This is a genomic window from uncultured Roseobacter sp., from assembly GCF_947495275.1.
Lineage (GTDB): Bacteria > Pseudomonadota > Alphaproteobacteria > Rhodobacterales > Rhodobacteraceae > Roseobacter.
Window position 1 is genome coordinate 57,672 of record NZ_CANLYL010000006.1, and the last position, 210,128, is coordinate 267,799.

Below are 210,128 nucleotides of genomic sequence, written 5' to 3' on the forward strand. Positions count from 1 at the left end.
TGGCGTAGGTGAACATCGCGAGATTGAGCGCCACGTAGGCACCGTAAAAGGACAGATGCCCGTGCGCTGCCGTGATTTGGGTCCCGTGGCTGTAAAAGTTCACGCCATGCAGCGTATGCAGGAAACCCCAGACCCCTGCCCCGAAAAATGCCACGGTTGACGAACCCAAAGACCACAACAGCGCGGCCTTGTTGGGGTGGTTCCGGCGCCCTTTCCAGACCATGACAAAAGCAAAACTCATCATCAGAAAGAACGGAACAACTTCGAATGTCGAGAAGATGGACCCGATCCATTGCCAGTAGCCGGGCAGACCGATCCAGTAGAAATGGTGGCCCGTTCCCAAGATGCCGGAAAAAAGCGCCGTGGCGACGATGACATAGAGCCATTTCTCGACCACCTCACGGTCTACGCCGGTCAGTTTCAGCAGCAGGAAGGCGAGGATGGATGCCATCACCAGCTCCCATGTCGCTTCCACCCAAAGGTGCACCACGAACCACCAGTACATTTTATCCAGTGACAAATTGTCAGGGTTGATGAAGGCGAAAATCCACAACAGGCTGAGCAGCCACAAACCCATGAGCAAAACATTGGTGATGGCTGTTTTGCGACCCGCCAGAACGGTCATCGAGACATTGAACAGGAAAATCAAAGCCGCGACCAGAATGCCAAACTTGACCCAGAGAGGCTGTTCGAGAAATTCGCGGCCGCCGTGTATTCCCATAAGATAACTGCCGACCGCCCCAAGCGTGCCCACCATCAACAGGACCAACTGTATGTAGGCCAGTTTGACCGAGTAGATTTCGCACTCGCTTTCTTCGGGGATCAGGAAATAAGCCGCTCCGAAAAAGCCCAGCAACAGCCAGACGATCAAGGCGTTGGTGTGAATCATCCGGATGATGTTGAAGGGCAGTATCTCGGAAAGGAAGTTCGGCGAGACATAGATCCAGCCGGCCAACAGCCCGCCCAACACCTGAACTCCGAAAAGCGCAATGGCACAGAGGAAATATGCGTAGGCGACTTTTTGGGAAGCGTATTTCATTGGTTTTCTCCTTAACCTGCGTCGTTGGGGGGCCAACCCTGGGTGTCTGTCTGATCCGCCCAACGCAGGAACTCGGCCAGCGCGCGCATCTCTTCATCGGTGATCTCAAATCGCGGCATCTGGCGGCGACCTTCTACCCCGCTTGGTTGGGCTTCCATCCAACCCTTGAGCACCTCAAAGGCCCCTTCAGGATCATCGGCCACGCCCCAGCGGGTCATCACGTTGCCGACTTCCGGCGCAAAATAAGCGCCCTCTCCGTGCAGGGTATGGCAGTTGATGCAGCTATGGCGTTCCCAGACATGCTTGCCTAACGCCACCTCTTCGGTCAGCGGCATGCCGGCTGTTGATGTCTTGACCACGTAGCGATGGCTGTGTGCGGTCAACCCCACAAAAACCACCACAAAAAACAGCGAGCCCCCGTAAAAAATGTTACGCGCTCGCGATTTGGTTAGGAATTCTGACATTTCCTGCATCCCCTGTTCGCTCATGTTTCCCAGCCATACCCTGATGGCCGCGCGCGCAGGTTGTGCCAGCGCAAAGAACGCTGTGAATCTCATCTTAAATTTGTTGTGGAAGGAGGAGGCCTTGGCGCAGACCGCAGCAATAGACGACCCGGACATGCTCCTGTGTGATATCTTGCGCCGGTGGCCTCAAACCATTCCGGTTTTCATCCATTATAAGATGCTATGCGTCGGTTGCGCCATTACACCTTATCACACGCTGCGGGACGCCTGTATTGAACATGACGTATCCGAGGTGATGTTTCGCCGCGCTTTGAACCGGGCGATCAGACAGCATTAGGTACTATGTCGAACAAGTTTGTGTGGATCGGTGACCACGATCTTCTTGCGCGTGCTTTTGATAGTCCCTTCCCGCTCCCATGCGCTCAGCAAACGACTGACGGTATGCAATGTGCTGCCGGTCATCTCCGAGATGTCCTGACGTGTAATCGGAAACCCGATTTCAATTCCCTCATCGGTCTTATGCCCGGTTTGCTGAACAAGACGTAGCAGTGCATTTGCCACACGTTGTTCCACCTGTTGGGTAGCAAGCTCAAGGATGCGATTGTTCATGTCTTCGACGCGTTGACCGACCGCGCCATAAACGCCCGTGGATAGCCCTTCATAGGTGGTCAGAAACTCCTGCAAGAGCTTCATTGGCCAACTCAGGCAAACACATTCTGCGGCGGCGACGGAGGTGGCAGGATACGTCGTGTGGCCCAGAGCCGCTGCGATCCCAAACAAGTGACCGCTGGGGATGTGCAGCGCGATCACCTGGTCGCCTTCCGGTGTCAATCGGACCACCCGCACATACCCATCAAGTAGAAGATAGAAGAATTCCGCTTCCTGACCTTCTTCGAAAACCGTTGCACCCAAATCGAACCGACAAGGTGTTGCGAGGTCCAGTATCGTTCGGATTTGGGCACGGTCGAGCTTTGAGAAAAGCGCAAGAGGTGTCAGGAGGCTTTCATCGAGATTGTTCACATTACGCCCCGCAGTTTGTCTTGGCGCAAAGAGGCGTGTGCCTGCTTCGGTCAGATTGCCGCCAATTCAAGCACATCGAACCCCAGAAAGGAAACCGTGATGATGATACGATCGCTGGCATGCGCCGCTTCACTGCTCTTCGGCACCGCCGTGACTGCCGAGACCATCGAGGTCAAAATGCTCAACAAGGGCGCGGAGGGGACCATGGTGTTTGAGCCGGCCTATGTGGCCGCGCAGCCCGGAGATATCATTCATTTTATCTCTACAGACAAAGGGCATAATGCGGAATCCATTGACGGCATGCTGCCTGACGGCGTGGAGGCATTCAAAAGTAAACTGGGCGCAGATTTTGAGCTGACGGTCGAAGCCGAAGGCCTCTACGGCATCAAATGCACGCCCCACTACGCTCTGGGCATGGTTGCGTTGATCCAGGTCGGCGAGGCTGTGAACCTTGAGGCCGCGAAAGGCGTCAAGCAACGGGGCAAGGCGGCCAAACGTTTTGACCCCTTGTTTGAGAGCGTCCAGTAGCGTTCGCCAGTTTCAAGCGGCACGATGCTCTTTCTGGCGTATCGTGCCGTTAACGAGGGCTCATTTGCGATGATCCGTCCACGCATTTCGGTCATCTTTGGCATGGGGTTTCGCCCCTTTTTTACGCTGGCAACAGGCTTTGCCGTGATCGCCATCGTTTTGTGGATGGCAATGCTGTCCGGGCATTGGCAGCATTCAGGACCGCTTTCCCAGGTCGACTGGCATGTCCATGAGATGCTCTTTGGCTACACCTCTGCCGTTCTGACCGGTTTTTTGCTTACCGCTGTTCCGAACTGGACCGGGTTGCCTCCGATCAAAGGGTGGCCTTTGGGATTGGGTGCCGCGCATTGGATCGCCGGCCGCTTGGTCATGCTTGGCCTCTGGGAACTGCCGGACCTGATTGTCATGGTCATCGACACGAGCTTCTTGGCAGTGGTCAGTGTCAGCGTCGCAATTCAGCTTATCGTCAGCGGGAACTGGCGCAATCTGGTCGTGATCGGCTTGGTAGGCTTGTTATTGATCGCAGATGTTGCCTTTCACATCGAAGTTATGAGCTTCGGAATTGCGGATTACAGCCGCCGTGCCGGTTTTGCCGTGATCCTCATGCTGATCATCCTGATTGGTGGGCGCATCATTCCGAGCTTCACGAGAAATTGGCTGGTAAAGCAAAAGGCCACGTCTTTACCGGCCCCATTTGGTCGCATTGATATCCTGGCTCTTGCCGTCAGTTTTGTGGCTTTGGCGATGTGGGTGGCGCAATCGAACCCGCGTGCCACTGCTGTGGCCTTGGGTCTCGCGGCGATGTGTCACCTGATACGGCTGCTTGGCTGGAAGCCCTTAAGGGTTCGCCGATCTGCCATTCTGCTGATGTTACACGCAGCTTATTTATGCCTGCCCGTCGGACTCATCCTCCTTGCATTGGCGACCCGGGATCCCGGTCTCAGCCCGGCCTCAGGGCTACACATCCTCGGAATGGGCGCGATCGGCGGCATGACAGCCGCCGTCATGATGCGAGCCAGCCTTGGGCACACCGGACGCCGGTTGGTGGCGGGCCCTATCCTGACGGTCGCAATCACATTAATTTTTGGTGCTGCACTTATCCGTGCCGTGCTGCCGTTCGCGACCTTGGCGGGGCTCACCGGTGTTCAGTTCGCCTCCTGTCTCTGGATCGTCGGCTTTGGTTTGATCTGCATGCGCATGTGGCCCTGGTTGCTTGGTTTGGCGCCCGCTAGCTTTCCCGGATCAGCCGAATGACCAGATGATCCGGAGGTAATCCGACAGCACAGCCGCCAACGCTTGCATCGCGTACGAAATCAATGATGAACGCGCGGTGAATGCCCTGAGCTAGCCTGACACCGCAATAGTCATCGCTCTCGCGGATGTACTCGCCTTCTGCGGTCAGTTCCGCTTTTTTGAAGCATGTGGTTGTCCATTCCCAGACATTGCCACCGATGTAGCCGATGCCAAGTGCATTTTCGCCGTAAGCGCCAATGGCACGCAAGGAGGGATCCGCGTTTTCGCGCTGCTTTGTATTTGTGCGATATTCGTCAAGCCAACGTTGGGCCATGTCACCCGTAGGGGCTTCATCAAGGGCATCATCGACGTAGCGTTCGGCCGCTGCATGAGCCCACTCGGCGCCTGTTGGCAGCCGCCATTTCTGACCCGTTCGCTTTGATTGCCACTCGGCGAAGTCCAGAGCGTCGCGAAAATTGACCTGTGTTTGCGGCAGATCCGGAGCGTCCGATGAATGCGTCGATTTGCAAGCGCCATCCCGAACACAAGCCATATAGGCTTGCTGAGTCACAGGATACCGCATCATCTCCAGATTTCCGGGAATTTCCACCTTTTCAAGAGGTGCCGTCCGGACGCGGCCATCGGTGCGAAATTCCCCGGTGGGGCGGTATTCGACTGTCCCGGCTGGCAGTGAGAGCATTTCAGGCAAATCATCCGGTAATGATTGCCGCATCATTTGTGAGAAAACAACGTAAGCGCCTGCAAAGGCTACCAGCGCTACGCCAAGACCGAACCCTTTCATGAGAAACCTGCCCTCCCTGACGCGAAATTGGGCGCAGGAGTGCGCCCAATGATGAGATTTGAGATACGAAACCCTATGGCAGCGCGGTTCGGCCTTCGTGCAGCACATCGTATTCAACGGGCGCGACCACCTGCGCCATCAGGTCATTGTTCCAGTTGCCCTCAACCACTACGTGCGCTGTTGCGCCTAGGTTCACGGCTTCGATCAGGTTGTGGTTCACGTAGGCATAGACGCCAGGTTGAAGGAACTCATAAAGTGCTGCACCAGCGGATCCGCCACGGATGAACCATGTTTCCAGATCGCGGTCGGGGATATTGTTGAATTTCCCCGCCTCCCAGACGAGGTCGCCATGGCCACCGATGAGGTGAGGCCTGCTGTCGCGGTTGGCTTGTGAATGTACGAAAAGCACCTTCTCTCCCTGCGCCGCGGTGAGTGCATTGTCGCCTGTCAATGCGCCCACGCGCCCGTTGAAAGTGACATGGGTCGGGATCAGCCCGTTCATGACCTCCAACGTATCAGGGTAGCTTTCACCAACATCCTCGAAGCGCTTGTAGTTCCCATCTTCATCCTTGGGGATGTAGAAGTCGTTTTCGCCGATGTAGAAAATGCGGTCATAGCTGACCGGCGCACCATTGTGATCACTCAACCCATTTCGGGGCAGCACCATGATGGCTCCCGACATCCCCGAAACCACATGCCAGGGGATCATCGGACCACCGGGTGCACAGTGATAAACAAAGGTGCCAGGCCGCGTTGCCTTGAACCTCAGCACGGTTTTCTCACCTGGGTTTACAAGCGTTAACGACCCACCTCCCAAAGCTCCGGTTGCCGAGTGGAAGTCAATGTTGTGCTGCATCAGGTTTTCGGGCGGATTGAAGAGCGTCAATTCGACGTAGTCACCTTCATGAACCACCATCAACGGTCCGGGTACGGAGCCATTGAAAGTCATCGCTTGCAGATAGGCATCATCATCGACCTGAATCTCTTTTTCGATGATCTTCATCTCGAATTCGCGGATCACCGGCGGCTCCGAAGTGGTTTGCTCATGGGCATGAACAAATGGCGGGGTGACCAGCTTGTGTTTCACACGCTTGAGGCCGGACAGATCAACAGGTTCGGCGCCTGAAGTGTCCATAATTTCCTCGGCACTCGCGGTTTTGATCAACCCCGGGGTCGAAGCAAGAAAGGCGGTCCCCAGAAGGGCGGTTCTTCGAGTCATCATCTGTGCAATCCTCCGTACTTCAGAATGTTGCGGAGGTTGTAATTCAGCCCTCATCGAGCAACGTTGCGTTAAAACAACGTTTGTGCGTCGAACCGACGTCGGGATTTGTTGAGATTACGCTGTCAGGCGCAATGCCATGACCGCCAATCGTCACAAAAAGGCGTCGGGCGCAATGGCGGCAAGCTTGGTCCGTAAGTCGGCCCGAAGCTTTCTAGCGGAACTGGGGGTCGCGTTTTTCGCGGAAGGCTGCCATGCCCTCCTTCTGCGCATACGACCCATAAAGCGCATGATACATCTGTCGTTCAAACCGCAGACCAGCTTCGAGCGTGGCCTCCTGGGAGTGACGAACACAGGCGCGGGCCATCATGGTGATGTCCTTTGGATATCCCGCAATCTGCCCGGCAATCTGCGTGGCCTCAGCCAAAAGATCTTCTGCTGGAAAAATGCGACTTACCAGCCCGTAGTGCAGTGCTTCTTCGGCAGTGATCATGCGCCCTGTAAGGATCATGTCCATCGCTCGGGCCACGCCGATCAATCGCGTAAGCCGCTGCGTGCCACCGATGCCTGGAATACAGCCGATCTTGACTTCAGGCTGCCCAAAGCGCGCAGTGTCAGAGGCGATGATCAGGTCACACATCATGGCCAGTTCGCAGCCGCCGCCAAGTGCATATCCTGAAACCGCAGCCAGTTTTGGCGTTCGCAGGGCGGCGAAACGATCCCACCCGGAAAAGAAATCGCTTTCATACATGCTGGCGTAATCCTGAACTTCAAGCTCAGCGATATCTGCCCCAGCCGCAAACGCCCGTTCGTTGCCTGTAACGAGGATGCAGCCGATGTCGGGGTCACGGTCATGTTCCGTCGCGCAGGCCAGCAGTTCCGACATAACCTGACTGTTGAGCGCATTCAGTGATTTGGGCCGATCAATCGTGATTGTCAGGACGCGGTCGGCCGTGCTTGTTTGAATGGTGTCATACATCGGTCAGCTGTCCCAGATTGCGCCAAAGGCAGGGATGCCTTCGCTCTCCATATCGTAGATCACCCGTTGCGTGAGTTTTTGGTTCGAGATGACGATCACCGCCTCCGCTCCAGTTTTTCTGACCGCTTCAAGAGCCAGTTGCGACAAATCCGGTTTCCCGCGTGTGTCGGTATCCCAGATCAGCGGATCGTCGGTGTTTGCCTCGATCTCATCGACCAGCGCGTCTCCGTAGGTTGCGCGTGGTGATCTTGTGGACCAGATCAGATAGTTGGGTACATCATGGGCCAGCAGATGCGGCAAGATGGGACCAATCCCGCTGCCGGTCCCGACGTAGACGACTTTCCTGAACAAGACTTCAACACGCGCAACGCCCGAGGTCGTAATCCCTTTGACCCAGACATGAGAGGGGGGATTGTCGATGAAGCGTCCTGTCCAATCTCCGGCACGGCTGACCACAAGACGGTATCCACTTTCTCCTGGTGTCGGAATGTTTGCAAAAGAATGCCACTCCCGCAGGGGGTTGACGCTGATCGCATTGGACGAGCCGGGAAAAGGCGTGTCACCGTAGTCGAACCGGATCGACACCGCGTGGTTGCTGGGTTTGACGACCTCGATCGGCACTTTCTTGAGCGTGAGCCAGGGTGAGAGGATGGAAAGGGTCAGAAGACTGAGCATCCAGAACGAAAAGGAACCGACAAACGGATTGCCTGCGTCCAGATGAAGGGCTGCACTTTGCCCCCAGAACAGCGCCAGAAGTGTCCAGCCCGCAAACCTGTGCACCAGCTCGAACCGGTTGTGAAATCTGGCGCGTAGCGGTCCGATGGCGGTGAGGGTCATGGCGACCATCAAAGCGACCATCGCGCCGCTCAGGCCTATGGTTGTCAGCGAAGTATGGGGGTCACTCGCCCGCCAATTCGAGAGCATGGCGAAGACCAGAAAGATGAACCAGATCGATCCCGCAACCGTTCCGCCGGAATGTAATCCGCCAAAGTGAAAAACCTTGCCCGCCAGCCAGCGCAGCTGCAAAGGCCAAGTGACCGGAACGCGCGTCGCTGCCCAAAAAAGCAAATTCACCACCCTTTGCTGACGGATCAGGATGCCAAGCGAAAAGTTCAGCAGCGCAATCTTCGCGATGGCAGCCAGATCGAAAGCTGCAAAACTCCCCCACCATCCCTCGGCCACGCCTTGCACAAAAAGCCACAGGTTCGCAATCGCAACAATTGCGGCCAGACGCCTGTACTCAATCAACGCGGGATGTCGTGTGAATCTGCGCAGGTTAAATCCCTGTCGAAATTCCCGGGTACTGATCTGGTCACTCATTGCGCTGCTTCCGCCTTTGATGCCGCCAATTCGGTGCGCGCCATCTCAAGCAACAGGCGTTTATCCAGTTTGCCACGCGCAGTTTTTGGAAGATCGTCCAGCGGGATGACAAGCGCCGGCACGCAATAGTAGGGCAACATGGTTGCCACGACCTCTGCGGCTTCATGCGGATTGGTGCAGATTGGGCTGACAAATGACACAAGCGTGCGGTCATCATATTTAAGCGTCACCGCTTGGGCGCAGTCAGGCGTCGCCTCCAACGCGCGGCTCACCCCGTCCAGTTCAACCCGGAAACCGCGGATTTTCACCAAATCATCAACCCGCCCGCAATGGCGTAATTCGCCTGTTTCTGTCCATCGCCCCAGATCACGGGTGCGAAACATTTTGTGGCCAGGGCGAAAAGGATCCGGGCGGTAGCGATCGGCGTTGAGTTCGGGATTGGCAATATAGCCCGCCGTGACACAATCACCCCCGGCCCACATCTCCCCCTTCTCGCCGAACGGTAGCGCCTTCAGCGCGTCATCGAGAATATAAACGGTGTTGTTGGGAGTTGGCTTGCCGATTGTCAGGTCGTGCTTTTCGGGACGGTGCCGGATGGCGGTGTTTATGATCGTTGTCTCGGTCGGACCGCAAGAATTGTAAAAGTGGCAGAATGATCCCCAGGTATCTGCCAGAGGGCGAGGGCATGGTTCTCCTGCAACGGCCACCCTCTTCACCTGTTGACAGCGTGAGGCGTCGATAGTTGCAAGGATGGAGGGCGTAGCAATCAGCACATCCACTTGCTCTGCGGTCGCCTGGATATCGCTGCCACGGATCACCAGTGTACCGCCGTTGGCAAGGCATCCGAGAATCTCCCAGGCAGCCATATCGAAGGCGATGGAAAGGATTTGCCCAACGCTCTGGCCGGGCCCAATTCCCATGTCTCCGGGGCTGGTCAAAAGGATATTCGCCAGATTTCGATGGGTGATCTGCACGCCATTGGGCGTACCGGTTGTGCCAGAGGTGAACAGAACCATGCAGTTATCATCTGGCGTTACCGGACTGATGACGGGTGCCTTAACCAGCCCGTTGTCTTCCATGGTCTCATCAATCGCGATCAAAATTTGACCGGCGGAGACAGGAACCTGATCCCGTAGTTCGCTCAGCGTCAAAATGACCGTGATGTTGGTGACTTTTGCAATATGCCGCAAGGCACTGTCGGTAGCGACCCCGATATGTTGCGGTGCGTAGGCCGCGCCAAGCTTCATCGCAGCAAGAATGCCGACCACCATCGGGATGGAACGTTTGAGGAAAATCCCAACCACATCGCCCCGCACCACCCCGTGGGAATGCAAATGGTGTGCCAGCTGGTCCGCAGCACGACCCAGCTGCGCATAAGTCAATTGCGCCCCGTTGGCTCTGACTGCGATCTGGTTCGGATAGAGACGGATCATTCGTTCAATCGCGACCGCAATCGTGCTGTGCCGCGGTGGGGTATCTGGTCCCCAGCCAAATTCCGTAAACCAGTTTTCCGGAACGCCTCTGGGCAGAGAATTTTCGGGGCGAAAAGGGTCACAATCGGTCGTGTCGCGGGGGGCAATTCTCTGTGTCAGCATTGGGTACTCGTGTCCTGTTTTACGGCTGTAATAATTTGTGGGAAAAATTCCCATTGCAAATCACACTGTGGTGAAAAACCTTAAAACGGGCTAGTTTTCGCCTATGTGTGGAGCTTGTTAGAGGATGATAATTTGTCGGAAGAACCGGCCAGACTTTTAAAGAAAACGCTGTCTGTACTGCTTCGCCCTGTCGCCAAGCTCATGATAAGTCATGGGTTTTCGATACAAGACGCAGTCGAGCTGATGAAAGCCGCGATGGTTCAGGACGTTCTGAGTAATGGGGCGGCTACCGACAGCCATATTGCGCTCAAAACTGGGGTTCATCGGAAAGACGTACGCCGGTTGCGCGCCTCAAATCCCGAATCCGCAGGTAACATCGCCAGGGTCAGCCCTATTGCGATCGTACAAACACATTGGGCGTTTACCCCACCGTTTGGCAGCGATACCGGTGTGCCTGGGCTGCTGACCCGACAGGGAGAGCAGGGGTTCGATGCATTGGTACGATCAAGCAAGGTTGACCTGCCCCCGGCAACTGTTTTGGCGGAAATGAAAACCCAACGTTTGGTGGAGGAAAAGCCCGACAGGAAGCTTGAGCTTTTGACCACCACATACGTTCCAAAATTCCAGACGCAGACCCTCGCAGCGCTGGAGGCGACACTCTCTGACCACCTCCGTGTGGCGGTGGAGAATGCAACCGATCGCCTGGAAAGCCGGCGACATTTCGACCAGGTACTGCGGTATTCTCACCTCTCCGATAAGTCGATAAACATCCTAGAAGACGCCGCCAGAAAGCGCGCACGCGAGTTTCTGGACGAACTCAATTCTCTTGCCCACGAGCTGCAGCAACAGGATGACAGAGCGGAAGAGCCCGCAAGAGGGCGATTTGTCACCGGAATATTCATCGCGCCCACCGCCGATCCGCCAAAAGAAGATTAACCAATATGACGTTTCAAACTCCCTCTATCATCCTGATCCTGACGGTTGCGATCAACCTCTTTGGAAGCTTGTCAAATGCCGAGGAGCCACGAGAAGGAGGCCTGACCGGCACCGGCCTTATTGGCGTTCTGAACGTGGCGCAGGAAATCGATGTTGCGGGACAGAACCTGACATTCCCACAAGATCTCGTCGTGCGCTCTCCATTGGGTCCGCTCCGCGCAACGGAGCTCTCTTCCGGCGATATCGTTGCCGTAGGTCTCGCAACGCGTGATACGGGCGTTCAGGTCGAAGATGCGCGACAGCTCTTTGCCATCATCGGGCCGGTGGCGACGGTCTCGGATAATAACCTCTCGATCATGGGAACTTCGATCAATGTCGCGGAACTCCCTCAGCTTGATCTGACATCCGGAGATTGGGTCGCTGTAAGTGGTTTCTGGCGAAAAGACGAGGTCTTCGCCACGGGTCTCAAAGCCATTCCGCCCCAGGCAGAGGCGCAGATTTTCGGTACGTTGGCCAACAAAACAGCCGACCGGATTGGCGGAACAAGTATTTCAAGCGTAGGCACCCAAACGTATTTGCAGTTCGATGCTGTTCAGGTTTTTGGGCAGCCTGTAGGAGAGCAATTGGTCGCCACCCGGATCGTTTCAGGTCTCTTTGATCGCCCGGTTCGGCGTATCTTGGCGCAAGGCTTTTTATCGTCGCCAAATGATCTGGGCGACTACACGGTTCTTGGCACTGGGTTCAGGGCGCGAACGGACAGGCCCGAAATGATCGACAGTCATCAACTTCAACTGCATTGCTCGGAGAACGGCGCGTTGCTGGCCAAAGAAGCGATTGGCCTGACGGTTGATCAAGCTGTTTCCTTGCAGAATTGCTTGCATCGAAACCCACACAATTGAACTTGTGAAACGCTGAAATTTGACACTTGCCACGGCGGTCACGTCTCGTGAATGCGCCGAGCGCTCGGGCGTTCCAGGATTCGACCTTCGCAGAATCCATAATTTCTGTTAACCTATACGCGAACAATCGGCCCACTCTGACGAAGGAGAATGATATGGGCGTAGACGTTCCCGACGACTATACAATTGATCTGACCTTGCGCGGTGGCACATCCATCGACGGCGATCTGTCGATGGATACTGATCTGAGAATTCGTGAAATACCGGAAATTTCGCTGCGGGTTCGCGAGTTGCCAGAAATCAAGCTTGGTATCACTGAATTGCCGAAAGTGCAGCTTGGCGTCGATCCGATCGACTTTTCGCTGCGGGTGAAAGAGATACCGGCGATCCGGGCGCATCTCCCGGCGAATTTCAAAGTGGGTCTGTCTCTTCTCGGTAATGAATTGCTGTCAATCAACCTTTGTGGCGAAGCGCAAGTCATAACGGAGGATTACAAGGCCAATCCCTGTGAGTTGTGCGGTCCTCAGAACAGTTTCAGCACCAACGATTCCATCCGGGGGAACATCAACCGCATTGAACTCGTAGAAGAAGATGGCTGATCTCAAAGAGAGCATCCACCTCGATCAAGGGCAAGGCATTGCTTCTTTCTCGGTCGAGCGAGCACAATCCGCTGTGTTGAAACTCAGTGGCGATATGAAGAAAGCGGTGGGCGCGGAGGTGAAAGCACGCTTACTGCCGCGAAAAGGAAAAACGCGCATTTCGACCCGGATCGGGCTCGATGCCCCGCCGGGAACTCATAAGGCGGTGCTTGCAACGGAAGGCGGGGACATTCCGGTATCCATCGTGGTGGCACCCAAAAAGCGTCTGCGGTTGTTGCCCTCCTCGGTTGAGATCACCGGCCGTCCGGGTGACAAGATCCGCGTTGATCTGAAAGTTGCGAACCTCGGAAATACGGATATGGCATTGCCAGCTGGGGGCATCGCCGGACTATTTGCTTCTGACGGGTTGGCAGGGGCGTTCTCAGCGGCCTATGGCTCGGCCACCGAAGCGCCGCTTGAGGTATTTGGCGAATTCATAGACGGGTTGCGCCGATCACATCTTGGGCTTGTACGTTTGCGCCTGATCGACAAGGTGAAATCACCCCTGAAACCTGGTGATAAGCGCGATCTGATCGGGGAGTTTTCCCTGCCAGAACCACAAAATGAGAAAACCCAAATCGGTGCAGGACGCCGGTTTCATGCAACCTTTGTTATGGACCGCCTGCGGCTCGTGATGCGCCTGACGCTCAGCGCTCCGATCAAGAAAGGGGAACAGCGATGACAAAACGCAAATCGGCTGCGACTGATGTGCGGCAAACTATGGACGCCATGTCAGACGTCCTGTCACGACAACTGGATTTGAGCGGTGATATTGTAGACAGTCTTGCCGACAGTGCGCGCAGGTTTTTGTCTGGACTGTCACAAAATGTTGGTCCGGGCAGTTGCGAGATACCGGAACCTTGCTGGATGCCTCATGATCTGGGTGAATATCATTGTGATCTCTGCAAAGGCAGTTCGGGCACGATGGAAATTCGGATCACCAACACCGATTACCGGGCGCGGAACTTCACGATCGTCGCTGCTGGCCCGGATGCTGGAAGAGTATCACTTACGCCCAACAGCTTCTCCCTGGGCCCTAAAGAACGCCGCACTGTGACTGCACGTTTTGATGCCGCGCTTGATGATACGGTTCATTGCGCCGAGCTCGAAGCTCTGATCTGGGTGATGGGATGTAACAGCCATTTCCTGCGTTGGACAATTGACGTGGGCAAATCGGAACGCGCTTGCTGTCATCATGTCGATGTATTTGACCAACCTGACTATGTGCATCACTGGTACGATCATTTTTACTGTGTAAGGCCCTGTTTCGGTAAAACAGCCCGACCGGTTCCCGGCGCGAAGGATACGGTTGGATAGGAAATGCTGAATTCACAATTCAAAGGATTAGCGCGTCAGGCCCTGCGCCTGAATATGCAGTATTATGGCGGATTGTTCGATGTGACGCGCGACTACCTCGTTGCCTTGCGCAAGCTGGCGGATGAGGGCTCAGCCCCGGACGTACCCGTCAACAAACCCGCGCCCAAGGCCGCAGCCCCGGCTATTCCCCCTTTGGTTCTGGCCGCTCCTGCTGGTAAGCAGGCCTCCGCAAGCTTTGCTGTGACCAATACCACGGGTCAGGAGGTTGCAGCCGACCCTGAGGTATCTGAAAACCTGAAAAAGGCAGGCGTGATCGCAGAACCCGCCGGACGCATGGTGGCAGCGGGTCAAGATGCAATCTTTACGCTTAAGGCTAAACCGTCTGGCAAGATGCCGGTGGAAACCGATTTGCACGGAACAGTCAGCGTGCCGCACTTCGGCGATCGTGAGATACCCGTTGTGCTGCGCCGCCTGCCCCCGGACCCGGCCGTTTCCAAACCCAAGCGCAAATCAGCCGCCCGGAAAAACCCGTGAGCGCGCCCGGCGGCATCATGGCCGAAGGTGTTCTGGTGCAAGCCATGCACCTTTACTCTGCCTTTGTAATGAAACCTTATGAGCAAGGGCGTCAGGCGGGGCTGATTGAGCGCACGACCGAAGGAACCCTCCCGACCCCTCTCGAGCGCAATGGATTGGGTCAGCATTTTTGCAAGACATATCCACGCCCCGTGCTTTTGGGGCGTGCGACAGAAAATGACGCATTGGTTTCTGAATTTGATCGCATGGGGGAGATTTACGACGCCTATGTGCGGCCGTTTTCGACGCCGATCATGAACGCAGCGGTGCAGGAACTATCGGCCTATATCCGGCCGGATTTCCGTTTGCTGGACGCGGGATGCGGGGCGGGTCGCGAGCTTTGTCGACTGTCGCAACTGGTGCCGGATGGCGAGGTGGTCGGAATTGACCTGGCGGCTGGCATGGTCAACGCCGGTCACAAATCGGCGCGCGCCAAGGCTTTCGATAATACGGCCTTTTTCCAATCCGATGTGGGGGATTTGCCAGAGGTTTTCACCGATCAGTTTGATTTGGTCTATTCCTGTCTGGCACATCATCACTATCCCGATCCCCCGGCGGCAACGCGGGAGATTTTTCGGTCCTTGCGGCCCGGTGGCTATTACACGGTAATCGATGCAGGGCCCGAATGGTTTGTGAAACGGTCCTCTTCGCTCGCGCTATGGGCCGACCCCGGCTGGATCGGGTTTCACACACCAGAACAATTTATGGCGCTTTTTGAGGCTGCGGGTTTTACGAATACCGGCTGGATAGATTTGGTACCCGGGTTCGGCATTGCCTGTGCACAGAAGCCACTTTGAACGGGTCTGATTACGACCGCAGCCTGATCGAAGAGGCATTGAAAACCGCCCGTAACAGGACCGAAGCCTCGATGACGCGATTTTTCAACGCTCGACGCGAAACGGGGATGGATGTGCTTTACGATCAGATTAGTGATTATCCATTCCGGGTCGGCAAGGGACTGCGCCCTGCCCTTGTTTATGCGGCTTGTCAGGGGATGGGCGGTACCGAAACGCAGGCTGAAAACACGGCGACCGCAATCGAATTGTTTCACAACGGTGCGCTTGTCCACGATGACATTGAGGATAATTCGGACTTCCGACGCGGTGACGAGACCTTGTTTCGCCGCCACGGCGTTCCGATCGCCATCAATACCGGTGATGCCACATTTGTATTTTGTCTGTCTTTGCTGTTGGACAATGTCGAACGATTGGGTGTCCGCAAGGCGATGCGGATTCTCAAGGATTTTGAGCGGCTAAGCCGGGAATCCGTCGAGGGTCAGGCCATCGAGCTTGACTGGATACATAACGCACGTTTTGACCTCGACACCGACGACTACCTGCGCATGGCTTACAAAAAGACCTGCTGGTACACAATGATCGCGCCTCTGCGGCTGGGTGTTGTGGCCGGGTCAGGGCCTTCGATGGTCGCACAGCTTGAAGAGGCGCTGATTGATGTGATGGAACTTGGATATCTGGCAGGTATCGGGTTTCAGGTGCAGGACGATCTGCTGAACCTGACTGCGGACGAAGTCCTCTATGGCAAAGAGATCAGCGGCGATCTTTTCGAAGGCAAGCGCACCGTGATGTTGCTGCATTTCCTGCGCACCGCCCCGAAACGGCAACGCGCCCGCGCCATCAAGCTTCTGACCTTACCACGCGCCGAAAAAGAACCGGATGAAGTGCGTTGGTTATTGCAGGCCATGCACGAAGCAGGATCGATTGATCATGGGCGCACCATCGCGCAGAGCTTCATTTCCCGTGCGCTGGCATTCGAAGCGGAAGGCTTGAGCTTCATGCCCGAAACCCGTCACCGCCGCTTCCTGCGCGAGGTGCTCAAATACGTCATTGCAAGATTGAAATGAGGGGGAGATCAGATGCCACATGACCATGACCACGGGAACATCCCGTCCAGTCCGTTTGAGGAGCTTGTCAAACTTCAAAGCTCTTTTCAGCAAAGCCTGAGTCAGGCGACGATGAACTATCTGCGGCAGTTGCAGGGTATCGTTGGTCCCGTGACGCCCGGCACTGTTGTGCAGCAGGTGGATGGCCACACTGTTGAACTCTCCATGGCACCGGGAGGCAAATCTTCTGCCAAAATCAATGTCGAAAACCGACAGCGCGTACACTCGATGATCACCCCGATGATCACGCCGCTTGTATCTGATGTGGGCGCAACCTGGTTTGCCCAAACGGCATTCTCCCCGCCGACGGCGTTGCTTGCAACGGATGAAACACTCGATTTCACGTTGTCACTTTCAGCGCCAAAAGAGATGCCGCTTGGTGTATATCGCGGTGCTGTGCTGATCTACGGTTGTTCCGAGGGTGTCGTTCCTTTGGAAGTAACGGTCGCGGCACCGGCCGCACGCCGGACCAAGGTGAAAGCCACGGCCGCCAAAGCCTCTGCCCGAAAACAAACACGCCGCAAAACCGGTAAAACCCCCGCTGCATCCTGAGGAAAAGATCATGCCAGATACCGCAAGCATTCGATTAATCGATCCTCCCGAAGACGCCGGACGTACGACTGCCAGCCTGTTTGCCTCCCTCGCAAGCCGCTTGATTACCTTGCATTATACTTCGGGTGTGAGTGTTATAGGCTCCACGCTTGCGGGGCTCGCCGAGGCGGGTCGCGAGATATCCAAGACCGCCGAAGGCGCCCGCATAAGACGCGCGCTGGAAGCAAGTGCCATCAAGGAAAACGGCGACCTGCTTTGGAATGCTTTGCGTGTCACGGGCTGGACCGAAGGCATGCCCGCAGCACCGGTTCTTGACCACATTCGCAACGATCTGGCGTTGCTGTTGGCGGATGACCTGGCTGAAACCATTGAGAACGTCCCTGCCCCGCTCGAAAACAAGGTGCGCCAATCGGGCAATGTGCCTGCAAACATCAACTTCATCGATACTCTGATGGGCCTTTGGATACACTCTCGCGAGATTGTCCAATCGGTTGAGGCGATGGCGCGCTTGGCACCGGATATCGACGCAGTCGAACCCGGTGACGCGGTTCACAGCGGACCCATTTTGCGGTGACAGCTTTCGATGCGCTGCGCCCACCTGTGACCAGCGACCCCACAGCAGAAGCCTACAAAGACTGGTTCCATCTGAACATTTTTGTGCCCGAGAGCGGTCATGTCGTTCTTATCAACCTATCGCTGCATGGCCCGCCCTGGGACAGGCGGACACGTGTCGTCGGCACGGCGCTGGCCTGTGATGTTCAGGGAGTTTGGACAGGCGGAATTGAAATCACTTCGATGTCCGATAGCAGCGTCAGTCTTCAATCGGTTTTTTTGAAATCTATTTCCTTGGCGGTCTCCCGAGACGGCACCGCATTGCATACCCGGGTGCAGCGTCCCGATGATGGGTTCGAGGTCGAGATTGTTGCGCAGCCGTTGTTGCCCGCCGGAGCGCTTGATCTTACCGCCAAGTTCGGCAGCGGATGGATCGGCTGGAGCGCTGTTCCGGTGATGTCTGTCTCCGGTTACCTGCGTATCGACGGGCAAGAGCTGTCTTTGGACGGTGCGCGCGCCTACCATGATCACAACTGGGGGCGCTGGTTTTGGGGTGAAGATGTTGCCTGGGAATGGGGCGCATTTGCACTTGATCAGGACATCACGGTGGTTGTGGCGCGCGGTACCGACAAACAGCATTTCGTCAAACAACCCCCCCAAGTCTTTCTGGTATATGGCAAGCGGGTTATTGGATTTACTCCCGATCAGATCGAAATATCTCTGGAGATGGAACCAATTGTTGCAAGTCGCAGATTGCCGGGTGTGCTTGCAGCGATCCATCCGGATCGGCGACTGTCCGATCTTCCACGACAGCTGGTTTTAAGGGGAGATAATCCAAATGCGCGCTTTGAATTGGTGTTTGAGACGGATGGTGCGGCGCAGCTACTCCTGGCGGAGCCGATGCGCCCTGGCATGGGCTTCATCAACGAGGTTGCCGGTCGTTGCAAACTCTCCTGTGTGATCGACCAGAAATCGATTAAGACGACGGGTCTGGGGGTTTTCGAATATGTCACCTGAGCCGCGCCATCTTCGCGATTGGATCGCGGCCCTATTTGCCGGGCTTGAGCGGGCGGAGCCGCATTCTGCATTGGGTGTTCAGAATCTGGCCGGTTCGGAAGTTTCCCGAATTATGTTGGATAATGAACGTGTCACTGTCCTATTTGGCCAAAAAGGCCTGCGTGTGACACGCCTCAAAACAGGCGCGAGGCTGACGCCGCCATATGGGGTAACTGATCGGAAGACTGTGGGCGCATTGCTGCTTGGTCACATGGAAATCTCGGAAGCAATCGCGCATAACCATATTCGCCTGCGCGGCACGGCGGATCAGGTCATGGCGATCTGCGCGATCATCGAAGTACTGGTCGACGCCAGTACCCGCATTCCGGCCCTTCAGGAACTGGCGGGTGATTTTCTTGCCTCAACAGAACTGACAGATCTGAGGGCGGAGCAGGCGCAAAGACACAGGCAGTCGGATGTATTGCGCTTGAAGGAATTGGCTCTTTTGCAGCGTGAAGGGCTTCTGAACGGCACGTGATGACGAACTTGTTTCGGGCGATGGAAATTGCCTTCTTGTAAAAATTGGAACGATCCAATATTAATTTGGAACGGTCTAATATCGGGGTTTGATTCGTGAACTGGATATTCGTTGGTGCCAGCACAATCGCTGCGCAATACATGTTATCGGCGGTCAGATCCCAAGCCGGTCACAAGGTTTCGTGGGTTGTGAGTGGGTCGATGGACCGTGGGGCGGCCTGGGCCAGAGATCATGGCGTTCCATCTGTCACGACCGATCTCGCTGAGGCCCTTACGGATTCGGACGCCACAATCGCCTACATTTCCACGACCAACGAAAAGCATTTTGGCCAGGCCATGGCGTGCATTGCGGCGGGCAAACATGTGCTGTGCGAAAAACCGCTCGCGATCAATCTGGGCGAAGCTTGCAGGATGGTTGCGGCTGCGCGTGATGCCGGTGTTGTCTTCGGCACCAATCATCATCTTCGGTGTTCCGGTGCTCACCGGGCGATAAAGGAAGTGATAGCAACAGGCCAAATTGGCAAAGTTCTGTCGTTGCGCATTCATCACGCGGTTTACCTGCCAAAAAACTTGCAGGGCTGGCGGATAAATGATGCTGCGGCTGGTGGCGGCGTGGTGCCAGATATAACGGTGCACGATGCAGACGTTGCGCGGTTCCTGCTGAAAGAGGACCCTCAATCTGTTGTGGCACAGGTGACATCCTCTGGCATGGGCGAGGGTGTCGAGGATTCGGCCATGTCGGTCTGGATGATGCCATCTGGCACTATGGTGATGTCCCATGAGAGCTTCACGCATGAATTTGCCGGCAATGGGCTGGAGGTTCACGGCGAAAGCGGGTCGGTTTTTGCAAACAACGTCATGACACAGGAACCAATTGGCACCGTAAAACTGGTCACGGGGTCAGGAAGGCAACAAATCCCCTATCCACAACATTCGCTATACGAGCGGGGTGTTTCAGATTTCGTCACCGCCATCGAGGGGCGGGGTCGGGCTGCGGCTGATGGTGTGGATGGTGTCAAATCGCTGGCCGTTGCTTTGGCGGTTCGCGAAGCTGCTCAGAGCGGAAAGCGTATAACGGTCAATTACGGAGAGGTATCGTGAGCAAGGTCGTATCTCCCGCCGAAGCGGCGAAGCGTGTCCCCGATGGGGCCGTTGTCACGGTGTCGTCGTCCTCGTCGTTGGGGTGCCCTGATCTCATGCTCAAAGCCATTGGTGAGCGGTTCGAGGCAGAAGGCCATCCGCGTGATATCACTTCCCTTCATCCAATTGCAGCAGGTGACATGTATGGCGTCAAGGGGATGGACCATCTCGCCAAGGATGGTCTGCTGACACGCGTTCTGGCGGGGTCATACCCTTCAGGCCCGTCCAATCTGGAAATGCCTGAAATCTGGAAAATGATCGTCGAGGATCGCGTCGCTGCATATAATGTGCCCTCTGGCATCATGTTCGATATGCACCGCGAAGCAGCGGCTCACCGCCCTGGTGTCCTTACCCAGATCGGGCTGGAGACTTTCGTTGACCCTGTCCGCGAAGGCTGTGCGATGAATGCCCGGGGTGCCGCACGCCCGATCGTATCACGTGTTGAATTCGCCGGAGACACGTGGCTGCATTTTCCAAATGTCGTTCCCGATGTCTGCATTTTACGGGCGACCACAGCGGATTCGCACGGCAATCTCACCTACGAACATGAAGGCGCGTATCTGGGTGGCCTGGAGCAGGCGATTTGTGTTCGCAACAACGGCGGGCTGGTGATCGCACAGGTAGAACGGATCACCGCATTGGGCAGCTTGCGCCCTCATGATGTTCGCGTGCCGGGCCATTTGGTCGACCTTGTGATCATCGACCCGGATCAGAAACAGACCTGTGAGACGGCTTATGACCCTGCTATTTCCGGACAGGTCATGCGCCCCTGGGAGAGTTTTGCCCACGCCGAACACGGAGTTGAAAAAGTCATTGCCCGTCGGGCCGCGCAGCAACTTCGCGCCGGAATGACGGCGAACCTCGGTTTTGGCATCAGCGCCATGGTGCCTCGCATTCTGCTGGAAGAAGGTCATCCGCAAGCGGTGACCTGGGCCATCGAACAGGGGGCCGTCGGAGGGGTGCCGCTGACAGGTTTCGCCTTTGGTTGTGCCTCAAACGCAGATGCGTTTGTGCCATCGCCGCAGCAGTTCATTTATTTTCAGGGAGGTGGGTTCGATATGTCCTTTCTCTCCTTCATGGAGGTGGACACGCATGGCAATGTCAATGTTTCGAAATTGGAGAAAAAACCTTACCTGACAGCGGGTTGTGGCGGGTTTGTGGACATTACGGCACGAGCGCGCAGCATTGTCTTCTCGGGATGGTTTGAAGCTGGCGCACAGATAGACCTCAGCGATGAAGGCATCAATGTCGCCAAGCCGGGCCGTTTTACCAAGATGGTGGAGAATGTCGAGCACGTCACTTTCTCGGGGGATCGCGCAAAATCGCTTGGGCAAGACGTGATTTACATTACCGAGCGGTGTGTCATTCGATTGACCGAAGACGGGTTGGTCGCGACCGAAATCATGCCGGGTATTGATCCGCAAACAGACATCGTTCGCGCCTCCGAACATCGGGTGAAGGTCGCTGAAAACGCCAAGTTGATGCCCAGATCACTCCTTGCAAAGACACCGATGGGATTGGTCCTATGAGCGACGTTATTCTGGAGATCAAGGGAGATATCGCCGTTCTGACATTGAAGAACCCCAGCAAGTTGAACGCGCTGACAATCCCGATGATCGAAGCGCTGGAATCCCATTTGATGCGGATTGACTCCGACAGCACAATCCGTTGCGTTATTCTGACGGGTTCCGGCGACAAGGCGTTTTGTTGCGGAGCGGACATTGCGGGTTGGGGGCATCTTACGCCGGCCGAATTTGCACGCCACTGGGTGCGCAACGGGCACCGCGTTTTCGACCGTTTCGCGCGTCTGCCCCAACCAACGATTGCGGCATTAAACGGTCACGCTTTTGGCGGCGGGCTGGAGTTGGCCAGCGCCTGTGACATCCGTGTGATTTCTCCCCGCGCCACGCTCGCCTTGCCCGAAGCCCGTGTTGGCATTGTACAGGGTTGGTCCGGCACCCAACGTATTCTTCGGCTGTTGCCCGAACCGGTGATCAAGGAAATGGCTTTGTTCGGACGTCGCATTTCTGCTGAGCGCGCAATGGCATTGGGCTTTGCTGCTGAACTGGCCGAGGACGCTCTTGTTACGGCAATGGAAATCGCAAACACGCTAAGCCAGATGTCGTCTCGCGCTACGGAAGTGTCAAAGAACATGATCCATGCGGCGGCGGGCGAAGACAGGGGGGCCATGGTCGAGGCATTGGGGAGTGCCGCGGTGGCTGCCAGCGAAGACCGTGAGGAAGGTGTTGCGGCATTCCTTGAAAAGCGGCCACCAGCGTTCTCCGGGACATGATGCGATGAATGAACTCAACATCACCCCGTCAATTCCCTGCATCCTGCCAGAACCTTTCGAGGGAAGGCATCTCATTAACGGTGTCTGGCAAAGCAGCGCTGACGGGGCAACATTCGAACGCAGTTCCCCATCACACGGGGTGGCTGTCAGCAAATCTGCCAAGGGTGGGCACTCTGAAACGGAAGCTGCCATCAACGCCGCACGCGCTGCATTTGATTCGGGCATCTGGAGCCGTATTTCGGGCCGCGAACGGGCTGCTTACTTGCTAAAGGCTGCGGGTTTGATCGAAGCGAATGTCGATCGCATTGCAGTGCAAGAGACATTGGAAAGCGGCAAGCCGATCACTCAATCCAGGGCGGAGGTTTCAGGTGCTGCGGATTTATGGCGTTACGCAGCCTCTCTGGCCCGGTCACTGCACGGCGATAGTCATAACTCTCTGGGTCCCGACATGTTGGGTGTCGTGTTGAAAGAGCCCATCGGTGTCGTCTCCATCATCACGCCCTGGAACTTCCCGTTCTGGATATTGAGCCAGAAGTTACCGTTTGCTCTGGCCGCAGGATGCACCGTCGTCGTGAAACCCTCGGAGGTCACGCCCTCAACGACGGTGATGATGGGCGAGTTGCTGGTAGAGGCCGGGCTTCCTGCCGGGGTCTGCAATATCGTGCTGGGTTACGGCGAACCGGTTGGGCGCCTGATGTCTACCCATAACAAAGTGGATATGGTGACATTTACTGGCTCTACTGCCGTCGGGAAAAAGATAACCGAAGCCGCAGGCGGCACATTGAAAAAAGTGGCGCTCGAACTGGGCGGAAAAAACGCCCAGATCGTCCTTCCGGACGCAAATCTGGACGACGCGGCGGACGCGGTCGTTTTTGGCGCTTACTTCAATGTGGGTCAGTGCTGTAACGCCTCCAGCCGATTGATCGTCCACGAGAATATCGCCGCCTCTTTCGTGGCCAAAGTCGTCGCGCTTTCGCGAGATGTGGCCTTTGGTGATCCTCTTGATCCGCGCACACAGGTTGGCGCCATCGTGACAGCCGAACACAACGGCAATATCGGCGCCTATGTGGAAAACGCCGTCGCGGAGGGAGCAACACTCGAATTGGGCGGCGGCTTTCTCGATGTGCCGGGGCTGGGTCAGCAGTTTTTCCAACCGACCATTATCAGTGGCGTGTCGGCCGAAATGGGAATTGCACGAGAGGAAGTTTTTGGCCCAGTGCTGAGTGTGCTGACTTTCAAGATCCTTGAAGAGGCAATTTCTCTGACCAATGACACATCTTACGGATTGTCAGCCGGTATCTGGAGCGAGAATATCCACCATTGCCTTGAGTTTGCTCGGCGTGCTCAGGTTGGTACGGTATGGACCAACACGTGGATGGATGGCTATCCTGAACTGGCCTTTGGCGGGATGAAGCAATCCGGCCAGGGTCGGGAAATCGGCCACTATGGCTTTGAAGAATTCCTTGAGGTGAAATCTGTCGTGATGCGCGTTGGCCGCACACGCACCTCTTGGGTGAAAACGCGCGATCAAAAGCGTGAAGACCCGATTACGCAATAAGGGAGGAAACCAAATGCGTGCAATTTTGAAATCCAAAGCCACAGTTGTGGCGGCGGTGATGGCGTCGACAACCATGGTTGCGGCTGAGGACGTTGAGGTTCTGCACTGGTGGACGTCAGGCGGCGAAGCCGCTGCTCTGAATGTCCTCAAGCAGGATCTTGAAGGACAGGGTATCGGCTGGACCGATATGCCGGTCGCTGGTGGCGGTGGGGAACAGGCGATGACTGTTCTGCGCGCGCGCGTGACGGGAGGTAATGCACCGACAGCTGTTCAGGGTCTGGGATTTGATATTCTGGATTGGGGCAATCAAGGCTCGCTGGCAAATCTAAACGACGTGGCTGCCAAGGAAGGCTGGGACGATGTCGTTCCGGACGCGCTCAAGGCGTTTGCGAAGGTGGACGGCAAATGGGTTTCGGCACCCGTGAACGTCCATTCGACCAATTGGGTCTGGGCCAACAAAGCGGTTCTGGATGCCAACGGGATCGCCGTGCCCACCACGTGGGACGAATTCACCGCAGCTCTGGACACGCTCAAGTCCGCTGGGGTGACACCCATCGCCCACGGGGGGCAGGCCTGGCAGGACGCGACCGTTTTCGATGCGGTTGCCATGTCGGTGCTGGGCCCGGACGGCTATAAGGCCGCTTTCATTGACCTGGATGAGGGCACACTTGGCTCCGAGGGCATGAAAGAAGCCTTTGACCGCATGGCAGTGATCCGCGCCAATGTTGATGACAATTTCTCGGGCCGCGACTGGAACCTTGCAACGGCGATGGTGATCAATGGCGAAGCGGGTTTTCAGATGATGGGTGACTGGGCCAAGGGGGAATTCCTGAACGCCGATAAGGTCCCGGGCGAGGATTTCCTCTGCTTCCGGTTCCCCGGCACGGCAGAGCAGGTCACCTTCAATGCAGACCAGTTCATGATGTTCGATCAAGGCGGCGCGGTATCGGCTGAACAGGCGGCTCTGGCCTCGGCGATCCTGTCACCATCGTTCCAATCCGCATTCAACGTCGTCAAAGGATCGGTGCCAGCACGCACGGATGTCAGCGATGCCGATTTTGATGACTGCGGCAAGCAAGGCATGAAGGACCTCGCAGCGGCAGCGGCCTCTGGCAACCTCTTTGGGTCCATGGCCCATGGTCACGCGGCGCCAGCATCGGTCAAGAACGCGATCTATGACGTTGTTACAGCGCATTTCAACGGCGAATACGATAGCGAAACAGCGGTGGCGGAATTGGTAGACGCGGTCTCGATCGCCAAGTGATCCTGCCGGTAGGGCGGCGGGATATGCCGCCCTACCCTCTCTTGCGCCCATCGCGCAAAACGTCAAAGACATACGCGGAGGGCGCATAGTGGCTCACACGGCCAACAGCGATTTCAAGACACGTCTTCAGAACTGGATCCCCAAGCTGGTGCTGTCGCCGTCGGTGGCGATGATGCTGGTCTTTGTCTACGGGTTCATTCTGTTTTCTGTCTACCTGTCCTTCACCGACAGCCGTTTGCTGCCGAGTTATGGCTGGGTTGGACTGGAGAATTATTCGAAACTCTGGCGTCTCAGCCATTGGGAAATCTCCCTGAAAAACATGGGAATTTTTGCAGCGCTTTACATCGCGATCTGCACCAGTATCGGGTTGGGGCTTGCCATTTTTCTGGATCAGAAAATCCGCGGAGAAGGGCTGTTGCGGCCCATATATCTTTACCCGATGGCGCTCAGTTTCATTGTTACCGGTACTGCTTGGAAGTGGTTTCTCGATCCCGGCATCGGCCTGGAAAACGTCATGCATACATGGGGATGGGAAAGCTTCGAGTTTCGCTGGATCAAGGATAGGAACTTCGCGATCTACACGGTCGTTCTCGCCGCAGTCTGGCAAACCAGCGGTTTTGTCATGGCCATGTTTCTTGCGGGCCTACGCGGGATCGACAATGAAATCCTCAAAGCCGCACAGATGGATGGTGCCAGCAACTGGAACCTCTATCGCCGGATCATCATCCCACAACTGCGCCCCGCTTTCCTGTCGGCTTTCGTGATCCTGTCGCATCTGGCAATCAAGACCTTCGATCTGGTGATCGCGTTGACGGGCGGCGGGCCGGGGCGGGCCACTGAATTACCTGCCACCTTCATGTATTCCTACACGTTCACCCGGAACCAGATGGGTATTGGTGCTGCCTCTGCCACGATTATGCTGATGACCATCGCGGCGATCATGATCCCTTACCTCTATTCCGAACTGCGGGAGAAGCGCTGATGTCTGTCGCCTCTCAAGATACCGCAATCCGCACCGGTCGGATCACGCGCACGCTGATCTATGTGGTGCTCATTCTCTTCGCGCTTTTCTACATGCTACCGCTCTACGTGATGGTGGTGAATTCGGTGAAACCGCTCTCCGAGATCACCGGCGGCGGCATGATGAACCTGCCCCGGGAATTCACGCTGGACCCGTGGTTCAAGGCCTGGTCGTCAGCCCAGATCGGTGTAGAGCCAACAGGGCTGGCCCCCTATTTCTGGAACTCGATCAAGATGGTCGTGCCCGCCGTGGCAATCTCCACCGTGCTGGGCGCGCTGAACGGCTATGTTTTGACCAAGTGGCGTTTCAAATACGACACGATCCTTTTTGGCCTGATGCTGTTTGCCTGTTTCATTCCGTTTCAGATCGTCTTGATCCCAATGGCGCGCATGTTGGGCCTGATGGGACTGGCCGGAACCACCTGGGGCCTTGCTTTGGTTCATGTCGTTTACGGGATCGGATTCACCACACTCTACTTCCGTAACTATTACGCGGTCTTCCCGACAGAACTGATCCGTGCTGCCCAAATCGACGGCGCTGGTTTCTTCCAGATTTTCTGGCGCATCCTCTTGCCCTCCTCGGGGCCGATCGCCGTGGTATCGATCATCTGGCAATTCACCAACATCTGGAACGACTTCCTCTTTGGCGCGTCATTTGCCGGAGCTGACAGCCAGCCGATGACGGTGGCACTTAACAATCTCGTGCAGGCGTCGCACGGCGTAAAAGAATATAACGTCCACTTCGCCGGTGCCATCCTCGCCGCAATGCCAACTCTGCTCGTCTACATCGTTGCGGGCCGCTACTTTGTCCGCGGCCTGATGGCGGGCTCCGTGAAAGGATAGACCCATGGGCTTTCTTGATATTGACAATACAACAAAATCCTATGGGTCCGTCGAAGTCTTGCACAACGTCGATATATCCGTCGAGGAAGGCGAGTTTCTGGTGCTTGTAGGGCCGTCTGGTTGCGGCAAATCCACCCTGCTGAACATGATTGCGGGACTTGAGGAAATCACCAGTGGGGAAATCCGCATCAAGGATAGCGTGATGAACGGGGTTCACCCGTCCAAGCGAAACATCGCCATGGTTTTCCAAAGCTACGCGCTTTACCCGAATATGACGGTCGGTCAGAACATCACTTTCGGGCTGGAAATGCATGGCACACCCAAGGCTGACCGCGAAATTGCCATGCGTGATGTGGCAAAGCTCCTGCAGATTGAACCGCTGCTCGACCGCAAACCCGGTCAGCTTTCCGGGGGGCAACGGCAGCGGGTCGCAATGGGGCGGGCGCTGGTACGCAACCCGGATGTGTTTTTGTTCGATGAACCGCTGTCCAATCTTGATGCAAAACTGCGTGTGGACATGCGCACAGAGATCAAGAAGCTGCATCAGAAACTCGGTACGACCATTGTTTATGTCACCCATGATCAGATCGAAGCGATGACCCTTTCGACACGGATTGCGGTGATGAACGGAGGCTATGTCCAGCAATTAGGCACACCGCAGGAAATCTATGACAGTCCGGCCAATATCTTTGTAGCCACCTTTATGGGATCGCCAGCGATGAACGTATTGCCCGCAAAAGTCCGCGTTGAAGACGGCCTGCCACATGCGGAGATCATTCTTCATGATGGAAGCGCCACGCTACTGCCCTTCAGCCAGGAAAATCTCGCCGCGTGGGAAGGAAAAGAAATCCTGCTCGGCATCCGGCCCGAAACCATTACCGACAGCGATGGCGCGGACCGAAAATCAAAAAACATCGCACAGATGATCAATCGGATCGTGGTCACCGAACCCGCCGGGTCCGATACGTTCGTGTCGATGCAGTTGAGTGGCAAGGACGTGATCGCCCGGATGCGCTCCGATGCCGAGGTGCGCCCGGGGCAGGATTTCAACTTTGCCGTCAACATGGAGAAAGCCGTCGCGTTCGATCCGCAAACCGAAGCCCGTATTCAACCCTGATGCAGCCGGATGTCGTCATCATCGGATCCGGTATGGGGGGCGCGACACTGGCCGCCGCTCTGGCACCCAGTGGCCGCCGCATATTGATCCTTGAGCGCGGCGAAGCTCTCAAACCGTCCCCTGCGGATCGTGATGCGAGGGCGATCTTTGCTGATGGGGTTTTCCGCCCGGACGAAATGTGGCTGGACGGCTCCGACCAAGCCTTCAACCCCGGTAATTTCTATAATGTTGGTGGGAACTCCAAGTTTTATGGTGCCGTTCTGATCCGTTACCGGGAAGCGGATTTTTCACCGATAGAACATCGCGGCGGGTCTACACCCGGTTGGCCAATTGCCTATGAAGAACTCGAGCCTGACTACCTCGCTGCCGAACACCTCTACGAGGTCCGTGGCACAACGGGCGAAGATCCAACCGATCCGGCCCGTTCCGGCGCGTATCTGCATGCTCCGGTACGGGATGAGCCCGATATCGCGCAATTGAGACAGCGGCTAAAAGCCTCTGGTCTGAACCCCGCATCGCTTCCTCTGGGCGTCGATATTGACCGTTGGCTCGCGGCAGGCAGGCATCCTTGGGACGGGCATCCCGACACCTGCGGCGGCAAGATGGATGCGGAAACCATCGGCCTCAAGACCGCGCTGGAGCACCCAAATGTTGACCTCTGGACCGGATGTCAGGTTTCATCGCTGCAGGCAAATGTTGACGGGCGGATTACTGGCGTGTCTTGCACCTTAGAGGGTGAAGAGCGCACCATTGATGCGGGCACCGTGGTTCTGTCGGCCGGGGCCGTTCAATCCGCGGCCCTGCTCCTAGCGTCGGCGAGTGAGCTTTATCCAAAGGGTCTGGCGAACCGGTCAGATCAAGTCGGGCGAAACTTCATGAACCATAACTGTTCCGCTGTTTTGGCCCTGCACCCGCTGAGGAAGAACCGGGCGATCTACCAGAAAACACTGATGATCAATGATTTTTACCTCTCGGACGGCAAAGGTGGCGCACCATTGGGCAACATTCAGTTGCTCGGCAAGATATCGGCTCCGATTCTGGATGGCACAACGCCGCTGCCGCGCTGGCTGGCTGTGATGCTGGCTGCGCGCTCTTTCGATTTCTACGCCATGTCAGAAGATCTGCCGAACCCTGAAAGCCGCGTGACCCTCAAAAACGGCCAGATCAAACTGGACTGGCAAAGGTCCAACTGGGCCACCCATGAAGCGCTGGTTCAGCAGCTCAAAACCTGTTTGCGCAAGGCTGGATTCCCGATTGTGCTGTCCCGTGCGTTTGACCGCAGGACGCCATCCCATCAGTGCGGAACAGCCCGGATGGGCCGTGACCCCGCTTTGAGTGTCGTCGATACCTACTGTCGCAGCCATGACCACCCCAATCTCTTCATTGTTGATGCGTCCGTGTTGCCCACATCGGCGGCGGTCAATCCGGCGCTGACGATTGCAGCTCTGGCCCTGCGCGCGGGACGCCACATCACAGATACGGAGTTCGCGGCATGAGCAGAACGGCATTGGTGACCGGCGGGCAACAGGGCATTGGTTTTGCCGCCGCCAAAGAATTGATCGGCGCGGGATTTCAGGTGGCTGTTGTTTCGCTGCCCCCGGACGATGATCCCAAAGTCCTCAGTGCCCTGAGCGCATTGGGTCCCAAAGCGCATTACTTTCAGCACGACATCGCGGATGTTGATCGCATTCCCGCGCTACTGGATCGGGTGGAGAAGGCATTGGGTCCGCTTACGACATTGGTGAGCAACGCCGGTGTCGGTGCGCCGGTGCGCGGCGACATGCTTGATCTTGTGCCGGAGAATTGGGACCATGTTCTGGGTGTCAATCTGCGTGGTGCCTTTTTTCTGGCTCAGGCAGTGGCTAAACGCATGGTGAAAAGCCCATCCGAACACTACCGCTCGATCGCCTTCATCACTTCCGTCAGCGCAAAGATGGCCTCAACGACGCGCGCAGAGTACTGCATTTCAAAAGCTGGTGCGGGCATGATGTCAGACCTCTTTGCCCTGCGTCTTGCCCCCCATGGGATCGGCGTTTTTGAATTGCGTCCAGGGATCATTGCCACCGATATGACAGCGGCCGTGCGTGACGAATATACACCGCGCATTGAAAATGGCCTCGTGCCTGCCGAGCGGTGGGGGGAACCGCAGGACATCGCCGAAATCGTTTTGGCCATTGCCAATGGGCAGATGCGATTTGCCAATGGCGCTTGCATCCCGGTGGACGGCGGCCTGTCCATCCCGCGATTGTAGAGGCTACCGATGACCAAGGGATTTGATTTCATCGTCGTCGGTGGGGGCTCGGCTGGGTCGGTGGTCGCGGCCCGCCTGAGTGAGGACCCGAAGGTGAGGGTTTTGCTGCTCGAAGCCGGAGGGTCTGATCGCCATCCGTTTTTCCATTTGCCAGCCGGTTTCGCCAAAATGACCAAGGGCATTGGCAGTTGGGGGTGGTCGACGATTCCGCAGAAACACATGAAAAACCGGGTCTTTAACTATACGCAGGCCAAAGTCATTGGTGGTGGGTCTGCGATCAATGCCCAGATATACACGCGAGGCGCAGCGCGGGACTATGACGAATGGAGCCAGCTCGGTTGCGAAGGCTGGAGCTTTGCGGATGTCCTGCCCTACTTCAAGAAATCCGAAGACAACGACACGCACGATGACGCATTTCACGGGCAGGGAGGCCCTTTGGGCGTCAGCCAGCCCGCCGCCCCGTTACCCATTTGTGACGCCTACATCGAGGCGGCCGGTCAATTGGGTATCCCCCGGAACACGGATGTAAACGGGCAGAAACAGGACGGAGCGGCCTATTATCAGCTGACCCAAAGGAAGGCACGCAGATCCTCAGCCGCAATGGCCTTTTTGGCCCCGAACAAGGGCCGTCAAAATCTGACCGTGAAAACAAACGCCCAGGTTCGCCGCATCATGGTCAAAGCCGGGCGAGCGACCGGTATCGAGATGGCCGACGGTACCGAGATCACAGCCCGCAACGAGGTTATTCTGTCATCGGGTGCGATTGGCTCGCCACGTCTGCTGCAGCTATCCGGGATTGGCCCTGCAGCCGCGCTGAGACAAATCGGTATCGACGTTGTACTGGATCAACCGAACGTAGGTGCCAACTTGCAGGATCATCTTGATCTCTATGCGATTTGCGAAGTCACCGGCCCCCACACCTACGACCGATATGCCAAGCTGCATTTATCTGCCTTGGCCGGCTTGCAATACCTGCTCACCCGCAAAGGTCCGGTCGCTTCCAGCCTCTTTGAAACAGGCGGTTTCTGGTATGCGGATCCCGACGCCCGATCGCCGGACATCCAGATGCATCTGGGCTTGGGCACCGGCATTGAGGCGGGTGTCGAGGCGATGCCTAACGGGGGTGTTACGCTCAATGCCTGTTTCCTGCGGCCACGGTCTCGCGGGAGTGTGCGTCTGCGTTCCGACAACCCTGCGGACATGCCCTGCATAGACCCCAACTATCTGGCCGATCCTTACGACCGCGAAATGTCGATCAGAGGTCTCAAGCTGGTTCAGTCCATTCTGGCTCAGGATGCTCTGAAACCTTACATCATGGCTGAACGGTTGCCCGGACCGGGCGTTCGGACCGATACAGAGTATTTCGACTTCATCTGCACCCATTCAAAAACCTCACACCATTGTGCCGGAACCTGCCGCATGGGCGTGGACGACGGCGCTGTTGTTGACCCACGCCTCCGCTTCAATGGCATTGAAGGCCTGCGCGTGGTCGATGCCTCGATCATGCCACGTGTCAATTCTTCCAATACCAATGCCCCCACCATCATGATCGGTGAAAAGGCCGCCGATATGATCAAAGAAGACCAAGGAATTGCCCTATGATCCGCCACATGGTTTTGACCAAGTTCACCTCTGAGACACCCGAGAGCACGATCCTTGATATCTATGCCGGTTTGCGGCGCTTGACAGAGATGATGCCGGGTGCGCGCAATTTCGGCGGTGGCAGATCGCAAAGTCCGGAAAAGATTGAGCGTGGCTACATGCACGGGTTTTCAATTGATTTCGACAGTTGGAGTGATCTGCAGGCGTATTCAGAGAACGAGGATCACAAGGCTCTGGGCGGCCAGATTGTTGCAAATGCCGAAGGCGGGCTGGAAGGTGTGCTCGTCCTGGACATCGAAGTGTGAGGACAGGAGATGTTGACGCTGCCCACTCCGGATGGAAATCTTGAAACCTACGATCTTGTAGGCGATCCGCTCAACCCGCGCGCGCCGCGCGTACCTTTTACCCGGACGGCATTTGCCGCCGCGCACGTCATCTCCGATCCCTTGCGTGAACGAAACCCCTGGGACACCCGGCCCGCCGTGGATTGGGACGCGACATTGCGATTTCGCCACAGTCTTTGGGATCAGGGATTGGGTTTGGCTGAAGCCATGGATACTGCCCAACGCGGTATGGGCGTTGACTGGCAGACGGCGCGCACGCTGATCGAGCGCACGATGATCGAAGCCAAGGTGCACCCGCTCAAACCACGCGTGGCTTGTGGTGCAGGGACCGACCATATCCCGTTTGAAGACCTCACGACCAGCGCGAAGATACAGGCCGCTTACACCGAACAGGCCGAGGTTATCGAGGCGGCAGGCGGGCAGTTGATCCTGATGGCCTCGCGCGCCTTTACCGCCATGAACGCAGACTGTGGCGCCTATCGACGGGTTTATCGGGCCCTGATTGATGGTGCTGCGCAACCGGTCATTCTTCATTGGTTGGGTGACATGTTTGACCCGGCTTTAGTCGGCTACTGGGGGTATGGCGATGTCGGTTTGGCCAGCGATTTCGTACTGAGCTTGATCGCCGAGAACCCGGCCAAGGTGGATGGCATCAAGATTTCCCTGTTGGATCAGTCGCACGAGGAGAGCTTTCGCGCGCGTTTGCCGGAGGGCGTGCGCCTATATACCGGAGATGATTTCAACTATGCGGATCTCATCGCCGGGGACGGCACCCGGTACTCGCACGCGCTGCTGGGTATTTTTGCAGCTATCGCCCCCGCGGCGGCGCAGGCTCTGGAGGCGCTGGCCGAAGAGGATTTGAGCAGATTTCACGATCTGCTCGCCCCAACCGTTCCCCTCAGCCACGAGATTTTCAAATCCCCCACCCGTTTCTACAAGGCAGGCATTGCGTTTTTGTCCTGGCTCAACGGGCAACAGGAGCACTTCATCATGCCGGCCGGGTTCCAGTCCAGCCGTGACATAACCCACTATGCATGTGTTTTCCGTCTTGCCGATCAGGCCCGGCTTCTGGCCCAACCGGAACTCGCAGAGCGTCGAATGAAAACCCTGCTATCCCTGCACGGCATCTGATACCAACAACGGTATGGAGCGTAGACCCACAATCAAAGATGTTGCCCGGGAAGCAGGCGTCTCAAAGTCCACTGTCAGCCTTGTCTTGCAAAAGAGCCCCCTGGTCAAAGAGGACACACGTATCCATGTGCGCGAAACCATGGCCCGCATCGGTTATGTCTATAACCGCTCCGCCGCCAATCTGCGTTCTTCGTCCACCGGGCTGATCGGACTGGTGATCAACGATCTGCGTAACCCCTTTTTCACCGAATTTGCGGCGTCGCTCCAACAGGCATTGTCCGAGCAGGGCTATGCCGTAGTCCTTGCGAACGTCAGCGAAGATGCTGAACTACAGGCGAAGATGATTGACGCGCTGATCGAACACGGCGTCTCGGCGTTCATCGTGTCGCCCGCCTACGGGGTAAATGACAGACCCCTTGAGGCGATTGCACGCGCCGGGTTGCCAGCGATACAGGTCTTTCGAAAGGTCGACGAACGCGAAGGGCTGTTTCCCTTCCTTGCTCCGGATTACCAAGCGGGTGGCCGGCTGGCGACTTTGCACCTTTGCGACCGCGGGTGCCGACGTGTTGCCTTTGTCGGCGGTCTGGCAGGGCGTGCGGTGACACAGGAGAGAATGTCAGGATACCTCGAAGTCGTGGCGCAACGAGGCCAAGAACCCGTTGTCGTTACCGGCGCTGCAAGCCACGATTTCGGAGTGTCGGGGGTCAAACAACTGATGAACGAACATCCGGATGTAGACGGCGTCTTGTGTTTCAATGATTTGGTCGCCCTGGGTTTATTGTCCGGCGGTCAAAGTCTCGGGCGCAAGATCGGCGAGGATTTGCGGATTGTCGGCTTCGACAACATAGAGGGTTGCGAGCAGAGCCAGCCGCAACTTACATCGGTGAGCTGTGGCATCCCACAATTTGCACAAGAGGTTTCCCGGCGCATACTGGTTTGGTTGAATGAGGGATCTGCACCTGAAACCGGCAGTCGAATGTCCGTTGAACTTGTCGTCCGAAAGTCGAGCTAAGGGGTGACGCCCAGCCAATTTGAATGCTGGCACCCCTTGATCTCTGAAGGTGCCAGTCGCCCATGGGTGGTTGCGCAGGTCAGACTTCGAGTGAAACCCACAAAACAACCGCATCTTCCTTACTTGTCGAGATGCATCCATGCCCCATGCCGCTGTCATAATAAAGTGAATCCCCGGCCTTGAGGTCCAAGGGGCGGTAATGTTCCGAAATGAAAGTCAGTTCTCCACTTATGACATACATGAATTCTTCTCCGGCGTGCCGGATCCAGGTTTCATAAGCCGATACATCGCGCGCCTTTATTGTCGCGATATAGGGCACCATATGCTTGCTCGTGAGCTCATTGCAGAGCAGCTCGTGGGTGTAGGTCGCCGTTTCGCGCATCTCTCCCTGACCACGCAAGGTATAGTCGCGGCGCCCTGAAATGCCGTTATGCCCACTTTGCATAAAGAGTTGCGGCGGGTTCATGTCGAGCACATGGGTCAGCCGCCGCACAATTTCAAAGCTGGGGCGCGTCTGGTTATTTTCGATCTTCGACAAGGTTGACCGGCCGATTCCAGCGACCTTCCCGGTTTCCTCCAACGTCCAACCCTTAGCTTGACGCGCATCGCGGATGGATTTGGCCAGCTCTCGGCCATCTTCCGCCTCCGGGCGATTTTCAGCCGGAATTTCAGTGTCTTCTGTCATTCTTCCTCGCTGTTTCCGTCAATGTAGAGTGTTCACGATGATCTCACAATTAGGAATATTCGAGAATTTATATTGATTAAGAGAATTTCTCCACTATAGGAAACAAATGTTTCGAATGAGAGATTCGTTCAGGAGGGGCCAATGTTCAAGACATCGCTAGATACAGCGGATACCGTGATCGCCGCAGCCATTGCACGAGAAGCAAAGAGACAGGCAAACCAAATCGAGCTGATTGCTTCGGAGAACATCACCTCCAAAGCAGTCATCGACGCGCAAGGGTCGGTTCTGACCAACAAATACGCCGAAGGATATCCGGGCCGCCGCTACTATGGCGGATGCGAATTTGTGGACGAAGTGGAAGCTGTTGCCATCGACCGGCTGAAATCCCTCTTCGGGGCCGAATATGCCAACGTTCAATCACACTCCGGTGCACAGGCCAATGGTGCTGTCAAACTGGCGCTGCTCAAACCGGGCGACAAGATTCTAGGCATGTCTCTGGATGCCGGCGGGCACCTGACCCACGGCGCCAAGCCCGCCCTTTCGGGCAAATGGTTTCAGCCAATTCAATACGGGCTGACCGAGGCCGGAACCATTGACTACGACCAGCTCGCTGATCTTGCGCGCAAGGAAAAACCACAACTGATCATCGCGGGCGCATCCGCCTATTCACGCACGATAGACTTTGCGAAGTTTCGCAAAATCGCCGACGAAGTGGGCGCTTGGCTGCTCGTGGATATGGCGCATATTGCCGGACTCGTTGCCACCGGACTGCACCCGTCGCCGATGCCGCATGCGCATGTTGTGACCTCGACGACCCACAAAACACTGCGGGGGCCACGTGGTGGCATCATCCTGACCAACGACGAGGCTGTCGCCAAAAAGATCAATTCGGCGGTCTTCCCCGGTTTGCAGGGCGGTCCGTTGATGCACGTGATCGCGGCGAAGGCCGTGGCCTTCGGCGAAGCTCTGAAGCCAGAGTTCAAGACCTACATGCAGTCTGTTGTCGATAGCGCCAAGGCCCTGTCGGACGTGATGATGGAAAGAGGCTGCGATATCGTTTCCGGCGGGACCGACAATCATTTGATGCTGGTCGATCTGCGCCCAAAAGGCGTCAAGGGCAACGCCGCAGAAGCCGCGCTCGAACGCGCAGGCATGACCTGCAATAAAAATGGCGTGCCCGGGGACCCGGAGAAACCAACCATTACAAGCGGCATCCGCCTCGGCACCGCCGCTGGCTGTAGCCGTGGTTTCGGTCCTGAGGAGTTCCGGCAGATCGGCCATCTGATCAGTGATGTGCTGGATGCGCTCGCCGCATCTCCGGACGGCAGCCCGGAAATTGAGAGCCGCACGCGGGAAGCGGTCAGCCATCTCTGCGCGTCCCATCCAATTTACTGAACCTGAAGGCGGACCCAGGAAATGACCTACGATCTGATTGTCATTGGCGCAGGCCCGGGCGGATATGTCGCCGCCATCCGTGCAGCACAGCTTGGGCTGTCCGTCGCCTGTGTCGAAGGTCGCGGCAGCCTTGGCGGCACCTGTCTGAATGTCGGGTGCATTCCTTCCAAGGCCTTGCTGACCTCCTCGGGTAAGTTTGCCGAGCTATCGGGCCTTGCTGCGCATGGAATCGCGGTTGAAGGGGCCGCGCTTGACCTCGGCGCGATGATGGCGCGCAAAGATAAGATCGTTGGCGATCTAACCAAAGGCATTGCGTTTCTTTTGAAGAAGAATGGGGTTGAACAGATCAACGGCTGGGCCTCGATTCCGACCCCCGGACGCGTCGATATCCGCCAGGGCCAGGACACGGTCAGTCTCAAGGCAAAAAACATATTAATTGCAACCGGCTCCGAACCTACACCGCTTGACGGGATCGAGATTGACGAAATCAACGTGCTGAGCTCCACCGGCGCTCTGACACTGGACGCGGTACCTGATCATCTCGTGGTGGTCGGTGCCGGTGTCATTGGCGTGGAATTGGGACAGGTCTGGTCCAGACTGGGCGCGAAGGTGACGATTGTGGAATATCTTGACCGGATTTTGCCCGGGATTGACGGAGAGACCGCCAAGCTGGCGCAGCGCGCTCTTTCCAAGCGTGGCCTCAAATTCCAACTGGGCAGGGCGTTGACCGGGATCACCCAAACAGATGACGGCCTGCGCCTGACCCTGGACCGCGTGGGACGGGACACGCAGGAAACGCTGGATGCCGACAAAGTGCTTATCGCGATTGGCCGTCGCCCGGTCACACGCGGGTTGGGTCTGGAAGCGCTCGGCGTTACCTGCGAACGCGGCTTCATTGTCGTGGATGATCACTTTCAGACGTCAGTCCCTGGCATCTATGCCATTGGTGACTGCGTTCCCGGCCCGATGCTGGCCCACAAGGCTGAAGAGGATGGCGTCGCATGCGTGGAAACGCTGGCGGGACTTAATGGCTATGTCGATTATGCAACCGTACCCGGAGTCGTCTACACCGACCCCGAAGTGGCATCCGTTGGCCTCACCGAAGAGGCCCTGAAAGAGGCGGGCACCGACTACAGCGTTGGAAAATTCTCCCTGATGGCGAACTCGCGCGCGCGCGCATCAGGACAAACCGATGGCGCGGTGAAAGTGCTCTGCGACCCCGATGGCAATATTCTCGGTGCCCATATCTGTAGCGCACATGCCGGTGATTTGATTGCCGAACTGGTTTTGGCAATGGCAAACGGGGCAACCGTCGGCGATGTTGCCCGAACCTGCCATGCCCATCCGGCGCTGGGTGAAGCCGTCAAGGAAGCCTGTCTTGATGCGCTCGGCCGCGCGGTCCACGCATAGGGGATGGTGAAAATGACGGTTCAAATACGTCACCGCCATCCGGAGAAGGCGCACAAGACCAGCACAAGCATCCCTCGCAAGCCCAAGTGGATCAGAAAGAAGCCTGCAAACTCAAAGGCCTATTTCGAGACCCGAAAGCTTATGCGGGACCACGCGCTGACAACGGTCTGCGAAGAGGCTGCCTGTCCCAATATCGGTGAGTGCTGGTCTCAGAAACATGCCACCATGATGATCATGGGCGAGGTTTGCACGCGCGGATGCTCCTTTTGCAATGTCTCTACCGGGCGTCCCGAGGTGTTGGATGCGTTTGAACCCGCGCGCGTTGCAGCGGCGGTCAAAAAACTCGGTCTGAAGCACGTGGTGATTACCAGCGTGGATCGCGACGACCTCCCAGATGGAGGTGCCGCGCATATCGCCCAAACCATCCGCGCCGTTCGGCATCATGCCCCCACCACGAGCATCGAGGTTTTAACACCTGACTTTTTAGCTAAAGGCAATGCGGAGCAGGCGATTTTTGACGCGGCACCGGATGTCTTTAACCACAATCTCGAAACTGTTCCACGGCTTTATCCGACCGTCCGACCCGGGGCGCGATATTACCGATCGCTACGGCTTTTGGATGACGCCAAACGGGCCAATCGCGAGGTTTTCACGAAGTCGGGATTGATGGTCGGATTGGGTGAAGGCTTTGACGAAATCCGACAGGTCATGGACGACCTGCGAGCGGCCAATGTGGATTTCCTGACGATCGGGCAATACCTGCAACCGACCCCGAAACACCACGCGATAGACAGGTTCTGGACCCCGGATGAGTTTCAGAAACTGGAACGTATGGCCCGCGCCAAGGGGTTCCTTGGGGTGTCGGCAACACCACTCACACGATCTTCGTTTCATGCAGACGCAGATTTCGCAACTCTTCAGCAAGCGCGCAAAGCTGCTCTCTTGGCTGAAGGCACTCACTAAACGCAAAAGGGAGGGAATTTCATGGAAGCGTTAAATTCAATCGTAGGAGCCATCAATGGCGTTGTCTGGGGGCCGCTGATGCTGGTTCTCATTCTGGGCGTTGGTTTCTTTCTGCAGGTCGGGCTGAAATTCATGCCGATCCTGAAACTGGGCACGGGTTTTGGCCTGCTGTTCAAGGGTCGGGAAGGTCAGGGTGAAGGACAGATCAGCCCCTTCAACGCTCTGATGACATCGCTGTCAGCGACCATCGGCACCGGTAATATCGCCGGTGTGGCCACTGCTGTCTTCTTGGGCGGTCCGGGCGCACTTTTCTGGATGTGGATGACCGCTCTGGTCGGTATGGCCACTAAATATGCCGAGGCCGTCCTTGCGGTGAAATACCGCGAAAAAGACGAGTTGGGCAATTTTGTCGGCGGCCCGATGTACTACATCAAGAACGGTCTGGGCGCGAAATGGGCCTGGCTCGGGTTTGCCTTTGCCCTCTTCGGTGCGATCGCGGCATTTGGCATCGGTAACGGCGTTCAGGCCAATGGTGTTGCACAGGTTCTTGAGGCCAACTTTGGACTGAACACATCCGTCACGGGCGTGGTTCTTATGATCCTCACGGCGGCTGTCATTCTGGGTGGGATCACACGCATCGGTGCCGTTGCCGGTAAGCTCGTGCCTTTCATGGCCGTCAGCTACATCGTCGCTGGCCTGCTGGTTCTGCTGATCAACATCGGCGGCATCGGTGATGCGCTCTCCCTTGTCTTCACACATGCCTTCACGCCATCTGCGGCCGAAGGTGGCTTTGCGGGTGCGGCGGTTTGGGCGGCGATCCGGTTTGGGGTGGCGCGGGGCGTCTTCTCCAACGAAGCAGGTCTTGGCTCAGCCCCTATCGCCCACGCGGCGGCCTCCACCAAAGGACCGGTCAACCAGGGGCTGGTCGCAATGCTGGGGACTTTCATCGACACCATTATCGTTTGCTCGATCACTGGCCTCGCAATCATTGCTTCGGGTGCATGGACAAGCGGCGAAAGCGGTGCGGCCCTCACTTCTCTGGCATTCGAGACCAGCTTGCCGGGCCTCGGTGGCTACCTGATCGCCATTGCCTTGTCGATCTTTGCCTTCACCACCATTCTGGGATGGTCCTTTTATGGCGAGAAGTGCGTTGGCTATCTGCTGGGTCATAAAGTTCTGATCGTCTACCGCATTGCGTGGATCGTGATGATTTACTTCGGTGCGACCGCGGATCTGGGCTTCATCTGGCTCTTGGCGGACACGCTGAACGCGATGATGGCAATCCCCAACCTGATCGCTCTGGCTCTGCTTAGCCCGATCGTCTTCAAGCTGACGAAAGAGTTCTTCGCCTCAGGGGGTGCCAGCGAAGAAGGCGGCACCACACCAGCCGAGTAACACCCTATGGAGGAGGGCCGAAACCGGCCCTCCTCATTCGAGAAACACATTTTCGAGGAGATGGCACATGGCCACTAAAATTCTTCTGCCCATCGACCACACCGATAGCCGCTCCTGGAAAGCGGCGCTGCCTTTTGCTCTGGAACAGGCAAAATTCTATGGTGCCGAGCTACAGGCGGTAACGGTCATTCCGGATATTATCCAATTGCCAAACCTGCCGGCCAACTACGGTGCCGGTGCCAAAGATCACGTGAGCGGCAAACTCCGGGCCATCCTGACCGAAGGCGGTGCCCAAGACATCCCGGTGCATGTGGCCCAAGGCAGCGTGTACCGTGAAATTCTCAGATTGGCCCATCTAGAGGGCTTTGACTTGATTGTCATGGCATCCGCGCGGGGCGATTTCCCCAATTATGAAATTGGACCAAACCTTGCCCGCGTGGTGAGAAACGCACATTGTAGCGTTGTTGTCGTCCGCGATTGACCCTGAACCAACGAATTGGAGGACTTTGCCATGAGTGATGCACCTAAACGGACCCCGCTTTATGATCTGCACGTCGAACTTGGCGGCAAGATGGTTGATTTTGCGGGCTGGGAAATGCCGGTCCAGTTCCCTCTGGGCATAATGGGTGAACACAAACACTGCCGCGAAAAAGCGGCTTTGTTCGACGTAAGCCATATGGGTCAGGTCATCTTGCGGGGCGAGAATGTCGGGGGAAAACTCGAAAGCATTTGCCCGCAGGCCTATGCAAGTCTGAAAGAAGGCAAGGCGCGTTATGGCTTCTTCACCAATTCAGACGGCGGGATCATGGATGACCTGATCGTCTCCAACGCAGGCGATCATTTCTTTGTGGTCGTGAACGCATCGATGCGACATCAGGACATCCCGCATATGGCGGCGCATCTTGAGGGCGTTGAAGTGACCGAAATTTTTGACCGCGCACTGGTGGCGGTTCAGGGACCCAAAGCAGAAGACGTCGTGGGGGCACTTTGCCCTGCGGTCCGAGAGCTCACCTTCATGGAAACCACGCTGGCTCAGATCGAAGGGTTCGAATGCCGTATTTCCCGGCTTGGGTACACGGGCGAAGACGGTTACGAAATCTCGATCCCGGAAGACGGTGCTTTGAAGGTCGCCCGCGCATTTCTCGCCCATGACGATTGCGAGGCGGCGGGTCTTGGCGCGCGCGACAGTCTGCGCCTTGAAGCCGGTCTTTGTCTCTACGGCAATGATATCGACCAGACGACCTCCCCGATTGAGGCGAGCCTCGCTTGGGCCATTCAGAAACGGCGCAAGGAGGAAGGTGGCTTTCCCGGTGCAGAGCGCGTTCAGAGGGAATTAGCCGAAGGCGCAGACAAAAAGCTGGTAGGCATCAAACCAGAAGGGCGTGCGCCTGCGCGTCAGGGTGTTGAAATCCAATCGGCGGCAGGCAATACAATTGGTCAGATTACCTCGGGCGGTTTCGGCCCTACGGTGGGTGGACCCGTTGCCATGGGATATGTTTCAAAGGGGCATGGCACAGCCGGGGAAAAGATCAACCTGATCATTCGTGGCAAGGCGCAGCCTGCCGAAATCGTTTCACTGCCATTCGTGCAACAAAACTATAAACGCTAAAACCAGGGAGCACTCTCACATGTCCACATATTACTCAGAAGAACACGAATGGGTCCTCGTCGAGGGCGATACAGCCACCTTCGGGATCACAAAACACGCCGCCGACCAGCTTGGCGAGATTGTCTTTGTCGAACAAAAAGAAGTCGGTGACAGTTTCGAGAAAGGGGATGAGATCGGCGTGATTGAATCCGTAAAAGCCGCCTCCGAAATCTATGCGCCGGTCGATGGTGAAGTGGTTGAGGTCAATGGCGATCTGGAAGATAGCCCGGCCAATCTGAATGAAAGCCCTGAGGGCGACGCATGGATCTACAAGATCAAGCTGTCGGATGCCGGTCAGCTCGAAGACCTGATGGATCTTGACGGCTACAAGGCCTTTATCAGCTAACCCCATTCATCCTACATCCAGCCGCCGAAGCCTTTTGTGCTTTCGGCGGTGTAATCCACGCTCAGGAGCATTGAGATGGCATTTGAACTGACCACTTACCAAGCTTATGACTTTGCAAATCGTCGCCATATAGGCCCCTCGCCTACGGAGATGGACGAGATGCTTAAGGCGATTGGTTTCGACAGCCTTGATGGGTTGATCGACGCCACGGTTCCTCCTGCCATCCGCCAAAAAGAACCCCTTGATTGGGGCCCGGCGATGAGCGAACGCGACGCGCTCTTCCATATGAAAAACATCGCGGGCAAGAATACAGTTCTCACGTCGTTGATAGGCCAGGGGTACTATGGCACAACGACGCCCGCCCCTATCCTGCGTAATATTCTTGAAAACCCGGCCTGGTACACGGCCTACACGCCCTACCAGCCCGAGATTTCTCAAGGACGCCTTGAAGCCTTGCTGAATTTCCAGACCATGGTTTCCGATCTCACCGGGCTGGATGTGGCGAACGCATCGCTTCTGGATGAGGCAACCGCCGCCGCCGAAGCCATGACCATGGCCCATCGGGGTTCGCGTACCAAAGCGAACAACGCGGCCTTCTTTGTGGACAAGAACTGCCACCCGCAGACGGTTGCCGTCATCAAGACGCGTGCCGAACCCCTTGGGATCGATGTCGTCGTGGCGGACCCGAACGAACTAGATGCAGGCGCGGTCTTCGGAGCGATTTTTCAGTACCCGGGCACCTACGGGCATGTGCGCGATTTCACTGATCAGATCGCCGCATTGCATGAAAACAAGGGGGTAGCAGTTGTTGCCGCAGATATTCTTGCGCTGGCCCTGCTAAAATCGCCCGGTGAGATGGGCGCGGATATTGCCGTGGGCTCCACTCAGCGCTTCGGCGTCCCAATGGGATACGGCGGGCCGCACGCGGCCTATATGGCCACCACCGACAAACTCAAACGCGCCATGCCGGGCCGCATCATCGGGGTTTCCATCGATGCGCGCGGCAACAAGGCCTACCGGCTGTCGCTACAGACGCGCGAACAGCACATCCGCCGTGAAAAGGCCAATTCGAATGTTTGTACTGCCCAGGCCCTGCTTGCGGTCATCGCGTCAATGTACGCGGTCTATCACGGCCCCGACGGGATCAAGGCCATTGCGCAATCGGTGCACCGCAAGACATCGCGTATGGCGGATGTGTTGGAGGAACATGGCTTCAAGGTGCAGCCCGATGTCTTCTTTGACACGATCACTGTCGAAGTAGGCCCACTGCAGAAAACCGTTATGGAGGCTGCCGTAGCACGCGGCATCAACCTGCGCAAAGTGGGTGAAGCCCATGTTGGTATCTCGTTGGACGAGCAAACGCGGCCCGAAACCATTGAAGCCGTGTGGGGTGCATTTGGGATCGATCAGGCGGATGACAGCTCGAAAAAGCACTACCGTTTGCCGGATTACGCCCTGCGCGACAGCCCCTATCTGACCCACCCGATTTTCCACAAGAACCGGGCGGAAGCGGAAGTGACCCGCTATATGCGCCGGTTGGCCGACCGTGATCTGGCGCTCGACCGGGCGATGATCCCCTTGGGCTCCTGCACAATGAAACTGAATGCCACGATCGAAATGATACCGGTTACCTGGCCGGAGTTTGGCAATCTGCACCCATTCGTGCCAGCGGATCAGGCCGCAGGGTATTACGAGATGATCGACGATCTGAATGACAAGCTCTGCCAGATCACCGGCTATGATGCGATTTCCCAGCAACCGAACTCCGGTGCGCAGGGTGAATACGCCGGGTTGCTGACAATCCGGAACTATCACGCGGCAAACGGTCAGCAGCAGCGCAACGTCTGTCTGATCCCCACGTCTGCCCACGGTACAAACCCGGCATCCGCCCAGATGGTCGGATGGAAGGTTGTTCCGATCAAAGCGGACGACAAAGGCAATATCGACCTGAACGATTTCCGCGAGAAGGCCGAAATCCATTCAGATCACCTTGCCGCCTGCATGATTACCTACCCCTCGACCCACGGCGTGTTCGAGACGACCGTGCAGGAGGTTTGCCAGATCACCCATGACCACGGCGGGCAGGTCTATATCGATGGTGCGAATATGAATGCAATGGTCGGCCTGTCGCGCCCCGGTGACATTGGAGGCGATGTCAGCCACCTGAACCTGCACAAAACGTTCTGCATTCCACATGGCGGCGGCGGCCCGGGTATGGGTCCGATTGGCGTCAAAGCGCATCTTGAGGAGCATCTGCCGGGGCACCCTGAATATGGCACCGCGGTCGGCCCGGTATCGGCAGCGCCCTTTGGGTCTCCTTCGATCCTGCCGGTCAGTTGGGCCTATGTGCTTTTGATGGGTGGCGCCGGTTTGACGCAGGCGACCAAGGTTGCGATCCTGAATGCCAACTACATCGCCGCACGGCTCAAGGATGCCTACAAGATCCTCTACACGTCGGAAACAGGACGCGTCGCGCATGAATGTATCCTTGATACACGCCCTCTGAACGATGATGGGGGCGTTACCGTGGATGATGTCGCCAAGCGTTTGATCGACAGCGGCTTTCACGCGCCAACCATGTCGTGGCCGGTGGCAGGAACCTTGATGGTGGAACCAACGGAATCCGAGCCCAAGGACGAGCTTGACCGTTTCGTCGACGCGATGCTGTCCATCCGGGCGGAAGCTCAGGAGATCATTGACGGCAAGATCGACCCTGAAAACAACCCGCTGAAACACGCGCCCCACACGGTGCGTGACCTCGTGGGAGACTGGGATCGACCCTATAGCCGCGAACAGGCATGTTTCCCGCCCGGCAATCTGGGCGTTGATAAGTATTGGCCGGCGGTCAACCGGGTCGACAACGCCTACGGCGACAGAAACCTGATCTGCACATGTCCGCCGATGGAAGACTACGCCGAAGCGGCCGAATAATTCCAAGGCACAATGCGGTGCCCGTTGTGGGCACCGCTTCTCAGGGCAATTGCGCCAAGGCTACATGTCCGGTGATCAGTTTGTCAAAAGCCCGTAGCGCCGAATTTCATCTTCGGTCATGATGTGGATGTCCTCTGCGGATGCTGCGTAAATGGTGAACCAATAGAAGGTATCATCGCCAAGCATCCGTTCGATATAACGACGGTTCTGTTGGTGCTCTGGCGCGCTTTTTGGATAGTCCTGCGCATCTTTGATCCCGTCTGACCAGGAGTGAACCCCAAGCGTTGCCCCTGGCTCCATCGTTCGCTTAACGCCAGCCAGAAACAAATCCACCCCACCTGAATAGACTTCACTACGCGCTGTCAGATGCGTGTTCAGACCCAGTTCCCGAACCCGGTAACCGAATGCAACCAAAACATCATCGTCAATGGAGCCGGGCACATCCAGTTGAACCAGGGTGTCGATATCAGGGTTTTCTGCATAGACCTCTTCGAATTGCCCAAGCGATCTGGAGTTGATTTCGCCGCGCATCAGGAGCTTTGTGCCCACGACCTGAAATTCTGTTGTCACCATCTGGTTCATGGTGAGAACCGCGACCTGTTGACAGCCCACCAGCAGCAGCGACGCAACTACTATGATCGCGACTGCGACCAAACCCTGCGCCTCTTTCAACGGATTGATCACCGTTCTAACCAACGACATTATGCCCCCTACTGCGCATGCAATTAAAAACGATACGGTCTCTGGCGTCCTCGACTTTTGCACCTTCTTCCGCCGATCCGATCAGACCGCCGACAACCGCCCCGGCGACCATTCCGCCCAATTCGTCACCATCATCTGCTTCTACGCCACCGATCAATCCCCCGACAATGGCGCCGCCGGTAGCCCCGTCATTTGTCTTGTCCTGCTGTAGTGAGAGTTGACGGCAAGCGGTCAGGTCATTTTCATAAGACGCATTCTTTTGGCCATCGACAATGGGATCGTAAGGCGCGTCCGAGCATGCAGCCAGAAGCAATCCGAAGGCGGTCAAGCCCGCAATCTTTAAAATTTCATTCATATGTCACCCTTGATTCTTAGGTTTGGTCATCGTTATGGCGGCGATTTAGAAGGGTAGCGACAGTAATTCAACAACTATTTTATGTTTTACATAAATTATATGATGTAATACATTTAGTTATTGCCGTTTAACTATATGCCCGTTCTCAAGTAAGGAGACCCGAAAATGACGTATTTTGCCAAAACCGCAATGATATTAAGCATCTGTTACTATTGCATAATACTTGGAATATTGTGGATCGGCCAAATTCTGGGGGTTCATAACGGCATCTGGGAAGCATTCGATTTTCCACAGCAAGACACCTCACCGCCTGTTTGGACGCTGATCATCGGCCTGATCATGACCGGAACGGCACTTTGTTATCTCGCAAGCGCCTATCGCGCGGCCTGGACGATTCTCGGAGGTGGGCCAAAGCAAGACTTCAGAGACCTTGGACAAAACCTCAAACGTATGGCTTGGGGGCTTATCGGGTTCTGGGTCGGCTACAATCTTGTTTCAGGCGTGATGCAGTATCTGATCATCATCGGGTTGCCATCGACGGATGGGTTTGAATTTGGATGGGACCCTCTGGACCTCGACATTATATTCGCGATTGTCGGCGTCGTGCTGCTGGCGATATCACAGACGCTCGAACGCGCGTGGCTTGCCGAAGACGAAAACAGCCAATTTCTTTGAGGAACACATCATGGCCATCCAAGTGAACCTCGACCTCATGTTGGTAAGACGCAAGACATCCTCACGCGAACTTGCAGCCGCGATCGGATTGTCGGAAACCAACCTGTCGCTGATCAAGTCAGGTAAAATCAAAGGCGTTCGGTTTTCCACCTTGAATGCGATCTGCGCCTATCTCGAATGCCAACCGGGGGATATCCTGACCTTCGAACCGGACTGATCCGGCCAAAGTTACCACGCGACACGCAGGGTTCCGCACCCAAGCGCACCTGCCGGTTCAAAGGTCTCACAAGCGGCCTTGTCAGCTGGAATCCCCTATTGGCTGCACCTGAAGCTTGGGGCGTTTGAGCCGCTTTGCCTGAGCCTTAGCGAAACGTGTTTGGGTGAGGACGGACTGCAACATCGGCACACCATCCTTTCCGACACGCCCAACAACCGACGTGGGTGGATGAAAGGAATCCACGGCGGCTTCAAGCGCAAACGTCACGGCATCCGTTTCTTGCGTACCGATCCCCGAAAGCATCAACCTGCCAGAAGGGCGGATCACGGAAATACGAATTCTACCGCGTCCAACCGGGTCCGTAAGGATATAATACATCGGCTCATAAAGACCGGTTTCGATATTCTCCTCGGTCACGACAACAGGTATCGCTTGCTGGTGCGTCAACTCAGTCTGCAAATTGACCCCCTTGACCGAAAAGAGCGCATAGCGATGAGATCCGCAGATCAATTCTGTCGGAGCCTGCGCTGCCAGTTTGAGCCCCGGCACCCGGACCAATTTGAACAGCCTTGCCGCAACCTCAGAGCTGGCGGGCCGTATGGTGGCAAGCTGGGTTGTCGCGCTAGACGCTGGCAATGTGCTGGTCTGGGCATCAAGCCGAAACGCCCCAAGCCCGTGCTTATAGGACAAGAACACCTGGGCGGATCGAATGGTTTTACGTGTTGCGGGATCATCGCTCTTCAACGATTTCAAGAGCTTGAGATCCGCAGCTGTGCCCACCTTGCCGATCCGCTCAATGGCGCGCCTTTTCAGCATTGGATGTTTCAGTTTCAGCGAGGACCGTAAAACCTCGAGGGCCGCAGGCGTGGCGCGCTCACCGATGGCACCGATGGCCTTGCTTCGCAACCCAATGTCGGTCTCTTTGTCCAATGCAATGTTCTTGAGAAATCCCGTCAGGTTACGGGGTGCAGCTTCCACGAGCTCGGCAAAGGCCAAGGCACGTCCGGCTGTCCCGGCGGGCGATCGCGCCAGAGACATCAGTTTTTTGGTATCGGCGCTTACAGGTTTGGTTCCGGCCATCTCAACATCCCTCCCTTACAGCACAGTGTTCACGCATGTCGCTACCCTGATCACTATCGAGATTGACGGCTGTGCGGGTGTCGCGGGTCGAAGTACCGGCGATAAAGGGCACGCAGCCGGTCTGAGCCATCAGGTTAAACCGGTCATTCCCGGTCGGACAGGGCCCATCTGGCAAAGCATCATGATTATGTGGCAGACCGAGGAAATGCCCGATTTCATGGGCGAATGTTCGGGACAAACCCTCATCGTTGCTGTCGATACCTCCGGCAAGACACCCATCATCCTTGGACCCCTTGTCGCAATCGCCCGGCCTCGGTGAGAGGCCAAGCAAGGTGCCAGAAATATTGCGAACCACAAAGGCATCGATCCCATTGTTCTGAACCGAGAAGGATTCCCAGAGATCACGGGCTTCCCCCGTGCCACCGATGTCATCCATACCGTCTGCATCTGCGCTGTCGACAAACCAGTGCAATACGCGCCCGACGCCCAGATTGCGCGGACGGTAGATATTGCGGATGCGGTAAACCGAGTAGTCAAGTTCGATCAGCGCATCGGCCAATGCCGTTGTCCCAAGCGCGTCAAACCCAACGCGGATGACATTGATGTTGATGTGTTGCCCGCCGATATCGTTGGCAAGCTGGCGGAGCGACACGCTTGCAACAACCCCGGCCGGATCAGGTGGAACCCTGCTGCGTATAAACCCAAAGAGCCTGAATAATACAGATTGATCTTGATTGAGGTCGGCATCGACGCAATCGAGCATCTCTCGGACACTGATATCCATGGTAACCTCCTATTGCAGGGTGATCAGCATGTCGATCATGCCGCAACCGTCTTCAAGAGAGGTCAGCGCTTTCCCGAGGATCGCACCCGCAGCGTCATTGCCTGCGCATTCAGCGTGACCGGTTCGGTCAGAGGTCGTGAGCAGGTCGCCAGCCCTGATCGGCATTTTGGTGGCATCCGCCAGAACCGAAACCTTCCCCATAATTGACACTGGTGCTACGGGGTGGTCCCGCTCAGGATTGCGATCAAGGACAATACCGGGTCGGTAATTCCCCGCGCCCGCCACAACGCCCACCACCCGGCGATCGGCAACCCGGGAACAGGGCCTGAGCGCGCCGTCCTCGCCGATCACCATCACGGAGCCCGGTATCGCATCCGAAGCACAGGCGACTTTGAAATCTTCCGCGGCATCACCGTTGCGCAGAATGATATCCCCGGTTCGACCGTTCATGTGGATGGTTTCGTTCCCTGCATCGTTGCGGATCCGTACATCGCCTTCATTGTCTTGTGCGCCGATGAAAAGCTCGGCTGTCGCGCCGTTGAAATGCATGGCTTCACGACCATTGTTATCAAAAACCCGCAGATCGCCTTCGTTGTCCTGGGTACCCACAAACACCTCTGCGGTGCCCCCGTTCAGATGAATCGCCTGTCGCCCTTCGTTGTCGTATACGCGCACATCACCTTCATTGTTGTCCGTGCCCACGAAAATCTCGGCGTGCTCGCCATTCATTCGGATGGCATCGTTCCCGCGATTGTCGCGAATAAAGATATCGCCTTCATTCTCTTCCGCGCCCAGAAAAAGCGCTGCCGTATCGCCATTCATGTGCATGACCCGGCGACCACGGCCATCCTGTACTTCGATATCGCCTTCATTCCCGCTTGCGCCGACGCGCAGCCAGGCATTGTTGCCATCCATATGGAAAACCTCGCGGTTCGATCCATCGTGAACTGCAATGTCGCCTTCATTACCCGAGGCCCCCACCCGCAGGAAAGCGGTTGCGCCATTCATGTGCATGACACGACGCCCGGCCCCATCCTGAACTTCAATGTCACCTTCGTTCCCGTTTGTGCCCACACGCAGCCACGCGGTGTTTCCATCGATATGGAAAACTTCGCGGTTCGACCCATCACGGACGGCGATATCGCCCTCATTTCCGGAAGCACCTACGCGCAGGAAAGCAGTTGCACCATCGAAATGCAGAACACGCCGGTCACTGCCATCCTGAATAGCGAGGTCCCCCTCATTGCCAGAACCGCCGATTTCCAACCAGGCAGTTGATCCGTTGAAATCAAACACCGTGGTCCCGCTGTTATCGCGAATTCTCAGATCCCCCTCGTTACCAGCGCGGCCCAGGATAAGCTGCGCGGTCTCACCATCGAGAAATGCAGACTGCTCACCGGAGGCATCCCGAGCGGCGAGCGCGCCCGCATTGCCCTCGGACCCCAGGACGATGGTGCCTGCAGAACCGTTGATGTGGCAGGTGTCACGGCCCTGGCCGTCTCGTACCAGAACATCGCCTTCATTCCCTTCGGTCCCAAAAAAACCCGCCGCCGTGTCCCCTTCGAGATGGATGGCAAGCCGCGCTTGGGCATCACGTATCTGGACCTCTCCCTCATTGCCCTGCCCTCCAACGATCAACTCGCCGGTCGCCGCAAGATAACTGAGTGTTGTGGTCCCGCTGGTGTCTCTGATTGCCAAGTCACCATGCGACCCCACGTTGCCCAGTGTCAGCCCGCCGCTGGCACCGGTCAGAGAAACGGTGGTGGTCCCTGAACTATCCCGAAGCGCAATTGCACCCGATGACGCATCGCCCCCGATGCGAAGCAGCCGATTTGAAGGATCGAAATGAAGAATATCCTCCGCCGGACCGCCTGTAACACTTCGAACTGTGATTGAGCCGTCTTGAGCGACCTGAACGATATGTTCATCGCGCGTTTGAAGAATGAGATCGGATTCAATGATGATCACGTCGCTGTCGAAATTTGGCATGGAGAAATCCTTTGATCTAAAAAACAAGAACAGGCAGACATACTGCTGATGCAGTTTCGCGCTCTGCTAACGCGGATGAATTCACTGTGGGCGGCCAGAGGGCCGATAGAAAAATGTCTTGATAAAATGGTAAATAGCAGTTTCAGGCTAACATATTTGGGCTTACGGCACAATCACGGCGTGTATCGCCCTGATCAACACCCAATCAATTGGTCTCGCGAAGAGAGCGCCAGGTGAAAGGCGCTCGCAACCCGTCAAACTGCGGTCGGCTGTAAGTAACCCCTTCGGCCTCTGCAAATTCAACCAGCCTGTTTGATCGGTGAAGCGTCGATATCGCGGTATCGAGAACCTGTTTGAGATCGTTGTCCGCTTCCAAAACAGCGATTCCAATATCCATGCCCACCCGGTGGCGCCATTTGGCAAGTCGCAACCGTGATACGCTGTTGTGATGTCTATGAGCATCAAAGGCCGCCACATCGACAATCGCCACATCCGCAGCCCCGCTCTCCAATTGCCACAAGAAGCGGGGCCCTGGATTGAACGATTTTGCATTGCTTGCCTGCGTCGGCGCGTCGAGTTCCAATAATGCGCCCGACAACGTGCCCTGTTGATACGCCAGTCGACGCGGCAACACATCTGCCAGGTCTTTGGGTTCCGTCGTGGTTTCAACGTAGGCGAGGCCAATCTCGGCCCGCATATAAGGTTTGGTGACGGCAATTGGTTCGAGATCGACATAGGGTGGAGGTGCGTTGATGCGTCGCTGAGTTTCAGCGTCTATCACCTCAGGCATCCCCAACCACCGGGGAAGAGCGGCCTTGTCAGTCGGCGGCACCCCAACCGCACGCGAATAGAGTGGATGGGACGGCACCATATCGCACAGACCATAGGCCAGCATGGCATAGGTTTCATGGACCGGATCGCTCTCCTCGCCAGGCTCACTTTCAACCCAGACAACATCCAGATCTAACCCCAGAGACTGCGCCAAGGCTTCGCCGACACGGAAGTCAAAGCCAGATCCCCCCGCCGCGCGTCGACCAGACAACACGCCCGCATTGCGCGACAGACATGCGGTAAGGTATCCTGCCCTGACAAGTGAGACTGGATTTGCGGGCTTGGCGGAGTGTTCCTCATCGGGGAAGGGTTCGGTCCCCCCGCGCGTTGCCACATAGACCCAAAGCGCATCAAGCTCCTCGGGGTAAATTACATCTCCCCAGGCGGGCATGTCGCCCTTACCTTTCCGAACGGAACTGTAAAAACGATCCTTCTGGTCGCGTGGAAATTTCCGCAGGTCATAGGAGGACACGCCAGGGTTCACCATGTCCTTGCCGTGACATTTCGAGCAGAAGAACTCATAGGCTTCAAGACCGGCTGCAAACTGCGGGTGCGAGTCCTGAGCGGCAACCGGCCCTCCGAAGAGGGCCAGCACCAAAAACACAAAGAGTTTGCGCATCGTTTCGGACACCCTATGGCAATGCGAAGGTCCAGACCGACCCGCCGGGCGGTGTCTCAGCCAGCCGTTCGTCACCGGAGAAAAGCGCGTAGACGCCACCCGACCCGTTCAGGACGGTGACATACTGTTTGCCCGCCATCTCCCAGGTGACCGGTTGGCCGATGACACCCGAGCCGGTGTTGAATGACCAGAGTTTATCGCCTGTTTCCGCATGGAAAGCTTCAAACTCACCAGTTTGCGCGCCGGTGAAGACCAGATTGCCAGCTGTTGAAAGCACGCCTCCCAAACGGGGAATATCCGCAGGCTGCGACCACTTCACATCGCCCGTCATCGGATCGATAGCGCGTAACTCTCCGCGATGTCCTTCCGGCCAGTCCCATGAGAATTCAGCCCCGAAGTAGAAAACACCTGCGCGGTATTTTGGCTCAACCGCTTTGTAGTTCATACCGATCCGCAGAGTGTTCACAAAGACAGTACCGCTGTCGGGATTGTAGGACATGGGCGACCAGTTCTTGCCGCCAAAAGCCGAAGGCCAATAGGTTACGGGCTCGCCCGCGACAGCTTTTTCATACACATCCGTGTGTTCCGGCCGACCCGTCGTCAGATCAACACCGTCTGCCCAGGTCACATCATCCACGAATGTGTTGGCCGCAACCAATGCACCGTTTGTGCGGTCAATAACGTAGAGAAATCCGTTACGGTTCGCCTGCATCAACACCTTGCGCCCATCAATCTCGGCCAGCACCAATTCGTTGGTCCCATCGTAATCAAAGGGGTCATTCGGAGAAAACTGATAGTGCCACTGGATTGCACCTGTCTTGGGATCGAGGGCCAATGCGGAACTGGTGTAGAGATTGTCCCCGGGCCGCGATCCCGCGTTCCAGGAGGCCGCGTTGCCCACGCCCCAATAGACCAGATTGAGCTCCGGATCATAGGTCCCGGTCAGCCAGCCGGGCCCGCCGCCCCGCTTCCAGGCATCCCCCTCAGGCCAGGTCTCGCTGCCGGGCTCGCCAGGCGCAGGAATTGTATAGGTACGCCAGAGCCTTTCGCCGTTCGCTGGATCATAGCCCTCGATATAGCCGCGAATGCCGTATTCACCGCCTGAAATCCCCACGATTACAACGCCATCGGCAATGAGAGGGGTTACGGTGAAGGAATATCCCTGTTTGTAGTCGATCGACTGCGTGCGCCACTTCTCTTCACCGGTGGCCGCGTCAATGGCGATGACATGTGCATCCAGCGTTGTGCGGTAGAGGGTGCCGTCCAGGATCGCCACACCTCGGTTCACGATACCGCAACATGCGACGCGCGGCGTCTCGGCGGGATATTCAACCGAGGATTTCCACAACTGTTTGCCGCTCGCGAGATCAAGCGCGATCGTCGCGGAATGTGTCGTGACGTACATCTTGCCATCGTGAATGATCGGGAAGCTTTCCTGCCCGCGTGTATCGGCAAGTGAATAGGCCCAGACCGGTGTAAGGCTTGATACATTATCTGTTGAAATCTGATCGAGAGAAGAAAACCGTTTTTGGTCGTACCCCATGCCGTAAACCAGAACGTCCTGCGGTGTCTGAGCATCTGCCTGCAAATCTGCTGCGGATTGAGCAAAGCTGCCCGTTGCCATCCCGAGTGACATGGCAAGCGATAAAGCGACTGTTTTCATGAAATCCTCCCATATGCGTCCTACACGCATAACACGATTCGAGAGGGCGGGTTCAAAAAGTAACAGCTAAGGTGTGATCCCCGACGTAGTCTTAAGAGACGGCGCGAGGAAGAAATCAGGCTCAAGACAAGGTTTATGGATCGACGCGCAATTCCCTTCCTACTGGCTTCGCTTTTCAGCAACCCGGTCTTTGACCCCGGCCTATTCTGATTGCTTCATCGAAAACTGCGTGGCAGTCTTCAATCCATCACTTGGTCTTTTGTGAAAATGATAGCGGTAGCTGTCGAAACTCGCCTCGCTAAGGGCCGCTCCTTCGATTTTTGACGTCATAACCAGCCGTTCCCTCGACCGATGCGACAGGTACCTGAAATGTTGAGATCAACTTCGCCGCAAACCAGCGACCGGACCTCTGCCAAGGGCGACACTCCGCAGAAGGTCAATCGCGGATCGTCAAAAACACTGGGCGCGTCTTCCATACCGCAGCTGCAAAGAGCGGCCGATGGCAGCAATGTTGTCCGGCAACTGCAAGCGGTGGGAGCAACGCAGAATGCACCACAACCTGTGCCTTCGGGCGCTGCCGCATCGGAAACCATCCAGATGGCTGGCGGTGACAATATGGGCCATGACCGGGGGCTTGGGGGTGATCTGTTATACCGATACAACATGCGCTTGCCTCCAGGTGATATCGCTTTGCTGCAAACGTTTGGACTTACGAGTTCGCAAGCGGGCGCGTTGATGGCTTATGGTTTTTCCATCAGCGATCTTTTGGGATATGCGCGCGCTGGTCAGCCGACAGATATTGCCGATCTCTACCGTTACCGCGTCCCTCAAGCACCGACGGCAAGTGATGTCAAATTGCTGATCGGCCTCAATCGGAGCGGTACTGACATTGCCACGCTGGCGAACCTTGGCACCGCCGGGTTGGCCGCGCCACCAAGTTTTGCAATGCTGCAGGTCCTCGCCCGATTGCCCAAAACCGTGCCAGAGATTGTCGCCCTCGCAGGAGAACAGAACGTCACATCTGCCGCGCAGCTGATCAACCTGTCAAATTCCGTGACCGATGAGGCCTCCATGGGGTCGGAGTGGGAGCTTGTCGAGGACGATTTTCAAATGTTGATCAGAGAATGGCCCCACTGGTCCATCAGTGCGTTGACCGACAAGATCCAGCTCGACTGGGCCGCCCAATCGCAGGTCGTGCGAACATCGCACCGGGCAGGCCAGGCGACACCCGCCGATATTCAGACCTTTACGATCGACAAGAACAGGATGACGCTCAAGACCGCCGCGATCCGCGCTCTGATCCCAGCTCTTACAGATGGACAACGGGTTCTGGATCAGGCGGGCACGCTCAAGACGCAGGTGGCCGCAACCGAAGCCAATATCGCGAAATTGCTGATCTATCATAATGCCGCGTCGACCGACCGAACGACGATTACAACCGAACAAGCCAAACTGGCGACCGAGAAGCTGCGCATTACCTCGGCGTCGGATGACACCACTGCTGACAAGACAACATTCAGCACAATGCAGGCCCTGACCCCTGCCCAGGCGCAAGTCTATGCGCAATCCGCCGACACCCGTAAAACAACCGCAGCGGACGTCGCGAGCAAACTTGATGCCATTGATCTCGCTCTTGATCCGTTGAGCACAGATGCAGCGTTTGTCGCCGCTTCAAGGCATGGCAATCTGAAACTGACACGAACAGCTGCCGCCCACGCTTTCTGGGCGTCGCTGACCGTGCCACAGCAGCGGAACCTTAACACCAAACTCGCCGGATACACACCCTCGGCCTGGACAGTCGCAGGCTATCCCGGCACGCGTGCCAAGCAGAACGGCTACGCCGGTGCACAGATATTGATCCCGACGATAGCAGGTTTTCCCCTCACCATTGGCGGCGAGATCGTACATGACTGGATTTTCAATACCCCCGATCACGGGCATCCAGCCAGCAAGCTGCTCAGAGACGCGGATTGGGCTATCAACCGTCAGAAATACAAAGCAGGACCACATTTTGCATTCGATCCAGATCCGCCCAATAATGGTTTATATACCTGGAGCAACATGAGGATAAACATAATTATCAGGGGCGGCACTCTGATCACCTACTACAATCCGAACTAAGTGTTTTTGTGCGGTTGTTGCCAGACGCCGTTCCCCTGTCATCGTAGGTTGGATTTTCTGACGATGACCACTTGCGACATCGAATATTCCTCAAAATGAAACACTGCATGCGCGGAAGACCGCGCCCCAAATGTGCAAGATGTTGCGCAATGTGTTATGATTCAACTTTAGGTTAAAAAATTTGTCAGGGGGGTCCAATGTCTTGGGATCAAGTTCTCGAGTCCGAAATCGTGGCGATTCATGCGGCTCTTGTGCCGGGACGCCCTGAGGGCGAAATCATTTATTTCGAAGGGTTTTTCGGCAACGAAGCAGGGCGGTCTTACCTCTACGATTGCGGCAACCCGGGCGTCACGGAGCAGAGCTTTCAATCCACTGATAATCTGCCCGTTGGTGACCGAAACCTGTTTTGTGCAGGGCATGCACAGCTACATGACGGACGGGTTCTGGTGGCCGGGGGCTGGGCAGTCCCGACCAGCGACATTGTTGCGGAACATGACCACAACCACGGTGGGACCGGTATTCGCGATAGTTTCACCTATATGCCGCGCGCGGGTGAATGGCGGCGAGCAGCCTTTATGCATCCGCAACCCGGCAGCGACCTGCGCGGTGGCGGGCGCTGGTATCCGACGCTGGTCACACTGGGCAATGGCGAAGTTCTGGCCGTGGGGGGCCACCCGCTGGCGGGACCTGCCGATTTGGCGGACAACTATCCGACCCCGGGTGACCGGCGTCATAGCAACAACATTCCGGAACGCTATTCACCGGGGGGCGACAACTGGACTGAACTCCTCGCAGAGCGGACGGCACCTGACCAGGTTCTAGACGAATACGACAGGTTACATCTGGCCCCGACAGGTCATGTCTTTTTCAGCACCCTGGCGAAGGCGCATGGCGACACGCGACTGTTTGATCCCTACAGCGGAGAGTTTGCCAGTTCCGGCTACGGCAGCCACCTGGACAACGCCTACGACGACGCCAATTGCTCCGCCCGCACAACCTCAATCATTCTGCCGATCCTGCATGGCGACGCCAACAATTTCTGGATCATGGTCTGCGGTGATGTGCAGCCTGAAAGGCTTAATCTGCGCGCTTCCGATGGCCCCGAGTGGCTGACGGCGGGTGCCCGGCAGGCTTTCAACTCCGACCCGACACCACCAATTCGCGAACACTTGCTGGGCATCCTGCTGCCGACAGGTCAGGTCTTTGTCAGCAACGGCATGCGGCCCGACAACACCGGTGTGCAGTCTCCGGAAATCTACACGCCCGCGATTGACTGGAATACCGGGCAATACACGGATGGCGAGGGCACTTGGCAAACCCTGAATGGCAATGCCGATCAGGCCACTGTGCCAAGGGGCTATCATTCAACGGCGCTGTTGCAGCCGGATGGCAGTGTCTGGACAGCCGGTTCCACCCATACCGGTGCTGATTTGACCGATCCGGACGGTGCCACGCGCGAAACCCGGATCGAGGTTTTTCGTCCCAGCTATGGGGGCAACCGACCAACGATTGATGCAGCCCCAGACACCATCACCTATAATGAGCAATTCACCATTCGCATGGCAACCGGCGCCAACATGCAACGTGTGGTGTTGATGCGCTGTGGCAGCTTTACGCATGCTTTCGATGGCGATCAGCGGTACCTGACCTTAAGCTTCGTGCAAAATGGCGACACGCTGACCGCGCGCGCCCCGAGTTCCTCCAATCTGGCCCCTCCGGGGAACTACATGCTCTTCGTTCTGCGCAACGGCAATACGCCCTGTCGGCAGGCTCAGTTCATTCGCCTGTCGCATCAGGAAGCCTATGCGGTCTTGCAGATCAGTACCTATTCGCAATTGGCGGTCAAAGCCCTGCGCCCGCCCTACTCTGACACCGACGAGGCGGTTTTCGCTGAAGGAATTGATTTCATCTATCAGGGTTTCCTGCCCCATGAACTGAATGTGCCCGCCGAAGAGCCTGATGTCAGTTGGCAGTTTTCCGGCGGAGGAAATGTGCCCGGCATGCGCATTGAACTGAATCGTGCCGAATTCGAGATTGATCCCCTATCCAACCCTGACTTCGCGCAACGATATCGCTACGTCTATGACGTCATTTTTGACAACGAAAATGCCTATGACACCTTTGGGGACGACGAAACTCGCAACGTGCAGGTCACCGCACGGCTGAATGGACGGCGGATTGATGTTCAACTCACGCTGATGAAACGGGCCAATCCTTTCATGAAGGATGGGGACCCGGCATGGCTGAGCACGGATTTGCGTATCCACAAGGCCAGGGTCGGTGATGTGAATGGTGCGGGCGGTCCTGAAGCCTACGTCCAGGGCTTGCTGCAAGCTTTTGAAGACTCGGGGCAATCCGATGATACCGACAATCATCCCTTTGATCAGTTGGATCCTTCCCAAGACGCAAATCCTGTTGTGATGACTGTGCCGCAGAATGAGGACGGCACCTACAATTTCGCAATCGCCCGCGTGCGGTTCCTATCCATTCCCGGCGAGGATGCGGATGATGTGAAGGTGTTCTTTCGGTTGTTCAATACCGTCGGTACAGCCCTTGAGTACAATACCAGCGGCACCTATCGCACCTTGCAGGGACCCGCAGGTCGCATTCCCGGTCTGGGCAAGCAGGGCTTGCCAATCACATCCATTCCCTTCTTTGCAGCGCCCCGCGTCACGCCCGGCGAAGAGATGTCCGAGCAGGACGACAATGCGGTGAACCGCCAGACGCTGCCGGGTGAAGGGCCTAACATGGTGTTTCGCTATTATGGCTGTTGGCTGGATGTGAACACGGTCAATGCGCATTTCCCGCGGTACCCCAAGGACGACGGCCCGTTTGACGACTTCAACATTTTCGACATGGTCCTCGAAGGCGGCCCTGCGCGGCCGATGATCCAGCATATTGCCGGGTACCATCAATGCCTGGTCGCTGAAATCCAATATGGTGATGACCCAATTCAACCGGGGCAGTCGCCCTTTACGAGCGATAACCTGGCACAACGCAATCTGGCGACTGTGCCTGCCGCCAATCCGGGGCTCGATGAAATCACCCGAACCGCCCAAACCAGCATTGACGTCAAACCTTCAGACGTGCCGACGGAACTGGCGCTTGATCCACAGCCGCAGGTTGCGTCGTCAGCCTATGTCAGGCGCCGCCCGGACGAACTGGTGTTCTCACGCAACAATTTGCCCATAGGCAGCAAGGCAGAACTTTACCTGCCGGATGTGGATATTGATGACGTGATCGCTTTGACGGCACGCAGACAGGGGCCAGCACAGCTGGAACGCGTTGATGATCACACAATCCGCTTTGAACTTGGTGAGGCCAGCTACGTCGCCTTACCCGGTGGGCGAGACCTGAACATTGCAGGTCTTTTAAGCGTGACGCTGCCCCTCGGGATCACTGACGGTGATCTCTATCGGCTGTCGGTAAAGCAGTATTCTGGCCGAACACTGAGATGGGTTGGCGCTTTCGATCTGACCATCCCGGTGGGCAAAGGACCGGACTTGCTGGACGGAGAGGCCGAAAAACTGTCGGTCCTCAAATATGTCTTTGACGGGATGCCGGAAAAGGACCGCTGGTACCCGGTGTTCAAGCGCTATCTCTTCGAGATCGGGGAACGGGTCCGTGGCTTTGGGGGCGATCCAGAAAGCGTGCATCCATCTCCGCACGGCACCGGCGACCCCTATGACCCGGATGGTAACCCGCATGAAGATGATGACGAGAAAGGGATTGATATGGAGTGTGCCTGCGGAAAGATCTGTAAGGTCGAATACGATTGTTTTGGCGATTTCGAAGCTTTCGTCGTGATCGATTGCCAAGGCAAACACTGTCGTATCTGTGCGAAAAAGGATGCCGAAAACATGGTGCGGGAAGCCTGGCGGGACCGGACGACCGTTACCGCGCATTACAGGGTATCAAAAGACCACAAAGCCTGTGTAAATGAAACCTGTCCCTGGTCGGGAAAACCCGTTTCCGACGCGGCTACCACAACGTTCGAAGGTCATAAGGTCGGGTTTTGCTCCACCCGGCATCGCGACAAGTTCACGAAGGCCGTTGCAGCGGCCCGGGATCGCGGATCATCTGCCCAAGTTCAACTTAACACCGAATGTCCGATTTCAGGCCAGCGCGTCCAGCGCGACGCTGTTGTGTCCCTGTCAAAGGGTTCGGTGGGGTTCTGTTCGCGTGCACATGCAGAAAAGATGCAGCGTGCTGTAGATTACTTCAAGGAGGTGGCCCGCTATCTCGGAACCGATACTGGGGAACGGCCGGTACAAAGCGGTGCAGGCCATGGACAACATGGCGAGACGGATGGAGACGGGCATGACCATGGTGCCGCGCCACACCGTCAGACGGCAAGCAAGCAAAAAGAACCACCGAGTATCAATCGTGCGGATCCATGGAGCGGCAAACCCGTCTCCATTGATGCGTTAACCCGCTTTGAAGGGCATATTGTTGGATTTGAACGCGCCGAGGACCGTGATCTCTTTGATCGCGTAGTGACCCTTGCCGCGCGCAACGCCGAAGCGCGGCGCAACCCCAATGCCAAGTGTCCATGGTCGGACCACCCCGCCTCCACGGCGCACAGCGCGCAGCTGCAAAATGGCACCGTGGCCTTCTGCAGCGACGCCCACCGAGCCGAATTTCAATCCGCCGTGGACAGTTTGCGACACGCTGGCAAGAACCAGTCCAAGGCTCACAAATACCTTGTCCGTTTAGCGCTGCACTGCTGACCGCTGTCAGCGGGCAACAAAGGGGCCGCCCCCAAGGAACGGCCCCATTCGCCCGTAAGATTTGCCTAGATCATCCGGCGACGTCGGCGCGCGAATGCAGCGCCACCAATCAGCGCAGACCCAAGCAGCAACACACTGGAAGGCACCGGCACAGGCGCGACGGTGGGCTCACCAAAGATGAAGTCATCCATGGCGACGACGTGAGCTCCTTTTGCGGCCTCGTCAAAGGGGATCAGACCTGCCTGAACCGTGGCGCCTGCGAGGATCGGATCATCAAAGAGCACCCCAAGAAAGGACAGTCCACCCGGGCCACTTGCCTCCGCATTCAGCGAAAACGCGGGGTGATCGGATGTAACATCTTGATCGTTAAGAAAGAAATCCACCTTTGCATTGGTGGTTTTCTTCTGCGTTTCGTAATCCAAAATTTCGTTCACATTGGTGAAAACGATGCCCAACCCGCGGGTAGCACCCGGTGTGGTCTGATCCGCAGGATCAAAGAACAGAACGTCAAAAATGGTTCCGCCTGTGGGCGCAAACAGGCGTTCAGGGCTAAAGACACTCAGATCGTCCTCAAAGCCAAACCGAACCGGCTCGCCCGAGGCTTCGGTGCTGCTGAGTTGGAAACCCTTGGCAATTTGATCCGGCGATCCTGCTTTTGGGTTTTCACTGGGTCGGAACTCGATGCCACGGGCACGGGGCGCGGCGTTGAAGTTGAAAAAGTCACCCGGGAACGGGTTCGGATCTGAAACGGCATCAGGAGCCGCATCCCAATTGATCTGCCTCCGGCCGCCTTCAAAGTTGACGGGCTCATTCTGATTGAGGCTTCCCAGGGCGTTGCGAAAGGCGTCTACTTCAGCCTGAATGCTGGCCTTATCGGGACCGGCAGCCGAAAAAACCACCGGAGCGGCGGTGGCGGTAAGGGGCGCTAAAATGAGCGCGCCCAGAAGGGCAGAAATGCGAATTGAAAACATGATATCTCCTAAACATTAACCATTGCGTCAGTTGGGCTGCGCCAAGGCGCCCAGCGGGCGGGCAATGTCGAAAACAGGCAGAAGCACTGGTCTCAATTTATCTGAAACAAACAATTAAACAGGTCTTGCGACCTACCCGTGTCCTAAAAAAACAATGGGGACATGCAGATAATCAATGTTGAGACCAGGCTCCTACCAATTTTGAAAAGCAGACAGTTTTCCGCTCGCATAAGTGTTACGCGCGAGCGCTGCGGATTATTCTCGGTATCCGGGAAAAATTTTTGCAGTTATAAATTACAGGGCTCTTGAACCATCAAACCTGAGAGGCCGCCGTGCGTGCGATATCGACCAGATCACCTCGATCATCATCGCCGACAACCACAAAATTCGACGTTTCGCCACCCCAGGAAACCAGGTCAAAATCACCTATGGTCTGGTCGGCGAAACCGTCACGTGGCGATGCCGATTGTATCTGGCAAAGGGCTATGACACGTTGATCCGCATCGAGGTACATCAATTGCGCGACAGGTTTTCCAGCGGCCACAAGCAGGCGGGCACCCTGAAATTCCAATCCATTCTCCGACAAGTCAGGCACACGCACGTCCGTTCCCAAGGTCGTCGACAGCCAAACCTGAATGTGGTCTCGCTCTGACGCAGCGACTTCAACCAAATGGCGTTTTTGGTCCGCGTAAACCTCATGGTAGTCAGCGATGTCCTGCAACCATCCGGGAGCCGCAACCTGTTGCTCAGTCTGAGAGCTTCCGGTCAGAAATCCGCCCACGCCGCCGATGGCAAGAGCGACCGAAGCCGCCATTGCCGTGAGCCAATTGGCGCGCCGGGTTGGCGCTGCCGGGCTGTTCGCCACCGGATTTTCGGGCGCGTTTTGAATGGATTTCACCAGATCACGCGGCAAAGGCTCATCAACAAGGGCCGCAAATTCCTCCTTTGCAAGTTGATCCGCCTCGATCAAAGAGGCCAACTCGGCTTGCAGCCGGGTGTCAGTTTCCAGTGCGCTTTCGATCTTTCGCGTATCAGTTTCCGACAGCTCTCCATCCAGAAAGGCGCTCAGATTTTCCTGGTACTGCATTACAGGACACCTCCCTCTGGTTCGGCGATCTTCTGGGCAAGCGTTTTGCGCGCTCGGTGAATGCGGCTCATGACGGTGCCTATTGGAATATCCAAAAGTTCAGCGGCTTCTGCGTAGCTGTAACCTTCCACGGAAACGACCAACAAAACCGTTGTAAGTTCACTTGGCAATGTCGCGATACGGCCTTGAAGCTGCGAAAAGGCCACACGGGATTCACCCGTTTCCATGGTAACCAACTCCGCGCTTTCCTCTGCCGGAATATGGCCTTCCCCAAGCCTAACCTTATTTTTACGAAGCTCGCTGATCCACAGGTTTCGGGTGATCCGGAACAACCAGCGATCAAAAGGTTGGCCCTGATCCCAAAGATGCGCCCGGCTCAGCGCCCGCAAACAGGCTTCCTGCACCAGATCGTCGGCTTCGGGAACGGACCGCGTCAATGTCTGCGCAAAACGTCGCAGACGCGGCAGGACGGCAATCATATCGCTCTTGAAGTCAGTCAACATGCACTCCCCGCATGTAACATCGTTGATGGTCAGGGCACCCAAGTGGATTATTGGCGTGATCTTCAGCAATGCGCAACGTAGTTTCGGATTTATCTCGTCCTTCAGATTTCGAGGACGAAAAACCTGACCATTGGGAGCCCATGCCAAGGCCCTGAACGCATGAAGAGCTTTGTCTAGTCAGATTGCGTTTGTTCCTTACCAAAACCCGCATCATCCAATTGCTCTTTGTCTGGCAGATCTCGCAGGCTTTCCAATCCAAAAGCAGCGAGGAACTGATCCGTGGTTACGAAGGTATAGGGCGCCCCTCTGCGGGGGCTACGCGGACCTGTGGTTATCAGATTGCGCGCGTGTAGCCGCCCGATCAAGTCCCGGCTGATTTCTTTGCCGAATATGTTTTTAAGCCCTTCTCGCGTGATCGGCTGCTGGTAGGCGATGGCGGCTAGCACGGCTACGTCAAACTCTCGCAGATCGAGGATCTGATCCGCGACATCCGCCGCTGCCCGGATCACCGCCGAATAGGCAGAGCGCGTGCGTAGCATCCACCCACCTGCCACTTGAGCGATCTCAAACGGATGGTCGGACAATTCAACGGCAAGGTCAGCGATCAGCAAGTCCACCGACGCAGACGGTCCTATTACCCGGGTCAAGGCCTCCGACGAAACCGGAGAGGCGGAGGCAAACAACACCGCTTCGATCCGGCGCATCCATTCGCGCCAACGCAATTCCGGTGGAAGATCTTCCAGAGCGCGGTCAAGTTCCTGCTCGGCCATGTCAGACCCCATAGATTCTGAAAGTGTCGCGTCCGGTCAGTTCTCGCACAACGCCCAGATCAACAAGCCGTTGACAAAAGCGCCGCGCGGCTCGGCCAGACATCGCATCATTGAGCGCCATCGGGGCGAGAGCGTCGCGACTGAGAAACAAGGCCACCGCTTTTTCTGCTCCCTTCGCGCGCAGCTTCGCGCGGGCGGCCTCAAGTCGTGCGGACCGCTGAGCAAGATCACGCGCCATGGTCACCGCTTCAGTCGCGGCCTCGATTGTTGCTTTGCCAATGGCGGTATGCAGATCACTTCCCGTGCACCGCAGATCGCGGGACCGCAGGCCAAGTGCCAGCAAAGGGACCAGATGTTTCCATCCGCAAGCGCGCGAAAGCGCTGCGTCAGCAAGTATCAACGCAACCGTTTCGTCAGATTTGTTCTCCGCCAAAACCGTCGCAAAAACTGCTGTTGCCTGTCTGATGGGTGATCCTCGCGCCATATCGAGCCAAGTCGCCATATCCTGCGCGGGCAGGTCCGGCAGCGCCTTCGATAGCGCGCCCAAGGAGATCTGCCGCGAGATGACCCTGCGCCATTGCATGTAAATCGCGCCGGCAGGTCCGGGCGTATCCCCCGGCCGCAATAGATGCACTTCATCCCGCAGTTCGCCGATCCTCTCAAAACGCCCTGACATCCGCACGTTGGCCTCAGCCGCGCGCAAGGCGAGGCGTTCGCGCAACAAAGCCTGCGGAACCTCTGCGCAGGCAAGAACGGTGTGGAGCAAAGCCAGCGCAGCCCCAGACTGGAAGGCAATCTCGTCCTCTGATTTGGCACGGGTGCTGGTTGCCCATGATGGGATCCGGGGCAAGGCACCCAACGTATCAGACGGGCTTATGTTGACTTGGCTCATGTCGGGACGCTAGTCGATTGCGGCGCTTTTGACCATGATATATCGTGCAAACCGCCGCATCTGGTAAGACACTGATTTAGCTCTTGAATAGCCCAAGTCGCTGCCTTGCCAGACGGGCCAGTGCCGGCCATCAAATTCAAACCATACCTGACCAAAACCGGACTGGGGTGACGCATTTATCATACGCCCGATACCAAATGTGCGCATTACGTGTGTTGCGCGTTTTCGAAAAGCCAAATTGATGTTAGGTCAGGGATTAGCAAATCAGGAATTAGCCATGCAAATTCGGTTCTTACCCGCATTTTTCGCGTTTTTGATCACCCTTACTCTTCCGGTAATTTTGACCGCACAGGTATCGGGTGTGTCGAACCCCTCCGAGACGACGCAAATTGCAGCGCCGGAGCTTCCTGATCCGATATCACCCGAAGCCGTCCGCGAAATGGTCGCTCGCATGTCCGACGATCAGGTGCGCGCCATGCTGCTGGACAGGTTGGACGCGGTTGCGCAGGCAGAGGCCAGCGTCACTCAATCGTCGGCATCCTTGACGGATGTGATCACTCAGACCTGGACGGCATTCTACACGCCCATCGTCGAAGCATTTCTCCGGCTGCCAATCCTTTTTTCAAAACAGATTGAAGCCTTCTCCATTTTCGGCGCAACCTTCGGAGCCAGCGGTCTTCTTGTTTTGTCCGGATTGCTGATTGTCGTGCTTGGGATCGGTTACGCCGCAGAGGTGCTCGTTACCAAAACTCTCGAACGCCGCAGCAAATCTGCACCTAACGCGGAAGGGAGTAATCTGGCCGAAACCTTAGGGTTTCTCGCACGTCGATTGGGTCGTGAACTTCTTGGACTTGTTGTATTTTATGTGGTTATACGGATCGTTGGCGCGTCGTTTCTTGATGCCGAACAAGTTGCTGTCCTCGCCCCCGCGGTCCGGTTGCTGATCCTGATCCCGCGGCTGATCGCGGCCTTGTCACGCTTTGCGCTTGCGCCGCACCGGCCCGAGCTGCGACTGCTCAGCGTAAGTGATCACTGGGCAAATTACCTTCACCGCAACATGATCGGCCTGGGCCTGTTGGGTGGTTTCACCCTCTTTATCGTGGAGTTCAATGCGCGCTTCGGCGTGCCGGTCGGGGAAACAAGATTGGGCTTCTGGCTCAATCTCGCGCTTCACGCCTACATCGTCATCATTGCATGGACAGCCCGCGAAGGCTTGACCGATATGATGCGTGGCAAGGATCCGGATCGCACCCGTTACGACGAGCAAGTGGCGCGTTTCTATCCCTACTTCGGAATGATGGTTTCCGTGCTGACCTGGGCATTGGTGACCATCGTATCCGGTTACGGGAATTTTGCCCTGCTTTTCAAAGCCCCCCACTATACCACCATGTTCTGGTTGCTGATGGCCCCGCTCATTGACACCGCAATCCGCGGTCTTGTCAGGCATCTTCAACCACCAATGATCGGCGAAGGACCTGTTGCCGAGCAGGCCTACAGATCGAACAAGCGCAGCCTCATTCGCATTGGCCGGGTTCTGGCTTTCGGACTGATCGTATTGATCATCGCCGGTGCCTGGGACATTGATCTCGCCAACGTCGCTTCGGCGGGTGCGGGAGAACAATTTGCCGGTAACCTGATCGAATTCCTGGTGATCTGTGCAATCGGATACATCGTTTACGAGCTGGTATCGCTCTGGATCAACCGACGGCTTGCGCAGGAACGCTCGGCCAGCATGACAACCGATCAGGAAGCAGGCGAAGGCGGCGGGGCCGGAGGATCGCGACTTGCGACGGTGTTACCTCTTGTCCTGATGACCGCCCAGATCACCATCGGCACGATCTTTGGCTTGCTGGCCATCGGGTCGCTCGGCGTCGATATCACGCCGCTATTGGCAGGCGCTGGTATACTTGGTCTGGCCATCGGGTTCGGGGCCCAGAAACTTGTCACAGACATCGTGTCGGGCGTGTTCTTCCTGATCGATGATGCATTTCGCGTCGGTGAATATGTGGACGTCGGGGGCACCATGGGGACCGTTGAAAAAATCTCGATCCGGTCCATGCAGCTGCGTCATCATCGCGGCAATGTGCACACCATTCCCTACGGGGGTGTCGAAAAGGTCACCAACTTCAGCCGTGATTGGGTGATCATGAAGCTGATGTTCACGGTGCCCTTCGACACAGATCCCAACAAGGTGAAGAAGATATTCAAGAAGATCGGCGCGGAAATGTTGGAGGATCCTCTTTTCAAGGACGATTTCCTTGAACCCTTCAAAAGCCAAGGCGTGTTCCAGTTTGACGATGTGGGCATTGTCATGCGCGGCAAATTCATGGCCAAGCCAGGCACGCAATTCACCATTCGCAAGGAAATCTACAATCGTGTGCGCAATGCATTCAAGGAAAACGACATTGAGTTCGCCCGGCGCGAGGTCCGTGTTGCCATACCTGGTATGGAAGATCACGACGACCTGAATGTCGAGCAGCAAACCGCCATAGGCGCGGCTGCAGGTGGTGCCGTCCAGGCGCAGGTCGAACAGGAAGCCGCTGCCGACGCGAAGAAGAAGTAAGGCCTATGACCCAATAGCGCGGGTTGGGTTAGTTCCCGGCGTCGAAGATCGTCAGGGTGGCTTGCAGCGGGGCCTGATCATTGAGCAGGAACCCGTGTCGAGGATCGTCCAGATCTGCGATGAGGGTCATCACTGCGGCAAAGGCGAATGTGAGCGCAGGCAACATATCTGATCGTTTGTTCGCGCTCTGCGAAATACGGTATGCCGCAGAGGCAATCCCGACACAGGATACCGCATAGAGACCCAGCCAGATGGCCATTGGAATGCGGTTATGAACACCGTGTGTGATACGCTTGCTATGCAGGTCGATGACATCATTTACGGCAGAGACCAAAAGGGCGCTCACTGGCGTCGGGTCGGCAGCCGCATTGCTGACAACCAAACGCCAAAGCTTTCCATGGATTTCCTCTGAACGTCTTACAACTTCGTCGTATTCCTGCCTGTTGACCCGCGCCAGCGCCGCGCTCAGGCGCAGCTGAGTGTAGTCCCTCAAAAGCGCTGCGGCCTCGGCCTTTTGAGCTTCGGGCAGGAAATCCGCTCTGAGATGGGCTGTCCCAATGGCGTTGGCCTCTTCGAGGACGGTCGCCTTGCGCGCGTCATAATGTGATGCTGCTATACCGAAGGTGAATGCCAACAGAAAACTCACCAGACCAAGAATGGCCCCGGTCGCAACACCGATCGGTGCATTCTGATCGGTAGTGACTGCTTTTTTGCGCCACCGGGCCAATCGGTACCCGAATTCCAACGCTCCCAATATGACAACACACGTGAGCAGGAAGACCGCCCACGAAGGTATGGCATCAAATATATCCCTCGACATCATGGCTCCACGAGCTTCTGATTTTTTGAAAAGATAGCTGCATCAAGGCGATGGCGCTAACATTTTTTGAAGATGGTTGGGTCGCGGGAACTTTGGCGCGCCATCCGGGAGGTCGTCGCGACCGCTTGCAGAGGCGATAATTCACATGTCCCATGTTTTGCATCAACCGCTGGGAACCGTTGGTATGGTCGTCACCCCGCCCCGGTGTCCGCACGAGCTGTATCGTAAAATATCGCTTCCCGGCCCGCCCGTCGCGGAATTTCCGCAAGCGCGCTCAGCAACAACCATTCAGGCAACTGCGCCCGATGCTCAGCGGGCCCTTCAAGGCGAATATTGCCGGAGGCGATCTCTGCACGTAAATCCCGAAAACCGCGCCACGCCTCAATAAACAGTCTGATTTCGGATGAGATAACCAGATCTGATGCGTACCCGGGATATTTCAGACACATGTCCGCCTGCCCGTTTTCAACCACCAGCCAAAACCGGAAAATCCCCTTGCCCGCGCCGGTAAAGGCGAATTCAAGTACGGTACGGCCGGGCGGCATCGCGGCAACATTAAGCCGCGTATGCATGCTCCATGCGAGAAACGCCGGGTCAAGATCCTCCCGCTCCATGTCCCGCGACCATTTCTGACCCCAGCCCGCCAGTTGCATGATGATGGGGTCAAGATCACGACCTGCGTCGGTCAACTCGTAGGAGTATCCCCGACCTTTCGGCAGCGGCGAACGCACGATCAGCCCCGCATGTTCCAGTGACGCAAGGCGTTGGCTGAGCAATGTTGCGGAAATCTTGGGGACACCGCGGTGGATTTCATTGAACCGATGACACCCGTCAATCACACGGCTGATGACAAGCAATGTCCATCTTTCACAAAGAATTTCAGCAGCAAGCGCGAGCGGGCAATATTGTCCGTAACCTTTCTGAGACATCAGCAATCTCCTGACATTCTGTAATGCACCACCGATTATCGACCCTTCAGCCCACAAGGCAACTCCAAAATCTGGAGTACTTCATTTTACTTAGTTTTTTGATCTCTCACGACATGGCATCATGCTGACCCATAGATTTCAGAATTTCGAAAGCATTTGTCATGCCCGGTAACACCTCCAACAACTCTGGACCCCAGAGCACCGCACAACTGGATTTGATCACGAAAGAGCACCCTGACTATGATCAGCTGAGGCAAGTGTGGAACGCCACGGCTGATCGGTATCCCTCGGCCATTGCGCGATGCCGCCGGTCCGAAGACGTCTCAAACGCTGTATTGCAAGCGGCCGCCACCGGGCTTCCCGTTTCGGTCCGGGGCGGAGGTCACAACATTGCGGGCACCGCAGTCGCTGATGATGCCCTGATGATTGACCTCACTGAAATGCACGCTGTGGAGATAGATGTCAGTTCAAAAAAAGCCCGTGTGCAAGGCGGTGCAACCTGGGCAAATCTGGATACCGCCACGCAAGCTCACGGGCTGGTTACGCCAGGTGGCGTTGTGTCCGAAACCGGTGTAGGCGGCTTGACGCTCGGCGGGGGCATCGGCTGGTTGGCCCGACGTTTTGGCCTGACCATTGACAATCTGCTGAGCGCGGAAATTGTTCTGGCGGATGGAAGAATTATCACCGCTTCCAAAGAGAAACACGCTGATCTCTTCTGGGCAATTCGGGGAGGCAGCGGAAACTTCGGGGTGGTGACAAGTTTCACTTTTCAACTTCATCACCTGTCCGATCAGGCGCTCTTTGGTCCGACTTTCTTTGCATTGGAGGATGCGGCCCGAGTTCTCAATGCCTATGCGACGCATGCCCCCAACCTACCGCGAGAAGCTTGCGTATGGGCCAACATCATGACGGCCCCTGCCCTGCCGATTTTGCCGGAATCCCATCATGGTGACAAAGTTCTGAACCTGATGCAGTGTCACACCGGTGATCCGCAAAACGCCCGAACCGACCTCGTCAAATTGTATGGCGGGGCCACTCCGCTTGGCTCCGCGCTCGAAGCCCGCCCCTTTATTGAAGCCCAATCCTTTTTGGACCCGGTTTACGAGTTCGGTGCCCGGAACTACTGGCGCGCGCATAATCATCAACACCTTGGGCCCGCATTGATTGACCTGTTGGTTGAGTTGGCACCCTCTTTACCAACGCCTGAATCCGAAATTCTGATTTGCCAGTTGGGAGGTGCGGTAGCGGACGTTCCCGACACTGAAACCGCGTTCCCTCATCGGAAAACGCAATTCCTTTCCACACCCGGGGTGCGCTGGCGAAACCCGGGTGACGATGTGCAGGTAATCGGATGGCTCAAGGACGCCTCCAGCCGTATCGCCAAACACGCAACCCCCGGCGGGTACGTCAATTTCATCACTGAGACAGCCGACACTTCCGCAAGGGCCTACGGTCAAAACCTCGAACGTCTGTCCCGGATCAAGCGGCGATATGATCCAAACAACCTCTTCCGTGTAAACCAGAATATCGTACCCGCCCCGATATCTGACACTCAACGGGATGCGGCCCCCGGAATCTGAGACCGCACGAACCAATATCAGGAGATAACCATGACTTTGACTGCTTTTCCCGCCAGGGGGTTCCTGGCGGCCACGGGATTGCTGTGCCTTCTTGCGCCACCTTTACATGGCAATGGGTTTCCACCTACGGCAACCAGAACGGCCTATGTCGAGCATATGGCAAGCGAGACCGCCGAGGCGCGGCCCATCAAGGAAGCGATGGCGACGCTTGTCACTGACAAACACGGCGCCGTCATGCGTCTGCGCACCTCAGAGCTTGAACCGGGTCATGTTACCACCGCGTGGTGGGTCATTATCAATGCCCCATGGGCGTGCACATCCTCGCCCTGCTCAGCGGAGGATGTCATTGGCCGCGCAGAGCAAGTGAGAACGCAGATCGTCTATGCCGACGGTACCGTCAACAAGAGTGATGGGACGGCCGAATTCTCAGCGAACCTGCTGAGCGGGCTAATCCCACAGGGCTGGTTTGATCAGGATTTCGACAGCCCGGAGACGGCAGAAATACACCTCGTCCTCAATGACCACGGGCCTCTTATTCCTGAGATCGCCGCTTCGATGCTGACCAGTTATCGCGGGGGCTGCAGCGATGAAAGCCTGCCACCGCCCTTTCCGGCTCGTGCAAAGACCGATGGCATTGCCGGTCCCAACACATGCGTCCTGATCCAAGATGCGATTTTCAAACCCGCTCGAAAAGTGCGGAACTGACCCGCTACAAGGCCGCCGGTTCAACTTCTCTGGCGTACTCCGGAAATCTTCTGTCAAAGGGTCCGTTATTTTAGCGCGAAAACCGCGCGGCCGGGTCGTATCTGGGCAATGTAGAATTCGGGGAACTGACCCTTTGCAGAGGTATTTTGCTGATGCCTCGCGGATGCGCTGGCGCGGGTATCGTCAGCGCAGACAATCGCCAAACGTGTACTATTTGCCCAAATTAAGGTAGTATTGGCCCACTTCGGACGCTTTGCCGGACTTTCCCCGGTATCTACTGCGACAAACCACGAAGGGGTCATGACATGGGAGAAAAAGGAAATCTGGTCACGGACAACGCGGAATTTATTCCCGGTGAACGTGGCCTGGAAAACGAGTTGAGCGCGGCGGAAGCTGCAGAAGTTGCTGTAAACCTTGCCAAAGCCGAGGCCGAGAAACTGAGCACTTCCGGAACTGCGAAAGCTGTGAAGCCTCGCGCCAGGAAGTCAGCCACCACCCGCAAGAAAACCGGAACAAAGAAGCGTTAGGCGCGTAAATCGGAGGAATACACCGATGGGCAAGCCGGGCTTTTTCGATTCCGAAGCGGCACATAATGATTGTGTTTTTGGGCTACCCTATCCGGGGCGCATCTTTGGATTCGAGCAGGAATACGAAGTTTTCTCGGGCGACCGACAGGTAGATTTTCGGCAGATCATCAAACCGCTTGCTGATGCATCGAACCGGACGGCCTGTCCGGCGGGCGACGTCGGATTTTACCTCGATAGCGGTGCCCTGCTGATTTGTGACGGCTGGGAGGCCGAAATGGCAGCGACGCCTGAGCTTGTCGGCCCTGCCCTTTTCCGGGATCTGCCAGATAACGCCCGCCACTTGCGAGATGACCTGCTGAGCATTGTCCGCCAAAGGGTTCCAGGACAATCCGCCGATCTTTCCCTTAAAGGGTACTCGACCCATTTCAGCGCATCTTGCATGTCGGTCGATATAAGTGCGCTCAGCCGACTTTACGCCCGCACCATGGCGCCAGCCATGATGTTGATGATGGATGTCACCACCTCGCCTGGGTTGCTGGTGCGCGCACGGCAGAACCGTTTCGAGATCGGTGGAGACTTCATTCCGCCCGGCGACAGGCTCTCCGCCGCGGCATTGTTTTTCGCGGCAAGCTATCTTGCGGCCCTCGACAGCCTGGTACGGGGCGATGACAAGGCGCTGCCTTTTCAATTTGACGACACAGGGCTTGAACCCACGGTTCAACGACGTGGCACTTTTGCAGGTCGTGCCGCGTTTGGTGATGATCTTTATACGCGGGGGCGCGAGGCATTACTGCGCTTAGCCGATGGTTCACAGGTAAATGCCCAGCAAATGCTCTCGACGCTCTGGGCTCATCTGGAACCTATCGCCGCAGAGTTGGCACATGGGGAGCAAGTTGCGCTTGTGTCGCGCATGATTTCCGGTGCGTCCCCACTTCCTTTGGAGACACAGGAACCAACTCACGCGAGATTGCAGCCTGGCGCTGATCCAGCCCAGAGCCCCCGTCGCCCCCATTTGTTTGCCGAATGCCTCAAGCCGCGCAGCATAGGAACACGCAGGATCACGCCCTTCATCGCCACCTGGGACTATGTGACCTACAGAGTAGAAGAGCGCTCAAGGAACTATTTTCTGAACGTGCCCTTCGCGGATGCCCGATCCTGGCTTGAGGCCCTTTCCACGGGCAACATCGACGCATGGATGGAGGCTCAAACCGGTGACGGGGACAGTATCAGAACGCTTTCCGATGCAGGAGACGCCCAACGGCCCGGCGTGTTTGATGAGGTCGATGAGGCTGCGCTGTCAGAGCGGTTCAATCACCTGGATCCGAAGAAAAAGAAAAAGAAGGAAGGTGGTTGCGGCTGCGAGGTTCTCGTGGATCGCAATGGTGACATCCGGATATGCATGCCACAGGTCGCAGATACGCAGACTGTGCTTGTGGAACAGGAGCCCCCGCAGAACGAACTTCGCATCGCCGAAGGTGTCTGGGTCAACAACGGCAGTTTCGGCCATGACCACATAGATCATCGCGTCCTGAGCCGTGGAGCAGACTTTGCGTTTGCGCGTCACTACCGATCCGGGATCGACTATCTGGGCCCGATCGGGCGGAATTGGGATCACGGGTATAACATTCGAGTTGTTGTCCAGCCTCCCCCCACGGCGGAGTACTGCCCGGGCGGGTGGTGCGAACGCTTCAATGCCGCCGAAACAGGCGGCCCGCTCACATTTTATCACGGTACCGGGCGTGTCACCGAACATGCTTTTGCGTCTTGGGCCATTCGCTGGGTGAAATGGTGTGACGCCGATTTCTTTGCGGTTGTCACGACCTACCGGCAAAATGACGGCGAAGATTTCGAAATCGAACGCTACGCCGTTCTGTCGGGCAAAACTCCCAAAGGGATCAAGGATGAAATCTTCTTTCGCATTCGCTACCGGGGTGGGACCCAGGACTTTCTGGATTGCGAAGGTCGATGTGTTCGCAGTGAAGACAAAAATCGCAATACCACATGGTTCACCTACGGGCTGCCGTTTGACCCCGGAACAAAAACCTTCGTTCTAAGGGAAATCACCGACAGCATTGGTCGAAAGTACAAGATTGACTACCAATTCATCGGTGGCGGCCCAAGGATCAGTACTGTCACGGACCCCTGGCAACGGACATTCAGATACGTCTATGACGCCAATATCCAGCTTACCGACGTCGTTCTGGTTGCCGGGGCCGCTGGCACCCCGCGCATCCGTTATCGCTATGCCGCGGGTGCGCGGGCCGGTCTGCTCTCCGAGATCGTCAATCCGCAGGAGGCCGCGGGAAGCAATGCCTCCTGGCTGAAAAACAAATACGACAGCAATGAGCGGGTAGTCAGTCAGCGGGTTGGCTCTCCCACCACCGCGGCGTCGGTTGCCGGGGGGACCTATGGGATCAACTACGCATCGGCCACGCAGGTCATTGTCACGGATCGCATGCAGGTCAAATGGACATATCAGCTCCGGCAAATGGGGGCGAGCAAGGTCGTCCGCGCAATCTCGGTCCGAGATCAGGTTGGCACCGGTGGCACAAGACGTGGGAAAACCCTGCGCACATCAATCGAGTACGACCAGCATTATCATATCGACAGGATGGTTCACCCCAGCGGCCGGGAACAACTTGCGACTTACCGCAATGTGAACCGATCAGTCACGCTGGGGGACGAACGGGACGATGTCTTTCTTGATGTCACACATTACAACGACCTTGGCCGCGACGCGCGACTGACCATGACCCGGGTCGGGATCGGTGGGACGACCAGATTCCAGACCACGTATAAATATGAATGGCTTTTCGGCGCCTTGACGGAAATGCGTAGCCCCATGGGGTTGACCACCCTTGAGTATGATCAGGGCCGTTGCGCCACGCCGCAATACAACGGCAATCCCCTGAAAGTCACCTATCCCGCGCAGGCCTTGCCGACGGGCGGCAGCGTTCCCGTGGTGTCGGAGTATGACTATGCGCCGGGTGGCATTCCGAAATACTACAAGGACCCGGATGGCATCGAGCAGGAATGGACCATCGATGGCGCGGGGCGCATCAGGCGCAATATGATTGGCGGCGAGTTGGTAGAGGCGTTCTCCTTTTCGGATCGCGGCACGATTGATACGCGCACCGATGCGCGCAACCGGGTCTGGCGGTATACATACGATGACCGCGATCTCGTCACCGCCGAGGTCGATCCGCTTTTCCATGTGCGCTTCCACAACTACAACCTGAACGACTGGCCGGTTCTCACGATCCGACAGCGTGTTGATGACCCCGCATCGTTTACAGGCATCGCGGCGCAGGGTCCGGTGCGCCTGTTCGATGTGACGGCCTATGATATTCTCGGCCAGCGCACCGCGATAACCGAAGTTGCCTCTGGGCCTGTAGGATCGCAGGCGCGCAGCTGGCAATGGGAATATGACGCAGAGCAACGGGAAACCCTGCAGATCAGCCCGCGCGCGACTTCCCGTGAACGGTCGGATGCAAGGATACAGACGCTTTACACGGCACGCGGACAAATCACGTCGCACACATCCGGCTTTGGTGGCACGAACGAGGGCACCGTGCTCACCTATTATGACGAGGATGGGAATGTCTCGCTGGTCATCGATCCCATCGGCCAACGCACCGTTACCAATTATGACGACATCGGCAGGCCGCTCACCGAGGAACGGCCAAACGGTGCGATCAGACATCTTGAATATCGTGGGCCGGTGCTCTTGCGTGAATGGGTGGAGGGGCCCCTGACCGCACGCCCGACGCAGCTTGGCGGATCCACCGTCACGCGCGTCCTGCGAGAGATCGTCTTTACCGTCGATGCCAACCACCAGCCGATCGTGCGCAAGCACAAGATATTTGATCCACGCCAACGACCCGCCATCACGGCGGGCGGAGGTACCGACTGGGTTGAGCAAACCTGGTTCACGCCAGGTGGCAGATTGCAACGTCAGCGCGACCCGGCTGGCAATGATGTGGATTTCAAATGGAACCCCCAGAGCAGGCTTGAAAAGGTCACGCTGCCCGGCGGACATTCACTGGCCTACAGCTACGATGGCGATCTTGTTCTTACGGCTACCGCGACAATGCTGCCGGACGCGGGCATCACCGGCCCCCTGCCGCCGGCAAACCTGGTTTTGCAAGAGGTCAACAGCTATGACGATCTCGGGCGCCGCCTGACCCATCGGGATTCAAACGGCACACTTGTCAGTTACGCCTATGACAGTGACGGCAATTTGCGGGGCCAGCGTTCAGCCCTGCAACAGGGCAGCTTTACCGTGACAGAATTCAGACATGATGGGTTCGGACGCCTTCTGACACAAATCACGGATGCCGTGGCCAGTAGCTCAAACCCTGATGGCCAAATGCGTCTGGCCTTCGAATATGATTTGAACGACAACCGTATCGGCCTGACAGATGACTTGGGACGCGTCACCAAGGTGACCTTCGATGGCCGGGATCAGGCCCTGACCATCCAGCAACCCGAGCAACGCGATTTGACGTTCACACGCAGGCAGGATGGACGGATCAAAAAGGCTGTGCGCACGGGTGGCCGCACCTCGGACTTCACCTATTCCCGCACCGGCAAACTGACGGAGGTTCTTCACCGGAACGGTGCGGAGTCAATTCGACAAACATTCGGTTTGGATGGGCTTGACCGCATGTGGTGGGCGGCGGATTCGAACGGAGGGGCACAATTTAGGGTGCAGACCTATCGTGCCATCGACTCAATGGGGCGCACAACAAGCGAACGCACCAGCATTCCGGAATTCACCTTTGACGAAACGGTCATTTACAAATACGGCATCGGTCGGCTGGATATCGGCTATCCTGATCCAATCGGGCGCGCGACCTATCAGTTCAGCGGAGACGGCAACGCCAAATCCATCAGTTTTTCACGGGTCGGGACATTGGTTGCCGCCAAACATCAGGGACCTGGCCGCCTGCTTCAGACTGAACGCCCGATCACCCTCAACGTGCGACAGCCTGCGCAAACCCTTAATCTCAAGGTGCGCACCAGCCAGCGGCTTGATACGAAGGGGCGCCCGAATTTCCGCGTCCTGCATATCACGGATGAGATCAACCGTCCCGGCCAACCGAACTATCTCGCGCTCAGCACCAGTGCGGAGAAAACAAGTTACGAGGTTAACGGGCTTCCGTTCCGGCGCGACTTCGGTGTCATCGGACAGCCGGGTACGTCGGTCGATTCCACGTTTGTCTATGATGGTTTGAGCCGTGCCAAAACGATCACCGAAGGCGAGGGCAACGACTTCGCGAACTTTGACTATGACTGGGATGGCGCCGGCCGTCTGCGTTCTTTTGAAACGAATGGGCGCAAGGGTGGGCAAATCGTCGATGAAGCCACAAGCATCACGTATTCGGCCGGGCAACGTGTTGATCAGCTGACCAGCGCGGGAAATCCCGTCGGGACCACAACCTGGAAATTCGATGATGATGGCCGCCTGATCAATGCGGCTGAAACGCAGCCACCCGGAAGCCGAGCGTTCGGCTACGATGCGCTGGACCGGCTTTCAAAACTCGATGTTTTTACACCCGGTACATTCACTACCTCCCAGGACACATCGACATTCCTTTACGATGCGCTCGGGCGCATCATCGTTCGCACAAGAGACGGCACGTCTGAATTCTACATTCACGATCGTGACAAGATCATCGCCGAGTTTGACAACCAGCAACGGGCTGTCCGGCGCTATATCTATGACGAAAGACGCAGCTTGATACATTACGGCCTGCGTGAAGGGGCACGGTGGCGCAATTTCCATCCCATCGTCATGCAAGACGGCGCACCCTGGTTGCTATTGGAAGGCAACCCCACGATTGCGACGCTTCCCCCACCGCCAGGTGCCATGGCCGCCGCCGTGACCCGTAGCGCTTATTTCCGCACGCAGCTTCCCATCATTCGTGAAGAAAACCGGTGGCGTCCGTTCGAAAAAGGCGTGGTTATCCGCTATGATTATACTTCGGGAACGGGACAAGGCGCCGTAGTCGACGCATCTCTGCTGCCGCTTGACACCGGGGGCCGTCGGTATTTCGCCGAGGAACGCCTCTTTGCCAATGGGCCGAGGTTTTATGATCCGGCATTGCGCAGCTTTATCCAGCCCGATCCCTTGGGGGCCTGGGGTCATTCGATGGCCTACGGCAATCCCTATGCTTATGCCGGGAACAACCCCGTGGCCTTTGGAGATGACGGGTTCCATCCCGCCGTGGTGGGTCTGCTGATCATCGCAGGTATCGGCGCACTGATCGGCGGTGCCATAAGTGCGTCACGTCAGGGCGTGCAGCTTCTGGAAGGATCGCGCCGCAGCTTCAGCTTTGGCGAGGTGGGCCTGTCCATGGTGTTCGGGTTTGTTGCTGCCCCTGTGCTTGTGCTCGCCCCGGAATTGGCCATTCCGCTGGTCGGCCTTGGGCTTGCCAATACCTATTCTCAATACAGATCCGGACAGATCGGCGGCGCGACAGTGGCCTTTGATGCGGTCACTCTACTGGTTCCATTCGCCTTCAAAGGTGTACGCTCAGCCACGTTCGGCAGAGATACCTACATCGGTCAGTTGTCCGGACTGGGACCCGCGGCCTCCGCCGGTGCGCGTGCTGCCCGATTTGAAGCTTTCGCGCTGAGTGTTGGACAGGCTGCGGCCCGCCGGGGCTTGATCCGCTCACGAGCCCTGTCGCAGGAAGCGGCGGCCGTGGAAAATGCCCGTTTCACACCCGAAACGCTTCAACAGCTTGACGAGCTTGGCGGATTTGCCATCGAAGGCGAGCTCACCGAGAGCTTCATCGCCCGGATCGTGACCGAGGAACGCGTTGGCAGCGGTCAACAGGGTACGGTGTTTGAATCGGCGGATAACCCTGCACTCATCATCAAGATCTTCAACAATGAACGCGGGGCGGCAAACGAGATTGCCGGTCTGCATGAGTTTCGCGCCGCGGTAGAAGGGCGAACCTTTGCACCGGGAGCAACGCCTGTGAGGGTTGTGCGTGTTTATGCTGCCGGGCGCACGAGCACCGGCAGATCATTCATCGTCAAACAATTTGCCGAAGGTGATATTATCCCTGCCCATATCTGGCTCGAAGAAGGAGGGCACGCGTCACTTCTTGCAGCGATGCAGGCGACGCATCCCTCCTACAACACGGTGCCATTTCTGAGCCTGCGAAATAACTTGGTGCAAACACCAGAGCGGTCGATAATCATCTTCGACCCCATGTAAACGGACCGGCGCAACCTATCGGCACCGGCAATTAAAATGTCTATCCAGTGGGCAAAACTGCCGGACACGGCGTGCGCAGTCCCTCATTCAGTATTATTTTCCGCAGCCTCGTAGATAGCAAACTTCGCCCCAGAATTTAGGCGAATTTGTTCTTTTTTTCTTGTCGGGCCAGCCAGCCCCAAACCAATGATTAACGGCCCTTTTGTATCTTCGAGTGGCACTACCTACCTTCCGAGGAGACCACTCATGCGTTCAACGTTTTATGCTGCAGCAGCGGCGCTTTTGATGCTCAGCCAGACAGCGCTGGCGGGCAAACCCGTTCCAGCCGAACTCGGCCCGATCAACCACGCCCAGGCGACGCTTGTTATTGTCGACGGTGATGGAAACGAGATCAGCTATTCACCTGCGGAACTCGAAAAGTTTGCAACCTACAGCCTGACAACCAAAACCCCCTGGCGTGAAAAACCTGCTGAGTTCGAGGGTGTTATGTTGTCCGAAATTCTAGCCGCGCATGGATTGGATAGCGCTGCGTCTATCCTTGTGACGGCAGAAAACGATTACAGTACGACGATGTCGCAGGAGCTCCTGAAATCCGTCGATATTCTTGTAGCGACCCGCGTAGATGGCCGCGCCCACAGCCGTCGAGCACGCGGCCCTATACAATTCATCATTGATGCGGAGACGTTCGCTGCATCCGCACTGACATCCGAATCCAATTATGTCTGGATGGCTGCTCGTATCGAAGCGAGCGAATAAGCCCTCGATGCCGGGCCTTGCCAAGAAAAAACACAGCCGGCACCGCCCAATCCTCGACGCGCTGTCCTCGCGCGTCGGGTTTTTCATGTCCATTGGCTTCCTTATGGTCCTCGGCGTCGGTGCGGGGCTCTACACCCAATCCGTCGTTACGCAGCTCGGCAAGACACACGCGATCTTTGAGGATCGGCAAATCCGAAACGGATACGTTGCAATTAGCGACATCCAACGCTTGCTGCTCGTCACCCAAAGGGCGATTAACGCAAGCGAGATGACGCCAGAGCTTGATTTGGCGTTTCGCGATGCAACCGACATTGTCTATGTCCGCACGGATCACCTGCGGCACATTCTGAACAAAGACCGAGCTTTTGAAACCGGCACTGCATCGGTCGAATCTCTGGAGAAGATTGTGGCGCTCGCCGATGATGCCATCGCAAGCAACTATGCCAACCTTGACGGGTTCTTTGACGAACTGCTTATCGCCTCCGAAGACGCTCGTAGGATACTCGTGCTAATGCTCGACGACATGCGGCGTCATGGAGATGAGGTAATGTCTACGCAGAACAGGGTGGTAAAAAAACAGCAAGTGATCGTGCTGGGATCCCTCATCGGATTGACCATCGTCGGCGGCATTGCGCTTTTGTTTCTACATCTTGAAGTTTCAGGACGACGGGCGCGCGAAAAAGCGGAAAAGCGGGTTGAATTTCTCGCGTTTTTCGATCCGTTGACGGAACTTCCAAACCGAGTCCAATTTCAAGAACGCCTGCAACGCCTGCTGGAAAACGAACACTCGCCAGTCGCCCTCCTTTACATTGATCTGGACGAATTCAAGACGGTCAATGATACATTTGGCCATGCGGCGGGCGATGCGGTTCTGAAACGCCTCGGGCAGGTTCTGACCGAGGCGGCAGGCGAGTACGGTGGTTTTGCCGCGCGGCTTGGGGGCGACGAATTTGCCATGGTGGCACTAACCGACGACATGAAAGCTCTCGACACCCTTTGTGAGCACTTAATCTTGCGGGCCGCTGCGCCACTGACATTCGAAGGCGAAACTCTTGAAGTCAGCGTCAGCATCGGGCTTGCGACAACGACTCAGGTCAAAGGGAGCATGTCGGCCTCCATTGACGGCATGTCGCGCGTGACTGATTTTGCTCTTTATGCGTCGAAGGCCAATGGACGAAATTGCTACACTGTTTACGATCTGGAATTGGAAAAACGTTTCCTTGACCGGCGCGCCATGCTGGAAGAACTGCCCAAGGCGATTTCAGCCGGAGATCTTGAGGTACACCTGCAACCCAAAGTGTCATTGCCGAAAGGAACGACCTACGGTTTCGAAGCACTGGTTCGTTGGCGTCGCAACAGCAGATTGGTCAGCCCTGCGGAATTCATTCTTCTGGCCGAAGAAAGTGGGCTGGTTATTGGGATCGACAACTTCGTGCTGAACCACGCGGCAAAGCTGATCGCGGATTGGAATGATCAACATGGCACGGAATTGGCCGTGAGTGTCAATCTGTCTGCCCTTCACTTCAATTCTCAAAAGATAATCCAGAGCGTCGAACACGCTTTGTGGAAATCCGACCTTCGCCCCGACCTTTTGACGCTTGAGATCACGGAGAGCACTGAAATGCGCGATTGGGAGCAGGCAAAATCCATCATTCTTGGGCTCAAGAAGTTGGGTTGCAAAATCGCAATCGACGACTTCGGAACGGGCTTTTCATCTTTGGCATATCTTCGTGCAATGGTCGCTGATGAGCTAAAGGTGGACCGCTCTCTTGTCGAAGAGCTGGAAACATCCCAAAAAGCACGGCTTATGTTGGCGTCCGTGTTTGAAATCGCGAAAAATCTGGAACTTGAAATCGTCGTGGAAGGCATTGAAAACCAGGCTCAGGCGCAAATCGTCTTCGGCCTTGGGGCCCGACGCGCTCAGGGCTTCTTTTACGGTCGGCCCGATTTGCCAGAACGCGCGTTGACGCATGCCTTGTCTGTCCCGGCAGAAGCCGAGCCGAAAGCCGCCAGTTAGTCGAACAGCGAAACCCAAATTACTCACCGACCCGTTGCTCCAACGAATTTCCAGCGACGCTATTGGCCACGGAAACAGAGGGCAGCCTTTGGACTGCCCCGCCCGCGCCGACTATCAAGTTTTTCCCCGCGTGCCAGCGTCAAGGTGAAAGCCGTTTTCGCACCCACTATTCGCCCGACAGGTTTTGACCTGCGCCAAAGTAAAATCTATCAAATACGCATAGCAGCCAAAAAATCCGGAGCCCGCCATGCGATCCACGAAACTCATCCATATCGTCAGCGCGCATGCGGCGGGCGAGGTGGGGGATGTTATTGTCAGCGGATGCGACCCGCCGCCCGGAGATACACTTTGGGACCAGCGAAGCTGGATTGCGGAAGATCAGACGCTTCGCAATTTCGTGCTCAATGAGCCTCGTGGCGGTGTCTTCAGGCACGTCAATTTGCTGGTACCTCCCAAATCAAAAACGGCCGATGCTGCATGGATCATCATGGAACCAGAGGACACGCCGCCGATGTCGGGGTCAAACGCCATGTGCGTCGCAACGGTGTTGCTAGAAACCGGCATTCTGCCGATGCAGGAACCACTGACCCATATAACGCTCGAAGCGCCGGGTGGCGAGATACGCGTCGAAGCGACTTGCCAGAACGGCAAGGTTACAAAAGTTTCCATCACGAACGTCGCATCATTTGCGGACCAGATTGATGTGAGTTTGACTGTCCCCGGCCTGGGACAGATCAAGGTTGATACAGCGTTTGGCGGCGACAGTTTCGTGCTCGTTGATGCGCGCCAGATTGGTATGGAACTGGAACCCGGGAATGCACGTCATCTCGCCAAACTCGGCGCCGAACTTACCGATGCTGCAAACAACCAGATAGGCTTCACACACCCGGAGATTCCGGATTGGGATCATATTTCGTTTTGTCAATTCACCTGGCCAGTTGAAACCGCATCTGGAAAATCGACAGGCGCCAATGCGGTGTCAATCAAACCCGGAAAGCTGGACCGATCCCCGTGTGGCACCGGAACTTGCGCCCGAATGGCCTTGCTGCATGCCAAAGGGAAAATGACCGTGGGCGCGAAGCTTCATTCCAAATCCATCATCGGGTCAGAATTCATCGGCGAGATCGTGGCTCAAACGACGGTCGGAAGCCGACCCGCAATCATCCCAAAAATCGCGGGAACAGCCTGGATTACCGGCACACATCAATTGATGCTGGACCCCACCGATCCATGGCCTGGCGGGTATCGGCTAAGTGATACCTGGCCCGCCTGACCAAAACATCGCACCCTGTTTGGACCATCCTTGATAAATTAGCGCCAGCGCGCCACCACCCGAGGGCAAGAAACGGTGCAGCCAAGGTCGCAGCAAATCAAGAGATCCGCACGTCACTTTCCTCCAGTGCTATGATCGCCGCGGGAGTTCTGGGCCGAGGTCGCCGCAGTTTGTCTACCCCCTCGGCTTGGGAAAGCCACTCGCCCTTCGTGTGCGTGTTCTGCCGAGCAAGGGTCACGAGAGTTCCAATATCAGCCTCGGCGTCAACATCGCCAAAGAGATAGGCGGCTGTTCGCGTTCCATGATAGGCAAGCGTACAGGGACGCCCGCAGCCCGCGACAAAGGCAACGCCCGAGATTTCAAAATCGTCCTTGATCGTGTCACCCGCTGCATCAATAGCAGCACGCAACCGTGCAATCAGCTCATAGCCAGGGGCGCAGCTGCGACCCTTATGCGGGCAGGATTTACAGATTGTAATCCGGTGTCTTGATGTTCCCATGTCGCCCTCCGCGATATCGCGAGGAACCGACCGGGGTATGCATATCTCGACGGGTTGAACCGTAGAACCACCATATCCTCCTGTCCGGACACCCCGCCCGGGTTGAAGTTGCGTTGACGATGGCAGGTCTCCTGACTTGCGGGTCTGGGCTTGCCCGATCCTTCCCGAATGCCATGGCATTCAGTGGTGATCATCGGGGTCACTCGCCGCTTACAGTTGCGGGGGCAGTCACGGAATCAGCACGTTCTGGCGCTTCACCGTATTCCCTTTTCATCCCGGAATCGTTTCGCTCCTCCGGGAACCATCAGGTCTTTTGTCGGGGACAAACGGCAAGGCGTCAAGGCGTGAAATCAGCTCAGGTACTCTCTTGTCGTTTTCGGTAGTTTTGCCAGACTAGCCTCTAGCCGACTGGTCCATTTTGGCCCACGTGCGAGGGCCGTTTCATAGGCTTCCTTGAGCTCATCAGGTCGCAATTCTGCAAGTGCGCGGATCAGAAATTCCGCTTGTGCGCGATCTTTCATCGATTTTTGAGCGTCAGGCCCCCCAGCCCTGCGATCTGCCACAATCAATTTGTGGATCGCATATTTTTCAGGCCGCGGGATCTGTATCAACACACCGGATCGATAGAGTGACGCTGCTGGTATTGGGTCGTCCAGGAGGTAATCGAGGTGTCGCAAGGCAATTGCGCTGACCCCGAGAGCCGGCAGGTCCCGCACACCCTCGTCGCGTTGCGCCGGCATCAGAAACTCCACCAGGGTTTCACCGCCACCTTGGGACCAGCGCCATGTGCGCGTGTGATCTATGGATGGCATCGGCTGGAATTTCAGATCACTGAAAACTTCTGCCAGCGGCGTTTCCACCGCATCACCAACTGCAAAGGATAATCGCTCAAAACTGCCAATGTCGATGTCACCAGTCTGCGCCAACTGATCAAATCCCAACCGAACCCCAAGTTCGCCTTCGTAATGTCTGAAAGCCACCGTTCCCACCAACGTCCCGCCGAGCCGAAATACCCCGGTGCGTGCAAAAGCACTGAGCAAGCTGCCCGTGCGTTGGTCGGCAGAGGCGTACCCTTCAGCTCTCAACACTCTGACCAAACGCGTTTGTTCGCGCTTCCGTTCTGCCTCCGCTGCCTTCAGGTCTTTGGCCTGCTCAAGCCGCCCACGCAATTCCGAGCTATCCGGACCGATGTATTTCTGGGCCATAGTATTGCCGACCCTATATTTATCGTACCAAAAAACACGCCCTTTGACGGTCACGGCAACGGCCGTTCCCTTTAGGTTTGAGACCAGATCATCGCGCAGGAGCCGTAGAAGGTCGTGGTAGGCCGACATCCCGATCTGAGAGTGGAACTTCATTTGTTATCCAGCAAAAATATATTTTGTTGTATAATGTCGCATTTCTAACTATACAGCAATAATATATTTAGCTGTATAACTACTCTTTGCCAGCTCAAAGCTTACCGCCGTTGTCGGCCGCCCGCGCTTTTGTACCGTCAGCTTTGTGCAAAGGCGATCCAAAAACCGGTTTCATTTTTGGTGACCATAACGGTGTTTTTGGATCGGTGCGAAGCACAGATTCGGATAGATTTCCAACACTTGCCAACAAGAAGTCATGCAGAGCGCCGCAACGTACGATCTTTGACCGCTGCCTCAAAAAACGCTTCCAATTCGCGATTGAAGACCTCTGGTTGATTGAAGAAAGGCGCATGCCTGCCGCCGGGAATATCGGTTGGATGCCCTTTCCAGACGTTTCCGAAAGGCAGATCAGCAATGTAGCGATGGTTCAGAAACGGGTCGTCATCACCGTTCATGATGGCAACCGGGATGTCCCCTTCGCGCAGCATGCGCATCTGGCGCGGCCAGTCGACCACGGTCAGTTTGGTGATCATGTAATAGCGCGCGCGACCATCCGTGCGGCGCACGTTTCTGTGCAGAAAGGCGCTCTTGTCCGATTTTGGCACGGTGGCATGACTGGCCAGAGTTACCGTTTCGCGTCCCGTCAGGTATTGCTTTCCCGCCAGAATGATATGCGATTTGGCGTTATGCCCACGGGCAAAATCATCCGGCGCAACGGTCAGCGGCGATGTTCCCGTGGTCACGACACCGCTGTAGGCCGCCGGATTGCGTGAGGTCAGCTCCAGCGCGTTATATCCCCCCAAAGACCATCCAACGACAAAAGGGCGCTCGACACCCAGTTTTTGCAGGATTTCTTCGGCAATATCCGCATAAGCGATCACGTTATAGGTCTGCTCGGGCGATCCGTTGTCGGACACGCCATGCCCGGGCAGATCAAAAGCAATCAGGCGGTGCCGGTCACGGAAATGGGCGAACTGGTTCTGAAAGGCTTCCTTGCAGGCGGAATTGCCGTGCAAAAACAGGATCGGCGGGCCCGCATGTTGAGCCGACGGGCCGATATCGACGACAGCAATGCGGCCATGGGCCGTGTCGATCATCTGCTCCGGAATGCCGGTGATTTTCTGACGTACAGCGCGCTCGGCACCTCTGCGGTAGCGGGCCATCATACTGCTGCGCATGTTCTGGGCAAGCTCCCGCAGCTCCTGAACGACGCCCCAGAGCCCGCCGGGGTAGAAAATCATCACCGCCACAATCAGAATGGCGATGAGAATGTCACGCCAGGGGCCCAGCGATGCCATGCTTTCAGACAGCAGAATGATGATGAAAGCGGCGATGACAGGCCCCCAAATCGTGCCAAGCCCACCGACCAGCAGAATGGACAAAACCAGCGTCAGGCTACCAATGCCAAAGATATCCGGGGAGGCCACACGCACATAGGAGCCATAAAACCCCCCCGCGATCCCCACAAAAAACGCACTGACCGCGAGCGTGGCCAGACGGGTTTTCCACTCGGACACACCGCGCGCCTGTGCGTAATACTTGTTGTCTCTCAACGCGACAATGCTGCGACCCAGGGCGCTGCGCGTGATCAGAAACAGCGCACCCACCGACCCCACCATGAGCACAAACGCGGTGTAGTAATAGCCGATCTTGCCGTCCTTGACGAAACGGTATCCGTCGATTTGCAGCATCGGCAGGGTGACCATGCCCGAGGTGCCCCCGGTGATCTGGCTTTGACTGATGACAATCTGGTAGAGGATCTGGCTGAAGGCGATGGTGACAAGGATCACATACATCCCGTCAAGGCGCAGCACGGGCAGCACCATGAAGGACGCCACCAGCGCCACAATCGGGCCGGACAGCAGGATCGCCAGCCAGGGGTTTACCCCGTAGGTTTTGGCCAGAATGCCATATGCGTAGATGCCAACGGCGAAGAGCGCCACATGGGCGAAATTCAGCAAGCCGCCATAGCCGAAACTGAGATCCCAACTGGCTGCAACAATGGCAAAAACCATCGCCAGGATCAGCAGGTGCCGCAGGTAGGATGCATCAAAGACAAATGGGAAAACCGCCAGCAGGACCACGGTCACGACAGTCGGGATCAGGCCGTTGGTGAGGTGAAATGGGGGATCGTAGCGCATGTCAGAGTGTTCTCTGATGGTGGCCGAACAGGCCCGAGGGTTTGATGGTGAGCACAACCGTCATCATGGCAAAGAGCATCGCTGGCGCCCAATAGAGCCCCAGGTAGAAAATGGTGAAACTTTCGACAAGACCAACGATCAGAGCCGCATATATGGGGCTGGTGAACCGCGCAATCCCGCCGAAAATCACAACGATCAGCGCTTTCATGAGCGGGTCGGCGCCAAACGTGGGGTTGATGAAGCGGATGGAGCCGACGAAGTATCCCGCCATCCCGGCCATGGCGGCGGAAAGGCCGAAGGCCAGCGCATAGAGCAGCGGTACGTTCAGCCCCATCAGCTCAGCCGCCTGCCGGTTTTGCGCAACAGCGCGCATTGATCGGCCCGTTCTGGTGCGTGCCAGCAACCAGCCTGCAAACCCCAGGATGAGCGCGACCATGACAATCAGCGCGATGTCATTGCCCGAAAAGGCGACGGGCCCGATAGAAATTGTGCCCTCTGCAATCGCGACGATCTGTTTGGCGCGCGGCCCCCAGATCAGCAGCATGGCGTTTTGCAGGATCGTCGCACCCGCAAGGGTCGTGATCACCGTGGCCGCGATGATATTGTCTTTTCGCTCAAACGGCCGGATGAAGATTTGCTGGAAAAGGATGCCCGCCGCGAACATGACCACCAGCGTCGCACTGAGCCCTGCCACATGTCCCAGCCCCAGCGCCTCAGCATTGGACACCTGCCAACCGATGTAAGCCCCGAGCGCGATGAAAGCACCATGTGAAAAATTGAAGATACCCAATGTCGACCAAACCACGGCCAGCCCGGAGGCCATGAGCGCGTAGAGTGCGCCCAGCACGATCCCCCCTGACAGGACGAAGAGAAAGCTTTCGACACTCATGCGGCATGATCTCCGAACAGCATGGCCATAAGATCGTCATGCGAGGGAATTTCGGATTTCTCCAACTTGCGAGAGATCCGACCGTGATCAAAGAGGTAAAGCCGGTCAATCAACTCGGTCAGAAAGGTTACATCCTGATCAATCAGGATGAGCGGCACGCCGGAGGCTTTGATCTGGCCAACCGCCTGACAAAGCTCCTGCCGCAGTTTCGGTGACAGGCCCAACGTCGGTTCATCCAGGATCATCAGTTTGGGATTGCCCATCAGCCCTACGGAAATCGCCACCATCTGCCGCTCGCCTCCCGACAGGAAGCGGATCTTGCTTTTCAGGCGCTCCCGCAGCCTTGGGAAAAGCGCATGCACCAGTTCGAGCTGGTGGGCCTCATCGCCGCGCCCCCGGCCCGCAATCGGCGCAATGGCAAGCGTTTCCGCCACCGTCATTTCCGGAAAAAGCAGATTGCCCTCCGGCACATGGATCAGCCCTGCGCGCGCCACCGTCTTTGGGTCCATCCGGCGGCGGGTGACCACGTCGTAGTTGAAATTGCGCCATCTGCGCGACCCGCGATCCCCCACCCGGTTCATGCGTTGACCGTCAAAAATGACATCCCCCGTCCAGGGTGCCAGAACACCGCTGATGGTTTTCATCAGCGTGGATTTGCCATGCCCGTTTGGGCCGAAAAACCCGATGCTTTCACCCGCCTCGATGGTCAGGTCGATATGGCTGAAAATCTGGATCGGGTCGTATCCGCCCGACAGATTGCGCAATTCCAACAGGCTCATGCGGGTGTGCCCAGATAGGCTTCGATCACGGTGGGATTGGCGACAACTGTAGCCGGATCACCCAGGGCGATCACCCGGCCCTGATCCAGCACCATTAGCCTGTCTGAAACCTCCATCAGCAATGACAGCACATGCTCAACCAGCAGGATGGTCATGCCCAGCTCATTCAGATGCGTGATCAGCGCGCGCATTTTGTCTATTTCGCTGACCGTCAGACCGGACGCCGGCTCATCAAGCAGCAATACGGCCGGGTCCAGCGCCACGGCCCCCGCGATCATCACCAGTTTGCGCAGATAGACCGGTAATCGCCCGGCCTGCCAGTTGTGCAGTGTCGCAGGAAAGCCCACCAGATCCAGCGCCTGTTCGGCAAGGGCAATCTTCTGCGCAAATGCAGAGGCCCGGTTCGTCTGCTCGATGGTCACAAGGACATTGTCGATGCTCGACAGGTTGCCAAAGACGCTTTCGCGCTGGAAGGTCCGCGCGATTCCGCGCTTGGCGATTTCGTTGTTCGCAAGGTTGGAAATCTGTGCGCCCTTGAACAGGACGATACCACTGGTTTGAGCGAACGGCACCCGCGTGATTGCGTTGAAAAGCGTGGATTTGCCGGATCCATTGGGCCCGGCAATCCCCAATATCTCCCCCGGCCGAACTTCAAAGCTGACACCATCAACCGCCGTCAACGCGCCGAATTTCTTGGTCAGATCAGAAACTACGAGAACGGGTTCAGACATTGCGCGCGTCCCAAGGCTCAGTTGGACATCCAGGGCGGCAGCATGAACGACCCGTTGGCATAGGCGTCGGGTTCAAACAGCACGCGTTCACCATCCTGAATCTGCCAGAAAGAGACCGGAACGTGGTCATTGCTTTGCAGGGCGACATGGGTGTCGGGATCGAATTCAAGATTGCCTGCGGCGGTCGGGCGTTTGATCTGCCCGATGGCTGCGGCGATGGCTTTGCGGTCTGTGGGATCACCCACCGCCTGCAAGGCCTCGAAATAGAAATTGGTCATCTCATAAAGGCCAACACCGTAAGCACCGGACGCCACGCCAAAACGGGCCTCATATTCCGCCATCAAAGCCTTGCCGCGAGGCCATTTGTCGCTGTTCAGGGGCGCATTGATCAGGTTGTAAAGAACGCCCGTAGAGTTCTCGCCCGTCAGGGACACAAACTCCGGCACCGACGGCGCATATTGCAAAAAGACCAGCGAATTTGTCGGGCTGTCCAGAAACTGGTTGAGAAACAGCGCCGAATTGCCTGGCAGATAATCCGTGTTGATGATCAGATCAGGGTTCGTGTCACGCACTTTGGCCAGAACGGCCCGCCAATCTCCGACTTCGCCAAAAGGCACCAGTTCGTCGACAACAATGCGCCAGCCGCCTTCTTCAAAGGAGACCTTCATGCCTTCCGAAATGGTTCTGGAATAGGCGTTGTCCGATGAAATGATAGCCACCGATTTGTCACGCAGGGTGATCTCGCCCCGGTCCGCCAAAGCTTCGATCGCTGGTCTGACATCCGTTTCATACCCTTTGAACGACGCCGTGTACGACCAGCAACACCAGTAATAATCGATGTCCTGAGTGGTGATGGCGGCAAAGGACGGTGAGGGGCCGGCGGCAATGTAGGGCATATCCGCTTCCGCCATCAGATCGACCTCGAATAGCGACAGGGATGCGTAACCCGTCAGCATGAACTCAATGCCATCCGTGCCCAAAAGCCGTTCCGCCGCTGAGGAGACATTTGCCGCCGAGCCGTCTTTGACATCGGCAACCACAACTTCGAAAGTGTACCCAGCGATCCCGCCTTTTTCATTTATCTCGTCGACGGCCCAGTTAACGCCATTGACGAATTCCTGTCCGTCAGCTGCGGAGGGCCCTGTCAGCGGTGCAAGCAGGCCGATTTTCGTCACTTCCGCCCAGACGGCTGGAGCAGCCAGAACCAGCCCGCCAGCGGCACAGATCGACACGATGTGTTGTTTCATTTAGACTACCCCCAATGTGAATTTTCACGAATGAGGCAATCTGCACACGCAGGGCATTCTCATGTCCACTATCAGATTTGATAGTTTGAAGGGGAAGGATATGCAGGTTTCAGAGTTTGCTGATTGCGAAAACTTCAATGACCTTGAGGCCAGGATCGAAGACTACTGCGCCCGTTTTGGTCTGACCTTCTTTTCTTATCTGATGCTTCGGGGCAGTCACAATCAGCCTACGCGCTTTCTGTCCAACTACGAAACCGAATGGAGCAGCCGCTACGTCAGTAAATCTTATCAACATTACGATCCCGTGGCGGTGAAATCCAAAGGGTCCCGGCTTCCATTCTTCTGGAACCAGGGCAGATTCTTGAAACCATTTGTAAAGTTGCAAAAACGGGTTTTTCACGAAGCTCGCGCATTCAGAATATCAGCCGGATATTCCATACCCGTTGCGGGGCCGGATGGTGATCTGGCGGTTTTGACCATGGCCGATCCAGATGAGAGGCATCTGGTGGACGTTATCCGCTCGGAGGGTTCCGGACTACTCATGTCCGCGCTGCAAGTGCATGATCAGGCAATGGTCCTTTCGGCATCGCCGCGCAGTAGCCAACTGGCCGAACTCACCGATCGTGAACTCGATTGTCTGAAATGGACTGCAGATGGCAAAACCAGTGATGAAATTGCTGAGATCGTTTTGATCTCGGCACCTACGGTGAACTACCATCTGAACAAGGCGGTAACCAAACTGCACGCCGCCAACCGACTTCATGCCGCGATTATCGCGGTGCGAAACGGGATCATTTGACCAAAGGCGAAACAGCGTTGCATCAATTGCCGATAGCTGTCCGATTTTGGCACCGGCGCGCAGCAAGCAATCGGTCGCTATGTGATCAAAGAAAATACAACCGTATTCGAAAACTTTATCGGTTCGGATGGCAAATCGGCTTGTTGGTACCACGAAAACACCGCTAGGTTTGTGCGGAACAACACCGAGGCCCAAGATGGAACTGATTGCAAAAGCCACCGCCCTTGTGGGCGGTACAGTGGCATTCATGCGCAAGATGGGGGCCCCTTCCCATCAAGCGGTAGGCGCTGCACCTGATATCCCGGACGCCAAGAAGCAGGGGATCATGACCCTGAAAATGCCAGTCGCCCAAGGATGGCAAGAAGGCCATCTGCCCTCCTGCGCGCCGGGTCTGAAGGTGAATGCCTTCGCTTCGGGGCTTGATCACCCGCGCTGGATCGAGGTTCTCCCCAACGGTGATGTGCTTGTGGCAGAATCGAAAGAGGAGGTCGGCCATCCCAAGACGCTGATGGACCATGCAGCGCAAGCGACCATGCGACGCGTCAAAGCGATTGGAAAAAGTGCCAATCGCGTAAGTTTGTGGCGCGACACCGATGGCGATGGGGTCGCCGAAACCCGGGAGGTTTTTGTTGAAAATGAAAACCAGCCCTTTGGTATGGCTCTGGTCGGAAACGATTTCTATCTGGGCAATACGGATGGGATCAAGGTTTTCGGCTATGTGCCGGGGTCCACATCCCTCAGCGGACCCGGTAAAAAGCTGGTCGATTTCAAACCACACGGGCATTGGACACGCAGTCTTCTTGTCTCGGCGGATGAGAAGAAAATTTACGCCGGCGTCGGTTCGCTCACCAATATTGCCGACCATGGAATGGAGGTCGAGGAGGGGCGCGCTGCGATCTGGGAGCTTGATGTTGCAAGCAAGGAGGCGCGTGTATTTGCGTCTGGCCTACGCAACGCCGTTGGTATGGCATGGGAGCCGCAAACCAATGTGCTTTGGACCGTTGTGAACGAGCGTGACGGTCTGGGAGACGAAACCCCGCCCGACTACCTGACGTCTGTTCAGGACGGTGGTTTTTACGGATGGCCTTTCTCTTACTGGGGCGACACCGTTGATGACCGGGTACCTCAAGATGCAGAGCTCGTCGCTCAGGCAATCACACCGGAATATGCATTAGGCGGTCACACAGCGTCACTTGGCCTGTGCTGGATGCCCGAAGGTACCTTGCCCGGTTTCGGAGAGGGCATGGTCATCGGACAACATGGTTCTTGGAACAGATCAAAGCTGAGCGGCTATAAACTGATTTTTGTGCCCTTTGAAAACGGCAAACCAAACGGTGCGCCGCAGGACATCCTTTGGGGGTTTCTGTCGGATGACGAAAAGGTCGCCTATGGTCGCCCCGTAGGAGTTGTGATCGGCGCAGATGGCAAATCGTTGTTGATGGCGGATGATGTCGGAGACATCATTTGGCGCGTGACCGCAGCATAGTCCGACAGAGCCCGGACGACCCTCGTATTGCCGTCCAAAAGGATCGTGAAGCTCGACCCTTCGCGATGAGGTCCGTTTCAAAGCCTGGTGGAATTCAAGATCATCGCGCAGGAAAAAAGGAAATGGTCGCGTGCTTACCAACTCAGATTTGATCGAGCTTACGGCGTTTCGCCGTCAATTGCACCGGCACCCGGAGGTCTCCGGGGAAGAAGCGGAAACAGCACGGGCCATTGCAGCCGCTCTCGATACACTCGCGCCAACGAAAGTTCTAACCGGATTGGGTGGGCACGGAGTGGCCGCAATCTTCGACAGCGGCATCGAAGGCCCAACCGTTCTGTTTCGTGCCGAACTTGACGCTTTACCAATTCAGGAGTTGAACGACATCCCCTGGAAATCGGAAGTTGCCGGAAAATCGCATATGTGCGGGCATGATGGTCATATGACCCAACTGCTGGCCCTTGGTCGCATGATCTCAAGGGAACCGGTCGGCAAGGGTCGCGTTGTACTGATGTTTCAACCCGCAGAAGAAGACGGCAGCGGCGCCCGCGCGGTGGTCGCCGACCCAGAGTATGCGCAGATCCAAGCTGACTGGGCCTTCGCCATTCACGTTGAACCAGGCCGCCCCTTTGGCCATGTATCGACGCGCGCTGGCTTGATGAACTGCGCGTCTCGCGGGTTAAAGATCCAGTTACAGGGAAAGACAGCGCACGCCGCTGATCCCGAAGCTGGAATTTCGCCCGCCCGTGCCGTAGCCCAGTTGATCCCGGTTCTGGATGACCTGGGGCAAGGTGGCCCTCTTGATGATGAATTCCGTCTTGTGACGGTGACCCATGTCCAAATCGGCGAACCAACCTTTGGTATCGCGCCCGGTGCTGCGGTGATTTTTGTCACATTGCGCACATCAGCGGACCCGGCAATGGAAGCGCTTGACCAAGCCGCGCGCAAATTTGCCAAAACAATTGCCAATGAAACTGGTCTGGAGGTTGGGTTTACGGTGCATGACGACTTCGCCGCATCGATCAACGACAAAGATGCGACAGATGTTGCGATCGCGGCAATGAATGCGATTGGTGTCGCAAATAACGACACCGATCTGCCAATGCGGGCGTCCGAGGATTTTGGCGTGTTCGGGTGGCATGCCAAAGCCGCCATGCTGTGCTTGGGGCCGGGCGAAGACTACGCCGCTTTGCACAACCCGGACTATGATTTCCCGGATGATCTTATCCCCGTAGGCTCTGCCATATTCGAGCGCATCGCCCGTGATCTATTGGGGCGCGCCTGACCATACCAGAAGCTCACAGCGCAAACAGATTTCTCCGCGGCGAATGGGCCAAGAGGCTCGCCGCGTTCATCACTCCAACTGGTAAGGCCGCTCAATCGACAACCGTTCCTTGAGCACATTCCATGTCGCGGCCTCAAATCTCTCCGGCCAGTCGATCCCCAGATCAACGGCCCTTTTCCGAGCGCGGGGAATATAAGCCTCTGCGTAGGCCAAATGTGTCTCGATCATGCTATGGCGATTGGGCTTTGGTGGCGGGAGCGACGTCAGCAACTCCTTTTGAGCGTCGGAAATCAGCCGGTTCAGGTGTAAGATGCCGCCGCGATTTGGCGCCGCAGTTTCTTCGATCAGAAGCTCCACGAGAAGGTTTCTGAGATGAAAAACACCCAAAACACCGTTGATGTATTCTTCGCGGCCCGCCGCGACATGAAGCAATCCCAGAATCCGGATAAATTCCTCGACCTGATAGAGGAATTTTCGAGCATCCGGTTTTCGGTCCGGCAGGGTTTTTGGCAAGCCGTCAAATATCCCGGCGTGATCGAACAGCACTTTGAGTGTGTCTTGAGAATGCGCACCCATCTGGTCAGGTTTTAGGATGATCAGATCGATGCGAATCCAGTCGTCAGTGATTGCGTTGATCAGCACCGGGATGTTGGTGCGATCCCACCATAGAACGATCTCGCCGGTTCTTGAAACAGCGCGACGCCAAACTTCCGCGAGAGCGTCTGTCGCCCCTTCGTCGGTCACCATGACAAGATCAATATCGCTATGGGCATCGGCCATCCCGTTCCCGTAGCTGCCGCTAAGAAACAGCGCCCTGATACCTTCGACCTTTTCAGTTGCCTCGACAATCGTCTGGATCGCTTCCGCGGGGGTCATAAGTCACACCTTTGCTGGTATCGTTTGCGCAAACCTACCACCGATCGGGGAGCGGTCAATTTGGGTCATAGAAAACAGAACCGGGATGAATGCTACCTTTCCGCCGCAATTACTGACCTTCGCTCCCTTCTCGTGCATAAGCAGTCCTCGGTCTTGCCAAAGAGGCTGACCGATCTCAATGCCGATTACCCCAGACATTCAAATCTATTGCTTGACTAAAGAACCGCTTCGGCGAGACAACATCGTCAGACCGACCCGTTTCGGGCGGAAAGTTTCAGGGAGATTAGGATGAATCGCCCCGATCGCGATCTGCTTACATCCAGTCATTGGGGGACCTACAGCGTTGACGTCGTCGATGGGCAGGTCACCGGTCTTCGGAATTTTGAACATGATCCTGATCCCTCGCCAATCGGTCACGGTATTGTCGATGTCTTGGAAGGTCCGACCCGTATCACCGCGCCAATGGTGCGGAAAAGCTGGCTTGAGGGCGGCCCTGGCACGGCGGGACAAAAACGCGGGCTGGAAGAATTCGTTGAAGTCAGTTGGCAGGACGTTAACAAGCTTGTCGCTGCGGAACTTAATCGCGTGCGTCAGCAGCACGGCAACAACGCGATTTATGCGGGCTCCTATGGCTGGGCAAGTGCCGGGCGGTTCCACCACGCGCAAAGTCAACTAAAGCGATTTCTCAACTGCATAGGCGGGTTCACCAGCTCAAAAAACACGTACTCCTTTGCCGCCGCAGAAGTCGTGGTGCCGCATGTGCTGGGTACCTTCCGAGGATTTCTGGACACAACAACAAGCTGGGAAAGCATCGCCACTGACTGCGAATTGCTCGTTGCCTTCGGTGGCATCCCTCTGAAAAACGGCCAGATCAGTCAGGGAGGTTTGGGCGCGCATGTACAGATGGCCGGTCTGCACGCGGCAAAGATGGCAAAAGTTCAGTTCGTCAATATCTCGCCACTAAAATCAGACCTGATAGATGACGCGGATGCTCAGTGGTTGGCGCTGCGACCTTCGACCGATGCCGCACTAATGCTGAGCCTGGCATATGAAATACTTGATCAGAACCTGCACGATCAATCCTTCCTCGATCATTACACTGTAGGTTTTGATCGCTTCGCCGCGTATCTGACCGGCGAAACAGATGGTATCCCGAAGTCTGCGGAATGGGCGGCCCGCATCTGCGATTTGCCAGCTTCCGAAATTCAAACCCTTGCACGGCGTATGGCGACCCACCGTACCATGATTTCCGTCGCCTGGGCCCTCACCCGGCAGGACCACGGCGAACAGCCGTTTTGGGCTGCGATCAATCTGGCCGCGATGCTGGGTCAGATGGGCCTGCCGGGCACCGGTATCAGCTTCGGATACTCGGCGATGAACAACGTCGGCCTGAACCGATACGAAATTGACTATGCGTCTTTTCCACAAGGGCAAAACCCGGTGGAGGATTTCATACCAGTGGCGCGACTAACCGACATGTTGGAGAACCCTGGCGGCACATTTACCTACGACGGCGTTTCCTACACCTACCCCGACATCCGTTTGGTCTGGTGGGCAGGGGGTAACCCGTTCCACCATCATCAGGATTTGAACAGATTGCGCCGCGCCTGGGCGCGGCCTGAAACCATTATCGCCAACGAATGGTGCTGGAATGCATTGGCGAAACACGCGGATATTGTGCTGCCCTGCACGACCACATTGGAACGACCGGACATCGCCATGTCTCCCAAGGATCCCTACATCGTGTCGATGGATGCAGCGATTGAACCTGTGGGACAGGCCCGCGACGATTACGACATCTTCTCGGGGATCGCGGCTGAGATGGGCGTGGATCGCGCCTTTACGGAAGGACGCAGTACAGAATCCTGGCTGCGCTGGCTATGGGATGTCTCCCGTCAGCAGGCGGCAAAAGCCGATGTTTCACTCCCCGATTGGGAAACGTTTCAGCGTCAGGGTTGGGTGAAACTCCCAACCCCCGAGGAACCCACAATCATGATGGAGGCCTTCCGGGCCGATCCACAAGCAAACCCATTGCGCACGCCGAGCGGCAAAATCGAGCTTTTTTCGCAGACGGTACATGATTTTGCCTATGATGATTGTCCGGGGCACCCGGTGTGGCTTGAACCGGCTGAATGGCTCGGCGGCGCCAGCACCGACGAATTTCACCTGATCTCGAACCAACCGCGCAATAAATTGCACAGCCAGCTGGATCATGGCCCCGTCAGTTGCGCGGATCGACCAAAGGGTGTTGAGCCGGTCACCATGCACCCAGCGGACGCCGCCATGCTTAACCTCGCTGAGGGTGAGGTCCTGCGCCTCTCCAATGAACGGGGGACCTGCGTTGCAGAATTGCGTACCAGCAAGGACATTCGTCGGGGTGTTATCCAGATTGCCACCGGGGCATGGTTCAAACCGGTCGGTGAGGCCTGCCAAAACGGGAACCCAAACGTTTTGACCCTGGACAAAGGAACCTCGCAACTCGCCCAAGGCCCTGTTGCGCATTCCTGCCTTGTGAGAATTGCCCGCCAGTAAGCTTATCGGCAAGCGGATGCCCATGCCCTTTCACCCTCTACACGTTCCGATTCTGGCAACACAAAAGCAATCGCCACTCAGCTATCTGAACCCTCCAATATCCGGCCGGTTTCGTTTACGCTGTTGCGACCAGCCAGGTTCGCGGGGCAGGCGTTGAGGTCGCCAGTCATCGCGTGGAAACTGCCTATCAATTCTGCGGTTTTGAAAGGTCACAATCATAAGCACTCGCCCTATGCATCTTAGTGGGCCTGAAATTCGCCGCATCACTCTGATCTCACTCTTCTTGTTGTGTAAGGAAACATTCCCCGCAAAAGCTATCCAGCGGAACAGATGTGAAACGCGCGCCCGGCCAAACCCGTAAGTGACCCGTAAGGCTCTTGTCAGCAGATTTGACCAGATGTCATGATCAGGGTTCGAACCGGAAACCGATTGTAGGATTTTCATGCGGAGTGACGCGTCCCAATTCGCTCGAAAGTTAAGAGAATATCGCGCATCCAACGGGCGGCACGGTCGTATGACACAAGAAGAGCTAGCGACATTGCTGGGCGTCAGTATCGATGCGATTGGGAAGTATGAGCGTTCTGTTTCTTTCATCCGGGGAGATTTGGAACACCGCCTCTCTGAACGCCTTGACTGGACCCGCGAGGAGATATTGGCCTGTCGCGGCGAATGGGAGAGCAGATCCCTACAACCAAACCAAGCAAGATACCGTTTGTTGGACAATGCGATGGTCGACCAGATATTTGACGGATCGTGGCGCAACGCAAGCCTTGCCTCCATTGCCATGGCGGAAGCAGAGTTAAGCTCGCTGCCTGATGAAATGGCACCAAATGTCGATGTGTTCTCGCCAATCTACGAGTCATTTCGGGAACATTGGGGCGCCATCATGGCCGACGGCGAGATGGTCGCCAAGTGGACCCTCCCATTTTTGCTTCCTGAAGATGAAGCGCTTTTCCGCGCAGGCAGGTTGATCGAAGCAGATCTTTCCGTTGACACCCTTCGCCGCCCCATTTTGCCAGGTTCGTATTTCGGCTATTGCCCGGCACTGATTGTCAGACCTGGCCATGAAGCAGCGGCCAGCCTTTTGCTGACGTCATTCGTTGATTTTCTGGAAAGTCTGGCCAACCGGGATGTCTATCTCCACGGGCTTGGTACAATATCGGTAACGTCGAGCGGTGCACAGATATGCAAGGACCTGGGCATGATTCGTTTGGGCAGCCATTGTCTCGACGACAGTTTCGGCGTCTGGGAGTTGCCCGGTTCTGCAATCCCCAAATCAGTCTTCGGTCGGCGCAGCGCATTGTTGCGCAGGGCCTATTCTGAAATCCACAAACCTTAGAGATAGGCAGTTGGTTGCCTTTTGATCTGTCGAAAACCATCGCCGAAATTCTGTTGTTTGGTCGGCAGCACCGAACGGCTGGCATCGCCGCTGTCGGATGAATGGCCGCACGGCATCTTTGCAAATGCAACAACCGCGCGCCCACCACGTTGCCTTTGCAAGGGAGCGTTCTTCACGTTCGAAGCCTCTGATTTTCGTCACGCTTGTCACTTGGTTGTCGCATTGCTTGATTATTGACGAATTAGCGAATATCAATATGGAAACGTTTCCATAAGGGGGTAATGTGCGCCAACCGGCCACTATAAAGGACGTAGCTCAACATGCAGGTTGCGGTGTGGCCTCTGTAAGCCGGGTTTTGAATGGCTCCGGGCCAGCCAGTGCCGCGCTGCGAAAAAGGGTACTGGCGGCCGCTGATGAGCTCGGATTTGAATTCAGCGAAATCGGACGGTCGCTACAAAGCAGTACGACACGTACCATCGGCTGCGTAGTCCCTTCGCTGGCAAATCCAGTCTATGCTGACGCGGTGCAAGGCGCACAAGAGACCTTTCAAGCGCAGGGCTACCAGACCTTGCTTGTCTGCACGAGCTACAACGCGGAACTTGAGCTGAACGCCATTCGAACCCTGATGGCAAAACAAGTTGACGGATTTGTTTTGACTGTCAGCGATGCGCTTTCAAGCGAGGGATTGAAATCAATTCAGCGTCGCGAAATCCCTCATTGTCTCTTGTTCAATATGCCGCCAGGAAACGAAGAAAGCTGGTCGGTCGACGACCGCTCTGCCGCCAAATCAGTCGCAGACGCCTTTCATAACGCGGGCCATAAACATGTCGGCTTTCTCGCCCTGAAATTCAAAACATCAGACCGGGCGCGACAAAGATACGAGGGCTTCGTCGAGGGGTGTGCAATTTGCAAAATGCAAAAACCGGCACTGTTAGAAATCAACGAAGACAGCCAGAACCTGACGGAGCTTTTGCAAGGGTTTTTGACAGAAAACCCAACCCTCACCGGGATTTTTGTATCCAATGATTTTCTGGCTCTGGCAACGATCAGAAGTGCGCGGAAACTAGGGCTGAAGGTCCCTTCAGATTTGTCGATCGTCGGTTTTGACGGAATCGACGTTGGCACCATGGTGGAACCAAGCCTTGCGACCATTGTGACCGATCCGAAAATGATGGGTAGCGGCGCGGCAGGAACCGTTCTTTCGATCATCAACGGCACATCGAAGCCCGCCCAACCAGACCCAGAACAATCCTTTAGTTTCCGCGGCGGAGGCAGTCTTGCGCCTCCGGGCGCAGAAAGAACTGACGGCGAAAAGGCTGCAACCTCTTCGCCGTCAAACAATCCAACCCAGAAGAACGCTGAAATCCAACCGGAGAGATCAACATGAGATATAAACTCGCTGCCGCCTTTATGACAATGACGATAGCGTCACCGGCGCTCGCCGCTGATGCGGTCTGCTATAATTGCCCGCCACAATGGGCCGATTGGGCGTCGATGCTGGAAGCAATCGACAAAGAAATCGACGTGCAGATGCCCCATGACAACAAAAATTCAGGTCAGACACTCAGTCAGCTTCTGGCCGAAAAGAACAACCCGGTTGCGGATGTCGCTTACTATGGCGTGACCACCGGGATCAAAGCGGGCAACGAAGCTGTTGCAACGGCCTACAAACCTGCTGGCTTTGACGAAATACCCGAAGGTCTGAAGGATCCCGACGGGAAATGGTTCGCCATTCATTACGGGACATTGGGGTTTTTCGTGAATGTCGATGCATTAGGCGGCGCGGAGGTGCCGCAGTGTTTTGGCGATCTGACGAAACCCGAGTATCGCGGTATGGTCGGATATCTTGATCCCTCCTCGGCCTTTGTTGGTTATGCCGGGGCCGTAGCTGTCAATATGGCTTTTGGCGGTGATCTCGATAACTTTGATCCAGCCATCAGGTACTTCAACGAATTGGCAGAAAACGCACCCATCGTGCCAAAACAAACTTCCTATGCCCGGGTTGTCTCCGGCGAAATTCCAATCCTCTTTGACTATGACTTCAACGCTTATCGCGGAAAATACGAAGAAGACGGCAATTTCGAATTCGTGCTGCCGTGCGAAGGATCGGTGCGCGTGCCCTATGTAATGAGCCTGGTCAACAATGGCCCGAACCCGGAACTTGGAAAACGTGTTCTGGATTTCATCTTGTCGGACAAGGGCCAATCCATCTGGACCAATGCTTATCTTCAACCTGCACGTCCGGTAGAGTTGCCCGCTGAAGTTGCCGAGAAATTCCTGCCCGCCAGCGACTATGAACGCGCTGTGGCGGTGGATTATGCAAAGATGGAAAAGGCCCAAGCCGGATTTGGCGAACGGTATCTGTCTGAAGTCAAGTAATCACCTCTCAGAAGGAAGGGTCGGGCAATATCCCGGCCCTTGCACATACCGATGACAAACCGACATTTTGTTCTGGCGTGCCTGACGCCATTGCTGATCTTTTCACTGGCGTTTCTGGCGCTGCCGCTTGTGCGCCTGTTCCTGGCGTCGGGCGAAGGCGAAGCGGGTTGGGCCATCTACTTGGACATCCTGCGCAAACCACGCTACCTGGAAACGCTGGTTTTGACCGTGCTTGTGTCCCTTGCGACAACATTTACGGCGCTTGCGATCTCCACAACGGCGGGGATGTTTTTGTCGCGCAACCAGTTTCGGGGTCGTGGGATGTTGCTGTCGATCATGACGCTGCCGCTTGCCTTCCCCGGCGTTGTGATCGGATTTCTGATCATTCTTCTGGGCGGGCGGCAGGGGCTCATCAATCAAATCACACCCGGCCATGTGGTCTTTGCTTATTCGGTGGTCGGCCTCTTCCTGGGGTACCTGTATTTCTCAATTCCAAGGGTTCTGCTGACTGTGATGGCCGCCGCAGAGAAGCTCGACCCGGCACTCGAGGAGGCGGCGCGCACGTTGGGAGCCTCGCCGTACAGGGTTGTGATTGATGTGATCATGCCGGGCCTTATGCCGTCACTGATTGCCGCAGGAGCAATTGCCTTCGCCACCGCAATGGGCGCTTTTGGCACCGCCTTTACGCTCGCCACAAACATCGATGTCTTGCCAATGGTAATCTACACGGAATTCACCCTTTCCGCCAATATTGCCATGGCCGCGGCCCTGTCGATCGTGTTGGGGATTGTCACCTGGATCTTGTTGCTGATCGCCCGCAGCCTTTCCGGCACAACCGTCGCCGCAGGAGGCTGATATGTTCCGTTCAAAGACAAAATTGCTGCAATTATCCGTCACGCTGACGGCCTGTGCATTCCTGTTGATCCCCACAATCATGTCCGTCCTCGCGGGCGTTACCGCAAACTATTTTCAAGGCATCTCCTCCGGGCTCACCTTCAAATGGGTTTACCAGGTCTGGGAGCTATACGCAGACAGCATTTTCCTATCGCTCTGGATTGCCTTTGCCTGCCTGATCTCTACTCTGATCATCGGGTTGCCCGCAGCCTATGGTCTCGCCCGCCATCCCGGTTGGCTGTCGCGCGTGCTGGAAGAGTTCATTTCCCTGCCGCTCGCGGTCCCGGGTCTGGCGCTGGCCCTCGCACTGTTACAGCTCTATGGCTCCATGAAGGGATTTCGTGCTTCGTGGACGTTTATTCTGGTTGGGCACGTGCTGTACACGCTTCCCTTTATGGTACGGTCAATTCTCGCCGTGCTCGCAGCCATTGATCTCAAAACGCTGGAAGAAGGCGCGGCCTCCCTTGGGGCCTCTCCCTGGCAGCGCTTTCGCGATATCGTGGTTCCCAATGCCATGCCCGGCATTCTGGCTGGTGCCCTGACAGTGGTCACGCTGTCGATCGGCGAATTCAACCTCACATGGATGCTTCACACACCTTACCTCAAAACCCTGCCTGTGGGTTTGGCCGATAGCTATGCCTCCATGCGCCTGGAAGTTGCCTCCGCCTATACGCTTGTTTTCTTCGTGCTGATTGTGCCACTGCTGATGGCCATGCAATGGGCGTCTGCACGTGCTCAAAGGATCGCTCAATGACCCTTCGCCTGACAAACACCGCCAAAACCTACCCGGATGGCACCAGGGCGCTCCTGCCCACGGAACTGGAAGTCGCCTCCGGGGAGGTGGTGTCGCTGCTGGGGCCATCGGGGTGTGGGAAAACCACGTTGCTGCGGATTATCGCAGGGCTGGAAACACCCGATCCAGGAGGAGAAATCTGGTTCGACACCGACAATGTTACTGCCCTGCCGGTTGAGCGGCGCAATGTTGGCATGGTGTTTCAATCCTATGCGCTTTTTCCGAACATGTCCGTGCGCGCCAACATCGGCTACGGGCTGAAAATGCAGAAACTTTCCAGACCCGAGATCGACGCGCGGGTGAGTGAAGTGCTGGAAATGTGCCAGTTGGAAGACTTTGCCCACCGCGCCATAACCGCGCTTTCCGGCGGTCAGAGACAGCGGGTCGCGCTGGCCCGCGCAATTGCGCCACGCCCGAGACTCCTTTTGCTCGATGAACCCTTGTCTGCGCTTGATGCCGCCTTGCGCGAGGCGCTGCGCGATGAGCTGGCAATCCTGCTGCGAAAATTTGAGATCACCGCGATCTTTGTCACGCACGATCAGGATGAAGCCATGGCAATCGCCGATCGCGTGGCAGTCATGTCGCAAGGACGCATCGCCCAGAGCGGTACGCCAGAAGAGCTTTATCGTAATCCCAAAACGTCATTCGTCGCGGGGTTCGTCGGTAACGCGATGCACTTGGAAGGCCAAGTCGATAAAAGTACGATGAAATTGCAAGGCGGCACCTTGAGCCTTGAGCGCGATGGCACCGGACATGATGTCTACGTTCGTGCCGAAGACGTGTTGATCAATTCGTCAGGCCCGTTGCGTGGGCAGGTTGAGAGTGTCACGTTTCTCGGCACCCACTACCGGGTCGCAATCAAGGGAATTGTTCCGGGGCTGTTGACCTCAATCTTTCCCGGCCAGAAGGCACCAAAGGTCGGAGAAGCGGTTCACGTTTCGATCAAGCCCAACACGTTGTTGTTGCTACCCCGATCCGGAGCGCACCCATGACAAAGATCATCCAGATTTCCGATCCACATATCGTGCCCCATGGTCAGCTAGCGTATGACCGTGTGGATACAGCCCCTCCCCTCGCGGAATGTGTCGAGACCATCAATCGCATGCTGCCACGGATTGGCCTCGTTGATATGGCGATTGTCACCGGTGATCTAACCGATTTCGGGTCTGCAGAGGAGTACCAGAGATTTCGCGACCTGATGGCGCCGCTTGAAGTCCCTTACCGTGTGATCCCCGGCAACCATGACAATATCGACGTGATGCGGACGTCCTTTGGCGATCAAACCTGGATGCCAAGATCGGGTCCGATAAACTGGGTGCAGGAATTTTCCAACCTCGCGCTCATTGGTCTCGATAGCTCCGTTGCAGGTCAATCGCACGGGCATTTGAGCACCCAGACGCTGGCGTTTTTGAAGGAATCGCTCGACGGCATGGCCCTGAAAACCGTGCTTGTCGCGATGCACCACCCGCCGTTTCTGACTGGCAAACATAAGATGGACACTCAAAACCTTCGAGATAGCTCAGATTTGGGTGAAATTCTCTCTGCCTACCGCGGAGAGCTTCGCCTCATCTGCGGCCATGTTCATCGCAACATCGTCTCACTTTTCGGGAACGTTGTCTGTCAGATTGCCCCTGGCACATCTCATGCCGTCACCATGGATCTGCGACCGGATGCCCCCAACTGTCTGACCAGGGAGCCGGGTGCGTTTCTGTTGCATGAGACCCGCAACGGGTTGATCAGCCACAATATTCCCATAGGCCAATTTGACGGCCCCTGGCTCTTCTACCCTGATCGAGGCTGACGTGGATTTATAGAGCCTATGACGAATATGCGCATCACCGCCCAAATCGGCATGATCTGCCAATACCTGTCGTTGCACACCGGGATCAGTTGGGACGATCGGAAATCGTTTGATGATGGCGGGTAGCCTTTCCAAGCGCCCTTCGACCTACTCAAAGTATTCTGCATGCTTTGCGTGAATGTCGGCGATCGTGTCATCGAGACGGGCCAGATGGCGACGCACTATCGCCGCCGCCTCATCCGCATTGCGCCGGTTGAGGGCCTGTGCCAAATCCATGTGATCTTCCAGCAACGTCCTGGCTTCGCTTTGTCTACCAAGGCTTAGAACACACAGCCTGTCGATGCGTTGTTTGCACTCCTGGATCGTATTGAAGGCTAAGGGATGCCCTCCTAGTTCACAGATCATCTTGTGAAACGCATAGTCCAAGGCGTGAAAGCCTTCTGGTTGCCCACGATCGAGTACGTCTTGTTGTTCAACAATATTTTTCTCAAGAACGTTCGATTTTTCGGGTGTCCAACCCGCACATGCGCTGCGAACAACCTCCAGCTCAACGGCGAGCCGGACAAATCGCGCGTGTGCGATGCGTTCAAGTGAGAACCCGCGCACCTTGGTGGCCTTTTGTGGCCGGATCAGCAATAAATCCTGAGCTTCGAGCCTGTTGAACGCGTCCCGGATCGGTTGCCGCGAGACCCCGAAACGCTTCGCGATTTCTGCTTCTGACAACTTTGCACCAGGCAACACCCGCAAGGACACGATCTCCTCAAGCAATTGATCGAAAACCAAATCCGTCGTGGTCCGTCGTTCGAATACATCTGTGATGTTTTGCATTTCCTGCCTTTAGTTATCTGCCGCAGCGCGCCTTACCCAAAAAGATCGTCAAATCCAAACGCCCACTGCGTTTGGTAGAACCCGCGGGATCGAGCCGAATAAAGTGGTTGACAATACTAGTATACTAGTCGTCTAAATGACGCAATCGCGATCTACTAACAGCTAGCCTTCTGCGCGGCAAAAACTGAACCGATCCGAGCATTGGAGACCACCGGCAATGAGCAACACGGATGATGCAACGAATGGAGCGCGACTCCCGCTTGCCGACAAGGTAGCGGTTGTCACGGGCGGTGGCCGAGACATTGGTCGCGCCTGCGCATTGAAACTGGCCACTGAAGGCGCATCCGTCGTCATCAATTATCACGCGTCATCAGATGGGGCCGAAAGTGCTGTTGCGACCATCACCGCAAATGGCGGCAATGCCATCGCTTTCCGGGGCGATATGACTTCCGCTGACGATGTGACAGGGCTGATCAGCCAGACAACGCAAACCTTTGGCAAACAGATCGACGTGTTGGTCCATGTGACCGGAGGGCTGGTGGCACGAAAGACCATTGCTGAAATGGACGTTGCGCATTGGAACAAAGTGATGGATTTGAACGCAACATCGTTCATGCGCGTTATCAAAGAAGTTCTGCCCCATATGTCGCGGGGAGGCACCATTGTCGGGCTCGCGAGCCAGGCAGGTCGCGATGGCGGTGGCCCGGGCGCTGTGGCCTACGCGGCCTCAAAGGGCGCGGTGATGACCATGACCCGGGGCTTGGCGAAAGAGCTCGGACCGACGATCAGGGTCAATTCGGTTTGCCCCGGCATGATCGATACCGATTTCCACAACACCTTCACCAAAGACGAAGTGCGTAGTCATGTGGCGAACATAACGCCGCTCAAACGCGAAGGATCGTCAGAGGACGTGGCCAATCTGGTTGCGTATCTCGCATCAGACGAGGCTGCATTCATCACAGGCACCAACATCGACATCAACGGAGGTCTGCTCTTTTCGTAATCGGCTGCGGCCGGACCTCACACAACAGTTCATTATTCCAGGGAGGAAGACATGTACCAGAAACTTTCGAAAACATTTTTGGGGGCCATAGCGGCTGCATCGATGATTGGCGGCGCGGCTGCGGCCGCCGACTGGCGTGGATGGAACATCCACACAGACGGATACCCCAACACCATTGCGATGGATAAATTCGCAGAATTGCTGGCCGAAAAAACCGACGGTGAAATCACACTTCAGATGTTTCATGGCGGCACCTTGGGAAGCCAGCCAGACGCCATCGAGCAGGTACGTCTCGGCGGATTGGAGATCGGTAATTTCAACCTCGGGCCAATTGGTCCCATTGCTCCCGAGGCAAATGTTGTCTCTCTGCCGTTCATCTTCAAAGACGTACCGCACATGTTCCGGGTCCTCGAAGGTGAGGGCGGCAAGGCAATTGCAGCCGGCATGGCCGCGAAAGGTCTCGTGCCTCTGGCCTGGTATGACGCCGGCGCGCGCTCGTTTTATAACGGCGCAAAGCCCATCAACGCACCGGCGGATGTCGCTGGCATGAAAGTGCGTGTGATGAACAACGACCTCTACTCCGGGATGATCTCTGAGCTTGGGGGGAATCCGTCACCCATGGCTTTTGCCGAAGTTTATCAGGCGCTCAAAACAGGCGTTGTAGATGGCGCGGAAAACAACTGGCCCTCCTACGAATCCACCGGTCACTTCGAGGTCGCGGGCTACTACTCTCTGAGCCAGCATCTGATCATTCCGGAATGCATCTGTATTAATGCAGATGTCTACAATGGGCTTTCTGACGAAATTAAAACCGCCGTAACGGAGGCCGCCCTGGAATCCGCGGAGACCCAGCGTCAGCTTTGGGCAGAACGCGAAGCCACCAGCCGCAAGATGGTGGAAGACGGCGGTGTTGCCGTCAATGTGATCGCGGACAAGGGCCCGTTTCAGTCAGCCATGGCACCCGTCTACGAGACATATCTGTCAAGCAATCCTGACCTGCGGCCGCTCGTCGAGTTGATCCAGGCCACTGACTAAGCCTGACAAAACCCCACGCGCCCGCCGATGTAGGTCGGGCGCGTGGCATGCGGGGAGTTTTCAGATGTTTCGAACCCAACCACAAAGAGATACGTCGCGGCTCCTATCGCTTTTCGAAACAGTTTTAGATGCGATTGCATATGGTTGCCGCATTATCACCGGCGTTTCATTGGTTGTCTTGACGGTGATTTTCGGGTGGCTGGTCTTCGGTCGATACGTGCTCAACGCCACGCCGACCTGGGTTGAGCAAGCCGCACTATTGCTGGTCATGATCATCGCCTTTCTAGGTGCTGCGGTTGGCATACATGAAAACACACATCTCTCCGTGACCGCGTTTCGAAATCCACTCCCAGATCGCCTGCGACAGGCGTTGATTGTGCTGAGCGATCTGCTCCTCGCGGGCTTCGGAATTCTGATGCTTTGGCAGGGCGCCAAACTCACACTGTTCAAATGGGGGTCCCAAATACCGTTGATCCAACTACCCGAAGGTCTGCGCTCACTGCCGCTGACTGTTGGCGGAGCACTGATCCTGCTTTTCACTCTGGGGCATTTGATGCGCCTGATGCTCGGTCGCGACACCCGCAGCGCTAAAATTCAGTAGGAAATAGGAATGGGGCTTTTCGTTCTCCTCGGCATGTTCGCGGTTTGTGTCGTCATTGGTGTGCCTGTTGCCTTCGCTCTTGGCATCTCCGCGATCGCGGCCTTTTGGTATGAAGGCCTCCCGCTGATGATCGGGTTCCAACGGATCATCTCGGGCATCAATGTCTTTTCGCTGATGGCTATCCCTTTCTTTATCTTCGCCGGAGAGCTGATGTTTCATGGCGGCATAGCAGCGCGGCTCGTTCGTTTTGCCTCTGCTGCCGTTGGGGCCGTTCGCGGGGGTCTTGGCATCGTCAATGTGTTCTCTTCGATGCTCTTTGGCGGCATCTCGGGTTCGGCAGTAGCCGATATCTCGGCACTAGGGTCCATTTTGATCCCGGTCATGAAGGAAAAAGGCTACGACGCCGATTATGCCGTCAACGTAACGGTCACCTCTTCGATTGCCGGGATCGTCATCCCCCCAAGTCACAACATGATCATTTTTGCCATCGCTGCGGGGGGTGGTATCTCGATCTCCAAGCTGTTCCTTGCCGGCGTTCTGCCGGGCATCCTGATGTGCCTCTGTCTTGCGGTCGCGGCCTACATCGTCGCTGTCCGCAGAGGTTACCGGGCGGAGACTTTTCCAGGATGGCAGGCGCTGGCCATCAGCTTCGTCGCCGCGATTCCGGGCCTCTTCACAGCGGTGATAATTGTGGGCGGCGTACTCTCCGGGATCTTCACAGTCACTGAATCAGGTGCCTTTGGTGCAATCTACGCATTTGTCGTCACGCTGCTTATCTACCGAAGCATTACGTGGCGTACATTCTGCGTGGCAGTATCTCAATCCGTACGAACGACCGGCATGGTGATGATCCTGATCGCCTGTGCTGGCGCTTTTGCCTATATGCTCACCTTTTACAGGGTGCCTGATCAAATGGTGTCCTTGCTGACGGGGATGACCGAAAATCCCATTCTCATTCTCCTGATGATCAATGTCGTGTTGCTGGTTCTTGGCATGATCATGGACATGGCCGCCCTCATCCTGATTTGCACGCCAATTTTCCTGCCGGTCGCAAACAGCCTTGGCATAGACCCGTTGCAATTCGGAATGATTATGATGGTCAACCTCGGACTGGGCCTGTGCACACCACCTGTTGGAGCTTGCCTGTTTGTCGGATGTGCGGTCGGCAAACTGCCAATGGAAAAAGCTGTCAGAACCATTTGGCCATTTTATCTGGCCATCTTCAGCGCCCTCATGATGATCACCTTCATCCCGGCGATCTCGCTTACCCTGCCCCGATTGCTCGAGTGACGCGCATGGGTCGCATCAGCGTGACCGGGTTCTCAATTCATATGATGTCTGGTCAACTTCATCGGCTGGAATACTGCCAATCCAGCTGGCCTCGCAATTTTACAAGCCGCTGATAATCCCCAAAACGAACAAACCAACGAAGAATAACCCGATATAGCTGCAAACACGCATGAACTTGCTCCAGCCATCCAGCGCACCCCAAGGCCGTTTTTCCGGCTTGGCGCCACTTTGCGCATGATGTGAGGTCTTTTCATCTCCGCTTTGGCGCTGGGTCGCGGTTTTCTTCGCGGTCTTCATGGTCGAGGAAATTGTCTCACTCGTGCCAGCCTTGATATGAGCAAACTTGCGTCCAAGCTTCATGGCCGGAGACTCGTCTGACGTAGAATGCTTTTTTTGCGCGTCATCCTGAGGCCGCTTGGTTGTGACCAGTCGATCCCATTCATCAAAGAAAAGGCCCGGCTTGAAGTCACCTTCAAGATGGGTTTGCAGCAACTGGAAACACCGACGCTGCACCGAATTCATCTGATCTAGATTGAGCTTCAAAAGCCCGTTCAAGCTGTCTGACTGACCTTCGGAAAGGGTTCCATCGTGTTGCAGGTCATTGACCTGTTTGCGCATGCGCCGTGCCAGATCACGATGCGGATGCAGCCCGGTTTTGCGCAGGGAAACGGCACCGATGCCCGAGAAATTGAACTTTTGTGGCTTTTGCAGATGCTCGGCCTGCATCTGTTCCTCCAGATAGTCAAACAGTTCGCGGGTATCGACCGATCCATCGCCATTGCGGTCGGCAGCACCCTTGAGCCCGTCAAGCAGATGCTTTGTGAAGACGCCGTGCCGGTACCCTTGCTCCTCGCGAGCCACCTGGGTGCTTGTGGCCGAGGTCATCACAAGCGTGCGACTGCTTGCCCCCAGTTCCATCTTGAGTTGCTCTCCGAGGGCCGAACGCGGGGCTTCCTCTCCAGCAGCACCGGCATAGCAACAATCAAGGATGACCAGTCGCGCACGTGCCGGCGCCTGCTCGATCACATCCAGCAGATTTCCATATTTCATCGCTGTGGAATGGACGAGACCGGCGCGCGTATCAGCAAAAGCAAGATGGAGCTTTTGATTACGCACCAACCCATGGCCCGCATAGTAGACCAGCACGAGGTCATCACGACGGGTCCCAGCCGTTATCTCTTCGATACGGGTCAAAGCCGCCATATGATTGCCCTTGGTAATCAGCTCAACGTGATCGAACTGCTCCCCGGTTTCTCCCTGTAGCAGATTGTGCAGGGCTGTTGCGTCGTTCCGGGCGTAACTCAGGTCCTCAAGCTCCGGGTCCTTGAAACGATCCATTCCGATAACAATTGCGGTTTTTTGTCCGCTCCGCCGTGCTTGAGATGTCTTTCGCCCCGGTTCGAATGGCCGAACAGGTTCTACCTCTGGCTTTGTTGCCTCATCAAAGGACGTTGGCGCTTCGGCAAAACCGGGCGTCAATCGCGACAAAATATCAAAAACACGCTTTTCGCTGAAATTCTTGGCGTTAAATATGACTTCCGCACCATCTTCTGCGCGCAGCTGGAATGACACGCTCCTTTCCCGCAGCACATAGGCTTTGAGAACGCCGACAAGAGCGGATACCGCTGCTGACTGCCCGACTTCGATCCAAAGCTGCGGATCCAACAGCAGTTCAAGCGCCCGCTCCCCGGTCGCAGGTAACCGCGTCGCGCGCGTAGAGCTCACACCAGCTGTTTCGTTCAAATCACTGTTGAGCCGTTCCAAGAATTTGGACAAGGCTTCATCATCAAGTGCTGAAGACTGAACATCAAGTTTGAGTGTCATAACAAAACCACCCGGGACAATAAATAAACATAATAATGGGGTAAATAGTGCAGCAGTAGGACTGTCTGCGTCAATAGCTGTGTTCCCGTACTCCGTGTGGCGACAGGTTGATACATGTTTTGATGTAACCAGCGCATGCAGATACCGCACGTCGCTTACGCTTGGCTTCGCCTAAGCTGCCGCCAATTTCCGCACCTCGGCATCTTCGCGGGAGGTCACTTGCTCCGCAATGGCACGGGTGCCGTGTGCGCAATTCTACCATATGGTAGTCAGATCAGAACCACGGGCCGCAATCGGCTTTGGAGGTCAAAAAGCGACGCGATCTCCACCCTTAAGACCAAGAATTTCGCGGGCCTCATCCGGTGTCGCAACTTCGCAACCCAAATCCTCCACGATGCGCCGTATTTTTGCGACCTGCTCCGCGTTGCTGTCGGCCAGCTTCCCGCGCGAAATGAACAGGCTGTCTTCCAGTCCGACACGTACGTTGCCCCCCATCTGGCTGGCCGTTGCACCAAGTGTCATCTGCGCACCCCCTGCCCCAAGCACAGACCAGCGGTAATCATCACCAAAGAGCCTGTCAGCCGTGCGCTTCATGAACACCAGATTGTCGACCTCGGGGCCGATCCCGCCCAGGATGCCAAAGATGAACTGGATAAATACGGGCGCTTTGAAAAGCCCAATGTCCATGCAGAACCTCAGATTGTAGAGATGTCCAACGTCGTAACACTCATGTTCAAATTTGACATCATGGGGCGCAAGCGTGTCGGCCGCTTCCTTGATGTCCCGGAACGTATTGCGAAAAATATTCCCGTCTGAATTCTTGACGTAGTCTTTTTCCCAATCGAACTTCCAATCCTCATCCTTGTAGCGCCCCGCGAGAGGGTGAAACGAGAAGTTCATCGACCCCATGTTCAGGGAACACATTTCGGGCGAAAAGGTCTTTGCTGGCGTGACCCGGTCTTGGATGGAAAGGCTCAGCGATCCACCGGTCGAAATATTCACGACGGCATCCGTCGCCTGTTTGATCCGCGGCAGAAACGGCTTGAAGTCGTTGACGTCGACAGATGGGGCACCGGTCTCATTGTCACGCGCGTGCAAGTGAAGGATTGACGCCCCCGCCTCTGCCGCATCCAGAGCTTGCAGGGCAATATCGTCATGGGTGAAGGGCAAAGCGTCCGACATGGTGGGCGTGTGAATAGCGCCCGTTACGGCGCAGGTGATGATCGTCTTGCGTTTCTGTTTGACCATGGGTTAGCCTTTCTTCGAAGGATGGGTTGTCTTGACACGGAAACTCAAGGGAAAGAGCTCGATGTCAAAGCGGCCGCGGATCAGGCCCCAGATACCGTTTGGTGCTTTCAGCATGATCACAATTGCGACGACGCCTAGGACAAGGAGGTAGATCGTGCCGAGATCCGCAAGTGTTTCGCGCAGAACAAAGAAGATCAAAGTCCCAATGATGGGCCCTTCAATTGTGCCGATCCCGCCGATCACAACGATAAAGATCACGAAGGCCGTCCAGTCATTGACCGAAAACGCAGCATCCGGCGAGATACGAAGTTTTTGCAGGAAGATCAGCGCGCCGATCATGGTCGTCAGCGCAGCGGTCACGACATAAACAACGAACTTCGTGCGCCAGATGTCGATGCCAAGCGATCCCGCCGCCAACTCATTGTCACGAATGGCGGTCAGGGCCAGCCCGTTGCGTGATCGCAAAAGCAGATATACGGCCGCGATGACAATGACCGTTGACCCAAGGGCCAGCCAATAGCTCAGATGTTCGCGACCCGACCGCGAGGCCGCCAGTGATTTCACGATGCCCACCGGCAGCGATGATCCGGACCCGCCCCCCAGTGCGGAGACCTGGGCAAAGGACAAGCGGAAAACCTCGGCGATGACCCAAGTACCAATGGCGAAATAGGCACCCCTCAGTCGGAATATCAAAAGCGCAACCGGCACGGCCACGAGCGCGCCAAGAACCCCCGCGAGGGCGATCGCCCCAAGCGGATAGATGCCGCCGAAGATGGTCAGCGCAAAAAGCATGTAGCCGCCAAAACCGACATAGGCCTGCTGCCCGACCGAGACGAGGCCCGCGTATCCGGCCATCAGGTTCCAGAGGCTGGCGAGGGCGAGGTAGAGAAACAACTCCCCCATCAGGCGCATGTCTGCCCGTCCCGCCCACCACGGGGCAGCGATTAGAACGATCAGGATCAGGGCGCCAACTACGGCAGCAGCCTTTGCGGCCCGAGATGTGCGGGTGACGTGGAGATTTGACAAGTTCATCCGTTGATCCTCGGGAACAGCCCATTGGGACGCAGGGCAAGGATCACCAAAAAGGCGATATGACCCGCCAGAAGTTGCCAACCCGGGTCGATCTTTGCGCCGATGGCCTGCGCAACGCCGAGGATCACGCCGCCCACAAGGGTTCCCCAAAGATTACCAAGCCCACCAATGATGACGGCCTCGAACCCGAAGATCAGGCGACCGCCACCTATCGAAGGGTCAAAGCTGGTACGAATCCCCAGCATGATGCCGGCGATGGCCGTCACACTCAGGGCAAGCGCCATGGCAAGGCCAAAGATGTGGCGCCGGTTCAGGCCCATGAGTTGCGCGATTTCCTGATTGTCAGACGTTGCCCGGAAAGCGCGACCAAGGGCTGTGCGATAGAAGGTCCATTGCAACGCGGCAATCACGGCGATGGCGATTCCGAAGGTCAACAGCGGCAGCAAACCCATTGACAGACTTCCGACGGCAACGCTGGCCGTTTCCAACGCACCCGCATTCAGCTTTTGTGGATCGGCGGAGTAGCTTTCCAGAAGCGCGTTCTGAATAATCACCGATAGCCCAAAGGTCACCAGCAAGGGCGGCAGGATATCTTTGCCCAATGTCTGGTTCAGGATACCGCGTTGGAGCACGTAGCCAAAAGCAGCCATGATCGGCACAACAACGATCAGGGCAAGCAGGGGATTTAGCCCAAGAACAGTCGTGACCGAGAGGCCCAGATAGGCGCCCAGTACAATCAAATCACCATGGGCGATATTGACCAGACGCATGACCCCGAAAATCAGCGACAGGCCAGCCGCAAACAGAGCGTAAAGACCGCCCAGTAATGTGCCTTGTACGATGGCATTGACCCACTCCATGTTACGCAACCCCAAAGTAGGCGCGCGAGATGTCCTCGCGGGCAATGGTGGCAGATGTCCCTTCCAGTGAGACGCGCCCCTCTTGCAGGCAATAGAAACGCGATGAAACGGCAAGCGCCTTGGTAATATCCTGCTCCACGATGAGTGCGCTCATGCCTTCCCCGATGATGCCAGGCAGGGCGGCATAGATGTCCTTGATGATGATCGGCGCCAGCCCGAGGCTGATCTCGTCGAAGAGGATCAGGTCCGGGTTGGCCATGAGGGCGCGGCCAATGGCCACCATCTGCTGTTGACCGCCTGACAGCGACGTCGACTGTTGGTGGCGACGTTCCTCCAGAATGGGAAAGAGCTTGTAGATGGCAGGCAAGGACCAAGCGCCCTTACGGCCAATCTGGCCACCGATGATCAGGTTCTCCTCGACCGACAGCGACGGGAAGAGTTGTCGCCCCTCCGGCACGAGGGCAATGCCCCTTGCTGCGACTTCATCTGCCCTGAGCGCACCGATGTCCTCACCCCGGTAGCGCACCATCTCTGGCCTGTTTTGCGTCAGGCTCGAGATCGACCGCATCAGGGTGGTCTTGCCCGCGCCATTGGCCCCGATGATCGCAAGGACTTCGCCCTCTGCAACCTCCAGATCAATGCCGTAAAGAGCCTGAAAATCGCCGTAGAACGCATTCAGGCCTTGGAGCGTCAGAATTGGGTCAGGCATCGGCTTCGATCCCCAGATATATTTCCTGAACCTCGGGGCTTTCCATGATGGCCTTGGGTGCGCCTTCCGCGATCTTCCTGCCAAAATCGATCACGATCAGCCTGTCGACGACGGCGAGCAAAGCATGCACAACATGCTCGATCCAGATGATCGTCACGCCACGCGCATGGATGTCCCGGATGGTCTGTATGAGCGCGCCGCATTCCGCTTCTGTCAAACCACCCGCGATCTCATCCAGCATCAGAAGCTTAGGTCTGGCGCAAAGTGCGCGCGTCAGTTCCAACCGCTTCCGCCCCAATAGTGTGAGGCCCCCCGCGAGTGTGTTGGCACGGTCTAGTAACTCGGTTTGATGCAGCACGTCGAGGCAGAGCTGTTCCGCCGCTCTCCCCTGCATCCCACCTGCCTGCGTGGCCGCGATCATCGCGTTTTCAAACACCGTCATGCCCGAAAAGGGCTGCGGCACCTGAAAGCTGCGGGCCATTCCCGCACGGCAGCGCTTGGCAGCGCTGCTTCTCGTCACGTCACGGCCATCAAAGAGGATCCTGCCAGAGTTCGGCGACAATGTTCCGGTGATCAGGTTGAACATTGATGTTTTCCCGGCGCCATTGGGACCGATCACACCAAGCGCCTCACCCGACTGAACATCGAAACTGAGCGCGTCAGCCACGGTCACGGCACCAAACGCCTTGGAAACCTGATCGAGTTGTAAAAATGCTGCCATGATTCCTCGGCTTTACGTACGCGCGGCATCCGAAATCACAGCCGCTGCACGGATCGTTAGGACAGAAGTTTCAGATCCCCAGTGATCGGAATGGTGGCCGCTGCCGCATTGGCTACGATCTTCAGATCGAGCACATCGCCTTCCCGCTGCCATTGACCGGCAACCAGGGGGGTCTTGGTCACGTTGTTGATCGGCCCGTTTGCCCAATTCACATTTCCGGTGATCGTATCCAGATCCGTGGACGCAATCGCCGAAACGATTGCGGCAGGATCATCCAAATCCTCGGCCCGTTTGATCACATCGGCAACCACCTCGAAGAGCGCATGTTTGAACCCGATGGGTTGGGTCCAGGGCCGCCCGGAGGCAGCGGTGTAACCATCCGCCAGATCTTTGGAAGTTGCCCCGGTAAGCGATGAGCTGAAGGGATGGTTGGGTGACCACCAGACCTCGGAGGTCAGCCCGTCGCCACGCGTGCCAAGAGCCTCGATAACAGATGGGAAAAGCAGCGCTTTGCCTATGGTCACGACCTTCGGTGTGAACCCTTGCTGAGCTGATTGTGCCCAGAAGGTCGCGAAATCTGGCGGGATCATATTGCCGGTAACAATCTCGCATCCGGCAGATTTGAACGCCGCGATCTGATTGCTGAAGTCATCTGAAAGCGGCTGGAAACGTCCGGGATCGACCAGATTGTAACCTGCCGCAGCAAGCGGTTTGGGCAGGCCAAGTTCGGCATCTCCCCAGGCATTCCCGTCCGCATCATTGGGGAAAAGGCCGCCAATGTTCTTGGCGACGCCGCTCTTGCCCCACATGTCAAGAAACGCGCCGATTACGTCCTCCAGCCCCCAGAAGAAGTGGTAGGTGTTCTCAAACCCTTCGCCCGGCACGCCATTGCGCCCGAAGAAATAGGGTTGCCACGGGCAGTCCGTGGTGATGCAGGGGACTTCGTTGATTTCCGCCTGATCCGACACCGGGTTAACGGTGTCGGGCGTCGAAGCCGCCACAATCAGATCAACCTCGTCGCCAAGGATCAGATCAGCGGCCACCTCAGCGGCACGGTTCGGGTTCGACTGACTGTCCTTTGAAATGATCTCGACAGTATAGGTCTTGCCATTGTTTTCCAGACCCGCAGCGAAGGCTTGATTGATGGCTTCGAGCACGTAGTCATCGGCTTCCGCAAACCCCGCCAGAGGCCCGGTGCGCGGACTGACGTGACCGACCTTGATGACCGGATTGGCGGCATAGGCGCGGGTGCTGGTCAGAGCAGCGGGGGCCGCAAGTGTCAGAGCACTGCCCGCCAGGAACCGCCGGCGCGACCATGGTGTGATCTTCGTTGTCATATCTTCCTCCCTTATCCGGTAGTTTAACCGGTTTATTGCGGCGTCAGTCGAGAAGAATCCCTTCCAGACGCTTGAGATGCCGGGCCACGCGCTGGCGCACCGCTTCGGCTTCATCCTCTGTCCAATTGCGAAATCCCTGCCCCGACTTCATGCCAAGCCGCCCCTGTGCGACAAGCTTGGCAAGATAGGGTGAAGGAGCCCGTCGGCTCTCCAAATCACACAGAACGTTTTCGTGGATATCCAGCGTCAGATCAGTGCCCACAAGATCTGCATTCTCCAAAGGGCCCAGTATCGCAAGTCTGCGCCCGAAACTTGATTTGATGACAGTATCAACAGCCTCCGCGTCGCATATGCCATTTTCTACGAGGCTGACCGCCTCGCGCCAAAGCGCGTGCTGCAACCGGTTACCGATGAAACCGGGCACATCCTTCTGGACGCGTACAGGCGTCTTTCCAGCATCATCCAGTAGAGCGATCATCTCTTTCGCAGCTTCATCATCGGTCCATTCGGTACAGACGACTTCCACCAGCGGGATCATATGGGGCGGGTTCCACCAATGAGTGCCAAGTGCGCGGGTCTTGAGACGTAACCCGCTCATGATCCGGGTGATGGGCATCACCGAGGTATTGGACGCCAGAATGCAGGTTTCAGGCGCATGTTCTTCAATCTCTGCAAAGGCCCTTTGCTTCAATGCCAGCTTTTCCGGCGCGGCTTCAAATACGAACTCCGCGTCCCGAACTGCCGCCGCAATCGAGTTCGACACTTCGATCTTCTTGAGGATTTTCGCGATACAGTCGTCTGGTTCGCCAAGCACCCGCAGGCTTTCTGAGATTCGACGAGAGACACTTTCCCGGGCATCTTCATTCGGATCGGTGAGGCAGACGTATTGTCCGGCGCGCGCGAGTGTCAGCGCAATGCCGTGGCCCATAAGACCCGCACCAATCACAGCAGTTTGACAGTTCTTCCTCATCGATCAGCCCGCCGTATATCCGCCATCGGCATAAAGAATATGCCCGGTGTAGAAATCAGACGCCTTTGACGCGAGAAACAAAAGAGGTCCAGCAAGATCCTCCGGTTCTCCCAGGCGACCTTTGGGCACGCGTGCCAGAAAGCCATCCCGCAATGCCGTTGCCTCGGGCGTGTCTTCGAACATCCACGCGGTGAGTGGCGAGCGGAACACCGTGGGCGCAATAGCGTTCACCGTGATCCCGGTGGGACCGAGCTCGCAGCCAAGCGCCTTGGTCATACCGTCCACCGCCGCCTTTGACGCGCAATAGGCTGTGTAGCCTGCCGGATGGCCCAAGAGGCCGCGAGCGGAGGATACAAAAACGATTTTGCCGCCTGTGCCCTGCGCTTTCATCTGACGGGTCGCCGCCCGCGCAATCAGCCAGGATTGCGTGACATTGGCGTCCATGACGTTGTCGAACGTCTCAGGTTCCATGTCGTCGATCTTGGCAACTTTGTTCATGCCCGACGCCACCACCAGAATGTCGAGGCGGCCAAAGGTCCTGACGGTTTCATCCACCATCTCTGCACAGGCTTTCTCGTTCTCGGGGCGGGCGTTTACTTGGTGGACTTCACCGGCGCATAATTTAGCGACATCAGCCAGCGCATTGGCGGTGCCCGCCGCGAGCACCACCTTACAGCCCGCACTCGACAGGCATTGCGCTGCGACCGCGCCAAAAGCCCCCGAGGCCCCGGTGATCAGCGCCACCTTGCCTTTCACGTCGAACATCGAAAGTGGATTATCGAGCGCCATGGATTTACTCCGGTCGTTTGCCATCGGGATACGGGATCACGACCAGCATTTTGCAAATATGGTTGGACTTGTTCTCGATGCGACGAAGCTCGCCCGGGGGTATGGTGCAACTGTCCATCGCGCTCAGAACCGTCTCGACACCATCGGCCTCCACGGTCATCTCCCCTTCGAGAACGATATAGACTTTTTCGAAGGGTGTGCTGTCCGGGCCCGCACCGCCGCCGGGCAGGAATTGCGAGAGCCCGACCCATTGGTTTTCCGGCCCGCCCTCTTCGAACCCCTGCAGGCGCAAGCCCGCGACCCCCCAATGGTTGGGGGCCTCATAGGGCTCAGCCTCGGAGAAGCGCTTGAGATGCATCAGAAGGCCTCTCCGGCTTCGATGCGGTAAGCTTGCGCCGTGTCGGTGATCGCAACCAGGCGGATGATGCACCCGTCGCCGCGGTCCCAGTTCCAGGGGAAAAAGGCAAAGGTCACCCGTTTGCCGGTCACCGCATCGAGATCGCCGCCGACGTTTTCGATACCCAGAATACCGTTCGAGAACAGCGTGTTGTGGACGGGTTCCCATTCGGGGAAGTCATCTTTCCAGTCGTTGCCACCGGACCATTCCTTATACTCTGCCTGCAGATGCGGCAGGATCGGGCCGTTGCGTTGTGGGCCAATTGCAGTGGCCAGCGGATGATCGTTGGCCTGAGTATCGTGACCAACCACCTTGACGCCTTTTTCCACCATCCAATCTGCGGCGGATTGAACCAGACCGGGGCAATAGGCAAAGTAATCACCGTCTTCGTATTGTTTGTGCCAGCCGGTGTTGATGATCAGCACGTCGCCCTTGCGGATCGCATGACCACAGGCCTCCTCCAGATCATCACCGGTGATCGATTCCCATTTCTTCTTCGGGATCGACACAACAAGGCCGGACCCAAAAAAGTGCGGCAGCGGCACCTCGTCGATAAAAGGTGTGCCCTGCACCACATGCGCGGGGGCGTCGATATGGGTGGTCACATGCATCGTCGTCGTAATGGTCTGGCTCAGCACTCCCGATTTCGCCATGTAGTGCTTGCGCTCGATGGCGACGTCTTTGAAATAGGGCCAGTTCGGGCATTGATAGCCGAACCGGTGGCTCAGGTTCACAAACTCCAGACCCATTTCGTTGTTGTCATTTGCCTGAAACTCAATACCGCGGATTTCCACCATGGATACATGTCCTCTGTTCACCGCCGGGGCAGTGTTAGTTGGTTTTAAAGGTTCGATTGGGCCTCCCAGCCTAATTGACTATTTTGATACACATGCATCGCATTACGGTCAATATATAATTACAATGTGGCCTTACTGTATCACAATGCGGTTATTTGCTTGACACCAGACGCAACAGAAGTAAGACCAAGAAAACGACAAACCTCACGGAGACCCTATGAAAACTGAAGAAATCGAAAGCGGTCGGAGTGGCATTCAGGTAATTTCACGTGCAGCGACAATACTGCGCAGCCTCAAGGAACACCCGGAAGGCCTGAGCCTCGGGCAAATCGCTTCTGAAGTGGGGTTGCCCCGCTCAACGGTTCAGAGAATCGCCGGCGCGCTTCAGACGGAGCGGTTGTTGATTTCGAATGCATCAGGCGGCGGCGTCAGATTGGGACCGGAACTTGGCGCGCTGGCGCAGGCCGCTCGCCATGACACCGCAGAGCGTTGCAGAGCATTGCTTAGCGATTTGACGCAAGCGACCGGTGAAACGTCAGATCTATCTGTTCTTCGCGGTGATAAGATGATTTTCATTGATCAGGTGCCGGGCACGCACCGTTTGCGCACCGTGTCCTCAGTCGGCGAAGTCTTCCCGATCACCACAACCGCAAACGGTCGCGCCTGTCTTGCAAAATTGCCCCGTGACGTCGCACTGAAGCGTGCCAGCGCCGAAGCCGGCCGCAATGGCATTGACCTCGATCTGAACGAATTTGGCAGGTTACTTGATCATGTTGCGCAAACCGGTCTTGCCTATGACAACAATGAGCACTCAGACGGTATTTCGGCAGTAGGGTTCGCGTTTGAAGACTGGACCGGCGAATTGCACGCCATATCCGTACCGGTCCCCACGACACGTTTCCTGAGACAACAACCAGAGATCGAAGCCGCTGTACGGCGATCGGCAAGCGCCGTCGAGAAGGTCATGCAAGGCGGGCGCGGGAGATAGACCGGCACCCGACCTCCAGACGCAAAGTCGAAAAGGAATAGATGTGCGACGCTTGTAGTATCCTGCAAAAGCCCGACTAGGCATCAAGATCGAGAACATTTTCGGATCAGATATTGCGATTAACTTTAGCTCCGTGACGGGCTTCGGAAGAAGAGCCCGGACCCCGAGACAGTAAAATGTCCTTGACACAAAGTCGTCAATTTTATTAGTTCGGAAGGTAGACGAACTAATCTGTGAGCTAAACCTTGAGCGATATTTCGGCGATTTCGAGACGCGTGACGACCAGCACTATCGTGCAGGCAATCACAAGCTATGGGCCTATTTCCCGTGCCAGCGTTGCCAAGATGACCGGGCTTTCCAAACAGACAGTTTCAGAAGTTGTCTCTCGGCTGGAAAGCGATGGCTGGGTGCAAACCGTCGGCCGAACCGAAGGCAACATCGGGCGTCGTGCGGTTGTCTACGAAATCGTCCCTGACGCTGCATTCGTGGCAAGTGTTGATCTTGGAGGAACAAAGGTACGTGTCGCGCTGTGTAATTTGTCCGGTACAGTGGTCGTGGAGACATCCGAACCAACCGACGTCAAAGGTGGTGAGGCAGTCGTGGATCAGATTGCAAGGCTGATCATCAACGTCGCCGATACAAAAAAGCTACCAACAGAAAAAATCCGCATCGCTGTTATTGGCGTACCCGGGGTCCTGGAAGCAAAAACCGGCCATATCAGGATGGCTCCAAACATCGCAGACATGGACACGCTGAATTTTCCCGACCTGCTCGAGAAACGACTGGGCGTTGAAGTTGTTGTGGAAAATGACGTCAATCTGGCCGCTTTGGGCGAGCACTGGATGACACAGCGCACCGACCGCGACGATCTTGCCTTTGTCTCGGTGGGCACCGGGATCGGTGCGGGCCTAGTGGTTGGCGGCGAGCTGGTCAGGGGTGCAACAGGCGCTGCGGGAGAAATCGGATTTCTTCCCTTCGGCGCTGATCCGCAGGAAGATGAAAGCCTCAGCATCGGCGCACTGGAGCGTGTCACTGCAACCTCGGCGATCACTACTTTTTACCAACAGCAAACGGGCCGCTCTCTGACAGTGCCAGAAATTTTTGAGGCCGCTTCAGAGGGGGATACAATCGCCAAAGAAGCATTGGGGCACGCTGCGCGACACATCGCACGCGCCGTTGTTGCGATCTGTTCGATTGTCGACCCCTCCTGTGTGGTGCTCGGGGGATCCATCGGCGCACGCTCTGAACTAATGGAATTGATTGAACCCGAGATCATGAAGTGTTTCCCAAGACCGATCACCCTGGAGCCTTCCGCTTTGGGCAGCCACGCGGCACTTGCGGGTGCAACCGCCGTCGGATTGTCACGCTTACACATTGCCGTTTTTGCGAAGGGCTTGCCCGGCACCAAGATCGACGTCCCCTCCCCCGAACTAAAGACGTTTCAGCAAGGTGCTGCATGACCCTGCCAGAGATGGAACAAAAGCTGGTCCAAATTCAGGACGCTGAAGCTGATCTGGCACTTTTGCGAGACGCGATAGGGCATGAAAGCGTCACGGGAAATGAGGCTGCATTCGCGTCTTTTTTGATGAACCAACTAAGTGATTTGGACATGTCAACTGGTATGGAGGCTTTCCTCCCTGGACGGCCCAATACCTGGGGGGTGCGAGAAGGTCTTGGCGACGGGCCACATTTGATGTTTGTCGGCCATACCGACACCGTGCATGTCCGTGGATGGTCTGAACACTGGAAAGGACAGCCCCAGGAAAATCCTTGGGCAGCATACCAAAGTGACGACGAGATATGGGGACGTGGCGCCTGTGATCTCAAGGGGGGCATATGTGCTGCAATCGCAGCACTACGCTTGCTTGATCGAGCCGACGTCAAACTGTCCGGTACAGTCAGCTTTGCCTTCGTCGGAGACGAAGAAAGCGGGGAGCCCGGAACCGGGGTCAGCGCCGGCGCCAAGGACCTCGTCGCGCGGGTCAACGCCGGGCAGGTCAAGAAACCTGATTTTGCGGTCTATGTCGAACCAACGACGCTGGACGTCTATACGGCCCAAATTGGGTTCCTAATTGCCGAAATCACAGTGACTGGCCGCTCGGCCTACTTCGGAACCCCCGAAGACGGCGTCGATGCGCTGAAGGCAACAGGTGAAATCCTCGCGTCGCTCTGGCAACTAGACGCCGCCCTCGCCAGCGGCACGAAACATGACCTCGTTGGATCCTCGGGGCTTTTGGTCACCGAAGTTGTTGGCGGGGGATACATCGCTGTTCCGGGGGAGTGCAAAATCTCGCTGATCCGCAAGCTGCGCCCCGAAGAAGATCTCGACCACGCGGTGACAGAGTTGGAAACCGTGCTTGCGGAAACCACACTGGACGAAGAAATCTCGATCAGTATCAACTATCCTGCAGGAAGAGATCACCCCTGCGGCGGCTCACCTGTTGAAATTGACCCGGACCATCCATCGGCGCTGCTGCTCGCGGATTGTATCGGAAGCACTCATAGCAGCGGCGGCGCGATCGGCGGCGCGCCCTATTGGTCCGAGACGCCATTTCTGGTGAATACGCTTGGATGCCCGGCAGTTTACTGCGCGCCCGGCGACATCAGCGTCGCCCATACTTTCGAGGAACGCATCAGCGTCGAAGAATATCTGGCGGCAGTTCGCGCCTTTGCCCTGTTTATCGCGCACTATTGCGGCACCTGTAACTGAAAACCAACCGGGAGGATAAAATGAGAAGAGAGCTATTGAACCTAGTGATTGGCCTGACGTTGACGCTGGCAGGCGGGCCACTCTTTGCGCAGACCATTGGTCCTGGCGGTGAAACCGCCACGCCCACGGCCGAAATTACGGTCCCCGAAAACAGCATGGAAAAGCTGAAAGCCGAAGGTCACACCGCCGCGCTGCTTTGGCATGATCAATCGGATTTCGTGAACGCCGTGACCGCCGGTGCCACCGATGAATTTGCCCGTTTCGGGATCGAAGTTGTCGCGACAACAAGTGCCGGGTTCGATGCGGCAAAACAACGAAGCGATATCGAAACCGCCTTGATCAAAGACCCCAGTATCATCCTGTCGCTGCCCCTCGATCCGGTAACATCCGCAGCGGCGTTCAAGGAAGCAAAAGAGAGTGGGGTAAAGCTGGTCTTCTTGTCCAACCTGCCAGCCGACTATCAGCACCCGGGCGATTATGCTGCAATCGTGACGGATGATCTTTTCCAGATGGGCAAGCAAGCAGCCGATGCGCTGGCTGCCTCAATGGGTGAGACCGGAACCGTTGGTTGGATTTACCACGACGCGGCTTACTATGTGACCAACCAGCGGGATAACGCTTTCAAGACTACGATCGAAAACGATTACCCCAACATGTCCATCGTCGCCGAACAGGGCATCAGCGATCCCGCCCGCGCAGAGGAGATCGCCAATGCGATGTTACTGCGAAACCCCGATCTGGGCGGCATCTATGTCACCTGGGCCGGACCAGCTGAAGGCGTTCTGGCGGCGCTGCGCGCAAATGGAAATACAACAACAAAGATTGTGACCCTTGATCTCTCCGAACCAGTTGCTCTGGATATGGTCAACGGCGGAAACGTCGCCGCGATTGTGGCCGACGAGGCTTACGAGCTTGGCCGCGCGATGGCTGCGGCAGGCATCCTTGATCTGTTGGGGCAAGAGGTGCCGCCGTTCATTGTGGCGCCCGCCGTGACGGTGACCGCAGACAATGTTGTGGATGGTTGGAAACAGTCGCTCAACATCGAAGCGCCCGAGAGCGTCAGATAGCAATTTTCTCCCTGCGGAGAGGAGACCGGGCGGTATCGGTCTTCTCCACCCCATCTCAATTGGACATCGGATCATGGAACGTCTCAGATCGCGGTCAATCGGCACGGACATTCAACAGTGGATCGTCTATATCGGGTTTTTGGCGATCTTCCTGTTTTTCGCGCTGACCCTACATGACGATGGGTTTCTGACACAACGCAACCTGACCAACATCATCTTGCAGACTGCGCCTGCGACGATCATGGCAGTCGGCCTCGTCTTCGCTCTTTCGGCCGGAGAGATCGATCTTAGTTTTGGATCAATTGTTGCCGTGGCCGCATTGTCGGCGGCCGTCGCAATGCAACACTATTCAATGCCGATCGGCGTAATCGCCGGCCTTGCTGCGGGCGTTTTCATCGGAGCCTTCAACGGTGTCCTTGTTGCCTATCTCAAGCTACCGTCCTTTCTGGTGACCCTTGCAACAATGGGGCTTTTTGCAGGAATCGCGCGGACCATGACAGACCTGCGGTCCATTCCAGTGGTCAACGAAACATTTACCGGGATATTCGGATCCGGAAAGCTGTTTTCCATACCTTCTCTGGTGATCTGGACCGCCATCGCCGTCATCATTGGTCATCTGGTTTATCGACATACAAAATTTGGCGCGCATGTTCTTGCAACCGGCGACAACGCTCGCGCAGCCCAGGTGTCCGGGATCAAGGTGCCGCGTGTGCGCTTTTATGTTCTGACCATTTGCGGGGCCTGCGCGGGTCTTGCCGGACTGCTTTATGCAGGACGGCTTCAAGCCGCCAAATATACCTTGGGCGAAAGTGATCTGATGACCGTCATCGCAGCGGTGATCGTCGGTGGCACGGCGCTCAATGGCGGCAAGGGGTCGGTCATGGGCGCGCTTGTCGGATCTGTGTTGATGGGGATGCTCAACAACGGCCTCATCCTGATGAACCTGAAGGTATCTGACCAGATGATCGTGCGCGGGCTGATCATTTTGCTCGCCGTTGCAATTTCGCTGCGCGACACCAAACGCTGAACAAAGGACCACGCCACATGTTTCTAGATGTCCTCATGCGTCGAAATCCTCGCTTCATCGAGGCTGCAATGGCGCTTCACCAGTCCGGCGAGCTGCCGCCGAATTCCTATGTTCTGGATCTGGACGCGGTGGAACGTAACGCCCGGCATTTCTCCGACAAGGCCAAGTCGCTGGGAATGAAAACATTTGCCATGACCAAACAGGTTGGGCGGCATTCCGGGTTTTGCGCAGCGGTCAAGCGCGGCGGTATCGACAGATCGGTGGCGGTGGATATGGATTGCGCTATTTCCTGTCATCGTGCTGGTCTTAGAACCGGTCATTTGGGGCATCTTGTGCAGGTACCTCGAGGAGATGCCGGGTTTGCGGCGGCGCAGCTAAAACCGGACTACTGGACTGTCTTCAGTGATCAAAAAGCGACAGAAGCGGCCGCTGCAGCAGCGAAATGTGAGCGCACTCAAAACCTGCTGGCCCGTATCCAGACCGAAGGCGATACGTTCTACCGGGGCCATGAGGGCGGTTTCGCAGCAGAGGATGTGGCGAAAGTCGCAGATTTTATCGACACCCTGGATGGTGCCGCCTTCGCCGGCATCACGACTTTTCCAGCGCTTTTGTTTGATCAGGACAGCCGCAAGGTTGTTCCCACTCAAAACCTCGCAACACTGTCGCGTGCCGCAGAAGCGCTGGCCGCAACCGGGCGTGACCAAATTGAGATCAACGCGCCCGGAACAAATTCCTCCGTGATCCTGCCGGCACTGGCAGACGCAGGCGCCACCCAATGCGAACCGGGAAATGCACTACACGGAACCACGCCACTCCATGCAATTGAGGATCTGCCGGAGGATCCCGCCGTCTTGTATCTGAGCGAAGTCTCCCATCATCATGGCGGCAACGCCTTCTGTTTTGGCGGCGGGCTCTATATTGATCCGGTCTTCCCGAAATATGATCTCAAAGCACTGATCAGTTCCACACCAACCAGCACGGCCTCGGCACTCACCAGCGTCGAAGTTCCCGACTATGCCGCCATTGACTACTACGGAATGATTGATGCCACCGGTCCGATAAAACCAAAAGCAGGTGATACCGTCGTTTTCGGATTTCGCGGCCAGGCATTTGTGACGCGAGCCAATATTGTCGGCGTTTCCGGAGTAAGTACTGGATCGCCCCGGGTCACCACCATCGAAGACATCTTCGGACGGCCCACCGGATGGCCGGAGAGGGCTTTGACATGACAGATGCAGAACCCGTGCTAAGCCTTCAGAACGTCCACAAGGCATTTGGCGGCGTTGTCGCGATAGAGGAATTCTCGCTTGATCTGCGCGCAGGGCAAATCGTGGCGCTCGTCGGCGACAATGGCGCTGGTAAATCGACGCTGATCAAGATTATTTCAGGGGTTCATACGCCGACATCTGGAGGCATTCGGCTGGATGGCGAACCCACAGCGTTTGCGGATGCAAGCTCTGCCAGAAGTAACGGGATAGAAGTTGTGTATCAAGATCTGGCACTGGCAGATCAGCAACCGGTTTACATGAACATGTTTTTGGGCCGGGAACTGACCAAACAACCCTTTGGCCTGTTGGACAAGTCACGGATGCGCCAGCAAACTCAGACGCTGGTGGATGAGTTGGATATCCGCATCCCTTCTGTAAATTCCACAATCAGCGATCTTAGTGGTGGGCAGCGTCAGGGCGTCGCGATCGCGCGCGCAACCCACTGGGCGAGCAAACTGATCTTGCTCGATGAGCCCACCGCCGCTCTCGGCGTGGCAGAAACCGCCCGGGTCGAAGAGTTGATCATCAGCCTCAAAACCAAAAATCTCGCGATACTCATGGTCAGCCACAGCCTTGATCAGGTGTTCCGACTGTCGGATCGCATTTGCGTATTGCGCCGCGGCGTGCAGATCGGCATTCGCGAAACAGCCAAAACCGACAAGAACGAGATCGTTTCAATGATTACGGGCGTATCGTAAAAGCATAACCTTGAGGTCAGCGTTTTTTCAAGTCCGCGACCGCGATCATTCTCATTGGCAAATAACGTCAAAAACGAGCCTTCGGAATGGAAATTGAGGCAGATTGAGCGAGCATTGGATCATGGCGGTCATGCGGTGACCGGCGTTGCAAAAGTGCGGGCCGGAAATCCTCAACGCAGCACCTACACCGGGTCAACCTTTTCGGCCTCTTCGCTTTCCGCATTCTCTTTCAGAAGCTCCTCGCGGAATTCGGCGAGGCGCATCTTTTGATGGTCTGTCAGTTCCCCCTCCGACGCATCCCTGCCCGATGCTTCAAGCGTACCCAGGGACTCTGGCTGTATTTCAGCCACCGCGGTGAAGCCATTCGCAATTGCATCGACCAGCGCCGCGGCATCAGATTGTCCTTCTGAATGGCGCAGTATCGCGACCCGCATGCGCCAATAGGCATCATAAAAGACGCTCGCCATGCGGCCGGGTTGCACAAACGATACGACGCCGACAATCAAAGTCGACAGCACACCCAGAAATTGCGGGTTCAGGACCAGCATATCTGACTCGAAATCCGCTGCGATCAGAGCGCCGACCAGGATTCCCATGATCCCGAGCGAGAAGTGCACGTAGAGCAAAAAATGATAATAACGGTTCCACCATCTCATGGAGTGTTTGGCGGCATCCAACGCAGATTCGTCTTCCATCATCCCACCTCTCAATTGAGCAATACAATGGTCACAGGTTGGGAGCGCACAGGCTTTTTGTCAAATTCACCATGGAATCCTGATCGGTGCCATCACCAGGCATTGGAATTCGGGGGCAAATAGGGTCGGATGAACCGAACCTGATCACGCAAAGCACCGGACCGACAATCACATCAAGGCTGATACGAATGTTCAGTTCTCGGAACTGCCTCTATCACCAGCCAGAGCGCTGCTGCTTGATCCGGTATTTCGATAATCCGTAGGCGACTGGCCATAGACCCGCTGAAATTCCCTGTAGAAATTCGACCGCGTCATGAAACCCGAAGCCTCTGCGATGTCCTTCACACTTTGCTCACCATTGACCAGAAGGTTTGCGGCGTGGGCGAGGCGAAGTTCGTTGATGTACTGCGAGACGTTCTTTCGCTTCATCCGGTTTATCGCGGCAGAAACATTGCGCGCAGGCAAATGCAGACGTCTTGCAAGGCGCTGAACCGTCAACTCGGGATCAAGGAAAAGCTGATGATCCCTCATGACGGCATCCAGACGTCTTTCGATTTCCGGATCCTGTGGCTCGGTCGTCTGAGGAAGGTGTCGCGCGCCTTCCAGGCGCCCCCCAAGCAACCGCGGCAACGCCAAAATCATCGCCAGAAGTACAACAATCAATGCGGCTGCCCCATAAGAGATCAGCGTAGTGACATTGGCCCCCCGGTTCATGGCGAAATCCAGCGCTATGATCGTATCAAGGAGCAGAATGAAGGCCAGAAAACCAATGCAGCGCAAAATCCAATTCGAGAGGCTCGAAGTGAGCTCCACACGGGCGTGGATCAAGGCATCCGCACCGCGCCGCCAAAGCAGGAAAAGTGAACCGATGTAAAAAACGTAGCTCGTACTGATGACGATATCGAGTGCGCGCAAGTCATCAACGAATATCCAAAAAAGCGCCATGAGGAGGATAGGCGCGCCTATATGAACCGCGACAGCGCCCCGGAACGGCTGCCTGCTCAACTTCATGGCCGAGAACCCCAGATACATCAGCGGCCCAAGAAACATCGGTAATGCGCGTTGCAGAGGGATGAAAGTCGTTTGACCGTAGCCAAACCGCACAGCGACCAGAACGGCCTCAAGAGCACATAGGGCAAAAAGTACCGAAAACGTCGCGCTCGCCCGCCTGACCCCGAGGTTGAGCCGCCAGGTCAGCACAGAGATGACGCCACACAATAGTGCCGTTAGCAGTGGCAGCGGAAAACTGAAGAGCCCGGGCGTGTCCATCTGTCCTCCTTTTGCCGGGAGCGTCCGGGATCATGATCAAGGACAGGTATAGGCAGGGTAACAGGTTGTTTCAATTGAACTGTCAACTCAGATGTCAGGGCATTAGTATCCAGATACGGAGTTTTCCATGAGACACCTGTTTTTCTTTCTCGCCACTGTTCTGATAACATTCGCGACCTCCCTTTCAGCCCAAAGCTATCAGGCGGCGCTGGCCGACCTTGAAATACCTGACCCGATGGGAAACCGTAATCTAAAAGGCCTGATCTGGTATCCGACCGAGGCAACTGAACCTGCAAGCCCAGATTTCGAAAGCGAAGTTTGGGTGAGTACCAACGTCGTAAGAAATGCACAACCTGCCGGGGGTACCTTCCCTTTGGTCGTTTTATCCCATGGCATGTTTGGCAATTCCCTAAATCAGGCCTGGCTCGCGGGGGCCATGGCCAAACAGGGATATGTCATCGCGGCAATCGATCATCCCGGAACCTCGACCTGGTCGCGCGATCCGGATCAACGTCGTGAGCTTTGGGAACGCCCGAAGGATATCAGCCGGCTAATTGACTTCGCACTCACGGGCGGCAGCTTGCCCGCCGAAGTCAATCCAGATCGGATATTCATGGCGGGCCATTCACTGGGCGGATTTACTGCTGCGGCCCTTGCCGGTGCCCGCTTCGACCCCGCGCGCATAGATCGCTTTTGTCGCGAGACACCGGGGGAACTGGTGTGCGGTATCTTCTCAGACTGGCAGATCGCCAGGACGCCTGAGGACAGATCGAAAATGCAGGCCGATCTCTCCGATCCGCGCATCCGCGCCTTTGCGATTTTTGACCTTGGTGGAACTCAGAGCTTCTCGCCAGATAGTTTGCACAAAATCAGCCGGCCCATGCTGATCTTCGGAGCCCCAATCATGAATTCCGGCCTGACGCTCGATATCGAATCCCGCGCCTTGGTGCAGACGCTGCCTGCAACGAATACGGCCTATGTTGAGCCGGATACGCTCTCTCATTTCGACTTTCTGGGACAATGCAAACCCGGCGGTTTCGAATTGCTGGCAAAAGAGGCGCCCGGAGATGAAATCATCTGCAGCAATGGTGGCGCGCAGCGCGCCGCACAGCATCGTATGATCATCGATGAGGTGATAAATTTCTTTGCCAAATCCTGAGATTGTAGCCACCTGCCCCGGTTCGAGAGCAAGAAAGCTCCGTACTTGGGCAGTCCTCAATCAAATCACCTCAAAAGCTGAATGATCAGACCCATGGGACCAGACGGCATTGAAGCGGAAGGCTTGTTTTGTTCACTACTAACGCGCAACGCATTGTTTCAGCGCGACGGTGATCGCAACCTAGACCCCCGTCCGTCCACCAGTGCTTTTGCCATTGCAACAAGCACCAACACGCAGAGCGTCCACTTGGTCACCATTTCCATCGTTCCCTCGATCAGCAATGCATGCACCACGCTGCACAGGACCGTCACTGAGGCAAGAGCGGTATGCCCCAGGCGCCAGCTACGCCATGGCAATCCTAGCCGCCTGCGTAGAACGGCCAGAAGGGCCGCGGCAAAAACCGCCCACATCGCGATGACACCCCAGGCCGAGAATGGCGTCGGAGAAGCGAATAAAAGGGCGTCGAGCACATCCGGCGGGCTAGTGATCCAGAGACCTGCGACATGGGCAAGAACCGATACGATCAGCAGAACGCCGACGACACGATGGACCCGTCGGCTGCGATGCAGGGGCAGTCCCGGCAGGTATCCACGGGCCAGCATGGGCTGGATGAGCAGTAGCGCCATCCCCACGACACCCGCAAACCCGGACGCAACGTAGACCGGGTCCCGCCATGCAAGCAGCGGGCTCGTTGCTGCGCCAGCGATCGGCAGACCCACCACCACTGCAAGCAGCCCCCAGATCAAAATGCGCCGCATGCTTGGCACCTTTGCGGAATTCACTTTGCTCAGACCGGTTGAAGAACGAAGTCCGCGCGGAGACTGGTGTCTTTTGCACTCGACATCACGGGACGCAGGAACACAGTTTCGAACTCGCCGCTGTCATATGCAAGATGCCCGTGAGGTTGGCCAAAAGCGGGAACGATTTGCGGCATCTCCAGTCGGAATACCCCGTCAGCATCAGTCAATGTGGCACCATGGCTTTGCGGATCACGTTCGTGCCCCTCCGTAGTATGTGCCCAGATTTGGATACGCTGACCGGCAAGCGGGGCACCATCTCCTGCGCGCCGCACCGTTCCGGTCATCCAAAAACCGCCGCCACCGATCCGATCCACGATCGGCGCGCCCGGGAGGTAGTTATTTGATCCGCCGCGCATCGAAGATGTTGGTGTGAGCGCTTGCGCACCGGTTGGCAGCAGGACGCCGGGCGCCGCAGTCATGACGGCGGCGCTGCCAGTGGCAAGAAAGGCACGACGCGTTGGTAAGACGTTTGTCATTTGGATTTCTCCTCTTGGACTTACGTTTTTCAATTCCATCTTATCACATCAAAACTGGCGTTGGGCACCAGAGCGATCAACAACCAGTTATTTGATATTTAGAGCGTGCCAAAACGTGTCCACAAATTCCTGTTGACCAAGCATTTGTCCTCGCACGCGATGACGCAAATCAGGCTTCGCTAAGGGTTCCCAGCTTCAAAAGGCTGACGGGGCAAGGATCACTCAACCTGACCGGACGACCTGAGATACCGCACCATTCCGTCGATGTTCTGCTCACGCCATGCATCATACTGACCCCAACCCTTATAGGCATCCATGGTGGCTTCGGCCTTTAGTTGCTCTGTGGAGCTTCCGGCCTTTAAACCGTCAAGGACCGCTGCCTGCAGTTCGACCATATAAGTATAAGCATCATCGAGATCAGCCTTCGTTCCCACGTTGCCGTGACCGGGGGCGAAAATCTCGAAATCCAGTGATTGGGCGGTTTCAAGTTGTTTAAACCATCCGCCGATATCGGAACGCGGAAAGTCACGGAACGGCAGGCGCTTGGGGGCAGCGACATCCACAATGAACGCCACGTTTTCGGGACGAACGATCGTGACCAACATGTGATTGTCATGGCCTGCACCGAGGTTGTGGAGTTCGATCGTTTTCCCACCAACCTCAAGGACATGGGTGTCGCCAACGCGCAGATCTGGCGCGACACCATCAATTGTTTCCGGCGCATCCTCATGAGCGATCACAAGAGCACCGTCATGTACTCCGCCACCGGACCCATGGTCACCATGGCTATGCGAGTAGATCAAGTGGCTCACCTTTTCCTGGCCGAACTGATCAAGATTAGCATTGAGCCAGGATCCCGCCTCAGCATTTATCGGGTCAACCCTGACGACACCCTCTGTCGTCGCCACAAGAAGCGAATTGTGGAAGTTGTTTCTCATCAAGAAGACGTCGCCAGCAACCGGCTCGATGCTGCGTTTTGCTTCCTGTGCAAAAACCGGAGCTGCCAGAATGGCAATCAACAGGCCTATATATACTCTCATCGAATCCTCCCATGGTTGAAACATGTGCTGGTTTGAGTATGCGGTGCGCCAACTATTCTGGCGCGTCACATTCATGTGAGCGGGTGGACTGGCGGACAGATGCCAATCAATCCACACCATGGAACACGGTATCCGTCGCCATTTGCAAACCGAAACTCCTGGAACGGGGTAGGAAACCCTTGCATTGAATGGTACCGGAAATTGCACATTTCGAACCAACAACACTGGGTATGAAGATGCACGTTCTGACGGTCCTTGATCATCCGAACCCGGAAGCGTTCTGCGCAGCCGTGGCGCGCCGCTTCAATGCCGGGGCAGAAGCGGCAGGGCATACCACGGAAATGGCTGATCTTCATTCAGAAGGTTTTGACCCGCGCTGGTCCATGGCCGATGTCGAAGCAGATGACGCAAGTCCTGCGCCGCCCGATGTGCTCAGAGAGCAGGAGCGGATCACCCAAGCGGATGCAGTCTGTTTTGTGTTTCCTCTGTTTTGGTGGGGCATGCCAGCCATGACCAAAGGGTGGGTAGATCGTGTCTGGTCGTGGGGCTGGGCATATGACCAATTGGCCGATCCGGAGGTATCTCTCCAGAGGCCCAGGACCGGCATTTTTCTGATCCCGGCAGGGGCGCGTTCAGATGAAATGTCAGAAATGGGCTACCGAACAGCTTTGGAGACAACCTTGATCAAAGGCACCTTCGGCTACTTTGGATTTACCAATAGGAAGCTGGAAATCCTGAACGGCTCAAAGGGATCGACATCACGCCGCAGCGCCTTGCTGGACAAAGCCTATCAATCGGGATTTTTGCTGGAGCTGCCCTTGCCGGCTTATTCATGAAACCCCCCTCGTCAACTTGACCCAGCGCCACTTTTGCAAATGGTGCATCACGTCAACACACGCCTGCCATTTGGCGTTTCTACGTGTGCTGTGTACCGAACTTGCGGCCCTTTAACGATTTTCGGTGGCCGGTCGATGCCCAGCTTGGCGTAAAGGGCCTTGATGGTTTCCGGGGTCGGATGTTCCAGCGTCAGGCTATCCAGCCGCGCACCCATCTGGGGAATTTCGTCCATGCGGGTCGGCACGCCCCGATGATCAATCAGGCTTGGCGCGGCTCCGTCAAGAGGAAGGGAACCGTCCTTTGGAATGGCGAAGGCGAACTCCGGAGCATCCGGTGGAAGAAGAGCAGGGATACCAAAGGTTTGCTGGTGGTCTGACAAAATACGATCCATCTCGACCGTATTTGCGACCCATCCTCGAAGCCTGCGTCCTGCATCCCAGTCGGCTCTCACCTTTTGCTGGTTATCGAGCCCGAACCATCTGGCCTGCGCGGGATCGACACCATCAGGATCAAGCGCCACAATTTCCAGATAGACGCCACGGCCGAGCTGAAGCCGATGATTGTGGGTCCCCATGTAGATGTGCCGCGTGCCAAAGGGCACATCCAAATCGAGGCATGCGCTCACATGTCCCGCGCCTTCGGCCAGGCTTGGCGCAATAACCGTGATATGATCAAGTTTCAGCATGCAAAGAGAACTCCTATTCCCGTTTAGCCGGCTAATCTTTGAGGTGAAATGATACGCCTGTGCCGCATTTGAAAATCCGTCAAATTCAGCTACCGCTATTGCATGACGTCAACTCAGTTGCGGGGTTCAAGTGTGGGAACACTGACAGGGAAAACAGCGATTGTCACCGGTGCTTCCGCGCTAAGAGGGATCGGGCGAGCGACAGCAGTTCGGTTGGCCAAGGATGGTGCCGACATTGTTGTCACGGACATCGACGGGACGTCTGCGAGTTCGGACGGATTACCTGCAAAAATGTCTCTGCTCGACGAACTTGCCGCCGAGATCAGTCAGGGGCCAAGTCGCGCCATCGCGGTCAGGCTAGATGTAACGCGACAAGCCGATGTTCAGGATTGCGTGGCGAAAACCGTTTCTGAGTTCGGTGGCGTCGACATTCTGGTCAACAATGCAGGTTCCTTGGCGGGATCTCAAAATTTCCTATCGACAACGCCTGAGCAGTGGAAATGCAGCTTTGATGTCAACCTATTGGGACCGATGATGATGGCCCAAGCGGTGATCCCCGAAATGCGTAAAGCAGGCGGTGGCCGGATCATCAATATTGGCTCAACCGGAGGCCTTGGTGCGGAACCAGGATTTGGCGCCTACACCGCCATGAAACACGGTCTGGCAGGTCTCTCAAAGACGATAGCGGCTGAATTTGGTGTCGACGGCATTCTTTGCAACACGGTCTGCCCCGGCTATATCGCAACCGACATGCATTTGGCTGCAAATCAGCGCCTCGCGGCCGAACACAACTTGCCACTGGATGAAATCAAGGCCCAACGATACGCCGCTGTTGCACTGCGCGATGCGGGCTTACCAATGGATGTGGCCAATGCAGTTGCCTACCTGGCAGGGCCTCAGGCCAATTACGTCACGGGCATCAACTTTCCGGTCGCAGGTGGGGTCCCGTTCGGCATATGACCTCAACGCGGATTGTCTTGGCTTGGCGTCTATGAGACGCAATCCCTTCCCTTGGATAGATCGTGTGAATCCTCCACAGCGGCGGAAAATCTCAAAAAACTCTTATGACCAAGTCAGGTTGGTTAGCCAGGACTTTGCCGCCCTGATAGCTTGACGAGAGTCCAAATCCGCATGGGACAGTAGCCATACCTCCCTTGTCATCTTTTGGCGTCTGAACTGCGCCGTTGCGGGGCGGATTCTGCTGTCCCGTTTACAGGCAGCTTTTGGCAACACCGCCCTGCCAAGCCCGTGGGCAACCGCCTCCAGAGCCGTATCAATGTCTTCCACTTTTAGCACGCTGGACCTACCTGAAGATTGTCTTCTCAGCGCGTCAGTCCAACGCGCCTGAGGCAGCGTGATATTTGCATCGTCATAACCGATCCAACCAAGATCATCTTCCGCGCCGGCGGAAGTCTTTGCCGCGCAGAAAACGTCAAATTCCAGTTCACTGAGTTTCTTGGCCTTCGTCATGAGCCCGCCCTGTGCAGGGCGCGAAAACCGAACTGCTAAATCTGCCTCTCGCTTCGTCAGATCGACGTTTCGCGGCTCCGGCACCAGTTCCAGGGTCACGTTGGGATGATCGGCCCACAGCGCCTCCAGATTGGGCACCAGAATGTGACGAATGATCATCGGCACCGAACTCAGTCGAACGGTCCCCTCTATTCTACCGGCCAGTTGACCAAGTTTTTCACGAAGGGCTGCATTTTCGAATTCCACCGCTTCGGCATGGTCGAGGATGGCACGGGCGGGATCGGTCGGTTCAAAATTTCCGCGCTCGTTCCTGGCAAACAGTTCCACATTGAGCGCACGCTCGAGGCGTTTCAAACGACGCGCCACTGTTGTCTCGCTTACCCCGCACCTTCGACCTGCTTCGGACAGGGTTCCCTTCCGTTGCAATGCCAACAAGCACTTCAAGTCATCCTAATTATGATCCTGCATTTTTGCAGAATAGATAGTCCATTATCTCCATTCAATCAGCTTTTTCGCCATGCAATGATCCCCAAGAACAATACGAGAGAGCCCAATGAAATACATTATTCTATTTGAAGATACTGCAGACGCCGATCCGAATCTCCGAAACACTCACATGCAGGAACATCTCGCTTTCCTCGAACGCCATGCGGATGTCATTGAGGCGGCAGGTCCGCTTACCGACCCGGCAGGAAAGGGTCGGGATGGGCTCTGGATCGTGGAGGCAAAAGAGGAAAGTCGCGTCGAAGAGCTGATCAGAATGGACCCCTTTTGGCCGACCGGTTTGAGAGCGTCCTTCTCGATCCTCCCTTGGACGCAGGTTTTTCGTGACGGAAAGCGGCTGATCAATCCATGATCCGCGTCCTACAGTATCGCTGCCTATGATATCCACCGGTTGGCCTTCGCGTCGTTTAGTCCGCTAGTTCGCCAGTTTGACCTGCTTTCCCCGCCATAGAATGAAAAGACCTGAAACCACAATCAGACTTGATCCAATCAGCATGGAAGCGCTTAACCGCTCTCCAAAAAACGCAACGCCAAATGCCACTCCAAATATCAGCCGTGTGTACCTGAACGGCGTTACAGCGGAAACTTCGCCAGTACGCATTGCTTTCATCAAACACGAATACGCAGAAACGCCTGTCAAAACTGCTCCCGACAAAACCAACCAGGTTTTGACATCGGGTTGCACAAATGGCGCCGCTTGCCACACGGAAAACAGCGCGCCAGCGACAACGATGGACAAGAACCCGTACAATCCGAGGATAGCGGTACCGAGAGAGGCAGGTGCCGCACGACTGGCAAGATCGCGTCCGGCAAAGCCAATCATGCCAATAACCGCAAGGATTGACAGCGTGGAAAAACCATCGGTGCCGGGCTGAACGATGATCAAAACACCGATCAACCCCAAGAAGATCGCTGCCCATCTACGCCACCCTACCCTTTCGCCAAAGACCAGCGCGGCACCTGCTACCACGACCAATGGTGTTGCCTGCAGGATCACGGTTGCGGCCGACAAGGGGATCAACGAAATCGCGAGTATATAGAACAGCCGGCCGATGACTTCAAAAAACACGCGCAGGCGCATTGTGCGCGAGACGACATCGGCCGTGAACAGAGCCTCTCTGTTGACAAGGGCCACACCAGCGAACACCAACGCGCCACCAAATCCGAACAGGATGAGTATCTGACCGATCGGTAGAGTTGCGGACGCCGCTTTGACAAATGCGTCTTCGATCGCGAAAGCTCCCATCGACGCGATCATCCAGAGGCTACCAAACAGGTTGGCACGGCGGTCGGTCGCAATGGTCGGTGTCACAGGTTTTCCTAAATCGGCTTGAACGTCTGGGTCCTGAGCAGGCTGCCCATCAACTCTCACCCGATCCCGATGCCTGAACCGAAGTGGGCCGTCAACGTGCAAGCTGTCAGCTGTTCTTGCGGTCTCGCCAATTGGCAGGCAGTGTGACGATAGCGGAACAAGCCAGAGGACAATTTCTCATGACAGTTCTTACAGGTGGCTGCCTTTGCGGGAAGGTGCGGATGACAACGTCCAGCGCGCCCTGCCGGGTCGGCATCTGTCACTGCATGGATTGTCGCAAACATCACGGAGCTCTCTTCCATGCTTCAGCCGTGTTTGAGCAAGGATCGGTGGAGATCACTGGTGAAACACAGGGCTACGCCGGACGTCATTTTTGCCCGGTCTGTGGTTCTTCGGTCTTTTCGCTGAGCGATGGCGAAATCGAAATTCATCTTGGTTCGCTGGATGCTCCTGACCAGCTGAAACCAACCTACGAGCTTTGGACCGTTCGTCGCGAAAATTGGCTACCGACCTTTGCAACGACCAATCAATACCACCGGAACCGTGTCGCAAAAGACCATTCTGAGGAACATGCAGGCTGCGGCTGATCGCTGGTTATTTTTCAAGACTTGCGATGACATTCCGGGCATTCCACAAGCGCTCCAGCAGCCAGCCGTGCAATTGTGCCGGAACCAGTCACCAATGCAGAAAAAGGGAAAACACCCGATTTGACGCCGCCGGAATTGCGAAGGATGGGCGTGTTTCAAACGCAGGCCAAAGCACCTGAATTTCATGTGAGCGCGCTTGAGGATAGCGAGGCTACCTCTCTATTATTGCGCGAGATTTCCATGCGCAGCCTTGAGACATTCGAGAAACTCGAGCGTCTTGCGATCCGGCAACGGCTTTTTCCTTACGATCGCAGCGAACGTGCTGGCATAGCTCGTTTCCGCAGCGGCGACCGGCCTCAGACGACCGCGGCGCAACAATGGCCGGGCCACATGATCAGCGAGATAGCCCAGGTAACACCCTGATTGAATGAGGAGAAAGAGCGCTTCTTCTTCCTGCACACGCGCCGCACGCTTCAAGCCGAGGTTTTGACCGGCTTTCATATTGGGCGAGTTGAATGCATACCCGGCATACTTGTGCCCTGAGAGGTCGAGATCAGCCGCCGACGCGTCTGGATCGGCATCAAACAGAAGGTGACCCTCTCCACAGTAAAGCGTCATATGTTCAGTGTAGAGCGGTGTGTAGGCAAGCAAAGTCGACTTCCTGTGAACAGGAACAATCGCGACATCCATCGTCCCATCAGCAATGCGCGCCTCCAATGTGCTGGGGGGATCCAGGGCAATTTCCAGCGCCACATCAGGGGCAACGTGATCAAAACTTCGGATCGCCTTGTGGATGTGCGCATTGGGGTTGGTGGTCGATTGATCGAAGAGACCAATCCGCAATGTACCCGTCAAATTGGTGTGGATGTTGTCAATCTCTGACTGAAAGCCATCAATGGAAGAAAGCAATTTTCGCGCGGCAGCAAGGACTTGCTCGCCCTCCGGGGTCAAGGAAAAGCCAGAAGGCCCGCGATTACATAACTTTAGTCCGACCCGCGCTTCCAGGTCCGATATATGCTTGGAAATTGTCGAGCGCCCGATATTGAGCTCCAACTCAGAGGCAGCAAATCCACCGCACTCCGTCACCACGATGAATATTCTGACCAGCCTGATATCGATGTCACTCAGGCTGCGGATGAGCGCGAGTTTGGCCATATAAGTTTCCCCGGACTGAAACTATAGGGAGTTACGTTGCAGGTTGTCAAACCATGGTCAAGCTGTACAGTTTCCAAAGTGAAGAGCGCGCGAAGCGCGCGGTGACAACGGGAGAAAGCAAGAATGTCAATGAAACCTCCACTATCTGATCTACCGATCAAGACCGCGGAGAACGGTTTTTATCGGGGGTTCAGCGTGAACGTGACGGTGGTCAGCAAGATCATCATCAGTTTGCTCGTCGTCTGGTGTATCGTCTGGCCAACGCAGGCCGGAACAATCCTCGGCAATTGGAACACCGCTATCCTGGCGCAGTTTGCCGCTTGGTACATCTGGGTCGTGACAGCATTTGTTCTGGTCTGCATAGGTTTGGCCATTTGGCCAGCCGCCGGGCGGTTGAATCTTGGGACAGTTGGTGAAAAGCCCGAGTTCTCAAATTTCTCTTGGTTTTCCATGATGTTCGGTGCCGGGATTGGCGTCGGCATGCTGACCTGGGCTGTGGCTGAACCGGTCGCGCACTTCAAAAACAACCCTTCGGTCATCCAGGGTGTAACAACAGCACTTGATGTCGACAATGTTCGGACGGCCTATGTGTGGTCCTATCTGCATTGGGGTTTGGGAGCCTGGGCATGTTACGCGATTGCGGGCCTCGCGCTGGCGTTTTTCAGCTACCGTCGCGGATTGCCTTTGACGATCAGATCGTCGCTGACCCCGCTGTTTGGCAAATCCCTGTCTGGCACAGTCGGTCACGTCATTGATATTGTCGCGGTTGTTGCGACCATTCTTGGTGTTGCTCAGACGCTTGGTTTCGGTGTCGAACAATTCGTTGCCGGTCTGACCCGGATCGGTATTGGCGGTCTGGCGCTGGAAGATGGCTCTGCCACCACGTTGGGAATTGTGGTCGCCTTGCTCGTCATTATGGGGGCCTCAACCATGTCAGCCCTTTCCGGCGTCGGGAAAGGCATCAAATGGCTTTCGAACATCAACATGGTGTTGTCGATATTCCTGCTGGGCTTCTTCATCATCTTCGGCGCTACCTGGTTTGGCGCATCTGCGTTCTTCATAGGCATCTGGGACTATCTGGTCGCGTTGCCCTGGTTGAGCTTCAACGTCTACAGTTCTGATGGTGTCGAAGGGTCCGAAGCCTTCCTGCTAACGCAATGGCAGGGCTGGTGGCCTGTGTTCTACTGGGCCTGGTGGATCGCATTCGCACCTTTCGTGGGCTTGTTCCTGGCGCGTATTTCGCGCGGTCGGAGCATCCGCGAATTCGTGCTGGGCGCAATGATCGTACCATCGCTGATGTGCTTCGTCTGGTTCGCCTGGGCTGGCGGCACGGCCATCGATCTGGAGCTGAACGGAGGCGCAAACGGACTTATCCTTGATGCTGCCAACGGCGACAAGATCTTTGCGATGACCGAATTCATGCTGGCACCTATTGCTCAGGCATTGGCGTGGGCCATGGCCGTCTTGATCGTGGTGCTGCTGATGACGTTCCTGGTCACCTCGGCTGACTCCGCGGTGCTGATCGTGAACACGATCAACGCGGCTGGCGACGAAGGACCAAAAGCGCGTCCCCACATCCTCTTCTGGGGTGCAGCACTGGCCTTTGTGGTTGGCGGATTGCTGATCTCAGGCGGTACAGGTGCGATCCAAACCGCGATGGTGATTGGGGCCCTGCCCTTCTCGCTCGTGATGGCCCTCATGTGCATTGCCTTGATCAAAGCGATCTGGAATGACAGCCGCCGCGAGGCTGCGGGCGTTGCGACGACCATTGACCCTGAGACGATGGTCATGCCAGCGGAGTAAATCTGGCAAAACAAAAAAACGGCCTCGGGTTAGTCCGGGGCCGTTTCTATTTTCCAGGTTTGGCTTTCACCTGCGTGCCGAGACCATTTTCGAATGGGTCGGACAATACAACATCCCGCATGCGCGCGGGACTGTGCGATCAAATGCAGCCAATACGTTAAAACTATACTGGTCGATAGAGGATATAGTGATCAGATCGACAAGTTCAGGCGCGCGTGCCTTCGGACGTAAAAAGGTCTGTCGAAAGATACTTCAGACCTGAATCGCAAATGATAACCGCGATGGTCTGGCCCTGATGGGCGGTTCTCAGCAATTCAACCGCCCCCGCTACATTTGCACCTGCCGAAAATCCCGCGAATATCCCCTCCAGGCGCGCCAGATCGCGAGATGTTTGTCGCGCGGTGTTGCCATCAACCCGAAGAAACCCATCCCAAGACATCCCGTGCAAGAAGTCCAGGTCGGACATGGCATAGCCACCCCCTTGGATGGGATGATCGGGGTTCCTTGCCTCTCTTCCTGCAAGAACTGCGGCACCTTCCGGTTCGATTGGATAGCACTTCACTTGCGGGTTTTGCCTGCGCAGATAGCGAGAGGTGCCCACCAGAGTGCCGCCCGACCCCACAAAATCGCAAAAAGCATCTATCTTTCCATCGGACTGTTTCCAAATCTCGGGGCCGGTGGTCTGCTCATGTGCATCCGGATTGCCCGTTCGGCGAAATTGGTCCGCTCTGAAGGCCCCACGCTCTTGAGTTAGCCGGGCCGCAACCCGATCGACCTCCGCCAAATCGGCGCCCGACACTTCACCCGGCCTGCTTTCTGGTAGCTGATCCACCAACTCCACCTCGGCGCCAAGCGCCGCCATCATCCGCGCGCGCTCTGGCGAGTTCCCTTTCGACATCACTGCCACAAAAGGGTAGCCCTTAACGCCACAAACAATGGCAAGACCCGTCCCCATGTTCCCGCTCGTCAATTCAACCACAGTTTGACCAGGTTTGAGAGTACCGTCGTGCTCCGCAGCTTCGATCACCCCGAGGGCGGCGCGATCCTTTTTTGAAAACCCGGGATTGAGGTGATCCAGTTTTGCGAGGATTGTCCCCTCGCAGCCATAGTGTTTCGTCAACCGGTCCAAACGCACCAACGGTGTCTTGCCGATCGCTCCGAGAATGGAATCGAACGTCTCCTGCATGCTGCGCCCCTATGTATGTAGATTTGCGCTCCATTGACCATGAGAAGGCGGGTTTCTCAACCTGCAAAACTTTTTGATATTCCAGCGACCGTCGTTGCCATGATTGCCCATGTGAGGGACAGGCGAGGCACTATTTCCTGCTCCAACCCTCTAAACCTTCGGCCTATGCCGCCCGAACTCCCCCGGAAGTTCAATTTCAATCGCCCCTGGAACGGCCCAATTCATGATCACCGCAAAATCGCGGCAATTGGTATCATGAAAAGGAATAAAAAATGATCAAAAATGGTAAAATGGTTCTGTTGGCTGGCCTGCTTCTACCCGGCATGGCTCTGGCCAATATCAGTGTCGGCGATGCATTGGGAAAATCGGATGCCGCCGTTCGAGCCGCGCTGGAGGCGAAGGGCTACGCGATTTCCGAGATAGAGCTCGACAAGGATGAAATTGAAGTCGAAGCGATGCTCGACGGCAAAACATACGAAATTGAAGTCTCGCCTGAAACGGGCTTGATCCTTGAGATTGAACTGGACGATGAAGACGGTGCCGAAGACAGCTAACAATTTGACGGTGCGCTCGCTAGAAAGAGCGCACCGTTTCGCATTCTAAGGATCACTCCATGTCACGTGCTGCTGTTTTATGGTCGCTGTTCACGCTGCAAGCCATATGCTGCGCCTATTTCCTGATGGATATCGCATGGGATTTGCTCTGGCCCACGTCGGTCAATCAGCTGGCAGAGAGCGACGCCATCGAAGCTTTGGTGACCGTTGCATTGTTCTTTGGCCTGACATTCACCGCGAACGAATTGCGGCAGGTCCTCAAACGCCAGGACCAGTTGGAAGACCAAATCAAAGTCGCATCAGGTGCGTTCAGCGAGGTTTTGGAGGCGCGTTTTCATGCTTGGTCTTTGACAGCAGCCGAACGAGAGGTCGCCATCCTGGCGATCAAAGGGTTTTCAATCGCTGAAATGGCAGATCTTCGGGACACAAAACAGGGCACCATCAAAGCACAATGTGCCTCTGTATACCGCAAAGCCGATGTTGCCGGGCGATTGCAGCTTCTCAGTATTTTCCTGGACGACCTGCTCGCCGACGATCTCGTCAAAACTGCCCATCAAACACTGACATAAGGACCACATATGAACCCTTCGGGACTTTTCTTGATCGTTGCGACAGCCCTTTTCCCCGCCTATCAGCTCATCACACTCCCGGACGTGACAGATCAGGTCGCGCTCTTCTCCCAATATCTGGGCCTGGCAGCGCTCGTACTGATGGCTTGGGGGCAAATCCTGTCGACACGGTTGCCAGGTATTGAGCTTATTTTTGGCGGCCTGGATCGCATCTATGTCCTGCACAAATGGGCTGGCATTGTCGCGATGACGGCCATCCTCCTGCATGACACCATCGACGCTGAAATGCGAGGGTTGGGTCGGGAAACAGCCCTAAACGAACTGGCTGAGACCCTTGGAGAGATCAGCCTCTACGGCCTGCTGATACTGGTTGTGATTTCTGTTGCGACCTTCATCCCCTATCATCTTTGGAAGTGGACCCACAAAGCAATGGGTGCCCTGTTTGTCGCAGGAACCTTCCACTTCTTCTTCATCATGAAGCCTTTCCAGATGGGTGACCCGGCTGGTCTCTACACAAGCGCATTCTGCCTTGCCGGCATCACGGCCTACATCTGGATGATGTTGCCCGAACGGATGCGCCCGTCACACAGCTACAAAATCCTGAATCTTGAAAGAACCGGCGGCGCGCTCGCGATTTCCCTAAAGCCTGATCGCAAGGGAGTCGTGCCTGATCCGGGGCAATTCGGTATTTTGCGTTTCACAGGTGCGGGCAAGAGCGAGCCGCATCCTTTCAGCTTCTCCAAAATCGGTGCAGACGGAACACTACGGGTGACCGTGAAAGCGCTGGGTGACTTCACATCCAATTTGCGTAATGAACTCGATGTCGGGCAAGAGGTTCGCGTACAGGGACCATTTGGGCGTTTCAGACTTTCAAACAGGGGCCCGGAAATCTGGATCGCTGGCGGCATCGGAGTAACCCCCTTTCTGGCCTGGTGCGACGCGCTGGATACGCATACCGATCCGGTCCACCTCTTTTATTGCGTCCGCTCCCCACAAGATGCTCCACATCTGACAGAAGTTCAGGCGCTCGCGGAAGAAAAACCAAACCTTACTCTGCACGTGATCTTTTCATGTGAGGGCAAGCGCCTGTCAGCAGACCTGATCGCGGAAATGGTCGGAACCGACCTTTCGCAGATGAAGGTCTCTTTCTGCGGCCCGGTTGCGTTGCGGCGGTCGCTTCAAACAGGCTTGCTGCGATACGGCGTCACCGCGCGCCGCTTTCACTTCGAAGAATTCGAATTTCGCACCGGCGTGGGCCTGCAACGACTGGCACTTCGAGTGTTGCGGCAAAAACAGGTATCACTACATGGTTGACCGCGAGCACGGCCAGTCACCTCCATATTTTGCGGTTTAGAGAAAAAGCTTCCTTTGGAGTGGCGACCTATCCAAACGCCCGGAACAATCATGATCCCTCGTTCGCAGGAATGCTGTTCGTATCTCGCTGGGCGGTTGCTTTTGATAACTCTCCCTCTGCGGCTATGACGCGTTGCGGGTATCTGGTTCAGCATCGTTCTTTCAGGCGTTTCTCTGCAATCGCTGCAAGGCGCAAGATTTGCGCCGAATTGTCAGAGGTGAAACCCTGCTTTAAGTAGTTTGCGGGTAGGCTGGCCGCGTGAACCACGAGGTGTGGTCCGGTCTGAGGAGAAAATGCTATGCGATCTGGGTTTTTGACTGTCGTTATGCTGAGTCTTGCAGCCTGTTCGCCATCCGGCGGGACCTCAGCGCAAGGGTTCATTGGCAACCTGCCTGAAGGCGTCGTGGCCATCGCAGCCCCAAACCAGGATCTGAGCGCGGTGAAAATCCGGGAAGAAGACGGATGTTACTGGTACCGTCACAAAGGGCCGGTTGAGACCACGCTGTTGCCTCTGCGCAACAAGGAGGGTCGGCCCATTTGTACACGCCCGCAGATCTGACGCGGAATAAGCCCCTCTAGCTGGCTGCCGTCAAATAGCTCTCCGCAGGGTAGAGATAAGCTGTCGCACCCGTTGAAACCTCCTCGTAGAGGTCATTGATATGCGGCATTACCATCCTCACACATCCAGAACTTGCGCGGCCACCAATCGACCGCGGATAAGGGGTGCCATGAATACGCAGGTAAGTGTCACGATTCCCCACAAAGAGATAAAGCGCGCGCGACCCTAGTGGATTGGCCGGCCCCCCCGGAACCCCATCTGCAAATTCGGAATAAAGGCCAGGATCTCGCCGGATCATATCTGCGGTGGGCGTCCATTTCGGCCATCGTGCTTTGCGTCTGATGTCATAAGTTCCCGGCTCATAGAGATTGCCCCGGGCTATGGCCACGCCATAACGCATGGCCGTGCCACCTTCTTCAATATGGTAAAGATAACGGGCAACTGCATCCACATGAATGTCTCCAGGGCGCAGACCTGAATTCGCTTCAACCCGTACCGGCAGGAACCGAGAATGGAGCCCCCATGGATTGGTCGTTGCAGGATCATAACCCGCAGGCGTCACGCGCGCGTCCCAAGCGGACCACTGGCTTTGCGCGGCGCCTGAACGGGGTAAGGCCGTCATGGCAACAGGTGCCGAGAACATGGCTACTGACGTTTGAATAAAGTGCCGTCTTGTCAACATTTGCAATCGCTTCCCACGGATTCGTCAGTTTCTTTCTACCGCCGATATGGTTTCGATATACTTTATCCCGGTGTTGTCAGGCGGCAACTGCGCTCACGGTTTTGTGCATCGAAGGGAATTCAGAAAGACAAGCCTGGCTCGCCTGCGAAACCGTGGCCTCAAGCTAGAGATTTCGCGGCATTACCACGCAATCTAAGGTCCTCAAACTCGATGAGGTTTCACATGAAGACGGGACGCGTCTCCTCGTGGATCTCAGCGGAACAGATTGTCCGTGCGGCTTCGAACATCCGGCGCGCCATGGCTGTCAGCTGTGAACGCGCGCGCGCATCGGTGTCAGTGGTCTCGCCATGCTGCATCGGCAGGTTCACAGCACTCTTACTATTTGTTTCGCTAGAAGCAGTTTCAAAGACCGAACTGGCACTGGATTGCGTTTCCGATCCCGATGCCGCTGTCTTGCGTTGCGCTTCTTCGCGCAAACGCTCTTTTTGTGCAGCTTGATAAGCCGCTTGCGCTTGTTGGCGGCGCAATTCCAATTCCCTCTGACGGCGCTCTTCGGCCAGACGTCTTTGAGCCATCATCAATTTCAGACGGCGAACGTCAGCATCCGTTCGCGCACTGACCAGATCCCAAGCTGCATTTATTTCTGCAAGGCGTCGGTTCGCCCCCTTCGGATCCGCTTTTGCCATATCCGGATGGTACGTTCTGACGAGTGCGCGCCACGCCCTTCGAATTGTCTCATCGTCACTTCCGGGTGCGACACCCAGAATTTCGAAAGCATTCAAGAGTTCATTCATGATCAAACATCCGGTTGCCCAACGCCTTCACGCCAAAGAGCGGAAACACACGTTTTAATACAATTATTTATAAATGGGAGAATATCGGATCGCTACTTTCTTGTTAGGGGATGGTTAACGCTCTTCGGCCAGAGGATTGTGGAAAAATAGCCCCTTTGCAGGCTAGTCTACCGCCCGCTTTCCCAGCCGACGCAAAAGATCACAGATGGCTACAAGCGGTGCCAGACGCGTGGTTCAGCGCTGCGAAGAAGGTTCGAAATATCGACACGACGGCTTTGCTGGAGCTGGTTTTCAAGATGTTCCCGGCAAAATACCGAGGCCGGGATTGTTGCCTCAAACCTCGTCAGAACCTGATCGTACCGCGCTGAGAGATAGCCAAAATTTCCCATCGATCCGGCGATTCGACCCGCAAGTGTATGAGGTAGCCCATCGGACTAGCGAAAACGACTGTCCGCAATACTCATGCGCGTCCTGCTAAAAATCACAACGAAACAATGGGTTCGCTCACGTATCCGAATTGAGTGTTCACCGTCGACATTCCAATCGTGAACATTTTAATGATGATATTTGACATGTCAGAAGTGCTGTATGAACATGTCCATATGTTAAGGATAAAATTTCATGTATGATCCCAGCTCTCCGCTCATACGATCTCCCCAGCAGGGCGGCATAGTTCCAGCGCCCGAAGCAAAGTCTCGTTTTGCCGAGGATCGGCTGCTTGATGCCGTCATATGGTGCGAGATTCGCCCGGGCGAAATTGTCACCGAAGCGGATGTTATGGAACATTTTGGCCTCACCCGTGCGGCGGCACGCGCAGGGCTGACAAGACTGGGCTATGACAATTGGGCGTCACCGCAGCCACGCACCGGGTGGCTTGTTCTGCCCGTGACCGGCGCATTGATCGGGCAGGTGCTCGAAGCGCGGCGGATTGCCGAACCGCTCCTGTCGAAGGCGCGACCGGACGCGGAACTTTGCACCGAATTGGGACATATTGGCGAGGTGGTCAGAGCGCTGCGCCCGCGGAGTGAAACGGCCGCCGTCGCTTCGTTCCGTCACTATGTCGACCGTGTGGACGGGTTGCTGCTGGGTGCGATCAACCCTTTCACGGCGCGGCACCTGCGCAAACTCTGGCACCATACCGCGCGGATCACGCGGTATCTGGAAGACGAGACCGAAAGCCATATTTTTCTGCGCGACGACATCAACGATCTGATCAGCGCAGTCCTCTCACAAGACGCCGATGGCGTAATCGCCGCCCGGTTATCCCTGATTGATGCCCAGGAAGCCTTTTTCATGCGTCAGCTCCTCAAGAGCGACGCCCCTCTCACGCCCGGCAGCGGCGTGATTGCGCGGACCCGACAAAACGCTGCCAGCAACAGGAGAAACTCATGACTTCCACATTCAAGGGCCTGCTGGCGGGCGTCGCGATGGCGATCTTCGCCCTGCCCGCCTATTCCCGGGATATCACCATCGATTTGGCCGGTGAGCCATCTTCGCTCGATCCGCATGTACAATGGAACCCGGACAGCTACTACGTGTATCGCAACGTTTTCGACAATCTGGTGACGCGCAACAATAGCGGCGAGATCGTTCCGCAGATTGCCACCGCCTGGGATCAGATCAGCGAAACCGAGCTTGTCCTGACAATTCGTGAGGGTGTGAGCTTTCACGACGGAGAAGCGCTGGAGCCTTCGGACGTGGTCTATTCGGTCAAACGCATCACCAACCCGGATTTTGCCTCGCCGCAGCTCGGGCAATTTAACCAGATCATCGGCGCCGAGGTTCTGGAAGGAAACAAAGTCAAACTCACGACCAACGGCCCCTACCCTGCGCTCATGGCGCAACTTGTGAAGCTCTCTATTGTACCGGAACACGTGGTCGAAGCCTTGGGCAAAGAGGCCTTCAACGCCGCACCACTAGGGTCAGGGCCCTACAAGTTCGAGGAATGGAACCGGGGTATTTCGGTCACCTTGGCGCGCAATGGCGCCTACTGGGGCGACAGCGGGGTTTTTGAACGCGCAATCTTCCGCGCCGTACCTGACGCTGCCACCCGCCTGGCCGATCTACAAGCGGGCACGGCGGACCTGGTCGTAAGCATTGATGCGGATGCTGCGGCACAATTGGAGGGCAATCCGGAAGTCAAAGCACTTTCTGCGCCAACCGAACGGGTAGGATATGTCGGTCTGAACCTCGACAAACCGCCCTTCAACGACGTCAACATGCGTAAAGCGGCGAGCCTCGCCATTGACCGTCTCGGCATCACCGAGGGCCTGTTGCAGGCCGGAGAAGTGCCGATGGCACAGATGGCCAGCCCTGCCCACTTCGGGTACAACCCTGATCTGCCACTTTTCGACTATGATCCAGAAACTGCCCGGAAAATCACCGGTGAGAATCCTGATTTGGCACAGACACCCGCCACCTTGGCAACCGCCCCGGTCTTTGACCAGCGGATCGTCCAGGCAGTTCAGCAGATGCTGAATGACGCGGGTTTCAACATCTCGATCTCGATGACGGATATGCCCACCTACCTGAACATCGTTCGCTCTGATCCGGCCGACAACAGTGAGCTCAGTTTTGGTCGTTGGTCCTGTGCCTGTCAGGACGCGGACGGAATCTCATATCCGACGCTGCATTCCGACAGCCTGTGGAGCCGGGTGAATGTGCCGGAACTCGATGCTTTGCTCGAAAAAGCGCGGGTTTCCCTCGACCCGGAGGTACGGCAGGCAGCTTACAATGAAGTCTCTGAAATCGTGCGGGAAAACTACTATCTATTGCCGATGTATCAGGCTGCTGTACTTTATGGCGCAGCGGCTGAATTGCAGTTCGAACCAACGGCGAATGAAAGCATGTTCCTCAACCGTATGAGTATTGCCGAGTAATGCTACGGTTCGCTCTGCAACGCGGCGGGCAGGCGCTGATCGCGGCTTTCGGGGTGGTGACGCTGGTCTTTTTCATCCAGCGCCTCACCGGCGATCCGATTGCATTGCTCTTGCCCGAGACCGCCACGCAGGCAGATATCGACCTCATGCGCGCCGCCCTTGGGCTCGACCGCCCGATCTGGGTGCAGTACTTTGGCTTTCTGGCCGACATGGCGCGCTTTGACCTTGGCAGCTCATTTATCCAGAACGCGCCCGTTTGGGACATTCTGCTCAGCCGGATTCCCCAAACGCTGCAACTGGCCGGCGGGGCGCTGGTCGTGGCGCTGGCGGTGGGTCTGCCCCTTGGGTTGGTGATGGCCCTCACGCGGGGGCGGGCAATCTCGCGCTGGATTATGGGGCTGGTTCTGGCGTGTCAGTCTCTGCCCACCTTCTGGTCGGGCATCATGCTGATCCTCATCTTTGGCGTGCACTTGCGATGGCTGCCTTCATCCGGCACCGGCACCTTCGCGCATCTCATCATGCCTTCCATCGCGCTTGGACTTTTGTCTCTGGCAACCTTCGCCCGGATCGCACGAGCCTCCATCGTGGATGAACTTGGCAAAGACTATGTCCGCTCAGCGCGCGCGCGAGGCGTCGGAACCGGCAGGCTGGTCCGCAAACATCTGATCCGAAACGCTATGATTCCCGTCATCTCGATCACCGCACTTGAAGTGTCGCAATTGCTGGCAGGTGCCGTGATCGTTGAGACGGTCTTTGCCTGGCCCGGCCTAGGTCAGCTCACGGTGCAATCCATCGCCGCGCGTGACTTCATCGTGGTGCAGGCGGTGGTGCTTCTGGGTGCATTCGTCACGATCGGCGCCAATCTGGCTGCCGACATCCTCTATTCCATCGTTGATCCGCGCGTTAAGCTGAGCGGATCGACATGACGGCCCGGGTTGATATCTTGCGGCCCAGTCTTCGCCCCTTGCTGGTCTGGTGGCCAGCTTTCTTGCTGGGCCTACTGGTTCTTGTGGCCATCTTTGCGCCCTGGCTTGCCCCCCTTGATCCGGATCGTCAGGATCTGCTGGGTCGCCTGAAACCACCCGGCTACGAAGGCCGGAGCGGCGCAACATTTCTGCTAGGCACCGACGAGCTTGGCCGTGATATTCTCAGCCGTGTGATCCACGGCGCGCGAGTTTCAATCTCGGTCGCAGTGCTCTCGGTTTTGCTTTCTGGGGTTGTCGGCATTGCCGTTGGAATGGCCGCTGGCTATCTGCGCGGATGGACGGAAATGGTGCTCATGCGCCTAGTGGATATCTTCCTGTCGATCCCGGCCATTCTGCTCGCCATCATCACCGTCGCAGTCCTGGGCCCTGGATTTATCAACGTAATCCTCGTGCTCGCCCTGACCCGCTGGCCGCGATATGCGCGCGTAGCCTACGGACAGACCCTCGCAGTGGCAGAGCGTCCTTTCGTACGTCTGGCCCGCGCCATGGGGGCCACGCCATCACGGGTTCTGGCTTTGCACATTCTGCCCAACATCGTCGGCCCGCTGCTGGTCGTCGCTACGCTTGAATTCGGGCTGATGGTGCTTTTTGAGGCCGGATTGTCCTTTCTGGGGCTCGGCGTACAACCCCCCACCGCCAGTTGGGGCGCAATGCTATCGACAGGGCGCAACTATCTGGCGACCGCATGGTGGATCGCGACCTTTCCGGGGCTCGGGCTGTTTCTGCTGGTGCTAAGCGCCAATCTGATAGGCGACCGGTTGAGCGATCGTATTGGGGAGGGTCGATAAGGTGGATTTTGGAACGGAATTTCAAGGGCGCAAAGTAGTGATTACCGGGGCCGCTGGTATCATGGGCCGTGCACTGGCAGAGCATTTCGTGCAAGCGGGGGCCGAGGTCTGTTCCGCCGACCTTTCAACCCAAGGCCTCTCAGGCTTTGCCGTTGCCGCAGATTTGACGACCGACGCGGGCAATGATGCGTTGCTGAATGCTGTAGCCTTCCGCTGGGGGGCACCGGACGTGGTCGTCAATAACGCGGCCATCTACCCTTCTTCCTTCCTCCTCGACATGCACGTATCGGACTGGGACCAGATCATGGCGCTGAACCTGCGAGCACCGTTCGTGCTGATGCGCGGTTTTGCGCATCAGATGATCCGTGCCGGAAAGCGAGGTGCATTCATCAACATTTCTTCCGGGGCGGCGCGCAAGATGCGGCGAACTGCCGTGACCTACTGCATGTCAAAAACCGCGCTGGACCGCATGACCAAGGGCTTTGCGCTGGAATTGGCGGAATACGGCATCCGGGTGAATTGCCTAGAGCCGGGATTCGCTGCGGGCTCTTCGGTTTCGGCACTGAGCCAGGAACACATTGACCGGGTGATGGCCGCAATTCCGCTGGGGATTGAAACCGCGCCGGAAGATATCGGGCAGGCCGCTCTCTTTCTCGCGTCCTCCGCCGCCAAGAATATCACCGGCACCTCCCTGGCAGTGGACGGTGGCAATTCTGCAGGCACGATGGACGTCTATCAGCCAAAAAAGAGCGCGCTATGAACTGGAATCCCGCCCCATACCCCTGGCCTGACGGTCATCGCGCCGGGGCCTGTTTCACGGTCGATGTCGATGCCACAGCGCCTTGGCTCTGGCAGCACCGGACTGGATTGCCCAGGGGCATCGCCGCCTTGGAGCATCGTCAATATGGCCTGCGCAGAGGTCTCCCGCATCTGATTGAGATGCTGGGTCGGCTGGACCTGCAAGCTACATTTTTTGTGCCGGGCGTCGTTGCCGAAGAGCACCCCGACTTGCTGCCCGGCCTTGTGGAGCGTGGCCATGAGGTCGCGCTGCACGGCTATTATCATGAGCTTGTCTCGGAGACGACAGACGCGCAGTTTACCGAAAGCCTGGAAGCTTCGGTTGCGCTCTTCGAAACGCAGATTGGCGCGCGCCCGGCTGGCTTCCGCTCGCCCGCCTGGGAAATGACGCCCCATATGCTGGCAGAGCTGCGCCGCTTCGCGCTGTGGGATTCCAGCCTGATGGGTCATGATCACCCCTATCGGCTCGACGGCGTCACCGAGGTGCCCGTCCGCTGGGAAAACGATGATGCCATCTTCTTCAAGTTCCTCGGTCCCGGCGATAACCCACCGCACTCAGAGGCGGAAGTTGGTGAGAGATGGACCCGTGAAGCCGCCGCGCAGGTGCGGGACGGCGGGCTTTTCATGTTGACTGTGCACGACTGGATTTCAGGGCGCGCGGCCCGGGTGGACATGCTTGAGGACCTGCTGGTGCCTCTCTGCCAGGACGAGAGCATCTGGACCGCAACATGCGGTGAGATCGCAGCACACCATCAGAGTGTTACCGGATTTGAAGATCACGCCCGACCGGTCATTCCCGTCAATGAAAGGACAGGTCATGGATAGGCAAGGCGCGGATACATCCGGCCAGGGATGGGCGCTCAGAAAACCCGGTGTCAAAGGTCACGGTGGCATTGTCGCGGCGCAACATTTCGAGGCCGCAAGAGCCGGTGCCGACGTGCTTGCCGCGGGTGGGAACGCGATGGATGCCGCGGTCGTCACGGCGCTTGTTCTATCCGTGGCAGAACCCTGGCTTTCCGGCCTTGGGGGCGGAGGATTTCTGCTGCACGCGACCGCGCAAGGTCAGATCGACGCCCTCGACTTCAACCTTCGCGCACCCGGCGGGATTTCGGGCGGGGACTATCCGCTCGCAGGCGGAGACGGTGGCGACTGGTTCAACTGGCCTTCGGTCAAGGATGACCGCAATCTCATCGGTCCGCTTTCAATCTGCGTGCCGGGTGCAGTTGCGGGTCTTGCCGAGGCATTGGCAAGACATGGCACGCTGAACTGGCAACTGGCGCTGGCCCCGGCGATTGAATATGCGGAAAGGGGCATGCGGGTTGACTGGTTTGCCGAGCTGGCACTTGCCATTGACACACCGGGGCTGTCCCGAAATGACGCCGCCCGGAACCTCTTTCTGAATGCATCCCGAAGATGTCAGGACCCCCACGATCCAACCGCAAGTCTGCTGCCGATGCCGGGCAAGGCCGCCATGCTGCGCCGATTGGCTGAGGCGGGTGCGGAGGATTTCTACAAGGGAGAGACCGCCGCCACGCTGTTGTCAGACCTCTCCGCCGTCGGGGCCAAACTTACAGCTGTGGATCTTGCGCGATATGCCCCGGTGTGGACCACACCAGCCACCCTGCCCTACCGGGACCGAATGATACATACGATGCCGGGTCTGTCGGGGGGGCCGACGTTGCTTTCAGCATTCGCCACGCTTTCCTCCCATGCGCTTTCCGGGATTGGCGACGCCGATCTTGCGACACATCACGCCAATGCCATTCGCAGCGCCTACGAGGATCGGCTTACACAAATGGGCCATGCAGGCAAGCACGGCGATTGCACCAGCCATGTCTCTGTGGTGGATGCCGAGGGCAACATGGTTGCGCTGACCAACACGCTGTTGTCACGTTTCGGATCCAAAGTTGTTGCGCCATCACTCGATTTGACCATGAACAACGGCATGATGTGGTTCGATCCCCGACCCGGCCAACCAAATTCCATTGCTCCCGGAGCAACCCCGCTGGCCAATATGGCACCGGTGATCACCACCCGGGACGGCCGTCCCGAAATCGCTATCGGCGCCGCCGGTGGGCGTCAGATTTTTCCCGCAATCCTGCAAATTCTGTCGCAACTCATTGACCGGGGTGTTTCACCCGAAGAAGCGTTGCACCTGCCCCGGATCGACGCCAGCACACCCACCGTCTTGATCAACCGGCGCGCGCCCACCGATACAGCAACCGCGATTTCTGCCTATCACCCCGTCCAGATCACCGAAGACTCCTTGTACCCGGTGCAATTCGCCATACCCTCGCTGGTGAGACGGGGTGCAGATGGCGCGCCGAACGAAGGGGCCGTCCACCCCACATCTCCCTGGACAGCTGCCGTGGCCGCTTCATGAGCTTGCTCGCAATCCATGATCTGGCGGTCGACGCCGGCCCGCTGTCGCTTGTGGACGGCGTGACGCTCGATGTGAACGCCGGCGAAGTAGTCGCACTCGTCGGCGAAAGCGGGTCCGGCAAATCGCTTACGGCGCTCTCAATCATGGGGCTGCTGGCCGAGGGCCTGTCCTGCAGCCGTGGCCAGATCCTGTTTGATGGCCGCGATCTGACCGAGCTTTCCAGCAGCGCGTTACAGCACCTGCGCGGCGCTGATCTGGCGATGATTTTTCAGGAGCCTGTCACATCCCTCAATCCTTTGTTGCCTGTCGGCGAACAGGTTGCCGAAAGCCTGATCGTGCACGGTCGCGCGCGGCGCGAGGCCGCCAAGGAGGCCGTGGATATGCTACAGCGCGTCGGTATTCCGGAGCCGGAACGGCGCGCCCGGCAACTGCCAACCGAGCTTTCAGGGGGAATGTGTCAGCGGGTCATGATTGCGGCAGCGCTCATATCGCGCCCACGCTTGCTCATTGCAGATGAACCCACCACCGCACTTGACGTCACCATCCAGGCCCAGATTCTTGCGCTGATGGGGAAATTGGCGGCCGAAGAGGGAACCGCGATATTGTTGATCACTCATGACATGGGGGTCGTCGCAGAACTGGCCGACCGGGTCTGTGTGATGTACGGGGGCCGGGTGGTGGAGCAGGGAGAAGTGGCACGGCTGTTCGATGCACCAGCGCACCCTTACACACAAATGCTGTTGCGCACGATCCCGCGGCTTGAAGACCCACCCAAGCAAGACCTCTTTGCCATTCGCGGCAATGTGCCAAGCCCGCTGGAGTGGCCCGAAGGATGCCGCTTTCGCAACCGTTGCGACCGCGCGGGGGGCGCTTGTCACGCGCGCCCCCCACTTCAGGGCCAGAAGCACCGCGTCGCGTGTTTTCATCCGGTGGAGGCACCGGTATGACCTTGCTGCGGATCGAAGACCTGCATGTGCATTTTCCTGTCCGTACAGGACGCTTCGGCGGCACCCCGGCACTGGTGCGCGCGGTTGATGGGGTCTCGCTGAGTGTAGCAGAAAACGAGACACTTGCGGTGGTGGGCGAGTCCGGTTGCGGCAAGTCCACTACCGGCAATGCCGTGCTTGGTCTGGCGCCGGTGACGGCGGGGCGGATTCTGTTCGAGGGGCAAGATCTCGCCGGGCTCGATGCCAGGGCAAGACAAAAGGCCTGGCGCGAAATGCAGGTCGTATTTCAGGATCCGGTAAGTGCGCTCAACCCTCGCCGAACCATCGCGCAATCCATTGCCGAACCAATGATCATTCACAAATGGGCAGCGGCAAAGATCACAGCGCGCGTGAATGAGCTGATGTCACTGGTTGGTCTCAACCCCGACCAACGCGACCGCCGTCCCGGCGCGCTATCAGGCGGACAACGTCAGCGGGTGGTGATCGCCCGGGCGCTGGCCCTGAACCCCAAGCTTGTCATCTGCGACGAGCCGGTCAGCGCGCTCGATGTGTCGATCCAAAGTCAAATTCTGAACCTGCTGATGCGGTTACAGAGAGAATTGGGTTTGAGTTATCTTTTCATCGCACATGATCTCAGCGTCGTGCGGCATATCGCGGATCGCGTTGCGGTGATGTACCTTGGCGTCGTCGTGGAGGAAGGCCCCGCGCTGGAGCTCTTTGCCACCCCGATACATCCCTATACCGAAGCGCTCCTGTCTGCCATTCCGCTGCCTGATCCGCATATGCGTGATCGCCGTGATCGTATTGTTCTGGAGGGAGATCTACCCTCTCCTCTCGAACCGCCCGCTGGCTGCCCGTTTGTGACGCGCTGCCCCTTGGCGGAAGACCGGTGTTCTCAAGAACGCCCTAAGCTGTTGGCGGTCAATCCGAGCCACAAAGCGCGCTGCCATGTGCGTGTGACAAACTCGAACTGAGGGCGAGGGTATACGAACTAGCGGTCGGGTTTGGATACAGCGCGCTTGATTTGAGGCCTCGAAAACCACTGTGCACCGTCATGAGGGCAATACCGCTTCCTGAACCCGCAAACCAAAAGCTTTCTTCGCCTTGTGTCATCCCGAATACCTGGCACCTTTGTGAGACCCAAAACCAATGCTGCACGGGAGGCAGATCAACCGCTTTTCAGAGGCGTGATTCGGTGTTTCTACAGGCGCGTGGGCGAGTTTTGACAAATTGTCGCAGGCATCTGACGCACCGATCACAAGAGGTCATGTATACAAATGCATGCCGTTAGCGCTGCCACCCGCATAAGCTGAAAATTTACATAGCGGAAATCATTGACAAAACCGCCATTGGTAAATGAATTTACATATTTTTGAGAATTTTGGCGCCGTTTTTTACAAGAAATATTCGAAAACTCATAGGCTTATTAATAAAGTCACAAGACTGTGTATTTTCCTACGAAAGCGCGGACCCGCTCACTTTTTTGGGTTTTGGGGTCACGCAGCACAAGGAGGATACCCGTGCCAATTGAGGACCTGATCACCCCCACGACACCGTCAGTAACGCCAGAACCCCACCCAGAACCGCATGTCTCTGCACGTGATTACGAGCGGATGTATGACGCGTCGGTGAACGATCCGGAAGCATTCTGGGCTGAACATGGCAAGCGCATCGACTGGATCAAACCATTCCACAAAGTCAAAAACACGTCATTTGAGCCCGGCAATATTAAGATCCGCTGGTTCGAAGATGGTACGCTCAATATTTCAGCCAATTGCATTGACCGTCATCTGGAAACACGCGGCGACCAGACCGCCATCATTTGGGAACCCGACGATCCGGCGAAAGACGCAGCGCAGCACATAACGTATCGCGACCTGCACACATCCGTCTGCAAAATGGCAAATGTCCTGCGGTCTCTGGGCGTTGAAAAAGGCGATCGCGTTGTCATTTATCTGCCCATGATCCCGGAGGCGGCTTATGCCATGTTGGCCTGCGCACGGATCGGCGCCATTCATTCCATTGTTTTTGCCGGTTTCTCGCCGGACGCCTTGGCCGCGCGGATTAATGGCTGTGATGCCAAGGTGGTGATCACTGCCGATTTCGCCCCCAGGGGTGGACGGGAAACCGCGCTGAAAGCCAATACCGATAAGGCACTTCTGCACACCAAGGAAGGTGTGAAATGTCTGGTTGTCAAACGTACCGGCGGCCAGACCACCTGGACCGAGCGTGACTATGATTGCAACGCCATGATGGCAGTGGCCTCTGCAACATGTCCGGTCGAGGAAATGAATGCCGAAGACCCGCTTTTCATCCTCTATACCTCTGGTTCAACGGGCCAGCCCAAGGGCGTTGTACACAGCTCCGGTGGATATCTGGTCTATGCCGCGATGACCCATGAACTCACTTTTGACTACCACGACGGCGATGTCTTCTGGTGCACGGCGGATGTGGGGTGGGTCACCGGTCACAGCTATATCGTCTATGGTCCGCTCGCCAATGGGGCCACCACGATCATGTTCGAAGGTGTGCCAACCTATCCGGATGCGGGTCGTTTCTGGGAAGTTTGCGCCAAGCACAAAGTGAACCAGTTCTACACCGCGCCCACCGCGATCCGGGCACTGATGGGCGCGGGCAAGGAGTGGGTTGAAAAGCACGATCTGTCCGATCTGCGCCTGCTGGGCTCGGTCGGTGAGCCGATCAACCCTGAGGCCTGGAACTGGTATAATGAGGTTGTCGGAAAGGGCAAATGTCCCATCGTCGATACCTTCTGGCAAACCGAGACCGGCGGACACATGTTGACGCCGCTGCCCGGCGCGACGGCCCTGAAACCCGGGGCGGCGCAAATTCCTTTCTTTGGCGTGCAACCGGTGGTTCTGGAGCCAACCAGCGGGGAGGTTGTCGAGGGTAACGGCGTAGAAGGCGTGCTGTGCATCAAGGACAGCTGGCCCGGTCAGATGCGCACCGTATGGGGCGACCATGAACGCTTCGAGAAGACCTACTTCGGTGACTACAAGGGCCACTACTTCTCGGGTGACGGTTGTCGTCGTGATGAAGACGGCGACTACTGGATCACCGGACGCGTTGATGACGTCATCAACGTTTCCGGCCACCGGATGGGCACGGCGGAAGTTGAAAGTGCCCTGGTTGCGCATGCATCGGTCGCAGAGAGCGCGGTGGTTGGCTATCCCCATGACGTCAAGGGACAGGGCATCTATGCCTATGTGACCCTTATGAACGGAGAGGAACCTTCGGAGGCTCTTCGCAAGGAGCTGGAGACCTGGGTGCGTACGGAAATCGGCCCGATTGCCAAACCTGACCTCATTCAATGGGCACCCGGCCTGCCAAAGACGCGCTCCGGCAAGATCATGCGCCGTATCCTGCGCAAGATTGCCGAGGACGATTATGGCTCTTTGGGAGACACCTCGACGCTCGCCGATCCTTCAGTTGTTGATGATCTCATTCAAAACAGAATGAACAGAGGTTGAGCCATGCCTGATTATAGCAAAGTACCGGTTCTGATCCTGCTTGGCCCTCCGGGTGCTGGCAAAGGAACGCAAGCCAAGATTCTGGAAGATCGTTTTGGTCTGGTCCAGCTTTCGACCGGCGACCTACTGCGTGCAGCAGTTGCGGGCGGAACCGAGGCCGGCAAACGTGCCAAAGCCGTGATGGATGCGGGCGAGCTGGTATCCGATGAGATCGTCGTCAACATCCTGAAGGAACGGCTGCGTGACCCCGATTGTGCGGCCGGCATCATCCTTGATGGTTTCCCGCGCACGATAGCTCAGGCCGAGGCCCTTTCAGAGCTCTTGGGATCCCTTGGCACGCGCGTTCATGCCGCGATCAGCCTTGAGGTCGAAGACGACGCGATGGTCGCGCGTATTTCCGGCCGCTACACCTGCGATGACTGCGGCGAAGGGTATCACGAGACCTTCAAACGCCCCACGGTCGAGGGAACCTGCGAAAAATGCGGGTGCCAACGTTTCCGCAGACGCGCAGATGACAATGCCGACACGGTGCGCCGCAGACTGGTGGCCTACCACGCGGAAACCGCGCCACTGATCACATTCTACAAAGGTGAAAAGTGCCTTTGGACAATAGACGCCATGGGTGAGATCGACGCGATCACAGACGCTTTGCACCGGATTCTTAGGCCGGTCGTGACAGAGGTTCGCGGCGCAAAGCAGGCGAACAAGAACTTGCGAACAACTCAAATGGAGGAAGCACAATGAGTGCAGACAGAGACCCCAGCGCATATTGGCAAGCCAATGTGCGTCTCATCCTGATCAGCCTTGGTATCTGGGCACTGGTCTCATTCGGGTTCGGGATCATCCTGCGCCCTCTACTGTCAGGCATCGCCGTCGGTGGCACTGACCTTGGCTTCTGGTTCGCCCAGCAGGGGTCGATCATCATCTTTCTGCTTCTGATCTTCTTTTATGCCTGGCGCATGAACAAGCTCGATCAGGAACATGGCGTGGACGAGGAATAAGATCATGGATCAGTTTACACTCAACCTGCTGTTTGTCGGGGCGTCCTTTGCGCTCTACATCGGCATCGCGATCTGGGCCCGTGCGGGTTCTACATCGGAATTCTACGCCGCCGGTCGGGGCGTGCACCCGGTCACCAACGGGATGGCGACTGCTGCCGACTGGATGTCTGCGGCCTCTTTCATCTCCATGGCGGGACTTATTGCCTTTACGGGCTATGACAACTCCTCCTTCCTGATGGGCTGGACCGGTGGTTATGTTCTGCTGGCGCTGTTGCTGGCACCCTACCTGCGTAAGTTCGGCAAGTTCACCGTCTCCGAGTTTATCGGTGACCGTTTCTATTCCAAAACCGCGCGCATGGTAGCTGTGATCTGCCTGCTTGTGGCCTCAATTACCTACGTGATCGGTCAGATGCAGGGTGTGGGCATCGCCTTCGGGCGCTTTCTTGAAATCGACGCCTTCTGGGGCCTGCTGATCGGGTCCTGTGTGGTTTTTGCCTATGCCGTTTTCGGCGGCATGAAGGGCGTGACCTACACGCAGGTGGCGCAATACTGCGTGCTGATCACCGCCTATACGATCCCGGCCGTGTTCATCTCGCTACAACTGACCGGTAATCCCATCCCCGCGCTTGGTCTGTTTGGGACCACCGAAAGCGGCGAGCCGCTTCTGGTCAAACTGAATCAGATCGTGACCGATCTGGGTTTTGCCGAATACACGGCGGCGCATGGATCGACCATCAATATGGTGCTTTTCACCCTGTCGCTGATGATCGGCACCGCGGGGTTGCCCCATGTGATCATGCGCTTCTTTACGGTGCCACGTGTATCTGATGCTCGTTGGTCCGCCGGTTGGACGCTGGTCTTCATCGCGTTGCTATATCTGACGGCCCCTGCGGTTGGCGCAATGGCGCGGCTCAACATCTCCGAGCTGATGTGGCCAAATGGAACAGATGCCGCAGCGGTCAGCGTTGAGCAGATCGAAAGTGATCCCGAGTATGCCTGGATGGCGACGTGGCAGAAGACTGGCCTCCTCGGATGGGAAGACAAGAACGGCGACGGTATGATCCAGTACTACAACGACAAGAACGCCGATCTGCAAGCCAAGGCCGCAGAGAACGGTTGGGAAGGCAATGAGTTGACCAACTTCAACCGCGATATTCTTGTGCTCGCCAATCCAGAGATTGCAAGCCTTCCGGGCTGGGTGATCGGATTGGTGGCAGCAGGCGGCCTTGCGGCGGCACTGTCCACAGCGGCGGGTCTGCTCCTGGCCATCTCCTCGGCAGTCAGCCATGATCTGCTCAAGGGCCAACTCACGCCGAACATGTCGGAGAAGTCGGAACTATTGGCCGCGCGCATTTCCATGGCGGCGGCGATTGTGGTGGCAGTCTTGCTGGGTCTCAATCCGCCAGGATTTGCGGCGCAAACCGTGGCGCTGGCCTTCGGTCTTGCGGCAGCCTCAATCTTCCCGGCACTGATGATGGGTATCTTCTCGACCCGCATCAACAACGTGGGCGCAGTTGCCGGCATGCTCGCCGGTCTGGTGGTCACGCTGCTCTACATCTTCCTGCACAAAGGCTGGTTCTTCATCCCGGACACCAACACGTTCACGGATGCCGACCCGCTGCTGGGCCCGATCAAGTCGACCTCCTTCGGCGCCATTGGTGCTGCGGTCAACTTCGCGGTGGCCTACGTGGTCTCCGGTATGACCAAGGAAACCCCGCAGGAGATCAAGGATCTTGTCGAAAGCGTCCGTATCCCCCGTGGGTCCGGTGTCGCTGTCGACGGCCATTGATCCGACCGGATACTGCCGCTTTCAGTGCGGCAGGTCCAATCTATCAAGCCTGTCCTGCCCGCAATCAAAGCGGGCAGGACATCCCAATTAGAAGGCCCGCCTCATGCCCCTTCCGCCCCCTTTGATCCAATTCCTTGCCTCGGTGCACCCTTACGACACACTGTCATCAGCCGATCTTGAAGCGCTTGCTGACCTATGCGAAGCAAAGAGCTACGCGCCGGGTGAGACGGTTTTTGCGCTCGGCGACAAGGTGACCGATCTCATCATCATCAACGAGGGTGAAATTGAGATCACCGATGAGGTGGACGTTCAACTCTCCATCCTGGGGCCTCGGAATTCCTTTGGTGAACGCGCGCTCCTGCGTGGTGAACTTGCCAGCCGCACGGCCACTGTCACGGCACAGGCAACCTTGATCCTGATGCCCGCAGCAACCCTCTTTGCGCTCATAGAAAAACAACCCGCCGTCTCAAAATTCTTCGACCGCCGCCGCCCGGCGGGTCGCCAAAAAAAGGATCTGACCACGCTATCGGTCGGTCAGTTGATGACCCACGATCCGGTGACATGCACGCCCGACACCACCATCCGCGATGCAGCGGCCATGATGCACGAAGCGCAGATCTCATCCATCTGCATCACCGACGTCGAAGGGTTCAAAGGTATCGTGACGGTCCGCGATATGACAGGCCGGGTGGTCGCCCGGGGAGCCGATATCAGCGGTCCGGTCTCTGAGGTGATGACCACAGAATGCCTGACCCTTGGCCCCAAGGCGCTTGTGACGGACGTGCTGCACCTGATGGTGGAACCCGGCATCGGGCATATTCCCGTTGTCGAGGGCACCGACATTCTCGGCATCGTCACACAGACCGACCTTACGCGCGCGCAAGCGATGTCATCCGCCGACCTGGTGAGACGTGTGGCCAGGTCGAAAGATGCGGGCACCATGGCCCGCGCAACGGCAGAAATCCCTCAGCTTCTGGTGCAACTGGTTGATACGGGAAACCGGCACGAGGTGATCACCAGACTGATCACGGATATTGCTGACACCGCCACGCGCCGATTGCTGACACTGGCCGAAGCGCAGCTTGGCAGCGCACCGGTGCCTTATCTCTGGCTGGCTTGCGGATCACAGGGACGGCAGGAACAGGCAGGCGTCTCAGATCAGGACAATTGCCTGATCCTGTCCGACGCAGTGACAGATGCCGATTTACCCTACTTCGAAGCACTGGCAAAATACGTATGCGATGGGCTGGACGCCTGCGGATATTTCCATTGCCCGGGCGACATGATGGCGAGTAACCCACGGTGGCGTCAACCGCTCAAAGTCTGGCGCGGCTATTTCGAAGGCTGGATCAAAAAACCTAACCCCGAAGCGCAGATGCTGGCCTCAGTCATGTTCGACTTGCGCCCGATCGGGGGCGACGAAAGCCTGTGGGCCAAATTGCACGAAGACACGCTGAAGGCCGCGTCGGCGAATTCCATTTTCACCGCACATATGATCGCGAATGCGCTCAAACACCAACCGCCTCTGGGATTGTTGCGTGGCCTGGCGACGATCCGTTCAGGCGAGCATCGCAACCACCTTGACCTCAAGCACAACGGTGTTGTGCCTGTCGTGGACCTCGGGCGCATCTACACCCTGCAGGGCCAACTGCGCCCCGCAAACACCCGTGCGCGGTTAGAGGCAGCAATAAAGGCGGGTTTTCTGTCGCGATCCGGTGGGGCAGATCTCTTGGACGCCTATGACCTCATTGCCACCACACGACTGGAACATCAGGCAAGCCAGATCAAGGCAGGCGAGAAACCGGGCAATCACCTTGATCCATCATCGCTATCCGACTTTGAGCGGAGCCATCTGAGGGACGCCTTTGTCGTGGTCAAAACAATGCAATCCGCTGTGGGATCAGGAAAAGGCGCGTTAGGATAGAGACATGTTTGTAGAACTCATTGCCACCGTCTTTGCCGGGATCGCCTGCGCCGGCATTATCATGCTGCTGAACATCCTCGCGGGTCGACGCCTGCCAAAATGGATCATGCCGGTTGCCGCCGGGCTTGGCATGATCGGCATGACGATTTCGAACGAGTACACCTGGTTCGACCGCACTGCGGATCGCATCCCGGACGGCGTGATCATCGCCATGAAGGTTGATGAACAAGGCTGGTTACGTCCTTGGACCAAGATCTGGCCCTATACCAAACGCTTTGTCGCCGTGGATACCGCGACCGTGCGCAAGAACGCAAACTTGCCCGATCAGCGGCTCGCCGATCTTTACTTCTTCGGTCGCTGGTCGCCGGTCAATCAGGCCCCAATGCTGTTTGACTGCGCTGGCGCGCGTTCTGCGCTGTTGATTGACGGGGCCGATTTTGCCGAGGATGGCACTGTGGCTGATGCCGATTGGCAAAGCGTGCCTAACGGCGACCCGATCCTGAAACTGGTGTGCGAGACCTGACATGTTCACCCGCCTCGGCCTGCGCTTTCGCGTTTTCCTGTTCTTCTGCTTTCTCGCAGTGGCAGGCACAGCGCTGGCGGCTGCAACGCTGACTTACGGCTGGTCACGCACTGAAGGCAGCATATCAACAACCCCCTTCGTCACCGCATTCATCCTGTTCGCTTTTTTGAACACAGGCCTCGTGGTCGCAATCTGGCTCCTGTTCGACGAGCACGTCGCCAAACCTATCAACATGCTCTCGACCAGCCTGCGCTTGCGCGCGCATTCCGGCGTCGACACGACCCTCGAGCCTGACGCAGCTCAGTACCTGGGCGATCTTGCCCCCGCAGCCAGCGCATTGACCCAGATGATGAGTACATCCGTTTTGGATCACGCCGCGCAGATCGCAGAGGAGACACAGCGCCTGCGCGCCGAAAGCGAGCGACTGACGGCGCTTTTGACAGAAATTCCCATTGCCACGATCCTGCTGAACTCTGCGCAAGAAATCGTGCTGTACGACGGGCAAGCCGCGAGCGTTCTGTCCCGAATAGCGTCGCCCCGCCTCAAAGCCCCCTTTTCCGACTACTTCGATACCGCAGAGTTGTCAGAGGCAATGGCGCGTTTGTCCGGCGATACCGTCGAAGTGTCGTTCGCCCTCCGCAACACAGAGCGACAGGCCCGCTTTGACGCCAAGTTAAGGGCGCTTGGCAATGACTGTCACATGATCCTCATCGACGCGGAAGAAGATCAAGCCCGTCGGATCGAACAGCGCCCGCTGGTCTTCGATTTTGATCTGATGAATGCGTCTGAGATAACAGACATCGCACAAACTCCCCTCCCTGAACTCTGTTTCGTGTCCTTTGACACGGAAACGACAGGTCTTTCCGTGGAAAAAGACGCCATTGTACAGCTGGGCGCAGTGCGCGTGCTGAATGGCCGGATCGTGGAAGGTGAAGTGCTGGACACATACGTGAACCCGGGCCGGACGATCCCGCCCGCCTCCAGCGAAATCCACCGTGTGACCGATGCCGATGTGGCAAATGCCCCCGATATTGGCGAGGTCGGTCGCAGCTTTCATCAGTTTGCAAAGGGTGCCGTTCTGGTTGCCCACAATGCCCCCTTTGACATCGGCCTTCTTCGGGCATCGCAGGCGCAGATGGGTGTCGAGTGGACACACCCCGTTCTCGATACGGTACTTCTATCCGCTGTCGTTTTTGGGACGACCGAGGAACATTCCTTGGATGTCTTATGCGATCGCCTGGCGATCACGATACCAATCCAAATGCGTCACACGGCTTTAGGAGATGCGAAGGCAACTGCCGAGGCTCTGATTAAGCTCCTTCCGTTGCTGGAGGCAAAGGGAATTCTCACCTTTGGCGAGCTCATCCAAGAGACCCGGCGACACAGTCGTTTGCTGCATGATCTCAACGAATAGATAATTGCCCTACCGCTTGAAGCGCTGGCTGAAGTCGCCCGTTCATGGTGCTTTTGATCACCACGACTTAATGTACTACTTGTAGTGTGTTGGCCTCTTTAAGGGGTGGTGATCGCCCCGCCAGTCCGCGCGATCGCGGATGCAGGCCGACCCTGAGGATCAAGCAGTCATTCGGGAACAACTTTTGCGGGTTTTTCAGGGCAAACCATTCAGTCAGACACAAAGATTATGCGGAGCTTAAGGGGATATTTTTGCGGCAGGTTCCGTTGCCAAACTCTTCAAAGAGCTGGCCACCTGGGGGAATTGACCGAAAGCCCAGAATTTGGCAATCAGCTGCGCCTGCAATTCGCGGATGGTGAAGGCTTGTGCAATGGCATTTTTGCTCTTGATCCACCCGGCAGCTTAATTGGGGCGTTGATCACAATCGAAAAAGACCAAGCTCCCGCCCACTGTCTTCGCAGACAGATTATGGTGGCTTTTGGGTTATTTGGAGATTTGCCTGAAGAGAGAGTGTCGATTCTATCTGTAGATCAAGGCGTTTTGCAATTCTCCGAAATAGACAAAGGCCTCCCGCAGCAGCTCTATAGCCTTAACTTGCCGGAAACTCAGTAGGCCGGGACATGTATTCTGATGCAGACCGTATAACTGGGCGTACAATTCGGACTGTTGGCGCTGGCTTTGGGATACATCTTTCGCGGAACGGAGCAAGCCTCGCTCATGCCCGTCCGAGGATGTGATGGGTCACACCATTCTCCAGCGCTTCTGACCTCTTCAGCACATAGTGGCGCGGGGTGACATTGCTCTCAAAGAGCCGTTTTCCCGCTCCGACCACCACCGGAAAAGTCCAAACCCGAAACTCATCGATCAGATCATTGGCCTGTAGCGCCTGGATCAGCCTCGCGCTGCCATGGACCTGCAGCAGCGGTCCATTTTGGGCTTTCAGTTCCTTCACCGCCTCAGCAATATCGCCGGTCAGCGCATAGGAATTCTCCCACTTCAGCGGCCCGGGTTGCGAGGTGACCACGTATTTTCGCGCCGCATTCAGCCGGTCGCTCTGAATGGATTTCGGTGCGTTTGGCCAGTGGTCTGCGAAAATATCGTAGGTCCTGCGTCCAAACAGCATGTCATAGGGCTGAGACATTGCTATACGCGCAACATGGGGCATCACGATGTCCCAATAGGGCGTGGCCCACCCGCCTTCGCTGAAGCCGCCCGAGGAATCTTCCTCGGGCATGCTTGGAGATTGCATGACCCCGTCCAGGGTCACAAAGGACAGGACCGCCAGCTCTCGCATCTCAGTGCCGGGCATCTGCCAATGACTGCGCGCACGCAGCCAGCTTGTCGAATGCCTGGTTCCAGCCACCCGCGCCTGCGGTGCCTTCAGCGACGCCCACATGGGTCATGACCATCCGGGTTTTGCCATCGACCTCGCGGAGATCAACGATCACCTCGGTAATGTCCGGAAAGCTGTCCGGCATCCCCAATGTCTGCGGAGGTATGATGCTGCCATCCGCGTCGCAAAGGCTCTCTGTGTAGACGAGGCGGTCGGGCGCGCTCACCTCCTTATAGACGCCGGTGAACCACATTTCCATCGCCCGTTCGGGCGATTGCATCACCATGCAGACTTTGCGGATTCCGCCGATTTTCACGTCCATCTCGGCCGTAGGGACCGACATACCATTCGGGCCGTACCATTGTTTGAATAAGTCCGGATCGGTCCACAATTTCCACACGAGATCGATCGGCGCATCAAATTCGCGCTCGATCCGAACCCACTTATGTTCATCGTTCATTGGTCACTTTCCTTCATGTCGGTCAGCAGGGTGTCCATCATGTCGAAGCGGGCGTCCCAGATATGCCGATACTGTTCCGTCCAACTTGAGATCTTCTGGATCGGTTTTGTTTCCAGCTTGCACAGCCGGAACTGCGCGTCCCTTTCGCGGGTGATGAGACCCGCGCTTTCCAGTACCCGAATGTGTTTGGACACAGCCGGCAAGGACATCTCAAACGGCTGCGCCAAGGCTTTCACGCTGGCCGTTCCCTGCGCCAATCGTGCCAAGATTGCCCGCCGGGCCGGATGCGCAAGAGCGGAAAACGCCGCGTCTAGCTGGTCATCTTCATTCATACACCCTTAATATACCAATTGGTTAATTAAACAAGTGGTTTATTAAGGGGCGATCATGATCTTTGGCAAATGCTTCCTCCCAGCTGGTGTCCGTCTCGGAACCGCCGACGCCTGAATATTCGAGGCTATCGCAGCCTCAATCGTCAGTGATCTTTGTCCCCTTCTGGATAAATCCAGTCTTTTGCAGGGCGCGGCTCATAGAACCGCGATTGTTCCACGTCCCGTTTTACCGCCGATTGCACGCGTTCTTTCTTTCACCATTAAACTTTGGATTCGCAAGTCAGGCCTTGTCATCCTCCTCTTGGCCCTTGCACAGCAGGTTTTCATGCTACAAGCGCAAGCGGCAGTATTTAGCGCTTCTGCTGTGGGCTCACAGCAGCCATCTGAGCTAACTCAGCATCTGACGGCCCACTGCGGACGTTGACCAAAGAATACCAACGCTGCGGTGCAGCCCTTCATTGCGGACCTTTACTGCGGCAGCGACGCTAAGTGGCGGTCGACATCAAGCCAGAGGAGCGCCTCGCTCTGTCCCCTGCACAAAAACCCGGTTTCAGACAGTCAACGTCCACCGTTCGCGATAACGTTTCTGAGCGCGGCAATCGTGGGCGAGGAAACACCTTTTCGCCAAATCAAAAGAGTGCGCAGCTTATCGCTGCCTTTGGGTAAACGGGTAAGGCGCAGCCTGCCTGCCTCTGAGAACGTGCTCAGCACACTTTTCGGCACCAGGGCCGCTCCCATGCTGGCAAGGACACACCCCAGCATAGCATGGTAGGAACCCATTTCGATGGTTCGCTCTGGTGTATCCTTTTGCTGTGCGTACCAATGTTCCAACAGCTTGCGATGCGGGCAGCCATGTTCAAATACCAACACGGTTCGGGGGCATCCATGATCGCCGCCGATGGGAGGATGCGCCTCCGAGGTCACGATGACAGGTGACTCCTCGAAGGCTGAAATGTAGTCAAAGCGCTTCTCTGCGATGGGTTCTGCGACAAAGGCCGCATCGATATCTCCGCGCAGTAACGCATCGGCCAGCATCGCCGGATTGCCGGTCTGCATTTCCAGCACCACCTCCGGATAGCGTTCGGAGAACTCAGCCAGCGGCGCCGGCAGGCGCACGGCTGCCGTGCTTTCCATAGACCCGATGCGCAGAACACCGCGCGGCGTTTCTGAACTCAGGGCCGCCTCTGCCTCATCTGCCAACGCCAGTAATTTCTCCGAGTAGTCAAGCAATGTGCGGCCTGCAGGCGTAAGCACCATCTTGCGGCCCTGACGGGAAAACAGCGGCTGCTCCAGACGGTCTTCAAGCTGTCGAATGCGCGACGTGACCGCTGATTGCACCCGCCCCAGATGGTTCGCCGCGCGAGTGACGCCACCTTCGCGGACGACGGCACGAAACACACGCAAATCGGAAAGCTCCATCCCACATCTCCATAATCGATGAATATAATCGATATTTCTCATTTTTTATGATGTCACATTTGTCATAGAGCAGCAGTGCAAACAAGAAGCAGACGCAAGGATATTTGAAATGACGGAAGATGACGTAGCACTTGTCCAGGAAAGCTGGGCACAGGTTGTACCCGTCGCGGACGCCGCGATGCAGCAGTTCTATTGTCGGCTTTTTGATGCCGATGCTAATTTGGCAAAGCCGTTCGCGGACACAGACATGGCATCGCAAAGATCGCATCTTGCAAGCGCAATCAATCTGGTTGTCAGCAATTTGCACCAACCTGAAACACTGGTACGCCCCCTGCAAGATTTGGGCGTACGCCATGCAAGTTACCGGGTCGCCGAACGCGACTTTGATCTGGTTGGTGAAGCCTTGCTGGCAACGCTGGCAAGTGGATCGGCCGATCATTGGACCGATGCGCACCTGAAAGCCTGGACGGCTGCTTGGAAGATGATTTTGTCCCATGTCCTGGTTGGGTTCCAGGCCCAACGCGCCGCCTGATTTTAGAGACATATGGAGAGAAAGAATGTCAAAGGGATATTGGGTGGTGCGCGTATCGGTTCACGATATCGAAGCGTATCCTGACTATCTGGAAGCGGCCCGGCCTGCGTTTGAGAGATACAACGCGCGATTTCACGTGCGTGGCGGACGCTACATTGCGCCGGAAGGCGTGGCGCGAGATCGCAACGTGGTTGTTGAGTTCAAGGACTTCGACACAGCGGTGGCCTGTTACGAGTCGCCCGAGTACAGCGCGGCTCGCGTCATCCGGCAAGCGAATGCCGACGCGGATTTTCTGATCGTTGAAGGGGCTTGAGCGCTTCCTGCTGGCACGGAGGAAAGGGGGGCCTTCCGGACATGCTGCCAGCATTTATCGCGAGCAAACACACGACTAGTGTTGTTCGGAGGGTCGTCAGGCGATGATCCCATGATCAAAACGTCGGAAATCTTGTTCAATTGACGCTGCGCGCCTGTCAAGATCGCGACCCTGCCGCGGACGACAAACGAATGACCTTCACCGGCTAATGTCCGCGCTTCCTTGCTGAGGCCGCCTTTAATGGCTCCAAGATACTCGCGTCAGATCAAGGAGGCTTCGAATTCGTACTCCGCCTTTAGCGCATCCAGATCGCGTCGCAAGGCGGGCTTGAGATCAAGGCCTTGATCCTTGCGTGCTTTGGCCGTTGCCGTCTTACCATCTCCGGGCAGGCGCACAAGGGCGTGACCAGGCAGAGGTTCTGACGCGCGCATCTCGTCAAACACACGTTCAGCGCGCGGTCCAAAATCTGCAATGCCGAAGGCCACAGGATTGAGAGCCATTACAAACTGTCCTGTGTTTGTCGAAGAGGCAGTGTCGTTGGTGAAATCAACCACGTCTGAGCCGAAGGCCGCTCCATTGAGAACACCAGCCATAAGCCCAATCGCAACCGACAATCCAAAACCTTTGGGGCCGCCAATAGGCAGCAAAAAGCCTTCGGATTTGCGGGCCGGGTCGGTCAGCGGGCGGCCATCGCGACCAACCATCCACCCCTCGGGCATGGGATCACCTTGCTGCAGAAGTGTCTTGATCTTGCCCATCGCCGCTACGGTCGTTGCCATGTCAAAGACGAAGGGATCGGTGCCATCACCCGGGGCCGAAAAGGCGATCGGGTTGGTCCCCAGAAGCAAGTCCGAGCCGCCATAGGGCGGCACGTGGTTGGCACTGCCCACAGACGCGGCCATGCCCAGCAAACCCGCTTCTGCTTGCGGGCGCACATAGAGCGCCAACGGGCCCGCGTGGTTGCCGCGCCGCACACCGACCCAGCCTATCCCGGCCTCGCGCGCCTTTTTCATGGCAAGGTCGCGGGCTGCAGCCATGGCCAGATGTCCCAGACCATCATCCCCGTCGATCACAGCCGTAGCAACCGTTTCATGCGCCACTTTGACGGCGGGTGTCGGGTTGCAGCCACCGCCGGCAAGACGGGCCAGATATTGCCGTAAGCGGAACACGCCATGTGTTGCGTAGCCATAGACATCGGCCTCAACCATCAAAGAGGCGACCTTTGCCGCGTCGCCTGACGGCACGCCCTGGGATGCAAGAGCCTGTGCAACAAAATTGCGCAAAGCCTCGGGCTTGATCGGCGCGGTCTCAGCCATCGTAGGATCCTACGCGTTCCTTGTGCCAGAACACGACCTTGCGCTGAGCGAACTGAACCAGAAGGTAAAGCGCCAGGCCCACAAGGCTGAGATACAGGATCAACGAGAAGACCCGCGGTGTGTTCAGCTGCGAGGCCGCGACACGGATCAACTCCCCGAACCCTTTCCCGCCACCCAGGAATTCACCGGTGATGGCCCCGGCCATCACGCCCACTGCGCCAATTTTCAAACCTGTAAAGATCTGCGGTAGACCGGTGGGCAGTTTCATCTTGATCAGAGTCTGCATGCGGCTGGCGCCCATTGTCTTGAACAGCATCCTGGCGTTTTCGTCGGCGGCGTGAAGGCCTGCGGCGGTGCCCACCACAATCGGGAAGGTTGCGATGAAGGCTGCAAGAGCAACCTTGGATTCGATCCCGAAACCCAACCACGCCACAAACAGGGGTGCAAAGGCCACTTTGGGCATTGTATCAATGGCCACGAGATAGGGCATGACAGCCTTCTCCCCAAAGGCGGTTTCGCCGACCAGCACGCCCAGTGTGAAACCGATGGCAATAGCCAGGGCGAAACCGTAGATCACCTCCAGAATGGTGATCCAAAGCGCGGTCAGCATGTAGCCGCCGGAGGCGAGGTTCTTGCCGACGAAGATCATGTCTTTGAGTGTTTCCGCCGGGGTGGGCAGGATGATGGGGGAGACGAAGCCAAAGGCGGTCACGACCCACCACGTGCCGATAAAGACAAAGGCCACGAAGCTCATCGCGATCCAACGCGGCACAGAGTCGATAAACGCGATTTCTTGCGTCCAGACGGTGTCTTCGAGCATGTCCGTGTTGGTGGTGGAAGATGAGTTGTTCGACAGATCGGTCACATGTCTTCTCCCTTGTCCAATTGTCCGCGGATGTATTCGACGATCTCGCCAAACTCCGGGGTCGTCATCATCTCGAGCGTGCGGGGCCGCGGCAGGTCAACCTTGACGACCTCCGCCACACGACCCGGGCGCGGCTTCATCACGACAATTTCGTCCGACAGGATCACCGCCTCCTGGATCGAGTGGGTCACGAGAAAGGCGGTGGCCTCCTGCTCGCGGCAAATCCGCTGCAATTCCATGTTCATCATATCACGGGAAAGCTCATCCAGCGCGCTGAACGGCTCATCCAATAGCAATACGGCCGGCTCGGTGATCAGCATCCGGCAAATCGAGGCGCGTTGCGCCATGCCGCCCGAAAGCTCGTTGGGGTAGACGTTTTCAAATCCCTTGAGCCCGACAATATCCAAAAGCTCATGGGCCTTCTCCAAAGCCGCTTTGGCGGCGGCTTTACCGTCGCGGATTTCGATGGGCAGCACGATGTTCTCGACCGCCGTCTTCCAGGGAAAAAGCGTTGCTTGCTGGAACATCATGCCGATGTCGCGGCGCGGGCCGGTCACGGGTTCGCCTTGCAGGACGACACGGCCCTGAGAAGGAGGAATGAGTCCGGCCATGATCTTGAGTAGTGTGGACTTCCCGCAACCGCTCGATCCGATCACAGAGGTAAAGCTGCCTTTGCGCAACGTCAAATCGACCCCCTCGAGGGCCACAACGAGATTGCGCGCATAGGTCTTGCTCACACGGCTCAACTCGTAAACCGGCGCACCAAAAGGGGCGCCGGTTTGCGTTTCTGCCAACTCGGTGTTCATTCGCCGACGGCCGCGTTTCCTATGGCTGCGAACTCATTGGTCCAGGCGGCGCTCAGATCGTCAAGCGGGGCAGAGATTTCGCCACCGGTGACCAAGGCATCCTGCCATTCGGCCCAGACTTCGGCGGGGTACCAACCCAGACCGTTTTCCGGGCTTGTCGAAATGGTCTTGGAGCGGACCGCGTCAAACAATGCCGATTGGAACTCCTTGTCTTCGCCTTCCTGCGGGTTGCCATCGGCCAAGTGCTCCAGAACCGCTTCGCGGTTGGCATCATCCAGCGCAAAGGCGTGGCCTTTGGCGAAAGCACGGCTCCAGGCTTCAACCAGTTCACGATCATTGGCGATGGTGTCGGCCATTGTTGCGATGCCATTGCCGAAAAAGCGACCGAACTCAGCGGGCGTGATGTCCCGCACAGCCATGCCACGTTGATTGAGAATGGCGGTGTCGGCGGTAGAGGCGGAATAGGCGACGATCTCGTCATTGAGGAAGGCCGCCGTTGCAGGACCGCCATCGCCCACCGTCAGGAATTCATAATCCGTGCCTTCTGTCATTCCCGCGCCCGACATCACATTGCGGGCAAATCCAACTTCCGCGCCATCGGCAGTCCCGGTGCCAATGATTTTGCCGCGCAGATCTTCGATGCTCTGGATGTCAGAGCCTTCCTGCACGGCGATCCCAAAGTTGCTGCGCGCGGCTACGTTGTAGATGTGAACGACTTCAACACCACGCGAGCGTGCCGCAAGGATCGGGCCCGGTCCGGGGCGGCCAAACTGAGCCTGACCGGCCGACAATGCCTGAATGACGGCACCCGAGCCATTGATGGCCTCGACGGTAACGTTGAGGCCCTCGTCCGCGAAAAAACCCTCGCCAATGGCCACAAAGACCGGGAACGAGTTGATGGCCGATGGGCTGGGCTGCACAAAGGTGATGTCACGCATATCCTGCGCGACTGCGCCGGTGCTTAAAAGGCCGGCTAATGGAACTGCTGCAAGAAGCTTTGCAAAGGTTCTTCTGGTTGTCATTTCGGGTCTCCTCCCTAGATTGATTTCGTTCCGAGGTCTCTGCTTATGAGCACGGCCTGGATCAGGCGATGCGGACGGAGTTACTCAGCTCACCGATTTCTGAGATGGTGCACACGACGGTATCGCCTGCTGCCAGAAAGCGGGGTGGGTCCATCGCGTATCCCACACCAGAAGGCGTGCCGGTTGCGATGATGTCACCGGGTTCCAGCGTCATACCCTCCGACAAGGAGGCAATAAGCGTTGGGACATCAAAGATCATATCCGCTGTGCTGCCATCCTGACGCTGCGCGCCATTGACGGTCAGGCCAATCGACAGCTTATGTGGATCGCTGATCGCGTCGGCGGTCACAATCCACGGGCCAAGCGGGCAAGAACCATCAAATCCCTTGCCCTTGAAGTACTGCCCGCCATGACGCCGCTGTACATCGCGCACAGAGATGTCGTTCACAATCGTGTAGCCAAAGATATGATCGAAGGCATTTTCCTTGGCGATGTTGCGCCCGGACTTGCCGATGACGATGGCAAGCTCGACTTCGTAATCGACACAGGTTGAGACCTGTGGAAACAGCAAGATGTCGCCACCAGGCGGCACAATCGATGTGGGCGGCTTGGTGAAATATACCGGGTGCTCGGTGACCCCGACATTTTGCTTCTGCGCTCTGTCTCCCTCGGCGATGTGTTCGGCGTAGTTTCGTCCGACGCAAAAGACATTCTTGCGTGGCTGGGGAATGGGGGCCAACAGGTCAGGATCAGAAACCACGGCATCCGCATGTTGGCCAGCCTCGGCCTGCGACACCAATGCGCGCAGCGCGGCAATGGCATCAGCGCCCCCCTCGATGGTGGCCAGAAGGCTGTCCCAGCCAGCGCCCGCCTTTGCAAGATGGAGCCAGTTTCCATTCCCAAGCTCGACCGCTGCGCAGGGTTTGCCGTCAATTGAAAGTGTCGCCAATTTCATGTCGCCTCTCCCTTCGGCCCCCTCGCATACTGCTGCTTAGGGTGGTCTTTCGCGCGCCTGAGCATCCATTCTTCAACGCAGCAGGCTCACTACAGACACGTCCCCATGTATTGACAAAGCGCGCTCGGCACCGTGAAATCAACTGACCAATTCACCAATTGGGTGGGTCTCAATGGCGAAAACAGAGCTTCTTGTACAGCGCATCAGGCAGATCATCGCGTCTGACGGCTATGTTCACAACGACCGACTGCCTCCGGAGCGGGAGATGTGTTCGATGCTGGGGGTCACGCGCAATCAATTGCGGTCCGCACTGACCAAGCTTGAATCCAGGGGCCTGATATGGCGCCATGTGGGCCGTGGCACATTTGTCGGCGAGCGTCCTGTTCTGAACCTTGAGGACGTTACGTACCTTCGGGACCAGGTGACACCTCCGCAGGTTGCTACCGTTAGGCTGGCCATTGAACCGGAACTGGCGCGTCTTGCAGCATTGCATAGCGCGCCCGCTGATCGAGAAGAGCTTCGCACCTGTGCCGAGCGTTGCCGCGAAGTTCCCGACTGGCGCAGCTATGAGGCGTGGGACAACAAGTTTCATTTCGCGGTTGCTCGCAGCGCAAAGAACAAACTCTTCTTGTATTACTTCGAAACACTGAATGTGGTCAGGCGTTCCATGGTCTGGAGCCAGCCACGCACGACACCCAAACCTGCGAAAAACTACTCAAGCTTTCTGGAACATGATTTGATCGTTCAGGCGATTGAAAAAAATGACGGAAACGGTGCTGCGCAACTCATGAGGGAGCATCTACATTCGGTCTACGGGCGCATTCTACCTTCACTGGGCAAAACTGCGGCGCCAAGAACCGATTGACGCGCTGTACCTCAAGCAGCGAGACCCCCGGCAGGATAGGAGCCCCTGTGACGGCCCCATCGCTGCGGATGTGCGGATTGATAAACTAGGTCACAGTGACGGACAGCTTGCCAAGTGCCGGGATTTCCACTTCCATCACATCGCCCTTGACCACAGGGCCAACGCCGGAGGGTGTTCCGGTCATGATCACGTCGCCCGCTGCCAGTTCAAAATACTCCGACAGGTAAGAAATCATCTCGGGCGTTTTCCAGATCAACTGATTGAGATCGCCTTCCTGACGCAGGTCACCGTTCACTTTCAGTGTGATCGCACCCTCATCCAGGTGACCAATCTCTTCGACGGTGTGGATCGGGCCGATGGGCGCCGAGCGCTCGAAGGCTTTACCGATTTCCCAGGGACGGCCCGCCTTTTTCATCTCGCCCTGAAGATCCCGGCGGGTCATGTCCAAGGACAGTGCGTAGCCGTAGACGTGATCCATTGCGCGCTCGACCGGGATGTTCTTACCACCGGATTTCAGCACAACGGTCAATTCAGCTTCGTGATGAACATCAGAGGTGTGGGGTGGATAGGGAAAGTCCCCCGTTGTGTCGAGATTGTTGGGGTTCTTCTGAAAGAAGAAGGGAGGCTCCCGGTCCGGATCATGTCCCATCTCAATGGCGTGCGCTGCATAGTTGCGGCCGATGCAATATACCCGACGCACCGGGAATGCGCCGCCCGATGCGACGGGGATCGACGTAACGGGTGGCGTGGGAATAACGTAGTCAGACATTGAGCCGCTCCATGCTTTGGGTCCCGTTTGGCATAGAGGCAGACATCTGAGAGATCAATCTGACCAATGGGCGGATTGGTTTGTCAATGCCCGCTCTGGCCGCCGAGTGACGAGGGGCTCGGCAAGCAGGTCCTGTTGCTAAATGGCGTCCGTGGTCTCTTGCGATTGTAGCCACTTCACCACAGATGCGCGCTTTGCATCCATGTGATGGAGCAGCGTAGCCGCGAGATTTGGGCCATCCCTTGCGACAAGACATTGCAGGATTTTCTCATGCTCCTGCACAGCGTCATACCACCGGCCCTCGGACATATTGGCCAGATAGCGCGCGCGTTGCATACGCAGAGACAGCGCCTGGCAGGACGTGGTCAATGTCGCGTTGCGCGCCGCCAACAGGATGGCGCGGTGAATCTTTTGGTTGACGCTGAAATAAGCGTCCAGATCCCGGTTTTCATAGCTCCGGATCATCTGCGCGTGCAGCGCGCGCACCTCCTCGATCTCAGCGTCGGTGATATGCTTGCAGGCCAATTCGCCGGACAGTGCTTCAAGTGCGCCCAGTACAGGGAAGACCTCGTCGACTTCCTCCTGCGTGACTTGCGTCACCCATGCGCCACGGTTCGGTTCCAACCGAACCAACCCGTCGGATGCCAGCACCTTCAGCGCTTCTCGCAAAGGGGTGCGGGATACCCCAAACCGTTCGCAGAGCTGCTTTTCCGGGATCTTGGTGCCTGGTTTCAATTCCGAATTAATGATCAGGGGTTGCAGGCGGTCGACCAGTTCATGATGCAGGGACTTGCGCATGATTGTCTGGGATGTGTGCAATGTCATCGCGTCACCTCATTGCGTCAGGGCACGTTCGAGCAAGCGTGCAATATGTATGGGTTTTCGGTCCGTCAGATCTGCCACTTGATGACGGCAAGAGGTGCCATCCGCAACAATTATTGTGTCTTGCGCCGCGTCCTGTATGGCAGGCACAAGATCAAGTTCCGCCATTTTGCGCGATATGTCGTGTGTTTCGACGCCATAGCCAAAGGCGCCTGCCATGCCGCAACAGCTCGTCTCGACCACCTCGATCGCTGTGTCGGGCAGTCGCGCCAGTGTCTTTTCGATGGAGGACATCACCCCCATCGCCTTTTGGTGGCAATGGCCGTGCAGCAGCACTTTTGGTGCAGGCGAAGACAGGGGCAGTTTGAAATCCGGGTTGTCGTCCTGATTCGCGATGAACTCCTCCAGCATACGGGCATGCTGGGCCAATACCTCGGTCTCTTTGCCGGGCAAAAGCGCAGGGATTTCATCGCGTAGGGTCAGCAGGCAGCTGGGCTCAAGACCAATGATCGGAATGCCTTGCTGGGCAAAGGGCAGCAGCGCATCAACAAGACGTTGCGCCTCTCGCTTTGCTTCTTCCACCAGACCTGCAGACAGGAAAGTGCGGCCACAACACAAAGGGCGTTCCCCTTTGGAGGCGGTCGCCACATGCACTGGGACATCTGCGGCCTTGAGCACCTTTGCGGCTGCGCGCAGGTTCTCTGGTTCAAAATACCGGTTGAAAGTATCCGCAAAAAGAACCGCTTTCGGCGTTTGCGGTGCGACGATTTCGCCATCCTTAAAAGGTCGTGCATGCCATCTGGGCAAATCTCGGGTGGCGGTGAAACCCGTCAGTTTTTCAGTCAGCCGGGCAAGACCGGGCACGCTGTTACGCAGGTTCATCACGAAGGGCAGCCGCGCCGCCCAGCGGGCATAGCGTGGCAGATAGGCGACCAGACGGTCATGCAGGCTGAGCCCGTGTTTTTTGAGGCGTGCGGATTGGACCTCGATCTTCATCCGGGCCATATCAACGCCTGTTGGACACTCCCGTTTGCATCCCTTGCAGGACACACAAAGCTTCATTGTTTCAGCCATCTGATCCGAGGTCAGCGCATCCGGCCCCAACTGCCCCGAGATCGCGAGACGCAACGTGTTGGCACGCCCCCGTGTCAGGTCCTTTTCCTTACGGGTCACCCTGAAGGAGGGGCACATCACGCCGCCCTTTAATTTGCGACAGGCCCCGTTGTTGTTGCACATCTCGACGGCGCCCTGAAATCCGCCGCCGCTGCCGGTCCATTCGGACCAGTCGAGCCCGGTCTGAAACTCTGGCACCTTATAGTCAGGGCTATAGCGAAAGAGCGACCGGTCATCCATCTTGGGCGCGTCCACGATCTTGCCGGGATTGAACAGACCATCAGGATCAAACCGCTGCTTGACCTCAGCGAAACCGGCCACCATCCGAGGGCCAAACATCTTCTCATGAAACTCCGACCGGACCAGCCCATCGCCGTGCTCGCCCGAGTGCGAGCCCTTGTAGCGCGCAACCAGATCAAAGCACTCTTCGGCGATCGCGCGCATCTTCTTGACGTCCTGATCCAGCTTGAGGTTCAAGACCGGACGCACGTGCAGGCACCCAACCGAGGCATGCGCATACCAAGTGCCGCGCGTGCCGTGTTTCTCAAAAATCTCGGTCAGACCAGCCGTATAATCGGCAAGATCAGGCAATTCGACGGCACAATCCTCGACAAAGGACACCGGTTTGCCATCTGCTTTCATCGACATCATGATGTTCAGGCCGGAGCTGCGCAGCTCCGCGATCCGCGCCTGCATCTTGGGGTCGGGCACAGCCGTGACACCGCCCCATTTCTTCCCGCTTTTGCCCCAGGAGAATCCAAGATCGCCCATCATTTCCTCAAGCTCTTTCAGCTTTTGGGGATGCTTGCTAGTGTCTTCTTCAGCGAATTCCACCAGCAGCAGGGCCTCTGGCTTGCCGGTCACAAATTCTTCGATGGTGTCGCGGAAGATCGGGATGTCACGGGCCAGCGCGATCATCGTGGCGTCCACCAGCTCAACCCCTTGCGGGTTCAGTGTGACCAGATGCTGTGCCGCATCCATCGCCTGATGGAAGGTGGGGAAGTGGCAAACGCCCAGCACCTTTTCCGACAGGATCGGCCAAAGCTTCAACTCAATCGCCGTGGAATAGGCCAGCGTTCCTTCGGAGCCGACCAGCAGATGGGCAAGGTTGTTGGCCGTGTCCTTGGGTACCAGTGCATCAATGTTGTAGCCGCCCACCCGGCGCATCACGTTGGGGAATCGCGCATCAATCTCGGCGGCCTCGCGCGCGCCCAGTCTCAACAGGTCGTCTTGCAGTGCGGTGAAATCCGCCGTGCTGCCCGTGCCAACAGGACCAAAGCGGTGCTTGCTGCCATCCGCCAGAAACCCCTCGATGGACAGGACATTGTCACGCATCATGCCATAGCGCAGTGATTTGCCACCGCAGGAGTTGTTGCCGGTCATCCCGCCAATGGTCGCGCGGGACGCAGTCGAGACATCCACCGGAAACCACAGGCCGTGGGGTTTCAACGCGCGGTTCAATTCGTCAAGCACAATACCGGGCCGCACAACGCAGCGCATGCCCTCCACATCCAGTTCGAGAATATCATTGAAATACTGCGTGTTATCGAGAACCAGGGCATTGTTCACCGTCTGGCCGCATTGCGATGTCCCGCCACCACGTGCCAGCAGGGGCACGCCCTGGTCACGCCCGATGTCGATGGCTGCACGAATGTCGTCTTCGGATTTCGGGGACAGCACGCCTAGCGGCATCATCTGATAGAGCGAGGCATCCGTCGCATAGCGCCCGCGCGAAAAGCTGTCGAACAGGACGTCGCCCTCGATGCGGTTTTGCAGGGCGTCGGCGAGGTGCTGCATGGATTTGTCCAATGTCATGGGTCGTCTTTTCGTTTGACTTAATTATGAATTCAAAATTACGCTGGTACAACAAAAATCAAATTTCCTGGACGTGACACTGTGTGATGTCCGTTCAGACACCTGATTGTGAGACATGCCGTTATGAGAAAAGCTGGCCGCCATTTTCTGCAAATACCCGGGCCAAGCGCTGTGCCGGACCGGATTCTCAGCGCGATTGGCCAACAGACCATCGACCACCGAGGCCCCGATTTCGCCAAGGTTGGCCTGCGCGCGCTGGAGGGAATGAAGTCGATCTTCAAAACCGAAGAACACGTCTTTATCTACCCTGCCTCCGGCACCGGAGCTTGGGAGGCGGCCTTGGTCAACACCTTGTCTCCCGGCGATCGCGTCCTCATGTTCGAGACCGGCCACTTTGCGACCATGTGGAAAAAACTGGCTGAGAAGCTGAGCCTGAAAGCCGAATTCATCGAAGGCGATTGGCGCGGCGGTGCCGATCCCGATCAGATCGAGGCTTACCTTGCCGAAGACAAGGCACATGAGATCAAGGCGGTCTGTGTGGTTCACAACGAGACGTCCACCGGTTCGGTGTCGCCGATTGCCGAAGTGCGCAAGGCGATTGACCGGGCGGGGCACCCCGCCTTGTTCCTGGTCGACACAATCTCTGGTTTGGCGTCATTGGAGTATCGCCATGATGAATGGGGGGTGGACGTTACGGTATCGGGCTCCCAGAAGGGTCTTATGTTGCCGCCCGGCCTTTCGTTCAACGCGGCAAGTGCCAAGGCGATGGCGGCCAACACGACAGCAAAACTGCAGCGGTCCTACTGGGACTGGGCCGATATGGTCGGGCCGAACAAGACCGGATATTTCCCCTACACGCCGGGCACGAACCTGCTCTATGGGCTCAATGAGGCCATAGATATGTTGCACGAAGAAGGGCTCGACAATGTCTTTGCCCGTCATGCGCGCCACGGTGCTGCAGCGCGGGCGGCTGTGCGCAAATGGGGGCTCGAGGTGCTGTGTGCCACCCAAGGTCAGGAAAGCGGCGTGCTGACGGCCGTGAAAGTGCCGGACGGTCACAGCGCGGATGCGTTCCGTGCCACCACGCTGGAGCATTATGACGTCTCGCTGGGCAATGGGCTGTCCAAGGTGGCGGACAAAGTGTTCCGCATCGGGCACCTGGGCGATTTCAACGATCTGATGCTGATTGCGACCCTTGCGGGGGTCGAGATGGGGCTGAAACAGGCCAATGTTCCGCATGAGACAGGCGGTGTGCAGGAGGCGATGGCGCACCTGAACTGAATGAACTGCCCGCAAGACGGGCCAAGACCAATAAGAACCAAGAAAACTGAAATTCTCTGGGAGGAGAACATTATGAAAGTAGTCTCAAGAATACTTGCAGCCACCACAGCGATTGGCATGGCGACGGGCGCCTTTGCGGCGGACGTAACCATGAAATTTGGCCACGTTGGCGCGCCGGGCTCGCTGTTTGAAGCGACGGTCGACAACTTTGCGGCCTGCGTGAACGGCGCGATGGGCGACAAGGTCGAGGTGCAGACCTTCGGATCATCGCAATTGGGGAAGGACAAGGAACTTCTGCAAAAGCTCAAGTTGGGTCAGGTCGATTTCTCACTGCCGTCCTCCGTCATGTCTTCGGTGGATGATGCCTTTGGCATTTTCGAGATGCCCTACATCATCTCGGATCGCGACCATATGCGCCGCGTGCAGGGCGAGATGATGGATGTCTTCCAAGGTGCGGCCAACAAGAATGGCTATCACATCGTGGGTCTGGCCGAGAACGGCTTTCGCAACATCACCAACAACACGCGCCCGATCAACGTTCCTGCGGATCTTGAGGGCATCAAGCTGCGCACGCCAAATGGTGTCTGGCGTCTGAAGATGTTCCAGGAATATGGCGCGAACCCGACACCAATGGCGTTTTCTGACGTGTTCACCGCCTTGCAAACCGGCGTGATTGACGGGCAGGAAAACCCATACGCTCAAATCGCGTCGGCCAAATTTCAGGAAGTGCAGAAATACCTGTCGGTGACAGGCCACGTCTACACGCCTGCCTACATTCTGATGTCCAAGAAAAAATACGACAAGCTGGACGCCGAGATGCAGGCCGGTCTGACGGATTGCGCGAACCAGACACAGGATTTCACCTATGGAAAAGCGGCTGAGTTGGAAGCCAGCCTGCTGAAGGTGATCGAAGATGCGGGCGTTGAGGTGAACACCGCGGATAAAGCCGCATTCATTGAAGCATCTGCACCGATCTACAAACAGTTCGCGGATGAGGTCGAAGGCGGTCAGGACATGATCGACAAAGTTCTGGGTCTCGGCAACTCCGGTTGATCAAAATGAGGTGCGGCGGCACCGTTTCGCCGCGCGTCATTCTCGTAAATCCAATACAGTCCTTCCGCCCGTGGTTCGCGGGCGGAGGCGGCCAATAGAGTTCCAACAGGTCTGCCAGAATGGAAAACGACGCCTACCCGACCTTGTCGCGGATAAATCAAGGATTTAGCAAAATCCTCGAATGGGTCACGATCAGCCTGATGATCCTGCTCACACTTGTGGTCACCGCAGCAGTTCTCGCACGCCTGATGGGGCAGAGTTTCTCATGGTACGACGAAGTAGCCGCCATCATGTTGGCATGGATCACCTACTACGGATCGGCGCTTGCGGCCCTGCACCGACGCCACATCGGTTTTGATACGGTTCTTTTGAAACTTCCGCCCAACCTGCGGATCGCGGCAGTGCTCTTTGGCGAAGCGATTGTGCTGATCTTCTTCTTCCTGATGGCGCGCGCCGGACTTCAGGTGCTCGAAGTGCTGGCGGGCGACACGTTGATCTCGCTCACCTGGGTGCCGATCCAGGTCACCCAGTCCATCATTCCGATTGGGGCCATTCTCTTTATCCTGTGTCAGCTACTCAGCTTGCCGGGTTACCTCAAGATCACGGCCGCGGGCGTCTCGCTGGAGCATGCGGAGATCGAAGAAGAGGTCGAAACCGAGCTTGAAAAGAACAAGGATCGCGTCTGATGCTGATGGCCGGTATTTTCATCGCGATGCTAATCATGATCTGCATCAACATCCCGATCGCCGTGGCCTTGGCGATGAGCGGCGTGCTTGGCCTGCTGCTCACCGAAGGGACCGACAGCCTCGTGACCATCGCGCTGGACATGTACGACGGGTCCACCAAGTTTTCGCTGATCGCGATCCCGATGTTCGTACTGGCCGGGGCCATCATGAACGCGGGCGGGATTACCGACCGGCTGATCAACTTCGTCGGCGCCATCATTGGCTTCATTCGCGGCGGCCTCGCCATGGTCAACATTGGTGTGTCGCTGTTCTTTGCCGAAATCTCCGGCTCAGCCGTGGCGGACGTGGCCGCTATGGGCTCCATCCTGATCCCGCAGATGAAAAAGCGCGGCTACAGCAAGGAATTTTCGGCGGCGGTCACATCGTCGTCCGCTTCGCTTGCCATCATCATTCCGCCCTCGATCCCGATGATCCTCTATGCGGCCTCGGCCAACACCTCGGTGGAGCAATTGTTCGTGGCGGGCATTGTACCGGGCCTCCTCGGGGCGGGCGGGTTGATGACCGTCGCCTATCTCTTTGCCAAACGCTACAACTTCCCGACCGAAGACGCCTTTCGCCTTGCCCGCCTGCGCGAGACCTTTGTGGATGCGCTGCCTGCCTTCACGCTGCCGGTGATCATTCTGGGCGGTATCTTTGGCGGCTATGTCACGGCAACCGAGGCCGCAGGTCTTGCGGTTCTGGCCTCGCTAGCGGTGTCGGCATGGTACGGCAATCTTGATTTCAGCCATCTGCGCCGCGCGATGCTGGATGGGGGCATTCAGACAGCCGTGGTCATGCTGTTGGTTGCCGCCTCCGTACTCATGGGCGGTTTTTTGACCCGCGCACAGATTCCGCAGCAACTGGCCGAAGGCATCTTGTCGATCACCAACCAGCAATGGGTGATCCTGCTGATCCTGAATTTCTTTTTTCTGATTGTCGGGTTTTTCCTGCATTCCGCTGCCGCCATCATCCTGGTGATCCCAATTGTGATCCCGCTGATCACAGCCGCTGGCATTGACCCGGTGCACTTTGGGCTGGTGGTCACGCTGAACCTTGCCATCGGTCAGCAGACCCCGCCCGTGGCGTCAGTGTTGATCACGGCCTGCTCGGTTGCACGCGCCAATATCTGGGAGGTGTCCAAGGTCAACATCTGGTTCGTGGGCGTGCTTTTGGCCGTGCTGATGCTCTGCACTTATGCGCCCTCCGTGCCGATGTTCCTCGTGGAGTATTTCTATCGATGACCAACCAGCCTGCAGAAATTACCGATGTGCTGCGCGACGGAATCCTGTGGATTACATTCAACAGGCCCGAAGCGCGGAACGCGCTGACCTTTGGTATGTATGACCGGCTTGCCGAAATCTGCACCCGGATGCCAACGGACGGGTCGGTGCGGGCCGTAGTGATCTCGGGCGCGGGGGGCAAGGCCTTTGCCGCCGGAACGGATATGACCCAGTTCCGTGCCTTTGAAGCGCCACAGGATGCGTTGGATTATGAGCAGCAGATTGATGCGGTGCTGGACGCGGTTGAGCGCTGCCCGGTGCCCACCATCGCCGCGATCAACGGGGCCTGTACAGGGGGCGGTGGTTCCATCGCCGCAGCCTGTGACATCCGGATCGCTTCCGCCAGCCTGAAGTACGGATTTCCCATCGCCCGCACCCTTGGCAATTGCCTGGCGGCGGGTAATCTTGCGCGATTGTCCGAGCTTATCGGCGCCGGACGGGTGCGTGAGATCATCTTTACCGCGCGTCTGATCGAAGCTGATGAAGCACTCGCGACAGGACTGGTGAGTGAAGTTCTACCCGATGAGGACGCCCTGATGGCGCGCGCGGCCGAGCTGGCCGACAAGATCGGGTCAATGGCCCCGCTGACCCTACGCGCCACGAAAGAAGCCCTGCGCCGCAACCGGTCAGCGTTGCAGGTAGACGATTCCGATCTGATCGTGTCGTGCTACATGAGCAATGATTTCCGCATTGGCATGGAGGCGTTCCTAGCTAAGAGAAAACCCGTGTGGACAGGCAAATGAGCACCAAAACGGGTCCGCTCAGCGGTATGCGCGTCATCGAACTGGCCCATATCATGGCGGGCCCGGTCTGCGGGCTGATGCTGGCGGACATGGGCGCCGACGTCATCAAGGTCGAAAAGCCCACCGGAGATGACAGTCGCCGGTTTGTACCGCCGGACATTGGCGGCGAGGCAGCAGCCTATATGATGATGAATCGCAACAAGCGCGGCATATCGCTCAACCTCAAAGATCCCGCTGGTGTCGCAGTGCTACGCAAACTGCTGGCCGACGCGGATGTGGTGGTCGAGAACTACCGTATGGGCACGATGGAGAAACTGGGTCTGTCTTACGAAGATCTTGCGGTGGTAAACCCGCGTCTGATCTATTGCGAAATATCCGGATTTGGTCGTACGGGTCCCTACGCAGAGCGCGGCGGATTTGATCTGATCGCGCAGGGCATGTCCGGGCTGATGTCGATCACGGGCGAAGGGCCGGGCCGCCCACCGGTTAAAGTCGCCGCACCGATTTCGGACATCAATGCGGGTATTCTGGGCGCAATGGGCGTCTCTGCGGCCTATGCGAACATGCTGCAAACGGGCCTCGGTCAAAAGGTGGATACATCCCTCTTTGAAGCGGCCATCGTGCAAACCTATTGGCAATCAGCAATTGCCTTTGCGACCGGGGACGCGCCCCAACCGCTCGGCTCTGCTCACCCCCTCAATGCGCCATATCAGGCTTTCCGAACAAGCGATGGCTGGATCAATGTTGGCGCCGCGAACCAGAGCAATTGGCTGCGGTTTCTGGATGTCATCGCCGCACCAGAGCTGGATCAGGATCCGCGATTCAATTCAAACGCGGCGCGTATTCAGAACCTGCCCGCGTTGATCGACATTCTGAGCGGCTATCTTGCGCGCGACACAACCGAGAATTGGTTGGCACGTATGGACGAGGCAAAACTTCCGGCCGGACCCGTCAACGACATCCTGCAAATGCACGCAGACCCTCAAGCCAATGCGCGCGATATGATCGTTGAGGTTGATCATGCCACAGCGGGCTCGGTTAAAACCATTGGTCATCCGGTCAAATACAGCCGAACGCCAGCTCAGGTGGATCAGGCATCCCCGGCTCTGGGCCAACACAGCCGCGAAGTGCTGGCCGAAATCGGGTATGACAGCTCTGACATTGAAGCGTTAGTCCAATCAAAAGCGGTAATTGCGTCATAGCTTACGAGCGCCCCAAATCACTTTTTACATCAGGTACTTTTTTTTGAGAGAAACGGAGCTGCGTGAAAGGAACCATTGAGGAATCTGACACTCAAACACGCCTAGAGCATCATTGACGATTCGCTGGAATGACGCCAAGCGCGTGGGATTGGCCCATGTCCTGACACCAACACAAGACCAGAACGATCACAATTCGCAAAGGGGAAATGGCGACGAACTTGCGTTAAGAACATCCGCTTCTTATGCCGCTGGTACACTTGCTCCACAAATGCAGCGAATGGCCGCTTCCTGCCCTCCCCGCCAACGATGCAATAGTCAACCGGCCCCTCCCGAAACATCCGCTCTACCACCTTGGCCTGCCGTTCGTTAAATTGGTTTCGATGTCAGTCATAGAAACGTGCCTTGGCAATGAAGAAGCCTACGCGATCCAAAGTGATCTGCTGCGCTGCAAGCACCAGTTTAGAAAATCAGGTAAGCCAAGATGGGACGTCCAGTGTCTTCTGGTGCCGCTCAAGCTGATCGTAATAGTCTTTTCGCTTTCGTTCGATGGTGAAGGCGAGCGCAAGAGACTTGGCTGGCCGATATTCTGAGCCAGGGACTTTTCGGCCAGGGCTCGACTCAAGCAGCCATTCCCGTCATCGAATGGATGAATACTACTCAAAGTAGAGGTAACTCAGGCCCGCGCGCGTCAATGCCCGACCGATTGGAAGCGGGACGCCTCGGACTTGATCCGTTCGGTGCTCTTCACGGCCATCGCTACTAGCCAACTCGAGTTCCGGCAGGTATCTCAGGGTTTGCAGATCGAACGTCGTCAGAAACGTCTTCGTTGTCTCGAAGGTATGCGGTGCTCCGGGTCTTGGCGCCCGCGTTCTGCCTGCGATCAGCCTCTTGTACGGCAACCGCGCCTGCAGATCGCGGCTGATCTCCTTGTCGAAGGTGTCCTTGAGCCCCGCCCGGTCGATGGGCTGGTGATCGGCACACGGCTTCGCACCAAAATGTCGGAAGATCGCCATCGGGGCCCCGCGACGTGCCTAGCGCCATCAAATGATAGGAGTCCCCGATATCGGCTTCCCGCGTCAACCGCCCCTCCAGTTTTGAGGTTGCCGTCGCAGCATTCAGCGTTAGTCGGTTGGCGAGTAGTTCCACAAGCCCGCCATGGCGCGCATCAAAGACCATTTGGTCCAGAACCATGAAGGCCGCGTTTGACAAAAACGCCACATCTTCAGGGTTTTCTGAGCGTGCCAAGGTGACCCGACCCAGCAGTTGCGGTAAGATCATTAAGCATGACTGAGAGGATGCGTAGCTGGTATGTCATACCACAACACTATCGTGTCGCGGCGCTTTTTGACATAATGACTTACCCAAACCGCCCCGCCCTGCCTTTTTCTATTATGTCCAATAATCTTGCCTTATCAGTCATAAACAAGCTAGGTATACACCTATGTCAAATAATCCCGAAAACCCATCTCGAGCAATCAAAGTTCCGCATCCCCACGATAATGACGAGGCAATTGCGCTTCCTTCAGATGTTGCTGGATCTGGTACGCTCGACCTGCTTGTCAAAACTGCGCAGGATTATTCCAAACACGCTACCTCCGAAAATACGCGGAAGGCATACGCTAGGGACTGGGCCCATTTCAGCCGCTGGTGTCGTCGTCACGGTGCCGATCCAGTTGGTCCAGCCCCCTGCCCTGATCTGCAATTGATTGGGCTCTACCTCACTGCACTCGCAGGGTCTGCTGACAATACTGCCTTTGGGGTAAGTTCCTTTTCTGTCAGTACCATTGAACGGCGATTGTCCGGTCTTTCTTGGAACTATGCGCAACGCGGCTTCACGCTTGACCGCAGGGACCGCCATATCGCAACTGTTCTGGCGGGGATCAAGCGTAAACATGCGCGCCCACCCGTGCAGAAAGAAGCGATCTTGCCAGAGGAGATCATCGCAATGGTGACCACCCTGCCCTTCGATCTTCGGGGGTTGCGAGATCGTTCTATTTTGCTTTTGGGCTTTGCAGGAGGATTGCGACGCTCCGAGATTGTCAGCCTTGATGCGGGTAAAGATGACACGCCTGACAGTAGAGGATGGGTGGAGATTCTGGAATATGGAGCTTTGCTTACACTCAACACAAAAACCGGCTGGCGCGAGGTTGAGATTGGCCGAGGATCCAGCGAACAGACCTGTCCCGTGCATGCGCTTGAACAATGGCTTCACTTCTCTAGGATCGATTTTGGCCCTATTTTCGTGCGTATTTCGCGCAGTGGGAAACGGGTGATGGAAAGCCGTCTCAATGACCGGCATGTGGCCCGCCTCGTCAAAAAAACTATTCTTGATGCAAATATTCGCCCTGAATTGCCGGAGAAGGACAGGCTGGCGCTTTTTTCGGGCCACTCGCTTCGTGCTGGGTTGGCCTCCAGCGCTGAAGTCGATGAACGTTATGTTCAAAAGCAACTTGGTCATGCCTCTGCCGAGATGACCCGTCGCTATCAACGGCGTCGCGACAGGTTTCGGGTGAATTTGACTAAGGCGGCTGGGTTGTAGTGAGATCACGAAATTTCCCTGTGGAGACGCCCGACAAAACTCCGCTCTAGGTTTAGGGTTCCATCGCTAGCTTTTTTCATCATTCCACGAAGATACCCGGCAGGTGAAAAAAGCTCTCCAGTGCAGAATTTCTCAAAGACGAGAACCACAGCGGCGGTTGCTGACCGTTGCCCCATTTGTTCATGTGCGAGATGCCTGAGTTTCTCCGATATTCCTATCATGGGGCAAATCGTGGCGGTTGTTCGTTGTAAATCAGGCCAGTGTTTTAGATAGCCTCCAAGATCATGGGCCCAAGTCTGAAATTCGGGACAAGCCTGGATTATCGTAGCGAGGTCTAGCCTCTTATTTGTCTCACATCTGTTTTTCAGATCAGGCTTTGTGTTCTCACTACTATTTATGGATTTAAGTTCATTTGTAGTTTGTATGTGGGGTTCATTATTGGTCTCCCTGGGGTCCGAGTTCCCTGTGTCGCTGAGGCTTTGTTTGCGGAGAGTTGAGTTTCCTTGGATGTCATTGTCGGTCTGGCTTCCTAAAAGCACTTCGTCTACGAGCTCACTTAAATCATTGAATCCATTTAATTTTATGGTGATCTGATTTGAATCAGAGTTGTGATTGGGCAGGAGATGAACAAGGTCTCGATACTTGGCCCTCAATTCTTCCAACAGTTTTGGTGATATGGAGCAGGGAGCTTCGAGACGTGCACGAATGGTGCGTCTGACCACGGTGATTTGGCGTTTGAGTTGCTGGCAGAGCATCCGTTCTGCTTTCAGTTGCTCATATACACATTCAAATTCTTCGGCGCGTGCGGCCAAAGGTGACAGGTCAAACCCGTAGGCTTCAACGATATATCCGTTGCCATCCCTGTGGCCCCAACGTTTACCATTTGAACTGTCATTAAATGCGATGATACAAGCTTCTGCCAGTCGCCTTATGTGTCGCTTTAATGCTGAGAGCGAAAAGCCCGTGTGTTGCATCAAAAGCGTATTGGAGGGCCAGACAATTGGTCGTTTGTCCTCTTCCCAGTCTTGTGGTTGCGTGAATGCACAAAGCGTATCCAACAGCAAAAGATCTGCCGCCTTTAAGCCAATGTGCGCGCCAACTTTCTTTACTGCAACGATCGATCTGGCTTTGCTGACGGTCTGTCTTTCTCCTTCTTCTGCTAGTTTTTCAGTGATGAGAAGGGCTTGAGACTGCTTGCGCCATCCATTCGATGGCTGGCTGTCTTTGAGAATACCTTTCCCGATCCGAGGCGCTTCACGCTCGGTTGCTCCTTGTGGAGCTGAGTACAAATGTTCCATGGCCTGTCAGCACACATAGAAAACCTGTTCGTCCAAAGACGTTTTTCGTTGTTTCACGAATCAGAGGCTGCTAGGGTCATGGTGTCTAAGCAAAACCGCGCTTCTCAGCGCTGCAGCCCTCGGGACTTCGGTTTCGAGGGTTTTTCTTTAGGTGCCTTCCTCCTTTCTGCTCGTTGCCTGTATTCGGGTGCTAACAGGTGTTAACACCCCCTACCCTTTGGGGCTTTCTGACTGAAACCGCTCAAAGGATTCCTTGATAAGACCTTCAAGATGAAGGTCCAACCAATCCGCAAATTTCTCTGTACTGCCTTTCCTGGCGATTGAGAGCTGCAGAGAGCTCTTGCCGCTTCTTATGCTCACGCCAGGAATTGGTTGCTGCTCGCGTGAAATTCTATCTTGCGGACCGCGGCGAGACTGGGCAGCGATCAGCGCGTCGAGCCGGTTGTCCGACGATGGTTCGGTACCTGACTTCGCCAAAAACTTAAGGGCTGCCTGTTCCGTGAGTTGATCTGTGTCGAATAGCGTCGCGAGGGCCATCCATTTTGGTCGCCCCGCCTCAGGCGCCGCGCCAATCGCGTCGCCGACATTCATCGGAACAAGACGCACAATCCGTTCGAGTTGGGACAATGTATTCTTGCTGATGGCTAATGCTTCGATGGTTTCCGAGCGGGAAAAGCCCTGTTCTAGAATCGCATGCGCAAACCGAGCCCGTTCGTAGTAGCTGAGTTCGGTACGGCTTGCGTTTTCTAGACCTTTTGCCTTGAGCGCGTCGGTATCATCCAGTGTCCGGATGAGCGCTTTCACAGGAATATCCAAGTGTTTGCAGGCGAGGATTCTCCGCCGGCCATAGATGACTTCAAAGTAGCCGTCGCGATCTTTAGAAGGTCTCAGCAGCACCGGTATTTGTTGACCGGCCGAAGCGATGCTGTCTGCTAAATCTTGAATACCGGGCTGTAGATTGCCGCTGTTAACAGCTGTTAACTCGACCTCAAGCCGGTCTTTTGGCCCCCAAGGCAGGATTAGTCCGGGATCAATCTCCTGTATGCCTCCAAGCCCGGCCCGTACGGAGCCAATAGTGCCCTTTGGCAAGGTGCGCTGCGCACGCTCGCGTGTCTCGGCCGCGTCCGCTGTCGACCCGGCAGCTGCTGTTATGGCGGCCATGATTCCAGTTTTGTTTTTTCCCATTGCCATGATTACCGCCCCCAAGCCTGTTGGATCATTTGCGCCACCTCGGCCCCCACTGCATCCATGCTGCTGCGAGCCCGGTCATACGTCGAACGTGTCATTTCGGCCCGTATGACTTCATAGATTGACATTTTAAGCATTGCCGCATCGGCGATCGCGGTGCTGCGCAAGCCGGTCGCCGCAACAACGCGATCCTGGAAAAGAGCGCGCATCAGGCTGACGATTTGCTGACTTGGAATGTCACTTGGATCGTCTCGCGTGATCAGGAAAGAGAAGAAATCATGATCAAGCTGAACCCCTGTGTCTTCGATGACCCCAAGATACGCGGACGTCATCTCGACAAACTGTTGTGTCGAAGCCAGATCTAACATGCTGGGTGTCATCGGAACAATCACGGAAGTGGCTGCATAAAGCCCGGTGAGGGTCAGAAATCCGAGAGCAGGGGGGCTATCAATGATCACGACATCGTAGTCATGCTGAACGGTCTCTATTGCGCGGCTTAGTCTCTCAAAAAATGCGACACCCCGCCCTGCGTTCACCGCGGTTTCCGTTTCAAACTCACTCAGGACAAGACGTGCTGGCGAGAGATGTAAACCTGGAAAGTAAGTGCGTACGATCGCATCGGACATGGGCAGCGGGTCATCGTAGCGCAGCGCATCGTAAATTGATGCCCCGTCGAACTCGAGCTCTGTTTGTATGCCACAAAATCCGGTCAGACTGCCCTGCGGGTCGAGGTCGATCGCGAGTGTGCGGTATCCGTTCAGCGCGAGGTAATGACATAGGTGGATTGCCGATGTGGACTTGGCTGAGCCGCCTTTGAAATTCATCAGTTGAATAACTTGCAGCTTGTCGTCTCCACGGCGACCAGGAAGGTATTTGCCCGCCGAACGCGAGCCCTCCTCGAGCGTTTGCCGGGCCCGCAGGATTTCATCACCGGAGTAGAACCGACGGCCATTCCTGATGATGGTAGGCTCGGGGAGAGATCCATCGGAGTGGCACTTCCGCAGGAATTGGCCCGTAACGCCCAGCAGGTCGGCGACTTCGGTCGCGCTGAAATTTCGCAGGTGTTTGCGTTGGTCCGGCGCGTATGCCTGCTGAAGGTGGGTGGTCAAAGCCGTGTGTAGACGCGTCGCCATCTCACGCGTAAGGTCAGATTGAGTGGCCGCCTCAATGGGTGACGTTTGGAACATGGTTGTCTTTTCTTTGCTCGAATTGGCTTATTTGCGCAACTTGACTCTTAAAGGCCGCGATTCACCCTGCTAAGTCAAGGATTTTATCCACAGATTGTGCCTGTACCTTCTCGGGCCACAAGGGGCATGGCATAGCGCGCTACTGTTAACAGCTGTTAACTGCGCCGAGTATGGCGATGGTGATGGGAATCTTCTAACCCTCCAGTCTCAAGTTTGACACTGAAAGCTGCCTCAAATCCATTGCGTGCTTCATCGAGATTTCGCCGAAAATGAGTGCTAGCAAAACTGGCGCGGCTGATTTCAGCTTGCCGCGATATATTGGTGAAAACTGCTGCCGGTGGGTGGTAATTGTGGACGCAACGGAACTCAGGAGCTAGGTTCCTCCGTCAAAGGAGAAGGCAGTGCGGGTTCTTTGGTTTTTGTCTCTGGTAATTGCGTTGGTATCCTCGCCTCTGGCTGCGGATCGGGCAGCCTACGTGGATTTGGCGCGGCGGGGATGGAGTTACGAGCTGAGGACGACAATGGTGGGGCGGGATTTGTCGATCCCCGTCCATATTCATGGGAAGGACCTTGCAGGCGCGAGCCTATGTCTCGTCGGCGAAAGACCTCATGAAGCGTCGATCACAATCATCAATGCTTTCCGAAGCCTTGCTTTGCACGCCTTCGGAAAGCGCATGCCGATGCGCTATGCGGGGCGCAGCGCGGCGAATTGCGGTTCTGGTAGAACGGTGGTGCTGCGGCTTTATTCCGGCCATCCCCCAAACCGGGATCTTTCCGCCGATCTGCGCTGGATGAACAAGGTTTACCAATTGGGTTTGCCGGCGAGAGGGGATTTCGCGGCGTCATCTCCCGCCATGGCGCAAACGTTTTTTGGCCGACGCGGGCAGGGAACACATATCATGGTCAAGCAACCCGCCTTGAATGAGCTTGGGTCGCTTGAGACAGCATTTTATAAATCCATCCTCATTGAGGAGCTGTTTCAGTCCTTTACCTTCGGAATGGACATCTTGCTGTTCGATCGCACAGCCGCGTTTCAGTCAAAACTGCAGGAGACGCCACTCAATCTGCACCGCCTTCCCTGGAGTTCCCGAGCGTTCATGCGGGCCTTGGTCAGTTCCAACCCGACAGGGCTTTGCACGTTCGACGTCTTTATGCTGCATGCCGTGGCCGAAGCGCCGGTGGACCAGACCACCGAACCGGGCTTTATTGATTATGTCGACCAGAACTACGATCAGTTGTTTGCACGTGCCCTCGCTACCATGGCTGATCCTCAGCTGGCTGCACTCTTTGACCCGACGTGTCGCTTGTGATTTGAGGGACAGGGTTAATACCTAAATGGGTATTTGCGGTTCTGGTAAGTCCCGTTAGCTTCGGTGCAGATGGTCATCCACATATGTGGTCAGGGGGACCAATGGACACCAGATCAGACACGACACCATCGGGCGTTGCAACGCTTGTTTCACATTTGTCCTCTGGTCTTGTCGGACATGAGTATCTGATCGAAAGACTGCTGGTCTCTCTTTTGGCAGGCGGCCACATGCTTGTCGAAGGCGCGCCGGGCCTGGCAAAGACGCGGGCGGTCAAGTGGTTGTCGGATGCGGTTGAGGGAAGTTTCGCGCGGATACAGTGCACGCCTGATCTTATGCCATCCGATCTGACCGGAACCTTGGTTTACCGACCACAGAACGCGGGGTTCGAGTTTGTTCAGGGACCGGTGTTCAATAATCTCGTACTGGTTGACGAGATCAACCGCGCACCGCCCAAGGTACAATCAGCGCTGCTTGAGGCGATGGCCGAGCATCAGGTAACGGTGGGGAATGACACCCACAAGTTGTCGGATCCCTTCCTTGTCGTCGCCACTCAGAATCCGATTGAGCACGATGGTACCTTTCCGCTGCCCGAAGCCCAACTCGACCGGTTCATGCTGCATGTGGTTCTGCAACTACCTGATATCGATACGGAAAGGCGTATCCTTGATCTTGTGGAGTCTGAGGGGCAGGAGGGCGTTGTTCCATTTGAGCCGATGTCGCTCGACAAGCTGTCTGAGGCACGTGAAGCCGTGCGTGGCGTTCATCTGGCGCCGGAGTTGCGCGACTATATCGTGCGTCTGGTTGATGCCACACGGCAGGGGTCCCTGTCAGAAGATGTTGAACATGCTGTTTCCCCCCGCGGAACTTTGGCCCTTGCAGCTTCGGCGCGTGCGCGTGCGTATCTGAAGGGACGTGACTACGCTATGCCGGAAGATGTCGCGGCTCTGGCAGCAGATACGCTGGCGCATCGGCTGGTGCTGAGTTGGCGCGCGGTTGCGGATGGTCGCCGACCGAGAGACTTGATCGCCGACATCGTCTCCGCCGTGGAACCCCTGTGACGGCGGCGCTTGATGCTCCCGGTATCGCTTTGCGCTCAGATGCGCTGATTGCGCTGCGCCGGGTGATCATGAATGCTGAAACGGCACCGGTTCTGGCTAATCTACCCGGCGGCTACGCGACGCGGCGCAAGGGGCATGGGTTGGAAGTGGCTGACATGCGCGAATACGTGGCGGGGGATGATGTTCGTCATTTGGATCGCAATTCAACTGCCCGAACCGGTCGTTTGCACATTCGCCAATTTCAGGAGGAACGCGACAGGGTCAGTTTGCTGATTGCTGATTTCCGGCCCGCCATGTTCTGGGGGTTACGACGGGCATTTCGATCCGTCGCTGCTGCTGAGGCCCTCAGTCTGATTGGTTGGAGCATCGTGGAAAGCGGTGGACGCGTAGGACTGTTAGCGATAACATATAAGGGATCAGTGATCGTGCCGCCGCGTGGGCGGGCAAGAGGTATGCTCGATGTCATTGGTGGTATGGTCGAGGCCCATGCCAACAGCCTTGCTGCGATGGCTGGAAATGGAGCCCAGACGCAGGCGTTGGATATCGGGCTTTCCCGGGCGGAAAAACTGGCCCCTTCAGGGGCCGAACTGATCATCGCCTCTGGCTTCGATACGCCAGGGCCCGGTCTCGCGGACCGACTGAATGCCCTCGCACGACGGCGCACCCCCCGTTTGGTTCTGATCACGGATCAAAGCACCAGCCACATGCCACGTGGGCGCTATCCGGTGCGATTGGTGGACGGGCGTCGATTGCGATTATCACTTGGCGGGGCAGGGGGGGCTGAATTTCCGCCCGTCCAGTCGATTGCAGGCTACCCGGCACTCACGCTGGACGCGGGAGAGCCGGTGGAGCAAACAGCGCGTCGAATTCGGACGGTCTTCCAAAGGGAGCAGGCGGCATGACCGACCGGGCGCTGAGCGAAGCTGCGATGCTGAGCAGTTTGCGAGACATCCGCCTGCCCGCAGATGCAGCGGGCGGCGTCGTTGCAGAGCTGGCGCTGATCGTAGGATTGTCTGCCCTGGCGGCGCTGCTGGTGGCCGGGATGCTGCGATTGGTGAGCCAACGCGCGCGCGCGCCTGTGCCGCAGACAATGACCGACAGGCTTGCCGAATTGCGCGGATTGAGAGAGGGGGATCGGCGAGTAGCACTGCTCCATCTTTTGCGCAGCCACGCACCAGATCGGTATGTAGAAGTTGCATCCAATCTCTACGTTCCGGGAAACGAGCTGGAGAACGATGCCTTGGAGGCGGAGGTAGCACGCCTTGCTTGATCTCGCCGATCCATGGGTTTTGCTGCTGTTGCCCTTGCCGTTGTTGGCCGCACGAATTTTGCGCGTGGGTCAGGTTTCTGGCGGCGCGCTGCGTGTGCCTGATCGTGTTGGCGCGGGGTTGGTGGCAGCGGGGCAGGGGCGCGCTGACGCTTTCCGGATAAGTTCACGACAGGGGTTGCCTTGGTTGATCTGGGCATTGCTGGTCATTGCGCTCTCCGGCCCTCGCGATCTTGCCCCGGTCTCTGCGCTAAAGGTGTCGGGGCGCGATCTGGCGATTGTACTGGATTTATCCGGCTCCATGGTACGCGACGATTTCGATCTCGACGGTCGGCAGGTCACGCGGTTGGAAGCTGTGACAACGGTTGGGGCGGATTTCGCGCGTCGCAGAGCAGGGGACCGGTTGGCGCTGGTTGTTTTTGGCTCAGAAGCCTATTTCGCCGCCCCGTTTTCATTTGATACCGAAGCCGTGGCGCGACGGATCGAAGAGGCGGCGATCGGCATTTCCGGACGTGCAACGAATATTTCAGACGGCTTAGGTCTGGCACTCAAACGCCTGTCCACCAGCGATGCGGTCTCTCGGGTGGTCATCCTGCTGTCAGATGGCGTCAACAATGCAGGCGCCACAAATCCGCGCGGCGTGGCGGAACTGGCCGCACAGATGGGTGTCCGCGTGCATACCATTGCCCTGGGTCCCAAAGATCTGACGACTGCGGAGGCCGGTGAACGTGGGGTGGTTGATGCGGCCACCTTACGCGCGATTTCCGACATCTCGGGGGGCGAAAGTTTCCGGGTGCGCACAACGGATGATTTAATTTCCGTCATGCAAGCGCTCGATGCGCTGGAAGCAACGGATGGTGACGGTCTGGCGGCGGAAGTCTATCGGGATTACTGGATTTGGCCGGCGGGTGCGTCGATCATCCTCTCGCTCTTGCTTGCATGGCGGGATTTGACGTGACCGCGCTCGATTTCACATTGCTCAGGCCAATGTGGCTTCTGACACTGCCGGTTTTGGGGATCGCGGCGTGGTGGCTGGCAACACGCCGCGGCGGATTGGGCGATTGGCAGCGCGCTGCGGATACCGCGCTGCTACAGGCCATGACCGCGCTGGGACGGGTAGACAATCAGGCAAGCCGTGGACCGCTTTGGGCTATCCTTACCGTTGTGCTGATCAGCGTCGTTGCTTTGGCCGGACCAGCTTTGGAACGGCGCGATACGCTCTCGTTTCGCAATCTGGATGGTGTGGTTTTTGTGGTCGATGTATCTGGCAGCGTGACCGAACATTCCAACTGGCCGCAATTGCAAACGATGGGTCGCTTCGGGCTTGCATCCTTGGGAACACGCCCGGGTGCTCTGATCGTCTTCGCGGGTGACGCATATGTGGCTACCGATATGACGCTGGATCATTTGCAGCTGGGCCAGACGTTCTCGCTTCTTGATGCGGCATTGGTGCCTGACCGGGGATCGCGCCCCGAGCGCGCGCTGGCGTTGGCGGTGCAATTGCTGTTAGACGCACAGGTCATCGCCGGAGACGTCATTCTTTTGACCGATGGGGCTGGTCTGGGCCCCGCCTCGTTGCGCGAAACTGCCGCGATTTCAGAACTGGGTGCTCGTGTGTCACTTATCTCAATTGATACGCCGACCGCTGCCTTTGACACGCACGCGCGTGCGGGTGGTGGAGAAGTATTTGCCCTTGATCAATCCGAGACGCTCTTACGTTGGCTACAGGCCGATGCCCGCACGCGGTTGGAAGCGCAGGACTATCCATTGCTGTTCTGGAAAGATATGGGTCGCTATCTGCTGGCGCTGGCGCTTCTGCCGCTGCTCTTGTTGTTCAGGCGGCAGCCATCATGAGAGGGTTGGCGATCGTGGTTGTTGTTGCCCTGAGTGCCTCGTTTTTTCTTGGCGGCACGGCGCCTCTGGCCCGCGTGCTTCTTGCCGCAGGGTTTCCTTCATTGGCCGCGCCGCTCTTTTCGACTGCGGATTGGCGCGGTGTCGCCCAGTTTCGAGCGGGTGCTTATAAATCGGCTGCGCGGTCATTCGAAGAGGCTGATGAATTCAATAACCTCGGCATTGCCGAAGCTTTCCTTGGCAATCACGCGGCGGGTCTGGAGGCGTTTGATCAGGCAATCGCCCGGGGTCACCCGGATGCTCAGGCCAATTTCGATGTATTGGCGGCATTCTATGCCGGGCTTGGCATAGATGCTGAGACCCTGAGCCTTTTTGCGGAACGCAAGGACGGCCCCACCGCAGAAAGTTTCATCGCGCGAGGTGACGCCCGCGCAGCGGGCACGGGCAGCGAGGTGACGAACAACAATACCATGTTGGGTCTGGCGCAATTGGACAGTCGCGGCCGTTTGGGCGTCAGGCAGGTCTTCGATGACAAATTCATCGTGGCCGATGATCGGTGGTTGAGGCTTCTGTCGGATGTTCCCGGAGAGTTTCTGGCGGCCCGGATAGCTCAAGAGCATAAGCGGCGGATCAAGTTGGGACTGTCTCCTCCGGCGGCGGAGACCCCGGAATGAGAGTAGCGTGGACCTTAATCTTCTTGCTCTGGCCGTTTGCGGTTTCCGCACAGACCAAAGCCGTTCTGCCCAATGAACTGAGCCTAGCGGTGACTGTCGAACAGACAGATCATACCCCCTTTGTGCGCGAAATGGTTCTGATCACCATTCGGGGTATCTACCGGCGGCACATCACACGAGAAATGCTAACCCAACCTGATTTAGACGGGTTCAGTTGGACCCAATTGGGGCCGGACACCTGGCGTGATGAAAGGTTGAACGGTGAAAAGGTTAAAACCCTGACGCGCCGCATGGCGATCTATCCTGACCGGGCCGGTGATCTGACCATCGGGGCTTTTACCCATAACCTGACTCTGACAGATGAACGCGACGATTGGTTTGAGCATCCAATCTATTCAGAACCGGTGACCATCACGGTCGCTCCTGCACCGGCCATTGAGGGTTGGTGGTTTCCCGTTAAATCCCTGAAGATATCGGACCAATGGTCGAATGCACCCGACCAGCTTGAACCGGGCGAAGGTGTGTTGCGGGTTATCAGGATCGAAGCGCTGGGGGTCACGCCGGAAATGATACCGCCGATGCCTGATTTGAATTCACCATCGGGCATGATTTTTCCCCATCCGGACAAACGGTTGGCGGAGCTCTCTCCCGCCGGGCCGATTTCCTATTCCTTTTGGCGATGGACGGTGCGACCCGGCAACGACAATTCCGCCATCGTTGAGCCGATAAGTTTTCAGTACTTCGATACTGTGACACGACAAATGCAGACGGTATCGATCTCGGCGCAACGTGTGGCCTATGGAAAGGCTGTCCCGCAGGGCAGGCAACAGACTGCGCCTGTCTTGGAGCCCGCCCGCCTTCCTGACTGGCCAGCGGCGGCGTTGGCGGTGCTGGTGTTCGTGACTGGATTTGCGATCGCCCATTCAGGCTGGCGGCTGGTTGGGGCTTCAGCGCTCAGCCGGTTTAAGCTATTTGACCCTTTGCGCCGCCGCCTGCGCCAGGCAGCGAGGAAAGGAGAGCTGATTGAGGTGCGTCGGCATGCAGCAGCGCTTATGACGCGGGATGGGGGGCATGCAGTGCGTGCGCAACTCTTGTCTGATCTGGATGCGTCGATCTGCGATCCGAACGCCGCGCCACCGGTCCTTGCGGAATTTGTTCGCCGCTTTCTGGCCATCCCCACGGAACATGCCCGATGAATGCCGGGCGAGCACAGAAAATTTATTTCCCAATACTGTTCTGAATAGTGGGCGTTTTTTGGCGTTAGTCGCGCATTGCGTCTTTTAAGTTGTTGAAAACTTGAATTTTCCCGATAGTTTCTTTGGTGGGAGGATTGCCAAGATGAAACATGCGACATCGCCGGTCGCACAGGAAGCTGTGTCCAGAATACTGATTGTGGACGACCATCCGCTATATAGCGATGCGCTCGAAGCTGCTTTGGACTTGATCTACGCAGATTGCGATATCCACAAAGCCAGCAGCCTCGGGGCGGCATTGGACATCATTGCAAACGGATTTTCGCCGGAATTGGTGATGTTTGATCTCAAACTGCCCGATGTGTCGGGAATATCTGGTTTTGACAAACTACGCGCCCAGATCCCGGGGGCCCATATTCTGGTCATTTCTTCCCTGGCTTCCGTGGATCTCGTGCAATCGCTGATCCGGCAGGGCGCATCAGGTTTCCTGCCCAAAGACGCATCAGCAACCAAACTCAAAGCTGTTCTTGCCGAAATTACCGCAGGGCACATCTATGTGCCGGAAGATTACCGGATTCAGGGCGATAGGGAAGGGTGCGCGCCCGCTGAAAAGGTACACCCGATCTTGCAGGAGTTAACCCCGCAGCAGCAAAAAATCATGAAGCTGATATGCCGGGGCAAACCGAACAAGCAAATTGCATATGAACTCTCGCTGGCCGAGGCCACCGTAAAGGCGCATATCACGGCACTTTTGCGTCGGTTGGGTGCGCGTAACCGGACCCAGGCGGTCGTCATGGTGGAGGGGGCGATCGCTGCGCAACCCGGACTGGAGCCTGAAGCCCGCGCGTTCCTCAACAATTGAGGGTTTGAACAATGATCGGACACGCGCCGGACCCTTCTTTTGTAAAGGCGATAACCTCTGACGCCACCGAACCTGCGGAAGCGGTCGCCGAGCTTGTGGAGATGGTTGACCCGTCAGAGACGTGCTTTGTTCTTGCTTTCGCACCCGGCGGGCGAAACGTTCAGCCATTGGCGCAAGCGCTGAATGCAGGTTTGGGCGGCATTCCGGTGTTCGGATGTTCCTCCGCCGGGCAAATCACGGGGCAGGGGTATGAAACCGACGTTCTCTTGCTGCTGGTCTTCCCCAGAAAGCACTTTCGCTGCGCGTCCATGCTGATGACGCCGCTGTCCTCGCAATCCACAACGGACATTGCTGCAGAAGCTCAACGCCAGATGCGCAAGTTTCGCCATACGGCAGGATGGAACCGGCTGGGTCTGATATTCACCGACGGTTTGTCGGCCCAGGAGGATGTCCTGGTCTCAACACTGGAGACCGTCTTGGACGACCTTCCTATTTTTGGCGGATCTGCCGCGGATCATTTGCAGTTTGAAGAAACATACGTATTGCACAATGGGCAGGCGCATCGTGACGCGGCGGTGCTGTTGTTGTTGGAGACCAACTTGCCATTCTCCGGCATCGAGTTTGATCACTTTTTGCCCGCCGAGACGCAGATCGTGATCACCCAAGCCGATCCCGAAGCTCGGAAAGTTTTTGAGATCAACGGTGCATTGGCCGCACCGGAGTATGCACGGCTTGTTGGATGCGAGGTCTCCGAGCTATGTCCGCAGGTTTTTGCGGAAAACCCTTTGCTGGTCGAGTTCAACAACAAGCACTACGTTCGCGCGATTTCAGATGCGGATGATGCGGGTGGATTGTCCTTTCTGGCCGCCATCGATGATGGGCTGGTCATGAAACTGGGGCAGGGACAGGAAATCATAGAAACTCTGCAAACGGGTCTCGATGTTGCGGACGCCCGGGGGGGCAAACCCGATTTTATTCTCGGCTTTGATTGCGTTCTGCGGAAGCTGGAGATTGAACAAAAGCAGCTTGGTCAGCGTGTCTCAGCGATTTTGAGCAGCAATAGAGTGCTGGGGTTCAACACCTACGGCGAACAACACTGCGGCGTACATATGAACCAGACCTTTGTTGGTGTTGCTTTCTTCTCGCCGGAGGAAAGGGATCTCAATTGAGCATGATAGATCCCCAGGACCCATTGGAGCTTCAGCTTTCCAAGCAGGCAAAAATCATTGATGCGCTGATGCGCCGCGCTGGCCGTCAGAGAGAGCTTTCCGGTTCGGCCTATCAAGCCTTTCAATCCGCGATCGAACTCCAGCAGAAGGTCGCGGCGCAGAGCCGTGAGCTGGAAACGGTTCGCCATGAAACCGAAAGGACCCGGCACAGCTTGGCTCAGGCGTTGTCCGCCATGGAGGAGGGCTTCGCGCTGTTCTACGATGGCCGTCTGGACGTCTGTAACGACCTTTTCCTGAACCTTCTGCCTGATGTTGCCGGCGAGGTCTTGCCGGGTCTGGAGCTCGACCGATACTTTGGCCTGATCCAGCAAAGCAGGCACCTGGTGTCGACGGATCTCAGCCTGGATCATGCGGCGAATGTTCTGGCGCGCGGCTATCAGGCCAGCCCAGTCGTTTCTCTGGTGATCGAGCTGACACAGGATCGTTGGTACCAGATGAGCGCGCAGGTGACGTCCGAAGAGAATACAGTGCTTCTTTTTACAGAGATCACGGCTTTGGCGCGCCGCAATCGTATCGAAAAAGAACATCTGATTGACCAGCAGGCGGATTATCTCAGCGCGGTGTTCCAGAACATGGGATCGGGGGTCTGCACCTTCTCTGCGCAGGATGAGTTGATGATGCAGAACGCCCGGTTCCGCGAAATCCTCGATCTGCCGGTGACGGCTGTGCGACCGGGCGTGACATTGAAACAATTGCTGGATTTCATGGGCAGTCGCGCCCAGATTGCCGACAATGCCCTGTTGCAGGTGGACGGTTGGCGCAGCGAATTGCGCAAACGCGGATTCCTGCGCCGCCGGGTGGATCATGGCGCAGACAGGGTCATCGACCTGCACGCGAATGTGCTGCCCGACGGTGGCTTTCTGGTGGAAGTCAAAGACGTCACCTTGGAGACCCGCTCGACGGAGCTGCTCGAAAACCGGGTGATGGAGCGAACGGCCGAACTGACCCGGGCAAACGCAAATCTGACGGTCCAGTATCAGCAACTTGCCCGTATCGAAGAAGAACTGCGTTTGGCCAAGGAGCGGGCCGAAGCTGCGGTCTCGTCCAAGACAAGATTTCTCGCCGCGGCAAGCCATGATCTGTTGCAACCGATCAACGCCGCAAAGCTGTTGATCTCGACGTTGCAGGAAACCACGCGGGAAACCTCGTTTTTGCCCATGGTCGACCGGCTACAGGGCGCGTTCAGTTCTGCCGAGCAACTCTTGCATTCGCTGCTGGATATTTCCAGGCTGGAAAGTGCCGACCCCGATACGGTCGACCCGGCAGAGGTCAACATTGGGACGTTGATCGAGGGTGTGCGCGCGGATCAGGAATTGGTGGCTGCTCAAAAAGCGGTGCGTCTTGATGTTGTCCCCTGCTCGCTGACGGTTCGTTCCGATCCGGTTTATTTGCTCCGGTCCATTCAAAACCTTGTTGTGAATGCCGTGCAATACACCAAACCGGGTGGCCGGGTTCTGGTGGGCTGCAGGCGCAAAGGCAATAAAGTGGCCTTGCAGGTCTGGGACACCGGCATCGGCATATCCCGCCGGGATCAGACCCGCATTTTTGATGAATTCACGCGTGCGGAAAACGTGCCGTTGGAATCGGGAGTGGGTCTGGGGCTATCAGTGGTGGACCGCGCGTGCAGATTACTGGATCACCAGCTTTCAGTGCGCTCTAAACCGGGCGTTGGGTCGGTGTTTTGCATTGAAATCGACGTGGTCAAGAATGTGCAGCCAGTCGTCGAAGCCCCTAAACTGCTGAATAATACCGAAGACGTACCGCTCAACTATATTGTCATGGTGATCGAGAACGACCCGGATGTGCTTTATGGTACGGTTCAATGGTTGGAAAACTGGGGCGCGAGCGTTCTGGCCGCTGCCGGTGTCGCTGAGGCGATGAGCATGTTGGACGATCTCGGGATGGCGCCTGACATCATATTGGCAGACTACCAGCTCGATGATGGCGAAACCGGCGTGGAGGGCATTCGCGCGGTCAGGGAGGCCACCGGTGTAACTGTACCGGCAATTGTGATCACCGCGGATCGCAGTGTTGCGCTGCGTCGGGAAGGATTGCCAAAGGATGTATCGGTCCTGTCCAAACCGGTGAAGCTCTCGCGCCTGCGTCCTTTGATCGACTGGAAGGTTCGCTGGCATGTGCAGTCGCGCAAACAAGCAGCTTTTTCCGAACCCGGAGCACAGACCAAGGTCGACGATGACAGCCGCACCGAGGGGCATAAAACTAACCTTCAGGGAGGACATTGATATGCTGAAGTTTCTGACGGGGGGGCTGTTCACTTTGTTCATGGCGGGCGCGGTGCTTGCCACGCCTCTTGAGGGTGAAGCGACCTATGACATGTTGTTCCGCAATGGAACCCTTGACCAGATCGACCGCGGCGCTCAACTCGTCTACGCGCGAAAGGTAACAAACTCCCTGAAACCCGAAGCCGCTGACCGGGATACCGGAGATATTGCGTTGAGTTTTCGCGGCGAGAAATCTGAAATGGCGCTGTTGGAGTTCCGGCAGGACGGGAAATACCGCAAACTCGGGACCTTTCCGGCAAGTGTCGGAAACCCGATGATCATGTATTTCTACGAAACCATTGTGCGCGATATGGCAGAAGCCGCTGGGGGGTCGCCGTTCTATATTCGCAATCGGGTCAAGGAAGCGTTGATCCAGGAATCGGATGTTGTTGTGGGCGAGGCTATGGTCAATGGTCGCATGGTGGCCACGCAGACCGTGCGTCTTTACCCGTTTGATGGTGATCCCAATATCGACCGCATGAAGGGCTTTGGTGATCTGGAACTTCGCGTCACCATGTCCGATGAGGTGCCGGGTTGGTATATGAGCCTGATCGCTGAAGCGTCCGGCGGCGAGGTTTATCGCTCAGAGCTGCGGTTTGATCGGTTGGACGCGCCGCAATGAGGTGGGGCGTCAGACAGCTTGTTTTGGCTGTGGTTTTCTCGGGCATGGCGCAGGCGCAATCTGTTTCGGAAAAACTCAACGACTATCCAACGGCGGCACGCGCCGACTATGTCTTTGCCTGTATGGTGACAAATGGCCAAACGCGCGAGATGCTCGACCGTTGCGCCTGCTCCATTGATGAAATAGCCGCGATACTGCCTTACGAGCAATATCTTGAGGCCGAAACGGTGCTCTCTATGCGTCGGGTTGGTGGCGAACGCATGGCATTCTTCCAAAGCGCCGCGATGGCAGAGAATCTGGTCGCAGATTTACGGCGTGCCCAAGCGGAGGCAGAAATCGTCTGTTTTTGATCCCTTGCGAACAGAATTGACCGCAGGGTCCCCGCTCCCTGCGATCAATGCGACCAGCCAGTGGGCGCCCTAGCTGCTGGCCGCTTTTGGCAATACGTTTTCCCAACTGTTGCCTTCGGTGTCAGTGGCTTTCACCGTCAGTGCCGTAGATCCATTGTCGTTATAGGAAAACCGGAAGACCGGGTTTTCAGAGATCGAGATGCCGCCGTCCATGGTGAACAGCAGATCATCTCCCTGCCAGACCTCCAGATGGTCGATGAAATGCGCCGGAATGAATAGCTGGGTAATCTGATCACGTTGCAGACCCGAATAATTCGGATGGCGCACCATAATCTGTGCCTCGCGGCGTGGGGTCGATACCAGGGCGCCGGATTCGAAACTGCGCAGTTTCATCTGCCCCATGGAATTGAGAGCCACAGCCGGGTCTTTTGTTGCAGGCGCAGAGCAACCTCCCGAAGCCTTCACATAGCGGCCGGTCATTTTCAGACCGTCAGGGGTTTCGGCAATAACGCGGACGTTGGAGTATTGATTGACCCTGACGCGCAATTCGAAATCCAGCGCGCCCATGCCTTCGGCAAAGGCAAAGACCGCCGCAACAGGCGCGGGGTTTTCATCAACCACAACCGTTGCAGCCGTGATCCGTGTCTCCGGGTCCGCTTGCGTCAGCACAATGGGGACAGTCGCAGCATCATGCGCTCTGTAAGGGGCGTCAATTTCGAGAACACCATCCGCAGAGGCCAAGGCCGCATCGCCAACGACATCGCCTCGCAGATCTTCCCACGTGATGCTGTCAGTAAGTGGGTTTTTGACCGTTTCACCGGCCCAGCCGGGGCCGCACGCCAAAGCTATAAAGGCGGCTGTGACCAACAGTTTTGACATTATGCGCGCTCCTTCAGCAGCGAAATCGCGTCTCAGTATCACAAATTGAGCTAAAAAAACATACCGACCAAAGGCGGCTTTGGTTCGCTCCCAAAGATGTGAAACGATCCGCCGCGGAGGTATTGGATGTTCGAAGCGGTCATAGCCCTATGCGTCGCCCTCACGGATGGACCCTGCAGGGACCACCTGCTGCCGGGATATGAGGCGCAGGACCTCGCATCTTGCGAGGCTGCCTTGATTACCAAGCCGCCTGATCTTTCAGCAGAGGCTCCGCTTGTAGCAAAAGGGGCCGCCCGATGTCAGCAGACGGGTGACGCGTTGAGTTTCAGTGAGGTTGCGGATGGTGTGTTTGTACACGTTGGCGCCATTGAGGAGCCTGACAAAAGCAATCGAGGCGATACATCAAATCTTGGATTCGTGATCGGGGAAAGCAGTGTTGCGGTCATTGATACCGGCACTGCGCGCTGGATGGGGGAGGCGGTTTGGCGGGCGATCCGGCAACGTACGAACCTGCCCGTCAGCCATGTCATTTTGACCCATGTTCATCCTGATCACGTGTTGGGAACCGCAGCCTTTTCGACCACGGAAGCGCAGGTGATCGGGCATGCTAATTTGTCCCGCGCGCTGGCGGACCGTGCGAGCAACTATATCGAAAGCCTTGATCGTCTGATAGGGACGGCTGATTTCCTCGGCACCCGTGCGGTGGCCGTAGATACGGTGGTCGAGGATGATATGATGGTTGATCTGGGCGGGCGGACACTGCGATTGCAGGCTTGGCCCACGGCGCATACGGGCACCGATATCACCATATTCGACGTGGCAACGGGCACGCTTTTTGCTGGTGATCTGGTTTTTGACCGGCATACCCCGGCGCTGGACGGCAGTTTGCGTGGCTGGCGAGCTGTGATGGCAGAGCTGCAAGCGTTTAAGCTTAATCTCATTGTGCCCGGGCACGGGGGCCCGACCCTGCGCTGGCCCGAGGGCGCCGCTGCCATGACGCGATACCTGGGCGTGCTCGAAGCGGACACACGCGAAGCAATAGATACAGGCATGAGATTGGGTGCTGCCGTGGAAACGATCGCGCAGAGCGAGGCCGACCGCTGGCAGCTTTTTGACGCCTATAATCCGCGCAACGCCACCGTGGCGTTCACCGAGCTGGAGTGGGAGTGATGGGATCTCAGCCCTGGTCCTGAACCAGCTGCTGCAGGAGCTGTGCGATGCTGAAAAGGCGCCGCTCGATGATCACGGGTGTTTCGCACAGATATTGGATCGAGCGCTGTCGATCCGTGTAGATCACTTGATCCCAATCTATCTGTTCTTCAAGGGCGTCCACCTTGTCAAAATCGGGGGCCTCTTTGTCCATCTGGGCCGACATCTCGATCCGCGCGCCTTCGATCTGTTCGGCCAGGGCGATTTGGCTCAGCGAGAAATCACCGATCCCATTGATGATTCGGGAGCGTCGCTTGTTGAGACCTTCGAAGACATTTGCAAATATCTGCCCAAGGATATCCGCGTTGCCACCGTGACGTCCCGCGAAATCCTCGACTTGTGGGCGCAAGTCATCAAGGGAGACTCTGCGCAAGGACAGCGCCCCTGATAAATCGGCCATTTCCTGTGCAAGGTCTTCGTCTTCCGGGATCGCGGCTGGATCAATAGGAAGCGCCCACATCAGACCAAGCGACAGGTTTTCAACCTTCCGCTGAATGCAGGGCCAGGTCGGATCTGCGAAATCTGCGGCCTGTACAGGGAGGGTGGCCCCAACGAGCACATATGCCAGAGCAATGGATCTGAACATCGCGGTCCTTTCCGATGTATCGCAAGGTACTATGTCCGACCTTTGCCCAGCTGTCCATCTGACCCAATACCCACCATTGTCTTAGTTGTTTTGGCCCCTCTGCGGCGCTCATACTCTGGCGGGAATATGAGCGTGTGAAAACGCCAAAAAAAGATGAGGGATCATTTTGATGCTGAGGACGCGAGCTGCGGTTGCGGTTGCTGCTGGGAAGCCATTGGAGGTTATGGAGGTTAACCTTGAGGGGCCTCGTGC

Annotated in this window: 195 protein-coding genes, 3 pseudogenes and 1 riboswitch (1 of these 199 only partly in view); of the genes and pseudogenes, 122 read left to right on the forward strand and 76 right to left on the reverse strand. The window is 56.7% G+C overall.

Going from position 1 to position 210,128, the window contains the following annotated elements; all coding sequences use genetic code 11:
- Both Q0802_RS12565 and Q0802_RS12570 read right to left on the reverse strand, forming a co-directional pair.
- Window positions 1-1,039, reverse strand: the 5' portion of a protein-coding gene (locus tag Q0802_RS12565; RefSeq protein WP_298918639.1) for a cbb3-type cytochrome c oxidase subunit I. It extends 311 nt beyond the left edge of the window; only the first 1,039 of its 1,350 coding nucleotides appear in the window; it begins with the start codon at window positions 1,037-1,039; its stop codon lies beyond the left edge, outside the window.
- A gap of 11 nt (window positions 1,040-1,050) precedes the next feature.
- A complete protein-coding gene (locus tag Q0802_RS12570) occupies window positions 1,051-1,503 on the reverse strand; it encodes a cytochrome c (RefSeq protein ID WP_298919173.1) in 453 nt (150 codons plus the stop codon).
- A gap of 121 nt (window positions 1,504-1,624) precedes the next feature.
- Between Q0802_RS12570 and Q0802_RS12575 the strand changes: the two genes are divergently transcribed.
- Window positions 1,625-1,840, forward strand: coding sequence for a DUF1858 domain-containing protein (locus tag Q0802_RS12575; protein ID WP_298918642.1), 216 nt, complete (start codon window positions 1,625-1,627; stop codon window positions 1,838-1,840).
- On the opposite strand, the gene Q0802_RS12580 is transcribed toward Q0802_RS12575, so the two are convergent.
- Window positions 1,837-2,523 carry a Crp/Fnr family transcriptional regulator gene (locus tag Q0802_RS12580; RefSeq protein WP_298918645.1) on the reverse strand — a complete coding sequence of 229 codons (687 nt, stop codon included), beginning with the start codon at window positions 2,521-2,523 and terminating at the stop codon, window positions 1,837-1,839. The two genes, Q0802_RS12575 and Q0802_RS12580, sit on opposite strands and share 4 nt — an antisense overlap.
- A 102-nt stretch (window positions 2,524-2,625) precedes the next feature.
- Between Q0802_RS12580 and Q0802_RS12585 the strand changes: the two genes are divergently transcribed.
- Together Q0802_RS12585 and Q0802_RS12590 are read left to right on the forward strand one after the other, a co-directional pair.
- Window positions 2,626-3,051 carry a pseudoazurin gene (locus tag Q0802_RS12585; RefSeq protein ID WP_298919174.1) on the forward strand — a complete coding sequence of 142 codons (426 nt, stop codon included), beginning with the start codon at window positions 2,626-2,628 and terminating at the stop codon, window positions 3,049-3,051.
- 69 nt (window positions 3,052-3,120) lie between these two features.
- Entirely contained in the window at window positions 3,121-4,305 is a 1,185-nt protein-coding gene (locus tag Q0802_RS12590; RefSeq protein WP_298918650.1) for an NnrS family protein, read from the forward strand.
- Here Q0802_RS12590 and Q0802_RS12595 read toward each other — a convergent pair.
- The 5 genes from Q0802_RS12595 to Q0802_RS12615 all read right to left on the reverse strand — a co-directional run bounded on the left by Q0802_RS12595 (window position 4,280) and on the right by Q0802_RS12615 (window position 10,199).
- Complete coding sequence (locus tag Q0802_RS12595) at window positions 4,280-5,086, reverse strand: SUMF1/EgtB/PvdO family nonheme iron enzyme (protein WP_298918655.1); 807 nt, start codon at window positions 5,084-5,086, stop codon at window positions 4,280-4,282. The genes Q0802_RS12590 and Q0802_RS12595 overlap by 26 nt on opposite strands.
- A 73-nt stretch (window positions 5,087-5,159) precedes the next feature.
- The gene (gene nirK, locus Q0802_RS12600; protein WP_298918658.1) at window positions 5,160-6,308 is read right to left on the reverse strand and encodes a copper-containing nitrite reductase; all 1,149 of its coding nucleotides are present in this window, start codon (window positions 6,306-6,308) and stop codon (window positions 5,160-5,162) included.
- A 211-nt stretch (window positions 6,309-6,519) separates the two neighbouring features.
- Entirely contained in the window at window positions 6,520-7,284 is a 765-nt protein-coding gene (locus Q0802_RS12605) for an enoyl-CoA hydratase-related protein (protein ID WP_298918661.1), read from the reverse strand.
- A gap of 3 nt (window positions 7,285-7,287) precedes the next feature.
- The gene (locus Q0802_RS12610) at window positions 7,288-8,604 is read right to left on the reverse strand and encodes a hypothetical protein (protein ID WP_298918664.1); all 1,317 of its coding nucleotides are present in this window, start codon (window positions 8,602-8,604) and stop codon (window positions 7,288-7,290) included.
- On the reverse strand, window positions 8,601-10,199 hold the full coding sequence (locus tag Q0802_RS12615) for an AMP-binding protein (RefSeq protein ID WP_298918666.1): 1,599 nt from the start codon (window positions 10,197-10,199) through the stop codon (window positions 8,601-8,603). Before Q0802_RS12615 ends, Q0802_RS12610 begins: the two co-directional genes overlap by 4 nt.
- A gap of 105 nt (window positions 10,200-10,304) precedes the next feature.
- Here Q0802_RS12615 and Q0802_RS12620 point away from each other — a divergent pair, with 105 nt between their 5' ends.
- The 26 genes from Q0802_RS12620 (at window position 10,305) to Q0802_RS12745 (ending at window position 34,674) form a co-directional block, all read left to right on the forward strand.
- Window positions 10,305-11,135, forward strand: coding sequence for a DUF6502 family protein (locus Q0802_RS12620; RefSeq protein ID WP_298918669.1), 831 nt, complete (start codon window positions 10,305-10,307; stop codon window positions 11,133-11,135).
- A gap of 5 nt (window positions 11,136-11,140) precedes the next feature.
- Window positions 11,141-12,034: a hypothetical protein gene (locus Q0802_RS12625; protein ID WP_298918672.1), complete on the forward strand. Its 894-nt coding sequence runs from the start codon at window positions 11,141-11,143 to the stop codon at window positions 12,032-12,034.
- A 155-nt stretch (window positions 12,035-12,189) separates the two neighbouring features.
- On the forward strand, window positions 12,190-12,633 hold the full coding sequence (locus tag Q0802_RS12630) for a hypothetical protein (RefSeq protein WP_298918675.1): 444 nt from the start codon (window positions 12,190-12,192) through the stop codon (window positions 12,631-12,633).
- A complete protein-coding gene (locus Q0802_RS12635; RefSeq protein ID WP_298918677.1) occupies window positions 12,626-13,354 on the forward strand; it encodes a hypothetical protein in 729 nt (242 codons plus the stop codon). The genes Q0802_RS12630 and Q0802_RS12635 overlap by 8 nt, the downstream gene beginning before the upstream one ends.
- Complete coding sequence (locus tag Q0802_RS12640) at window positions 13,351-13,989, forward strand: hypothetical protein (RefSeq protein WP_298918680.1); 639 nt, start codon at window positions 13,351-13,353, stop codon at window positions 13,987-13,989. Before Q0802_RS12635 ends, Q0802_RS12640 begins: the two co-directional genes overlap by 4 nt.
- A gap of 3 nt (window positions 13,990-13,992) precedes the next feature.
- The gene (locus tag Q0802_RS12645; protein ID WP_298918683.1) at window positions 13,993-14,523 is read left to right on the forward strand and encodes a hypothetical protein; all 531 of its coding nucleotides are present in this window, start codon (window positions 13,993-13,995) and stop codon (window positions 14,521-14,523) included.
- Complete coding sequence (locus Q0802_RS12650; RefSeq protein WP_298918686.1) at window positions 14,520-15,359, forward strand: class I SAM-dependent methyltransferase; 840 nt, start codon at window positions 14,520-14,522, stop codon at window positions 15,357-15,359. The genes Q0802_RS12645 and Q0802_RS12650 overlap by 4 nt, the downstream gene beginning before the upstream one ends.
- The gene (locus tag Q0802_RS12655; protein ID WP_298918689.1) at window positions 15,356-16,423 is read left to right on the forward strand and encodes a polyprenyl synthetase family protein; all 1,068 of its coding nucleotides are present in this window, start codon (window positions 15,356-15,358) and stop codon (window positions 16,421-16,423) included. Before Q0802_RS12650 ends, Q0802_RS12655 begins: the two co-directional genes overlap by 4 nt.
- A gap of 12 nt (window positions 16,424-16,435) precedes the next feature.
- The gene (locus Q0802_RS12660; protein ID WP_298918692.1) at window positions 16,436-17,014 is read left to right on the forward strand and encodes a hypothetical protein; all 579 of its coding nucleotides are present in this window, start codon (window positions 16,436-16,438) and stop codon (window positions 17,012-17,014) included.
- 10 nt (window positions 17,015-17,024) lie between these two features.
- Window positions 17,025-17,588: a hypothetical protein gene (locus Q0802_RS12665; protein WP_298918695.1), complete on the forward strand. Its 564-nt coding sequence runs from the start codon at window positions 17,025-17,027 to the stop codon at window positions 17,586-17,588.
- A complete protein-coding gene (locus Q0802_RS12670; RefSeq protein WP_298918697.1) occupies window positions 17,585-18,583 on the forward strand; it encodes a hypothetical protein in 999 nt (332 codons plus the stop codon). The genes Q0802_RS12665 and Q0802_RS12670 overlap by 4 nt, the downstream gene beginning before the upstream one ends.
- Window positions 18,573-19,100, forward strand: coding sequence for a hypothetical protein (locus tag Q0802_RS12675; protein ID WP_298918700.1), 528 nt, complete (start codon window positions 18,573-18,575; stop codon window positions 19,098-19,100). The genes Q0802_RS12670 and Q0802_RS12675 overlap by 11 nt, the downstream gene beginning before the upstream one ends.
- A 95-nt stretch (window positions 19,101-19,195) precedes the next feature.
- Window positions 19,196-20,200 (forward strand): Gfo/Idh/MocA family oxidoreductase, encoded by a 1,005-nt coding sequence (locus Q0802_RS12680; RefSeq protein ID WP_298918701.1) that lies wholly within the window; start codon window positions 19,196-19,198, stop codon window positions 20,198-20,200.
- Entirely contained in the window at window positions 20,197-21,768 is a 1,572-nt protein-coding gene (locus tag Q0802_RS12685) for a CoA-transferase (protein WP_298918704.1), read from the forward strand. The genes Q0802_RS12680 and Q0802_RS12685 overlap by 4 nt, the downstream gene beginning before the upstream one ends.
- Window positions 21,765-22,532 carry an enoyl-CoA hydratase/isomerase family protein gene (locus Q0802_RS12690; RefSeq protein WP_298918707.1) on the forward strand — a complete coding sequence of 256 codons (768 nt, stop codon included), beginning with the start codon at window positions 21,765-21,767 and terminating at the stop codon, window positions 22,530-22,532. Before Q0802_RS12685 ends, Q0802_RS12690 begins: the two co-directional genes overlap by 4 nt.
- A gap of 4 nt (window positions 22,533-22,536) precedes the next feature.
- Window positions 22,537-24,090: an aldehyde dehydrogenase family protein gene (locus tag Q0802_RS12695; RefSeq protein WP_298918709.1), complete on the forward strand. Its 1,554-nt coding sequence runs from the start codon at window positions 22,537-22,539 to the stop codon at window positions 24,088-24,090.
- Between the two features lie 58 nt (window positions 24,091-24,148).
- Window positions 24,149-25,354: an ABC transporter substrate-binding protein gene (locus tag Q0802_RS12700; RefSeq protein WP_298919176.1), complete on the forward strand. Its 1,206-nt coding sequence runs from the start codon at window positions 24,149-24,151 to the stop codon at window positions 25,352-25,354.
- An 88-nt stretch (window positions 25,355-25,442) separates the two neighbouring features.
- Window positions 25,443-26,336: a sugar ABC transporter permease gene (locus Q0802_RS12705; RefSeq protein ID WP_298918711.1), complete on the forward strand. Its 894-nt coding sequence runs from the start codon at window positions 25,443-25,445 to the stop codon at window positions 26,334-26,336.
- The gene (locus Q0802_RS12710) at window positions 26,336-27,217 is read left to right on the forward strand and encodes a carbohydrate ABC transporter permease (protein ID WP_298918714.1); all 882 of its coding nucleotides are present in this window, start codon (window positions 26,336-26,338) and stop codon (window positions 27,215-27,217) included. Before Q0802_RS12705 ends, Q0802_RS12710 begins: the two co-directional genes overlap by 1 nt.
- A 4-nt stretch (window positions 27,218-27,221) precedes the next feature.
- The gene (gene ugpC / locus Q0802_RS12715; protein ID WP_298918718.1) at window positions 27,222-28,334 is read left to right on the forward strand and encodes a sn-glycerol-3-phosphate ABC transporter ATP-binding protein UgpC; all 1,113 of its coding nucleotides are present in this window, start codon (window positions 27,222-27,224) and stop codon (window positions 28,332-28,334) included.
- Window positions 28,334-29,830 carry a GMC family oxidoreductase gene (locus Q0802_RS12720; RefSeq protein WP_298918721.1) on the forward strand — a complete coding sequence of 499 codons (1,497 nt, stop codon included), beginning with the start codon at window positions 28,334-28,336 and terminating at the stop codon, window positions 29,828-29,830. The genes ugpC and Q0802_RS12720 overlap by 1 nt, the downstream gene beginning before the upstream one ends.
- Window positions 29,827-30,585: a 3-ketoacyl-ACP reductase gene (locus Q0802_RS12725; protein WP_298918724.1), complete on the forward strand. Its 759-nt coding sequence runs from the start codon at window positions 29,827-29,829 to the stop codon at window positions 30,583-30,585. The genes Q0802_RS12720 and Q0802_RS12725 overlap by 4 nt, the downstream gene beginning before the upstream one ends.
- 9 nt (window positions 30,586-30,594) lie before the next feature.
- Window positions 30,595-32,187 carry a GMC family oxidoreductase N-terminal domain-containing protein gene (locus Q0802_RS12730; RefSeq protein ID WP_298918727.1) on the forward strand — a complete coding sequence of 531 codons (1,593 nt, stop codon included), beginning with the start codon at window positions 30,595-30,597 and terminating at the stop codon, window positions 32,185-32,187.
- A complete protein-coding gene (locus Q0802_RS12735) occupies window positions 32,184-32,492 on the forward strand; it encodes a Dabb family protein (protein WP_298918735.1) in 309 nt (102 codons plus the stop codon). Before Q0802_RS12730 ends, Q0802_RS12735 begins: the two co-directional genes overlap by 4 nt.
- A 9-nt stretch (window positions 32,493-32,501) precedes the next feature.
- A complete protein-coding gene (locus Q0802_RS12740; RefSeq protein WP_298918738.1) occupies window positions 32,502-33,662 on the forward strand; it encodes a dihydrodipicolinate synthase family protein in 1,161 nt (386 codons plus the stop codon).
- Between the two features lie 13 nt (window positions 33,663-33,675).
- Window positions 33,676-34,674, forward strand: a complete 999-nt coding sequence (locus tag Q0802_RS12745; protein ID WP_298918741.1) for a LacI family DNA-binding transcriptional regulator — start codon at window positions 33,676-33,678, stop codon at window positions 34,672-34,674.
- Window positions 34,675-34,753: 79 nt separating this feature from the next.
- On the opposite strand, the gene Q0802_RS12750 is transcribed toward Q0802_RS12745, so the two are convergent.
- Complete coding sequence (locus Q0802_RS12750; protein ID WP_298918744.1) at window positions 34,754-35,359, reverse strand: XRE family transcriptional regulator; 606 nt, start codon at window positions 35,357-35,359, stop codon at window positions 34,754-34,756.
- Between the two features lie 141 nt (window positions 35,360-35,500).
- Here Q0802_RS12750 and glyA point away from each other — a divergent pair, with 141 nt between their 5' ends.
- From glyA to gcvP, 8 genes are all read left to right on the forward strand, one after another.
- Window positions 35,501-36,754 (forward strand): serine hydroxymethyltransferase, encoded by a 1,254-nt coding sequence (gene glyA, locus Q0802_RS12755; protein ID WP_298918746.1) that lies wholly within the window; start codon window positions 35,501-35,503, stop codon window positions 36,752-36,754.
- Between the two features lie 21 nt (window positions 36,755-36,775).
- Complete coding sequence (gene lpdA / locus Q0802_RS12760; RefSeq protein WP_298918749.1) at window positions 36,776-38,164, forward strand: dihydrolipoyl dehydrogenase; 1,389 nt, start codon at window positions 36,776-36,778, stop codon at window positions 38,162-38,164.
- Between the two features lie 12 nt (window positions 38,165-38,176).
- On the forward strand, window positions 38,177-39,127 hold the full coding sequence (gene lipA, locus Q0802_RS12765; RefSeq protein ID WP_298918752.1) for a lipoyl synthase: 951 nt from the start codon (window positions 38,177-38,179) through the stop codon (window positions 39,125-39,127).
- A gap of 21 nt (window positions 39,128-39,148) precedes the next feature.
- Window positions 39,149-40,522 (forward strand): sodium:alanine symporter family protein, encoded by a 1,374-nt coding sequence (locus Q0802_RS12770; protein WP_298918755.1) that lies wholly within the window; start codon window positions 39,149-39,151, stop codon window positions 40,520-40,522.
- 67 nt (window positions 40,523-40,589) lie between these two features.
- Window positions 40,590-41,003: a universal stress protein gene (locus tag Q0802_RS12775; RefSeq protein WP_298918756.1), complete on the forward strand. Its 414-nt coding sequence runs from the start codon at window positions 40,590-40,592 to the stop codon at window positions 41,001-41,003.
- 30 nt (window positions 41,004-41,033) lie between these two features.
- Window positions 41,034-42,131 carry a glycine cleavage system aminomethyltransferase GcvT gene (gcvT, locus tag Q0802_RS12780; protein WP_298918758.1) on the forward strand — a complete coding sequence of 366 codons (1,098 nt, stop codon included), beginning with the start codon at window positions 41,034-41,036 and terminating at the stop codon, window positions 42,129-42,131.
- A 19-nt stretch (window positions 42,132-42,150) separates the two neighbouring features.
- Window positions 42,151-42,516 (forward strand): glycine cleavage system protein GcvH, encoded by a 366-nt coding sequence (gene gcvH, locus Q0802_RS12785; RefSeq protein ID WP_298918759.1) that lies wholly within the window; start codon window positions 42,151-42,153, stop codon window positions 42,514-42,516.
- A 75-nt stretch (window positions 42,517-42,591) separates the two neighbouring features.
- Window positions 42,592-45,447: an aminomethyl-transferring glycine dehydrogenase gene (gcvP, locus tag Q0802_RS12790; RefSeq protein WP_298918761.1), complete on the forward strand. Its 2,856-nt coding sequence runs from the start codon at window positions 42,592-42,594 to the stop codon at window positions 45,445-45,447.
- Window positions 45,448-45,522: 75 nt separating this feature from the next.
- On the opposite strand, the gene Q0802_RS12795 is transcribed toward gcvP, so the two are convergent.
- Window positions 45,523-46,149, reverse strand: a complete 627-nt coding sequence (locus Q0802_RS12795) for an alpha/beta hydrolase (protein WP_298918763.1) — start codon at window positions 46,147-46,149, stop codon at window positions 45,523-45,525.
- Window positions 46,136-46,504 carry a glycine zipper family protein gene (locus Q0802_RS12800; RefSeq protein ID WP_298918766.1) on the reverse strand — a complete coding sequence of 123 codons (369 nt, stop codon included), beginning with the start codon at window positions 46,502-46,504 and terminating at the stop codon, window positions 46,136-46,138. Before Q0802_RS12800 ends, Q0802_RS12795 begins: the two co-directional genes overlap by 14 nt.
- 165 nt (window positions 46,505-46,669) lie before the next feature.
- On the opposite strand from Q0802_RS12800, the gene Q0802_RS12805 reads away from it, so the two are divergent.
- Together Q0802_RS12805 and Q0802_RS12810 are read left to right on the forward strand one after the other, a co-directional pair.
- The gene (locus tag Q0802_RS12805; protein WP_298918769.1) at window positions 46,670-47,179 is read left to right on the forward strand and encodes a hypothetical protein; all 510 of its coding nucleotides are present in this window, start codon (window positions 46,670-46,672) and stop codon (window positions 47,177-47,179) included.
- A 10-nt stretch (window positions 47,180-47,189) separates the two neighbouring features.
- The gene (locus Q0802_RS12810; RefSeq protein ID WP_298918772.1) at window positions 47,190-47,396 is read left to right on the forward strand and encodes a helix-turn-helix transcriptional regulator; all 207 of its coding nucleotides are present in this window, start codon (window positions 47,190-47,192) and stop codon (window positions 47,394-47,396) included.
- Window positions 47,397-47,477: 81 nt separating this feature from the next.
- Here Q0802_RS12810 and Q0802_RS12815 read toward each other — a convergent pair whose 3' ends face one another.
- The 5 genes from Q0802_RS12815 to Q0802_RS12835 form a co-directional block, all read right to left on the reverse strand.
- Window positions 47,478-48,476 (reverse strand): HEAT repeat domain-containing protein, encoded by a 999-nt coding sequence (locus Q0802_RS12815; RefSeq protein ID WP_298918775.1) that lies wholly within the window; start codon window positions 48,474-48,476, stop codon window positions 47,478-47,480.
- A gap of 1 nt (window position 48,477) precedes the next feature.
- Window positions 48,478-49,260 (reverse strand): hypothetical protein, encoded by a 783-nt coding sequence (locus Q0802_RS12820; protein WP_298918778.1) that lies wholly within the window; start codon window positions 49,258-49,260, stop codon window positions 48,478-48,480.
- Window positions 49,261-49,269: 9 nt separating this feature from the next.
- Window positions 49,270-51,249, reverse strand: a complete 1,980-nt coding sequence (locus Q0802_RS12825) for a hypothetical protein (RefSeq protein ID WP_298918781.1) — start codon at window positions 51,247-51,249, stop codon at window positions 49,270-49,272.
- Window positions 51,250-51,454: 205 nt separating this feature from the next.
- The gene (locus Q0802_RS12830; RefSeq protein WP_298918784.1) at window positions 51,455-52,699 is read right to left on the reverse strand and encodes a c-type cytochrome; all 1,245 of its coding nucleotides are present in this window, start codon (window positions 52,697-52,699) and stop codon (window positions 51,455-51,457) included.
- A gap of 13 nt (window positions 52,700-52,712) precedes the next feature.
- The gene (locus Q0802_RS12835) at window positions 52,713-54,362 is read right to left on the reverse strand and encodes a PQQ-dependent dehydrogenase, methanol/ethanol family (protein ID WP_298918787.1); all 1,650 of its coding nucleotides are present in this window, start codon (window positions 54,360-54,362) and stop codon (window positions 52,713-52,715) included.
- Between the two features lie 369 nt (window positions 54,363-54,731).
- Here Q0802_RS12835 and Q0802_RS12840 point away from each other — a divergent pair, with 369 nt between their 5' ends.
- Both Q0802_RS12840 and Q0802_RS12845 read left to right on the forward strand, forming a co-directional pair.
- The gene (locus tag Q0802_RS12840; protein ID WP_298918790.1) at window positions 54,732-56,483 is read left to right on the forward strand and encodes a hypothetical protein; all 1,752 of its coding nucleotides are present in this window, start codon (window positions 54,732-54,734) and stop codon (window positions 56,481-56,483) included.
- 197 nt (window positions 56,484-56,680) lie between these two features.
- Window positions 56,681-61,213 (forward strand): galactose oxidase early set domain-containing protein, encoded by a 4,533-nt coding sequence (locus Q0802_RS12845; protein WP_298918793.1) that lies wholly within the window; start codon window positions 56,681-56,683, stop codon window positions 61,211-61,213.
- 65 nt (window positions 61,214-61,278) lie between these two features.
- Here the strand turns inward: Q0802_RS12845 and Q0802_RS12850 are convergent, their stop codons facing one another.
- The 5 genes from Q0802_RS12850 to Q0802_RS12870 all read right to left on the reverse strand — a co-directional run bounded on the left by Q0802_RS12850 (window position 61,279) and on the right by Q0802_RS12870 (window position 65,436).
- Window positions 61,279-62,184 carry a PEP-CTERM sorting domain-containing protein gene (locus tag Q0802_RS12850; RefSeq protein WP_298918795.1) on the reverse strand — a complete coding sequence of 302 codons (906 nt, stop codon included), beginning with the start codon at window positions 62,182-62,184 and terminating at the stop codon, window positions 61,279-61,281.
- A 313-nt stretch (window positions 62,185-62,497) separates the two neighbouring features.
- Window positions 62,498-63,271: an anti-sigma factor gene (locus Q0802_RS12855; protein WP_298918797.1), complete on the reverse strand. Its 774-nt coding sequence runs from the start codon at window positions 63,269-63,271 to the stop codon at window positions 62,498-62,500.
- Window positions 63,271-63,774: an RNA polymerase sigma factor gene (locus Q0802_RS12860; protein WP_298918800.1), complete on the reverse strand. Its 504-nt coding sequence runs from the start codon at window positions 63,772-63,774 to the stop codon at window positions 63,271-63,273. The genes Q0802_RS12855 and Q0802_RS12860 overlap by 1 nt, the downstream gene beginning before the upstream one ends.
- Before the next feature lie 173 nt (window positions 63,775-63,947).
- Window positions 63,948-64,556: an SMC-Scp complex subunit ScpB gene (locus Q0802_RS12865; RefSeq protein WP_298918802.1), complete on the reverse strand. Its 609-nt coding sequence runs from the start codon at window positions 64,554-64,556 to the stop codon at window positions 63,948-63,950.
- On the reverse strand, window positions 64,546-65,436 hold the full coding sequence (locus tag Q0802_RS12870; protein WP_298918805.1) for a DUF1403 family protein: 891 nt from the start codon (window positions 65,434-65,436) through the stop codon (window positions 64,546-64,548). The genes Q0802_RS12865 and Q0802_RS12870 overlap by 11 nt, the downstream gene beginning before the upstream one ends.
- Before the next feature lie 277 nt (window positions 65,437-65,713).
- Between Q0802_RS12870 and Q0802_RS12875 the strand changes: the two genes are divergently transcribed.
- Window positions 65,714-67,999 carry a mechanosensitive ion channel family protein gene (locus Q0802_RS12875; protein WP_298918808.1) on the forward strand — a complete coding sequence of 762 codons (2,286 nt, stop codon included), beginning with the start codon at window positions 65,714-65,716 and terminating at the stop codon, window positions 67,997-67,999.
- Window positions 68,000-68,027: 28 nt separating this feature from the next.
- Here the strand turns inward: Q0802_RS12875 and Q0802_RS12880 are convergent, their stop codons facing one another.
- Window positions 68,028-68,819 carry a hypothetical protein gene (locus Q0802_RS12880; protein WP_298918811.1) on the reverse strand — a complete coding sequence of 264 codons (792 nt, stop codon included), beginning with the start codon at window positions 68,817-68,819 and terminating at the stop codon, window positions 68,028-68,030.
- A gap of 191 nt (window positions 68,820-69,010) precedes the next feature.
- The gene (locus Q0802_RS12885; RefSeq protein ID WP_298918814.1) at window positions 69,011-69,748 is read right to left on the reverse strand and encodes a helix-turn-helix domain-containing protein; all 738 of its coding nucleotides are present in this window, start codon (window positions 69,746-69,748) and stop codon (window positions 69,011-69,013) included.
- Window positions 69,749-69,909: 161 nt separating this feature from the next.
- On the opposite strand from Q0802_RS12885, the gene Q0802_RS12890 reads away from it, so the two are divergent.
- The 4 genes from Q0802_RS12890 (at window position 69,910) to Q0802_RS12905 (ending at window position 79,791) form a co-directional block, all read left to right on the forward strand.
- Window positions 69,910-71,328 carry an FAD-binding oxidoreductase gene (locus Q0802_RS12890; protein ID WP_298918816.1) on the forward strand — a complete coding sequence of 473 codons (1,419 nt, stop codon included), beginning with the start codon at window positions 69,910-69,912 and terminating at the stop codon, window positions 71,326-71,328.
- A 30-nt stretch (window positions 71,329-71,358) separates the two neighbouring features.
- Window positions 71,359-72,033, forward strand: a complete 675-nt coding sequence (locus tag Q0802_RS12895; RefSeq protein ID WP_298918819.1) for a hypothetical protein — start codon at window positions 71,359-71,361, stop codon at window positions 72,031-72,033.
- A 305-nt stretch (window positions 72,034-72,338) separates the two neighbouring features.
- Window positions 72,339-72,560: a hypothetical protein gene (locus Q0802_RS12900; RefSeq protein WP_298918822.1), complete on the forward strand. Its 222-nt coding sequence runs from the start codon at window positions 72,339-72,341 to the stop codon at window positions 72,558-72,560.
- Window positions 72,561-72,585: 25 nt separating this feature from the next.
- Complete coding sequence (locus Q0802_RS12905; RefSeq protein ID WP_298918825.1) at window positions 72,586-79,791, forward strand: RHS repeat-associated core domain-containing protein; 7,206 nt, start codon at window positions 72,586-72,588, stop codon at window positions 79,789-79,791.
- Window positions 79,792-79,874: 83 nt separating this feature from the next.
- On the opposite strand, the gene Q0802_RS12910 is transcribed toward Q0802_RS12905, so the two are convergent.
- Window positions 79,875-80,012: a hypothetical protein gene (locus Q0802_RS12910; RefSeq protein WP_298918828.1), complete on the reverse strand. Its 138-nt coding sequence runs from the start codon at window positions 80,010-80,012 to the stop codon at window positions 79,875-79,877.
- 25 nt (window positions 80,013-80,037) lie between these two features.
- Between Q0802_RS12910 and Q0802_RS12915 the strand changes: the two genes are divergently transcribed.
- The 3 genes from Q0802_RS12915 to Q0802_RS12925 all read left to right on the forward strand — a co-directional run bounded on the left by Q0802_RS12915 (window position 80,038) and on the right by Q0802_RS12925 (window position 83,837).
- Window positions 80,038-80,547, forward strand: coding sequence for a hypothetical protein (locus Q0802_RS12915; RefSeq protein ID WP_298918831.1), 510 nt, complete (start codon window positions 80,038-80,040; stop codon window positions 80,545-80,547).
- Window positions 80,548-80,554: 7 nt separating this feature from the next.
- Window positions 80,555-82,564, forward strand: a complete 2,010-nt coding sequence (locus Q0802_RS12920) for an EAL domain-containing protein (RefSeq protein ID WP_298918834.1) — start codon at window positions 80,555-80,557, stop codon at window positions 82,562-82,564.
- Window positions 82,565-82,811: 247 nt separating this feature from the next.
- Window positions 82,812-83,837, forward strand: coding sequence for a proline racemase family protein (locus tag Q0802_RS12925; RefSeq protein ID WP_298918836.1), 1,026 nt, complete (start codon window positions 82,812-82,814; stop codon window positions 83,835-83,837).
- Between the two features lie 97 nt (window positions 83,838-83,934).
- Here the strand turns inward: Q0802_RS12925 and Q0802_RS12930 are convergent, their stop codons facing one another.
- The 7 genes from Q0802_RS12930 to Q0802_RS12960 all read right to left on the reverse strand — a co-directional run bounded on the left by Q0802_RS12930 (window position 83,935) and on the right by Q0802_RS12960 (window position 91,481).
- Window positions 83,935-84,336 carry a DUF1636 family protein gene (locus tag Q0802_RS12930; protein ID WP_298918838.1) on the reverse strand — a complete coding sequence of 134 codons (402 nt, stop codon included), beginning with the start codon at window positions 84,334-84,336 and terminating at the stop codon, window positions 83,935-83,937.
- A gap of 103 nt (window positions 84,337-84,439) precedes the next feature.
- Window positions 84,440-84,657: riboswitch (cobalamin riboswitch) on the reverse strand.
- Between the two features lie 29 nt (window positions 84,658-84,686).
- Complete coding sequence (locus Q0802_RS12935) at window positions 84,687-85,694, reverse strand: GSU2403 family nucleotidyltransferase fold protein (RefSeq protein WP_298918840.1); 1,008 nt, start codon at window positions 85,692-85,694, stop codon at window positions 84,687-84,689.
- A 254-nt stretch (window positions 85,695-85,948) separates the two neighbouring features.
- Window positions 85,949-87,835 carry an alpha/beta fold hydrolase gene (locus Q0802_RS12940; protein ID WP_298918843.1) on the reverse strand — a complete coding sequence of 629 codons (1,887 nt, stop codon included), beginning with the start codon at window positions 87,833-87,835 and terminating at the stop codon, window positions 85,949-85,951.
- Window position 87,836: 1 nt separating this feature from the next.
- Entirely contained in the window at window positions 87,837-88,724 is an 888-nt protein-coding gene (locus Q0802_RS12945; protein ID WP_298918846.1) for a branched-chain amino acid ABC transporter permease, read from the reverse strand.
- On the reverse strand, window positions 88,721-89,503 hold the full coding sequence (locus Q0802_RS12950) for an ATP-binding cassette domain-containing protein (protein ID WP_298918849.1): 783 nt from the start codon (window positions 89,501-89,503) through the stop codon (window positions 88,721-88,723). The genes Q0802_RS12945 and Q0802_RS12950 overlap by 4 nt, the downstream gene beginning before the upstream one ends.
- Window positions 89,500-90,234: an ABC transporter ATP-binding protein gene (locus tag Q0802_RS12955; RefSeq protein ID WP_298918852.1), complete on the reverse strand. Its 735-nt coding sequence runs from the start codon at window positions 90,232-90,234 to the stop codon at window positions 89,500-89,502. Before Q0802_RS12955 ends, Q0802_RS12950 begins: the two co-directional genes overlap by 4 nt.
- Before the next feature lie 17 nt (window positions 90,235-90,251).
- Entirely contained in the window at window positions 90,252-91,481 is a 1,230-nt protein-coding gene (locus tag Q0802_RS12960; RefSeq protein ID WP_298918855.1) for an ABC transporter substrate-binding protein, read from the reverse strand.
- 100 nt (window positions 91,482-91,581) lie between these two features.
- Between Q0802_RS12960 and Q0802_RS12965 the strand changes: the two genes are divergently transcribed.
- From Q0802_RS12965 to Q0802_RS12975, 3 genes are all read left to right on the forward strand, one after another.
- Window positions 91,582-92,280 carry an autoinducer binding domain-containing protein gene (locus Q0802_RS12965; RefSeq protein ID WP_298918857.1) on the forward strand — a complete coding sequence of 233 codons (699 nt, stop codon included), beginning with the start codon at window positions 91,582-91,584 and terminating at the stop codon, window positions 92,278-92,280.
- Window positions 92,281-92,476: 196 nt separating this feature from the next.
- Entirely contained in the window at window positions 92,477-93,766 is a 1,290-nt protein-coding gene (locus Q0802_RS12970; protein ID WP_298918860.1) for a sorbosone dehydrogenase family protein, read from the forward strand.
- Between the two features lie 130 nt (window positions 93,767-93,896).
- Complete coding sequence (locus Q0802_RS12975; protein ID WP_298918863.1) at window positions 93,897-95,048, forward strand: amidohydrolase; 1,152 nt, start codon at window positions 93,897-93,899, stop codon at window positions 95,046-95,048.
- Between the two features lie 69 nt (window positions 95,049-95,117).
- Here the strand turns inward: Q0802_RS12975 and Q0802_RS12980 are convergent, their stop codons facing one another.
- Window positions 95,118-95,924: a nucleotidyltransferase domain-containing protein gene (locus tag Q0802_RS12980; RefSeq protein ID WP_298918866.1), complete on the reverse strand. Its 807-nt coding sequence runs from the start codon at window positions 95,922-95,924 to the stop codon at window positions 95,118-95,120.
- 288 nt (window positions 95,925-96,212) lie between these two features.
- Between Q0802_RS12980 and Q0802_RS12985 the strand changes: the two genes are divergently transcribed.
- The 8 genes from Q0802_RS12985 (at window position 96,213) to Q0802_RS13020 (ending at window position 105,662) form a co-directional block, all read left to right on the forward strand.
- A complete protein-coding gene (locus Q0802_RS12985; RefSeq protein ID WP_298918869.1) occupies window positions 96,213-98,456 on the forward strand; it encodes a molybdopterin-dependent oxidoreductase in 2,244 nt (747 codons plus the stop codon).
- 514 nt (window positions 98,457-98,970) lie between these two features.
- A complete protein-coding gene (locus Q0802_RS12990; RefSeq protein ID WP_298918872.1) occupies window positions 98,971-99,795 on the forward strand; it encodes a helix-turn-helix transcriptional regulator in 825 nt (274 codons plus the stop codon).
- A 283-nt stretch (window positions 99,796-100,078) separates the two neighbouring features.
- A complete protein-coding gene (locus tag Q0802_RS12995) occupies window positions 100,079-101,182 on the forward strand; it encodes a LacI family DNA-binding transcriptional regulator (protein ID WP_298918874.1) in 1,104 nt (367 codons plus the stop codon).
- Window positions 101,179-102,174 carry an ABC transporter substrate-binding protein gene (locus Q0802_RS13000; protein WP_298918877.1) on the forward strand — a complete coding sequence of 332 codons (996 nt, stop codon included), beginning with the start codon at window positions 101,179-101,181 and terminating at the stop codon, window positions 102,172-102,174. The genes Q0802_RS12995 and Q0802_RS13000 overlap by 4 nt, the downstream gene beginning before the upstream one ends.
- A 51-nt stretch (window positions 102,175-102,225) precedes the next feature.
- A complete protein-coding gene (locus tag Q0802_RS13005; RefSeq protein WP_298918880.1) occupies window positions 102,226-103,029 on the forward strand; it encodes an ABC transporter permease in 804 nt (267 codons plus the stop codon).
- Window position 103,030: 1 nt separating this feature from the next.
- Window positions 103,031-103,822 (forward strand): ABC transporter permease subunit, encoded by a 792-nt coding sequence (locus Q0802_RS13010; RefSeq protein WP_298918883.1) that lies wholly within the window; start codon window positions 103,031-103,033, stop codon window positions 103,820-103,822.
- Window positions 103,819-104,853: an ABC transporter ATP-binding protein gene (locus Q0802_RS13015; protein ID WP_298918885.1), complete on the forward strand. Its 1,035-nt coding sequence runs from the start codon at window positions 103,819-103,821 to the stop codon at window positions 104,851-104,853. Before Q0802_RS13010 ends, Q0802_RS13015 begins: the two co-directional genes overlap by 4 nt.
- Window positions 104,850-105,662: a phosphodiesterase gene (locus Q0802_RS13020; protein WP_298918888.1), complete on the forward strand. Its 813-nt coding sequence runs from the start codon at window positions 104,850-104,852 to the stop codon at window positions 105,660-105,662. Before Q0802_RS13015 ends, Q0802_RS13020 begins: the two co-directional genes overlap by 4 nt.
- 147 nt (window positions 105,663-105,809) lie before the next feature.
- On the opposite strand, the gene Q0802_RS13025 is transcribed toward Q0802_RS13020, so the two are convergent.
- The gene (locus tag Q0802_RS13025; protein ID WP_298918891.1) at window positions 105,810-106,490 is read right to left on the reverse strand and encodes a GntR family transcriptional regulator; all 681 of its coding nucleotides are present in this window, start codon (window positions 106,488-106,490) and stop codon (window positions 105,810-105,812) included.
- Between the two features lie 217 nt (window positions 106,491-106,707).
- On the opposite strand from Q0802_RS13025, the gene Q0802_RS13030 reads away from it, so the two are divergent.
- The 4 genes from Q0802_RS13030 (at window position 106,708) to Q0802_RS13045 (ending at window position 110,419) form a co-directional block, all read left to right on the forward strand.
- Window positions 106,708-107,493: an SDR family NAD(P)-dependent oxidoreductase gene (locus tag Q0802_RS13030; RefSeq protein WP_298918894.1), complete on the forward strand. Its 786-nt coding sequence runs from the start codon at window positions 106,708-106,710 to the stop codon at window positions 107,491-107,493.
- Between the two features lie 51 nt (window positions 107,494-107,544).
- Window positions 107,545-108,528 carry a TRAP transporter substrate-binding protein gene (locus tag Q0802_RS13035; protein WP_298918897.1) on the forward strand — a complete coding sequence of 328 codons (984 nt, stop codon included), beginning with the start codon at window positions 107,545-107,547 and terminating at the stop codon, window positions 108,526-108,528.
- 64 nt (window positions 108,529-108,592) lie between these two features.
- Window positions 108,593-109,129, forward strand: a complete 537-nt coding sequence (locus Q0802_RS13040) for a TRAP transporter small permease (RefSeq protein WP_298918901.1) — start codon at window positions 108,593-108,595, stop codon at window positions 109,127-109,129.
- A 9-nt stretch (window positions 109,130-109,138) separates the two neighbouring features.
- The gene (locus Q0802_RS13045; protein WP_298918904.1) at window positions 109,139-110,419 is read left to right on the forward strand and encodes a TRAP transporter large permease; all 1,281 of its coding nucleotides are present in this window, start codon (window positions 109,139-109,141) and stop codon (window positions 110,417-110,419) included.
- A gap of 99 nt (window positions 110,420-110,518) precedes the next feature.
- Here the strand turns inward: Q0802_RS13045 and Q0802_RS13050 are convergent, their stop codons facing one another.
- The 11 genes from Q0802_RS13050 to Q0802_RS13100 all read right to left on the reverse strand — a co-directional run bounded on the left by Q0802_RS13050 (window position 110,519) and on the right by Q0802_RS13100 (window position 121,103).
- On the reverse strand, window positions 110,519-112,243 hold the full coding sequence (locus Q0802_RS13050; RefSeq protein ID WP_298918907.1) for a caspase family protein: 1,725 nt from the start codon (window positions 112,241-112,243) through the stop codon (window positions 110,519-110,521).
- 306 nt (window positions 112,244-112,549) lie between these two features.
- The gene (locus Q0802_RS13055) at window positions 112,550-113,491 is read right to left on the reverse strand and encodes a 3-keto-5-aminohexanoate cleavage protein (RefSeq protein ID WP_298918910.1); all 942 of its coding nucleotides are present in this window, start codon (window positions 113,489-113,491) and stop codon (window positions 112,550-112,552) included.
- 3 nt (window positions 113,492-113,494) lie between these two features.
- A complete protein-coding gene (locus Q0802_RS13060) occupies window positions 113,495-114,523 on the reverse strand; it encodes a branched-chain amino acid ABC transporter permease (RefSeq protein WP_298918913.1) in 1,029 nt (342 codons plus the stop codon).
- Window positions 114,520-115,383, reverse strand: coding sequence for a branched-chain amino acid ABC transporter permease (locus tag Q0802_RS13065; RefSeq protein WP_298918916.1), 864 nt, complete (start codon window positions 115,381-115,383; stop codon window positions 114,520-114,522). The genes Q0802_RS13060 and Q0802_RS13065 overlap by 4 nt, the downstream gene beginning before the upstream one ends.
- Before the next feature lies 1 nt (window position 115,384).
- Complete coding sequence (locus tag Q0802_RS13070) at window positions 115,385-116,092, reverse strand: ABC transporter ATP-binding protein (protein WP_298918919.1); 708 nt, start codon at window positions 116,090-116,092, stop codon at window positions 115,385-115,387.
- Complete coding sequence (locus Q0802_RS13075; RefSeq protein WP_298918922.1) at window positions 116,085-116,813, reverse strand: ABC transporter ATP-binding protein; 729 nt, start codon at window positions 116,811-116,813, stop codon at window positions 116,085-116,087. The genes Q0802_RS13070 and Q0802_RS13075 overlap by 8 nt, the downstream gene beginning before the upstream one ends.
- 56 nt (window positions 116,814-116,869) lie before the next feature.
- Complete coding sequence (locus Q0802_RS13080) at window positions 116,870-118,150, reverse strand: ABC transporter substrate-binding protein (protein WP_298918926.1); 1,281 nt, start codon at window positions 118,148-118,150, stop codon at window positions 116,870-116,872.
- Between the two features lie 43 nt (window positions 118,151-118,193).
- Window positions 118,194-119,120: a 3-hydroxyacyl-CoA dehydrogenase NAD-binding domain-containing protein gene (locus Q0802_RS13085; protein ID WP_298918929.1), complete on the reverse strand. Its 927-nt coding sequence runs from the start codon at window positions 119,118-119,120 to the stop codon at window positions 118,194-118,196.
- A gap of 3 nt (window positions 119,121-119,123) precedes the next feature.
- Window positions 119,124-119,909: an SDR family oxidoreductase gene (locus tag Q0802_RS13090; RefSeq protein ID WP_298918932.1), complete on the reverse strand. Its 786-nt coding sequence runs from the start codon at window positions 119,907-119,909 to the stop codon at window positions 119,124-119,126.
- 4 nt (window positions 119,910-119,913) lie between these two features.
- The gene (locus Q0802_RS13095) at window positions 119,914-120,267 is read right to left on the reverse strand and encodes a cupin domain-containing protein (RefSeq protein ID WP_298918934.1); all 354 of its coding nucleotides are present in this window, start codon (window positions 120,265-120,267) and stop codon (window positions 119,914-119,916) included.
- Window positions 120,267-121,103 carry a cyclase family protein gene (locus Q0802_RS13100; RefSeq protein ID WP_298918937.1) on the reverse strand — a complete coding sequence of 279 codons (837 nt, stop codon included), beginning with the start codon at window positions 121,101-121,103 and terminating at the stop codon, window positions 120,267-120,269. The genes Q0802_RS13095 and Q0802_RS13100 overlap by 1 nt, the downstream gene beginning before the upstream one ends.
- A gap of 217 nt (window positions 121,104-121,320) precedes the next feature.
- Here Q0802_RS13100 and Q0802_RS13105 point away from each other — a divergent pair, with 217 nt between their 5' ends.
- The 7 genes from Q0802_RS13105 to Q0802_RS13135 all read left to right on the forward strand — a co-directional run bounded on the left by Q0802_RS13105 (window position 121,321) and on the right by Q0802_RS13135 (window position 128,861).
- Complete coding sequence (locus tag Q0802_RS13105; protein ID WP_298918939.1) at window positions 121,321-122,091, forward strand: IclR family transcriptional regulator; 771 nt, start codon at window positions 121,321-121,323, stop codon at window positions 122,089-122,091.
- A 245-nt stretch (window positions 122,092-122,336) separates the two neighbouring features.
- Entirely contained in the window at window positions 122,337-123,551 is a 1,215-nt protein-coding gene (locus Q0802_RS13110; RefSeq protein ID WP_298918942.1) for an ROK family transcriptional regulator, read from the forward strand.
- Entirely contained in the window at window positions 123,548-124,801 is a 1,254-nt protein-coding gene (locus tag Q0802_RS13115; protein WP_298918945.1) for a M20/M25/M40 family metallo-hydrolase, read from the forward strand. Before Q0802_RS13110 ends, Q0802_RS13115 begins: the two co-directional genes overlap by 4 nt.
- A gap of 20 nt (window positions 124,802-124,821) precedes the next feature.
- A complete protein-coding gene (locus Q0802_RS13120) occupies window positions 124,822-125,868 on the forward strand; it encodes a substrate-binding domain-containing protein (protein WP_298918948.1) in 1,047 nt (348 codons plus the stop codon).
- A 73-nt stretch (window positions 125,869-125,941) separates the two neighbouring features.
- Complete coding sequence (locus Q0802_RS13125) at window positions 125,942-126,895, forward strand: ABC transporter permease (protein ID WP_298918951.1); 954 nt, start codon at window positions 125,942-125,944, stop codon at window positions 126,893-126,895.
- Between the two features lie 17 nt (window positions 126,896-126,912).
- On the forward strand, window positions 126,913-128,124 hold the full coding sequence (locus tag Q0802_RS13130; RefSeq protein ID WP_298918954.1) for an alanine racemase: 1,212 nt from the start codon (window positions 126,913-126,915) through the stop codon (window positions 128,122-128,124).
- Window positions 128,121-128,861: an ATP-binding cassette domain-containing protein gene (locus Q0802_RS13135; RefSeq protein ID WP_298918957.1), complete on the forward strand. Its 741-nt coding sequence runs from the start codon at window positions 128,121-128,123 to the stop codon at window positions 128,859-128,861. Before Q0802_RS13130 ends, Q0802_RS13135 begins: the two co-directional genes overlap by 4 nt.
- Before the next feature lie 182 nt (window positions 128,862-129,043).
- Here Q0802_RS13135 and Q0802_RS13140 read toward each other — a convergent pair whose 3' ends face one another.
- Together Q0802_RS13140 and Q0802_RS13145 are read right to left on the reverse strand one after the other, a co-directional pair.
- Window positions 129,044-129,556: a hypothetical protein gene (locus Q0802_RS13140; protein ID WP_298918962.1), complete on the reverse strand. Its 513-nt coding sequence runs from the start codon at window positions 129,554-129,556 to the stop codon at window positions 129,044-129,046.
- A 192-nt stretch (window positions 129,557-129,748) separates the two neighbouring features.
- Window positions 129,749-130,825: an AraC family transcriptional regulator gene (locus Q0802_RS13145; protein WP_298918965.1), complete on the reverse strand. Its 1,077-nt coding sequence runs from the start codon at window positions 130,823-130,825 to the stop codon at window positions 129,749-129,751.
- 127 nt (window positions 130,826-130,952) lie between these two features.
- On the opposite strand from Q0802_RS13145, the gene Q0802_RS13150 reads away from it, so the two are divergent.
- Window positions 130,953-131,984 (forward strand): alpha/beta fold hydrolase, encoded by a 1,032-nt coding sequence (locus Q0802_RS13150; RefSeq protein WP_298918967.1) that lies wholly within the window; start codon window positions 130,953-130,955, stop codon window positions 131,982-131,984.
- Window positions 131,985-132,142: 158 nt separating this feature from the next.
- On the opposite strand, the gene Q0802_RS13155 is transcribed toward Q0802_RS13150, so the two are convergent.
- The 3 genes from Q0802_RS13155 to Q0802_RS13165 all read right to left on the reverse strand — a co-directional run bounded on the left by Q0802_RS13155 (window position 132,143) and on the right by Q0802_RS13165 (window position 134,420).
- A complete protein-coding gene (locus Q0802_RS13155) occupies window positions 132,143-132,742 on the reverse strand; it encodes a ferric reductase-like transmembrane domain-containing protein (RefSeq protein ID WP_298918969.1) in 600 nt (199 codons plus the stop codon).
- A gap of 29 nt (window positions 132,743-132,771) precedes the next feature.
- Complete coding sequence (locus Q0802_RS13160; RefSeq protein WP_298918972.1) at window positions 132,772-133,260, reverse strand: twin-arginine translocation pathway signal; 489 nt, start codon at window positions 133,258-133,260, stop codon at window positions 132,772-132,774.
- 218 nt (window positions 133,261-133,478) lie between these two features.
- Entirely contained in the window at window positions 133,479-134,420 is a 942-nt protein-coding gene (locus Q0802_RS13165) for a hypothetical protein (protein ID WP_298918974.1), read from the reverse strand.
- 68 nt (window positions 134,421-134,488) lie between these two features.
- Between Q0802_RS13165 and Q0802_RS13170 the strand changes: the two genes are divergently transcribed.
- The gene (locus Q0802_RS13170; RefSeq protein ID WP_298918977.1) at window positions 134,489-135,136 is read left to right on the forward strand and encodes an NAD(P)H-dependent oxidoreductase; all 648 of its coding nucleotides are present in this window, start codon (window positions 134,489-134,491) and stop codon (window positions 135,134-135,136) included.
- A 47-nt stretch (window positions 135,137-135,183) separates the two neighbouring features.
- On the opposite strand, the gene Q0802_RS13175 is transcribed toward Q0802_RS13170, so the two are convergent.
- Entirely contained in the window at window positions 135,184-135,822 is a 639-nt protein-coding gene (locus tag Q0802_RS13175) for a VOC family protein (RefSeq protein WP_298918980.1), read from the reverse strand.
- A 132-nt stretch (window positions 135,823-135,954) separates the two neighbouring features.
- On the opposite strand from Q0802_RS13175, the gene Q0802_RS13180 reads away from it, so the two are divergent.
- The gene (locus Q0802_RS13180; RefSeq protein WP_298918983.1) at window positions 135,955-136,782 is read left to right on the forward strand and encodes an SDR family oxidoreductase; all 828 of its coding nucleotides are present in this window, start codon (window positions 135,955-135,957) and stop codon (window positions 136,780-136,782) included.
- A 102-nt stretch (window positions 136,783-136,884) separates the two neighbouring features.
- Here the strand turns inward: Q0802_RS13180 and Q0802_RS13185 are convergent, their stop codons facing one another.
- Window positions 136,885-137,736 carry a LysR family transcriptional regulator gene (locus Q0802_RS13185; RefSeq protein WP_366523323.1) on the reverse strand — a complete coding sequence of 284 codons (852 nt, stop codon included), beginning with the start codon at window positions 137,734-137,736 and terminating at the stop codon, window positions 136,885-136,887.
- A gap of 109 nt (window positions 137,737-137,845) precedes the next feature.
- Here Q0802_RS13185 and Q0802_RS13190 point away from each other — a divergent pair, with 109 nt between their 5' ends.
- A complete protein-coding gene (locus Q0802_RS13190; RefSeq protein ID WP_298918989.1) occupies window positions 137,846-138,148 on the forward strand; it encodes a YciI family protein in 303 nt (100 codons plus the stop codon).
- A gap of 63 nt (window positions 138,149-138,211) precedes the next feature.
- Here Q0802_RS13190 and Q0802_RS13195 read toward each other — a convergent pair whose 3' ends face one another.
- The gene (locus Q0802_RS13195) at window positions 138,212-139,108 is read right to left on the reverse strand and encodes a DMT family transporter (RefSeq protein WP_298918992.1); all 897 of its coding nucleotides are present in this window, start codon (window positions 139,106-139,108) and stop codon (window positions 138,212-138,214) included.
- A gap of 179 nt (window positions 139,109-139,287) precedes the next feature.
- Here Q0802_RS13195 and Q0802_RS13200 point away from each other — a divergent pair, with 179 nt between their 5' ends.
- Entirely contained in the window at window positions 139,288-139,695 is a 408-nt protein-coding gene (locus Q0802_RS13200; RefSeq protein WP_298918995.1) for a GFA family protein, read from the forward strand.
- Window positions 139,696-139,917: 222 nt separating this feature from the next.
- Here Q0802_RS13200 and Q0802_RS13205 read toward each other — a convergent pair whose 3' ends face one another.
- Window positions 139,918-140,850, reverse strand: a complete 933-nt coding sequence (locus Q0802_RS13205; protein ID WP_298918997.1) for a LysR family transcriptional regulator — start codon at window positions 140,848-140,850, stop codon at window positions 139,918-139,920.
- A 123-nt stretch (window positions 140,851-140,973) separates the two neighbouring features.
- Between Q0802_RS13205 and Q0802_RS13210 the strand changes: the two genes are divergently transcribed.
- Window positions 140,974-142,653 carry a BCCT family transporter gene (locus Q0802_RS13210; protein WP_298919000.1) on the forward strand — a complete coding sequence of 560 codons (1,680 nt, stop codon included), beginning with the start codon at window positions 140,974-140,976 and terminating at the stop codon, window positions 142,651-142,653.
- A gap of 205 nt (window positions 142,654-142,858) precedes the next feature.
- On the opposite strand, the gene Q0802_RS13215 is transcribed toward Q0802_RS13210, so the two are convergent.
- The gene (locus Q0802_RS13215) at window positions 142,859-143,839 is read right to left on the reverse strand and encodes a cysteine synthase family protein (RefSeq protein ID WP_298919002.1); all 981 of its coding nucleotides are present in this window, start codon (window positions 143,837-143,839) and stop codon (window positions 142,859-142,861) included.
- A gap of 272 nt (window positions 143,840-144,111) precedes the next feature.
- On the opposite strand from Q0802_RS13215, the gene Q0802_RS13220 reads away from it, so the two are divergent.
- The 4 genes from Q0802_RS13220 (at window position 144,112) to Q0802_RS13235 (ending at window position 146,875) form a co-directional block, all read left to right on the forward strand.
- Window positions 144,112-144,393 (forward strand): PepSY domain-containing protein, encoded by a 282-nt coding sequence (locus tag Q0802_RS13220; protein ID WP_298919006.1) that lies wholly within the window; start codon window positions 144,112-144,114, stop codon window positions 144,391-144,393.
- Between the two features lie 59 nt (window positions 144,394-144,452).
- Window positions 144,453-144,962, forward strand: a complete 510-nt coding sequence (locus tag Q0802_RS13225; RefSeq protein ID WP_298919009.1) for a hypothetical protein — start codon at window positions 144,453-144,455, stop codon at window positions 144,960-144,962.
- 9 nt (window positions 144,963-144,971) lie between these two features.
- On the forward strand, window positions 144,972-146,276 hold the full coding sequence (locus Q0802_RS13230) for a ferric reductase-like transmembrane domain-containing protein (RefSeq protein WP_298919012.1): 1,305 nt from the start codon (window positions 144,972-144,974) through the stop codon (window positions 146,274-146,276).
- Between the two features lie 338 nt (window positions 146,277-146,614).
- Window positions 146,615-146,875 (forward strand): hypothetical protein, encoded by a 261-nt coding sequence (locus Q0802_RS13235; RefSeq protein ID WP_298919015.1) that lies wholly within the window; start codon window positions 146,615-146,617, stop codon window positions 146,873-146,875.
- A gap of 16 nt (window positions 146,876-146,891) precedes the next feature.
- On the opposite strand, the gene Q0802_RS13240 is transcribed toward Q0802_RS13235, so the two are convergent.
- Together Q0802_RS13240 and Q0802_RS13245 are read right to left on the reverse strand one after the other, a co-directional pair.
- Window positions 146,892-147,557 (reverse strand): L,D-transpeptidase, encoded by a 666-nt coding sequence (locus tag Q0802_RS13240; RefSeq protein WP_298919018.1) that lies wholly within the window; start codon window positions 147,555-147,557, stop codon window positions 146,892-146,894.
- A 218-nt stretch (window positions 147,558-147,775) separates the two neighbouring features.
- Window positions 147,776-148,351 carry a J domain-containing protein gene (locus Q0802_RS13245; protein WP_298919022.1) on the reverse strand — a complete coding sequence of 192 codons (576 nt, stop codon included), beginning with the start codon at window positions 148,349-148,351 and terminating at the stop codon, window positions 147,776-147,778.
- 621 nt (window positions 148,352-148,972) lie between these two features.
- On the opposite strand from Q0802_RS13245, the gene Q0802_RS13250 reads away from it, so the two are divergent.
- The 17 genes from Q0802_RS13250 (at window position 148,973) to Q0802_RS13330 (ending at window position 167,883) form a co-directional block, all read left to right on the forward strand.
- Window positions 148,973-149,743: a GntR family transcriptional regulator gene (locus Q0802_RS13250; RefSeq protein ID WP_298919025.1), complete on the forward strand. Its 771-nt coding sequence runs from the start codon at window positions 148,973-148,975 to the stop codon at window positions 149,741-149,743.
- Window positions 149,740-151,230: an ABC transporter substrate-binding protein gene (locus Q0802_RS13255; RefSeq protein WP_298919028.1), complete on the forward strand. Its 1,491-nt coding sequence runs from the start codon at window positions 149,740-149,742 to the stop codon at window positions 151,228-151,230. The genes Q0802_RS13250 and Q0802_RS13255 overlap by 4 nt, the downstream gene beginning before the upstream one ends.
- Window positions 151,230-152,156 carry an ABC transporter permease gene (locus tag Q0802_RS13260; protein ID WP_298919031.1) on the forward strand — a complete coding sequence of 309 codons (927 nt, stop codon included), beginning with the start codon at window positions 151,230-151,232 and terminating at the stop codon, window positions 152,154-152,156. The genes Q0802_RS13255 and Q0802_RS13260 overlap by 1 nt, the downstream gene beginning before the upstream one ends.
- On the forward strand, window positions 152,153-153,004 hold the full coding sequence (locus tag Q0802_RS13265) for an ABC transporter permease (RefSeq protein ID WP_298919034.1): 852 nt from the start codon (window positions 152,153-152,155) through the stop codon (window positions 153,002-153,004). The genes Q0802_RS13260 and Q0802_RS13265 overlap by 4 nt, the downstream gene beginning before the upstream one ends.
- A 1-nt stretch (window position 153,005) precedes the next feature.
- Window positions 153,006-153,764: an SDR family oxidoreductase gene (locus Q0802_RS13270; RefSeq protein WP_298919037.1), complete on the forward strand. Its 759-nt coding sequence runs from the start codon at window positions 153,006-153,008 to the stop codon at window positions 153,762-153,764.
- Window positions 153,761-154,627, forward strand: a complete 867-nt coding sequence (locus Q0802_RS13275; protein WP_298919040.1) for a polysaccharide deacetylase family protein — start codon at window positions 153,761-153,763, stop codon at window positions 154,625-154,627. The genes Q0802_RS13270 and Q0802_RS13275 overlap by 4 nt, the downstream gene beginning before the upstream one ends.
- On the forward strand, window positions 154,620-156,185 hold the full coding sequence (locus Q0802_RS13280) for a gamma-glutamyltransferase (protein WP_298919043.1): 1,566 nt from the start codon (window positions 154,620-154,622) through the stop codon (window positions 156,183-156,185). The genes Q0802_RS13275 and Q0802_RS13280 overlap by 8 nt, the downstream gene beginning before the upstream one ends.
- Window positions 156,182-157,132 carry an ABC transporter ATP-binding protein gene (locus Q0802_RS13285; protein WP_298919046.1) on the forward strand — a complete coding sequence of 317 codons (951 nt, stop codon included), beginning with the start codon at window positions 156,182-156,184 and terminating at the stop codon, window positions 157,130-157,132. Before Q0802_RS13280 ends, Q0802_RS13285 begins: the two co-directional genes overlap by 4 nt.
- Window positions 157,129-158,106 carry an oligopeptide/dipeptide ABC transporter ATP-binding protein gene (locus Q0802_RS13290; RefSeq protein WP_298919049.1) on the forward strand — a complete coding sequence of 326 codons (978 nt, stop codon included), beginning with the start codon at window positions 157,129-157,131 and terminating at the stop codon, window positions 158,104-158,106. The genes Q0802_RS13285 and Q0802_RS13290 overlap by 4 nt, the downstream gene beginning before the upstream one ends.
- Before the next feature lie 552 nt (window positions 158,107-158,658).
- Window positions 158,659-160,620, forward strand: a complete 1,962-nt coding sequence (gene acs, locus Q0802_RS13295) for an acetate--CoA ligase (RefSeq protein WP_298919178.1) — start codon at window positions 158,659-158,661, stop codon at window positions 160,618-160,620.
- 3 nt (window positions 160,621-160,623) lie between these two features.
- Entirely contained in the window at window positions 160,624-161,364 is a 741-nt protein-coding gene (locus Q0802_RS13300) for an adenylate kinase (protein WP_298919052.1), read from the forward strand.
- A complete protein-coding gene (locus Q0802_RS13305; RefSeq protein WP_298919055.1) occupies window positions 161,361-161,621 on the forward strand; it encodes a DUF4212 domain-containing protein in 261 nt (86 codons plus the stop codon). Before Q0802_RS13300 ends, Q0802_RS13305 begins: the two co-directional genes overlap by 4 nt.
- A 4-nt stretch (window positions 161,622-161,625) precedes the next feature.
- The gene (locus Q0802_RS13310) at window positions 161,626-163,410 is read left to right on the forward strand and encodes a sodium:solute symporter family protein (RefSeq protein WP_298919058.1); all 1,785 of its coding nucleotides are present in this window, start codon (window positions 161,626-161,628) and stop codon (window positions 163,408-163,410) included.
- A 103-nt stretch (window positions 163,411-163,513) separates the two neighbouring features.
- Window positions 163,514-165,334 (forward strand): DUF294 nucleotidyltransferase-like domain-containing protein, encoded by a 1,821-nt coding sequence (locus Q0802_RS13315; protein ID WP_298919061.1) that lies wholly within the window; start codon window positions 163,514-163,516, stop codon window positions 165,332-165,334.
- A 4-nt stretch (window positions 165,335-165,338) separates the two neighbouring features.
- Window positions 165,339-165,857, forward strand: a complete 519-nt coding sequence (locus Q0802_RS13320) for a hypothetical protein (protein WP_298919064.1) — start codon at window positions 165,339-165,341, stop codon at window positions 165,855-165,857.
- Window position 165,858: 1 nt separating this feature from the next.
- Window positions 165,859-167,271 carry a 3'-5' exonuclease gene (locus tag Q0802_RS13325; RefSeq protein ID WP_298919065.1) on the forward strand — a complete coding sequence of 471 codons (1,413 nt, stop codon included), beginning with the start codon at window positions 165,859-165,861 and terminating at the stop codon, window positions 167,269-167,271.
- Between the two features lie 303 nt (window positions 167,272-167,574).
- Window positions 167,575-167,883, forward strand: coding sequence for a hypothetical protein (locus tag Q0802_RS13330; RefSeq protein ID WP_298919068.1), 309 nt, complete (start codon window positions 167,575-167,577; stop codon window positions 167,881-167,883).
- Between the two features lie 103 nt (window positions 167,884-167,986).
- Here Q0802_RS13330 and Q0802_RS13335 read toward each other — a convergent pair whose 3' ends face one another.
- From Q0802_RS13335 to Q0802_RS13350, 4 genes are all read right to left on the reverse strand, one after another.
- Window positions 167,987-168,580: a dihydrofolate reductase family protein gene (locus Q0802_RS13335; protein WP_298919071.1), complete on the reverse strand. Its 594-nt coding sequence runs from the start codon at window positions 168,578-168,580 to the stop codon at window positions 167,987-167,989.
- A complete protein-coding gene (locus Q0802_RS13340) occupies window positions 168,567-169,064 on the reverse strand; it encodes an SRPBCC domain-containing protein (protein ID WP_298919074.1) in 498 nt (165 codons plus the stop codon). The genes Q0802_RS13335 and Q0802_RS13340 overlap by 14 nt, the downstream gene beginning before the upstream one ends.
- Entirely contained in the window at window positions 169,061-169,396 is a 336-nt protein-coding gene (locus Q0802_RS13345) for a metalloregulator ArsR/SmtB family transcription factor (protein ID WP_298919077.1), read from the reverse strand. Before Q0802_RS13345 ends, Q0802_RS13340 begins: the two co-directional genes overlap by 4 nt.
- 558 nt (window positions 169,397-169,954) lie before the next feature.
- A complete protein-coding gene (locus Q0802_RS13350) occupies window positions 169,955-170,815 on the reverse strand; it encodes a LysR substrate-binding domain-containing protein (protein WP_298919080.1) in 861 nt (286 codons plus the stop codon).
- A 109-nt stretch (window positions 170,816-170,924) separates the two neighbouring features.
- Here Q0802_RS13350 and Q0802_RS13355 point away from each other — a divergent pair, with 109 nt between their 5' ends.
- Window positions 170,925-171,347 carry a globin domain-containing protein gene (locus tag Q0802_RS13355; RefSeq protein WP_298919081.1) on the forward strand — a complete coding sequence of 141 codons (423 nt, stop codon included), beginning with the start codon at window positions 170,925-170,927 and terminating at the stop codon, window positions 171,345-171,347.
- 25 nt (window positions 171,348-171,372) lie between these two features.
- Window positions 171,373-171,660 carry a DUF1330 domain-containing protein gene (locus tag Q0802_RS13360; RefSeq protein ID WP_298919084.1) on the forward strand — a complete coding sequence of 96 codons (288 nt, stop codon included), beginning with the start codon at window positions 171,373-171,375 and terminating at the stop codon, window positions 171,658-171,660.
- Between the two features lie 260 nt (window positions 171,661-171,920).
- Here the strand turns inward: Q0802_RS13360 and Q0802_RS13365 are convergent, their stop codons facing one another.
- The 5 genes from Q0802_RS13365 to Q0802_RS13385 form a co-directional block, all read right to left on the reverse strand.
- Window positions 171,921-172,976 carry an Ldh family oxidoreductase gene (locus Q0802_RS13365; protein ID WP_298919086.1) on the reverse strand — a complete coding sequence of 352 codons (1,056 nt, stop codon included), beginning with the start codon at window positions 172,974-172,976 and terminating at the stop codon, window positions 171,921-171,923.
- A complete protein-coding gene (locus Q0802_RS13370) occupies window positions 172,969-173,796 on the reverse strand; it encodes an ABC transporter permease (protein WP_298919180.1) in 828 nt (275 codons plus the stop codon). The genes Q0802_RS13365 and Q0802_RS13370 overlap by 8 nt, the downstream gene beginning before the upstream one ends.
- Window positions 173,797-173,837: 41 nt before the next feature.
- Window positions 173,838-174,647, reverse strand: coding sequence for an ABC transporter ATP-binding protein (locus Q0802_RS13375; protein WP_298919089.1), 810 nt, complete (start codon window positions 174,645-174,647; stop codon window positions 173,838-173,840).
- Window positions 174,644-175,669 carry an ABC transporter substrate-binding protein gene (locus tag Q0802_RS13380; RefSeq protein ID WP_298919092.1) on the reverse strand — a complete coding sequence of 342 codons (1,026 nt, stop codon included), beginning with the start codon at window positions 175,667-175,669 and terminating at the stop codon, window positions 174,644-174,646. The genes Q0802_RS13375 and Q0802_RS13380 overlap by 4 nt, the downstream gene beginning before the upstream one ends.
- Window positions 175,670-175,730: 61 nt before the next feature.
- Window positions 175,731-176,624 (reverse strand): fumarylacetoacetate hydrolase family protein, encoded by an 894-nt coding sequence (locus Q0802_RS13385; RefSeq protein ID WP_298919095.1) that lies wholly within the window; start codon window positions 176,622-176,624, stop codon window positions 175,731-175,733.
- Window positions 176,625-176,796: 172 nt separating this feature from the next.
- Between Q0802_RS13385 and Q0802_RS13390 the strand changes: the two genes are divergently transcribed.
- Window positions 176,797-177,489 carry a FadR/GntR family transcriptional regulator gene (locus Q0802_RS13390; protein WP_298919098.1) on the forward strand — a complete coding sequence of 231 codons (693 nt, stop codon included), beginning with the start codon at window positions 176,797-176,799 and terminating at the stop codon, window positions 177,487-177,489.
- Window positions 177,490-177,574: 85 nt separating this feature from the next.
- On the opposite strand, the gene Q0802_RS13395 is transcribed toward Q0802_RS13390, so the two are convergent.
- The 3 genes from Q0802_RS13395 to Q0802_RS13405 all read right to left on the reverse strand — a co-directional run bounded on the left by Q0802_RS13395 (window position 177,575) and on the right by Q0802_RS13405 (window position 182,008).
- Entirely contained in the window at window positions 177,575-178,258 is a 684-nt protein-coding gene (locus tag Q0802_RS13395; RefSeq protein ID WP_298919101.1) for a fumarylacetoacetate hydrolase family protein, read from the reverse strand.
- A gap of 138 nt (window positions 178,259-178,396) precedes the next feature.
- Window positions 178,397-179,083, reverse strand: coding sequence for a GntR family transcriptional regulator (locus tag Q0802_RS13400; RefSeq protein ID WP_298919104.1), 687 nt, complete (start codon window positions 179,081-179,083; stop codon window positions 178,397-178,399).
- 9 nt (window positions 179,084-179,092) lie between these two features.
- Window positions 179,093-182,008, reverse strand: a complete 2,916-nt coding sequence (locus Q0802_RS13405) for an FAD-binding oxidoreductase (RefSeq protein ID WP_298919107.1) — start codon at window positions 182,006-182,008, stop codon at window positions 179,093-179,095.
- Window positions 182,009-182,131: 123 nt separating this feature from the next.
- Here Q0802_RS13405 and Q0802_RS13410 point away from each other — a divergent pair, with 123 nt between their 5' ends.
- The 6 genes from Q0802_RS13410 to Q0802_RS13435 all read left to right on the forward strand — a co-directional run bounded on the left by Q0802_RS13410 (window position 182,132) and on the right by Q0802_RS13435 (window position 188,292).
- A complete protein-coding gene (locus Q0802_RS13410; RefSeq protein ID WP_298919109.1) occupies window positions 182,132-183,289 on the forward strand; it encodes an aminotransferase class V-fold PLP-dependent enzyme in 1,158 nt (385 codons plus the stop codon).
- 72 nt (window positions 183,290-183,361) lie between these two features.
- Complete coding sequence (locus tag Q0802_RS13415) at window positions 183,362-184,342, forward strand: TRAP transporter substrate-binding protein (protein WP_298919112.1); 981 nt, start codon at window positions 183,362-183,364, stop codon at window positions 184,340-184,342.
- 119 nt (window positions 184,343-184,461) lie between these two features.
- Window positions 184,462-185,028 carry a TRAP transporter small permease gene (locus Q0802_RS13420; RefSeq protein ID WP_298919115.1) on the forward strand — a complete coding sequence of 189 codons (567 nt, stop codon included), beginning with the start codon at window positions 184,462-184,464 and terminating at the stop codon, window positions 185,026-185,028.
- Entirely contained in the window at window positions 185,028-186,308 is a 1,281-nt protein-coding gene (locus tag Q0802_RS13425; RefSeq protein ID WP_298919118.1) for a TRAP transporter large permease, read from the forward strand. The genes Q0802_RS13420 and Q0802_RS13425 overlap by 1 nt, the downstream gene beginning before the upstream one ends.
- The gene (locus tag Q0802_RS13430; RefSeq protein ID WP_298919120.1) at window positions 186,305-187,090 is read left to right on the forward strand and encodes an enoyl-CoA hydratase/isomerase family protein; all 786 of its coding nucleotides are present in this window, start codon (window positions 186,305-186,307) and stop codon (window positions 187,088-187,090) included. Before Q0802_RS13425 ends, Q0802_RS13430 begins: the two co-directional genes overlap by 4 nt.
- Window positions 187,087-188,292, forward strand: coding sequence for a CoA transferase (locus tag Q0802_RS13435; protein ID WP_298919123.1), 1,206 nt, complete (start codon window positions 187,087-187,089; stop codon window positions 188,290-188,292). Before Q0802_RS13430 ends, Q0802_RS13435 begins: the two co-directional genes overlap by 4 nt.
- A gap of 320 nt (window positions 188,293-188,612) precedes the next feature.
- On the opposite strand, the pseudogene Q0802_RS13440 reads toward Q0802_RS13435, so the two are convergent.
- The 3 pseudogenes from Q0802_RS13440 to Q0802_RS13450 all read right to left on the reverse strand — a co-directional run.
- Window positions 188,613-189,005, reverse strand: a pseudogene (locus Q0802_RS13440) (Fic family protein); the annotation flags it as partial.
- A 117-nt stretch (window positions 189,006-189,122) separates the two neighbouring features.
- Window positions 189,123-189,305 (reverse strand): annotated as a pseudogene (locus Q0802_RS13445) (hypothetical protein); the annotation flags it as partial.
- Window positions 189,306-189,312: 7 nt separating this feature from the next.
- Window positions 189,313-189,570: pseudogene (locus Q0802_RS13450) on the reverse strand (DUF1403 family protein); the annotation flags it as partial.
- A 163-nt stretch (window positions 189,571-189,733) separates the two neighbouring features.
- On the opposite strand from Q0802_RS13450, the gene Q0802_RS13455 reads away from it, so the two are divergent.
- Entirely contained in the window at window positions 189,734-190,831 is a 1,098-nt protein-coding gene (locus Q0802_RS13455; RefSeq protein WP_298919127.1) for a tyrosine-type recombinase/integrase, read from the forward strand.
- A 5-nt stretch (window positions 190,832-190,836) separates the two neighbouring features.
- Here the strand turns inward: Q0802_RS13455 and repC are convergent, their stop codons facing one another.
- The 3 genes from repC to repA form a co-directional block, all read right to left on the reverse strand.
- The gene (repC, locus tag Q0802_RS13460; RefSeq protein ID WP_298919130.1) at window positions 190,837-192,129 is read right to left on the reverse strand and encodes a plasmid replication protein RepC; all 1,293 of its coding nucleotides are present in this window, start codon (window positions 192,127-192,129) and stop codon (window positions 190,837-190,839) included.
- A gap of 210 nt (window positions 192,130-192,339) precedes the next feature.
- The gene (gene repB / locus Q0802_RS13465) at window positions 192,340-193,320 is read right to left on the reverse strand and encodes a plasmid partitioning protein RepB (protein WP_298919133.1); all 981 of its coding nucleotides are present in this window, start codon (window positions 193,318-193,320) and stop codon (window positions 192,340-192,342) included.
- A 2-nt stretch (window positions 193,321-193,322) separates the two neighbouring features.
- Window positions 193,323-194,504, reverse strand: coding sequence for a plasmid partitioning protein RepA (gene repA / locus Q0802_RS13470; protein WP_298919136.1), 1,182 nt, complete (start codon window positions 194,502-194,504; stop codon window positions 193,323-193,325).
- A gap of 401 nt (window positions 194,505-194,905) precedes the next feature.
- Between repA and Q0802_RS13475 the strand changes: the two genes are divergently transcribed.
- The 13 genes from Q0802_RS13475 (at window position 194,906) to Q0802_RS13535 (ending at window position 207,202) form a co-directional block, all read left to right on the forward strand.
- Window positions 194,906-195,814: a hypothetical protein gene (locus Q0802_RS13475; protein ID WP_298919139.1), complete on the forward strand. Its 909-nt coding sequence runs from the start codon at window positions 194,906-194,908 to the stop codon at window positions 195,812-195,814.
- Window positions 195,815-195,915: 101 nt separating this feature from the next.
- A complete protein-coding gene (locus tag Q0802_RS13480) occupies window positions 195,916-196,872 on the forward strand; it encodes an AAA family ATPase (RefSeq protein ID WP_298919142.1) in 957 nt (318 codons plus the stop codon).
- Window positions 196,869-197,774 carry a DUF58 domain-containing protein gene (locus Q0802_RS13485; protein WP_298919145.1) on the forward strand — a complete coding sequence of 302 codons (906 nt, stop codon included), beginning with the start codon at window positions 196,869-196,871 and terminating at the stop codon, window positions 197,772-197,774. The genes Q0802_RS13480 and Q0802_RS13485 overlap by 4 nt, the downstream gene beginning before the upstream one ends.
- Entirely contained in the window at window positions 197,771-198,142 is a 372-nt protein-coding gene (locus Q0802_RS13490; protein ID WP_298919148.1) for a hypothetical protein, read from the forward strand. The genes Q0802_RS13485 and Q0802_RS13490 overlap by 4 nt, the downstream gene beginning before the upstream one ends.
- Window positions 198,135-199,097, forward strand: coding sequence for a VWA domain-containing protein (locus Q0802_RS13495; RefSeq protein ID WP_298919149.1), 963 nt, complete (start codon window positions 198,135-198,137; stop codon window positions 199,095-199,097). The genes Q0802_RS13490 and Q0802_RS13495 overlap by 8 nt, the downstream gene beginning before the upstream one ends.
- On the forward strand, window positions 199,094-199,993 hold the full coding sequence (locus Q0802_RS13500) for a VWA domain-containing protein (protein ID WP_298919151.1): 900 nt from the start codon (window positions 199,094-199,096) through the stop codon (window positions 199,991-199,993). The genes Q0802_RS13495 and Q0802_RS13500 overlap by 4 nt, the downstream gene beginning before the upstream one ends.
- Entirely contained in the window at window positions 199,990-200,664 is a 675-nt protein-coding gene (locus Q0802_RS13505; RefSeq protein ID WP_298919153.1) for a hypothetical protein, read from the forward strand. The genes Q0802_RS13500 and Q0802_RS13505 overlap by 4 nt, the downstream gene beginning before the upstream one ends.
- The gene (locus tag Q0802_RS13510) at window positions 200,661-201,860 is read left to right on the forward strand and encodes a hypothetical protein (RefSeq protein ID WP_298919155.1); all 1,200 of its coding nucleotides are present in this window, start codon (window positions 200,661-200,663) and stop codon (window positions 201,858-201,860) included. The genes Q0802_RS13505 and Q0802_RS13510 overlap by 4 nt, the downstream gene beginning before the upstream one ends.
- 142 nt (window positions 201,861-202,002) lie before the next feature.
- On the forward strand, window positions 202,003-202,719 hold the full coding sequence (locus Q0802_RS13515) for a response regulator transcription factor (protein ID WP_298919157.1): 717 nt from the start codon (window positions 202,003-202,005) through the stop codon (window positions 202,717-202,719).
- Between the two features lie 11 nt (window positions 202,720-202,730).
- Entirely contained in the window at window positions 202,731-203,888 is a 1,158-nt protein-coding gene (locus tag Q0802_RS13520) for an FIST N-terminal domain-containing protein (protein ID WP_298919159.1), read from the forward strand.
- 2 nt (window positions 203,889-203,890) lie between these two features.
- Entirely contained in the window at window positions 203,891-206,191 is a 2,301-nt protein-coding gene (locus tag Q0802_RS13525) for a PAS-domain containing protein (protein ID WP_298919161.1), read from the forward strand.
- A 1-nt stretch (window position 206,192) separates the two neighbouring features.
- Window positions 206,193-206,852: a hypothetical protein gene (locus Q0802_RS13530; RefSeq protein WP_298919163.1), complete on the forward strand. Its 660-nt coding sequence runs from the start codon at window positions 206,193-206,195 to the stop codon at window positions 206,850-206,852.
- Window positions 206,849-207,202, forward strand: a complete 354-nt coding sequence (locus Q0802_RS13535; RefSeq protein WP_298919165.1) for a hypothetical protein — start codon at window positions 206,849-206,851, stop codon at window positions 207,200-207,202. The genes Q0802_RS13530 and Q0802_RS13535 overlap by 4 nt, the downstream gene beginning before the upstream one ends.
- Window positions 207,203-207,271: 69 nt before the next feature.
- On the opposite strand, the gene Q0802_RS13540 is transcribed toward Q0802_RS13535, so the two are convergent.
- Entirely contained in the window at window positions 207,272-208,081 is an 810-nt protein-coding gene (locus Q0802_RS13540) for a quinoprotein dehydrogenase-associated SoxYZ-like carrier (RefSeq protein ID WP_298919167.1), read from the reverse strand.
- A 126-nt stretch (window positions 208,082-208,207) separates the two neighbouring features.
- On the opposite strand from Q0802_RS13540, the gene Q0802_RS13545 reads away from it, so the two are divergent.
- Window positions 208,208-209,251 (forward strand): quinoprotein relay system zinc metallohydrolase 2, encoded by a 1,044-nt coding sequence (locus Q0802_RS13545; RefSeq protein ID WP_298919169.1) that lies wholly within the window; start codon window positions 208,208-208,210, stop codon window positions 209,249-209,251.
- Between the two features lie 7 nt (window positions 209,252-209,258).
- Here the strand turns inward: Q0802_RS13545 and Q0802_RS13550 are convergent, their stop codons facing one another.
- Window positions 209,259-209,876 (reverse strand): hypothetical protein, encoded by a 618-nt coding sequence (locus Q0802_RS13550; protein WP_298919170.1) that lies wholly within the window; start codon window positions 209,874-209,876, stop codon window positions 209,259-209,261.
- Window positions 209,877-210,128: the final 252 nt, after the last annotated feature.

Bases quoted from the DNA above. Each gene is read 5' to 3' on its own strand.
- Q0802_RS12570 (WP_298919173.1), bottom strand. From the start codon at position 1,503: ATGTCAGAATTCCTAACCAAATCGCGAGCGCGTAACATTTTTTACGGG.
- Q0802_RS12585 (WP_298919174.1), top strand. From the start codon at position 2,626: ATGATACGATCGCTGGCATGCGCCGCTTCACTGCTCTTCGGCACCGCC.
- Q0802_RS12590 (WP_298918650.1), top strand. From the start codon at position 3,121: ATGATCCGTCCACGCATTTCGGTCATCTTTGGCATGGGGTTTCGCCCC.
- Q0802_RS12595 (WP_298918655.1), bottom strand. From the start codon at position 5,086: ATGAAAGGGTTCGGTCTTGGCGTAGCGCTGGTAGCCTTTGCAGGCGCT.
- nirK (WP_298918658.1), bottom strand. From the start codon at position 6,308: ATGATGACTCGAAGAACCGCCCTTCTGGGGACCGCCTTTCTTGCTTCG.
- Q0802_RS12605 (WP_298918661.1), bottom strand. From the start codon at position 7,284: ATGTATGACACCATTCAAACAAGCACGGCCGACCGCGTCCTGACAATC.
- Q0802_RS12610 (WP_298918664.1), bottom strand. From the start codon at position 8,604: ATGAGTGACCAGATCAGTACCCGGGAATTTCGACAGGGATTTAACCTG.
- Q0802_RS12615 (WP_298918666.1), bottom strand. From the start codon at position 10,199: ATGCTGACACAGAGAATTGCCCCCCGCGACACGACCGATTGTGACCCT.
- Q0802_RS12625 (WP_298918672.1), top strand. From the start codon at position 11,141: ATGACGTTTCAAACTCCCTCTATCATCCTGATCCTGACGGTTGCGATC.
- Q0802_RS12630 (WP_298918675.1), top strand. From the start codon at position 12,190: ATGGGCGTAGACGTTCCCGACGACTATACAATTGATCTGACCTTGCGC.
- Q0802_RS12635 (WP_298918677.1), top strand. From the start codon at position 12,626: ATGGCTGATCTCAAAGAGAGCATCCACCTCGATCAAGGGCAAGGCATT.
- Q0802_RS12640 (WP_298918680.1), top strand. From the start codon at position 13,351: ATGACAAAACGCAAATCGGCTGCGACTGATGTGCGGCAAACTATGGAC.
- Q0802_RS12645 (WP_298918683.1), top strand. From the start codon at position 13,993: ATGCTGAATTCACAATTCAAAGGATTAGCGCGTCAGGCCCTGCGCCTG.
- Q0802_RS12660 (WP_298918692.1), top strand. From the start codon at position 16,436: ATGCCACATGACCATGACCACGGGAACATCCCGTCCAGTCCGTTTGAG.
- Q0802_RS12665 (WP_298918695.1), top strand. From the start codon at position 17,025: ATGCCAGATACCGCAAGCATTCGATTAATCGATCCTCCCGAAGACGCC.
- Q0802_RS12675 (WP_298918700.1), top strand. From the start codon at position 18,573: ATGTCACCTGAGCCGCGCCATCTTCGCGATTGGATCGCGGCCCTATTT.
- Q0802_RS12690 (WP_298918707.1), top strand. From the start codon at position 21,765: ATGAGCGACGTTATTCTGGAGATCAAGGGAGATATCGCCGTTCTGACA.
- Q0802_RS12695 (WP_298918709.1), top strand. From the start codon at position 22,537: ATGAATGAACTCAACATCACCCCGTCAATTCCCTGCATCCTGCCAGAA.
- Q0802_RS12700 (WP_298919176.1), top strand. From the start codon at position 24,149: ATGGCGTCGACAACCATGGTTGCGGCTGAGGACGTTGAGGTTCTGCAC.
- Q0802_RS12710 (WP_298918714.1), top strand. From the start codon at position 26,336: ATGTCTGTCGCCTCTCAAGATACCGCAATCCGCACCGGTCGGATCACG.
- ugpC (WP_298918718.1), top strand. From the start codon at position 27,222: ATGGGCTTTCTTGATATTGACAATACAACAAAATCCTATGGGTCCGTC.
- Q0802_RS12720 (WP_298918721.1), top strand. From the start codon at position 28,334: ATGCAGCCGGATGTCGTCATCATCGGATCCGGTATGGGGGGCGCGACA.
- Q0802_RS12725 (WP_298918724.1), top strand. From the start codon at position 29,827: ATGAGCAGAACGGCATTGGTGACCGGCGGGCAACAGGGCATTGGTTTT.
- Q0802_RS12730 (WP_298918727.1), top strand. From the start codon at position 30,595: ATGACCAAGGGATTTGATTTCATCGTCGTCGGTGGGGGCTCGGCTGGG.
- Q0802_RS12735 (WP_298918735.1), top strand. From the start codon at position 32,184: ATGATCCGCCACATGGTTTTGACCAAGTTCACCTCTGAGACACCCGAG.
- Q0802_RS12740 (WP_298918738.1), top strand. From the start codon at position 32,502: ATGTTGACGCTGCCCACTCCGGATGGAAATCTTGAAACCTACGATCTT.
- Q0802_RS12745 (WP_298918741.1), top strand. From the start codon at position 33,676: ATGGAGCGTAGACCCACAATCAAAGATGTTGCCCGGGAAGCAGGCGTC.
- Q0802_RS12750 (WP_298918744.1), bottom strand. From the start codon at position 35,359: ATGACAGAAGACACTGAAATTCCGGCTGAAAATCGCCCGGAGGCGGAA.
- glyA (WP_298918746.1), top strand. From the start codon at position 35,501: ATGTTCAAGACATCGCTAGATACAGCGGATACCGTGATCGCCGCAGCC.
- lpdA (WP_298918749.1), top strand. From the start codon at position 36,776: ATGACCTACGATCTGATTGTCATTGGCGCAGGCCCGGGCGGATATGTC.
- lipA (WP_298918752.1), top strand. From the start codon at position 38,177: ATGACGGTTCAAATACGTCACCGCCATCCGGAGAAGGCGCACAAGACC.
- Q0802_RS12770 (WP_298918755.1), top strand. From the start codon at position 39,149: ATGGAAGCGTTAAATTCAATCGTAGGAGCCATCAATGGCGTTGTCTGG.
- Q0802_RS12775 (WP_298918756.1), top strand. From the start codon at position 40,590: ATGGCCACTAAAATTCTTCTGCCCATCGACCACACCGATAGCCGCTCC.
- gcvT (WP_298918758.1), top strand. From the start codon at position 41,034: ATGAGTGATGCACCTAAACGGACCCCGCTTTATGATCTGCACGTCGAA.
- gcvH (WP_298918759.1), top strand. From the start codon at position 42,151: ATGTCCACATATTACTCAGAAGAACACGAATGGGTCCTCGTCGAGGGC.
- gcvP (WP_298918761.1), top strand. From the start codon at position 42,592: ATGGCATTTGAACTGACCACTTACCAAGCTTATGACTTTGCAAATCGT.
- Q0802_RS12795 (WP_298918763.1), bottom strand. From the start codon at position 46,149: ATGTCGTTGGTTAGAACGGTGATCAATCCGTTGAAAGAGGCGCAGGGT.
- Q0802_RS12800 (WP_298918766.1), bottom strand. From the start codon at position 46,504: ATGAATGAAATTTTAAAGATTGCGGGCTTGACCGCCTTCGGATTGCTT.
- Q0802_RS12805 (WP_298918769.1), top strand. From the start codon at position 46,670: ATGACGTATTTTGCCAAAACCGCAATGATATTAAGCATCTGTTACTAT.
- Q0802_RS12810 (WP_298918772.1), top strand. From the start codon at position 47,190: ATGGCCATCCAAGTGAACCTCGACCTCATGTTGGTAAGACGCAAGACA.
- Q0802_RS12815 (WP_298918775.1), bottom strand. From the start codon at position 48,476: ATGGCCGGAACCAAACCTGTAAGCGCCGATACCAAAAAACTGATGTCT.
- Q0802_RS12820 (WP_298918778.1), bottom strand. From the start codon at position 49,260: ATGGATATCAGTGTCCGAGAGATGCTCGATTGCGTCGATGCCGACCTC.
- Q0802_RS12825 (WP_298918781.1), bottom strand. From the start codon at position 51,249: ATGCCAAATTTCGACAGCGACGTGATCATCATTGAATCCGATCTCATT.
- Q0802_RS12830 (WP_298918784.1), bottom strand. From the start codon at position 52,699: ATGCGCAAACTCTTTGTGTTTTTGGTGCTGGCCCTCTTCGGAGGGCCG.
- Q0802_RS12835 (WP_298918787.1), bottom strand. From the start codon at position 54,362: ATGAAAACAGTCGCTTTATCGCTTGCCATGTCACTCGGGATGGCAACG.
- Q0802_RS12840 (WP_298918790.1), top strand. From the start codon at position 54,732: ATGTTGAGATCAACTTCGCCGCAAACCAGCGACCGGACCTCTGCCAAG.
- Q0802_RS12845 (WP_298918793.1), top strand. From the start codon at position 56,681: ATGTCTTGGGATCAAGTTCTCGAGTCCGAAATCGTGGCGATTCATGCG.
- Q0802_RS12850 (WP_298918795.1), bottom strand. From the start codon at position 62,184: ATGTTTTCAATTCGCATTTCTGCCCTTCTGGGCGCGCTCATTTTAGCG.
- Q0802_RS12855 (WP_298918797.1), bottom strand. From the start codon at position 63,271: ATGCAGTACCAGGAAAATCTGAGCGCCTTTCTGGATGGAGAGCTGTCG.
- Q0802_RS12860 (WP_298918800.1), bottom strand. From the start codon at position 63,774: ATGTTGACTGACTTCAAGAGCGATATGATTGCCGTCCTGCCGCGTCTG.
- Q0802_RS12865 (WP_298918802.1), bottom strand. From the start codon at position 64,556: ATGGGGTCTGACATGGCCGAGCAGGAACTTGACCGCGCTCTGGAAGAT.
- Q0802_RS12870 (WP_298918805.1), bottom strand. From the start codon at position 65,436: ATGAGCCAAGTCAACATAAGCCCGTCTGATACGTTGGGTGCCTTGCCC.
- Q0802_RS12875 (WP_298918808.1), top strand. From the start codon at position 65,714: ATGCAAATTCGGTTCTTACCCGCATTTTTCGCGTTTTTGATCACCCTT.
- Q0802_RS12880 (WP_298918811.1), bottom strand. From the start codon at position 68,819: ATGTCGAGGGATATATTTGATGCCATACCTTCGTGGGCGGTCTTCCTG.
- Q0802_RS12885 (WP_298918814.1), bottom strand. From the start codon at position 69,748: ATGTCTCAGAAAGGTTACGGACAATATTGCCCGCTCGCGCTTGCTGCT.
- Q0802_RS12890 (WP_298918816.1), top strand. From the start codon at position 69,910: ATGCCCGGTAACACCTCCAACAACTCTGGACCCCAGAGCACCGCACAA.
- Q0802_RS12895 (WP_298918819.1), top strand. From the start codon at position 71,359: ATGACTTTGACTGCTTTTCCCGCCAGGGGGTTCCTGGCGGCCACGGGA.
- Q0802_RS12900 (WP_298918822.1), top strand. From the start codon at position 72,339: ATGGGAGAAAAAGGAAATCTGGTCACGGACAACGCGGAATTTATTCCC.
- Q0802_RS12905 (WP_298918825.1), top strand. From the start codon at position 72,586: ATGGGCAAGCCGGGCTTTTTCGATTCCGAAGCGGCACATAATGATTGT.
- Q0802_RS12915 (WP_298918831.1), top strand. From the start codon at position 80,038: ATGCGTTCAACGTTTTATGCTGCAGCAGCGGCGCTTTTGATGCTCAGC.
- Q0802_RS12920 (WP_298918834.1), top strand. From the start codon at position 80,555: ATGCCGGGCCTTGCCAAGAAAAAACACAGCCGGCACCGCCCAATCCTC.
- Q0802_RS12925 (WP_298918836.1), top strand. From the start codon at position 82,812: ATGCGATCCACGAAACTCATCCATATCGTCAGCGCGCATGCGGCGGGC.
- Q0802_RS12930 (WP_298918838.1), bottom strand. From the start codon at position 84,336: ATGGGAACATCAAGACACCGGATTACAATCTGTAAATCCTGCCCGCAT.
- Q0802_RS12935 (WP_298918840.1), bottom strand. From the start codon at position 85,694: ATGAAGTTCCACTCTCAGATCGGGATGTCGGCCTACCACGACCTTCTA.
- Q0802_RS12940 (WP_298918843.1), bottom strand. From the start codon at position 87,835: ATGCGCTACGATCCCCCATTTCACCTCACCAACGGCCTGATCCCGACT.
- Q0802_RS12945 (WP_298918846.1), bottom strand. From the start codon at position 88,724: ATGAGTGTCGAAAGCTTTCTCTTCGTCCTGTCAGGGGGGATCGTGCTG.
- Q0802_RS12950 (WP_298918849.1), bottom strand. From the start codon at position 89,503: ATGAGCCTGTTGGAATTGCGCAATCTGTCGGGCGGATACGACCCGATC.
- Q0802_RS12955 (WP_298918852.1), bottom strand. From the start codon at position 90,234: ATGTCTGAACCCGTTCTCGTAGTTTCTGATCTGACCAAGAAATTCGGC.
- Q0802_RS12960 (WP_298918855.1), bottom strand. From the start codon at position 91,481: ATGAAACAACACATCGTGTCGATCTGTGCCGCTGGCGGGCTGGTTCTG.
- Q0802_RS12965 (WP_298918857.1), top strand. From the start codon at position 91,582: ATGCAGGTTTCAGAGTTTGCTGATTGCGAAAACTTCAATGACCTTGAG.
- Q0802_RS12970 (WP_298918860.1), top strand. From the start codon at position 92,477: ATGGAACTGATTGCAAAAGCCACCGCCCTTGTGGGCGGTACAGTGGCA.
- Q0802_RS12980 (WP_298918866.1), bottom strand. From the start codon at position 95,924: ATGACCCCCGCGGAAGCGATCCAGACGATTGTCGAGGCAACTGAAAAG.
- Q0802_RS12985 (WP_298918869.1), top strand. From the start codon at position 96,213: ATGAATCGCCCCGATCGCGATCTGCTTACATCCAGTCATTGGGGGACC.
- Q0802_RS12990 (WP_298918872.1), top strand. From the start codon at position 98,971: ATGACACAAGAAGAGCTAGCGACATTGCTGGGCGTCAGTATCGATGCG.
- Q0802_RS13000 (WP_298918877.1), top strand. From the start codon at position 101,179: ATGAGATATAAACTCGCTGCCGCCTTTATGACAATGACGATAGCGTCA.
- Q0802_RS13005 (WP_298918880.1), top strand. From the start codon at position 102,226: ATGACAAACCGACATTTTGTTCTGGCGTGCCTGACGCCATTGCTGATC.
- Q0802_RS13010 (WP_298918883.1), top strand. From the start codon at position 103,031: ATGTTCCGTTCAAAGACAAAATTGCTGCAATTATCCGTCACGCTGACG.
- Q0802_RS13015 (WP_298918885.1), top strand. From the start codon at position 103,819: ATGACCCTTCGCCTGACAAACACCGCCAAAACCTACCCGGATGGCACC.
- Q0802_RS13020 (WP_298918888.1), top strand. From the start codon at position 104,850: ATGACAAAGATCATCCAGATTTCCGATCCACATATCGTGCCCCATGGT.
- Q0802_RS13025 (WP_298918891.1), bottom strand. From the start codon at position 106,490: ATGCAAAACATCACAGATGTATTCGAACGACGGACCACGACGGATTTG.
- Q0802_RS13030 (WP_298918894.1), top strand. From the start codon at position 106,708: ATGAGCAACACGGATGATGCAACGAATGGAGCGCGACTCCCGCTTGCC.
- Q0802_RS13035 (WP_298918897.1), top strand. From the start codon at position 107,545: ATGTACCAGAAACTTTCGAAAACATTTTTGGGGGCCATAGCGGCTGCA.
- Q0802_RS13040 (WP_298918901.1), top strand. From the start codon at position 108,593: ATGTTTCGAACCCAACCACAAAGAGATACGTCGCGGCTCCTATCGCTT.
- Q0802_RS13045 (WP_298918904.1), top strand. From the start codon at position 109,139: ATGGGGCTTTTCGTTCTCCTCGGCATGTTCGCGGTTTGTGTCGTCATT.
- Q0802_RS13050 (WP_298918907.1), bottom strand. From the start codon at position 112,243: ATGACACTCAAACTTGATGTTCAGTCTTCAGCACTTGATGATGAAGCC.
- Q0802_RS13055 (WP_298918910.1), bottom strand. From the start codon at position 113,491: ATGGTCAAACAGAAACGCAAGACGATCATCACCTGCGCCGTAACGGGC.
- Q0802_RS13060 (WP_298918913.1), bottom strand. From the start codon at position 114,523: ATGAACTTGTCAAATCTCCACGTCACCCGCACATCTCGGGCCGCAAAG.
- Q0802_RS13065 (WP_298918916.1), bottom strand. From the start codon at position 115,383: ATGGAGTGGGTCAATGCCATCGTACAAGGCACATTACTGGGCGGTCTT.
- Q0802_RS13070 (WP_298918919.1), bottom strand. From the start codon at position 116,092: ATGCCTGACCCAATTCTGACGCTCCAAGGCCTGAATGCGTTCTACGGC.
- Q0802_RS13075 (WP_298918922.1), bottom strand. From the start codon at position 116,813: ATGGCAGCATTTTTACAACTCGATCAGGTTTCCAAGGCGTTTGGTGCC.
- Q0802_RS13080 (WP_298918926.1), bottom strand. From the start codon at position 118,150: ATGACAACGAAGATCACACCATGGTCGCGCCGGCGGTTCCTGGCGGGC.
- Q0802_RS13085 (WP_298918929.1), bottom strand. From the start codon at position 119,120: ATGAGGAAGAACTGTCAAACTGCTGTGATTGGTGCGGGTCTTATGGGC.
- Q0802_RS13090 (WP_298918932.1), bottom strand. From the start codon at position 119,909: ATGGCGCTCGATAATCCACTTTCGATGTTCGACGTGAAAGGCAAGGTG.
- Q0802_RS13095 (WP_298918934.1), bottom strand. From the start codon at position 120,267: ATGCATCTCAAGCGCTTCTCCGAGGCTGAGCCCTATGAGGCCCCCAAC.
- Q0802_RS13100 (WP_298918937.1), bottom strand. From the start codon at position 121,103: ATGGTGGAAATCCGCGGTATTGAGTTTCAGGCAAATGACAACAACGAA.
- Q0802_RS13105 (WP_298918939.1), top strand. From the start codon at position 121,321: ATGAAAACTGAAGAAATCGAAAGCGGTCGGAGTGGCATTCAGGTAATT.
- Q0802_RS13115 (WP_298918945.1), top strand. From the start codon at position 123,548: ATGACCCTGCCAGAGATGGAACAAAAGCTGGTCCAAATTCAGGACGCT.
- Q0802_RS13120 (WP_298918948.1), top strand. From the start codon at position 124,822: ATGAGAAGAGAGCTATTGAACCTAGTGATTGGCCTGACGTTGACGCTG.
- Q0802_RS13125 (WP_298918951.1), top strand. From the start codon at position 125,942: ATGGAACGTCTCAGATCGCGGTCAATCGGCACGGACATTCAACAGTGG.
- Q0802_RS13130 (WP_298918954.1), top strand. From the start codon at position 126,913: ATGTTTCTAGATGTCCTCATGCGTCGAAATCCTCGCTTCATCGAGGCT.
- Q0802_RS13135 (WP_298918957.1), top strand. From the start codon at position 128,121: ATGACAGATGCAGAACCCGTGCTAAGCCTTCAGAACGTCCACAAGGCA.
- Q0802_RS13140 (WP_298918962.1), bottom strand. From the start codon at position 129,556: ATGGAAGACGAATCTGCGTTGGATGCCGCCAAACACTCCATGAGATGG.
- Q0802_RS13145 (WP_298918965.1), bottom strand. From the start codon at position 130,825: ATGGACACGCCCGGGCTCTTCAGTTTTCCGCTGCCACTGCTAACGGCA.
- Q0802_RS13150 (WP_298918967.1), top strand. From the start codon at position 130,953: ATGAGACACCTGTTTTTCTTTCTCGCCACTGTTCTGATAACATTCGCG.
- Q0802_RS13155 (WP_298918969.1), bottom strand. From the start codon at position 132,742: ATGCGGCGCATTTTGATCTGGGGGCTGCTTGCAGTGGTGGTGGGTCTG.
- Q0802_RS13160 (WP_298918972.1), bottom strand. From the start codon at position 133,260: ATGACAAACGTCTTACCAACGCGTCGTGCCTTTCTTGCCACTGGCAGC.
- Q0802_RS13165 (WP_298918974.1), bottom strand. From the start codon at position 134,420: ATGGTGTGGATTGATTGGCATCTGTCCGCCAGTCCACCCGCTCACATG.
- Q0802_RS13170 (WP_298918977.1), top strand. From the start codon at position 134,489: ATGGTACCGGAAATTGCACATTTCGAACCAACAACACTGGGTATGAAG.
- Q0802_RS13175 (WP_298918980.1), bottom strand. From the start codon at position 135,822: ATGCTGAAACTTGATCATATCACGGTTATTGCGCCAAGCCTGGCCGAA.
- Q0802_RS13190 (WP_298918989.1), top strand. From the start codon at position 137,846: ATGAAATACATTATTCTATTTGAAGATACTGCAGACGCCGATCCGAAT.
- Q0802_RS13200 (WP_298918995.1), top strand. From the start codon at position 139,288: ATGACAGTTCTTACAGGTGGCTGCCTTTGCGGGAAGGTGCGGATGACA.
- Q0802_RS13205 (WP_298918997.1), bottom strand. From the start codon at position 140,850: ATGGCCAAACTCGCGCTCATCCGCAGCCTGAGTGACATCGATATCAGG.
- Q0802_RS13210 (WP_298919000.1), top strand. From the start codon at position 140,974: ATGTCAATGAAACCTCCACTATCTGATCTACCGATCAAGACCGCGGAG.
- Q0802_RS13215 (WP_298919002.1), bottom strand. From the start codon at position 143,839: ATGCAGGAGACGTTCGATTCCATTCTCGGAGCGATCGGCAAGACACCG.
- Q0802_RS13220 (WP_298919006.1), top strand. From the start codon at position 144,112: ATGATCAAAAATGGTAAAATGGTTCTGTTGGCTGGCCTGCTTCTACCC.
- Q0802_RS13225 (WP_298919009.1), top strand. From the start codon at position 144,453: ATGTCACGTGCTGCTGTTTTATGGTCGCTGTTCACGCTGCAAGCCATA.
- Q0802_RS13230 (WP_298919012.1), top strand. From the start codon at position 144,972: ATGAACCCTTCGGGACTTTTCTTGATCGTTGCGACAGCCCTTTTCCCC.
- Q0802_RS13235 (WP_298919015.1), top strand. From the start codon at position 146,615: ATGCGATCTGGGTTTTTGACTGTCGTTATGCTGAGTCTTGCAGCCTGT.
- Q0802_RS13240 (WP_298919018.1), bottom strand. From the start codon at position 147,557: ATGTTGACAAGACGGCACTTTATTCAAACGTCAGTAGCCATGTTCTCG.
- Q0802_RS13245 (WP_298919022.1), bottom strand. From the start codon at position 148,351: ATGAATGAACTCTTGAATGCTTTCGAAATTCTGGGTGTCGCACCCGGA.
- Q0802_RS13250 (WP_298919025.1), top strand. From the start codon at position 148,973: ATGTATGATCCCAGCTCTCCGCTCATACGATCTCCCCAGCAGGGCGGC.
- Q0802_RS13255 (WP_298919028.1), top strand. From the start codon at position 149,740: ATGACTTCCACATTCAAGGGCCTGCTGGCGGGCGTCGCGATGGCGATC.
- Q0802_RS13260 (WP_298919031.1), top strand. From the start codon at position 151,230: ATGCTACGGTTCGCTCTGCAACGCGGCGGGCAGGCGCTGATCGCGGCT.
- Q0802_RS13265 (WP_298919034.1), top strand. From the start codon at position 152,153: ATGACGGCCCGGGTTGATATCTTGCGGCCCAGTCTTCGCCCCTTGCTG.
- Q0802_RS13275 (WP_298919040.1), top strand. From the start codon at position 153,761: ATGAACTGGAATCCCGCCCCATACCCCTGGCCTGACGGTCATCGCGCC.
- Q0802_RS13280 (WP_298919043.1), top strand. From the start codon at position 154,620: ATGGATAGGCAAGGCGCGGATACATCCGGCCAGGGATGGGCGCTCAGA.
- Q0802_RS13285 (WP_298919046.1), top strand. From the start codon at position 156,182: ATGAGCTTGCTCGCAATCCATGATCTGGCGGTCGACGCCGGCCCGCTG.
- Q0802_RS13290 (WP_298919049.1), top strand. From the start codon at position 157,129: ATGACCTTGCTGCGGATCGAAGACCTGCATGTGCATTTTCCTGTCCGT.
- Q0802_RS13300 (WP_298919052.1), top strand. From the start codon at position 160,624: ATGCCTGATTATAGCAAAGTACCGGTTCTGATCCTGCTTGGCCCTCCG.
- Q0802_RS13305 (WP_298919055.1), top strand. From the start codon at position 161,361: ATGAGTGCAGACAGAGACCCCAGCGCATATTGGCAAGCCAATGTGCGT.
- Q0802_RS13310 (WP_298919058.1), top strand. From the start codon at position 161,626: ATGGATCAGTTTACACTCAACCTGCTGTTTGTCGGGGCGTCCTTTGCG.
- Q0802_RS13315 (WP_298919061.1), top strand. From the start codon at position 163,514: ATGCCCCTTCCGCCCCCTTTGATCCAATTCCTTGCCTCGGTGCACCCT.
- Q0802_RS13320 (WP_298919064.1), top strand. From the start codon at position 165,339: ATGTTTGTAGAACTCATTGCCACCGTCTTTGCCGGGATCGCCTGCGCC.
- Q0802_RS13325 (WP_298919065.1), top strand. From the start codon at position 165,859: ATGTTCACCCGCCTCGGCCTGCGCTTTCGCGTTTTCCTGTTCTTCTGC.
- Q0802_RS13335 (WP_298919071.1), bottom strand. From the start codon at position 168,580: ATGCCCGGCACTGAGATGCGAGAGCTGGCGGTCCTGTCCTTTGTGACC.
- Q0802_RS13340 (WP_298919074.1), bottom strand. From the start codon at position 169,064: ATGAACGATGAACATAAGTGGGTTCGGATCGAGCGCGAATTTGATGCG.
- Q0802_RS13345 (WP_298919077.1), bottom strand. From the start codon at position 169,396: ATGAATGAAGATGACCAGCTAGACGCGGCGTTTTCCGCTCTTGCGCAT.
- Q0802_RS13350 (WP_298919080.1), bottom strand. From the start codon at position 170,815: ATGGAGCTTTCCGATTTGCGTGTGTTTCGTGCCGTCGTCCGCGAAGGT.
- Q0802_RS13355 (WP_298919081.1), top strand. From the start codon at position 170,925: ATGACGGAAGATGACGTAGCACTTGTCCAGGAAAGCTGGGCACAGGTT.
- Q0802_RS13360 (WP_298919084.1), top strand. From the start codon at position 171,373: ATGTCAAAGGGATATTGGGTGGTGCGCGTATCGGTTCACGATATCGAA.
- Q0802_RS13365 (WP_298919086.1), bottom strand. From the start codon at position 172,976: ATGGCTGAGACCGCGCCGATCAAGCCCGAGGCTTTGCGCAATTTTGTT.
- Q0802_RS13370 (WP_298919180.1), bottom strand. From the start codon at position 173,796: ATGCTCGAAGACACCGTCTGGACGCAAGAAATCGCGTTTATCGACTCT.
- Q0802_RS13375 (WP_298919089.1), bottom strand. From the start codon at position 174,647: ATGAACACCGAGTTGGCAGAAACGCAAACCGGCGCCCCTTTTGGTGCG.
- Q0802_RS13380 (WP_298919092.1), bottom strand. From the start codon at position 175,669: ATGACAACCAGAAGAACCTTTGCAAAGCTTCTTGCAGCAGTTCCATTA.
- Q0802_RS13385 (WP_298919095.1), bottom strand. From the start codon at position 176,624: ATGAAATTGGCGACACTTTCAATTGACGGCAAACCCTGCGCAGCGGTC.
- Q0802_RS13390 (WP_298919098.1), top strand. From the start codon at position 176,797: ATGGCGAAAACAGAGCTTCTTGTACAGCGCATCAGGCAGATCATCGCG.
- Q0802_RS13395 (WP_298919101.1), bottom strand. From the start codon at position 178,258: ATGTCTGACTACGTTATTCCCACGCCACCCGTTACGTCGATCCCCGTC.
- Q0802_RS13400 (WP_298919104.1), bottom strand. From the start codon at position 179,083: ATGACATTGCACACATCCCAGACAATCATGCGCAAGTCCCTGCATCAT.
- Q0802_RS13405 (WP_298919107.1), bottom strand. From the start codon at position 182,008: ATGACATTGGACAAATCCATGCAGCACCTCGCCGACGCCCTGCAAAAC.
- Q0802_RS13410 (WP_298919109.1), top strand. From the start codon at position 182,132: ATGAGAAAAGCTGGCCGCCATTTTCTGCAAATACCCGGGCCAAGCGCT.
- Q0802_RS13415 (WP_298919112.1), top strand. From the start codon at position 183,362: ATGAAAGTAGTCTCAAGAATACTTGCAGCCACCACAGCGATTGGCATG.
- Q0802_RS13420 (WP_298919115.1), top strand. From the start codon at position 184,462: ATGGAAAACGACGCCTACCCGACCTTGTCGCGGATAAATCAAGGATTT.
- Q0802_RS13425 (WP_298919118.1), top strand. From the start codon at position 185,028: ATGCTGATGGCCGGTATTTTCATCGCGATGCTAATCATGATCTGCATC.
- Q0802_RS13430 (WP_298919120.1), top strand. From the start codon at position 186,305: ATGACCAACCAGCCTGCAGAAATTACCGATGTGCTGCGCGACGGAATC.
- Q0802_RS13435 (WP_298919123.1), top strand. From the start codon at position 187,087: ATGAGCACCAAAACGGGTCCGCTCAGCGGTATGCGCGTCATCGAACTG.
- Q0802_RS13455 (WP_298919127.1), top strand. From the start codon at position 189,734: ATGTCAAATAATCCCGAAAACCCATCTCGAGCAATCAAAGTTCCGCAT.
- repC (WP_298919130.1), bottom strand. From the start codon at position 192,129: ATGGAACATTTGTACTCAGCTCCACAAGGAGCAACCGAGCGTGAAGCG.
- repB (WP_298919133.1), bottom strand. From the start codon at position 193,320: ATGGCAATGGGAAAAAACAAAACTGGAATCATGGCCGCCATAACAGCA.
- repA (WP_298919136.1), bottom strand. From the start codon at position 194,504: ATGTTCCAAACGTCACCCATTGAGGCGGCCACTCAATCTGACCTTACG.
- Q0802_RS13480 (WP_298919142.1), top strand. From the start codon at position 195,916: ATGGACACCAGATCAGACACGACACCATCGGGCGTTGCAACGCTTGTT.
- Q0802_RS13490 (WP_298919148.1), top strand. From the start codon at position 197,771: ATGACCGACCGGGCGCTGAGCGAAGCTGCGATGCTGAGCAGTTTGCGA.
- Q0802_RS13505 (WP_298919153.1), top strand. From the start codon at position 199,990: ATGAGAGGGTTGGCGATCGTGGTTGTTGTTGCCCTGAGTGCCTCGTTT.
- Q0802_RS13510 (WP_298919155.1), top strand. From the start codon at position 200,661: ATGAGAGTAGCGTGGACCTTAATCTTCTTGCTCTGGCCGTTTGCGGTT.
- Q0802_RS13515 (WP_298919157.1), top strand. From the start codon at position 202,003: ATGAAACATGCGACATCGCCGGTCGCACAGGAAGCTGTGTCCAGAATA.
- Q0802_RS13520 (WP_298919159.1), top strand. From the start codon at position 202,731: ATGATCGGACACGCGCCGGACCCTTCTTTTGTAAAGGCGATAACCTCT.
- Q0802_RS13525 (WP_298919161.1), top strand. From the start codon at position 203,891: ATGATAGATCCCCAGGACCCATTGGAGCTTCAGCTTTCCAAGCAGGCA.
- Q0802_RS13530 (WP_298919163.1), top strand. From the start codon at position 206,193: ATGCTGAAGTTTCTGACGGGGGGGCTGTTCACTTTGTTCATGGCGGGC.
- Q0802_RS13535 (WP_298919165.1), top strand. From the start codon at position 206,849: ATGAGGTGGGGCGTCAGACAGCTTGTTTTGGCTGTGGTTTTCTCGGGC.
- Q0802_RS13540 (WP_298919167.1), bottom strand. From the start codon at position 208,081: ATGTCAAAACTGTTGGTCACAGCCGCCTTTATAGCTTTGGCGTGCGGC.
- Q0802_RS13545 (WP_298919169.1), top strand. From the start codon at position 208,208: ATGTTCGAAGCGGTCATAGCCCTATGCGTCGCCCTCACGGATGGACCC.
- Q0802_RS13550 (WP_298919170.1), bottom strand. From the start codon at position 209,876: ATGTTCAGATCCATTGCTCTGGCATATGTGCTCGTTGGGGCCACCCTC.